The 230,686-nt window shown below is 42.4% G+C and carries 208 protein-coding genes and 2 tRNA genes (1 of these 210 cut by a window edge); 81 read left to right on the forward strand and 129 right to left on the reverse strand.

Annotation, left to right across the window (positions count from 1 at the left end; genetic code table 11):
* Positions 1-90: 90 nt before the first annotated feature.
* The 11 genes from rpsQ to rpsJ are packed head-to-tail and all read right to left on the reverse strand — an operon-like array spanning position 91 to position 5,055.
* Entirely contained in the window at positions 91-348 is a 258-nt protein-coding gene (gene rpsQ, locus ABMY35_RS02095; protein WP_058031279.1) for a 30S ribosomal protein S17, read from the reverse strand.
* Complete coding sequence (gene rpmC / locus ABMY35_RS02100; RefSeq protein WP_058031280.1) at positions 348-539, reverse strand: 50S ribosomal protein L29; 192 nt, start codon at positions 537-539, stop codon at positions 348-350. The genes rpsQ and rpmC overlap by 1 nt, the downstream gene beginning before the upstream one ends.
* A complete protein-coding gene (gene rplP / locus ABMY35_RS02105; RefSeq protein ID WP_058031281.1) occupies positions 539-952 on the reverse strand; it encodes a 50S ribosomal protein L16 in 414 nt (137 codons plus the stop codon). Before rplP ends, rpmC begins: the two co-directional genes overlap by 1 nt.
* A 13-nt stretch (positions 953-965) precedes the next feature.
* Positions 966-1,667, reverse strand: coding sequence for a 30S ribosomal protein S3 (rpsC, locus tag ABMY35_RS02110; protein ID WP_058031282.1), 702 nt, complete (start codon positions 1,665-1,667; stop codon positions 966-968).
* A gap of 12 nt (positions 1,668-1,679) precedes the next feature.
* Positions 1,680-2,012, reverse strand: coding sequence for a 50S ribosomal protein L22 (rplV, locus tag ABMY35_RS02115; protein ID WP_058031283.1), 333 nt, complete (start codon positions 2,010-2,012; stop codon positions 1,680-1,682).
* Positions 2,013-2,024: 12 nt separating this feature from the next.
* Positions 2,025-2,303: a 30S ribosomal protein S19 gene (gene rpsS / locus ABMY35_RS02120; RefSeq protein ID WP_010367084.1), complete on the reverse strand. Its 279-nt coding sequence runs from the start codon at positions 2,301-2,303 to the stop codon at positions 2,025-2,027.
* Positions 2,304-2,319: 16 nt separating this feature from the next.
* Positions 2,320-3,144 (reverse strand): 50S ribosomal protein L2, encoded by an 825-nt coding sequence (gene rplB, locus ABMY35_RS02125; RefSeq protein WP_058031284.1) that lies wholly within the window; start codon positions 3,142-3,144, stop codon positions 2,320-2,322.
* Between the two features lie 17 nt (positions 3,145-3,161).
* On the reverse strand, positions 3,162-3,464 hold the full coding sequence (gene rplW, locus ABMY35_RS02130) for a 50S ribosomal protein L23 (RefSeq protein WP_058031285.1): 303 nt from the start codon (positions 3,462-3,464) through the stop codon (positions 3,162-3,164).
* Positions 3,461-4,063 carry a 50S ribosomal protein L4 gene (gene rplD, locus ABMY35_RS02135; RefSeq protein ID WP_058031286.1) on the reverse strand — a complete coding sequence of 201 codons (603 nt, stop codon included), beginning with the start codon at positions 4,061-4,063 and terminating at the stop codon, positions 3,461-3,463. The genes rplW and rplD overlap by 4 nt, the downstream gene beginning before the upstream one ends.
* A 17-nt stretch (positions 4,064-4,080) precedes the next feature.
* Positions 4,081-4,716 carry a 50S ribosomal protein L3 gene (gene rplC / locus ABMY35_RS02140; protein ID WP_058031287.1) on the reverse strand — a complete coding sequence of 212 codons (636 nt, stop codon included), beginning with the start codon at positions 4,714-4,716 and terminating at the stop codon, positions 4,081-4,083.
* Positions 4,717-4,743: 27 nt separating this feature from the next.
* Entirely contained in the window at positions 4,744-5,055 is a 312-nt protein-coding gene (gene rpsJ, locus ABMY35_RS02145; protein WP_058031288.1) for a 30S ribosomal protein S10, read from the reverse strand.
* A gap of 380 nt (positions 5,056-5,435) precedes the next feature.
* Between rpsJ and plsB the strand changes: the two genes are divergently transcribed.
* Positions 5,436-7,862, forward strand: a complete 2,427-nt coding sequence (plsB, locus tag ABMY35_RS02150) for a glycerol-3-phosphate 1-O-acyltransferase PlsB (protein ID WP_349284825.1) — start codon at positions 5,436-5,438, stop codon at positions 7,860-7,862.
* 408 nt (positions 7,863-8,270) lie between these two features.
* On the opposite strand, the gene rplQ is transcribed toward plsB, so the two are convergent.
* The 18 genes from rplQ to ABMY35_RS02240 form a co-directional block, all read right to left on the reverse strand.
* The gene (rplQ, locus tag ABMY35_RS02155; protein WP_058031289.1) at positions 8,271-8,669 is read right to left on the reverse strand and encodes a 50S ribosomal protein L17; all 399 of its coding nucleotides are present in this window, start codon (positions 8,667-8,669) and stop codon (positions 8,271-8,273) included.
* A 38-nt stretch (positions 8,670-8,707) separates the two neighbouring features.
* On the reverse strand, positions 8,708-9,694 hold the full coding sequence (rpoA, locus tag ABMY35_RS02160; protein WP_058031290.1) for a DNA-directed RNA polymerase subunit alpha: 987 nt from the start codon (positions 9,692-9,694) through the stop codon (positions 8,708-8,710).
* 24 nt (positions 9,695-9,718) lie between these two features.
* Positions 9,719-10,339 carry a 30S ribosomal protein S4 gene (gene rpsD, locus ABMY35_RS02165; RefSeq protein WP_058031291.1) on the reverse strand — a complete coding sequence of 207 codons (621 nt, stop codon included), beginning with the start codon at positions 10,337-10,339 and terminating at the stop codon, positions 9,719-9,721.
* Between the two features lie 21 nt (positions 10,340-10,360).
* Positions 10,361-10,747, reverse strand: coding sequence for a 30S ribosomal protein S11 (gene rpsK, locus ABMY35_RS02170; RefSeq protein WP_010562279.1), 387 nt, complete (start codon positions 10,745-10,747; stop codon positions 10,361-10,363).
* A gap of 13 nt (positions 10,748-10,760) precedes the next feature.
* Complete coding sequence (gene rpsM, locus ABMY35_RS02175) at positions 10,761-11,117, reverse strand: 30S ribosomal protein S13 (RefSeq protein ID WP_058031679.1); 357 nt, start codon at positions 11,115-11,117, stop codon at positions 10,761-10,763.
* A 127-nt stretch (positions 11,118-11,244) separates the two neighbouring features.
* The gene (rpmJ, locus tag ABMY35_RS02180; protein WP_002959476.1) at positions 11,245-11,358 is read right to left on the reverse strand and encodes a 50S ribosomal protein L36; all 114 of its coding nucleotides are present in this window, start codon (positions 11,356-11,358) and stop codon (positions 11,245-11,247) included.
* Positions 11,359-11,380: 22 nt separating this feature from the next.
* Positions 11,381-12,709, reverse strand: a complete 1,329-nt coding sequence (gene secY / locus ABMY35_RS02185) for a preprotein translocase subunit SecY (protein ID WP_058031292.1) — start codon at positions 12,707-12,709, stop codon at positions 11,381-11,383.
* Positions 12,710-12,720: 11 nt separating this feature from the next.
* Positions 12,721-13,155 (reverse strand): 50S ribosomal protein L15, encoded by a 435-nt coding sequence (rplO, locus tag ABMY35_RS02190; protein ID WP_058031293.1) that lies wholly within the window; start codon positions 13,153-13,155, stop codon positions 12,721-12,723.
* Between the two features lie 4 nt (positions 13,156-13,159).
* Positions 13,160-13,339, reverse strand: coding sequence for a 50S ribosomal protein L30 (gene rpmD / locus ABMY35_RS02195; RefSeq protein ID WP_058031294.1), 180 nt, complete (start codon positions 13,337-13,339; stop codon positions 13,160-13,162).
* A 6-nt stretch (positions 13,340-13,345) separates the two neighbouring features.
* Positions 13,346-13,852, reverse strand: coding sequence for a 30S ribosomal protein S5 (rpsE, locus tag ABMY35_RS02200; protein ID WP_058031295.1), 507 nt, complete (start codon positions 13,850-13,852; stop codon positions 13,346-13,348).
* Positions 13,853-13,861: 9 nt separating this feature from the next.
* Positions 13,862-14,212, reverse strand: coding sequence for a 50S ribosomal protein L18 (gene rplR, locus ABMY35_RS02205; RefSeq protein WP_058031296.1), 351 nt, complete (start codon positions 14,210-14,212; stop codon positions 13,862-13,864).
* A gap of 9 nt (positions 14,213-14,221) precedes the next feature.
* On the reverse strand, positions 14,222-14,752 hold the full coding sequence (gene rplF, locus ABMY35_RS02210; RefSeq protein WP_138562773.1) for a 50S ribosomal protein L6: 531 nt from the start codon (positions 14,750-14,752) through the stop codon (positions 14,222-14,224).
* Positions 14,753-14,765: 13 nt separating this feature from the next.
* Positions 14,766-15,158 (reverse strand): 30S ribosomal protein S8, encoded by a 393-nt coding sequence (rpsH, locus tag ABMY35_RS02215; protein WP_058031298.1) that lies wholly within the window; start codon positions 15,156-15,158, stop codon positions 14,766-14,768.
* A 20-nt stretch (positions 15,159-15,178) separates the two neighbouring features.
* On the reverse strand, positions 15,179-15,484 hold the full coding sequence (rpsN, locus tag ABMY35_RS02220) for a 30S ribosomal protein S14 (RefSeq protein WP_058031299.1): 306 nt from the start codon (positions 15,482-15,484) through the stop codon (positions 15,179-15,181).
* 10 nt (positions 15,485-15,494) lie between these two features.
* Positions 15,495-16,034, reverse strand: a complete 540-nt coding sequence (gene rplE / locus ABMY35_RS02225) for a 50S ribosomal protein L5 (RefSeq protein ID WP_058031300.1) — start codon at positions 16,032-16,034, stop codon at positions 15,495-15,497.
* Positions 16,035-16,050: 16 nt separating this feature from the next.
* On the reverse strand, positions 16,051-16,365 hold the full coding sequence (rplX, locus tag ABMY35_RS02230) for a 50S ribosomal protein L24 (protein WP_058031301.1): 315 nt from the start codon (positions 16,363-16,365) through the stop codon (positions 16,051-16,053).
* A 10-nt stretch (positions 16,366-16,375) separates the two neighbouring features.
* A complete protein-coding gene (gene rplN, locus ABMY35_RS02235; protein ID WP_058031680.1) occupies positions 16,376-16,744 on the reverse strand; it encodes a 50S ribosomal protein L14 in 369 nt (122 codons plus the stop codon).
* A 528-nt stretch (positions 16,745-17,272) separates the two neighbouring features.
* Positions 17,273-19,231 carry an AsmA family protein gene (locus tag ABMY35_RS02240; protein WP_349284826.1) on the reverse strand — a complete coding sequence of 653 codons (1,959 nt, stop codon included), beginning with the start codon at positions 19,229-19,231 and terminating at the stop codon, positions 17,273-17,275.
* Between the two features lie 177 nt (positions 19,232-19,408).
* Between ABMY35_RS02240 and ABMY35_RS02245 the strand changes: the two genes are divergently transcribed.
* The 5 genes from ABMY35_RS02245 to ABMY35_RS02265 all read left to right on the forward strand — a co-directional run bounded on the left by ABMY35_RS02245 (position 19,409) and on the right by ABMY35_RS02265 (position 22,468).
* The gene (locus ABMY35_RS02245) at positions 19,409-19,831 is read left to right on the forward strand and encodes a hypothetical protein (protein WP_349284827.1); all 423 of its coding nucleotides are present in this window, start codon (positions 19,409-19,411) and stop codon (positions 19,829-19,831) included.
* 5 nt (positions 19,832-19,836) lie between these two features.
* Positions 19,837-20,037 carry a helix-turn-helix transcriptional regulator gene (locus tag ABMY35_RS02250; protein WP_138477750.1) on the forward strand — a complete coding sequence of 67 codons (201 nt, stop codon included), beginning with the start codon at positions 19,837-19,839 and terminating at the stop codon, positions 20,035-20,037.
* 21 nt (positions 20,038-20,058) lie between these two features.
* On the forward strand, positions 20,059-20,190 hold the full coding sequence (locus tag ABMY35_RS02255) for a hypothetical protein (RefSeq protein ID WP_349284828.1): 132 nt from the start codon (positions 20,059-20,061) through the stop codon (positions 20,188-20,190).
* 203 nt (positions 20,191-20,393) lie between these two features.
* Positions 20,394-21,560 (forward strand): hypothetical protein, encoded by a 1,167-nt coding sequence (locus tag ABMY35_RS02260; RefSeq protein WP_349284829.1) that lies wholly within the window; start codon positions 20,394-20,396, stop codon positions 21,558-21,560.
* Positions 21,561-21,796: 236 nt separating this feature from the next.
* Positions 21,797-22,468 (forward strand): TorF family putative porin, encoded by a 672-nt coding sequence (locus ABMY35_RS02265; RefSeq protein WP_349284830.1) that lies wholly within the window; start codon positions 21,797-21,799, stop codon positions 22,466-22,468.
* A 41-nt stretch (positions 22,469-22,509) separates the two neighbouring features.
* On the opposite strand, the gene ABMY35_RS02270 is transcribed toward ABMY35_RS02265, so the two are convergent.
* The 4 genes from ABMY35_RS02270 to ABMY35_RS02285 form a co-directional block, all read right to left on the reverse strand.
* Positions 22,510-23,637, reverse strand: a complete 1,128-nt coding sequence (locus tag ABMY35_RS02270) for a hypothetical protein (RefSeq protein ID WP_349284831.1) — start codon at positions 23,635-23,637, stop codon at positions 22,510-22,512.
* A 149-nt stretch (positions 23,638-23,786) separates the two neighbouring features.
* Entirely contained in the window at positions 23,787-24,449 is a 663-nt protein-coding gene (locus tag ABMY35_RS02275) for a fumarylacetoacetate hydrolase family protein (RefSeq protein WP_349284832.1), read from the reverse strand.
* Between the two features lie 381 nt (positions 24,450-24,830).
* On the reverse strand, positions 24,831-28,400 hold the full coding sequence (locus ABMY35_RS02280) for a M1 family aminopeptidase (protein WP_349284833.1): 3,570 nt from the start codon (positions 28,398-28,400) through the stop codon (positions 24,831-24,833).
* An 11-nt stretch (positions 28,401-28,411) separates the two neighbouring features.
* Complete coding sequence (locus ABMY35_RS02285) at positions 28,412-29,293, reverse strand: ABC transporter ATP-binding protein (RefSeq protein ID WP_349284834.1); 882 nt, start codon at positions 29,291-29,293, stop codon at positions 28,412-28,414.
* A gap of 142 nt (positions 29,294-29,435) precedes the next feature.
* On the opposite strand from ABMY35_RS02285, the gene ABMY35_RS02290 reads away from it, so the two are divergent.
* The gene (locus ABMY35_RS02290; protein ID WP_058031312.1) at positions 29,436-30,113 is read left to right on the forward strand and encodes a nitroreductase family protein; all 678 of its coding nucleotides are present in this window, start codon (positions 29,436-29,438) and stop codon (positions 30,111-30,113) included.
* A gap of 68 nt (positions 30,114-30,181) precedes the next feature.
* Here ABMY35_RS02290 and ABMY35_RS02295 read toward each other — a convergent pair whose 3' ends face one another.
* The 3 genes from ABMY35_RS02295 to ABMY35_RS02305 are packed head-to-tail and all read right to left on the reverse strand — an operon-like array spanning position 30,182 to position 34,816.
* Positions 30,182-31,240: an efflux RND transporter periplasmic adaptor subunit gene (locus tag ABMY35_RS02295; protein WP_349284835.1), complete on the reverse strand. Its 1,059-nt coding sequence runs from the start codon at positions 31,238-31,240 to the stop codon at positions 30,182-30,184.
* On the reverse strand, positions 31,224-34,514 hold the full coding sequence (locus tag ABMY35_RS02300; RefSeq protein WP_349284836.1) for an efflux RND transporter permease subunit: 3,291 nt from the start codon (positions 34,512-34,514) through the stop codon (positions 31,224-31,226). Before ABMY35_RS02300 ends, ABMY35_RS02295 begins: the two co-directional genes overlap by 17 nt.
* Positions 34,514-34,816, reverse strand: coding sequence for a metalloregulator ArsR/SmtB family transcription factor (locus ABMY35_RS02305; protein WP_058031315.1), 303 nt, complete (start codon positions 34,814-34,816; stop codon positions 34,514-34,516). Before ABMY35_RS02305 ends, ABMY35_RS02300 begins: the two co-directional genes overlap by 1 nt.
* 129 nt (positions 34,817-34,945) lie before the next feature.
* Between ABMY35_RS02305 and ABMY35_RS02310 the strand changes: the two genes are divergently transcribed.
* From ABMY35_RS02310 to ABMY35_RS02330, 5 genes are all read left to right on the forward strand, one after another.
* Positions 34,946-35,134 carry a DUF2892 domain-containing protein gene (locus tag ABMY35_RS02310; protein ID WP_349284837.1) on the forward strand — a complete coding sequence of 63 codons (189 nt, stop codon included), beginning with the start codon at positions 34,946-34,948 and terminating at the stop codon, positions 35,132-35,134.
* 4 nt (positions 35,135-35,138) lie between these two features.
* Positions 35,139-35,483 (forward strand): rhodanese-like domain-containing protein, encoded by a 345-nt coding sequence (locus tag ABMY35_RS02315; protein WP_349284838.1) that lies wholly within the window; start codon positions 35,139-35,141, stop codon positions 35,481-35,483.
* 226 nt (positions 35,484-35,709) lie between these two features.
* On the forward strand, positions 35,710-36,123 hold the full coding sequence (locus ABMY35_RS02320; RefSeq protein ID WP_349284839.1) for a hypothetical protein: 414 nt from the start codon (positions 35,710-35,712) through the stop codon (positions 36,121-36,123).
* 9 nt (positions 36,124-36,132) lie between these two features.
* Positions 36,133-36,450, forward strand: coding sequence for a helix-turn-helix transcriptional regulator (locus ABMY35_RS02325; protein ID WP_349284840.1), 318 nt, complete (start codon positions 36,133-36,135; stop codon positions 36,448-36,450).
* A gap of 222 nt (positions 36,451-36,672) precedes the next feature.
* Positions 36,673-37,038, forward strand: a complete 366-nt coding sequence (locus tag ABMY35_RS02330; protein ID WP_349284841.1) for a nuclear transport factor 2 family protein — start codon at positions 36,673-36,675, stop codon at positions 37,036-37,038.
* A gap of 22 nt (positions 37,039-37,060) precedes the next feature.
* Here ABMY35_RS02330 and ABMY35_RS02335 read toward each other — a convergent pair whose 3' ends face one another.
* From ABMY35_RS02335 to speA, 5 genes are all read right to left on the reverse strand, one after another.
* Complete coding sequence (locus ABMY35_RS02335; RefSeq protein ID WP_349284842.1) at positions 37,061-37,840, reverse strand: transporter substrate-binding domain-containing protein; 780 nt, start codon at positions 37,838-37,840, stop codon at positions 37,061-37,063.
* A gap of 207 nt (positions 37,841-38,047) precedes the next feature.
* Entirely contained in the window at positions 38,048-39,223 is a 1,176-nt protein-coding gene (locus ABMY35_RS02340; RefSeq protein WP_349284843.1) for a mechanosensitive ion channel domain-containing protein, read from the reverse strand.
* Entirely contained in the window at positions 39,220-40,134 is a 915-nt protein-coding gene (locus ABMY35_RS02345; RefSeq protein WP_349284844.1) for an acetyltransferase, read from the reverse strand. Before ABMY35_RS02345 ends, ABMY35_RS02340 begins: the two co-directional genes overlap by 4 nt.
* Positions 40,135-40,149: 15 nt before the next feature.
* Positions 40,150-41,016, reverse strand: coding sequence for an acyltransferase (locus ABMY35_RS02350; protein WP_349284845.1), 867 nt, complete (start codon positions 41,014-41,016; stop codon positions 40,150-40,152).
* 112 nt (positions 41,017-41,128) lie between these two features.
* Positions 41,129-43,009, reverse strand: coding sequence for a biosynthetic arginine decarboxylase (gene speA, locus ABMY35_RS02355; RefSeq protein WP_349284846.1), 1,881 nt, complete (start codon positions 43,007-43,009; stop codon positions 41,129-41,131).
* A 311-nt stretch (positions 43,010-43,320) separates the two neighbouring features.
* Between speA and speE the strand changes: the two genes are divergently transcribed.
* Positions 43,321-44,181 carry a polyamine aminopropyltransferase gene (gene speE / locus ABMY35_RS02360; protein WP_349284847.1) on the forward strand — a complete coding sequence of 287 codons (861 nt, stop codon included), beginning with the start codon at positions 43,321-43,323 and terminating at the stop codon, positions 44,179-44,181.
* Positions 44,182-44,250: 69 nt separating this feature from the next.
* Here the strand turns inward: speE and ABMY35_RS02365 are convergent, their stop codons facing one another.
* Entirely contained in the window at positions 44,251-46,200 is a 1,950-nt protein-coding gene (locus ABMY35_RS02365) for a S9 family peptidase (RefSeq protein ID WP_349284848.1), read from the reverse strand.
* Between the two features lie 326 nt (positions 46,201-46,526).
* Positions 46,527-48,296, reverse strand: coding sequence for a DUF885 domain-containing protein (locus ABMY35_RS02370; RefSeq protein WP_349284849.1), 1,770 nt, complete (start codon positions 48,294-48,296; stop codon positions 46,527-46,529).
* Between the two features lie 318 nt (positions 48,297-48,614).
* On the opposite strand from ABMY35_RS02370, the gene ABMY35_RS02375 reads away from it, so the two are divergent.
* The 12 genes from ABMY35_RS02375 (at position 48,615) to ABMY35_RS02430 (ending at position 61,348) form a co-directional block, all read left to right on the forward strand.
* Complete coding sequence (locus ABMY35_RS02375; protein WP_349285012.1) at positions 48,615-49,598, forward strand: GGDEF domain-containing protein; 984 nt, start codon at positions 48,615-48,617, stop codon at positions 49,596-49,598.
* 120 nt (positions 49,599-49,718) lie between these two features.
* Positions 49,719-50,474: a bifunctional demethylmenaquinone methyltransferase/2-methoxy-6-polyprenyl-1,4-benzoquinol methylase UbiE gene (ubiE, locus tag ABMY35_RS02380; protein ID WP_349284850.1), complete on the forward strand. Its 756-nt coding sequence runs from the start codon at positions 49,719-49,721 to the stop codon at positions 50,472-50,474.
* A gap of 8 nt (positions 50,475-50,482) precedes the next feature.
* Positions 50,483-51,085, forward strand: coding sequence for an SCP2 sterol-binding domain-containing protein (locus ABMY35_RS02385; RefSeq protein ID WP_349284851.1), 603 nt, complete (start codon positions 50,483-50,485; stop codon positions 51,083-51,085).
* A gap of 10 nt (positions 51,086-51,095) precedes the next feature.
* A complete protein-coding gene (ubiB, locus tag ABMY35_RS02390) occupies positions 51,096-52,697 on the forward strand; it encodes a ubiquinone biosynthesis regulatory protein kinase UbiB (protein ID WP_349284852.1) in 1,602 nt (533 codons plus the stop codon).
* A 57-nt stretch (positions 52,698-52,754) separates the two neighbouring features.
* On the forward strand, positions 52,755-52,985 hold the full coding sequence (tatA, locus tag ABMY35_RS02395) for a Sec-independent protein translocase subunit TatA (RefSeq protein WP_138477702.1): 231 nt from the start codon (positions 52,755-52,757) through the stop codon (positions 52,983-52,985).
* 5 nt (positions 52,986-52,990) lie between these two features.
* The gene (gene tatB, locus ABMY35_RS02400) at positions 52,991-53,323 is read left to right on the forward strand and encodes a Sec-independent protein translocase protein TatB (RefSeq protein WP_349284853.1); all 333 of its coding nucleotides are present in this window, start codon (positions 52,991-52,993) and stop codon (positions 53,321-53,323) included.
* A gap of 12 nt (positions 53,324-53,335) precedes the next feature.
* A complete protein-coding gene (gene tatC / locus ABMY35_RS02405; RefSeq protein ID WP_138477699.1) occupies positions 53,336-54,082 on the forward strand; it encodes a twin-arginine translocase subunit TatC in 747 nt (248 codons plus the stop codon).
* Positions 54,079-54,573 (forward strand): hypothetical protein, encoded by a 495-nt coding sequence (locus ABMY35_RS02410; protein ID WP_349284854.1) that lies wholly within the window; start codon positions 54,079-54,081, stop codon positions 54,571-54,573. The genes tatC and ABMY35_RS02410 overlap by 4 nt, the downstream gene beginning before the upstream one ends.
* The gene (locus ABMY35_RS02415; protein ID WP_349284855.1) at positions 54,573-55,361 is read left to right on the forward strand and encodes a TatD family hydrolase; all 789 of its coding nucleotides are present in this window, start codon (positions 54,573-54,575) and stop codon (positions 55,359-55,361) included. Before ABMY35_RS02410 ends, ABMY35_RS02415 begins: the two co-directional genes overlap by 1 nt.
* 1 nt (position 55,362) lies before the next feature.
* The gene (locus ABMY35_RS02420; protein ID WP_349284856.1) at positions 55,363-57,198 is read left to right on the forward strand and encodes a diguanylate cyclase; all 1,836 of its coding nucleotides are present in this window, start codon (positions 55,363-55,365) and stop codon (positions 57,196-57,198) included.
* Between the two features lie 9 nt (positions 57,199-57,207).
* Entirely contained in the window at positions 57,208-58,218 is a 1,011-nt protein-coding gene (hemB, locus tag ABMY35_RS02425) for a porphobilinogen synthase (RefSeq protein WP_349284857.1), read from the forward strand.
* A 145-nt stretch (positions 58,219-58,363) separates the two neighbouring features.
* On the forward strand, positions 58,364-61,348 hold the full coding sequence (locus tag ABMY35_RS02430; protein ID WP_349284858.1) for an ExeM/NucH family extracellular endonuclease: 2,985 nt from the start codon (positions 58,364-58,366) through the stop codon (positions 61,346-61,348).
* A gap of 51 nt (positions 61,349-61,399) precedes the next feature.
* Here the strand turns inward: ABMY35_RS02430 and ABMY35_RS02435 are convergent, their stop codons facing one another.
* The 5 genes from ABMY35_RS02435 to ylqF form a co-directional block, all read right to left on the reverse strand.
* Positions 61,400-61,792 carry a hypothetical protein gene (locus tag ABMY35_RS02435; protein ID WP_349284859.1) on the reverse strand — a complete coding sequence of 131 codons (393 nt, stop codon included), beginning with the start codon at positions 61,790-61,792 and terminating at the stop codon, positions 61,400-61,402.
* A 188-nt stretch (positions 61,793-61,980) separates the two neighbouring features.
* Positions 61,981-64,068: an elongation factor G gene (gene fusA, locus ABMY35_RS02440; RefSeq protein WP_349284860.1), complete on the reverse strand. Its 2,088-nt coding sequence runs from the start codon at positions 64,066-64,068 to the stop codon at positions 61,981-61,983.
* Between the two features lie 193 nt (positions 64,069-64,261).
* A complete protein-coding gene (locus ABMY35_RS02445; protein WP_349284861.1) occupies positions 64,262-65,050 on the reverse strand; it encodes a TIGR00266 family protein in 789 nt (262 codons plus the stop codon).
* A gap of 88 nt (positions 65,051-65,138) precedes the next feature.
* The gene (locus ABMY35_RS02450) at positions 65,139-66,440 is read right to left on the reverse strand and encodes a GntP family permease (RefSeq protein WP_349284862.1); all 1,302 of its coding nucleotides are present in this window, start codon (positions 66,438-66,440) and stop codon (positions 65,139-65,141) included.
* Between the two features lie 1,016 nt (positions 66,441-67,456).
* A complete protein-coding gene (gene ylqF, locus ABMY35_RS02455) occupies positions 67,457-68,401 on the reverse strand; it encodes a ribosome biogenesis GTPase YlqF (protein WP_349284863.1) in 945 nt (314 codons plus the stop codon).
* Between the two features lie 152 nt (positions 68,402-68,553).
* Here ylqF and ABMY35_RS02460 point away from each other — a divergent pair, with 152 nt between their 5' ends.
* On the forward strand, positions 68,554-69,090 hold the full coding sequence (locus tag ABMY35_RS02460) for a YaeQ family protein (RefSeq protein WP_349284864.1): 537 nt from the start codon (positions 68,554-68,556) through the stop codon (positions 69,088-69,090).
* 119 nt (positions 69,091-69,209) lie between these two features.
* The gene (locus tag ABMY35_RS02465; RefSeq protein WP_349284865.1) at positions 69,210-69,815 is read left to right on the forward strand and encodes an alpha/beta hydrolase; all 606 of its coding nucleotides are present in this window, start codon (positions 69,210-69,212) and stop codon (positions 69,813-69,815) included.
* Between the two features lie 13 nt (positions 69,816-69,828).
* On the opposite strand, the gene ABMY35_RS02470 is transcribed toward ABMY35_RS02465, so the two are convergent.
* Positions 69,829-70,038 carry a hypothetical protein gene (locus ABMY35_RS02470; RefSeq protein WP_138477677.1) on the reverse strand — a complete coding sequence of 70 codons (210 nt, stop codon included), beginning with the start codon at positions 70,036-70,038 and terminating at the stop codon, positions 69,829-69,831.
* A gap of 297 nt (positions 70,039-70,335) precedes the next feature.
* Between ABMY35_RS02470 and ABMY35_RS02475 the strand changes: the two genes are divergently transcribed.
* On the forward strand, positions 70,336-70,809 hold the full coding sequence (locus tag ABMY35_RS02475; protein ID WP_349284866.1) for a Dps family protein: 474 nt from the start codon (positions 70,336-70,338) through the stop codon (positions 70,807-70,809).
* Here ABMY35_RS02475 and ABMY35_RS02480 read toward each other — a convergent pair.
* From ABMY35_RS02480 to ABMY35_RS02500, 5 genes are all read right to left on the reverse strand, one after another.
* A complete protein-coding gene (locus ABMY35_RS02480) occupies positions 70,777-71,202 on the reverse strand; it encodes a hypothetical protein (RefSeq protein WP_349284867.1) in 426 nt (141 codons plus the stop codon). The genes ABMY35_RS02475 and ABMY35_RS02480 overlap by 33 nt on opposite strands.
* Before the next feature lie 70 nt (positions 71,203-71,272).
* Complete coding sequence (locus ABMY35_RS02485; RefSeq protein ID WP_349284868.1) at positions 71,273-73,336, reverse strand: S9 family peptidase; 2,064 nt, start codon at positions 73,334-73,336, stop codon at positions 71,273-71,275.
* 75 nt (positions 73,337-73,411) lie between these two features.
* Entirely contained in the window at positions 73,412-73,963 is a 552-nt protein-coding gene (locus tag ABMY35_RS02490; RefSeq protein ID WP_349284869.1) for a hypothetical protein, read from the reverse strand.
* A 164-nt stretch (positions 73,964-74,127) separates the two neighbouring features.
* Positions 74,128-77,277, reverse strand: a complete 3,150-nt coding sequence (locus tag ABMY35_RS02495) for an efflux RND transporter permease subunit (protein WP_349284870.1) — start codon at positions 77,275-77,277, stop codon at positions 74,128-74,130.
* 10 nt (positions 77,278-77,287) lie between these two features.
* Entirely contained in the window at positions 77,288-78,448 is a 1,161-nt protein-coding gene (locus ABMY35_RS02500; protein ID WP_349284871.1) for an efflux RND transporter periplasmic adaptor subunit, read from the reverse strand.
* 281 nt (positions 78,449-78,729) lie between these two features.
* Between ABMY35_RS02500 and ABMY35_RS02505 the strand changes: the two genes are divergently transcribed.
* On the forward strand, positions 78,730-81,246 hold the full coding sequence (locus tag ABMY35_RS02505; RefSeq protein ID WP_349284872.1) for a zinc-dependent metalloprotease: 2,517 nt from the start codon (positions 78,730-78,732) through the stop codon (positions 81,244-81,246).
* A 76-nt stretch (positions 81,247-81,322) separates the two neighbouring features.
* Here the strand turns inward: ABMY35_RS02505 and ABMY35_RS02510 are convergent, their stop codons facing one another.
* Positions 81,323-81,625: a hypothetical protein gene (locus ABMY35_RS02510; RefSeq protein WP_349284873.1), complete on the reverse strand. Its 303-nt coding sequence runs from the start codon at positions 81,623-81,625 to the stop codon at positions 81,323-81,325.
* A gap of 278 nt (positions 81,626-81,903) precedes the next feature.
* Between ABMY35_RS02510 and ABMY35_RS02515 the strand changes: the two genes are divergently transcribed.
* The 5 genes from ABMY35_RS02515 (at position 81,904) to ABMY35_RS02535 (ending at position 88,943) form a co-directional block, all read left to right on the forward strand.
* Positions 81,904-83,160 carry an HlyD family efflux transporter periplasmic adaptor subunit gene (locus tag ABMY35_RS02515; protein WP_349284874.1) on the forward strand — a complete coding sequence of 419 codons (1,257 nt, stop codon included), beginning with the start codon at positions 81,904-81,906 and terminating at the stop codon, positions 83,158-83,160.
* 9 nt (positions 83,161-83,169) lie between these two features.
* Positions 83,170-83,862: an ABC transporter ATP-binding protein gene (locus tag ABMY35_RS02520; protein WP_349284875.1), complete on the forward strand. Its 693-nt coding sequence runs from the start codon at positions 83,170-83,172 to the stop codon at positions 83,860-83,862.
* On the forward strand, positions 83,859-86,321 hold the full coding sequence (locus ABMY35_RS02525) for an ABC transporter permease (protein WP_349284876.1): 2,463 nt from the start codon (positions 83,859-83,861) through the stop codon (positions 86,319-86,321). The genes ABMY35_RS02520 and ABMY35_RS02525 overlap by 4 nt, the downstream gene beginning before the upstream one ends.
* A gap of 66 nt (positions 86,322-86,387) precedes the next feature.
* Positions 86,388-87,716 carry a sigma-54 dependent transcriptional regulator gene (locus ABMY35_RS02530; RefSeq protein ID WP_349284877.1) on the forward strand — a complete coding sequence of 443 codons (1,329 nt, stop codon included), beginning with the start codon at positions 86,388-86,390 and terminating at the stop codon, positions 87,714-87,716.
* Between the two features lie 3 nt (positions 87,717-87,719).
* Positions 87,720-88,943: a HAMP domain-containing sensor histidine kinase gene (locus tag ABMY35_RS02535; RefSeq protein ID WP_349284878.1), complete on the forward strand. Its 1,224-nt coding sequence runs from the start codon at positions 87,720-87,722 to the stop codon at positions 88,941-88,943.
* 18 nt (positions 88,944-88,961) lie between these two features.
* Here the strand turns inward: ABMY35_RS02535 and ABMY35_RS02540 are convergent, their stop codons facing one another.
* Complete coding sequence (locus ABMY35_RS02540) at positions 88,962-89,573, reverse strand: PQ-loop domain-containing transporter (protein ID WP_349284879.1); 612 nt, start codon at positions 89,571-89,573, stop codon at positions 88,962-88,964.
* A gap of 199 nt (positions 89,574-89,772) precedes the next feature.
* Between ABMY35_RS02540 and ABMY35_RS02545 the strand changes: the two genes are divergently transcribed.
* Complete coding sequence (locus ABMY35_RS02545; RefSeq protein ID WP_349284880.1) at positions 89,773-90,936, forward strand: hypothetical protein; 1,164 nt, start codon at positions 89,773-89,775, stop codon at positions 90,934-90,936.
* Positions 90,937-91,196: 260 nt separating this feature from the next.
* Here the strand turns inward: ABMY35_RS02545 and ABMY35_RS02550 are convergent, their stop codons facing one another.
* The 3 genes from ABMY35_RS02550 to ABMY35_RS02560 all read right to left on the reverse strand — a co-directional run bounded on the left by ABMY35_RS02550 (position 91,197) and on the right by ABMY35_RS02560 (position 95,430).
* A complete protein-coding gene (locus ABMY35_RS02550) occupies positions 91,197-94,070 on the reverse strand; it encodes a hypothetical protein (protein ID WP_349284881.1) in 2,874 nt (957 codons plus the stop codon).
* 115 nt (positions 94,071-94,185) lie between these two features.
* Positions 94,186-94,440: a hypothetical protein gene (locus tag ABMY35_RS02555; protein WP_349284882.1), complete on the reverse strand. Its 255-nt coding sequence runs from the start codon at positions 94,438-94,440 to the stop codon at positions 94,186-94,188.
* Between the two features lie 138 nt (positions 94,441-94,578).
* Positions 94,579-95,430: a D-hexose-6-phosphate mutarotase gene (locus ABMY35_RS02560; protein ID WP_349284883.1), complete on the reverse strand. Its 852-nt coding sequence runs from the start codon at positions 95,428-95,430 to the stop codon at positions 94,579-94,581.
* Positions 95,431-95,615: 185 nt separating this feature from the next.
* On the opposite strand from ABMY35_RS02560, the gene ABMY35_RS02565 reads away from it, so the two are divergent.
* Positions 95,616-96,014 carry a YbaN family protein gene (locus ABMY35_RS02565; protein ID WP_349284884.1) on the forward strand — a complete coding sequence of 133 codons (399 nt, stop codon included), beginning with the start codon at positions 95,616-95,618 and terminating at the stop codon, positions 96,012-96,014.
* Here ABMY35_RS02565 and ABMY35_RS02570 read toward each other — a convergent pair.
* The gene (locus tag ABMY35_RS02570) at positions 96,011-96,925 is read right to left on the reverse strand and encodes a diguanylate cyclase (RefSeq protein WP_349284885.1); all 915 of its coding nucleotides are present in this window, start codon (positions 96,923-96,925) and stop codon (positions 96,011-96,013) included. The two genes, ABMY35_RS02565 and ABMY35_RS02570, sit on opposite strands and share 4 nt — an antisense overlap.
* Before the next feature lie 463 nt (positions 96,926-97,388).
* Between ABMY35_RS02570 and ABMY35_RS02575 the strand changes: the two genes are divergently transcribed.
* Together ABMY35_RS02575 and ABMY35_RS02580 are read left to right on the forward strand one after the other, a co-directional pair.
* On the forward strand, positions 97,389-99,095 hold the full coding sequence (locus ABMY35_RS02575; RefSeq protein ID WP_349284886.1) for an alkaline phosphatase D family protein: 1,707 nt from the start codon (positions 97,389-97,391) through the stop codon (positions 99,093-99,095).
* 141 nt (positions 99,096-99,236) lie between these two features.
* The gene (locus tag ABMY35_RS02580; RefSeq protein ID WP_349284887.1) at positions 99,237-101,357 is read left to right on the forward strand and encodes a methyl-accepting chemotaxis protein; all 2,121 of its coding nucleotides are present in this window, start codon (positions 99,237-99,239) and stop codon (positions 101,355-101,357) included.
* Between the two features lie 57 nt (positions 101,358-101,414).
* Here the strand turns inward: ABMY35_RS02580 and ABMY35_RS02585 are convergent, their stop codons facing one another.
* The 8 genes from ABMY35_RS02585 to ABMY35_RS02620 form a co-directional block, all read right to left on the reverse strand.
* The gene (locus ABMY35_RS02585; protein ID WP_349284888.1) at positions 101,415-105,593 is read right to left on the reverse strand and encodes a M4 family metallopeptidase; all 4,179 of its coding nucleotides are present in this window, start codon (positions 105,591-105,593) and stop codon (positions 101,415-101,417) included.
* A 188-nt stretch (positions 105,594-105,781) separates the two neighbouring features.
* On the reverse strand, positions 105,782-107,887 hold the full coding sequence (locus ABMY35_RS02590; RefSeq protein ID WP_349284889.1) for a Hint domain-containing protein: 2,106 nt from the start codon (positions 107,885-107,887) through the stop codon (positions 105,782-105,784).
* Between the two features lie 28 nt (positions 107,888-107,915).
* The gene (locus tag ABMY35_RS02595; protein WP_349284890.1) at positions 107,916-111,029 is read right to left on the reverse strand and encodes a M4 family metallopeptidase; all 3,114 of its coding nucleotides are present in this window, start codon (positions 111,027-111,029) and stop codon (positions 107,916-107,918) included.
* A gap of 50 nt (positions 111,030-111,079) precedes the next feature.
* On the reverse strand, positions 111,080-112,969 hold the full coding sequence (locus tag ABMY35_RS02600; protein WP_349284891.1) for a calcium-binding protein: 1,890 nt from the start codon (positions 112,967-112,969) through the stop codon (positions 111,080-111,082).
* A gap of 3 nt (positions 112,970-112,972) precedes the next feature.
* A complete protein-coding gene (locus ABMY35_RS02605) occupies positions 112,973-113,491 on the reverse strand; it encodes a DUF1566 domain-containing protein (protein WP_349284892.1) in 519 nt (172 codons plus the stop codon).
* 2 nt (positions 113,492-113,493) lie between these two features.
* Positions 113,494-115,545 (reverse strand): hypothetical protein, encoded by a 2,052-nt coding sequence (locus tag ABMY35_RS02610; RefSeq protein ID WP_349284893.1) that lies wholly within the window; start codon positions 115,543-115,545, stop codon positions 113,494-113,496.
* A gap of 51 nt (positions 115,546-115,596) precedes the next feature.
* Positions 115,597-117,315 carry a hypothetical protein gene (locus ABMY35_RS02615; protein WP_349284894.1) on the reverse strand — a complete coding sequence of 573 codons (1,719 nt, stop codon included), beginning with the start codon at positions 117,313-117,315 and terminating at the stop codon, positions 115,597-115,599.
* 22 nt (positions 117,316-117,337) lie between these two features.
* Positions 117,338-117,979: a hypothetical protein gene (locus tag ABMY35_RS02620; protein WP_349284895.1), complete on the reverse strand. Its 642-nt coding sequence runs from the start codon at positions 117,977-117,979 to the stop codon at positions 117,338-117,340.
* Positions 117,980-118,221: 242 nt separating this feature from the next.
* On the opposite strand from ABMY35_RS02620, the gene ABMY35_RS02625 reads away from it, so the two are divergent.
* Positions 118,222-118,836: a PKD domain-containing protein gene (locus ABMY35_RS02625; RefSeq protein WP_349284896.1), complete on the forward strand. Its 615-nt coding sequence runs from the start codon at positions 118,222-118,224 to the stop codon at positions 118,834-118,836.
* A 419-nt stretch (positions 118,837-119,255) separates the two neighbouring features.
* On the opposite strand, the gene ABMY35_RS02630 is transcribed toward ABMY35_RS02625, so the two are convergent.
* Together ABMY35_RS02630 and ABMY35_RS02635 are read right to left on the reverse strand one after the other, a co-directional pair.
* Complete coding sequence (locus tag ABMY35_RS02630) at positions 119,256-119,510, reverse strand: hypothetical protein (protein ID WP_349284897.1); 255 nt, start codon at positions 119,508-119,510, stop codon at positions 119,256-119,258.
* Positions 119,507-119,713: a hypothetical protein gene (locus ABMY35_RS02635; protein WP_349284898.1), complete on the reverse strand. Its 207-nt coding sequence runs from the start codon at positions 119,711-119,713 to the stop codon at positions 119,507-119,509. The genes ABMY35_RS02630 and ABMY35_RS02635 overlap by 4 nt, the downstream gene beginning before the upstream one ends.
* Positions 119,714-120,142: 429 nt before the next feature.
* On the opposite strand from ABMY35_RS02635, the gene ABMY35_RS02640 reads away from it, so the two are divergent.
* The gene (locus ABMY35_RS02640; protein ID WP_349284899.1) at positions 120,143-120,373 is read left to right on the forward strand and encodes a helix-turn-helix domain-containing protein; all 231 of its coding nucleotides are present in this window, start codon (positions 120,143-120,145) and stop codon (positions 120,371-120,373) included.
* A 42-nt stretch (positions 120,374-120,415) separates the two neighbouring features.
* Here the strand turns inward: ABMY35_RS02640 and rtcR are convergent, their stop codons facing one another.
* Complete coding sequence (gene rtcR / locus ABMY35_RS02645) at positions 120,416-122,026, reverse strand: RNA repair transcriptional activator RtcR (RefSeq protein WP_349284900.1); 1,611 nt, start codon at positions 122,024-122,026, stop codon at positions 120,416-120,418.
* A 256-nt stretch (positions 122,027-122,282) separates the two neighbouring features.
* Here rtcR and ABMY35_RS02650 point away from each other — a divergent pair.
* The 8 genes from ABMY35_RS02650 (at position 122,283) to ABMY35_RS02685 (ending at position 129,182) form a co-directional block, all read left to right on the forward strand.
* Positions 122,283-122,356: transfer RNA gene (locus ABMY35_RS02650), tRNA-Ser, on the forward strand.
* Between the two features lie 2 nt (positions 122,357-122,358).
* A tRNA-Lys gene (locus ABMY35_RS02655) sits at positions 122,359-122,427 on the forward strand.
* 174 nt (positions 122,428-122,601) lie between these two features.
* Entirely contained in the window at positions 122,602-123,756 is a 1,155-nt protein-coding gene (locus tag ABMY35_RS02660; protein WP_349284901.1) for a slipin family protein, read from the forward strand.
* 26 nt (positions 123,757-123,782) lie between these two features.
* Complete coding sequence (locus ABMY35_RS02665) at positions 123,783-125,009, forward strand: RtcB family protein (protein ID WP_349284902.1); 1,227 nt, start codon at positions 123,783-123,785, stop codon at positions 125,007-125,009.
* Positions 125,010-125,014: 5 nt separating this feature from the next.
* Complete coding sequence (gene rtcA / locus ABMY35_RS02670) at positions 125,015-126,055, forward strand: RNA 3'-terminal phosphate cyclase (protein ID WP_349284903.1); 1,041 nt, start codon at positions 125,015-125,017, stop codon at positions 126,053-126,055.
* Between the two features lie 39 nt (positions 126,056-126,094).
* Positions 126,095-127,348: a multifunctional CCA addition/repair protein gene (locus tag ABMY35_RS02675; RefSeq protein WP_349284904.1), complete on the forward strand. Its 1,254-nt coding sequence runs from the start codon at positions 126,095-126,097 to the stop codon at positions 127,346-127,348.
* Positions 127,345-128,172, forward strand: a complete 828-nt coding sequence (locus ABMY35_RS02680; RefSeq protein ID WP_349284905.1) for a nucleotidyltransferase domain-containing protein — start codon at positions 127,345-127,347, stop codon at positions 128,170-128,172. The genes ABMY35_RS02675 and ABMY35_RS02680 overlap by 4 nt, the downstream gene beginning before the upstream one ends.
* A complete protein-coding gene (locus ABMY35_RS02685) occupies positions 128,169-129,182 on the forward strand; it encodes a hypothetical protein (protein WP_349284906.1) in 1,014 nt (337 codons plus the stop codon). The genes ABMY35_RS02680 and ABMY35_RS02685 overlap by 4 nt, the downstream gene beginning before the upstream one ends.
* A 99-nt stretch (positions 129,183-129,281) precedes the next feature.
* On the opposite strand, the gene ABMY35_RS02690 is transcribed toward ABMY35_RS02685, so the two are convergent.
* From ABMY35_RS02690 to ABMY35_RS02760, 15 genes are all read right to left on the reverse strand, one after another.
* Positions 129,282-130,487, reverse strand: coding sequence for a VWA domain-containing protein (locus ABMY35_RS02690; protein WP_349284907.1), 1,206 nt, complete (start codon positions 130,485-130,487; stop codon positions 129,282-129,284).
* The gene (locus ABMY35_RS02695; RefSeq protein WP_349284908.1) at positions 130,475-132,772 is read right to left on the reverse strand and encodes a DUF5682 family protein; all 2,298 of its coding nucleotides are present in this window, start codon (positions 132,770-132,772) and stop codon (positions 130,475-130,477) included. Before ABMY35_RS02695 ends, ABMY35_RS02690 begins: the two co-directional genes overlap by 13 nt.
* A gap of 9 nt (positions 132,773-132,781) precedes the next feature.
* A complete protein-coding gene (locus ABMY35_RS02700) occupies positions 132,782-133,861 on the reverse strand; it encodes an AAA family ATPase (RefSeq protein WP_349284909.1) in 1,080 nt (359 codons plus the stop codon).
* A gap of 18 nt (positions 133,862-133,879) precedes the next feature.
* A complete protein-coding gene (locus tag ABMY35_RS02705; RefSeq protein WP_349284910.1) occupies positions 133,880-135,373 on the reverse strand; it encodes a DUF5691 domain-containing protein in 1,494 nt (497 codons plus the stop codon).
* A complete protein-coding gene (locus tag ABMY35_RS02710) occupies positions 135,367-136,758 on the reverse strand; it encodes an SWIM zinc finger family protein (protein WP_349284911.1) in 1,392 nt (463 codons plus the stop codon). Before ABMY35_RS02710 ends, ABMY35_RS02705 begins: the two co-directional genes overlap by 7 nt.
* 172 nt (positions 136,759-136,930) lie before the next feature.
* Positions 136,931-138,157 carry an AAA family ATPase gene (locus ABMY35_RS02715; protein ID WP_349284912.1) on the reverse strand — a complete coding sequence of 409 codons (1,227 nt, stop codon included), beginning with the start codon at positions 138,155-138,157 and terminating at the stop codon, positions 136,931-136,933.
* On the reverse strand, positions 138,150-138,800 hold the full coding sequence (locus tag ABMY35_RS02720) for an RNA ligase family protein (RefSeq protein ID WP_349284913.1): 651 nt from the start codon (positions 138,798-138,800) through the stop codon (positions 138,150-138,152). Before ABMY35_RS02720 ends, ABMY35_RS02715 begins: the two co-directional genes overlap by 8 nt.
* 140 nt (positions 138,801-138,940) lie before the next feature.
* A complete protein-coding gene (locus ABMY35_RS02725) occupies positions 138,941-139,276 on the reverse strand; it encodes a phosphotyrosine protein phosphatase (RefSeq protein ID WP_349284914.1) in 336 nt (111 codons plus the stop codon).
* Positions 139,264-139,485 (reverse strand): hypothetical protein, encoded by a 222-nt coding sequence (locus tag ABMY35_RS02730; RefSeq protein ID WP_349284915.1) that lies wholly within the window; start codon positions 139,483-139,485, stop codon positions 139,264-139,266. Before ABMY35_RS02730 ends, ABMY35_RS02725 begins: the two co-directional genes overlap by 13 nt.
* Before the next feature lie 69 nt (positions 139,486-139,554).
* Positions 139,555-140,175, reverse strand: coding sequence for a peptide chain release factor H (prfH, locus tag ABMY35_RS02735; RefSeq protein WP_349284916.1), 621 nt, complete (start codon positions 140,173-140,175; stop codon positions 139,555-139,557).
* A complete protein-coding gene (locus ABMY35_RS02740; RefSeq protein WP_349284917.1) occupies positions 140,172-141,338 on the reverse strand; it encodes an RNA ligase RtcB family protein in 1,167 nt (388 codons plus the stop codon). The genes prfH and ABMY35_RS02740 overlap by 4 nt, the downstream gene beginning before the upstream one ends.
* A 497-nt stretch (positions 141,339-141,835) precedes the next feature.
* Positions 141,836-142,054 (reverse strand): TIGR02450 family Trp-rich protein, encoded by a 219-nt coding sequence (locus ABMY35_RS02745; protein ID WP_349284918.1) that lies wholly within the window; start codon positions 142,052-142,054, stop codon positions 141,836-141,838.
* 82 nt (positions 142,055-142,136) lie between these two features.
* Entirely contained in the window at positions 142,137-142,904 is a 768-nt protein-coding gene (locus tag ABMY35_RS02750) for a transporter substrate-binding domain-containing protein (protein ID WP_349284919.1), read from the reverse strand.
* A 78-nt stretch (positions 142,905-142,982) separates the two neighbouring features.
* Positions 142,983-144,113, reverse strand: coding sequence for an alpha/beta hydrolase-fold protein (locus ABMY35_RS02755; protein WP_349285013.1), 1,131 nt, complete (start codon positions 144,111-144,113; stop codon positions 142,983-142,985).
* Positions 144,114-144,362: 249 nt separating this feature from the next.
* Positions 144,363-146,024, reverse strand: a complete 1,662-nt coding sequence (locus ABMY35_RS02760; RefSeq protein WP_349284920.1) for an ABC transporter ATP-binding protein — start codon at positions 146,022-146,024, stop codon at positions 144,363-144,365.
* A gap of 123 nt (positions 146,025-146,147) precedes the next feature.
* Here ABMY35_RS02760 and ABMY35_RS02765 point away from each other — a divergent pair, with 123 nt between their 5' ends.
* Positions 146,148-147,023, forward strand: a complete 876-nt coding sequence (locus ABMY35_RS02765; protein WP_349284921.1) for a TetR family transcriptional regulator — start codon at positions 146,148-146,150, stop codon at positions 147,021-147,023.
* 84 nt (positions 147,024-147,107) lie between these two features.
* On the opposite strand, the gene ABMY35_RS02770 is transcribed toward ABMY35_RS02765, so the two are convergent.
* Together ABMY35_RS02770 and ABMY35_RS02775 are read right to left on the reverse strand one after the other, a co-directional pair.
* The gene (locus tag ABMY35_RS02770; protein ID WP_349284922.1) at positions 147,108-147,539 is read right to left on the reverse strand and encodes a TraR/DksA C4-type zinc finger protein; all 432 of its coding nucleotides are present in this window, start codon (positions 147,537-147,539) and stop codon (positions 147,108-147,110) included.
* A gap of 238 nt (positions 147,540-147,777) precedes the next feature.
* Positions 147,778-148,224 carry a hypothetical protein gene (locus ABMY35_RS02775; protein ID WP_349284923.1) on the reverse strand — a complete coding sequence of 149 codons (447 nt, stop codon included), beginning with the start codon at positions 148,222-148,224 and terminating at the stop codon, positions 147,778-147,780.
* A 270-nt stretch (positions 148,225-148,494) separates the two neighbouring features.
* On the opposite strand from ABMY35_RS02775, the gene ABMY35_RS02780 reads away from it, so the two are divergent.
* Positions 148,495-149,493 carry a sphingomyelin phosphodiesterase gene (locus ABMY35_RS02780; RefSeq protein WP_349284924.1) on the forward strand — a complete coding sequence of 333 codons (999 nt, stop codon included), beginning with the start codon at positions 148,495-148,497 and terminating at the stop codon, positions 149,491-149,493.
* A gap of 104 nt (positions 149,494-149,597) precedes the next feature.
* On the opposite strand, the gene ABMY35_RS02785 is transcribed toward ABMY35_RS02780, so the two are convergent.
* Complete coding sequence (locus tag ABMY35_RS02785) at positions 149,598-149,999, reverse strand: helix-turn-helix domain-containing protein (protein WP_349284925.1); 402 nt, start codon at positions 149,997-149,999, stop codon at positions 149,598-149,600.
* A 76-nt stretch (positions 150,000-150,075) separates the two neighbouring features.
* On the opposite strand from ABMY35_RS02785, the gene ABMY35_RS02790 reads away from it, so the two are divergent.
* The 3 genes from ABMY35_RS02790 (at position 150,076) to ABMY35_RS02800 (ending at position 151,738) form a co-directional block, all read left to right on the forward strand.
* Positions 150,076-150,564, forward strand: coding sequence for a DUF2938 domain-containing protein (locus ABMY35_RS02790; RefSeq protein ID WP_349284926.1), 489 nt, complete (start codon positions 150,076-150,078; stop codon positions 150,562-150,564).
* Between the two features lie 198 nt (positions 150,565-150,762).
* A complete protein-coding gene (locus ABMY35_RS02795) occupies positions 150,763-151,326 on the forward strand; it encodes a DJ-1/PfpI family protein (protein WP_349284927.1) in 564 nt (187 codons plus the stop codon).
* 19 nt (positions 151,327-151,345) lie between these two features.
* Positions 151,346-151,738 (forward strand): ribbon-helix-helix domain-containing protein, encoded by a 393-nt coding sequence (locus tag ABMY35_RS02800; RefSeq protein WP_349284928.1) that lies wholly within the window; start codon positions 151,346-151,348, stop codon positions 151,736-151,738.
* Between the two features lie 77 nt (positions 151,739-151,815).
* On the opposite strand, the gene argA is transcribed toward ABMY35_RS02800, so the two are convergent.
* The 10 genes from argA to ABMY35_RS02850 form a co-directional block, all read right to left on the reverse strand.
* On the reverse strand, positions 151,816-153,156 hold the full coding sequence (gene argA / locus ABMY35_RS02805; protein ID WP_349284929.1) for an amino-acid N-acetyltransferase: 1,341 nt from the start codon (positions 153,154-153,156) through the stop codon (positions 151,816-151,818).
* A gap of 150 nt (positions 153,157-153,306) precedes the next feature.
* Positions 153,307-154,194 (reverse strand): hypothetical protein, encoded by an 888-nt coding sequence (locus ABMY35_RS02810; protein ID WP_349284930.1) that lies wholly within the window; start codon positions 154,192-154,194, stop codon positions 153,307-153,309.
* A gap of 349 nt (positions 154,195-154,543) precedes the next feature.
* The gene (gene glmS, locus ABMY35_RS02815; protein WP_130254843.1) at positions 154,544-156,364 is read right to left on the reverse strand and encodes a glutamine--fructose-6-phosphate transaminase (isomerizing); all 1,821 of its coding nucleotides are present in this window, start codon (positions 156,362-156,364) and stop codon (positions 154,544-154,546) included.
* A gap of 185 nt (positions 156,365-156,549) precedes the next feature.
* On the reverse strand, positions 156,550-157,317 hold the full coding sequence (locus tag ABMY35_RS02820; RefSeq protein ID WP_349284931.1) for a DeoR family transcriptional regulator: 768 nt from the start codon (positions 157,315-157,317) through the stop codon (positions 156,550-156,552).
* Positions 157,318-157,568: 251 nt separating this feature from the next.
* Complete coding sequence (locus ABMY35_RS02825) at positions 157,569-157,865, reverse strand: DUF6482 family protein (protein ID WP_349284932.1); 297 nt, start codon at positions 157,863-157,865, stop codon at positions 157,569-157,571.
* A gap of 87 nt (positions 157,866-157,952) precedes the next feature.
* A complete protein-coding gene (locus ABMY35_RS02830; protein WP_349284933.1) occupies positions 157,953-160,355 on the reverse strand; it encodes an FtsX-like permease family protein in 2,403 nt (800 codons plus the stop codon).
* Between the two features lie 36 nt (positions 160,356-160,391).
* Positions 160,392-162,806 carry an FtsX-like permease family protein gene (locus ABMY35_RS02835; RefSeq protein ID WP_349284934.1) on the reverse strand — a complete coding sequence of 805 codons (2,415 nt, stop codon included), beginning with the start codon at positions 162,804-162,806 and terminating at the stop codon, positions 160,392-160,394.
* Positions 162,807-162,895: 89 nt separating this feature from the next.
* Positions 162,896-165,292: an FtsX-like permease family protein gene (locus ABMY35_RS02840; protein ID WP_349284935.1), complete on the reverse strand. Its 2,397-nt coding sequence runs from the start codon at positions 165,290-165,292 to the stop codon at positions 162,896-162,898.
* 2 nt (positions 165,293-165,294) lie between these two features.
* Positions 165,295-166,002, reverse strand: coding sequence for an ABC transporter ATP-binding protein (locus ABMY35_RS02845; protein WP_349284936.1), 708 nt, complete (start codon positions 166,000-166,002; stop codon positions 165,295-165,297).
* 11 nt (positions 166,003-166,013) lie between these two features.
* A complete protein-coding gene (locus tag ABMY35_RS02850; protein WP_349284937.1) occupies positions 166,014-167,264 on the reverse strand; it encodes an efflux RND transporter periplasmic adaptor subunit in 1,251 nt (416 codons plus the stop codon).
* Positions 167,265-167,543: 279 nt separating this feature from the next.
* Here ABMY35_RS02850 and ABMY35_RS02855 point away from each other — a divergent pair, with 279 nt between their 5' ends.
* The 4 genes from ABMY35_RS02855 to ABMY35_RS02870 all read left to right on the forward strand — a co-directional run bounded on the left by ABMY35_RS02855 (position 167,544) and on the right by ABMY35_RS02870 (position 173,508).
* Positions 167,544-168,974 carry a sigma-54 dependent transcriptional regulator gene (locus ABMY35_RS02855; RefSeq protein WP_349284938.1) on the forward strand — a complete coding sequence of 477 codons (1,431 nt, stop codon included), beginning with the start codon at positions 167,544-167,546 and terminating at the stop codon, positions 168,972-168,974.
* 204 nt (positions 168,975-169,178) lie between these two features.
* The gene (locus ABMY35_RS02860; RefSeq protein WP_349284939.1) at positions 169,179-170,306 is read left to right on the forward strand and encodes an ATP-binding protein; all 1,128 of its coding nucleotides are present in this window, start codon (positions 169,179-169,181) and stop codon (positions 170,304-170,306) included.
* A gap of 155 nt (positions 170,307-170,461) precedes the next feature.
* Positions 170,462-171,322 (forward strand): LytTR family DNA-binding domain-containing protein, encoded by an 861-nt coding sequence (locus ABMY35_RS02865; RefSeq protein WP_349284940.1) that lies wholly within the window; start codon positions 170,462-170,464, stop codon positions 171,320-171,322.
* Between the two features lie 164 nt (positions 171,323-171,486).
* Positions 171,487-173,508: a hypothetical protein gene (locus ABMY35_RS02870; protein ID WP_349284941.1), complete on the forward strand. Its 2,022-nt coding sequence runs from the start codon at positions 171,487-171,489 to the stop codon at positions 173,506-173,508.
* A 16-nt stretch (positions 173,509-173,524) separates the two neighbouring features.
* Here ABMY35_RS02870 and ABMY35_RS02875 read toward each other — a convergent pair whose 3' ends face one another.
* Together ABMY35_RS02875 and ABMY35_RS02880 are read right to left on the reverse strand one after the other, a co-directional pair.
* A complete protein-coding gene (locus tag ABMY35_RS02875; protein ID WP_349284942.1) occupies positions 173,525-174,163 on the reverse strand; it encodes a response regulator transcription factor in 639 nt (212 codons plus the stop codon).
* 4 nt (positions 174,164-174,167) lie between these two features.
* Positions 174,168-175,577: a histidine kinase gene (locus ABMY35_RS02880; RefSeq protein WP_349284943.1), complete on the reverse strand. Its 1,410-nt coding sequence runs from the start codon at positions 175,575-175,577 to the stop codon at positions 174,168-174,170.
* A 104-nt stretch (positions 175,578-175,681) separates the two neighbouring features.
* Here ABMY35_RS02880 and ABMY35_RS02885 point away from each other — a divergent pair, with 104 nt between their 5' ends.
* Together ABMY35_RS02885 and ABMY35_RS02890 are read left to right on the forward strand one after the other, a co-directional pair.
* A complete protein-coding gene (locus ABMY35_RS02885) occupies positions 175,682-176,662 on the forward strand; it encodes an ATP-binding cassette domain-containing protein (protein ID WP_349284944.1) in 981 nt (326 codons plus the stop codon).
* The gene (locus ABMY35_RS02890) at positions 176,655-177,407 is read left to right on the forward strand and encodes an ABC transporter permease (RefSeq protein WP_349284945.1); all 753 of its coding nucleotides are present in this window, start codon (positions 176,655-176,657) and stop codon (positions 177,405-177,407) included. The genes ABMY35_RS02885 and ABMY35_RS02890 overlap by 8 nt, the downstream gene beginning before the upstream one ends.
* 370 nt (positions 177,408-177,777) lie before the next feature.
* Here the strand turns inward: ABMY35_RS02890 and ABMY35_RS02895 are convergent, their stop codons facing one another.
* Entirely contained in the window at positions 177,778-178,821 is a 1,044-nt protein-coding gene (locus tag ABMY35_RS02895) for a hypothetical protein (RefSeq protein ID WP_349284946.1), read from the reverse strand.
* 504 nt (positions 178,822-179,325) lie between these two features.
* On the opposite strand from ABMY35_RS02895, the gene ABMY35_RS02900 reads away from it, so the two are divergent.
* The 6 genes from ABMY35_RS02900 (at position 179,326) to ABMY35_RS02925 (ending at position 185,418) form a co-directional block, all read left to right on the forward strand.
* Positions 179,326-180,027, forward strand: coding sequence for a bacteriorhodopsin-like (locus ABMY35_RS02900; protein ID WP_349284947.1), 702 nt, complete (start codon positions 179,326-179,328; stop codon positions 180,025-180,027).
* Positions 180,028-180,075: 48 nt separating this feature from the next.
* Positions 180,076-180,978 carry a polyprenyl synthetase family protein gene (locus tag ABMY35_RS02905; RefSeq protein WP_349284948.1) on the forward strand — a complete coding sequence of 301 codons (903 nt, stop codon included), beginning with the start codon at positions 180,076-180,078 and terminating at the stop codon, positions 180,976-180,978.
* On the forward strand, positions 180,971-182,461 hold the full coding sequence (gene crtI / locus ABMY35_RS02910; protein WP_349284949.1) for a phytoene desaturase family protein: 1,491 nt from the start codon (positions 180,971-180,973) through the stop codon (positions 182,459-182,461). The genes ABMY35_RS02905 and crtI overlap by 8 nt, the downstream gene beginning before the upstream one ends.
* Positions 182,462-182,480: 19 nt before the next feature.
* Complete coding sequence (locus ABMY35_RS02915; protein WP_349284950.1) at positions 182,481-183,386, forward strand: phytoene/squalene synthase family protein; 906 nt, start codon at positions 182,481-182,483, stop codon at positions 183,384-183,386.
* On the forward strand, positions 183,383-184,528 hold the full coding sequence (locus ABMY35_RS02920; protein WP_349284951.1) for a lycopene cyclase family protein: 1,146 nt from the start codon (positions 183,383-183,385) through the stop codon (positions 184,526-184,528). The genes ABMY35_RS02915 and ABMY35_RS02920 overlap by 4 nt, the downstream gene beginning before the upstream one ends.
* 77 nt (positions 184,529-184,605) lie before the next feature.
* Positions 184,606-185,418 (forward strand): Brp/Blh family beta-carotene 15,15'-dioxygenase, encoded by an 813-nt coding sequence (locus tag ABMY35_RS02925; RefSeq protein ID WP_349284952.1) that lies wholly within the window; start codon positions 184,606-184,608, stop codon positions 185,416-185,418.
* Positions 185,419-185,422: 4 nt separating this feature from the next.
* Here the strand turns inward: ABMY35_RS02925 and idi are convergent, their stop codons facing one another.
* Both idi and ABMY35_RS02935 read right to left on the reverse strand, forming a co-directional pair.
* A complete protein-coding gene (gene idi, locus ABMY35_RS02930; protein ID WP_349284953.1) occupies positions 185,423-185,965 on the reverse strand; it encodes an isopentenyl-diphosphate Delta-isomerase in 543 nt (180 codons plus the stop codon).
* A 181-nt stretch (positions 185,966-186,146) separates the two neighbouring features.
* Positions 186,147-187,397, reverse strand: a complete 1,251-nt coding sequence (locus ABMY35_RS02935) for an acyltransferase (protein WP_349284954.1) — start codon at positions 187,395-187,397, stop codon at positions 186,147-186,149.
* 181 nt (positions 187,398-187,578) lie between these two features.
* Between ABMY35_RS02935 and ABMY35_RS02940 the strand changes: the two genes are divergently transcribed.
* The 6 genes from ABMY35_RS02940 (at position 187,579) to ABMY35_RS02965 (ending at position 194,032) form a co-directional block, all read left to right on the forward strand.
* Complete coding sequence (locus ABMY35_RS02940) at positions 187,579-188,430, forward strand: LytTR family DNA-binding domain-containing protein (RefSeq protein ID WP_349284955.1); 852 nt, start codon at positions 187,579-187,581, stop codon at positions 188,428-188,430.
* 93 nt (positions 188,431-188,523) lie between these two features.
* A complete protein-coding gene (locus ABMY35_RS02945; RefSeq protein WP_349284956.1) occupies positions 188,524-189,072 on the forward strand; it encodes a hypothetical protein in 549 nt (182 codons plus the stop codon).
* Between the two features lie 314 nt (positions 189,073-189,386).
* Positions 189,387-191,729: a TonB-dependent receptor gene (locus ABMY35_RS02950; protein WP_349284957.1), complete on the forward strand. Its 2,343-nt coding sequence runs from the start codon at positions 189,387-189,389 to the stop codon at positions 191,727-191,729.
* Between the two features lie 139 nt (positions 191,730-191,868).
* Positions 191,869-192,204, forward strand: coding sequence for a hypothetical protein (locus ABMY35_RS02955; protein ID WP_349284958.1), 336 nt, complete (start codon positions 191,869-191,871; stop codon positions 192,202-192,204).
* A complete protein-coding gene (locus tag ABMY35_RS02960) occupies positions 192,204-192,473 on the forward strand; it encodes a hypothetical protein (protein WP_138567674.1) in 270 nt (89 codons plus the stop codon). The genes ABMY35_RS02955 and ABMY35_RS02960 overlap by 1 nt, the downstream gene beginning before the upstream one ends.
* Complete coding sequence (locus tag ABMY35_RS02965) at positions 192,470-194,032, forward strand: PepSY-associated TM helix domain-containing protein (RefSeq protein ID WP_349284959.1); 1,563 nt, start codon at positions 192,470-192,472, stop codon at positions 194,030-194,032. The genes ABMY35_RS02960 and ABMY35_RS02965 overlap by 4 nt, the downstream gene beginning before the upstream one ends.
* 180 nt (positions 194,033-194,212) lie before the next feature.
* On the opposite strand, the gene ABMY35_RS02970 is transcribed toward ABMY35_RS02965, so the two are convergent.
* From ABMY35_RS02970 to ABMY35_RS02980, 3 genes are all read right to left on the reverse strand, one after another.
* Positions 194,213-194,659, reverse strand: a complete 447-nt coding sequence (locus ABMY35_RS02970) for a transposase (RefSeq protein WP_349284960.1) — start codon at positions 194,657-194,659, stop codon at positions 194,213-194,215.
* A gap of 445 nt (positions 194,660-195,104) precedes the next feature.
* Positions 195,105-196,955 (reverse strand): choice-of-anchor I family protein, encoded by a 1,851-nt coding sequence (locus tag ABMY35_RS02975; RefSeq protein WP_349284961.1) that lies wholly within the window; start codon positions 196,953-196,955, stop codon positions 195,105-195,107.
* Between the two features lie 103 nt (positions 196,956-197,058).
* Complete coding sequence (locus ABMY35_RS02980) at positions 197,059-197,946, reverse strand: LysR substrate-binding domain-containing protein (protein ID WP_349284962.1); 888 nt, start codon at positions 197,944-197,946, stop codon at positions 197,059-197,061.
* Between the two features lie 200 nt (positions 197,947-198,146).
* Between ABMY35_RS02980 and ABMY35_RS02985 the strand changes: the two genes are divergently transcribed.
* The 6 genes from ABMY35_RS02985 (at position 198,147) to ABMY35_RS03010 (ending at position 204,142) form a co-directional block, all read left to right on the forward strand.
* On the forward strand, positions 198,147-199,277 hold the full coding sequence (locus ABMY35_RS02985) for an S-(hydroxymethyl)glutathione dehydrogenase/class III alcohol dehydrogenase (protein WP_130254874.1): 1,131 nt from the start codon (positions 198,147-198,149) through the stop codon (positions 199,275-199,277).
* Between the two features lie 61 nt (positions 199,278-199,338).
* Positions 199,339-200,178: an S-formylglutathione hydrolase gene (gene fghA, locus ABMY35_RS02990; RefSeq protein WP_349284963.1), complete on the forward strand. Its 840-nt coding sequence runs from the start codon at positions 199,339-199,341 to the stop codon at positions 200,176-200,178.
* 150 nt (positions 200,179-200,328) lie between these two features.
* Positions 200,329-201,609 (forward strand): LysM peptidoglycan-binding domain-containing protein, encoded by a 1,281-nt coding sequence (locus ABMY35_RS02995; protein WP_349284964.1) that lies wholly within the window; start codon positions 200,329-200,331, stop codon positions 201,607-201,609.
* A 46-nt stretch (positions 201,610-201,655) separates the two neighbouring features.
* Positions 201,656-202,447, forward strand: coding sequence for a hypothetical protein (locus ABMY35_RS03000; RefSeq protein WP_206076443.1), 792 nt, complete (start codon positions 201,656-201,658; stop codon positions 202,445-202,447).
* A 28-nt stretch (positions 202,448-202,475) separates the two neighbouring features.
* On the forward strand, positions 202,476-203,126 hold the full coding sequence (locus tag ABMY35_RS03005) for a hypothetical protein (RefSeq protein ID WP_349284965.1): 651 nt from the start codon (positions 202,476-202,478) through the stop codon (positions 203,124-203,126).
* Complete coding sequence (locus tag ABMY35_RS03010; RefSeq protein WP_349284966.1) at positions 203,123-204,142, forward strand: AraC family transcriptional regulator; 1,020 nt, start codon at positions 203,123-203,125, stop codon at positions 204,140-204,142. The genes ABMY35_RS03005 and ABMY35_RS03010 overlap by 4 nt, the downstream gene beginning before the upstream one ends.
* On the opposite strand, the gene thpR is transcribed toward ABMY35_RS03010, so the two are convergent.
* A complete protein-coding gene (thpR, locus tag ABMY35_RS03015; protein ID WP_349284967.1) occupies positions 204,134-204,661 on the reverse strand; it encodes an RNA 2',3'-cyclic phosphodiesterase in 528 nt (175 codons plus the stop codon). The two genes, ABMY35_RS03010 and thpR, sit on opposite strands and share 9 nt — an antisense overlap.
* 134 nt (positions 204,662-204,795) lie before the next feature.
* Here thpR and ABMY35_RS03020 point away from each other — a divergent pair, with 134 nt between their 5' ends.
* Positions 204,796-206,034: a serine hydrolase domain-containing protein gene (locus ABMY35_RS03020; protein ID WP_349284968.1), complete on the forward strand. Its 1,239-nt coding sequence runs from the start codon at positions 204,796-204,798 to the stop codon at positions 206,032-206,034.
* A gap of 71 nt (positions 206,035-206,105) precedes the next feature.
* Here the strand turns inward: ABMY35_RS03020 and ABMY35_RS03025 are convergent, their stop codons facing one another.
* The 12 genes from ABMY35_RS03025 to ABMY35_RS03080 all read right to left on the reverse strand — a co-directional run bounded on the left by ABMY35_RS03025 (position 206,106) and on the right by ABMY35_RS03080 (position 218,895).
* Positions 206,106-208,442: an ABC transporter permease gene (locus tag ABMY35_RS03025; protein ID WP_349284969.1), complete on the reverse strand. Its 2,337-nt coding sequence runs from the start codon at positions 208,440-208,442 to the stop codon at positions 206,106-206,108.
* Complete coding sequence (locus ABMY35_RS03030; RefSeq protein WP_349284970.1) at positions 208,429-209,112, reverse strand: ABC transporter ATP-binding protein; 684 nt, start codon at positions 209,110-209,112, stop codon at positions 208,429-208,431. Before ABMY35_RS03030 ends, ABMY35_RS03025 begins: the two co-directional genes overlap by 14 nt.
* A 30-nt stretch (positions 209,113-209,142) precedes the next feature.
* Complete coding sequence (locus ABMY35_RS03035; RefSeq protein WP_349284971.1) at positions 209,143-210,378, reverse strand: HlyD family efflux transporter periplasmic adaptor subunit; 1,236 nt, start codon at positions 210,376-210,378, stop codon at positions 209,143-209,145.
* Positions 210,379-210,462: 84 nt separating this feature from the next.
* Positions 210,463-211,032 carry a hypothetical protein gene (locus tag ABMY35_RS03040; protein ID WP_349284972.1) on the reverse strand — a complete coding sequence of 190 codons (570 nt, stop codon included), beginning with the start codon at positions 211,030-211,032 and terminating at the stop codon, positions 210,463-210,465.
* Between the two features lie 22 nt (positions 211,033-211,054).
* A complete protein-coding gene (locus ABMY35_RS03045; RefSeq protein WP_349284973.1) occupies positions 211,055-211,606 on the reverse strand; it encodes a hypothetical protein in 552 nt (183 codons plus the stop codon).
* Between the two features lie 124 nt (positions 211,607-211,730).
* A complete protein-coding gene (locus tag ABMY35_RS03050; RefSeq protein WP_349284974.1) occupies positions 211,731-212,291 on the reverse strand; it encodes a hypothetical protein in 561 nt (186 codons plus the stop codon).
* 56 nt (positions 212,292-212,347) lie between these two features.
* Positions 212,348-212,533, reverse strand: coding sequence for a hypothetical protein (locus ABMY35_RS03055; RefSeq protein ID WP_349284975.1), 186 nt, complete (start codon positions 212,531-212,533; stop codon positions 212,348-212,350).
* A gap of 151 nt (positions 212,534-212,684) precedes the next feature.
* Positions 212,685-213,242 carry a hypothetical protein gene (locus tag ABMY35_RS03060; protein ID WP_349284976.1) on the reverse strand — a complete coding sequence of 186 codons (558 nt, stop codon included), beginning with the start codon at positions 213,240-213,242 and terminating at the stop codon, positions 212,685-212,687.
* A 52-nt stretch (positions 213,243-213,294) separates the two neighbouring features.
* Entirely contained in the window at positions 213,295-213,483 is a 189-nt protein-coding gene (locus tag ABMY35_RS03065) for a hypothetical protein (protein WP_349284977.1), read from the reverse strand.
* A gap of 262 nt (positions 213,484-213,745) precedes the next feature.
* Positions 213,746-214,261, reverse strand: a complete 516-nt coding sequence (locus ABMY35_RS03070; RefSeq protein WP_349284978.1) for a hypothetical protein — start codon at positions 214,259-214,261, stop codon at positions 213,746-213,748.
* Positions 214,262-214,494: 233 nt separating this feature from the next.
* Entirely contained in the window at positions 214,495-217,674 is a 3,180-nt protein-coding gene (locus ABMY35_RS03075; RefSeq protein WP_349284979.1) for a lantibiotic dehydratase, read from the reverse strand.
* Between the two features lie 9 nt (positions 217,675-217,683).
* Positions 217,684-218,895: a lanthionine synthetase C family protein gene (locus ABMY35_RS03080; RefSeq protein ID WP_349284980.1), complete on the reverse strand. Its 1,212-nt coding sequence runs from the start codon at positions 218,893-218,895 to the stop codon at positions 217,684-217,686.
* A gap of 193 nt (positions 218,896-219,088) precedes the next feature.
* Here ABMY35_RS03080 and ABMY35_RS03085 point away from each other — a divergent pair, with 193 nt between their 5' ends.
* The 3 genes from ABMY35_RS03085 to ABMY35_RS03095 all read left to right on the forward strand — a co-directional run bounded on the left by ABMY35_RS03085 (position 219,089) and on the right by ABMY35_RS03095 (position 220,144).
* Positions 219,089-219,277, forward strand: coding sequence for a hypothetical protein (locus tag ABMY35_RS03085; protein ID WP_349284981.1), 189 nt, complete (start codon positions 219,089-219,091; stop codon positions 219,275-219,277).
* Between the two features lie 379 nt (positions 219,278-219,656).
* A complete protein-coding gene (locus tag ABMY35_RS03090) occupies positions 219,657-219,893 on the forward strand; it encodes a hypothetical protein (protein WP_349284982.1) in 237 nt (78 codons plus the stop codon).
* A 32-nt stretch (positions 219,894-219,925) separates the two neighbouring features.
* Positions 219,926-220,144 (forward strand): hypothetical protein, encoded by a 219-nt coding sequence (locus ABMY35_RS03095; RefSeq protein ID WP_138483131.1) that lies wholly within the window; start codon positions 219,926-219,928, stop codon positions 220,142-220,144.
* Between the two features lie 363 nt (positions 220,145-220,507).
* Here ABMY35_RS03095 and ABMY35_RS03100 read toward each other — a convergent pair whose 3' ends face one another.
* The 9 genes from ABMY35_RS03100 to atpF all read right to left on the reverse strand — a co-directional run.
* Positions 220,508-222,652, reverse strand: a complete 2,145-nt coding sequence (locus ABMY35_RS03100) for a peptidase domain-containing ABC transporter (RefSeq protein WP_349284983.1) — start codon at positions 222,650-222,652, stop codon at positions 220,508-220,510.
* 47 nt (positions 222,653-222,699) lie between these two features.
* Positions 222,700-223,944: an HlyD family efflux transporter periplasmic adaptor subunit gene (locus ABMY35_RS03105; RefSeq protein ID WP_349284984.1), complete on the reverse strand. Its 1,245-nt coding sequence runs from the start codon at positions 223,942-223,944 to the stop codon at positions 222,700-222,702.
* 154 nt (positions 223,945-224,098) lie between these two features.
* Positions 224,099-225,460 (reverse strand): bifunctional UDP-N-acetylglucosamine diphosphorylase/glucosamine-1-phosphate N-acetyltransferase GlmU, encoded by a 1,362-nt coding sequence (gene glmU / locus ABMY35_RS03110; RefSeq protein WP_349284985.1) that lies wholly within the window; start codon positions 225,458-225,460, stop codon positions 224,099-224,101.
* 267 nt (positions 225,461-225,727) lie between these two features.
* Positions 225,728-226,144 carry a F0F1 ATP synthase subunit epsilon gene (locus ABMY35_RS03115; RefSeq protein ID WP_058031477.1) on the reverse strand — a complete coding sequence of 139 codons (417 nt, stop codon included), beginning with the start codon at positions 226,142-226,144 and terminating at the stop codon, positions 225,728-225,730.
* A 14-nt stretch (positions 226,145-226,158) separates the two neighbouring features.
* Positions 226,159-227,544 carry a F0F1 ATP synthase subunit beta gene (atpD, locus tag ABMY35_RS03120; RefSeq protein ID WP_058031478.1) on the reverse strand — a complete coding sequence of 462 codons (1,386 nt, stop codon included), beginning with the start codon at positions 227,542-227,544 and terminating at the stop codon, positions 226,159-226,161.
* A gap of 32 nt (positions 227,545-227,576) precedes the next feature.
* Positions 227,577-228,437 carry a F0F1 ATP synthase subunit gamma gene (atpG, locus tag ABMY35_RS03125; RefSeq protein WP_349284986.1) on the reverse strand — a complete coding sequence of 287 codons (861 nt, stop codon included), beginning with the start codon at positions 228,435-228,437 and terminating at the stop codon, positions 227,577-227,579.
* A 57-nt stretch (positions 228,438-228,494) separates the two neighbouring features.
* Entirely contained in the window at positions 228,495-230,036 is a 1,542-nt protein-coding gene (gene atpA / locus ABMY35_RS03130) for a F0F1 ATP synthase subunit alpha (protein ID WP_058031480.1), read from the reverse strand.
* A gap of 14 nt (positions 230,037-230,050) precedes the next feature.
* Positions 230,051-230,584, reverse strand: coding sequence for a F0F1 ATP synthase subunit delta (gene atpH / locus ABMY35_RS03135; protein ID WP_058031481.1), 534 nt, complete (start codon positions 230,582-230,584; stop codon positions 230,051-230,053).
* Positions 230,585-230,599: 15 nt separating this feature from the next.
* A protein-coding gene (gene atpF, locus ABMY35_RS03140; protein WP_058031482.1) for a F0F1 ATP synthase subunit B crosses the window boundary here: on the reverse strand, positions 230,600-230,686 show its 3' end. It continues 384 nt past the right edge of the window; 87 of the gene's 471 nt are visible here — the last part of the coding sequence; its start codon lies beyond the right edge, outside the window; its stop codon occupies positions 230,600-230,602.

Genomic DNA, 230,686 nt, shown 5'->3' on the forward strand with positions numbered 1-230,686 from the left:
ACAAACTCTAATTTACTTATCCCTAAACGACAAAAGCCCCAGCAAATGCCGGGGCTTTTAAGCAATTATAAAATTAGTCTAAGACTAAAATTAAGCTTGCTTAGGACTAGAAACAACTTCTACTAAAGTCCAAGACTTATTCTTAGAAATTGGCGCGCACTCACGAATAGTAACTACGTCACCTGCTTTAGCAGTGTTGCTCTCATCGTGTACTGACAATTTAGTAGTACGCTTGATGAATTTACCGTAGATCGGGTGCTTAACCTGACGCTCGATAGCAACAACAATTGATTTGTCCATTTTATCGCTTACTACACGACCTTGAAGAGTACGGATCTTATCGCTCATTATGCACCTGCCTTCTGGTTAATAACCGTTTTAACACGCGCAATGTTGCGACGTACTTTTCTCAGTTCGTGAGTTTGAGCTAGCTGACCAGTGCTCGCTTGCATGCGCAGGTTAAACTGCTCACGAAGTAGCTCTAGAAGTTCAGCATTTAGCTCTTCTACGCTTTTGTCTTTTAATTCGCTAGCTTTCATTACATTACCGTCCGAGTTACGAAAGTTGTCTTGAATGGTAGTTTACGAGAAGCAAGGTTGAATGCTTCACGAGCAAGCTCTTCTGAAACACCTTCCATTTCGTAAAGCACTTTACCAGGCTGAATTTCAGCAACCCAGTATTCAACAGAACCTTTACCTTTACCCATACGAACTTCAAGCGGCTTGTTTGTAATTGGCTTGTCTGGGAACACACGGATCCAGATTTTACCTTGACGCTTGATGTGACGAGTCATAGCACGACGAGCTGCTTCGATTTGACGAGCAGTCATACGACCACGACCAGTTGCTTTCAAGCCGAATGAACCGAAGCTAACTTTGTTACCGTTGTTCGCAAGACCACGGTTGCGGCCTTTATGAACCTTACGGAATTTTGTACGTTTTGGCTGTAACATTAATCGCTACCTCTTACTTAGCACTTTTTTTGGCTTTCTTCGGAGCACGTTTAGCTGGCTTCTCTTGCTCTTGTTTCAGTGGAAGACCACCGATAACTTCGCCTTTGAAGATCCAAACTTTAACACCGATGATACCGTAAGTGGTTAAAGCTTCAGAAGTTGCGTAATCGATATCAGCACGAAGTGTATGTAGAGGTACACGACCTTCACGATACCACTCAGAACGTGCGATTTCAGCACCGCCTAGACGACCGCTAACTTCAACTTTGATACCCTTAGCACCTAGACGCATTGCGTTCTGTACTGCGCGCTTCATAGCACGACGGAACATAACACGACGCTCTAGCTGAGAAGAGATACCGTCAGCAACTAACTGTGCATCTAGCTCTGGCTTACGTACTTCTGCAATGTTGATTTGTGCAGGTACACCAGCAAGCTTAGTTACAGCTTGGCGAAGCTTTTCAACGTCTTCACCTTTTTTACCGATAACAACACCAGGTCGAGCTGTGTGAATTGTTACACGGATTGATTTAGCTGGACGCTCGATAACGATTTTAGACACAGAAGCAGACTTCAATTCCTTAGTAAGGTATTGACGTACTTTGTGATCGCCAAAAAGCTGTTCAGAGAAATCTTTAGTATTCGCGTACCAAGTAGATACCCAAGGCTTTGAGATACCTAGGCGAATACCAGTAGGATGAACTTTTTGTCCCATTACTTATATCTCCTAGCTATCCGAAACCACAACAGTGATGTGGCTTGTACGCTTAAGGATGCGGTCTGCGCGTCCTTTAGCACGTGGCATAATACGCTTCATTGTAGGACCATCGTCCACAAAGATCGTAGCTACACGTAGCTCATCAATGTCAGCACCTTCGTTATGCTCCGCGTTCGCGATAGCAGACTCTAGTACTTTTTTAACTAATACAGCCGCTTTCTTAGGGCTGTACGCCAGGATTTCTAGTGCGCGATCAACCGGCAGTCCGCGGATCTGATCAGCAACTAGACGTGCTTTTTGCGCCGAACCAGAGGCGAATTTGTGTTTAGCTAATGCTTCCATCATATCCTCCGATTAACGCTTCTTCGCTTTCTTATCCGCAGCGTGGCCGCGGTAAGTGCGTGTAGGTGCAAACTCACCTAGTTTGTGACCGATCATTTCGTCTGTAACGAATACAGGTACGTGCTGACGACCATTATGGACAGCGATGGTCAATCCGATCATGTTAGGGATGATCATTGAACGACGGCTCCAAGTCTTGATAGGCTTCTTGTCACCGCTTTCCAACGCCTTCTCTACCTTCTTCAGCAAGTGTAGGTCAATGAATGGACCCTTCTTGAGAGAACGTGGCATGGCAATTCCTCAACTATTACTTAGTACGACGACGTACGATTAATTTATCAGTACGCTTGTTTTTACGTGTCTTCTTACCTTTAGTAGGTACGCCCCATGGAGATACAGGATGACGACCACCAGAAGTACGACCTTCACCACCACCGTGTGGGTGGTCTACTGGGTTCATGGCAACACCACGAACTGTAGGACGGATACCACGCCAACGATTTGCACCAGCTTTACCTAGTGAACGTAGCATGTGTTCTGCGTTACCTACTTCACCTAAAGTTGCGCGACAATCCGCTTCAACTTTACGCATCTCGCCTGAACGTAGACGAAGTGTTACGTACTGACCTTCACGAGCAAGGATCTGAACGTATGCACCCGCTGAACGAGCGATTTGAGCACCTTTACCAGGCTTAAGCTCAACGTTGTGAACAGTAGAACCTACAGGCATGTTGCGCATTGGTAATGTGTTACCAGCCTTGATTGGTGCATCAACACCAGACTGAATAGTATCACCAGCTTTTAAGCCTTTAGGTGCGATGATGTAACGACGCTCACCGTCTGCATATAATACAAGAGCGATGTTTGCGCTACGGTTTGGATCATATTCTAAACGCTCAACTTTAGCCGGAATACCGTCTTTAGTACGTTTAAAATCGATTACACGGTAGTGTTGCTTATGACCACCACCGATGTGACGAACCGTGATACGACCGTTGTTGTTACGACCACCTGATTTAGAGTTCTTCTCTAATAGCGGAGCGTATGGCTTACCCTTGTGTAGATCAGGGTTAACCACTTTAACGACGTGACGACGACCCGCAGAAGTTGGTTTACACTTTTGAAGTGCCATAATTCTAACTCCCCTTATTACTCGGCGCCGCCGACAAAGTCTAGCTCGCTACCTTCTTTAAGAGTAACGTAGGCTTTTTTCCAGTCTGAACGACGACCGAAACGCATGCCAGTACGCTTTGTTTTACCCTTAACGTTAAGTGTACGAACACCAGTTACTTCTACTTCAAAAAGCTTCTCAACTGCAGCTTTAACTTCAGCTTTAGTTGCGTCTGTTGCTACTTTGAAAACGATTGTGTTGTTTTCTTCAGCTGCAATAGTGCTCTTTTCAGAGATGTGTGGAGCAAGGATTACTTTTAAAAGACGTTCTTCACGGATCATGCTAGCGCCTCCTCAAGTTGCTTAACAGCACCTGCAGTAATTAATACCTTATCGAAAGCGATTAGGCTTACTGGGTCAATGCCAGCTACATCACGTGTATCAACCTTGTATAGGTTACGTGCAGAAAGGAATAGATTCTCATCTACTTCTTCAGTCACGATTAACACGTCTTTAAGCTCAAGCTCTTTAAGCTTACCAACAAGCTCTTTAGTTTTTGGTGCTTCTAAACCGAAGTTTTCAACAACAACTAAGCGCTCTTGGCGTACAAGCTCAGATAAGATGCTTTTGATCGCACCGCGATACATCTTACGGTTAACTTTTTGGCTGTGATCTTGCGGCTTAGCTGCAAAGCTCACACCACCGCTGCGCCAGATTGGGCTGCGGATTGTACCAGCACGTGCACGGCCAGTACCTTTTTGGCTGAATGGTTTCTTACCACCACCACGAACTTCAGAACGTGTCTTCTGAGCACGAGTACCTTGACGAGCACCTGCTGCGTATGCAACAACTACTTGGTGTACTAATGCTTCGTTAAACTCACGTCCAAAAGTAGCTTCGGAAACTTCAAGCGCACCAGCGCCTTTAATTGCTAATTCCATCACTAAATCTCCAGGACTTATGCTTTAACAGCTGGTTTAACGATAACGTCACCGCCGATAGCGCCAGGTACTGCACCTTTAACTAAAAGCAGGTTACGCTCTGCGTCAACACGAACTAGTTCAAGATTCTGAGTCGTTGAACGCTCAGCACCCATGTGACCGGCCATTTTCTTACCTTTAAACACCTTACCAGGTGATTGGTTTTGACCGATTGAACCAGGAGCACGGTGAGAGATAGAGTTACCGTGAGTAGCGTCTTGCATGCTGAAATTCCAGCGCTTAACACCACCTTGGAAACCTTTACCTTTTGAAGTGCCAGTAACGTCAACTTTGTTTACGTCATTGAAAAGCTCAACTGTTAGTTCAGCACCAACTTCAAATTCACCTTCTCCGCCGTTAAGACGGAATTCCCACAGGCCACGACCCGCTTCAACACCAGCTTTAGCGAAGTGACCCGCTTCTGGTTTGTTTACACGGCTTGCTTTTTTCTCGCCTGCAGTAACTTGAAGCGCGTTATAACCGTCTGTAGCGTCAGATTTGATCTGCGTTACACGGTTAGGCGTCGCTTCGATAACTGTCACAGGGATAGATACACCATCTTCAGTGAAGACACGTGTCATACCCACTTTACGACCGACTAGACCTAATGCCATTTTCCTAAAACCTCTCTAATCTTCCGATTAACCCAGGCTGATTTGAACATCAACACCAGCAGCAAGATCTAGGCGCATTAGAGCGTCTACAGTCTTGTCTGTTGGTTCTACGATGTCGATCAGACGTTTGTGGGTGCGGATTTCATACTGATCACGCGCATCTTTGTTTACGTGCGGTGAAACCAATACAGTGAAGCGCTCAAAACGTGTAGGAAGTGGGATTGGACCACGTACCTGTGCACCTGTGCGTTTCGCAGTTTCCACGATTTCCGCCGTTGATTGGTCAATCAAACGGTGGTCAAAAGCTTTTAGGCGAATACGAATGCGTTGATTTGACATTCTTTAACCTCAATAAAAAGAGCATTTAAAAAGAGCATAAAAAAACCTCCGAAACCACCTAAATAATAGGAAGTCGGGTGTTCTTCTATTTCTACCATTGAACTCCAAATCGGAGTTCCTATTTAATGGCTTGAGATCCAAGCCTTGTTTCTAACTTTCCAGCTAATAATGAGCGGAAAGTTTGCGTATTATATAGAGACTGGTGATAAATGCAACAGTTTATCTTAATAAATATCTTATCTAGCGTTACAGCGAATGAGTCGAGTTCTTTCTGAAAACATCTACACTTAATAGAAGCTTCTGAGATTGATGCTTTTTTGTAAATGGTCAGTCCAGTATTTCCTTGGTATTCTATAGCAAATTTTTTAGCTGGTTATGATATGAACATTTTGTCTCGCAGCGCGAACGTAATTGCAGCTGCCGTAAACCGTATTTTGGTTAGAACAAAACTGCTGCCGGAATCTCCTGTTGCACAATTTGATCTCGACCCATCTGTGCCTACGTTTTACGTAACGCGTCTAAATTCAAAAGCAGATTTAGCTGCATTGGCAGCAGTATGTAAACAGCTGGGCTTGCCAGACCCAAGAGAGCAACAAACACTCTCAGAAAAACAGATCGACCGTTTTATCCCACTTGCTAACCCAACCCCGCTGTTTGGTGACAAAGCAAAACCCAGTGACGCACTGGAAATTGGCAAACAAATCTTCGATGCATTTAGCCTCTCTCCAGAACAGCGCGCACAGGTTGTGCCTGTTACTATTCTTTGGGGCAGAAACCCCGGCAAAGAAAAGCCAGGTATCGGCACACTATTTTCTCATTCAATGACTCCGAGCTGGTTAAGAAAGTTTTTTGTTTTGTTGTTCTCGGGTAGAGATAACCTCGTTCGCTTTAGTCAACCCATTGAACTTAACCAGTTGATGACGGATAAAGCGGATGTTGACGAACTGCCGCACAAACTACTTCGCGTGGCACGCGTGCACTTCAAACGTCAAAAGTTGGCAGCAACAGGCCCCAAGTTACCATCAAGAGAAGCACTCTTCTCAGGCTTGCTTGCATCACCAAGCATTAAGAAGGCGATTGCAGACGAAGCAAAAGCGAAAGGATTAAGCCATCAAGAAGCCAAGTTAAAAGCAAAAGAATTACTTGAGGAAATTGCAGCCAACTACTCTGATGCCATGATCCGAGTCGGTGACCGTATTTTAACTTGGTTGTGGAACAAGCTTTATAATGGCATTGAAGTAAAATACGCAGAGCGTGTTCATGAGCTAACCAATAAAGGCCACGAAATTATATATGTGCCCTGTCACCGCAGCCACATGGACTATCTGTTATTGACTTATGTTATTTATCACCAAGGGCTCGTGCCTCCACATATCGCAGCAGGTGTAAATTTAAACTTCTTCCCTGCAGGGGGGATCTTCCGTCGATCTGGTGCTTTCTTTATTCGCCGCTCATTTGCCGGAAATAAACTTTACTCAGCCATTTTCAAAGAATACTTAAGCCAGCTCTTTATGAAAGGCTACTCGGTTAAGTTTTATACTGAAGGTGGCCGTAGTAGAACAGGCCGCCTATTGCCACCGAAAACAGGTATGTTAGCAATGACCATGCAAGCTATGCTTCGTGGTATTGAACGACCAATCTCTATTGTGCCTGTTTATATCGGCTATGAACACGTAATGGAGATTAATACATATCTGAAAGAGCTCGCGGGTAATGATAAAAAGAACGAATCCATCTTCGCAGTTTTTAAAGCGATAAAAAATCTCAAAAACTATGGTCGCGGTTATCTTAACTTCGGTGAACCAATCGCTCTGCAACAATATCTAAATGAACACCAGCCGGATTGGCGAACGCACATTGGTGATGATAGTACGAAGCCGCAATGGCTTAATACCCAAGTCGCAAATGTAGCGCAAGATATCATGACCAATATAAACAGCGCCGCTGCACTGAATACAGTTAACTTACTCGCCACAATTTTACTGAGTCGCGATCAATTTGCTTTAAGTAAACCAAAGCTACTAAAGCAGCTGGATTTTTATTTAGCACTTCAGCAGCAAGCAAAATATAACGATCAAGTCACGCTTCCTTCAGATGATGCACAATCATTACTAGAGCATGCTTTAAAGTTAAATAAGTTTGATGTGTTAACTGATGAAATGGGCGAAATCATCTCTATTAAGGAGAAAGAGCGCACATTATTTAATTACTATAGAAATAACATCATTCACCTTTTTGCTGTACCAAGCATACTTGCACAGCTAATTTATCAAAAAACAGAAGTTGCTATTGAGTCTGCAAATAAGACCGTGAATGCATTGTATCCACTGTTTGCGAAAGAATGGTTTTTAACAACACTGTCTGAGGACTATATCGCGAATATCTTAAACAGCTTTGAACAACAGAAGCTGATCACCACGGATAATGGCATCATAAAGATCACAGCCGACAAGCAAGCGCAAGCTCAATTAGAAATGCTCGGTAACGTGATGCATCTAACCCTTGAACGTTATGCAATTACAACGACGCAGATTATCAACTCTGATGCGATTAAGCGCCAGCAGCTTGAAGCAGATTGTGAAGTGTTAGCCAAACGCTTAGGTACTTTACATGGCATAAAAAGCCCTGAGTTCTTTGATAAGAAGGTGCTTACCAATCTGATATCTGGGCTAAGGGAGCAAAACTATATCAGTATTTGTGAGCAAAACACCATCCATGCCCAAGAGGCCATAGCTAATTTGCAATCGCAACTGACTGAATTATTGCCAGCGAGTATTTGGCAATCCATACATGAACACAGTAGTTGATATAAAGACTCTAAAAGCCGCTTTTAAATGCGGCTTTTCTTTTACTAATACCACGACGAGTTTAATAGGTCATAGCCTACCAGTGAAACTTCACGCAGCACCAATCTACTTTCAGCACCAATATTCTTTAACCTAGTTAATCAGTTAATCAGTTAATCAGTTAATCAGTTAATCAGTTAATCAGTTAATCAGTTAATCAGTTAATCAGTTAATCAAACTGAGTCTTTAGTAATTGAGCAATTGGTAAACCAAAGGAGTGTTCAATTAATAGATATCGGAAGGGGTTAAAAATGGAAATGTTAGTTTGGGGGTTATTTTATTGCTTCGACTGAAAGGTAAATTAAATAGAACGATTCTGAAAACAAAAAGGCCGAGCTAATGCTCGGCCTTTTCATGTCTTATAAAGACTTACTCTGCAGACTGTGCGTCTTCTTGAGTTTCTTCCGCCACTGGACGGTCTAGAAGCTCAATGTAAGCCATTGGCGCGTTATCACCAGCACGGAAACCACACTTAAGAATACGAGTGTAGCCACCAGGACGCTCTGAAAAACGAGGACCTAGTTCGCTGAATAACTTACCAACAACTTCTTTATCACGCGTGCGAGCAAACGCTAAACGACGGTTTGCTACGCTGTCAGTCTTAGCCAGTGTGATTAAAGGTTCAATTACACGGCGCAACTCTTTCGCTTTAGGCAAAGTTGTTTTGATGATTTCGTGCTTCACCAAAGAACCAGCCATGTTGCTGAACATCGCTTTGCGATGGCTGCTGTTACGGTTTAATTGACGACCACTCTTACGATGGCGCATGACCCTATCCTTCTAACTAAACTAATATAGTAATCTGATTATTCAGCTAGACTTGCAGGTGGCCAGTTTTCTAGGCGCATGCCTAGAGAAAGACCACGTGAAGCTAGCACGTCTTTGATCTCTGTTAGAGACTTCTTACCAAGGTTAGGCGTCTTAAGAAGCTCAACCTCAGTACGCTGTACCAGATCACCGATATATTGAATTTGCTCGGCTTTCAGACAGTTCGCTGAACGTACAGTTAGCTCTAAGTCATCAACAGGACGAAGTAGAATCGGATCAAACTCCGGCTTCTCTTCTTTCGCTTCTGGCTCAGAAACATCACGTAAATCTACGAATGCTTCAAGCTGTTCAGCTAGGATAGTCGACGCACGACGGATCGCTTCTTCAGGATCTAGTGTGCCGTTCGTTTCCATATCGATGATTAGTTTATCTAAGTCTGTACGCTGTTCAACACGTGCTGACTCAACCGAGTACGCAATACGCTCAACCGGGCTGAATGATGCATCAAGCAACAAACGACCGATTGGACGCTCATCGTCATCAGAGGATAAACGACTTGACGCCGGTACATAACCACGACCACGCTCAACACGAATACGCATGCTGATCTCGCTATTGTCAGCCGTTAGGTGACAAATCACGTGCTCAGGATTAGCAATTGTTACATCGCCATCATGTTGAATATCTGCCGCAGTCACAGGGCCTACACCAGATTTAGTCAGGGTAAGGAAAACTTCATCTTTACCTTCTAGAGATACTGCTAAGCCTTTTAGGTTTAACAAAATTTCAATGATGTCTTCTTGAACGCCTTCTTTCGCGCTGTACTCGTGTAATACACCGTCAATTTCAACTTCAGTCACTGCACAACCTGGCATAGATGACAGAAGAATACGACGTAAAGCATTACCCAAAGTGTGACCAAAACCACGCTCAAGTGGTTCTAAAACAACTTTAGAACGTGATGGGTTGATAGCGTCGATATCGACTAACCTTGGCTTTAGGAATTCGGTTACAGAACCCTGCATTTTATCCTCTCTTAACTCTTAACTTTACTTCGAGTAAAGTTCGACGATTAGTTGTTCGTTAATGTCCGCAGACAGATCAGAACGCTCTGGTAGGCGCTTGAAGCTACCTTCCATTTTCTTACCGTCAACTTCAATCCAAGTTGGCTTTTCACGTTGCTCAGCCAACTCTAGAGCAGCGATGATACGCGCTTGCTTTTTAGACTTCTCACGAATTACTACTACATCTTCAGGAGTAACTACGAAAGAAGGGATATTAACAACAGTACCATTAACCATAATCGCTTTGTGGCTAACTAGCTGACGTGCTTCAGCACGTGTGCTTGCAAAACCCATGCGATATACAACATTGTCTAAACGTTGCTCTAGAAGCTGTAATAGGTTTTCACCTGTGTTACCTTTAAGGCGAGCAGCTTCTTTATAGTAGTTACGGAATTGCTTTTCTAGTACACCGTAAATACGACGAACTTTTTGCTTTTCACGTAATTGTAGACCGTAATCAGATAGACGACCTTTACGAGCACCGTGCTGACCAGGTGCTGTTTCAAGCTTACACTTAGAGTCGATTGCTCTAACGCCGCTCTTAAGGAACAGGTCAGTACCTTCACGACGACTTAGCTTGAGCTTAGGGCCCAAATATCTTGCCATGTTCTTTCTCCTAACCTATTGTTATACGCGACGTTTCTTCGGTGGACGACAACCATTATGAGGGATTGGCGTCACGTCAGTGATGTTTGTGATACGGTAACCTAGTGCATTTAATGCACGAACTGAAGATTCACGACCTGGACCTGGGCCCTTGATGAATACTTCTAGGTTCTTAAGACCGTACTCTTGTGCAGCAGTACCTGCGCGCTCAGCAGCAACCTGTGCAGCGAACGGAGTAGACTTACGAGAACCACGGAAACCAGAACCACCTGCAGTCGCCCAAGAAAGAGCATTACCTTGACGGTCAGTGATGGTCACAATAGTGTTGTTGAATGATGCATGAACGTGTGCCATACCATCAGCAACTTGCTTTTTGACCTTTTTACGACGAATTGGTGCTTTAGCCATAACTTACCCCACCTTATTTCTTGATAGGCTTGCGTGGACCCTTACGAGTACGCGCGTTAGTCTTAGTACGCTGACCACGTAGTGGTAGCGAACGACGATGACGTAAGCCACGGAAACAACCAAGGTCCATTAGGCGCTTGATGTTTAGTGTAACTTCACGACGAAGGTCACCTTCAACAGTGTACTTACCTACTTCTTCACGAAGTACGTCAAGTGTTTCGTCAGAAAGATCACCGATTTTAGTAGTTTCGGCGATACCAGTCGCTGCTAAGATCGCCTTAGCGCGAGTTTTACCTACACCATAGATGCTTGTTAAACCGATAACAGCATGCTTATGATCAGGAACGTTAATGCCTGCGATACGGGCCACTAACATATCTCCTATAATTAAACTTGATCATCATCTTGCTGGAAAGCCCGTATAGGATACCCAGCCGATATTCAAGTTTTACCAATGAAACAGGCTAAGTAATATTACTTAGCCTGCATGACTTTTATTAGCCTTGCCTTTGCTTATGCTTTGGCTCACTGCAAATTACACGTACAACGCCTGCACGCTTGATTACTTTACAGTTACGGCAAATTTTCTTAACGGAAGCACGTACTTTCATTGCTCAACTCCGTAAACTAGCCTTAACGACCGTAGCCCTTAAGGTTTGCTTTTTTCAGCACAGAATCATACTGATGAGACATCATATGAGTCTGTACTTGTGCCATAAAGTCCATGATTACTACAACGATAATCAAGATTGATGTACCGCCGAAGTAGAATGGCGTTTGCCACGCCATAGTCATAAACTCGGGCACTAGACAGATAAAGGTTATATACAACGCGCCCGCAAGGGTTAAGCGTGTCATCACTTTATCAATGTATTTTGATGTCTGTTCACCCGGACGAATGCCTGGAATAAAAGCGCCAGACTTTTTAAGGTTATCTGCTGTCTCACGCGGGTTGAATACCAACGCAGTGTAGAAGAAGCAGAAGAAGATAATAGCCGCAGCTAATACCATCGCATACAGAGGCTGACCAGGAGTCAACACTGCAGAGATAGCTTGTAGCACATCAGCGACCGGACCTTCACCTTGGCCGAACCAGCTTGCAATTGTACCAGGGAACAAAATGATACTGCTAGCAAAGATTGGTGGAATAACACCCGCCATATTAACTTTTAATGGTAAGTGCGTGCTTTGAGCAGCAAATACCTGACGACCTTGTTGACGCTTCGCATAGTTAACAACGATACGACGTTGACCACGCTCAAAGAACACAACAAGATAAGTTACAGCGAATACGATTACCGCAATCATTAGCAGTACAAAAACATTCAAATCGCCTTGGCGCGCCATTTCGGCTGTCGAGCCAACAGCAGACGGCAGGTTAGCTACGATACCAACAAATATTAGAACTGAGATACCGTTACCGATACCACGCTCTGTAATTTGTTCACCCAGCCACATAAGGAACATAGTACCTGTTACTAAGCTCACCACAGCGGTGAAATAGAAACCGAAACCTGGGTTAACAACTAACCCGTCCATCATGCTTGGTAAGCCAGTGGCGATACCAATCGACTGGAATGTAGCAAGCACGAGCGTACCGTATCGAGTATACTGGCTGATTTTCTTACGACCTTGCTCACCTTCTTTCTTAAGCTCTATCATCGCAGGATGTATGTGCGTTAATAGCTGCATAATAATCGAAGCTGAGATGTAAGGCATAATACCCAGCGCTAATACCGAAGCACGCTCAAGCGCACCACCACTGAACATGTTGAACATCTCAACAATGGTGCCCTTTTGTTGCTCGAAGAACTCGGCAAGTACAGCGGCGTCAATCCCAGGGATCGGCACGAAAGAACCTAAACGGTAAATAATAATTGCACCTAATACAAATAGTAAACGGCGCTTTAATTCCGCTAAGCCACTTTGTGCACTTTGCATATCTTGACCTGGTTTAGCCATTGTGTACTTCCTTAGTCTTCTACCTTGCCTCCGGCAGCTTCAATAGCTTCGCGTGCACCTTTAGACACTTTCATGCCTTTAACAGTAACAGCGCGTGAAACTTCGCCAGATTTAACTACTTTAACGAACTGGATGTTCTTTTTAACTAGACCAGCTGCTTGTAACGCGTTCAGATCTACCACATCGCCTTCAACTTTAGCGATTTCGTATAGGTTAACTTCAGTAGATACTAGAGATTTACGTGAAGTGAAACCGAACTTCGGTAGACGACGTTGCATAGGCATTTGACCGCCTTCGAAACCAACGCGAACTTTACCGCCAGAACGTGATTTTTGACCTTTGTGACCACGGCCGCCAGTTTTACCTAGACCAGAACCGATACCACGACCAACACGTTTACCAGCAGACTTAGAACCTGCAGCAGGAGAAAGAGTATTCAAACGCATCGAATTAGCCCTCTACCTTAACCATGTAAGAAACTTGGTTGATCATACCACGTACACATGCTGTATCTTCTAATTCAACAGTGTGGTTGATACGACGTAAACCAAGGCCACGTAAAGTTGCTTTATGCTTCGGTAAACGACCGATAGAGCTCTTTACTTGAGTAACTTTTACAGTATTTGCCATGGTTAATTACCCCTGAATTTGGTCAACAGTTAGACCACGCTTAGCAGCGATCTTCTCTGGAGAGTTCATGTTCTCAAGAGCAGCTACTGTAGCGCGAACGATGTTGATTGGGTTAGTTGAACCGTATGCTTTCGAAAGTACGTTCTGTACACCAGTTACTTCTAGTACTGCACGCATCGCACCACCTGCGATGATACCTGTACCTTCAGATGCTGGCTGCATGTATACTTTAGAACCCGCGTGGCGACCCTTGATTGGGTGCTGTAGCGTGTTGCCATTTAGGTCAACAGTGATCATGTTACGACGTGCTTTTTCCATTGCTTTTTGAATCGCAGCTGGAACTTCACGTGCTTTACCGTAACCAAAACCTACTTTACCTGCGCCATCACCAACTACTGTTAGTGCAGTGAAGCTAAAGATACGACCACCTTTAACTACCTTAGACACACGGTTTACCGCGATTAGCTTTTCAGCTAATTCTGGCTGTTGTGCTTTTGCTTCTACGTTAGCCATTGTCTACTCCTAGAATTGCAAGCCAGCTTCACGCGCTGCATCAGCAAGCGCCTTCACACGGCCGTGATATTTAAAGCCACTACGGTCAAAAGCAAGTTTTTCAATGCCTTTGTCTGCAGCGCGCTCAGCAATTGCTTTACCTACAGCTTGTGCTGCAGCGATGTTGCTAGTGCCTGTTAGGGCTTCTGCAATTGCTTTCTCAACAGTAGAAGCAGCAGCCAGCACAGTACCTTCAGCGTTTACTAGCTGAGCGTAAATGTGACGTGGCGTGCGGTGGATAACAAGACGCGTTGTGCCTTGTTCAATAAAATTTCTACGAGTGCGCTTAGCACGACGTAGACGAGCTGTTTTCTTATCCATCGTCTTACCTTACTTCTTCTTAGCTTCTTTACGACGCACGTGCTCATCAGCATAACGTACACCTTTACCTTTATAAGGCTCTGGCTCACGGTATGAACGGATGTTAGCAGCAGTTTGACCAACTAATTGTTTGTCAGCGCCTTTAACTACTAGTTCAGTTTGGCTAGGAGCTTCGATTGTGATGCCCGCAGGGATCTCGAAGTTCACTGGGTGTGAGAAGCCAAGAGTTAAGTCTAATACTTTACCCTTAACTGCAGCACGGTAACCAACACCTACTAATTGAAGCTTTTTCTCGAAACCTTCGTTAACACCTTGGATCATGTTGTTGATCAGTGCACGTGCAGTACCAGCTTGAGCCCAAGCATTTGCTACGTCACGTGGAGCAGTAGTGATAACGTTGTCGTTTAAAGCAACTTCAACAGCATCGTTAACTACACGAGTTAATTCGCCGTTTTTGCCTTTAACTTTGATTTCCTGGCCAGCTAGTGTAACTTCAACACCGGCAGGAACTGCAATAGGAGCCTTCGCTATACGAGACATAGTTCCCCTCCGATTAAGCTACAAAGCCAATGATCTCACCGCCAATACCAGCACTACGTGCAGCACGGTCAGTCATTAAGCCTTTAGAAGTTGATACGATAGCGATACCTAAACCACCCATTACCTTTGGTAAGTCGTCACGTTTCTTATAGATACGTAGACCAGGGCGGCTAACACGCTGGATATTTTCGATTACAGCTTTGCCTTCGAAGTACTTAAGTTCGATAGTCAATTCTGGTTTTGCGTCGCCAGCTACTGCGAAGTCAGTGATATAACCTTCTTCTTTTAGTACTTTAGCAACTGCTACTTTCAGCTTTGAAGTTGGCATTGAAACTGATACCTTCTTCGCAGACTGACCGTTACGGATACGTGTGAATAAATCCGCAATAGGATCTTGCAAGCTCATGTCTTACTCCCGTGATTCTATTACCAAGAAGCCTTTTTAAGGCCAGGAATTTCACCGCGCATAGCAGCTTCGCGAACTTTGATACGGCTCATGCCGAACTTGCGAAGGAAACCATGTGGGCGGCCCGTGATGTTACAACGATTACGTTGACGTGCAGGGCTTGAATCACGCGGTAAAGACTGAAGCTTTAATACCGCGTCCCAACGATCATCTTCAGATGCGTTAACATCGCTGATGATAGCTTTTAGTGCAGCGCGCTTTTCAGCGTACTGTGCAACTAATTTAGTGCGCTTTGCTTCGCGCGCTTTCATTGAATTCTTTGCCATAACCCTACCCTTACTTTTTGAATGGGAAGTTGAACGCTTCTAATAACGCACGGCCTTCATCATCTGTTTTCGCAGAAGTAGTGATCGTGATATCCATACCGCGAACGCGGTCTACTTTATCATAATCAATTTCTGGGAAGATGATTTGCTCACGTACGCCCATAGAGTAGTTACCGCGACCGTCAAAAGACTTTGCGCTAACACCGCGGAAGTCACGAATACGTGGCATCGCGATAGAGACTAAACGCTCTAGGAAATCCCACATACGCTCGCCGCGTAGGGTTACTTTACAGCCGATTGGGTAACCTTCACGGATCTTAAAGCCAGCAACTGATTTACGAGCTTTAGTCACTAGAGGCTTCTGACCAGAGATTGACTCAAGGTCGCGTACAGCGTTCTCAAGGATCTTTTTGTCAGCTAGGGCTTCGCCCACACCCATGTTAAGTGTGATCTTTTCGATCTGAGGGACTTGCATGACAGAGCTGTAACCGAACTTTTCAAAAAGTTCTTTTACTACTTTGTCTTTGTAAACTTCATGCAGTTTCGCCATCGTCTACTCCAACTAATTAAATAGCTTTTCCGTTAGACTTAAAGAAACGAACTTTTTTGCCGTCTTCAAATCTAAAACCTACACGATCAGCCTTGCCAGTTTCGGCATTGAAGATCGCTACGTTAGAAGCGTCGATTGATGCTTCTTTTTCAATGATACCGCCAGCTTGTTGAAGCTGAGGAACTGGTTTTTGGTGCTTCTTGATAAGGTTTACACCTTCAACGAAAACACGACCAGTTTCAGTAACAACTGAAAGCACTTTACCGCGCTTACCTTTGTCTTTACCGGCTAGTACGATTACTTCGTCATCACGACGGATTTTTGCTGCCATGATCGACTCCTTATAGTACTTCTGGTGCTAGTGAAACGATCTTCATGAACTTGTCGTTACGTAGTTCACGAGTCACAGGGCCGAAGATACGAGTACCAATTGGCTGTAGGTTATCATTTAAGATAACAGCCGCATTGCTATCGAAACGGATTAAAGAGCCGTCTGGACGACGAACGCCTTTTTTAGTACGCACAACTACTGCGTTTTTAACATCACCTTTCTTCACTTTACCGCGAGGAATTGCTTCTTTAACAGAAACTTTAATGATGTCACCAACTGCCGCGTAGCGACGGTGCGAACCACCAAGGACTTTAATACACTGCACTTTGCGAGCGCCGCTGTTATCAGCAACGTCCAGCTGAGTTTGCATTTGGATCATTTTTGATGCTCCGGTGTAGTTAAACTTCGCTTCAAATTTGTATAAATATGAAGCAGTTAGATTATTAATCACTCAAAAAACGTGGAGTTCGTCTTTCAAGGGCGGGCAATTGTAGCAATAAACATGAGGGATGGATAGTTCAATTTTTAATTAATTGTGCTATTCCACCAAGTTTTCTAGATTGCATTTCTGATATGGAGACAAGCAGTTAGTTTTTCAAGCGCAAAAACTAAAACAACTTCAACTGATTAAATAACAAACAAGTGAAAATAGCGGTGATAAAATAAAATCGTCGTTTATTTATACTATTTCATTTTTTCCTATTTTAAATAGTTCTAACTCTTGAAGTCGAACCGATACACTAAACCAAGAACTAATAAAATTTATACTAGCTAAAGCTCTAATAGATAAAAGACGCAAATAAAAATCGCTGCTTCCGAAATTAGGGCTATCGCGTAAGTTTATTTACAGCACAAAAAAGCCAGTGCATTGAGGCACTGGCTTTTGCATATCCGAAACACAGAGCTTTTAACCGAAGAAGCCTTTTAACTTGTCTTTCAGCTTATCTTTTACTTTGTCTTTGGCTTCTTCTTTGGCCTTGTCTTTTGCCGCACTGCCAAAGTCGAGTTTGTAATCCACCTTGTGGAATGGGCCTTTGATACGTAGCGGTACTTTAAAGCCTGTGCTGTCATCACTGCTTGCTTGACCTTCAATGGTATCAACTAAGCCTGTGACTAAACGATAATTTACATAGGTCTTAGGTAAATCGACTTCACCGCTGCCCGTAATACGTAACAGTGGGCTGGCAAGGTTTAGGTCGGTATTGGTGCCGACACCATTTTTAAAGGTAAGGGTGCCTGTCAGTGCCGAGAAGTCGGTTTTCTGATTTGGATCGAAGTCGGCGTTTAAGCCTTCTTTTAAAGATGAGAAGTCACCTTTGAGCATTTCGCTGCCTTTACGCATCATCTCTGCAATATTGGCCCCTTTTACGCCACCATCTACAAAGCTAAACGCCAAATTACCTGCTAAAGCCGACACAAACTGCTTCTGACTTTGACCTTGAGTGTTCAGCGCCCAGCTGATGCTGCCTTTACCTAATACCTTGTCAAAGCCGACCGCGTCAGTCAGTAGTGGTTCGGCGTTGATGTCGGTTAAGCTAAAATCGGTATTGATCTGATAAGGGGCACGCTTGGCATTCACCACCACTTTACCCTGCCCTTTACCTTCGTAAGCGTTGAATTTATCTAAGCCTAGGCGCGCTTTGCCGTCTTTTAGATTAACTGAGAATTGGTTTTCACCCAGTTTGATCTCTTTGGCAATGAGGCCCGTTGAGCGCACTTTAATGTCGGCGTCTAAGGCATTAAGACCCGATAAATCAATCGGAGTGTCGTCCCATACAATCGGCTGTGGCTCACCCGGTTCTGCAGGCTGTGCAGGCTCGGCTGGTTTTTCTGGGCTCTCAGGTAGATATGGGTTGAGGTCTAACATACCCAGGTCAATGTCAGCCATGACATTTAAACGCGCGCCTAAATCAATTTGGCTTTGCCCTTTAATGGCCAGCGCATCGAGTTTGGCTTCGAATGCAGTTAGCTTAAAGGTCTCTCCCGCTAGGTGCATATCACCAGCGACACTAAACTGGTTAAAAGCATTGTCTTTGGCTTTTAGGTCAATGCCCTGCCATTGAGTAATGGCTTTTACTGAATCGCCTGCCAGTTTCAAACTACCTTTAATGTCTTTGCCTTGCTGAGCAATGGCACCGTTAAATTCAAGATCTAATAACGCTGAAGCTAAAGTTTGCGTGACATTAAAGGTTTGCCCTTCAATGGCTTTTGCTGGTGTGTCGACTTGGGTATTTAATTCAAAACGCTGTTGTTGGTAGGTTAACCCCCCTTTCACATCTAGCGGCTTGAATAAAGAAGGCAGCGCTACAATTAATTCAAAGTCACTCACCTGCTGTTTTGCGCCAGTCACGCCATCAAGATAAGTCAGTTGACCCCCGTAAATCGCCACTTCACCTAAGCTGACATCAAACCCTTGAGGTAATTTTACTGGGCCAGCGGCTGCCTCATTAGCTTGAGCTGTTGGCGCAGCGGAGGTTGTTGGCATGATCTGCCAGTTCGCTTTGCCTTGTTTGTCTGTTTCTAGCAAGATGTTTGGATTACGGATCACAAAACGCTCTAACTTGGCTTCACCACTTAATAATGACAACCAAGGAATATGTACGGCAAGCTGTTCCATACTTACCATATTTTCAGTACTACCCGAGGCCATATTGGCAAAAGCAACGTCGTTCAGTTCTATACTCAGGCTTGGAAACACCGTTAGCTGGCTTTCGCCGACAATGCTGAGTTTACGACCTGTGGTATTTTCGACTTGTTCTGAAACCTGCTGAATAATGGTGTCGGTTGGGATCAAAAATGGCGCCGCAACCACAGCACCAACGGCCACAACAACCACACCACCAATGACTTTTACAAAGCGATTCATTGCTTTTCCTTACATTTGCAATTGATGTTACTAATCATAACGGCTGAGACGAAAAAAATCTGCACACAAAGCCAATGAAATTAACATGATACCGAGAGGTTACAAAAAACCGTTGACCTTATGATACCTACAGGTTACATTGATACCCGTAGGTTACATTACGAAGGAAACCATGGCATGACAAACCTAGAAGTTAAAAATGAAGAGCTGCACATTACATTAAGTGGTTGGTTTTGGCTGGCACTGGGCACAGTGTTACTGTTCATGGTGCTCACTGACGTATTCAGCGACAGTGAAAATCAACAATTCTTCAATACAGGTTTTGTAGTGCTATTTGTTGGCATAGCTGTTTTTTACAAAATTAAAGCGTTCTTCAATTCAAAAAAATACACTGACGGCTATCAGGACGAGTTTATAAAGCAAATGAACCATAACGCTTGCCGCCATGCTTTTTATTGTACTGTCGGTGTCATTGTTGCGGTTTGGGTAATTGGAGATGCCATTGCCATTCCATTTACTCATGAAACAATGTCACTTGTGTACTTGGCCACTGCCAGCTTAAGTTATGGTGCATCGATAATTTGGCAAAATAGAGACTAACAACTATGCAAGTTAAGGTTGCTGAATTAAGAAAGCTCAACAATTTATCTCAACAAGAGTTAGCCGATTTAATTGGTGTTTCTCGCAAGACCATTAGCACCATAGAAACTGGCCGCTTTACCCCCTCGGTGGTGATTGCATTAAAGATTGCGCGCCACTTTGAGCAACCGGTTGAGTCACTCTTTGAGTTAGAGACAAGTGATTAACGCAAAAAAAGGACACTTACTATGAAAAAACGAATAACCGAGTACTGGGCAACCTTACCCAAACACACACAGTATGAAATAGAAACACACCTTGCCATTGTGTTACCAGCGATAGGGTCAATTCTTGGCGCAGCATTGGTGTTGGCCTTTTAATTCCGCCTCTAGAAACTCAGCTTGTAAGCTCCTGCAGATGCTGAGTTTTCTTACCTCTTGTAATAAATAAGCGTTTCTTCGATTGCATCCACGTCTCACTTAGGTATGATCCACGCCCTCATTTGTGTAGCACAAGTTCTGCTACACTTATTTGGTTAGCTAATTAACCCGTAATAACTTAACCCGTGGAGACACCAACCCCTATGAAAAAGCTGCTCATTTCCCCGTCAAAAATGGCATTGGGTGAACAAGAAAGTCAGATTTACCAAAACATTCTTAAGCAATCTACCGATATAAGTTTGAATCTGATGGCAGTCAAAGTAGAAAACCACCCAGAAGACTTCTTGGGTTGGTGCTATGAGTTATTAGATGTAGCAAAAAACCGCATCAACTTCGACTTACTCGACGACCACCAGCTTCCAACGGTTAAGAAACTACAAGATTTGTTAATTTCTGCTATCAGCTTTTTACAGCTTAAAACGCTACGTATTGCCCCTTGGCCTGTGATCTGTGGCTTTATCGAGCAACATAAAGACGTATTGGCCCTTGAAGAACAGTTAAAGCTAACCAGCTACCTAGCACCGATGCGCAGCACGCCATTAAAAGAGATGATCACCGAAGACCGCCTAGCGTTTACTGGTAAACATGCTGCAAGCTTGGATACCAGCGTGTACAACTTCGATGTTGAATGGTTTGCTTCAACTAAGAGTGCGAAAGGGTTCCACCAGCTATTAGCAGATTTACCCGGTGCGTTTGATGACGCCCTTGCGAACATTCCTGCAGAAGGTGACGTAAGCGAGCAAGACTATCAAGCATTTATGATTGGTTACTTAAGTGCCTTTGCGGGCACAGATGAAAAACCAACCCTTGCGCCTGCTACGCGCCTATTAGCGATGCGTCGTCCAGATGTGTTCACACCTATTAGCAACAATCGATTAGATGCACTTTGCCAAGCATTGGGTATTAGCCGTTTAAATAACCGTGACTTCGAACGCTATTGGTCAGATGTTGTGATGAGCATCCGCACTATGCCTTGGTTTGCAATGACGACTGAAAACGGCGAATTAGAAGAGCAACTCGCTAGCATCAAAGCACTGTTACCTTGCTTCTTCTATTATGCTGACAAAGACACGGCTGATAACTCTAACTATATTAAGTTATTAAATAAGCCTGTACGTAGTAGCCGCAGCGGTGGCACTAAAACCGTTCGTCGCGGTAAAGAGTCTGCTGAAGTATTGGTTGATCGCGCACTTGCTGATGAGAGCATTCCTGATCATATTCGCGATAAGCGTGACTCAATCATCGCAGAGGTTGAAAAAGGCCGCAGCGTAGACGAGACCATTGGCTTAATGCGCGCGATCTTTGGTTAACCTGTAAATATATAAGGTTAAGCACAAAGAAATAAATATTCCCCATTGCACGATATGCGCAAATATCGTGCAAAACATTATTCCTTTCGCACTAAAACTGTGCATAAATTTTCTAACCAAAAACTATCATTCATAAAAAAACATTAATAATCAGAAAGTAAACTATATTAATATAGACACATAAAAAGTGGTGCACGCATTGCTTTTAAGATTAGGAAAATTTAGCGCACATAGGAATGAAGATGAAAAAGACAACCTCTCTCTTACTTGGCTCACTATTACTCGCAACTTCTACTGCAAGTTATGCTGAAGTCACCGCAAACATTGCCGCAAGCTCAAACTACTTCTGGCGTGGTATTACACAATCTGCTGATGGTGCAGCCGTATCGGGTGGCATTGATTACGGCAATGATTCTGGTTTTTACGCTGGTACTTGGGTATCAAATATCGACTTTGGTGGCAAAGAAAGCTATGAGATGGATTTTTATGCGGGCTTCAGTGGCTCTGCAGGCGATATTGGCTACGATGTGGGCTATGTCTATTACGCTTACCCAGATGCCGAAGGCAGTATCGACTTTGGCGAGCTTTATGGCGAAGTCAGCTATGACGTATTAAGTGCGAAGATCAGCTATTTAAGTAATGCGCAAAGCGGCTCAACTGCAGAAGAAGACATGCTGTATCTTGAGCTGAACGCTGCATTTAGTGTATTCAATGACACTGAACTTGGCTTACATTTAGGCCGCTCTAGCGGTGACACAGTGACTGAGTGGTACTCAGAAGATAATTATATGGATTATGGTTTTAGCCTAAGCAAAGATGGCTTTACTTTTGGCGTGATCAAAACTGATTTAGACGCCGATGACGATATGAAAGCATACGTCAGCTATGCGATGGATTTTTCTTTGTAATTTAAAGATTAAGGGAGCTAGTAGCTCCCTTAATTATTTGATTAGCAAGATACAAGAATCGTAAAGGCCAATGTGCCATCTTTCCAGTAGTAATGCTTTTCACATTGTTGGTTATCCCAACCATCACCACCTCCGCCACCTGGCCAAGGATTCCCTCCGCCAGCGCCAGGGCCTCCACCAGGCGCAATACCACCACCTGGTGAAGTGTTATTAGAGTTTGTTACTTCATTTCTTAAGTACTTATCAAACTCTTTTTCTACACATGGATCTAAGTTTTGAATTTTGCCTGCTTTACCGTAATTACTTAATGACACTCCACCAAGAACAGTTAAAATCGGATTAATGTCAACCTCGATTGCCCCCCATTTATCATTCCAAGTTAAGCCATATACCACTTTAAAACCAGGTATGTCTGAGGCAGGAACATCTGAGTTTCTTCGCTCCCAATCAATTTCAGTATTAAAAACACGGACAACATCTTTCCAAGAGCCGGAGTAACTAACCCCAGTTACCTCAACTGAAAAGCCTTCACCATTCATCCTCTTTACCATGAATGCTTTACCTGGATCTTTACTCTCTCGATTGATTTTTTTATTAACCGCTTCAGATAAACGAGTCGCTGTTTTACCATCATAAACAGCATCGAATGCATCAGAAATATATGCAGGGCAGCTACCTGCATTTTGACTATAAGATCTAAAGTATTCAGGCTGAGAAGAGAAAATAACGAAGTCTCTGCCGGTTAAGGGCACTCCTTTTAATTCATTCTCAAGTTCAGACGCCAGCTTTTCTAAATTGTCTGCGGTTATGTTGACTCGACGAATTGCCTCATAATCTGTTGTGTTGAGTCGAGCACTTTCAATGGCTAATTCAAGCCATGCTGTGCCCTGATTATAGTGACGAACTGTAAAGGCATAATGATTATTGCCGTTCGCGTCAGCAATAATCACCTTCCGAGGCGATGAGTAACATGCCTGAGTGTCAGGAGTCATTGGACCATTTGGATTATTGTTATAACACTGAAATGAAGGCGCGTATTTTTTAGCTAATTTCTTAGATTCTGAATATGAACAGTCTTTACACATTATTAATTTTGTATCGTTATCTTGGCCTATCGCCATGAAACTAGAAACTAACAATGACAAACCTGCAAAGATTTGAAGTTTCATATATATTCCTTATATATTTTTAATTCTTAGATTGTTAATGTTTTTATTAAAAAAACATATTAATGTTACTAAACTGAAAACAAAAAAGCTAGTGCGACCTAAACACTTTAAAGATACTCTATGTCTCTGAAATCAGTCTTTGCATATGCTCAAGGTTTAAGAACAACCCTAGCATTTAAAGGCGCCTGCTTCTGATACTGCAATTGCAGCTCATCACCATGATTCAACACCCCGACTCCTTCTGGTGTCCCTGTTATCACAATATCACCGGGGATCAGGGTAAAGCTTTCACTGATTTCTGTGAGTAAGCGCTCGATGTTAAATAGCATGAGTTCAGTTTTACCATGCTGTTTTAATGCCCCATTCTGCCAATACTTATATTCAGCGCTAGCGAGTTCAGTTGGTGATTTTAGTGGGTAAAATGGTGTAACAGGGCAACTGCCATCATAAGCTTTGGCGCGCTCCCAAGGATGACCTTTACTTTTAAGCTCACTCTGCACATCACGTAAGGTTAAGTCGAGAGCAAGCCCAACTCCGGCAATTTTTGTTAGCACATCTTGATCGCCGTATGAAATCGTATCGCCAATTAACAAGGCCAATTCGGCTTCGTAATGGTGCTCACCTAAGCGTTTAGCAAGCGTAATCTCTTTGAAAGGTTGCAAACAGGTGCTGGGTTTAATAAATAGAATAGGTTGACTCGGAATCGGATTATTCAACTCTTGTGCATGTGCCGCATAGTTGCGTCCTATACATACTATCTTGCCCGTCGGTAGGTTAATTGCTTCGCCTGTGTGCCATTGATGTTGATACATACATGCTCCTTATTTGATACCTGTTATTTTCGCGCAAAGATTAACATAACAGAGCTATTTATAAGCTTTATTTATTGAACCTTAAGCATTCACCTAATTTATGTTTTGAAAAACAAAAGGCATCTACGAGAGAGGCCTTTAGTGATTTAATTGAGCTGTAAATAACCTGAGCTCTGGATAATAAATCTATCTCCAGCGGCTACTTTCAACGTTAACAGCGTTGAATTTACTTGCAATAGGCCAGCTATTGACGCGTAAATTCGCCTTGTTATCACTAAAAGTCCCCCGCTGCAGACTTGAAAAATCACTTATTAATTTAATATCAATATGTTAGTAAATCTCTTAACCAAAGCTCAGGTTAAAAAAGTTAGCTCATACAAATTACAGCGACTTAATATTATCGCCGGTCTCTTTATCGATGAGTTTTACAAATGGGTCGATACCAGCAAACTTAGGTAAATCCTTAACTTTAAGTTTGATTACATTATCACCCGTTGTAATGCTGTGCTTTTGAAGATACATCACATTCTCACCTTCATTAATGTCATCAGGATCGGCTTTGAACAGAGCAATATCTATCATTTGCTCTAGCGGTACATCTTCTTCGTTACCTTCTCCATCCGCATGCTTTTTCGCCGCTTTTACGGTAAGCGTAACTGTATGAAGCTCCCCATCTGAAGTGGCTTCTTCAATTTCAACGTCAGCCAGTTTTAACTCATATAAGGTAATTGAGTTAAATTGGTCTTCGATGAAAGCTTGCTCTTGTGATGTTGCATCTGACTTTAGATAAGCAATGAAATCGAGTGTTGTTGGGAAAACATCACTTCTGAAGCGATAGTCATCAATGAAGTTACGCAATGCTTTATTCAGACGCGCTTCGCCCAGTAGATCATGTAAAGCGAGCATCACAACAGATCCTTTATTGTATTCAATATGCTGCTGCCCCACTGTTCTAGAAAGCGTTCGCTCTTCATGGGCTTCTGTTGTACGACCACGCAGATATCTGTCTAACTCGTATTTCAAGAACTTACGCAGGTTATGCTCACCGTACTTTTCTTTCATCACCATAATGGCCGCATACTGAGACAGCATTTCAGACAGAATATTCGAGCCCTCTACGTTTGCACCAATCACCTGATGCGCCCACCATTGGTGTGCAAGTTCATGAGCTGTGACGTAGTAAGGGACATTAATATTCTCAGGGTTACGGGTATCGATTAAGAAGCCAATCTCTTCTGAGTAAGGAACAGTATTGGCGAAGCTCTGAGCAAACGAGCGGTAGCGAGGGAACTCGATAATGCGCATTTGTTTATGCTGATATGGCCCAAACTCTCTTGAGAAGTAGTCGATTGAGTCCTTGGTCGACTCAAGCATAGTATCTACGTTCCAAGCATGATCTTTATGGTAGTAAACCTCAAGTGCTATGCCTTTATACTCTTCACGCTTTACTTCAAGTTCCATCGACAGCATGGTGTAGAAATGCAGCATAGGTGCATCCATCTCATACACATAAGTTGTACGACCATTTTTGGTTTCTTTCGACTGTAAGTAACCCGGTACCATGGCCACTTGCGACTCATCGGTTGTGACTCGAGCCGCAAAGGTGACAAAGTTTTCAGCAAATAGAGGTTGGGTGTGGTACTGCGTTTCTTCGATTTTATTACCTCGTTTTAACGGTTCAAGACCGCGTTTTCGGCGCTCATTTTTATCAAAGATCTGCTTACTTTGAACATAACCAAAGGTTGGGAATAGCTCACCATTGTTAATGAAGGTGCCATTGTGTACCAAAGTGGTATCACTGCCTCTATCAACAAAACCTAGTGTTTGACGCGCCACCGACATAGTTAAAGTACGACGTTCACCCGGCAGCATAGGTTCAGATAAGTTCATCCAAGCATGCGAATAATCTGTGTTTAATTCGCCGAGTTTTGCACCCGACATTTCAACCGACCACTCAAGCGTATGTGCAGGCTTGTTCACCAAGAAGCGCTCTATGACTTCTTTACTCTTGTTTTCAACTTCTAAAACAACCTTTGCTTCAATACGGCGTGTTTTAGGGAAAATCTCTGCATCGAGCTTTACATCAAGTGTCGTTGGTACAGGCGCATCTTTGAATTGCACAAACTCGCGCTCATACTGCTCAGAAAAGTCTTCGCGTGCATCTTGCGTGATAAATGAATTAAGCACTTGCGTGTTGTAGTAAATATAACTACCACTGCCCACAAATACTAAAGCCCCCGCAGCGATTGCCAGCTTGCCAACATTGCCTAACTGATAGTTTAATTGTGCAAAACGCGCCTTTAATGTTTGCCCTGCACCACGCGGCCAAAGCGCAAAACTCAATGCTGCGAAGATCACACTTAAACCTAACCAATATAAATTGTACCAATGGATTGCAGTTAAGAAATGGCCATAGCCATTGATATCTGAATAAGGAGCACTTGGTGTCTCACCAAATCGCCACATATTGTGCTCAAAGCCAAAGTTTGCCATCACAAGTGAGCCTATGTAGTAGAGTAAAAACAATCCCATACCGACATATTTACTCGGGCTGACAACTTGTAATAAGAAAGCCAAAGTGCCTTGCAGAGCAAAGCCTAGTACAAATAAATAACCTAGACGAATAACATATTGCGACAACTCAATGGTGGCCATGCCTGATATCAGTTGGTATAGAATTGTCAGTACAGAGCCAAATACACATAGCAACACTAGCACTGAGACAAGTGCAATATATTTAGAGCCCCAAAACACCCAGTTTGCCACAGGATAAGAGTCAACAATTTCACTCACTTTTGCATCGCGGTCATGCCATACAAGTTCAGCACAGTAGTAAACCAAGACAATGATCATCAATAGGCTAAAGCTGCCTTGGATTTGTTCAACCATTCTGAATGTCACGGGCCAAGTGTCTGTACCATACATACCAAATGAACCAACCAAGCTCGGCACTAACATAGACACGGATAAAATAAGTAAAACGAGGAATGAGTAACTGCGTACTACTTGCTTCACTTCAAAAACGGTACGCATTAAGAAATGAGACCAAGCGCTGCCTGCACCAGATTTATAGTCAATGCGATGACCCAGTGCCTCAACTTGTTGGCCTTCACCTTTGGCTTTGCTTTTCACTTTTTGTTTTTGCAGTAAGAAGTGCGAATTGTTAAGTGCCAGCGTCGCTAAACCTAGTATAGCTACACCTAACCAGATCAAACGGTTGTATAGTAGTTCATCATATAACCCTATGGTCATGGTGTTTCTATCGGCAATGGTCCAATATTCTGCTTGAACTGAAATAGCAGATAAACCAAACATATCTAAATAAGCTGCTATAGCACGGTATTCAATATCAGAGAAAATACTGTTAGCAACAATATAACCAACCACGAGTGCGACAGCGACTAAGTACATAGCCACCATACTTCTGAACTTTTGTGCGACTAATGCAAACAAGCTAGATACAAAGAAAAGAGAAGGCACTGCAATATAAAACAGCGGTGATAAATAGTACTCGAGCTTATTCGGACCCAGCATTTCTGCATCTAACCAGCCCATTAAACTACCTAAGCCTGAGCCAATCCAAATTCCTAATAAGCATGTTGAGAACACCAACATGGTGACAAGATAAGCACCTAGAAAGCGGCCTAGGCGATATTGCAACAAACTAAGCGGCTTGCTCAGTACAAGCTCATTTAGCTTACTTTGGTCATCTCTAATGGCGGCACTGCCGACAAAATTCACTACCAAAAAGATAGAAAAAATAGCCATGTTGGCAACAATTTGCAAAATCGCAAATGGCGAGTTCACGTTGACATTACTACTTCCGCCAATTTGCACTGAATCTGATACCGAGGCAAAAAAGGTCAGCAAAAATATAATCAAAGACGTGACATAAAAAGAGGGCTGGCGCATAAAATAGCGCAGCTCAAATTGCATCATTTTAAATAGCATTTGCCTACTCCTTATGCAGCTTGGCTAGTGCGGTGTTGATGCAATGTCGAGAAATACACATCTTCTAGATCTGCAGGTACTGCATTGAAGCCTTCTGGAGCTTCATCAGCAAATACATTCAGCAAAGTATTGCCCGCAAATAAGCGTTTAGAAATAACCGGTAATACTTCTTCTAACTCTTTTGCTTCAGCTAGGCTCACAGACTTACGCCAGATCTTACCTTGTAGCTGCTCAGTTAAATCAATCGGGTTGCCTTCAAGTAAGATTTGACCACTTGCCAATACCGCCATATTTGGGCACAGCTCAGACACATCTTCTACTATGTGCGTCGATAAGATAATGACCTTACTTTCACCTAAACCCACTAATAGATTGTGGAATCGGTTACGCTCTTCTGGGTCAAGACCCGCTGTTGGTTCGTCGACAATTAGTAAGTCAGGGTCGCCAAGTAGTGCTTGCGCAATACCAAAACGCTGACGCATACCACCAGAGAAGCCACTTACAGCATTTTTACGGTGGTCATATAAATTGGTTTGGGCCAGTAAGCCTTCAACCGCTTCTTTACGTTCTGCTTTATTATTTAAGCCTTTTAGCACTGCCATATGATCAAGTAAATCATAGGCACTGACGCGTGGATAAACACCGAAGTCTTGTGGTAAATAGCCTAAACGCTCACGCAACGCCTTTGGCTGTTCGAGTACGTTAATCCCATCAAACTCAATACTCCCCGAATCAGCGGATTGTAATGTCGCAATTGTACGCATAAGTGAAGATTTACCTGCGCCATTTGGCCCCAGTAATCCATACATACCTTTTGGAATATCTAAATTCACCCCGCGTAACGCGTGAACGCCATTGTCATATGTTTTTGAAAGCCCAGTTATTTTAAGCATTTACATTCCCTTTTATTGAACAAATAAGCAACGCTGTTATAGCAGCTTTACATTACAGGTACAATTAATACCCTGCTAACAATTGCAATAGTTTGTAAACACTGAAACACTAGCGACAATTAAGAATATCAAGGGGATGAACATGCAAGACCATGCAAACCGACCGCTAAGTGACTTTATTGAATACCCACAAGACGAGATGCTGAGCCGCGCTGAAAGCTTTTTAGACAACTGTAAGCGTCGCCACTCAATTCGCAGTTTTAGTGACCGTCCTGTACCAAAAGAAATCATCGAAGCCTGCATTAAAACCGCAGGCACAGCACCAAGTGGTGCCAATCACCAGCCTTGGCATTTTGTTGCGATCCACTCAGCCGATGTCAAAAAGCAAATTCGCCAAGCAGCGGAAGATCTAGAGCGCTCTTTTTATGAAGGTCGTGCAGGTGAAGAATGGCTAGATGCTCTAAAACCATTAGGCACAGATGCACAAAAACCGTATCTTGAGCACGCACCTTGGTTAATTGCCGTGTTCAGTCAGAAGAAAGGCGGTATTCACACTGAAGATAAGAACACCAACTACTACGTGCATGAGTCTGTGGGTTTAGCGACTGGGTTCTTAATTCAAGCATTACATAATGCGGGCTTAGCAACACTGACTCACACGCCAAAACCGATGAGCTTCTTAACCGATATTTGTGGCCGTGACCGCGATAATGAACGCCCTTATATGTTGCTGATTGCAGGTTACCCAAGTGAAGATGCGACTGTGCCAGAGCACGCTTTAGTGAAGAAACCAATCGAAGAGATTGCGACGTTTTTATAAAGAACGCGCTCTAAGAAAAAGGCCACATAAAAATATGTGGCCTTTTTCTTATGTAACCGTTCCGTCAATTATATCGCAGGCTTCAATGCGATTTTCTCGCCTGCTTCTAACCCAGCCAGCACTTGCACGTCACTGTTATTGACGGCTTCACCTAACCGAACATAGCGCTTTTGCAATTGTCCTTGCTCAACCACTTCAACCATAGTCAATTGCCCATAGCGTTTCACCAGTTTACGCGGGATCACAATGGTGACTTGCTCTTCACCCGGCAAAAAGACTTGCGCATACATGCCCGGTTTGACTTCTTTGGCAAAACCGATATCAAGTTTGATGGCAAAACGGCGCGCTTGTTTATCAGCAACCGGTACAATTTCGCTAATTTGCGCATACTCGGTTAAGCCAACGGCAGGCACAAACACTTTTAATTTATCGCCGACTCGTAGAAAAGCAGCTTGTTGTTCACGCACCGGCGCATGAACTTGTAACTTAGTCGGGTTATATAAAGACACAATCGCCATACCAGGGCTCAGCATAGTGCCAGGCTCTTGTAAGCGCTCTACCACTTTGCCATCAATTGGCGCATGAATTTTGGTGTATCCCAAGGCAACTTGTGTGCCTTCAAGTTGCTGAACCAAAGCCGCCGACTGCGCTTCTAGCTCGTTCACTTTGGTTTGCCATTCATCGACCTGATTTTGTGCCACAAGCCCTTGGGCTTTTAGCGCAACCACGCGCTCTAATTGCTTCTTAGCTTGTGCAAGCTGAGCGTCATTGGCGCTTTGCTGAGCTTTAACTTGCTGTACTTGTGCTTTTAAGTCAGCATCTTCAAGGGTTGCGATTAACTGCCCCGCTGATACAGTATCGCCCGCACGTACATGTAAGGTTTTTAACTGCGCCAGCACACGACTAGACACGCGCGTATTAAACTTGGCATCGACACTACCGCTGACAACTTCAGCGCTTTTTACCGCTTGCAAACTCACGGTATGAGTTTGACCATTATATTCTTCAGCAAGGGCTTTTGTGCCCACGGGCATTTTTTCGTTAAACACCCCAGCCATGGCCGCAATGGCAATCGCTAACACGCCCATCGCCGCACTGATCCCTGCAATTTTAGTTACTTGTTGCATCTTGCTGCCCCTGTTGCTCGGTTGATTTGAAAACTAAGAAATACACCACTGGCACCACCAACAACGAGAAGATAGTTGAAGCAATAATGCCAAACATAATGGCCAAAGCCAGCCCGCTAAATACGGGGTCGAGGATGATCACCGCATTCCCCAATAGAGTTGTGCCTGCGGTGAGTAGCACTGGGCGCATACGTGCTTCACCTGCACGTACCAAGGCTGCTTTCAATGCCATGCCTTCTGCTCGAGCCTGATTGATAAACTCAACTAAAATAAGTGAATTACGAATGACGATGCCTGCCAGCGCTATCATGCCGATCATGGCCGTGGCGGTAAATAAAATAGGCTCAGGTGCGCCCGCAATCACGCGTTCGCCAAACTGATTCAATGCCCAAAAGCCCGGCATAATGCCAATCATGGTTAACGGAATGGCCGACATAATTATCAGCGCTAAGCGGTTCGAGCCCGTTTGCATACGCAATATGATAAATATCGCCGTGAGGGCAAAAGCAAAGGCAATACCCATATCTCTAAACACATCAACGGTAATGCGCCACTCACCTTCGCCACCAAAGCTATAGCTGGTGCCTGTAGGCATTTGCCACCCTTGTGTGCCGCCTGAGTTTAAGAAAGTGCGTGTTTGCCAAGGTTGGTAGTTTTCCTCAGTGCGATTTTCATCTGCAACCACATCGGCGATGACTTCTGCAGGGGTTCGACCATTTAACTCCGCCATAACATACACCACGGTTTGCAGGTCTTTGCGCATAATCGGCTGTTCAACATGATGTTGTTGCCACTGACCAAGTTCAGACAGTGCAACCAAAGGTCGTGCAGCACTATCTAGACCATAATCATTGGCGATTTTACTCAATGCCTGTTGACCCGTTAACTGCACGGCCGCCAAAGACTGCCATTGATTGCGCACTTCATACGGTACTTGCAGTTGCACCGGCACTGGCATGGCTTCATGCGGGGTATATAGTACGCCCGCAGGCATACCTTGGCTGGCTATCTGTAGGGTTTGACTAATATCTTGGGTGCTAATGCCTGATAACGCGGCTTTTTCTTTGTTTGTCACAAAACGCGCAAGAGGGGCGAGCTCAGCAATAGAGGTGTCGACTTCAACCACATGGGGCTCTTTTGCTAAACGTTTCGCCAGTTTGTTTGACGCATCATGATGCACTTGCGTATCTACAAATGGGTCGGCAGTGACTTCGGCCACTAAAGTATTTAACACTGGCGGACCCGGTGGCACTTCAACCACTTTGACCTTGATGCCATTTTGATTGAACCCGGCCAGCGCCTGACGTAAACGCAATACCACCCCATGAGATTGGTGGTCGCGCTCGGTTTTATCGTTCAGTAATACGCGCAAGTCAGCAAGATGAGGAGCATGACGGCGGTAATAACCGCGCACCATACCATTAAAGTCCATACTCGAAGGTTGACCGACATAAGCGGCAACCGCAGTGATTTCGTTAAGCTGCCACGCAGCTTGTTGTACTTGTCGTGCCACTGAGCTGGTTTGCTCCAGCGAACTACCCTCTGGTAACTCAACCAAGATTTGCACTTCATTCTTGTTATCAAACGGTAGCAACTTAAGCGGCACGGCTCTAAATACCGGTAAACTGGCGCTCAGCATAAACAACACCAGTACCGACCACAGCAACCACTTTGCTTTCTTGTTCGAGTCTAATAGCGGCATCACTAACTTGCTGTAAAAGCTCTTACCTTCACCGATTTCTGGCTCGTCGATTTCATGGCCTTTCAGCAGCTTTTTGGCAAGCCAAGGCGTGACAAAGAAGGCCACAACTGTCGAAACCACCACACTCACTGGCACATTAAACGCCATCGGTGCCATGTAAGGCCCCATCATGCCAGTGATAAATGCCATCGGCACAAATGCCACCGAAATGGTTAACGTCGACATCAACAACGCCACTTTAATCTCACTCATCGCGCCAAGAATGCGCTTACTTGACGAGTCTGATTTCTTGCCATGCTTTAAGAAACGGCTGATGTTATCGACGCCCGTGATTGGATCATCAACTAATAAACCTAAAGACAAGATAAGCGCGAATAAGGTGACGCGGTTAATGGTATAACCAAAGGCAAAATCTAACGCCAGTGTAATGCCATAACAAATAGGCACAGCGAGGCCAACCACGATGGCTGGGCGCCAGCCTAGAAAGATCCCAACAAAGACCACCACTGTAAAGACCGCGAAGGCCAAGCTCGCAGTGAGGTTATTTACTTTTTCATTGGCCGTTTCGCCGTAATTGCGCAGTACTTTGAAATCCACTTCATCGGGCAGTAACTCAGCTTTAAGTTGCGCCATTTTGGCCAGCGTTTGCTCGGCTACTGCGACAGCATTACTGCCTTTTTGCTTGGCAACGCTGATGGTGACAAGGGGTAAATCTTGCTGAGTTTCATCAATGACCAACCACTGATATTGATTTGGCTCGCTTGGGCCATCGGTGACCGTTGCGACATCTTTTAATAATACTTGCTGACCGTTCACGACATTCACCGGCAGGCTCGCCACTTGTATTACATCGCGAAGCACATCGCCCGCTTGAAGTTGGATCTGTTGCTTGCCCTTCACCAGATGACCGACTTGCTGCAATTGATTCGACACTTTCAGCGCGCGTAATACATCTAAAGGCGTGGTTTGGTGTGCAGATAGCGCACTGATGTCTAAATCGACTTGCACTTGGCGGGTGCGACCTGCGAGCACCTCAATGGCACTGGTATTAGGAATTTTTTGCAGGTGATTTGATAGCTCTTGAGCAAAACGCGTAAGTTCATAGTCGCCATATAAACGGGGGTCTTGTGAGTACAAGCCCAACATTAAAATTGGCACATCATCGACTTCTATGGGTTTGATCTGCCAATTGCTGATCACCGGCGCCATTTGCTCTTGATGCGCATAAAGCTTGCTGTAGGTATTGAGAATGGCGTTTTCTCTGTCTTCACCAACATGAAAGCGCAGCGTCACAACCGCTTGCCCTGTTTGTGTCGTAGAGTAAACGTGCTCAACACCAGGAATTTGTCGCAATAACTTTTCGAGTGGCTCAGTAACCAAACGCACCACTTCAGGCGCCCCTATGTTTGGCGCCTGCACATGAATGTCGAGCATTGGCACGACAATTTGTGGCTCTTCTTCACGCGGCGTAAACTGTAAGGCCATAACCCCCATTACCAGCGATAAGAACAAGATCACAATGGGGATACGACCTTGTAAGCTTACCGAAATGGCTTTGTCTAAACCCATCATTATTCACCCGGTTGGCAAAAGAGTTGATAAAGCTGCTGCAAAATCGCCTCAACCTTAGGATCGGTAAGGCGGTAGTAAATTGTTTGCGCATCTCGACGGGTGGCAACACATTCGGCCTTTCTTAAAGCTGCGAGATGCTGAGAAAGTGCCGATTGTGCTAACGGTATCGACTCATTTAACTGCGTCACACTCATTTCACCTTGCAACAAGCTGCATAAGATCATCAGGCGGTTTTTATTCGCCATCATTTTTAATAACTGCTCTGCTTGTTCTGCGTTATGCGCCATATCTTCAATTTGCATACATATCCCCACGGTCGATTTCAACAAGTATAAATCATACATTAGAAAAGTCTAATATTAGATCTTGCTAATTTAGAACTTACTAATAAACTAGTTATGACTGACGTCTTCTGAATTTTGAGGTGAGCTATGACAATGCATCCAATACTGCGCTTAATTGCCGGCACTATGGTGTTAATTTCTTTACTGTTAACCTATTTCGTACACGAAAACTTTGTGTGGTTTACGGTATTTATTGCTATAAACTTAATTCAATCATCTTTCACGCTTTGGTGTCCGATGATCACTTTTTTAAAACGATTCGGTATTAAGGAATAGTTCAATGTTGACTCCTGTTCAAGATGTATTAAAAACAGTTCGTCCTAATCAGCGCTGCATTAGCGCAGAACAAGCAAAGCAAGAAATTCAAGACAATGAAGGTGTACTTATTGATGTACGCGAACCTCAAGAGCACGCGCAAAAAGCAGCAACCGGTGCAGTCAATGTGCCACGCGGTTTACTAGAATTTAAATTACCTGAAATCGTGAAAGATGCCGCAAAACCCATTTATGTGCATTGCGCTACAGGCGGCCGTGCGGTATTTGCCGCAGAGCAACTGACTCGTATTGGCTATCAAAATGTGACGGTGATCACCTGTAAAGCTGACGATATTTGCAATATTTTCTAACCTTTTGCGCTTTGCCCCTGTGCAAAGCGCTCTTTCACTCTGCCACCATACTGTCATATCACTCTTTAATATTATTTTTATTAGCTTATAAATTAATAAGTTATAACATGTGACACCCACTGTCTTATGACAAAAAAGGCACTGACATATTGCTGTCGGCGCTTTATACTGACGTACCGAATATGCTTATCCCAACTTAATCAAAACAACTAAGGGAATATGCACTATGACGCCTAGCATCAACAACGAAGAAAAAGCACTGCCTAAGAAACTGCCTTTTGAATTGTATTTTCAAGATGGGGATAACCAAATCGCCTGTAAAGCCAATTTTTATAACGGCAAAGAATATGTTTACATCAATGATGAGTTAGTTTCCGAAAAAAGAAATATTGGTTTTAAAACGGTACATGAATTCGAATTTGAAAGTAACCCGTGGCAAGTCACATTCGATGTAGTGAATCTAATAACCTGTAAAACAGAGTGTGTTGTCATTAAAAATAAAAAGATTATTGGTCGAAAAACTCTCGACCCATTTTCTTGGAAAGCACTATTTAAATTCTTTATATACGGAGTTATTTTTGGCGCTACGGTTATGACAGCAGCTTATTATTTAGGCCGCTGGTACGGCAGCACGCTGTAGGAGACTGCCATGCGATTAAACCCAAAAACCATAAAACAGCTAAGAGATGACAAAAATTGGACACAGCAATCATTGGCAGATGCTTGTGGTTTGAGCCTTCGCACCATTCAACGTGTTGAAAAAGAAGGGGTTGCCAGCCGCGAAACCATGATGAGCTTGTGTGCCGTTTTTGAAGTAAAGCAGTCATCCCTAATTAACCTAGATGAAGCTGAGGCTAATAATAGCAGCCAAACGACTACTAACATGAAGCAATATTTAATGATGTTCGGTACTGCACTATTAGGTGGACTTGCAGGTGCAGGCATTATGTATTTGTTAATCGGATAAATAGCTAAAGCTCTATATTTCATGGAAAAGGTAATGAAAGAATCAATGAATAAATATTATAAAAGTAGCTTGTTTCTTGTCGTCATTGGCACAACACTGTCGACACAAACACCGCCTTTTTATGCTGACATCATTATTTTAAGTATCGCGCTAATATACGCGCTCCTTGGCTATAAACAGAGCCGAAAATAATCAATAACTTAAAAAAATACCGAGGAATGTATGACAGAGTTAGAACTGACTACTATTGCCATCGTTGATAAACAACTCGACGCCTATAACAACCGTGATATCGAAGCCTTTGCTGCGACATATCATGATGATGTTGAAATTCATGCTTTCCCTGGTGGCTTACAATATCAAGGCAAGGATAAGCTGATTGAGCGCTATGGTCAGAAGTTCGCCTCTTTAAAATATCTTAATGCCAGTTCATTAAAACGTATGATAGAGGGCAATATTTTAGTCGATCATGAGCTTGCAGAATCAGCCAGTGAGGATGCCAATATTATTGATAATAGCGTGACGATTATCGCCGCTTATGAGGTGATTGATGGCCTTATTAAACGCGTTACTTTTATGGGGCGTTAATAGTTATCCTAACTCTAATGAATTACTCTATGATTAAAGCTGATGGAATAGCCGGTAACTGGTATGGGGCAACCAATTTATTTAGTTCTCCTGATTTTGCCAGCTTTATCATTTTTCTTTGCAAGTTTACCGCTAACTTAGTTTTTGCGAACCGTTGGCTGAATGCCATATGACCGTAAATATTATTGTTATGCCTATAGTTTACTTTCTTTAATTGATCAAATGGCTGGTTTAGCGTTCTCATCGCCACCTCTGCGGTTTCTTCAACCGACAATACCAAATCAACCCGCCCTTTCAGAAGCAAATCAAACGCCACATGCTCAGAATTAACTTGCACTCGATTGAGTGTTTTGTCTTCATCAAACTCTTTGTAATAAGCACCTCCACGCATTACCGCAATACGTTTACCATGTAGCTCATCAAAGTTATTTACCTCTATATTACTGTTTTTATTTGCGTAAAAAACGAAAGAAGAAGATAGAACCATATATGGGGGTTGCACAAATGCCATGGTTTGCGCACGGCGATTAGTCTTAATTAATCCCCCCATTACATCAACTTGTCCTTGGGCAAGCATACGTACACAACGAGAAAAGGGGCAAGGTATGGGTTTTATTTTGTAGTTTTGATGAGATTCTTTCAGTAACTCTGAGACGATATCGATGATCAAGCCTTGGCTTTCACCTTGTTGGTCGATATAGCTATAGGGGGGAGCATGATCTACGGCAATATGAATAGTGTGGTCGGCCCAAGAAAATCGAGCAAACAATAAAAGAAAAAATGTGATAGCAGTATATTTCATCAAATTACCTCTATTCACTTCCTTATTGCTTTGCGTGATTTCTAGCTCCGTATCAAGTGCCACAAAAACGAACTGATGTTATCGTCAGAACAACATTATATTATCATAGCAAGTTGCCAATTATTGAGTAAATTATGACAATTTTTTTACTAGATATAACACAAAAGAATTACAGTGATTCACCTAAAGTATTAGTGACCTTTAAAACTAGTCAAGTTTTAACTGCCCGGTTACAGCTTGGTAAGGCTTGAGCTCAAATTTTTCTAATGCAGCAATCAGATACTCTATTATTTCAGCCTGCAACTGCTCATAGGGGACCCATTGGGTATTACGACTAAAGCAATAAACCTCTAACCCTAACCCTTTTTCACTGGGTGCCAGTGATCGTACCATCAACACACATTCTTGATTAATTTTAGGGTGATTTTTTAAATAATGCTCAGCAAACAAGCGATAAACTGAAACATTACTCAGAGGTTGTTCTGTTGCGAGCTCAAACCCTATGTTCTCGGCTATCTGTTCCGCCTTCTCTACAGACCAATTCTGTAGGCTATGCATATCCACGAAAATAGGTCGCTTAATACGTCTTCCCGCCGACTGCTGCATTGCCCGCCAATTTTTAAATGAATCAGTAATAAGTAAATAAGTTGGAATGGTCGTAATGGTGTTATCCCAATTACGTACCCGCACGGTGTTCAAGCCCAAATCAAGCACTTCACCATCAGCACCAAAGGCATCAACTTGGATCCAATCACCTATACTAACTAAACGATTAGCCGCTATCTGAATACTCGCTACTAACCCCAAAATGGTGTCTTTGAATACTAATAAGGTGACAGCTGCAATGGCGCCAAAGCCGGAAAGAATATAAGTCGGAGACTTATTGATCAGAATACTGATAACTAAAATAGCGCAAACGATAAATGTGATCAGTTTTGCGACCTGAACTAGGCCTTGAATAGGTACATCTTTAGCAAATTTTAGCTGTAAATAAATACCATGACCTAAATTTGCAAAAGCACTCAGCATCAAACCTGAGAATATCACTAACAAGATTTGCCCTGCTACTTTAGCAACAGAGAATAGCCATTCAGGTGCAACAAATACCCTTTGATAAAAACCCAAAAATAACACACAGCAAAGCAAGGCTGACAAACGGCCTGATAACTTGCTTAGCTGTGAACTCAGCGGAGTTATTCGACTCGGTGAAAAGCGTGTTATGGCATTTTGCAAGCTAGGCAACACTAAACGGCGGATCACCAAATATAACAAGCAAATACCTGTTATACCAATTACGTTGGCAACTGAGCTTGTCAGCCAAGTAGCCGTTATTGATTGCTGTAACCAAGGTTCGATCAATTGGGTTAAGTGTATTTCTGTCATAGTTGCGACACTTCCTTTGCTATCGCGTTACTACTGCTTTGTAAAGTTGAAAGTGAATCAATTAAATTATCTTTACTGTGCCATTGAGCATTTAGATATTGTTGAAATGTCACTCTATAGGCTTTATCTAATTGATAATCACCTTGAGGTACTTTTGCTAAAGGCACATACTCTAATTTAACATCAATGACTGCTAATCTGCCAAGCATAAAGCTTTGGAAAATATTTTTATTGCTACCATGATAAATGAGTGTGGCATTTATTAAACCATCGAGTTGTTCAATAAGTACTTGAAGCGCAAAAGCCGTACCTCCTGCTTTAGGTTTAAGCAGATGTTTAAATGGAGAGTTTTGCCTTTGTTGTTTATGTTCAGTAAAGCGAGTGCCTTCAGCAAAGTTAATCACTGTCGTTGGATGATGTTTAAAGCTTTTACAGCTTTTTTGTGTGCGTGCCACGTCCATACCCTTTAACTTAGGATTTTTAGCTATTTGTGCTTTGCTTGCTCGCTTCATAAAGGGCATGCCTAAAGCCCAAGCACCTGAGCCTATAAGCGGCACGTATTTTAATTCATCCTTTAAGAAAAATTTAGGTGCCGGCAAGGCTTCAATAGCAGTCAACACAATAATGTCTAACCAACTAATGTGGTTTGCTACCAGCAAGTACCAGCCCTGCGCATTGATCTGTGGCGCAATTTCTGTCGAGAACTGCACGCCGCTAAGTTTGAGCGCAAAGTAATTGCCACGACACCAGCATTTATAAAAACCATGAAGAGCATGAGATACCAGCGCTAAGGGCAGTAATAATTTCACCAACCCCATTAAAAAGATCAGCGTTCCCCACAATGCGGTATTGAGCACTAAAACAGCCGTCGCGACTGCCCCTCTAATTAATTGCATGATATTTACTAGCACACGCATCTCCAAAGCCTATTTCAGCTTTTCTAATTGAGCGTCTTTTTGCTCCCAAAGCGTATTAAGCTTTGCTTGAAACTGCACTCTAAACTGATTATCACCACCGTAGTCACCGATCAGTTTGTCGTCTACGCTTTGCGTTTCAACATGAACTTGCACACGCTTCATTTTGCCCGAGGCGAAATCCATAAAAGTTGGAATGCCATCAGGATAATGAATGGTGACATTCACGATTTGATTGATTTGCTCACCCATAGCTTGCATTACAAACGCGATACCGCCAGCTTTAGGCTTAAGTAAGTGCTTAAACGGACTTTTCTGAAGAGTATGTTTGTCTGGTGTAAAACGCGTGCCTTCAACGAAGTTCACTATGCTCACTGGCATAGTTTTAAATTTTTCACAGGCTTTGCGCGTAGTCTCTATGTCTTTGCCTTTAAGCTTGGGATTCTTCTTTAGCTGACTTTTACTGCTGCGCTTCATAAACGGAAAATCCAGCGCCCACCAAGCTAAACCTAAGAAAGGCACATAGAGGAGTTCTTTTTTTAAAAAGAAGTTTAAAAAAGGAATTCGGTTATGCAGCACACGTTGCAATACTAAAATATCTACCCAACTTTGGTGATTCGCAATAACTAAGTACCAATCTTTGCGCTGTAAGGCATCTAGCCCGGTTAATTCAATCTTGTATGGTGAAAAAATATTTTGAATTAAGCTGTTGGTCGCCACCCAATTACTGGCACAGCTTTTAGCTAATACACCAAATAAAGTTTGTAGTGGCTTGAAAGGAACGAGTTTTATCAACCCGAAGATGAAGATAGGAACAAACCAAAATAATGTGTTTAAACAATAAAAAATAAGACTAAAGATACTGCGAAAAAACGACATGAATGACTTCCTTTACCACAACATAAGTACGGCGATACACCTTATATCGCCATATAGCGTATGAATAATACCGTTTTTTACGCAAACACAAAAGTGGAGGCTAAAACTCGCACTAGTCTTCGAAGTAGGTATAACCTTCTAGACCCGCTTGTAGCTCAGCTAAATATTGCTGTTTTTGCGACTCAGGAATGGTTAATGCAGACACTAATTGCTGGAAGTTATCTGCAAGCGAACTCGGCTCATAATGCACAAACTTCAATACATCAGTGACGCTATCACCCTTAATGGCATTGGTTAACTGATAACCGCTTTCAGTCATTTCAACATGTACTGAGTCGGTATCACCAAATAAATTATGTAAGTCACCTAAGATCTCTTGATATGCGCCGACCATAAACATCGCAATATGATATTGGTCGCCGGTATTGTATTGCGGAATTGGCAAACTCGCCTCGATGCCGGTCCCTTCAACATATTCTCTGATCTGACCGTCAGAATCACAGGTAATATCTTGAATGATCGCACGTTGAGTCAATGGTGTATGTAAGTTCTCAATTGGCATCACAGGGAATAACTGCTGAATACCCCACACATCCGGCAGTGATTGAAATAAAGAGAAGTTAACAAATAACTTATCGGCCAGCTTTTCATTTAAGTCATCTAGCACTTCTCGGTGTGCACGCGATTTGCTGTCTAGCGCACTTCGCACTTTATGCAGAATCGTAAAGTAGAGCTGCTCAATTTGTGCCCACTGCAGCATGCTTACTAAGCCATGCACATACTGACCATGCGCTTCGCTGAATAAATGCATCGCATCGTGGTAGCTTTCAAGTGCCATGCGCGGCGACACTTGCTGATATACGCCATATAGCTCTTGTAAAATAGTGTGTGCGTCGGTATCAGGTTGACTTACTTCGACCTGATTAGGGGCTGTTTCAACATCAATCACATCAGTGATCAACACCGCGTGATGCGCAGTGAGTGCGCGGCCCGACTCTGTGATAATTGCAGGTTGAGTTAAACTATGCTGCTCACATACATCCGCAAACGCAGACACCACGTTTTTCGCATACTCTTCAACCGTGTAGTTCATCGAGCAAGCACTACGTGAGCCAGAGCCCTCATAATCAACACCTAAACCACCGCCTACATCAACAGTGCAAAGTGGCACGCCTATTTTAGAGAGCTCTGCAAAGTGACGGGCACATTCAATCAGCGCACGTTGAATATCACGGATATTGGCGATTTGCGAGCCGATGTGAAAGTGCACCAACTGCATTAAATGCAGCTTGCCCGCAGCTTTTAGCATCTCAACCGCTTCAAGCACTTGACCTGCAGTAAGACCGAATTTGCCTTTCTCACCACCGGTATTTTGCCACTTACCTTTACCCACCGAGTTGAGGCGAATGCGAATACCAATCGCAGGCTCAATGCCTAAGTCTTCGATTTCTTTCAATAGAGTGGTTAGTTCAGAAAGCTTTTCGACTACGATATTTACGTGATGGCCCAGCGCTTGACCAATACATGCCAAACGCAAGAACTCACTGTCTTTATAGCCGTTACACACGATTTTAATCGGTTGCTTTGCCAAGCCTAAAATAGCCATCAGCTCTGGCTTAGAACCAGCCTCCAAGCCCACTTTACCACTTGGATGAGCAAGCAGCTTACTTACGACTGAGCACTGCTGATTTACTTTTATTGGATAAACGCACGTGTAGTCGCCCTGATACCCTTTATGCTCGCACGCTTTTGCAAACGCATTGGTCATAGTATCGACTCTGTCTTGCAGAATATCGGTGAAACGAACCAGCACAGGTAAAGTTAAACCTTGTGCTTTAAATTCTTCAGTTAACTTTGTGAAAGAGATCGGTGCCTTACTTTGGCATTTATCAGGAAACGCAACCAGCTCACCTTGCTTGTTGATATCAAAGTAACCATCGCTCCAATGGGCTACGTTATATGTTGCTCGCGCGGTATCTAAACCCCAAGTCATCTCGACCTCTTAAACAAACTAGCAAAACATGCATTTTAATATGCAGTTTAAGCATTTGCGACTGTATTTTTACTCATTTTGCTCAGTTACAGCTAAGCTATAAATTAACAATCTATTTTTTACGCTACCACGTATTACAATTAAATGATTTTAATTGTAGCTCTGTGTAAAACAGCACAGGTTTAAGTGGAAAGCACCGGGGAATATTGAAGTATAAAAAACTGCCCCAACATCCATTAAATAATGATTGAGCATAAACTCAGGCGCTGGCAAAATGCGCCGTTAACAATTTACAGTGTGATTTAATTCTTATGTCGAATTTAGAAGCAAACCGTTGGTTTACCGAGATCAGTGATCGCGATGGCAGTGCGTTCTCTTTACGCATCAATAAAAAGCTTGATGAAATTCAGTCTCCTTTCCAAAAAGTTGAGATGTTTGAAACAACTGACTTTGGCAACCTGATGATTATCGATGGTTGTACTATGGTAAGTACTCGTGAAAACTTCTTTTATCACGAGATGATGAGCCACCCTGCTCTATTCTCACACCCTGCACCTAAAAATGTCGTGATCATTGGTGGTGGTGACTGCGGTACATTACGTGAAGTACTAAAACACCCTAGTGTTGAAACAGTAAAGCAAATCGACATAGACGAAGTAGTGACACAAATGTCATTAAAATACTTCCCTGAATTATGTGAGTCAAACAACGACCCGCGTGCAACTGTGATGTTTGATGATGGCATCAAGTACATGCGCGAAGCAACGCCAGAATCAATTGATGTGATCATTGTTGATGGCACAGATCCAGTAGGTCCAGGTGAAGGTTTATTTAACCACGCTTTCTATACAAGCTGTCTAAATGCACTACGCCCAGGCGGTATCATGATCCAACAAAGTGAATCTCCACTGATGCATATGCCACTGCTTTTAGAAATGCGCGATGCAATGAAAGATGTGGGTTTTGCAGACTTACAAACCCTGCCTTTCCCACAGCCAATCTATCCAAGCGGTTTATGGTCGGCAACTATGGCTCGTAAAGTTGAACAGTTCGCTGGTTTCCGTGAGCAAGATGTAGAAACTGCAACTTTCGATACTGAATATTACAATGTCGGTATTCACAAAGGCGCATTAGCAACGCCTAACTTTATGAAGCGTGCGTTCGAAAAGTAATAGCCAGCATTGCAGCAATAAAAAAGCCCGATTAACTCGGGCCTTTTTATGTGTTTTACTAATTCGAAATTAAAGCACTAAGTGCTCATCAAGAAACGCTAATACACGCTTGTAGTAATCGGCTCTATGCTCCGGCTTATAAAAACCATGTCCTTCATTTTCTAATAACATGTATTCATAAGGATGCTTCGCTTTCTTTAAAGCATCAACCAAAGATTCAGCTTGTTCAATCGGTGCTCGCTCGTCATCACCACCATGTACAATAAGCACTGGCGCTTTTAATTTGTCGATATTATAAGAAGGCGAATAAGCTTTAAGCTTTGCTTCATCTGTACCCAATACTTGTGTTAAGTACCTTTGACCGGAGTTGCGCTCTGCTACATCACCTTCTTCAAACATCAATGGCAGATCATAAACACCTACGACACCAATCGCGCACTTAAACATATCTGGCTCAATAATCGAACTTTGTAGTGCTGAGTAGCCACCAAAACTGGCGCCCATGATGCACATATTTTTAGGATCTGCGTAGCCTTGTTCAATCACATACTTAGTCGCATCTATGATGTCATGCTGAATTGCTGACCCCCACTTTTGGTGACCTGCATGTTCAAATGCACGACCATACCCACCTGAGCCCCTAAAGTTCACTTTTAAGACTGCAATACCGCGATTAGCAAGCAATTGTGCATCTGGGTCAAACCCCCACCAATCTCTAGGACCATGTGGACCACCGTGAGGCATGACGACTAATGGCAAGTTTTTAGCTTCTTTATTGAAAGGCAAAGTAAGATAACCATGAATTTCAAGGCCGTCTCTCGCTTTAAATGAAACAGGCTTAGTTTCTGCCATCAAGCTGTAGTCGATACCTTCCATTGTATTAAACAAGAATTGTAATTGGCCTTTATCTGCATGATAAAGGTAGTAAGAACCAGGGTTAATATCACTATGCGCAAAAACAACAGATATCTTCTCATCAACAGTTGTGCTAACCAATTGAATCTGATTACCCGGTAAAGACTTTATTAAACTTTTTAAACGCTTGCTCATTTTTGCTGTATTATCAACAAAGGCGTAAGTTGGATAGCCTGGCTCAAGCTCAACGGCAAATAGCTCATGGTTGATATTATCAACCCACAACTGCTTTGGTGAAACTACTTTATCTTGTAAGATTTTCTTCACTTTTCCAGATTCAAAATCTAACTCAAAGATACCCTCTGCTTCACCAGACTCTGATGCCGTGATATAGACTTTCTTACCTGTGCCATCAAATGCATGAAGATTAATATCCGTTAGGTTTGCATTAAGCTCAAACTCTCTCCATTCTTCATTGTTTTTATTTCTGATATGAATGGTTTGATGAATATAGTTATCTGTCGATAATGAAACCCGAACTTGGCCTTGATTATCAGTTAAGAAAGCAGCCATTCTTGAAGGTGAGCGCGTAATCCTCTTACGAACGCCAGTTTCAACATTAACTTTATAAACGATAGTTGTAGGTTCTTTGCTTGCACTCCATGGAATAGTATAAACCAACATATGTTTATCATCATCGATAAGTGGATCTAGTACATATGAGGTGCCATAGACTGGAGTTGCTTTTCTCAAACGTGAACCTGTTTGCATCTCACCTTGGTAACCAATTAAATACCTTCCTCCTGAGCCATCGGCATCTATTCCAAATAGCTCACCCATATACACTGGGTGATCTGTCCACCCCTTTACATATAGCTTTCGCATCACTAAACGTTCTGCATTAACCCAATGATAGGAACCGACTTCAGAATTGCCCGAGAACCTTACAATATTTTCAATTTTATTTTCTTTAAGGTTTAAAACAATTAAGTTGTTGCGACCCTCTACCTCAGAGGTGAAACTAAGATATTTTCCTGTTGGGGAGATTTGCACTCGCGAATATTGTTCACCAGCGCTAAATGCTTCTATTGGTATCTGCTTTGCTGCTATTGCCTGTCCAAATGACATCAATAATATCAATGTCCCATACATTATTATTTTCATTTGATATTTGTTCCTTTTTAAAAATATCATTCTAACACTAAAGCTTTTGTCTTTAAATTGTAAACAAACATGTCATTATTAATTTCATTTTTTTCGCAGTGAACTATTCCACTTATTCTTAACCATCAGCAAACTTCATACAGGCTGAATGTGAAAGTGAGTGATTAAGCTCAAATTTAGTGGTGTTAGAAAAGATTAAATAGCTGTGTATTGCTAGATTTTGGACTAACTAGCTCCTAAGGCAAGTACTCTATGCTGAGCGACAACAAAGTCATCATTTAAAAGGCCCTAGTAGAAATATAGGGCCTTCATTTTCAGGTGGATAATTAAGATTGCGCCAATATATCGTTTATATATTGATTTACTTGCTCTTCTAACACAAACAGAGGTACTGAACCGTGGCGTAAAATCTGGTGGTGGAACTCACGAATATCAAACTTATCACCTAAACGTGTTTCAGCTTCTTTGCGCAGACGCTTAATCGTCAACTCACCAATTTTGTACGACAATGCCTGTCCTGGCCATGAAATATAGCGATCAGTCTCGGTTTTTACGTTATGTAACGATAAAGCCGTATTATCTTGCATAAACTTCATTGCTCTATCTCGGCTCCAACCAAACATGTGCATACCGGTATCAACCACTAAGCGCGCTGCACGCCACATTTCGTAAGTTAAACGACCAAAGTTGCTGTATGGGTCTTGGTAAAAGCCCGCTTCTAGACCTAAATATTCAGAATATAAGCCCCAACCCTCACCAAATGCTGAAATATAGGCATTACGGCGGTAACTTGGTAAGTAGTCTAGCTCTGCGTTTAAAGCGATTTGTAAGTGATGGCCTGGTACTGCTTCATGCAGTGTTAACGCTTCTAAAACATATAGTGGGCGCTTATCAAGTGCATAAGTATTTACCCAATAAAAGCCTGCTTCATCGTCTTTACGTGCACCTGAATAACGGCCCGTTGTGTATTTAGGCGCAATGCTCGCTGGTACTGGGGCAACACCGTATGGACGACGTGGCAATGTGTGGAACAACTTAGGCAGTTGTGCATCCATTTTTTTAGCAATGAAAGAGGCTTCTTTTAACAGCTGCTCTGGCGTTGTGGCGTAAAATTGCGGATCGGTACGTAAGAAGTGCACAAACTCAGCGAAGCTACCTTCAAAGCCTACTTGCTTGATAATTTGCTCCATTTCCGCACGGATTCTGGCGACCTCTTGCAAACCTAGCTCATGGATTGCCTCTGGGGTCATATCCGTAGTGGTGTAATGCTTAGCGCGATTAGCATAGAAGGCTTTGCCATTCGGTGTACTGCTAATACCAATCTCTTCACGCGCTGCTAAACGATACTCCGCTGTGAAGAATGTGAAGTAGTTCTGGTACGCAGGAATAACCGACTCTGACAAGACTTGTTTCGCCTGTGCCTGCAAAGCCTGCCATTCAGCATTATTTAATTTCGCAGTATTTGCTTTAAATGGTGCAAAAAACTCAGATTCTTCGATATTTTCTGGAATATAAGCAGAAATCGACTCTTCATAGCCAACAAGCACGGCCTGTGGCTGAGTTAAGCCCACTTTTATCCCTTCTTTCATCCAAGCAATATTTTGCTGAAAAAATCGAGGGACTTGTGAAAGACGTTTTAGATATAAATCAAAGCCAGCCTTCTTACTGAAGTCATGCCCTCGAACCATAAATGAGAGACTTGAATGAAAGCCATACTCAGAAGTCAACGGTATGTAATGTGCGTTAAATTGGTATTCGTCGACCTTATTCTGCACCTGTGCACGAATAATGGTGTGGTTAATTTGGTTTTCACTACTTAATCGCGACACATCAATGCGGTCTAACTGCGCTAAAAAGTTGACTCGTTGTTTATTTTGCTCTGCCAACGCGGTCGCTGATAAGTTTGGCAATAAATACTCCGCATTTAAATCTTGGCGAGAATAAGGGCTAATTTCGCCGCGATAAGTTTCTATTTGCTGAGTTAGTCGCGTGAACTGAGTGTCTAAAGACTGACTAGTAAGTTGGCAGCCCGATAGTGCTAAAGTGACCGAAAGGACACAGGCACTTAACAAGCGAGTTGGTCGAACATTTTTCACTTTTTTATCCTGTAACTGATTTATCACTACCTTATAGGCTCTAAAAGCACTGATGCAATAAATTGCGACCAGCTTAAACAAACAGCAAGCTCGGTCCTCTCTTTGCTCCCAAGTTGGAAACTCATACTTTTTGCTCGCATTTCAATCAAAAAATCCCTCTTATCTTTATATTTGCTGCTTTGACGCATTTTTTCCTTTGCAAAAAACCAGAAAAAAAGTAGTCTGGGACAGTTGTGATGGATCACAGTGTTTCATAGGGAGGTTGCTAATATTTTGTTTGATTTAGTATGCGGTAGTAACATCATGTTTCATGATCCAATGGTAGTAGCTCAAGAGAAAATGACTAAGGTCTGCGTGTTCTTAGAGCAGCATCATTTACCTCCAACTCCGCTCAATTACCAAGTCGCTTACACTTACATTAGCAAGTCTCATAACGAACTCAATCAAACCTTAGACTATGCCATCAGGCAGGGTCACAACATTGATAGCATCTTTATCGAACAGCTATACTTTGAACATCTGAACCGCAACCATGACATTGAAGCAAACATGCTGAAAAACGTCGATAGTGTGGTAACAAACCTTGCTAATTCAGCACAACAATCTCAGCGTAGTATTACCAATTTTGCAGAGCAAGTAAGCGTTTGCGTCAACAGTTTAGATGAACATAATATCGCAAAGACCAAACATGCATTGAGTCAGTTGGCCAAGCATACTGATGTTATTCTTCAGCAGCATAAAAAGTTCAAAGAAATACTTCAGAAAACCCGCTTAATGCATCGTGAAGCTAGACAGCAACTCACTAAGCTTCGAAAAGAACAACTGATTGATGTGCAAACGGGTTTGTATAAACGTCATTACTTAAATCAACAAGCGCAACTGTGGATCACACAAGATAAACCTCTGTGTGCTATCTCCATTCAGATCAATAACCTGCATGAGTTTTCTGAAGACTTTGGTGACCTAGTTAGTGAAGTCGTGTTAAACCGTGTGGCGAAAAAGATCCAAAAGTATGTGTTTGAAAGTGGTTTACCAGGTCGCACTGCAAAAGATGAGTTCGTAGTGTTGATGTCGGACATTGAACCGGAAACCGCGAATATCATCGCTGAAAAGATCCGCGTCGGTGTAGAAAAGCTTAAGTTTGTCAGCTCAAAAAGTGACAAAAACCTACCAAAAGTAGACTTATCTTTCGGCATTGCCAAACGCAACGACGAAGAGAACTTCAATGCCCTAGCGCGTAAGGCAACACATGCAGCACATAAGGCACATTCTCTTCAACAATCCGCCTTTATTGCCCTGTAACAAACAAAGCCTAAATTTACAGAAACAAGCGCAAATTCATCTGTTATAAATTGCACCTCTTAGCCGCAATCAAGTACACTATGGCTTGAAATTCAATGCCAAACAATTAGAGAAGCAAAGATGAAAGAGTCGCAACACAATACCACTGATTTTGGTTATAAAACCGTTGACCGCGAAGCAAAAGCCTCTATGGTTGCCGATGTATTCCATTCCGTTGCGGCCAAATATGACATCATGAACGATCTTATGTCGTTTGGTATTCACCGCCTTTGGAAACGCCAAGCCATTGCCAGTGCAGGTGTTCGTAAAGGCCATCGTGTTTTAGACCTAGCAGGCGGTACCGGTGACTTAACGGCAAAATTCAGCCAGTTGGTTGGTGACACAGGTCAAGTTATCTTAGGTGACATTAACGACTCTATGCTTAAAGTGGGCCGTGACAAACTGCGCGATTTAGGCTTAGTGAGCAACATTGAATATGTGCAAATGAATGCCGAGGCGCTGCCATTCCCTGATAACAGTGTTGATGTGATCACCATTGCATTTGGTTTACGTAACGTTACAGATAAAGACGCCGCGCTTCGCTCTATGTACCGCATTCTTAAGCCGGGTGGTCGTTTACTGGTATTAGAATTTTCTAAAACAGATAACGAAGCACTTTCAAAGCTATATGATTTCTATTCTTTCAATATTTTGCCAAACATGGGCAAATTGGTTGCCAATGACAGCGAATCTTACCGCTACCTTGCGGAATCTATTCGTATGCACCCAGATCAAGAAACACTTAAAGGCATGATGGAAAACGCGGGCTTCGAACAAGCAACGTATCAAAATATGACAGGTGGCATCGTCGCATTGCACCGAGGCTTTAAGTACTAGGATCGACTATGCTGACGACGCTTGCCTGCGCAGCCATTGAAAATGCGCTTAATCTGCTTTTAGACAAAGAGCCCAGCTTAAAACTAGCGCTTGATCAGGTTAAGCATCAAACCTTGGCCGTCGAGATTAGGGACTGGCATACGACCTATGCGCTCACTTTCACTGGTAGACAGTTTATGCTGTTCAACAACTACCAAGAGCAAGCTGAGTGTAAGATCAGTGCACACTTAGAGACCTTACCTGAGCTCAAAGATCCCAGTGTCATGACACAACTTATTCGTCAGGACAAACTGGATTTAGAAGGTGACTTGCATTTAGCACAGGCATATAGCGGCGCTTTTGCCAAGTTAGACATTGATTGGGCTGAACATCTGTCCGCTTACATCGGAGATGCCCCAGCACAACTCATCGTCGAAAAAGGCCAACAAACCAAAGCGTGTTTAAGTCACAGTGCCACAACCTTTGCCGGCACTTTCACGCAACTTATGCAAGATGAGCTGAAAGTTGCGATTCACCCATTAGAATTGCAACAGTTTAAACAACATACACGCGCTATTAAACAACATGCTGCGCAACTCGAACAACGTATTGAACAACTTTTAAATCGCTAAGGGAGCTATTTTGTCTGCATCGCGTTTGTATCATATTACAAAAACCCTTCTGCAATACGGCCTTGACGATCTCATACCGAAAGACAAATTCCCTTGGTTTGCAAAAGCCGCCAGAAATAGCTTATTTTGGCTGCAAAATCAGCATAAAGATAAACCTCTGGGGTATCGCCTTCGCCTAGCCCTACAGTCTCTTGGCCCAGTTTGGATCAAGTTTGGGCAAATGCTGTCTACACGTCGTGACTTGCTGCCTGATGATATCGCTCGCGAACTAGCCCTACTGCAAGACAAAGTAGAGCCGTTTGAAGGTCACAAGGCACAAGAACTCATTGAACAAGCGTTAGAGATTAATAGCATCGATGAACTTTTTGCTAATTTTGAGCAAACCCCGTTGGCGTCTGCGTCAATTGCCCAAGTACACACTGCAACCCTAGAACTTGAGTCAGGTACTCAGGATGTCGTCATAAAAGTCATTCGCCCTGATATCGAAAAACAAATTCATGCCGACTTATCTTTAATGGGGCAAGTTGCCAAAGTCATCGTCAAGTTTATTGGTGAATCACGCCGTCTTCGTCCCGTTGAAGTAGTGAAAGAGTATCGTAAAACTTTATTAGATGAACTCGACCTGCAACGTGAAGGGGCAAATGCCCTGCAACTAAGACGCAACTTCTTAGACTCTGACGCACTATATATTCCTGAGGTATTCAGCGATTACTCACGCAAAAATGTACTGGTAATGGAACGCATATACGGCATTCCTGTATCAGATATTGACGCCCTTGAAGCTCAAAATACCAATTTAAAGTTACTCGCTGAACGTGGCGTTGAAGTCTTTTTCACCCAAGTATTCAGAGACAGTTTTTTCCATGCCGATATGCACCCTGGTAATATCTTTGTCTCTCGTGAATATCCTGAAAACCCAAAATATATTGGCATCGACTGCGGCATCGTCGGCACCCTAAATAAAGAAGATAAGCGCTATTTAGCAGAAAACTTTATTGCCTTCTTTAACCGCGACTATCGCCAAGTTGCGCAGTTACATGTTGATTCGGGCTGGGTGCCCGCCGATACTTGCGTTGAGGAGTTTGAGTTTGCCATTCGTACGGTGTGCGAGCCCATTTTCAATAAACCGCTTGCTGAGATTTCATTTGGCCATGTGTTGGTTAATCTGTTTAACACGGCACGCCGTTTTAACATGGAAGTACAGCCCCAATTGGTATTGTTACAAAAAACCTTATTGTATGTTGAAGGGTTAGGTCGACAACTCTATCCACAGCTCGATCTTTGGCAAACGGCGAAACCTTTCTTAGAAAATTGGGTCAAAGAACAAGTGGGCCCTGTCTCAGTATTGAAACAAATGTATGCTAACTTGCCATTTTGGGCAGAAAAGATGCCTGAACTACCAGATTTAATCTATCAAAATCTGAAACAAAAGAAGCAGCATACCGTGCAGCCTGTAGTAAACTCTCAAAAGCCTATTTTATTGGGAATGCTGGCTTCTAGCTTGTTAATTGTGTCTGGTCTCAGCTTTTTAGCAACACAGACAACCTTGAGCACCATTACCTTAATTGCATCAATCGGCGCGTTTCTGGCGGCGTGGCGTAAAACAGGGTGATATTTTGCTCACTGAGCGTATAATCAACTTTTATTTAATCTTTCATACGGAGTCATTATGGGTGTAGGTGGAATTAGTATTTGGCAACTTCTGATTGTTTTAGCGATCATTGTGCTTTTGTTTGGTACTAAAAAACTACGCGGCATTGGTGGCGATTTAGGTAATGCAGTAAAAGGCTTTAAAAAAGCCGTTTCTGATGAAGACCAAAACAGCAAACCTGAGCAACTTAAAGACAACAGCCAACAGCAAACCCAAGCAGCTGAAGAAAAGCAAAAAGATAAGGTTTAACCCTTATGGGTATGTGGGAATTAGTGGTCGTCTTAATCGTCGGCCTCGTTGTGTTGGGCCCTGAACGCCTGCCCGTCGCAATTAGAACTGTCAGCCGCTGGATTAAAACCATTAAATCAGTGGCTAACTCTGTTAAAGCTGAAGTCAATGAAGAGCTGCGAATTCATGAGTTGCACAATAACCTTAAAAAGGCTGAGCAACAAAATATGGAAGATTTAGCACCAGCACTAAAAGAGTCAGTTGAAGAGCTTAAAAAGGCCGCAGAGTCAGTGCAACACAGCTATAAACAACCCGTTCAACACACCCCCGTTGAACAGAAAAACGATAATCAGAAATAACGAGCACCCACTATGTCCGAATCGCTTCAAAGCGGGTTTATTGGCCATTTAATTGAGTTGCGTAATCGCTTAATGAAAGCGTTACTCAGTATTTTATTGATATTTATTGCCTTAGTTTACTTTGCTAACGACATATATGCTTTTGTCGCTGATCCGCTTGTACAGAGCCTGCCTGAAAACAGCACCATGATTGCAACTGATGTGACAGCCCCTTTCTTCGCGCCGTTTAAGTTAACCTTGTTTATATCCTTGTTTGCTGCCATCCCTTTCATTTTGCATCAGGTGTGGAGTTTTATCGCCCCCGGTCTTTACCAACATGAAAAGCGCATGCTGATCCCCATTTTGGTGTCGAGTATTGTGCTGTTTTACTCAGGTATTGCTTTTTGTTATTTCGTTGTCATGCCAATCATCCTGGGGTTCTTTACAAGTGTCGGCCCTGAGATGATGACGCTTTCTCCTGATATCAGTAGCTACTTAAGCTTTATCTTAAAGTTATTTTTTGCCTTTGGTGTCGCATTTGAGATCCCTGTAGCTATCATGTTGTTATGCTGGAGTGGTGCAACAACAACACAAAGCTTGCGAGAAAAGCGTCCTTATATTGCTGTCGGTGCTTTTGTTGTTGCGATGTTTTTAACACCGCCAGATGTTCTATCGCAAACTTTACTCGCATTACCTATGCTATTGTTATTTGAGTTAGGTCTTATATTAGCGGCTTTTTATACAAAAAAAACAACTGAACAACAGGAAGAAGAGCTATGAAAAAAATACTAATGACAACGATTTTGTTACTCTCTGCGTCTGGTTATGCCTCTCAGATTAATGTGCAAGCCCTAGAGGCGTGCAGCCTAGTAGAAAACGATTTAAAGCGCTTAATGTGTTATGACAAAGTCATCGCCGGCAAGAAAATTTCTCAGCCAGTAACGAAAGCCAAAGAGAATACTCCAGCCAAAGCACCAAAAGTGGTTGAAAAACCGCAGGACAAAGCCAATGAATTTGGGCTAGAGAAAAGCAAACAAGCCGCGGCTAAAAAGCTAGATGAGATCCGCTCTACGGTTGTAAAAATAACAAAGAACCCGAGAGGACAACGTACTTTCACTTTGAGCAATGACCAAATATGGAAGCAAAAGGGTTCAGACCGATTTACGGCTAAAGAGGGCGATGAAGTCATTATCATCCGCGGTGTTTTTGATTCTTTCAGAATGAAAAAAGCAAATACCAACCGCCTCATACAAGTTAAACGTATTCAGTAATGCATAATCGTTTCATCGATGCAGGTATCAATTTAACCAGCAGTCAGTTCGATAAAGACAGAGCCCAGATGCTTGTACGTGCTGGTGAGGCCGGCATAGACAATATGTTGTTAATTGGTTGCTGTCTTCAATCTAGTCATGAAAGCTTGTCGCTTGCCAAACAGCATGGTTTTGTGAGTACGGCGGGGATCCACCCTCATGATGCGAAAGATGCACCCGCAGATTTTGTGGCGAAGATCCGCGCCTTGGCCGAACATCATGAAGTGGTTGCAATTGGAGAGTGCGGTCTTGATTTTAATCGTGACTTTTCTCCTCGCGATAGCCAAAATGCAGTTTTAGAGCAACATCTACTGCTCGCTCAGCACCTTGATATGCCTGTATATCTTCATGAAAGAGATGCCTTTGATAGTATGCGTGCGCAGTTAGAGCGCACTTCCGTCAAGGGCGTGCTACATTGCTTTACCGGAGAACAAAACGCGCTAGAGTACTATTTAGACTACGGTTTAATGATTGGTATTACTGGTTGGTTATGTGATGAGCGCCGTGGCGAACAATTGCAAAAACTATTGCCTTTAATCCCAGATGACAGACTTTTACTCGAGACCGATGCGCCTTACCTGCTACCTCGTAGCTTAAAGCCTAAGCCAAAATCCCGCCGTAACGAACCTGCTTTTTTGCAAGAAATAGCGAAGGTGGCAGCTGAACTTAGAGGGCAATCAATCGAGCATATTTCAGAGGTCACACGCAATAACTTTCAACGTTTATTTTTGTCTGATAGGGACAAGTAATATGCGTATCTTGCTATCATTTTTATTATTCTTCAGCTCATTTTTTAGCACGGCATTAGAAGTTGGCAACGACTTCCGTTATCAAAAGCAACTGCCATACGCTTATACATTAGATGACAGTAATAACCTCAAACAACTTATTGAGAAAAACGTTAACTGGACAGATGAAGCAACAGAGGCTCTTAACTTAGGCAAAGTCACAAAACCGCTATGGCTTAAAGTCTCTCTCAAGAATATCTCTGATAATGATATCGACTTGTTATTAAGTGTCGATAATATCTTGCTCGATAAAGTCACCGCCTATATTGCCACACAAGACAACTCGATTATCACTCTCGCCTTAGGCGATGCACAACCGCTTGTAAAAAGGCCAATAAAACACGAGGCGCAGCTAGTACCAGTCAAACTAATCGCACAACAGCATGTTATTTTGTACCTAAACATAGAACACTCAGGTGCTATCAATGTACCTTTAAGCCTGTGGCACCCCATTGAATATATAAAGTACAAAAGCAAATTCAATCTAATTTACGGTATTTTTGCCGGCTTTATTATCGCCCTAGCACTAATGCATTTGGCGCTGTTCTCATTTACCAAAAAAGCTTACTTTTTTTACGCAACTGCATTTGTGAGTTTACTTTGGCTACTCAATATTCACCTCTACGGCTTTAGCTATCGCTATCTGTATGGCAACTGGCTGTGGCTGCAACAATACGCACAACCCTTACTGATCCTGCTGTCGAGTAGCGCATTAATTCCTTTATTAAAACCCTACATCAAGGTGCCAAACTTTGAAGCATTGCTTTCGTCACCTAAGCGATATGCGTATATTGTGATTGCAATACTCACACTTGCTCTGGGTCTATTGCCAATTGATGTTGCTTTGGCATCAAGTTATATCCTTAGCTTTGTTGTGATTACAGCGCTTATGCTGGTATTTATCAGTCAATGGGTGGTTTACAAACAGCATACACCTTGTTTTATTAGCATGTTTGCTTTCATGCTATTTGCACTAGCGCATCAAGTCAGTTTTGAATTAGGCTTTCTTTCAGGGCCCCAATTGAGTACCCCTGTCAGCTATTTTTGCTACTTCATTGTGAGCTTAATTCTTAGTTTTGCCCTGGTAAGACAGTTTATTTCTGAACGAGACCTTGAGGTCGAAGCCCAACAAGCTAAATTGGCCCATAGCCAAGCCCAAGATGTTCTGCTTAATGAGAAACTTAAACTACAAGAACAAACACAAGCTGACTTAGAAGCACTCGTTGATGAACGCACGTTCGAATTACAGGTCACTTTGCGAGAGCTTGAAGATAAGAACCGTGAGCTTGAACAGATCAACATCGAAGACCCTCTCACTAAAATTAAAAATCGTCGTTATTTCGATAAACGCCTACAAATGGAAGTAAGGCGCTCAAGGCGCGAACAAAGTACATTAAGCGTAGTGATGTTAGACATAGATCACTTCAAGAATATTAACGATACCTATGGCCACTTAAGTGGCGATAAAGCCATTTGCGCCGTTGCAGATATCATCAAATCACGCTTACAACGCCCTTCAGATGGAGTCTTTCGTTATGGTGGTGAAGAATTTGTCATGTTACTACCGAACACTGAGCTTGTAGGTGCACAACAAATTGCCGAGCAGATCCGCAGTACCGTTGACGAATTCCAATTAAAACTCGATAAAGCAATCGTCAATCTGACGCTCAGCGCTGGCGTTTATAGTGCCGTTGCTATCGACCCTAAATCACCACATCTTTATACCGACTTTGCTGACAAAGCCCTCTATGAAGCTAAAAAGCAAGGCCGTAACCAAGTTAGAATCTATCAGCCTTAGGAGAATAAAATGGCTCAATCAGGATTAGATTTATTTCCTTATACTCGTATGCGCCGCATGCGTCGTGATGACTTCTCTCGTCGCCTGATGAGTGAAAATCAGTTAACCGTGAATGACCTGATTTATCCAGTTTTTGTACTTGAAGGGAAAAACCGCCGTGAGGCCATTGAATCTATGCCTGGCATTGAAAGGTTATCTATCGACTTGCTCGTAGAAGAAGCAAAAGAGTTGGTAGAGCTAGGTGTGCCTGCAATTGCTATCTTCCCAGTAACACCTGCTGATAAGAAATCACTTCATGCGGAAGAAGCCTATAACCCTGAAGGATTAGCACAGCGAACAGTACGCGCCTTAAAAGCGGAGTGCCCAAGCCTTGGCGTGATCACCGATGTGGCACTTGACCCATTCACGACACATGGTCAAGACGGTATCATTGATGAAACGGGCTATGTGATGAACGACATCACCACAGAGATTTTAGTAAAACAAGCACTGTCACATGCTGAAGCGGGTGCCGATGTGGTTGCACCTTCAGATATGATGGATGGCCGCATCGGTGCCATTCGTGAAGCGCTTGAAGCTGAAGGTCACATCCATACACGCATCATGGCGTATTCAGCAAAGTACGCGTCAAGCTACTATGGTCCGTTCCGTGATGCAGTCGGCTCTGCAGGTAACTTAAAAGGCGCTGATAAAAAGAACTACCAAATGGATCCAGCTAATTCAGACGAAGCCATTCGTGAAGTTGCACTAGACCTGCAAGAAGGTGCCGACATGGTGATGGTTAAACCAGGCATGCCTTACTTAGATGTGGTACGTCGCGTAAAAGACGAGTTTGGTGTACCAACTTTCGCTTATCAGGTAAGTGGTGAATACGCCATGCATAAAGCTGCGATTGATAACGGCTGGCTTGCTGAAAAGCCATGCATTATGGAATCGTTGCTGGCCTTTAAGCGTGCCGGTGCTGATGGCATTCTGACTTACTTCGCTAAGCAAGCAGCCATCTGGCTAAAAGAGCAATAAAAACCACAATTAATAAAGAGTGAAAGCATAGAGTTTTCGCTCTTTATTTACCTCAAAGATTAACATTCTGTCATTTTTATGTAACATACCCCGCGTAGGCTAATGTCCCCATTTAGCTAATAATCAAAATATACACGGGAACAAAATGATTAAAACAAGCTTAAAACCCCTTGCTCTATTAGTGGCTGCCGCAACAGCTCCTGCGCAAGCAAATCTTATTATCTCTGAATATGTAGAAGGCAGTTCAAGCAATAAAGCTGTAGAGTTATACAACACTTCTGGTGCTGAACTCTCACTAGATGGCTACAGCATCTCTCTTTATTCAAATGGTAACGGTGATCTAGCTTCACCTAATAACACCTTAGCTTTAACCGGCACACTCGCGGCAAACGCAACCTACGTTATTGTAAATAGCAGAGCAGTTGATGAATTAAAAGCAAAAGCCAATACAGAATCAACCATCACTTTTTTCAACGGTGATGATGCATTAGTACTTACTAAAGACGGTACAATTGTTGATAGCTTTGGTCAGTTGGGTGTTGATCCTGGTTCAGCATGGGATGAGGGCGGTGTAACAACAGCCAACAAAACCCTGCGCCGTAAAGCAAGCATCACTTCAGGCCGCACTGATGCAACATCTGCTTTCAACCCAAGTGAACAGTGGGAGCAATTCGACCAAAATGATTTCTCTGGTATAGGTGCCCATGGTGCTACAGATGGTGGTGACGGTGGTGATACGCCAGAGCCAATTAAGCCGCTAGTATGTAACGACGCATACACTACGATTAATGCGATCCAAGGCAATGCTGACGAAAGCCCACTTAAAGACCAGGTGGTTATTATTGAAGCGGTCGTAACAGCTGACCTACAAACTGACGACCAACTAAAAGGCTTCTTTGTTCAGTCATTAGCAAAAGATGTTGATACAGACGTAAAGACCTCTGAAGGTATTTTTGTTTACTACTCAGAGTTAGATGTAAAAGTTGGTGACATTGTGCGCTTAGAAGGTACTGTGCAAGAGTATTACAGTGCGACACAGATTGGCAATGTCACTCGTGCAGAAAACTGTGGTACAGCTGATATCTCAGCAGCAGCACTTACTCTGCCTGTAGCCGCTTTAGATGATTTAGAAGCCTTTGAAGGCATGCTAGTTAGCATTGACCAACAGCTGTACGTAAATAACACATACGGTTTAGGCCGCTATGGTGAAGTTGCGCTTGGTACAGAGCGTCTTTATCAAGGTACGCAAGTTGCTCTTCCTGGTGATGCAGCTAATGCAGTAGAAGCACAAAATAAGTTAAAAGAAATTCTTCTAGATGATGGCTCTACAAAGCAAAACCTTGATCCTAAATACCCTCAAAATGGTTTAAGTGCTTACAACAGCTTACGTTTAGGCGACACTGTAAATAGCGTAACCGGTGTTGTTGGCTACAGCTTCAATAAGTATCGTATTCATCCAACCGTTGCTCTTGAGTTTGTAAACAGTAATGAGCGTACTGAAGCTCCTGAGTTAAAAGGTGAGGGTGATTTACGTATCGCCAGCTTTAACGTATTAAACTACTTCAATGGTGATGGTGAAGGCGCTGGCTTCCCTACCCCTCGTGGTGCAGATAACGAAGAAGAATTACAGCGCCAACAAGCTAAACTTGTTTCTGCTATCACAGCATTAAACGCTGATGTTATCGGTTTAATGGAAGTCGAGAACGATGGTTTTGGTGAGCTGAGTGCAATTGATGATCTGGTTGCAGCAATTAATGCAGAATCAGACAGCGACTATGCGTTCGTTAACTTCAATGCAGAAAAGATTGGTACTGACGACATCACAACAGCGATCATTTATCGTAAAGATGTTGTTGAAGAGGCTGGCACGGCAAGCTTTACCACAGAAGCACCATTTGATTATAGCAACCGTCCACCAATTGCACAGAGCTTCAGAAAACTGGATACGAATGAAGAGTTCACAGTTGCAGTCGCTCACTTGAAATCTAAAGGTAGCTGCCGTAGCGCTGAAGGCGATAATGCTGACTTAGGCGATGGTCAAGGCTGTTGGAACGCAATCCGTACTGAAGGCGCGAATAAGTTCGCTGACTGGCTAATGACTTACCCAACAGGCAACGAAGATGCAGATATCATTCTTGTTGGTGACATGAATGCGTATGCGATGGAAGATCCTATTAAAGCATTTGCAGACAAAGGCCTAGTAAATGTAATGAACCACGTTGACGGCGATAACTTCGGATACTCTTATACTTTCTCTGGCCGCCTAGGTAGCCTAGACCATGCTGTAGCATCTGCTAGCCTTCTGAAGAAAGTAACAGACGCAACTGATTGGCACATTAATGCGGATGAGCCTGCGGTATTTGACTATAACACTGAGTATAAGTCTGACACTCAGCTAGCAAGTTACTATGCTGATCATGCATACCGCTCGTCAGATCATGACCCGGTTGTTATCGAAATCAAGACTGTTGATGCTCGCCCTGTCATTACTACAGGTCAAACCTTCCAAATCGAAGAAAATGCTGAAATGGATAAGGAAATTGGCACATTAGTATTTACTGATGCCGATGCTGACCTATCACCAGTTACTAAGTTTATGATTGAAGGTACTGAGCTTGTAAAGATCAACGAGCAAGGTAAGTTAATGGTTGCAGGTGAACTAGATTACGAAGCGAATAGCGTAATCACATTCACAGTACAAGCAGAAGACTCAGCGGGTAATGTATCTGACAAGGTTGAGGTGACGCTGAACATCCTTGATATTGATGATACCAGCCCAGTCATTGCAGCTAATCAAACTTTCCAAATCGAAGAAAACGCCGAGATGGACTCAGAGATTGGTATGTTAGAGTTCAGTGATAACACTGCGGTAACTAAGCTGATGATTGAAGGCACTGAGCTTGTGAAGATCGACGAACAAGGTAAATTAATGGTCGCGGGTGAGCTTGATTTTGAAACGAATAGTTCAATCACATTCACAGTACAAGCTGAAGATGCTGCTGGTAACCAATCAGAAGCCGTTGAAGTGACGGTTAATGTCCTTGATATTGATGAAGACGACAGCGGTAGCTTAGCATGGTTAAGCTTACTTGCGACACCGTTCGCTTTCTTACGTCGCCGACGTAAATAGTCTGTATTAACAACATAAAAAATGCGCCTTAGGGCGCATTTTTTATAAAAACTATAAGGCCAGTAAACGCTCTGCTTTTGACAAATCAGCCTCACTGACCTGCCAAGCGTAAAAACGGACCACACTATTGTCTCGAGTTCTTACCGTCAGCACATCTCCAAATAAGCTTGTGTGAGATGAAATTGATTCAATAGACTCTTGGTGAATATATCTCACTGTAAAGCCAATACCATAACTGATACCCGCTTTATCAATGTGCACAAACAGCTTATTTTTTTGCTGAAGCGTTGCCACAATAACACTACATGACACCAAAACTAAACCCAACCACTTAAGTAGTTGAAATGTCACGAGCTCAAAATTGACGAGCACTAGACAGAACAGACCTAATGAGAAGCTAATTAGAAGCAATATTTTATTCGAATTTAAATCCACAGTGTGCACAACACGACTCCATTATACGTATCACAAAGCTGGTACTAAAATAGTTACACTATTTGAAGAATCGGCATAATACTTAGCCAATGTCCCTTTTTCAACTATATTTTATACGAAAATAGCATGAGATATTGCGGGCATAAAAAAACCGCTTGTAAAACAAGCGGTTTTTAAAATCAGATAAAAAGGGCTAATTACTTAGCTGCTTTTTTCTCTTTCTCAGCTGCGATTACAGTGTCAGCAACGTTTTGCGGACATGGTGCGTAGTGAGCGAATTCCATTGAGAACTGACCACGACCAGACGTAATAGTACGTAGGTGACCAATGTATCCGAACATTTCAGATAGAGGTACTTCACCCTTGATACGAACGCCCATTGCGCCAGCTTCTTGGTCTTTGATCATACCACGACGACGGTTAAGGTCACCGATTACGTCACCTACGTTGTCTTCTGGCGTGAATACGTCAACTTTCATGATTGGCTCAAGAAGTTGTGCACCCGCTTTAGGGATAGACTGACGGAAAGCGCCTTTAGCTGCGATTTCGAACGCGATTGCTGATGAGTCAACTGCGTGGAAAGCACCGTCGAATAGCTCAACTTCAACGTCTAGTACAGGGAAGCCCGCTAGAACACCTTCTTGCATCATTGATGCAAAGCCTTTCTCAACTGCAGGCCAGAATTCTTTTGGAACATTACCACCAACAACTGATGAAGAGAATTGGAAGCCTGAGTTAGGCTCACCTGGCTTGATGCGGTAATCGATCTTACCGAATTGACCAGAACCACCAGACTGCTTCTTGTGCGTGTAGCTGTCTTCGATTTCTTGCGTGATAGTTTCACGGTAAGCAACCTGAGGCTGACCAACAACTAGCTCAACGCCGTAAGTACGCTTAAGGATGTCTACCTTGATGTCTAGGTGTAATTCACCCATACCTTTAAGGATAGTTTCACCTGAATCTTCGTCAGTCTCAACCTGGAATGACGGATCTTCTGCAACCATCTTACCGATCGCGATACCCATCTTCTCGTTACCACCTTTATCTTTAGGTGCAACAGCGATAGAGATTACTGGATCAGGGAAGATCATCGCTTCTAGTGTACATTCGTGCTTAGGATCACAAAGCGTGTGACCTGTTTGAACGTTCTTCATACCAACAACCGCGATGATGTCACCCGCTTGTGCTTCAGTCAGTTCGTTACGCTCGTCTGCTTGCATCTCAACCATACGGCCGATACGCTCTGTTTTACCAGTTGCAGAGTTAAGTACTGTGTCACCTTTCTTCATGCGACCAGAGTAGATACGGATGAACGTAAGTGCACCGAAACGGTCGTCCATGATTTTGAACGCAAGCGCTTTAAGTGGCTCTTCTGCAGAAACAGTTGCTACTTCACCAGTAGGCTCACCTGTGTCTTTGTCAGTTAGAGGCTGTGGATCAACTTCAGTTGGAGACGGTAAGTAGTCAACAACTGCGTCTAGAACTAGCTGCATACCTTTGTTTTTGAATGCAGAACCACAGAAAGTTGGGAAGAAAGCAAGGTCACGTGTACCTTTACGGATACAAGCTTTGATTTGCTCTAGTGAAGGCTCTTCACCTTCCATGTATGCTTCCATTAGGTCGTCGTCTTGCTCAACCGCAGACTCAACTAGCATCTCATGGTATTCTTCAACTTTGTCTACCATATCAGCTGGAACGTCAGTGATTTCGTAGTTTTCAGGAAGGCCTGTCTCGTCCCAGATGTATGCTTTTTTCTCTAGTACGTCTACAACACCAGTGAACTGGTCTTCGATACCGATTGGAAGAGTCATAACTAGTGGGTTAGCACCAAGTACTTTCTCAACCTGACCAACTACGCGGTAGAAGTCAGCACCCATACGGTCTAGTTTGTTTACGAAGATACAACGTGCAACTTCTGATTCGTTCGCATAACGCCAGTTAGTTTCTGACTGTGGCTCAACACCACCAGAACCACAGAATACACCGATACCGCCATCAAGTACTTTAAGTGAACGGTATACTTCAACTGTGAAGTCAACGTGTCCAGGAGTATCGATAACGTTTAAACGGTGGCCTTTCCACTCACAAGTTACAGCTGCTGATTGGATTGTAATACCACGCTCAGCTTCCTGTTCCATGAAGTCAGTAGTTGACTCACCGTCGTGAACCTCACCAGTTTTGTGAATTTTACCAGTAAGCTTTAGGATACGCTCAGTGGTGGTAGTTTTACCCGCATCAACGTGCGCGAAAATACCAATGTTTCTGTATTTCGATAAATCTGCCATTGTTTTACTCTATTTAAAGTAGAAAATTATTCGGCGGGAGTATATCACCTCTTTCGGTGAACATCATCCTAGATATCGTCTAAAATGCAGACAATTTGCTAAAAAGTGATTTTTCTTGAAAAGAAATACGCCTCACTCGATACATTTAAATCGAATGAGGTCGAAAAGCGCTTAATTAAAAGGGTTTCTAAGGTTAATTGCCATCTATTATGTCGCCAATTGAACCAAGTACTGAGCCCTCGCCTTGACGACTACCTCCTTGACTTGGTGCATGTTGGATCACTCTGTCGGCCAGCCTTGAGAAAGGTAAACTTTGGATCCACACAGTGCCAGTACCCGACAAAGTCGCTAGGAATAGTCCTTCACCGCCAAAGAACATACTTTTTAGACCACTGACACGCTCAATATCAAACTCAATGCCTTCACTGAATCCGACCACACAGCCTGTATCTAATTTCAATGTGTCATTATTAAGTTGCTTTTTGATGACCGTACCGCCTGCATGGGCAAAGGCCATACCATCGCCTTGCAAGTGCTCAAGAATGAAGCCTTCACCGCCAAAAAAGCCCGCGCCAAGTTTGCGCTGAAATGCGATGTCGACTTTGGTGCCTAAAGCCGCACACAGAAAAGAGTCTTTTTGCAAATAAACAGAACCGCCAAGCTCAGCCATATCCAAAGGTATGATGGAACCAGGGAAAGGCGCAGCAAATGCGACACGCTTTTTGCCATGCCCACTATTTGTAAAGTGCGTCATAAATAGCGACTCACCACTGATCATCCGCTTACCCGCACTGAATAGCTTACTCATAAAACCTTGTTCAGGCTCTGAACCATCACCCATTTTGGCTTCAAACTCAATGCCGCTTTCCATATAGTTCATTGCACCAGCTTCCGCGATAACGGTTTCTCGCGGGTCTAGTTCAATTTCAACCATCTGCATCGATTCGCCGATTATTTCATAATCAATTTCATGACATCGCATTGTGTAATCCTTCTAGATTGAACATGATAGTGGCTGTTATCTTGCGCCCAAAAACGCCACTTTTAACAGCATTAAATTGTAAGCAAAGTTAAAAAACAATAAATAATCCTAAGATCAACGCCAAGCCAATTAACGGCACGACCACAGTGAGCATGGCTAGAGGCCAGTAGGCGTCTTGATGCTTCTCACCACAAATCGCACGTACGGTTGTCACTACATAGCCATTGTGTGGCAAGGTGTCTATGGCGCCTGAGCTTATTGCTACTACACGGTGCAATTCATCAGCCTCAACACCCAAGTCCATATAATGTGGCGCCACTAAGGGTAAGGCGATGGCCTGTCCACCAGATGCAGAGCCTGTTAAACCTGCAATCACACTCACTGCAATCGCAGCACCTATCAGTTCATGCCCAGGGATCTGCGTCATCATAACCACGGCATCTTGAAATGCTGGAGTCAGCTTAGCCACTGCGCCAAAGCCAACAACAGCTGCCGTATTACCTATTGCAACTAAAGCGCCTGTTGTTGCTTGATTCACCACAACTTCAATATTAATAAAGTATTTAAAGTTGATAATAAATAGACTGATCACCCCACCGAGTAAAGCCACAATTAAGGCATTTTGCTGCAGTGTTTCATGTAAGGTAAAAGACAGTGCCAGCACGACCAACAAAGGGATCACACCAGTGATTGGGCTTGGCAACTTACACCGTGTTGCTTCAGGGTCATTATCTCGCGCCTCAAATTTCTCGCCATTTGCTATGGCACGTTTAATCATAAATTGCAGTAATACATACCCGAGCCCCGCCATAAATATGGCAATAACCAAACTCTCTTGCCATGCAGCATAAGGTGACGTACCTAGGTATTTAATTGGGATCCAGTTTTGAATTTCAGGGGAGCCTGCCGATGTCATGGTGAAGGTGACAGAGCCAAACGCCAATGCCGCAGGAATAAAACGACGAGGCAAGTTCGCATCTTTAAATAGACTGAGTGCCATGGGATAAACCGAAAATGCCACAATGAAAACACTCACGCCACCATAAGTGAGCAAAGCACAAGCAAGTACAACGGCCAACACCGCATACTTCATACCTAGCTTGTTAACTATATAACGAGCAACTGCATCTGCCGCGCCACTGTCTTCCATCAACTTACCAAACAAAGAGCCCAGTAAGAACATCAAAAACCAAGCTTGTACAAAGCCTGCAAAACCACTCATGTAACCCGATACAAAGCTTGCTTGATCACTGATCTGGAATAAAGGTAGGCCACTCGATAACGCCACAACCACAGCACACAAAGGAGCAGAAATAAATAAATTCACCCCCCTAAGCGTCAATACAATTAAAGCAATAAGGGCAAGTGCTAGACCCATTGAACTCAACATAGTGTCACCTGTTCATTTTTATTTTTATTTAACAGTTAACCACACGTTAGGAGATTCAGTCTGAAAAGTACACAGCTCAGTATATAAAATGTACTTACAACTTCGCCCAAAACTAAATGAGAATTATTTTCAAATAAATGTTGACACCTTTACAATTCTAACTAATAATCAATCTCAACAAGATGACAGCACGATACACAATCTTGTTTCTCAACCCAGAATACGTGATGCATACACGCTAACATTGTAGGCCAAGAACTCAAATTAACACGCCCCTGTTTTTTGCTGAGTTGGCGGCCGAACTTATTTTACTTGCTACATTGCTCATATCGGTGACGGTAGATATGAAAAGTCAAAAAGCCCTTAATTGGGCTTTTTTTATGTCTAAGTTTCATGTTTTTATCAGAAAAGATCTAAATGAGAATTATTTTCAAATAATTGTTGACACACATATAAATCTAACTGATAATCAATCTCAACAAGACAAGGCACGCTACTGAATCTTGTTTCTCGACCCAGAATTCGTGATGCACACACGTTAACAGCATTGGCCAATAACACTTTTTAACGCGCCCCTTGTTATCCAGTGTTGGCGGCCAAACCCATTTTACTTGCTACATTGCTCATATCGGTGACGGTAGATATGAAAAGTCAAAAAGCCCATAATTGGGCTTTTTTTATGCCTGTAATTCCCGAGTTCAGCAACCCAAAAATAAATGAGAATTATTTTCAAAAAGACTGTTGACACATCCAATAATCTAACTGATAATCAATCTCAACAAAGCGAGGTTGACGGCTTACTTTGTTACTTTACTCTAATTTGTTTCTCGACCCGAAACACGTGTTGCCACGTTAAAGCCATGGTAGGGAGTGAGATATCGCAACGCCCCTCGCGATATCTTCACTTTTCTCCAAACACATTTTACTTGCTACATTGCTCATATCGGTGACGGTAGATATGAAACACAAAAAGCCCTGAACGGGCTTTTTTTATGTCTGCAATATACGTGAGTGTTTTAGCGGCGGTTCTTACGCGCTCTTGCTCTACGTAGCTTTTTCTCTTCCTCTTTTGCTGCTTTTTTCGCTTCAGCCGCAGCGCGCAGCTCACCAACCATAATTTCTTCTTCATCACGCATGATAGGTGTTTCCATGGTGATACGACCAATAATGGCATCTCGTAATTCATTGATTAAGATTTCAGATATCTTATGCGTATCAACTTGGTTGCCACCGCGAATACAACCACGTTTACGCCCCGCCATTTCGACGAACTCCCAATCTTGCTCCGGTAATTCATCAATTTTATAACGTGACTTTAATAATTCAGGGTAAGCAGTTAGCAAGTATTCAGCGGTAAAGCTGGCGACTTCTTCGTAATTCATCGCCGTGTCTTTTACTGCACCAGTCGCCGCTAGACGATAACCCGAATTTTCATTTTCAACTTTCGGCCATAGCATGCCTGGTGTGTCATAGAGCATGATGCCATCTTCTAGACGAATACGCTGCTGTGACTTAGTAACCGCAGGTTCATTACCGGTTTTCGCCACGATACGACCAGCAAGGTGGTTAATTAAAGTCGACTTCCCTACATTCGGGATACCCATGATCATGGCTTTTAGCTGCTTATCTGCACCCACTTTATGTGGAGCGAGCTTTTTACAAAGTTCGTTTACCCTAGCAACTTCGGCACCTTTATCATGGCCAAACGCAATGGCTTTTACACCACTTTCTTGTTCAAAATAGTCCATCCATTGCTTAGTCAGCTCAGGATCAGCCAAGTCGGCTTTATTCATAATTTTGATGACCGGCTTATCACCTCGAAGCGCAGACACCATTGGGTTTTCACTGCTATACGGGATCCTCGCATCTAAAACTTCGATAATCACATCCATTTGCGGCATGATCTCTTTAATCTCATTGCGAGCCTTGTTCATATGCCCAGGAAACCACTGAATGGCCATACTTGCGCTCCTAAATTCTGTTCGACAAAAATTGATTGCGTTATTTTACGCAAAAATCAGCAAAAACACTAAACAACCTCGTTGATAAAATCGTATTTAAACGCTTTTGCTCATGTATACTGCTGTCATTCTTATTAGTATGAACAAAGACAATGGCTTTAAAATCAACCATCATCAAAGCGCAACTCGCTTTGAGCGATATGGATAAACACGTATACGAAACACTCTCTCTAACGGTAGCGCAACACCCTTCTGAAAATGAACAGCGCTTAATGATCCGCATTTTAGCATTTGCGCTTCACTACCAAGAACGCTTGGAATTCACCAAAGGTCTTTGTGCTGATGATGAGCCTGAAGTTTGGTTAAAAAACTATAATGAAGAGATTGATCTTTGGATAGAGCTAGGTCTGCCAGATGAAAAGCGCGTTAAGAAAGCCTGTAATCGTGCTAAAGACGTTGTGCTTTATTGTTATGGCGAAAACAACCAAGAGATTTGGTGGCAAAAGAATCAGCCTAAGCTTTATAGCCACGATAATCTATCGGTTATCAGTTTACCGTATGAAGCAACATCACAACTTGCGACGATGGCAAAACGTGGAATGAATTTAACCGTGACAGTGCAAGATGGTGAAATTTGGGTAAGCGATGAAGAACAAAGTGTGCACATTATCCCTACCATCTGGAAATAGTGGTTATCATTGGTAAAACTTAAACTGTAATTGCTTTTCAACGATTAATTAAGCGCTGGCTCAGTTTCACTTGTTAGAGTAATCTCAACTTAACAGGGAAGCCTTAAATTGGAGGCACAATGGCAATACATAAAATCATCGTTTTGCATGGACTTTATATGTCTGGCTTCGTGATGCAGCCATTGTGCAACAAACTTAAAAAACATCAGTTTGAGATTTTAAATCTTACTTACAATACCCTTAGCCCTGATAAGTCAGAGATTTTCTCTCAAATCGATGACTTTATTGGCAATGATAGCGCTGCGCTTGTTTGCCACTCAATGGGCGGATTAATTGCGCGTGCATACTTAGATAACCACTCAGGAACCAGTGAGCAGGTTGAGAAGGTCATCACTTTGGGTACGCCCCATAAAGGCAGCATATTTGCTAAACAGATGCATAAAAAAGGGCTCGATGTTTTTTTAAAAAACAGTGTGGAGTTCTTGGTCTCAGACAACCAAGATTGGCCCTACAAGGCAAGGCTTTACAGCATTGCTGGTGATTTACCTTTGGGGCTGATGCCTATTTTACAAAAAGGCAGTAGCTCTGATGGCACAGTATTATTAGAAGAAACAAAACTACAGGGTATGGCAGAACACAAAGTATTTCATGTTAGCCATACCAGTATGATTTATTCACGCAAAGTCACCGACTATGTACTATCACTTCTAACTGATTCTGAATGACTTTAGTACTTGCTTAGTGATCGCCTTTTTCTGCAATTTTATAAGCCACAAATGCGATAATACCTGTGATCAGTGGGATTGGTGCTGCAATATAACCAAATGCATCTGAGTTTGCGAAGCTCGCACCTGCTAAATGACCAACAAGACCGACGACAAATGCCAGTAGCGCGATAACGACAACGGTGATTTCTGCTTTATGTTGTGATTGTGTTTTTAGTTCCATGATGACACCCATTGATTTTTGTCTGTTTACAGAGTCATTATGCGCGTCATGCCTGTATGATTATTGACCTAAATCAAGTTCTATTTCTGGTATTTATACCTCCTATCACTAACTTGTGATAGATCAATTTTCAGGTCAAAAAGCAAACAAACCAGCTAATGTTGGCAAGCTTTATTCCATAGATTAATAACACCTAATCAATCGCTTTTTTGAATTGCAGTTATTGTTTTATCCCGTTAGACCAATCAAAGCACATACCCCATACTTACTCCCATGCAAACAACAGGAGTAAATAACATGACACAGTTCAGCGATATCGGTTTATCAACACAAGCAAGTGAAGACCTAGCAGTAAAACTAAATGGCTTATTAAGTAATTATCAAATTCAATACATGAATGCGCGTGGTTTTCATTGGAATATCAAAGGCAAAAACTTTTTTGAACTGCACCTAAAGTTTGAAGAGATTTATGACCAATTATTGTTAAAAGTAGATGAGCTAGCGGAACGTATCCTAACCATAGGTGGCCAGCCACTGCATGCATTTAGCGATTACTTAGAGCATGCTGAAATTCAAGAAGCGAAAAACATCACAGATGGTAATGAAGCGGTGACAACACTACTGAATGGTTTCACGCTATTACTAAAACAGCAACGCGAGATTTTAGGTGTGGCAAGTGATGCAGAAGATGAAGGTACAGCCGCTCTAATGAGCGACTATATTAAAGAGCAAGAAAAACTAGTGTGGATGCTCAAAGCTTATTTGGGATAGTTCAGTTAAAGGCTTAATATGCTCAGGCTTAGCACTAATATAAGTCTTCTCATCGGGGTAAAAACAGATCTCTGTTTTTGCTCCTTGCCACAACTGCTTTAGATTATATTCCGCAATTGGGTTAACACCTATATAGTCGACCCATTTATAACCTCGTTGCTTTACCCCTTCGAAATATTCTTTAGTTGCCTCCAAACTATCTGAGGTACTCATTTCAAATTCAGATAAATTCAGTACAGCACTGTCACAAGGTGTTGGCTCTGACATAACACGCTTAATAATATCATTTTGAAAATCAATCACCCCTTCGCGATTGAAACCACCTTTCAAAGCAATATAAATCGTCGCATTTTCAATATGAACACGCCATAAACCGTGTGCTTTAAACTTCATCTTTACCCCTATTAAAACAGGGCTGTTAAGGTCACAGCCCGTCTTAGACATTTAAAAGTATAGCGTCTTATCATGACGCCTGTTCAAGCAGGCTAATAAAAAATGCCTGTTCTAGGGCAATTTCCTCAAGGCGTTTAAAGCGACCGCTTGCGCCGCCATGACCAGACCCCATATCCGTTCTGAATAACAATAAAGAGCCTGTTGTTTTAGTTTCACGTAATTTCGCGACCCACTTCATCGGCTCCCAATACTGCACTTGCGAATCGTGTAGACCCGTTGTGACTAATATATTTGGATAGGCTTGTTGCTTCAGATTATCGTACGGTGAATATGCTTTTATGGTTTGATAATCAGCTTCGTTATTTGGATTACCCCACTCGTCATACTCATTCGTCGTAAGCGGGATTGACTCATCAAGCATAGTCGTGAGCACATCTAAAAATGGCACGTGACATCCTACCCCTAAATACAATTGTGGCGCTTGGTTTACCACTGCCCCCATTAACAAACCGCCCGCGCTGCCACCAGAAGCAAAGACTTTATGCGCATCAGCATAACCTTGTTCAACAAGGCTACGGGTCACATCTTCAAAGTCATTAAATGAGTTCTGCTTATGGGCTTTTTTGCCTTGCTCGTACCATTCTCGACCTAACATTTCAGAGCCGCGAATATGCGCTATGGCATAAACAAACCCTCTGTCTAATAAACTCAGAGTATTACTCGAGAAGTTTGGATCTATGGTGATGCCATAAGCGCCATAGCCATACTGCAGCATAGGATTAGAGCCATCTTTTTTGAATAATGACTTTTTATATACCAAAGAAACAGGCACTTTTACGCCATCTCGCGCCGTAATGTGTAGGCGCTCAGAGGCATAGTCATCCGCAGAAAAACCTCCGAGTACTTGCTGCTGCTTTAAGCACTGCTTTTCACCTGTGGCTAGGTCGCATTCATACACGCTACTCGGCGTAGTCAGACTTGAATAATGAATGCGCACGGCAGTTGATTCTGGCTCAGGATTATTGCCCATATGCGCGCTATAACACACATCATTAAATGCCAATGTATGGCTACCACCCTGATAGTCATGTACGACAAAACGTGTTTGCCCTAAATAACGTTCAGTCACAATATAGTGGCTATTGAAAAGCTCTAACCCTTCAATCAATACATCGCCTCTGTGTGCAATCTGTGTCTGCCATTTTGTAATATCAGCGATATCCTCTAGCTTTGCTGTACAGAGCTTAAAGTTTTTTGCTTGGTGGTTCGAGACAATGAAGTACTGCTCTGCAAACTTATCAATACCAAACTCATGGCCTTCTAAACGCGGGCACAATAACTCAAATGCCTGTTCCGGATTATTAGCATCGAGCGCCCACTGTTCTGATGTTTCGGTTGCTGCTAGATAAATATAGATTTGGCTATCGTCACGACTTTTTCCTAAGCCCATATAAAACTGACGATCTTGCTCTTCATAAACGAGCACGTCATCTGATTGAGGCGTACCCAGAACATGTCTGAACACTTGAAAGCCTAGTAGAGTTTGTAGGTCTTTTTTTACATAAAAAACCGTACGATTGTCATTAGCCCACACCACTTGGCCTTCGGTATTTTCTAACTCATCAGACAGATATTCGCCGCTTTCTAAGTTGATAAACTTAACTTTATAAATACGTCGGCCATCAGTATCTTCGCTATAGGCCATCAGTTCATCGTTTTGGCTCACCGCCATATCGCCAATATCATAATACTCGTATGGCGCAGCAAGTTCATTGACATCCAGCAGCAACTGCTTGTTTTGCATCTCGGCATTGTCTGCTCGATAGTGAAACGCATATTCGTTGTCACCTGCAACTTCACTCATATACCAATATTTACCATCTTTTACTGGTACTGAGCTGTCGTCTTTTACAATACGCCCTTTCATTTCTTCAAACAGTTGATCTTTTAAAGTATCGTGGGGTGCCATGACCGCTTTTAGATAGTCGTTTTCAGCCTCTAAGTGCGCCAGTATTTCTGGGTCTTGGCGATTATCGTCGCGCATCCAATAATAATTATCGACGCGTTGCTCTGCATGCGTCTCTAAAACATGGGGGATTTTTTTTGCGATTGGGGCTGAAATAGACTGACTCACTTGCCTTTCCTTAAATAAGTTAATTAGCAGCAGTGTACCATAGTCAAACTACCTGAAAAGGGGATGCGATATACCTCAGCACACTTCCCAAGCCATTTCCCACAAAGCGCCAACCCCAGGTTCGAAGTCACCGCTGATATCACGGCAATATTCACTAAATGGCCAGGCTTTACACTTGTAATAACGCCCTGTTGCTGGATGCCATACTTTGGTACCTGGTTGATAGTTTTGCGGCTGCTGAGGATAGATGTTTTGCGTGTGCGCTTCACTATTTCGCGCTTTCGGCTTGGCCGTACATTGGTAGCTGAGTTCGAACTCGGTAATACCACTACTTGGGTGGCTAAAGACAGGTAACTCTCCGTAGCCCACTTCCCAGCCCAATAAAGCTTTTTTTCCCACCTTCACGAGAGGCAAATGAAAGTTAATGAGATTTGCAAGTTCACGCGTCCAATATTGTGATGTTTGCATTGCGTTATAGGCAATGTTTAAAGTGAGCTGTAACGCTTCTACTTCACCTTCTGGCGTGAAAAAATGCGCAGTGACAGCATCGCCCACATACAGTTGACGATTCTGTTTTAATACTGATATCTGTTGCCATTCATCAAGTATCAATTGGCGCCTTAGCATAGTTATCTCAAAATAAAGAACGAAGTTAAATTATAACGAGAGACACCTCAATCTCAACCTTTTTACTGCAAAACAAATATTAACTACTACTTTTGTATATAAACTCATGTTCTACATAAAAAAGGCCAGCATATGCTGGCCTAGATATTCTCTAAACTAAGGTATCAGATATTTTGTACTTTACCTTTAGGCTTAATCGTATTACCAGCACGCTTAATCAAGCTTCCACCCTTACCGAATATATTACCAATATCAGTCAGTATGATATACAAACACGGTACCAGTAATAATGTGATTAAGGTCGCAAACACAACGGCAAAGCCCAGAGACACAGCCATTGGAATTACAAACATTGCCTGTAAGCTGGTTTCAAACATGATCGGCAATACGCCCACAAAAGTTGTGATTGATGTAAGCGTGATCGCACGGAATCTTGCACAACCGGCTTCAATCACCGCCTCTTTTATTGAGTGACCCGCTTTACGAGATTGGTTTACAAAATCAGTCATTACTAGCGAGTCATTGATAACAACCCCCGCTGCGGCAATGATCCCGTAAAGTGACATCAAGCTCAAATCTAAGCCAAATGCAAGGTGGCCCCACAACGCTCCGACCAAGCTAAACGGAATAACAGACATAACAATCAGTGGCTGAGAGTAACTTTTAAGCGGAATTGCCAGTAATATATAAACCAGTAGCATACCAATTATGAAAAATACGATTTGCTCATTGGTTTGGGCTTGCTGCTCTTCAATCGCACCACCCAGCTTAGTTTTAACAGACGGGAACATCTTAATAAGCTCAGGTAATATTTCATCATCAATGCGCTTGGTAACAGCATTAGGTTCTACGACCTCTTCATCGATATTACCGTACACATACACAGTACGGTAACCGTCTTCACGACGAATATAACTGATACCCGGTTTTTCAGAGATCTCAGCCACATCACCTAGCATCACTTCACGCCCTTGGGGCGTTTTTATCACAGTATGCTTCAATGAAGAGTATGCCTCACGAGTCAGTTTAGGGTAGCGCACCATAACGCGCACTTCTTCGCCATTACGGATCACGCGCTGCGCTTCACCACCGTAAAAACTTGCACCCACTTGAGAACCTATATCACGTAGAGTTAAACCCAACTCATAAGCAACCGGTTTGAGAGCTAACTGGATCTCTTTACTGGCAGGATCAATGGTTGAACTCACATCAAAGACGCCTTTTTCAGCTTGCAGCATGCTGATCAATCGACGACCAGCCGAATTCAACGTATCTATGTCAGAACCAAATAATAGGTAACCGAAGTCACCATTTTGGCCCATATTGATTACTTCATCTTCAATTTGGATAGACTTCATACCTGCAATTTCAGGGAGTTGCTCACGCCAACGACGCGTTAGTTCGAAAGTGTTAAACGGGCGTTCTTCTTCATCTACCAGCGGGGCGAGTAACTTACCCTCAGTACGACCTTCATTAAACACCATGACATCACGCAACATTGAGACACCATACTCTTGCTGAACTTGCTTATCGACATTCAGCACCACAGTCTCAAGCTTTTTCAATGCCTCAATGGTTTGCTCATCCGACACGTTGTCATTCATCGTGATATTGATGCTAGGGAAATCATGCGGGATCTTTGGTAAAAACAGAGTGCGCAACATACCGCTGCTACTCAACGCGATACTGGCGATAAACATACCAATAAAGGCACATAAAACAGTCCAACGCCACTCTACACAAAGTGTGACGAAACGACGGTAAGGCCCATTCACAAACCCAAAGAACTTAGTATTGAACTTATGACGCCAGCTATCTTCTTTAAGCGGCTTGAACTTAATCGCAGCGATATGCGCAGGCAGTATTAATTTAGATTCAATCAAGCTGAAGAATAGACACAGCAATGCTACGCCGGCAATATTAATAAAGTTGGCACTTTCTGGACCCGTAGAAAACATAAGTGGTGCAAATACAGCCATGGTCGTTAGAACACCAAATGTTGCAGGCGTCGCAACGCGTTTTGCACCCACAATAACGTTGTGGACACCTGAGCCTTTTTTTTCTACTTCTGTGTAAGCACTCTCACCGATTACGATTGCATCATCAACGACGATACCCAGTACCATGATGAAGGCAAATAATGAAGTCACATTAATGGTAATACCCAGCACTGGCATCAACATAACTGCCCCCAGAAAACATACTGGAATACCAATGGTTACCCACATTGCCAACTTAAATCTTAAAAATAAGAACAGCATTAGGGTCACTAAGAACATGCCTTGTAGTAGATTAGTCTTCATCATGTTTAGACGACCATTTAAGTAATAGGTCATATCCACAATGGATTCCAATTCAACACCAACTGGTAGCTCTTGATTCTTAAGTTCAATAAACTTTTTAACTGATTCAGCAACCGGCACCATGTTTTGTTCTTTGGTTGCCTTAACAGAAATAAATACCGCATTTTTTCCGTTTAATTTGAAGTAACGCTCGCCTTCAGTAAATTCGTCTTTGATGACTGCAATATCACGTAAAAGCACTTTACCACCATGTGTACCCACTTTTACCGGTAGTTGACGAAACTCGTCACCGTTATAAGATTGGTTTTCAATACGTACTGAAATAATACCTGAGTCAGTTCGTAGCTGACCTGCCGAAAAGTTAGCAGAGTAGTTGCGAATAGTGCTTGCCACTTCATTAATGGTTAAACCATATTGACGCAGCATGTCTGGTTTTATCTCAATGGCGATTTCGTCTAAAGGGACACTCACGTCCACCAATGACACATTATTGAGTTGCAATAACTCATCCTCAATGCGCTTTGCCATCGGCTTTAATTCGGTCAACGGTAAATCAGCCGATAAAGTCATTTCTATGACTTGCTGCTGGAATTCAATCTGATTAATGGTGACCGGTTCCATAGCTGCAGGGAAAGTCGCAATGCCATCGACACGCAATTTTACCTTATCTAGCACGTCAGTTAGTTCAACGTCTGGATCAATTTCTAACGTCGCGCTACCGCCATTTCGGTTTGCGCGGTACACCCCTTCTTTGATTTCAGTGACATCTTTCAAGGCCTCTTCAATCTTCATCAGAATACTTTCTTCGATTTCTTGCGGTGAAGCACCTGGGTAGTTTGCCGCAATCGTAATGTAGTTAATCTCTACATTCGGAAACATCTGTCTTTGAATGGTGTTATAGGTGTACAAACCAATAATGATGATGAAAACCATCAATAAGTTGGCCGCCACCGAGTTTTTCGCAAACCAAGCAATTAAACCGGTTTGCTTTTCAAGTTCAGCTTGACTCATCTGCTACTCCTTAAAGCTTGTCTGTGGTTTCAGCTTTAGATGAATCTGAACCAGCAACTTTTACTGACATACCTGTTTGCGGGTATTCAGGCAAAGTAGTTACCAGTTTTTCGTTGTCTTTCAGGCCTGTGCTCACGTAGAAATATTCACCTTCTTCACGGATCACCTGCACCTTGCGAGATTCAAGTTGGCCTTCGCTATTTAACAACCATACGGTGTTGTTATTGACCAGATCTTGCGGCAAGCGATAGATGCTATTTAACGTTTTACCAGAGAAGTTTACTTGTACGTATGAGCCAAACTTCACTTGTGGCTGTTGCGTCTGTAACCCATATGGATCTGCAATTCTAACAACCAGATTTACCATACGCGTTGCTTTATCAACCACACCTAAATCACGGTGAATTTTTGCAGAGCGGGTAAAACCGTTTAAGCCCGATTGAGTGATCGTCGCGTCTAAGCCCTCAATACGCTCTGGTAAAAAGGCGCTATCAAACCCTGCAACCGGAATGATCACTTCTGCATGCTCAATATTATTTAGCTGTGCGATACTACTACCCATGCTGACAAACTGACCTAAACCCACATCACGAGAAACAATCAACGCATCGTACGGCGCAACTACATCACAGTTGTCTAAATCTCGTTGTGCACGCTTAAGTGCTGCTTTAGCTGACTTTAAAGCGGCTTGAGCACTTAGAAGCTGCGGTTTACGAAGGAATAAGTCGGTGTGTTTTTTACTTGGGAAACGTTTTGCTTCATCGGCTGCAACATCTGCAAGTGCTTGTTCTTCAATCAGTTTAGCTTCCGCACGTGTTACTTCCGCTTCTGCTTGTAAGACAGCCGCTTCATAGTTATCTTTTTCGATACTCAGTAACACTTCGCCTTTGGCGACAATGCCACCGATTACGAAGTTGTCGTGCCAAGCGACTACTTCGCCTGAAACCTGAGCTGAAAGTCTAGTACTTTCAAAAGGTTGAACTTCACCATAGCTGTTAATGACAACTTGATGGTCAAGTGCTGAAACCGCTTCTACAGCAACAACAGGTCTAGTATCTACCTGCTCCTTTGCATCCGGCTCATTTGCCAAAGCATTGATGCCCTGTGCGCCCATCATCCCAACAACAATAGCTGCGACAGGGAATATCCATTTTAGTACCTTCGTTTGCATAACGATTTCACCTATTAAAAAATTTTCTAGCCTTCTCTACTTTCTATACTAACAAGATTAATACCAAGAAAAATGTGACATTTGTAAGAATCTGTTACAGCTAATACGATGAATAGCAGGCGTTTGGTTTTACATACAATGTTACAAAATCAAAAGCTATAAAAATCATAGCTTTAATAGCATTCAAACTGACCCAACTATGTCATCAATCGCATCAATATGGCTTTATATGTCATATTCGGTACACTAAAAAATCCAAAGAAAAATTAACAAGCGTACTTATGAAAAAAACTGCCCTTTCAATTGCGCTAGCACTGACTTTTGCTAGCCAAGCAGCCATTGCTGCCGATAAGAAAAAAGAAGATAAAAAAGAAAAGACCATTGCCAGTCTGATTGAAAACAAAACCGCATTCAAAGGCGTATTTGAGCTTTACCAAGATAAGAAAACAGGTGAGCACTTATTGGTTTTAGAAGAAAGCCAATTAAACACCCCTTTTGTGTATTTTGCACATACCGTTGACGGTGTAACGGATGCTGGTCATGTTCGTGGTAGCTACCGCGAAACTAAACTGATTGAATTTAGACAGCATTTCAACCGCATCGATATCATCAGCAAAACACCACGCTACCAGTTTGAAGAAAACACTGCACTAGCACGTGCAAGCGAAGCAAACATCAGTGAAGCGGTACTGGCGAGTGTAAAAATTGAAAAGCAAGAAGATGGTAAGATCGCATTTAAAGCCGACAAAATCTTCTTAAGTGAATCACTGCATAAAGTATCGCCTTGGAAGCGCGCTGGTGATAAAAATGCTAGCAAACGCTTTAACGTGGGCAAGCTTGATAGCAAAAAATCTCGCATCATCAAACAGCGTCCATATTCAAACAACTTAGACATTGTTGTTGATTATGTGTTTAGTAATCCAAATCCAAGTGTACGTGGTTCTGCTGCAGTAACAGATCCACGTTCTGTGTCTGTCAAAGTTCAACACAGCTTTGTTGCGTTACCTAAAAACGATTATCAGCCACGTAAAGACGACGCGCGTATTGGTTACTTCACAAATCAATTCGACGTGATGACATCTCCTGATTGGACACCTTACAATGACGTGATCAAGCGTTGGGACTTAGTGAAAAAAGATCCAAGTGCTGAATTATCTGAGCCTGTAGAGCCAATTGTGTGGTGGATTGAAAACACCACGCCAGTTGAATGGCGTGACACAGTCCGTGACGGCGTATTGGCTTGGAACAGTGCATTCGAGAAAATCGGTTTCAAAAACGCATTAGTTGTAAAAGTGCAACCTGATGATGCAGATTGGGATGCCGGGGACATTAACTACAATGTGCTACGTTGGACATCATCACCTCGCCCTCCTTTCGGCGGTTATGGCCCTGCACTTGCGCACCCATTAACGGGTGAGATTTTAGGTTCAGACATCATGCTTGAGTATGTGTTTATGAAGAACCGTTGGATCTACGACACACTTTACAGCCAAGGTGCAATGAGCCACAGCAATGCCGATTTAGGCGAACATGATGCGATGAACTGTTCATTAGGTCATGAGCTACAAGGCGAAATGATGACAGCCAGCCTATCAACGGGCAGCGATATCGAGCGTAAAGAAATGCTTCGCCAAGCCCTTGTGCAACTTATATTACACGAAGTGGGCCACACACTAGGTCTTAACCACAACATGAAGTCGTCTATTATCTGGGATGAAAACGAAGTACATGATAAGAACCTAACACAAGGTATCGTGACTGGTTCAGTGATGGATTATGCACCAGCGAACATTGCACCGCTTGGTAAAAAACAAGGTGATATCTTCCAAACTCGTCCGGGTCCTTACGATGATTGGGCAATTGAATACGGCTACAGCGTTGCAGCAAGCACGGCTGATGCAGAAGAAAAACGCCTTGAAGCAATTCTATCTCGCTCAAACGATCCAAAACTAACATTCGGTAATGACGCAGACGATATGCGTGCACCAGGTCGCCATATTGACCCACGCGTGATGATCGGCGATTTATCGTCGAACCCAGTGGCCTACGGTGTTGACCGCATGGAGCTTATCGACAGCCTACTAGGCAAGCTAACTGACACTGCACGTGTACAAGGCGAATCACACCAGCAGCTGTTAACCTCAGCAAATGTACTATTCGGCCAATATAAGCGCCAAGCTGACGTGATCTCTCGTCAAATTGGTGGCGTATATGTAGAACGTAACGTTGTAGGCACGGCTGATGATGTAAAACCATTCACACCTGTACCTCTAGCGCGCCAAAAAGAAGCGATGCAAGCACTTGCTGACAAAGTATTTGCACCAAACGTATTGGCAAACATGCAGCCTCTGTATAACTACATGCAGCAACAACGTCGTGGCTTCAACCACTATGGTAGGAACGAAGATCCGAAAGCGCACAAAATGGTCTTAGGCATGCAGAAATCAGTGCTAAACCAACTGTTACACCCAAATGTGTTACAGCGTTTATCTGACACGGCGCTGTACGGTAATGAGTACGCGTTAAACGACTTTATGACTGATTTAACCGCTGGCATTTTTGTGAAGAGCAAAGCATTAAGCACATTCAGCCAAAACCTACAGGTTGAATATGTAAACCGCTTAATCAAAGCTGCAGGCCTTGGTAAACCAAGCCGATATGACAACCTTGCTAAAGCAGCAGCGTTATATCAGTTACAACAAATTAATGACATGAGTGCACCTTGGGGCGCTGACACAGCCACTAAAGCACATCATGCTTACATTAAGCGCTTAATCGAGAAGGCATTAGACGCTTAATCACTCAGTTTGCATTGTGATGTTAAAAGGCCAGCGAAGTTTATGCTGGCCTTTTTATTTATTTGTTCTAAGTAATCTATGTCTTGAACAACTGCATTTTACTGGCTTCGATCGGCTGAATAGCCACAATACCTTGATTTCGTATGGTCACATTAAAGCGCTTTTGCCCACACTCAAGTGGATAAACGCCGTCTTCTAGCCCTTTGTTGGCCAAGCTGTTTAACGCCGCAGCAAACAACATGGTGTCATCTTCAGTCTGCTCGCCGCGTTTCGCCATATATGCCATACCTTGTTGCATCGCTTTTTCAACTACAATGCCCGCCACTTTTTTGCTGGCCTGCTGTTTAAACAATTTAAAAAGTAAGGTCTTAATCAACACAAACATTCCACCCCAACCTTGGTAATAATTTAACTCATCCTAATATAGCGGTTAGTCCCAATATTCGAAAATCATAATCAATTTAAAATGCAACAAGGTGTAAATATCTACCGATTGAGTCAGAGTTGCCCGAAATCGAACACTCCTTGTTCGTTACCGCACACACGTCATCTAGAAACCACTCACAAAAGACCACAAGCAATTGATAATTAATGACTTTAAATTTTGGCACAAGACTTCCTTAATCCTTAGCATCGTTACTTATATGCAGGTTTTACATGGATATTTCGACCACCACTCAGCACAAACCTAAACAACATAAATATATTTGGCTAACCGCGGGGTTAATGACTTTTGCATTACTCGTTTTCTGGCTAAATAGCCCGTCAATACCGACTTTAAGGACCGCTGAACTCGAAACAGCCACAGTTCAACAAGGCCCGCTTGATATTAAAATTCCTGTACTCGGAGAATATGCTTCACGGTACGAGCGCTTGATCAGTGCGCCCGAAACCGCACAGGTTACAGAAATCTTTATACGCGCAGGTGCAGAAGTAACGCCAACCAGCATCATCGCAAAGTTAAGTAATCCAGATCTTGACCAGCAACTCTTTGAAAGCCAATCACAGCTAGAGCGTATGCACTCAGAATTCGCGGCATTTAAGTTACAAAAGCAAAACGAACAACTGAACTTTCAAGCCGATCTGGCCGATATGCAAAGCCAAATTCAGGCTGCACAACTCGATGTAGATGTAAACCAGCGACTCGCGCAACAAGGGATCGCCGCCAAAATAGAGTTAGAACGTGCTGAGCTACGTTTATCGCAACTGCAAAAACGATTGCAGTTCGCGCAATATCGTTTCGAAAAGCAGCAAGAAATGCACAAACTTGAACTTGAGCAACAACAAATACAGCTTAATCAACAGCAAAAACAAGTGACACTCATTGCCGATAAAGTGGCAAACCTCACCGTCACAGCAGGCATCGAAGGCACTTTACAGCAGCTCGATATTGAACTTGGGCAGCGCGTATCTCAAGGTCAGGCCATGGCACGTGTTGGCTCTAAGTCTCAGTTAATGGCGCGCATTAATATTCCCCAACGTCTTGCTGAACGCGTACAACTGGGCGCGCAAGTTAACTTAAAACATCCACAAGGGGCATTTTCGGGCACTGTGCAACAACTCGGTTCAGTAGTTGAAAACGGGTTTATCATTGCCGAAGTTCACTTTGCTGAAGGCGCGCCGGCTAACTTACGCCCTGCACAGCCAGTTAATGCCTTAGTGTTTTTAGAACACCTTGAAAATGCGCTCTATATCGCACAACGTCCGGGCCTCTCGCCTTTAGGCACACAACCGCTTTACAAAAAAACAGCTCAGCAAGCGCAGCTTACACAAACACAAGTTCGCTTTGGTGAGCTGAGCGAACAATACCTTCTCATTCACTCAGGCCTAAAAGTCGGTGACATAGTTATCACATCTGATCTCAGTCAGTGGCATAATTTCAGTCAGCTTGCGCTTGATAACGACAAACTATAAGGAACGCACATGAAAACTTTAGTGACCATTAACAACATCAACAAAATCTATCAGCAAGGACAAGTAAACACGCATGCGTTGCAAGATGTGTCGTTACAAATTCAAGAAGGCGAATTCATTGCTATTTCTGGTCCTTCAGGCTGTGGTAAATCGACATTACTCAGTATTTTAGGGTTACTTGATACCGCATCTGACGGTCAGTATGTGTTGGCAGACATAGACACAAAAAACCTCAACGTCGATCAGCGTTCGCAAGTCAGAAATAAGCATATTGGCTATGTATTCCAGTCATTTAATTTGATCGATAGCTTAACTGTATTCGAAAACGTGGCATTGCCACTTGAACATCGTGGCGCGAGCAAAAAAGACATTAAATCCGCCGTAGAAAAACAACTTGCCGCCGTTAATATGACAGGTCGCTTAGATCACACGCCAAGCCAGCTTTCTGGCGGACAACAACAGCGTGTTGCGATTGCACGCGCTTTAGTAGGTGAACCCGATTTGCTACTCGTGGATGAGCCAACAGGTAACCTAGACAGTCAAAATGGTGATGCCGTGATGCAGCTGTTATTAGAGCTTAACCGCCAAGGTACAACCATTATCATGGTGACACACGACGAACGATATAGTCGTATGGCGAAACGCCAAATTCGTTTATTTGATGGCAAAGTCTTAGTCGAACAGCAGGAGGCAGTAGCATGAGTATATATCAACGCGCGCTGACACATGGGGTGCAAAGGCTGATCACAAAACCAAGGTTAGCCCTGCCGGTATTGATCACATTAAGTTTGACTTTAGCTGCCGTGCTGACAGTCGTTGCCATGAGCAGCAATCTAATTTTTAAGCCTTTGCCTGACATTAAAGACGAGCAAAATATTTATCACGTTGATAGGCAGGTACAGGTCTCTGAAGACTTTAAAATCTCGATTATTAACCGCCATGGTGCCGCCGAATTTGCCGATTATTATAAGCAAATTGGTGAGGTTGCAACCTTGCACGCCCGCGCCAATTTTGTACAGGTCAACGAGCAAAATCTCGCTATTACTAAGCTCACAGCTTCAAATAACTTTCAAACGGTTATTGCCAATACACCACTATTGATTGGTGAGATGCCAAACTTGAGTAATCAAGAGGGTGCAGTGTGGATATCTGAGAGTCTATGGCGTAACGCTTTTGCCAGCAGCTCAAATGTGATCGGTCGACAATTAGAATTAGAAGGAAACCAGTTGCTTATTCGAGGGGTATTCGCTGATTTTCGCTCGTTTTATAGTATGGATGATATCGTTTCGCAGCAAACGTGGCAGTTCTTTGATTTAGCGAGTCACTTAGCTGATGCCCCCTCAAATCGCTTTGGCGGTTCAAATAAACTGTTTATTAAAACGCAAAATCAAGTATTTACCGAAGAAATGCTCACCCAATTTTGGCAGCACTTATTCACAAAGTATGAGGCTGAGTTAACAACTTATGTAGATATGCTTGAGCAAATGGGCACATCTAGCAAAGTTGAGCTTTATCGCGCACATTTAATGAAAGATCAAAACACACTGATTGTTTTTCTATTTATCTCAGTGTCTGCATTGCTGTTCATGGCGACCTTAAACTTATTCAACTTATTCTTGTCTCACTATCAACAGCGCGAGCAAGAATTTGCCACCCACTTATGCCTCGGCTCTCCGAGAAAGCGCTTATTTATCATCGCCTTTTTAGAAAATCTACCGCTGTTCTTACTCTCTGCACTCGTTGGCCTGTTTGCCTGTGCTTGGCTTATTCGTGCTCTGCCTATTATCAGCGGTGGCAATATTGAAATGCTTTCACTGGTAAATTTAGATCTCGTGACTGTGAGTATGGCCATCTTCATTGTCTTGATCATCAATGCTGTTTTCTCTCTGTCTGCCATATTTCAGTGCGACTCGAGGGCGCTGAATCAACATATCAATACCTCTAACAAAGGGGTGAATGCTGGCAAAATGAGCCCGCTGACAAAAGCATTATTTATCGCTCAATTAAGCTCAGCCGCATTGATCATGACAGGTACTGCTCTCTTAGCCGAAGCCACTTACAACAAGGTGAACGTCGATTTAGGCTTCACGCCAGGTAATACCATGATGGTGCAAGTTGACCTTGAAGGGTTAGATACCCCGCTACCGACAGAAGAACAACAAAGAACAGAGGAACAACAGCGCCGCAACTTAGAAATCCTTGATATCAAAGCACAGTTATCATCTGCTGCATTAAGCATTCAGCCGCAGCTGAATATACTCGATTCTCAAGGTGAACCATTTGGTTCAAACATGATGATTTCTATGAACTTCGATGCCGATACGAATGAACAAATTACTTATATGTATAAGAACGTAGGCGCAGATTATTTAAACGCGTTTGGCTTAAAGCTTCTGGCAGGTCGTAACATCACAGCGGAGGAGCAAACTTCTTTAGCACAGGTCGCGATTATTAATGAACCTTTGGCATTGCAATTATCTCAGGATGGTACGATTGAATCAGCCATTGGCAAGCAATTAGGAACTTTACAAATTATCGGTGTTGTAGCTGACCATTATAGTATTGTTAATAAAGGCCGTGGCTATCCAACCTTAATGGCTCCCATTATTAATACAGCAGAAGCTGGTCTTTACGTCATAATGCAATTGCCTGAGGGACAGACGTTCAAGCAGTCAGAGCTTGAAACCGCCATGCTAAGTGCACATCCAAAGGTAAAACAATTACAGTTTGACTCACTGGCATCAATTTGGGACAACCATATCGAACAAGATCGCATTCGCTTTTACTTTATTTCAGGTTTATGCGTATTAACCTTGTTACTGGCCTTTGTTGGCTCAAATGCCATGGCGGTTGGTTTTAGTGAATTAAAACGTTTTGAACTGGCCATCAGAATGGCAACAGGGGCAACTCGTGTATCATTACTGAAGCGCACTTTGCAAAGCATCACGCCTTTATTACTGATCGCTGCTGGTATAGCCATTGCGTTATCAAGTATTGGCTATGGCGTGCTGCAGCAAAACCACAGTAGTCTGCCAGCACTTTCTTGGACGGCACTGGGCTTGTTTGGTTTTGCCTTGCTTGCTATCGTACTCTCAGCCATTACTTGGGTTGTTTGGGGTATTATCAATGCCGACCCGATGCGTGCTCTAAGAGAGTTATAATACCTATTCTCTGAATCATGGACCGGGCGGCTATGGTGGCCGCCCTAGAAAGAAGTACATATATTCATGCCCATATCAAAGCCCTGCATTTTAATTGTCGACGATCATGACGACATACGTTTCGCGCTCAGTTTATTACTCGAGCAAGCCGGTTTCCGTGTTGTTGAAGCCGAAAACCCATTTGCCTGCCAACAAGTATTAACGCGTTTGACCCCCGACTTAATTTTGCTTGATATGAACTTCTCTCGCGACACCACTTCAGGTCAAGAGGGCCTCGCCTTACTGCCTGAGCTTACAGCATTGAATATTCCGGTCATCTTAATGACCGCGTGGGCAAACATTGAACTTGCGGTAAAAGGTATGCAACTCGGCGCAAAAGACTTTGTTGAAAAGCCATGGCGCAAGGACGCCTTATTAGCACAGATCGCCCGGCATATTGAACCTACCAAAGTACAAAGTGATAGCACTTCAGCTTGGGTGGCACATTCTGAGAAAATGCAACAAATTGAGCAATTGGTTCAACAACTGGCACAAACAGACGCGAACTTACTGATCCTGGGTGAAAACGGCACAGGCAAATCACAACTTGCACAACGTATTCACCAACTCAGCCACCGTCGCCAAGCTCCCCTGATCAACTTAAATATGGCGGCCATCACAGATAACTTGTTCGAAAGCGAGCTATTCGGTCATCAAAAAGGTGCTTTTACCGATGCCAAGGCTGACCGTTTAGGGGCATTTAGCCAAGCCCAGTCGGGTAGCTTATTTATGGATGAAATAGGAGCGCTGCCCATTCATTTACAGCCTAAATTATTGCAAGTATTAGAAACTGGACAATTTACGCCACTGGGCGCGAGTGCGCCAAGCAAAGTTGATGTGCGCTTAATTGCAGCAACCAATCAGGATATTCCGCAAGCCATTGCTAATCAGCAATTTCGTCAAGACTTATATTATCGACTGAATACCTTTGTTATCATCTTACCACCGCTGCGAGGCAGACAGGCGGATATTTTGCCTCTTGCCGAGTACTTTATTGATAAATACAGCCAAAAATATAACAAAGCTCGACCAACTCTCGACCAAACAGCTAGCCAGCGACTACTTTCACATGACTGGCCGGGCAACGTCAGAGAATTAAGCCACACCCTTGAGCGCGCTGTGCTCATCTGTCAAAACGAGTCCATTGATGAAACACACTTGTTGATTGAAACGATGCATTCAGAGCAAACCTCTGAAGTGCCAGCAATGACCTTAGAAGCACTCGAAAAGCAGCGCATTCTGGATGTGCTAGCAGCGAATGAGTCGCAGATCAGTGCCTCTGCCAAGGTACTAGGTATTTCTCGTAATGCGCTTTATCGTCGCTTAGAAAAATATCAAATCGATTTGCCAGAGTAAGCCATGAGACATACTCAAACTTTCAAAGTAAAAACGCTCTTAACTGCTTCTGTACTGTTATTGCTCACTTTGAGCAGCGCTTTACTTTATACATGGAGCAGCGATGTGTTACTCACTGCCAGTGTATTTTCAGTCTTAGCTTATTTGTTCAGCTACATAGCGTACCGCATATATTTGGCTTGGTTTGAACCCATAAAACAACTACAAGCCTTTGTGAATGCTAAACAACAAGGGCAAACCAATCTCAGTTTAAACTTTACCGATCACAGCGCCCCCATTGCGCAACTTGGTATGCAACTGAGCAATCTATTTCATCAAGATGAAGCACAGCAACAGCCACTGTTTTTTTCACTGTTGCAGAGCTGGCCTACACCGATTGCAGTATTCGATGAACAACAAAAGCTGTGCTTTTTTAACCACAGCATGCATCAGGCGGTAAATCTACCATTACTCACCGGCATGCCACAGGTACAAACAGGCTTTAAAATCTCGCAGAATAATGTCTGTCATGATGATTTTAATCAACAATGGCAGTTACAATTATTTAAGCTTAAAGAGCAAGGTTACACGCTGGTAAGCGCCTTGTTTATTGGTGAGCAATTACAAAAAGCCAAGCGCCAGAGCCAAGCTGATTTGATTCGTATTTTATCACACGAACTCACTAATTCTCTGGCTCCTATGAGCTCGATGGCAGAGACCTTATTAGAATATGAGCCACTGCCCGAATCACAAACTCGCCAGGCTCTAACTCGTGTCAAAAGCCGCAGCGAGGCACTACTGAGCTTCATAAAAAGTTACGCTACTTTGAGTCGGTTACCTGAGCCACATGCTCAGCATTTTAATTTACAAGGGATCGTTCAAGCGTGCGCAGATGAGCAGAAAGTTGAGCTTTACTATTCTGGCGCCACTAATCTAATTGCTGATGCAATACAAATCGAACAAGTGCTGATCAACTTATTTAAGAATGCCAAAGAAGCAGCCGAGTCAGATGCAAAAGTCACAATACAAAATCAAGTCATAGGTAGTTGGCAACAGATCACAGTCTGCGATAACGGCCCAGGTTTTGCCAATTTAAGCAATGCACTCACACCGCTTTACACAACTAAACCATCGGGACATGGACTTGGCCTTGCTATCTGCCAAGACATTATAGAGAGACATGGTGGTGAGCTCTCTTTGAGTAACCACCAAGGCGGTGCAAAAGTGACAATACGCTTGCCACTTTGATCTTTATTATGCGCAAGTTTAGGCCAGCGCAGGGCGGCGATAGTAATGAATACACGCCATCTGCGCAGCATTGGTCAGTAAGATCATCACAAACGTGAGTACGTGTGCCACACTTACCTGCGTCATATGTAACTCTGCACTCAATCCGGTTAAACCTGCAATAAACTGCAGCGAAAAGTAGCGGGCACTCAAGTTCGACACATCCCCACTTTTAATCGTTTTATAAGTTTGTGGCATAACCCTAACTGAGCTCATCACTAAACCCACATAGGTTAGGCCATTTAACAAACTTGCCGCATCGGTATTGGGTAATAATAACAGCCCAAAAGGCAGTACCGAGCACAACAGCATTATCGCCAACTGCCTACGTTGCTTTTCATCTGAGTTATAACGCACAAAGTAATATAAGATCAGCGCACTCAAGGCGCCGGTCACCACAAATGGCAACACCATAAACAAGCGGTCAAAAAACAAATTGTAAGCAATAAAGTAACTACTCTGTGCCACACCAAAACTCATCATCATCAGTGACAGCCCTGACACACTGCGGTTACGGCGCACTTTATTAATTAAAGGCCAAAAGCTAAAAACTAAAATAAGGGATGAAACGATCGGCAAGTAGTCGAACAACGCTGGCTCCTGTAACGATATTGTGAACAAGTAAAAAAGGCGTAACCATCAATAAAACAAGATGTAAAACACTGATTTTTATTGATAATTTAAAGTGGGCGCGCATTTTAGTTGATAACTTTACAAATACAAGCATACAAGGTAAGAATAGAAATCGAGCAGTGCAAAGCTAGATTGACAGATAACAAGGAGCTGTATTTTGCGTTATTTAATTGTGTGTTTTTTCATCATCCCTTTGTTGCTGGGTTGTAATTCAACACAACCAAAGCCAGAACAAAAAATCGTCATTCCCTCTCCAATCTCATTGGCAAATCATACCTTATTTAAATCTCAACCCGTTCCCAGTGAACAGGAGATCTTCTCGCTACCAGAAACTGAGCAAACAAAGTTTTTAGAAAAATATAATCAACTAATACTCAAAGGGGTCAGAGCAGATACTGCCATTTCAAAGTATTTAGAAAGCTCGATTGATGGGTTCACTTACGACGGTGAAACGCTTACCGCGACCGTTGCTTTTAGCAAGCAAGCTGGCAATTGTGTCAGTCTAGCTGTGTTAACTCAAGCCTACGCAAATATAGCCGGTATAGAGACAAGTTTTCGTGAGGTTTCTACTTACCCTATCTTTAAGAAAGAAAAAGACTTAATGCTGGTATCATCACACTTCAACACCAAATTGTTCGCGCCCAAAGAAGAACCAGAAGATGAGAATTGGATTGAAATTATAAGAGCAGGCACTGTTGTTGACTACTTCCCACAGCAAAACACTTTTTATGTCGGGAATGCAAAGTACTCGAGCCTAGTTGCAAAATTTTACGCGAATTTAGCAACCGAAGCGCTCATCAAAGAAGATTTTGATTTAAGCTACTCTTTTACAAGCGAGGCCTTTAAATTCACCCCTCACAATCCAGAGCTTATAAACCTGTTAGCCATTTTGCATCGCCGTGCTGGAGATACAGATACAGCAAAGAAGCTATTTGAATTTGCACTCGAACATGAACTTTTAAGTAGCAACCTTATCGCTTCATATCGTTATTTAGCCACCCAACTTGGCGATGCTGAATTAGAAGAAAGGCTTGAAACTGAACTCGAGAGAGTAGCAAAAACTCCATTTGATTATTTACAAGTAGCGATTAAAGCAACAAATAAAAAGCAATTTAGCAAAGCAAAACGAATACTCAATTCAATCATTGAACACTACCCTTACCTACCAGAACCACATTTTGAATTGGCCAAAGTTCACTACTTACAAGGTCATCATGATTTAGCTAAAGTCGCTTTAGAAGAAGCTATCAAAATGTCTGATTCCCAAGAAAAAACGGGGATGTACGAAGCTAAGCTGAAGTCTCTCGAGCTCACACTTTAGTATTCTATAGTTAAAAAAGCCCAGCAATTTCTGGGCTTTGGCTAATTTCAAATAATATTGTTTCGAGTGACTTATCCATACCGTTATTGCTAGATTAGTTCCTTTATCGCAATAGTATAATTCAAACAGCCCCTTTTTTGGAAACAACTTTGGGATGTTAATTATGACTCAAAACTAAAAGCTGACTATTTATAAAACAGAGCCTTATAAGATGGGTTACCAAAGAAGCCTGCTTTAATAACCCAACAAGTCATTAACGCCTACAAATCAAACCAAAGCCCAAGCCATGCGCGGTTTTCATTTTCAAAACGTTCGCTTTCAACGCGGCTTAAGCCTATATCAATACGTAGATCACTGATCCCCGCAGGAGCGAATATCGCACTCCAATCGCGACCATTAAACCAGGTGGTCCATTTAACTCCATAGCTTTGCCCAAACACTTGGTTATCTAATTGGTGCTGTTGGTAGTAAAGCCAAGGCGCACCTTCTGACATTGCCACGCCTCCGCCATAACCTTGATAACGCTCAGCAACACCGGCAAAGAAAGGTAAGTCAGGCTTATAGATAGTATTTGCCATGACGTTTTGGTCAATCAGACTCGATCTAAAGCCCCCTAGATTCAACAATGTATCTTCTCGCTTCGCTTGCTCAGCTTGTATATACAAAGGCATATGGAACGCTTTACCGAATATTGTCGCTGCTAGGTTATAGCCCTGCCAGTCTACATCGCCTGATTTACCATCTAGCCACTGGGCATTGAGTTGCTGGCCAATCGCAAATGCCTGCTTGTCATATTGCCAGCTTTGCTCCAGTCCAAGGCGCAACCAGCGTTCGTCTTGGTTTCCTAAGCCTGTGTCTAGTTCACTCGCATGTACGGAAGCATGGCCGGTCAATGACAGCATATTTTGGCGATAGCTATGACTAACCTGTGCGCTAAGCCCTGTTTGTTGCAGTGTATGCGGTGCCATTGAAGCAACTTCTGCCCCACGACTTTGCGCTGCGGTATCTAGTTCAAATGAAAACGCCTTTGCCTGCCACTCGGTGTTGCCTTGTTGCATTTTTACATCGGCAAAACCACCAACTAGGGTGCTGTCGCCCAAGCTTTTACTTAGCCCAACATGCCAGCTTACTTCTTCCAAGAAATCAGACCCTTTTACTCCCAGATGCAACACTTCCGTACTGGCACTGTAATACTGCGAGCCCAAGGTCATGGATGCACTGTGCTCCCATTTATCATAGGGTTTACTTTGCAATGGCTGCTGATAAATTTGGGCATCATCAAGTTGCACAGCTGCATTTGAAAGTTTAGGGGCTTGCTTAGTGTCACTCAACTCAGTGACCAAGCGGGCAGTATTATTAATCTCCAGCGTGTAAGCATCTGGACCTTCTGATGAAACACTTAAATACAGCATTTCACTGTCGTTTAACTGCTGTGGAAAGCTCACCACATGCTGACCTTGGCTTAACTGCAACAACTGCTGCTTGCTAAAGTCATAAGCATATAGGTTAATCGCACCCTCTACGCCCGCTACGTAGAACAAGGTTTTATCGTCTTTGGACCAACAGGGCTGAGTTAAGAATTGGTAATCTTTAGGCGTTGGTACTTGAAAGCTGTTTTGTGTTTGTATATCTCGCACATACAACTGCCAATTTTGATTCAGCTCTGATTTTAAATAGGCCAGTTTATTGCCATTTTCAGAGAGCTCAGGATAATCGTATGTGTCGCCCAGTTGATTGCTTGAGAGTATGGTTTCAGACCCATTGCCAAGCTCTAAATTCACTAAGTGTGAATAACCAAAGCGTACTTTTTCAGCCACAATAGCGTTGTTATTTTTATCTATCGCAAAGCGACGAATACCGGCATCAGTCGTTAATTGTGTGACTTGGTTGTCATCGAGCGTCCACTGAAATAATTCACCTTGCACTGTATGCTGATCATTTGGTTTTTGCACCGATGCCACGAAATACAGAGTATTTTCGTCTTTCCAACGCGCATAGCGAATGCCTGAAAAATTACTTGGCGTCAGGGTGTGCTTTTTTATTCTGCCAAAGGTCTCTGGCACATTATCTGCCACATCTTTAGGATCTGCCGCAAGTAAGGCCTTTTGCTTTTCATTGAAGTCTTTTTCAGCTTTTTCATTGTCTTTTGTCGCATAGATATTAAGCTCAGTGCGACCCTTACTATCGCGTTCAGTGACGGCAATGAGTTCCCCACTCGGCGATAAGCGCAAGTTTTTAGCGTCAAACTTAAAATCATGCCATAACTTAGCGTCCAGCTCAGGTAAGTCTTGCGCAGAAGCCATACTCAGGTAAGTGTATTCGGCGACAAAGCGCTTATATAGTTTTGCTGGATGGTCGCCAAATACGCCCTTAAACGCCTCGTCAAAATCACGAGACTCCACCGCCTGCATACGAGTCCAAACAGCGTCTAGGGTCTGCTCACCATAGCTCTTTTCAAGCCATGCCAAGTATCGCACACCGATTAAATATGCCATTGAGCCACTCAAATAACTGTCGTCACCATTATTGAGCGCTGAATAAGGCAATAATGCGCCTTGGCGAGCGAATTCTGTGAGGAGGGCTTCAGTGTAGTTATCAAATAAACGACCTCGCCCTGTCATTTTCGACTCCATCAAGGTGGCATACCCTTCTGCCACCCAGCGCGGCATGATCGCAAGCGCGATATCGTATGGGTCCCATACATCACGAAGTGTTTGTCGCCATGTACTGCGGTTAGGTTGAGATAAATGCACCAAATGAATGTACTCATGCAAAATCAATAGCTGTTGCCAACCACTGCTGTTAGAGATCACGGTGTCTGATTGCGGTGGCGTGGTAAATAACGCCATTAGAGGTTGATCGGTACTTGGAATAGCAAAGCCGTTTGCACCATGGTTAGGGTCAAAGACCACCACATCGGCTTTGGCGTCTAGACTACGATTTTGCTGCTCAAGTACTTTATTGCGAACTAACTCAAGCTCGTGTGCGGCAGACTCTGCCCAGCGCTTATGTCCTTGCGTGTAATGCACATTGAAATGTTCGGTTTCTATGGTTTGCCACATCGGCGCGGCATAACTCATACTCGACAAAGACATGAGTGAGCCAAGGGCGACTTTTTTCATAACTGAATGCATGTTCCGTGATCCTTTCTCAAATATGCGTATAAGCATAAGGGAATCACATTGTTAAGAATGTAGGCAAGCCGTATGAAATTGTAACATGGTGTTATGTAGCCAAAACCAAGGGAGCTCAGAAAAAGCTATTCTCGCCCTGCTCTGGCTTTGCCAAAGTGATAAATAACGCCAAAATACCACCAGCCACCACAAACATAGTGACCGCCAACAGCATACTTAGTCCCATATAAAACATAGCGCTGGCTATGATTGCCGCCGCTAACCAAGTCGCAATATGATGCAAATATTTAAATAGCGGTGTGTACGCTCTGATATTGACTAAAGCCATTATCATTAATACAACGACAGCTAAACTTAAAACAAAGATCATCACCCTCTCCTTTAATTTGTTCTATACCAGGCACCATCCTTACAATTGATTATATGCAAATAAGAATCATTATCAAGTGATGTTTAATAAAAAAGCCACATCATTCAATGCAGCTTTTTTCAAATTAATTAAAAGTGTTTATACCCAGCGCAATGTAGTTATCAGAGTATGACTTTGCCCTGGTTCTACTGTGGCTGCGTCATCCATCACATTTGCAGCTTCCAAACACAGCATGGTTTTATATTCATCGTCTCTGAAATTACTTAAACGCTTAGACTTTTCAATCCACGGATTCCAGAGCACGCAAGATGTGGAGCTTTCACGACCCACTGCGATGTTACCGTCTGGTGTTCTAATAATTTGAACCGGTGCAGCTTGGGTATACACCATGTCTGTTTCACGGGCGAAACCGACAACTTCACTTTGATCAAATGGCCCTTCACCAAACTCAATAAACTTGGCGCCCTGTAAGCCATCCACAGTCGTCGCCTCAATGTTTGGCGTAGGGAAGTAGGTATGCAACGCTTGAGTTAAAGTAAATGAAGCATCTCCCAGATTCGTATTTGTAAGGCTAACTTTTAGCTGTTCAGTTAAATGAAATTCAACTTCAAGCTTGGATTTATGCGGCCAGTAAGTCTCATCAACCAAGGTCATAGGTAAAGAAAGCTTAATCACAATAACCTCATCGCTTTCATTTACTTCTTCTGCACGCCACATTAATTTACGTGCCACCCCATGAATTGGCCAATCAGGGGCGCTGTGTACACCAAACCATGGCCAGCAAATAGGAATACCACCACGAACGGCTTTGCCCTCTAAATAATCTTCATCTTCTGACACCCAGATCAAATTACCTTTGCCAACAGGCGTGAACTCTGTCAGTTGTGCACCTTGTAAAAAGATTTTGGCACTACAACGCGGACCATCGACATTTAAATACTCAAGCCCAGACTCCGTGCGCTGGATAGAAACTGATGCTGAAAGTTCCATAATTCACCTAATTTCAAAATTTTGATATCTCAACTACATTACCGAATAACTCCACTCAGAGTAAACACATAAACGTCTAAATGAAGCATCTTCACGCAAACGTCATACATCAATGCTATTGAAAAACTCGCAAACCAATAAGTCTGTGATAAGCTTAATATATTACATGTTAGCGAGACTAATTAATGAGCAAAAGTAGTTCTAAACTCTTTAATAAATGCTTTTGGCTGCATGCTGCAGGGATAATTTTTGTAGGTCTTGGTTTTCTGGGGATGGCCTTACCTGTGATGCCAACAACAATCTTTTTTATTCTCGCACTTGCCTGTTTTACTCGCTCGTCTCCTAAATTCGCCAACTGGCTACTCACACATCCTAAGTTTGGTGAGACTCTGAGACTTTGGCATGAGCATCAAGTGATCCCTACAAAAGGAAAATGGGGAGCAGGCTGTGGTATGTCACTTGGATACATTATCTTACTTTATAGCCAACCAGCACTATGGGTTTTAATTCTTGTTGCAAGTATCGAAGTGGCGGTGATGATTTATATTTTATCTAAACCTTCTGCACCGCCTGTCAGTATTTAATCTGTACACTTATAGGTATTGCGCCCAGCGCCTTTTGCGTAATAAAGCATATCGTCTGAACTTTTAATCAATGATTCAACCGAAGCACATGTCTTGGTGGCTGACGCAACGCCTGCGCTAATAGTCACAACGCTATGCTCAGATTGACTATGTTCTAGCGCCATACCCGCGATTGCTCGTACTAATGTTTTGGCAATAATCTTCGCACCTTGCAAAGGGGTATCAGGCAACAGCACTACAAACTCCTCACCACCATAACGACATACAGTATCAAGCGGTCGTCTAACGATTTCTTTTAGCTTGCTTGCTACTTGTTTGAGCACATCATCCCCCGCCAAATGCCCATAATAGTCGTTGTACTTCTTGAAGAAATCAATGTCGATCATGATCATTGAAAGTGCATGATCTGCACGATGATGCTGTTTTAACAATCTTTCAACTTCTGCATCAAAAAAGCGACGGTTATAAATACCGGTTAAACCATCGATGAAAGAGTAGTTCCGTAAAACATCGGCTTGAAGTTTGTATTTAAGATGAGTTTTTACTCTGTTTTGCAGCGTTTTCGGCACAATCGGTTTAGGCACAAAGTCCACAGCACCCGCTTCCCAGCACTGAAGCTGGCTCTCTTCGTTAGCATTAGAGGTCACAAATACTATCGGGATTTCAGATAACTTAGGCGTTACTTGCATCTTTTTACAGGCCTCAAGCCCTGACATACCTTCTAGTACCCAATCCATCAAAACTAAGTCTGGCTGCTCTTCTTGGCAATAGATGATTGCTTGCTCAGCTGACTCGACAGTTTTAACATTACATATTTCTTGCAGACACCCAACTAGCAGCCTACGCATCAGCTCCGAGTCATCAACGATTAACACTTCACAACTGGCAAGGTCACTGACATCTTTAAACATAACTTAACTTTTCCATTTAATAATACTAGGAGTACACCTTGCAGCTTTTAACTTAATCGTTCTAAACAAGTGCTGATATAAACAGCAATACTAAAGTAATCACTTAATTAACAGTGATAGATATAACAACTAAATGTGCAACCAATGAATACTTTTATCGACGAAGATTACAACAACTTAAATATCAAAAAGCAGACTCATAACCTAACCACACAAGTTCAGTAAACTATTATTACTCAGTTAGGATTATTTATACAGGCTCTTGTTGCAAGTTCCTCCTCAATCGAACACTCAAAAATGCTGATTTAAACTTATATAAATCAACATATTAATAATGATAGGCTGATACAATATGACACTTGCATGAATAACTTATGACAAGGTAAGACCAGTCGTAAAAATGTCATAACTGTTACCTATCATCGCCTCTTTTCCAAAATATAACAATAAAGAGGTACAGCTCATGAAAGGGCTTTCACGTCGCAATTTTATCAAAAGTGCATTAGCTGGTGTCGGCGCTGCCACGGTGTCTTTATCTTTAACTGGATGTGGTCACAATGACTCTAGTCCATCATATAACGACTTTGCCGTTGCGTTTAATCATGGTGTAGCAAGTGGCGACCCTTTAACTGATAGAGTCATTTTATGGACCCGAGTTACTCCTGAAGGTACGCCTAATAATGTCAATGTCAGCTTAGAAGTCTCTCTAGACAAGACATTTGAAAACATAGAATTTAAAGAGTCAATTTCTGCATTAGCGAAAAACGATTACACAGTAAAAGTCGACCTGACAGGGCTGAAAGCCAATACCCGCTACTATTACCGTTTCAAAGCCAACGAAAGCCCATCACCTATGGGCGAAACTAAAACCTTACCTGAAACAGATGTCTCACAAGTGAAGTTAGCGGTTATGTCATGCGCAAATTACCCAGCGGGTTATTTTCACGCTTATGCTGAAGCTGCAAAAATGCAAGACCTAGATGCAGTGCTACATTTAGGCGACTATATTTATGAATATGGCATGGGTGGATACGCCACTGATAAAGCGGCTGAGCTAGGCCGAATGCTACCAGAAGATAACCAAGGCGAGCTCATCTCTCTAACAGATTACCGCAAACGTTATGCGCTTTACAGAACAGATACAGGTCTGCAATCATTGCATGCAAAAGCGCCTTTCATCGCAGTATGGGACGACCACGAAGTTTGCAACGACGCCTATCTAGATGGGGCTGAGAACCATAATGACGATGAGGGCATGTTTGCCGACCGAAAAATGGCTGCCCTCAAAGCCTACTACGAATGGATGCCTATTCGCCCATACGTTACGGGTCAAACCGAAAGTCTATATCGCAAATTTGACTTCGGCTCTTTAGTGTCGCTTTATATGCTCGATACACGTCATGAGGCTCGAGTGAAGCCACTTGATTATCAAAATTATTTTGACCCAACATCAGGCCAATTAGATACAACGAATTTCCAAGCAGATTTGGCTTCTCCCAATCAACAATTGATTGGTACTCAACAGTTAACTTGGCTGACTGACAATATCAAAACCTCAGACGCTAAATGGCAAGTGCTTGGCCAGCAAGTGCTAATGACAAAAATGATGCTACCAGCAGAGTTACTGGTTGCCATGGCTAACCCAAACCCAGCTATCGCTTCACAAATGACAGAGCTGGCGCAATTAAAAGCGCGCACTCAAGCAGCAGACCCAACGCTAACTGAGCAAGATAAAATGCGTATCGGCTTTACTGCTCCCTATAACTTAGATGCTTGGGACGGGTATCCAGTAGAGCGTGAAGTCTTGTTACAAACAGCTAAAGCAGTAGACAAAAACATCGTCACCATTGCAGGTGATACCCATAACGCCTGGTCAGGTAAGTTATGCACTGCACAAGGCGATGTATGCGGTTATGAATTTGCGACACCATCAGTGAGCTCTCCTGGTCTAGAGTATTATCTTCAGTTGCCTGAATCACAGGCCAGCGAATTTGCTAAAGTACTTGAGCTATTGGTTGACGACCTAGAGTTTGCCAACGTCCATCAGCGCGGCTTTATGACTCTTACATTTACACCTGATATTGTTGATAGCCAATGGCACTTTATTAGCGACGTACATAGCAAAGTATTTGGGGTTGAAAATAAAAACCTAATCCAAAAAATGCTATAAGTCTCAACAAGGAAGATTAGGAAATGAGCTAATCTTCCTCCTTCAGTTGGCTTGACCCCTGCCAGCAAAAAGTCATAATTTGTCTATATTTAGTAATACTTAATAATCACAAAGAATATCTCATAATTAAACGGTAGGAATATGAATCAGCGCTCTATTAAGATTAAGCTAATCGCTTTTATTTCCATCACACTCATGTTGCTTGTTGCCTCATTAGTCACCATTAGTTGGGTACAGCTCAATGATAATAACCAAGTTCAAAGTGATCGTGTACAACGTGTTGTGTTAGACGAAATTAATGCTCGATTAACTGCGAAAGCGAGGTTGTACGCCGAGAAAGTCAGTGCTTATATCAACAAGGAGTATCAAATTCCTTACAGCCTATCTGGCGGCATAGCCAAAACAGCAGAGCAAGAACCTATTTCAAGACGAAGCCTGTATTTGATGATGTTGGGAGCGCTCGAGAAAAACCAAGGTATCTCGTCAATCTATGCGCAATTTGAAGCCAATGGCTACGATGGTAAAGACAGTCAGTTTGGTAGATCTGGTCAGACTCATTCGGTTCCTGGTGCAGGCTCTTTAGAAGTTTATATAACCCGTGATGCGCCGGGTAAATTCACGCAACACCAAATTGAAGATCCGGGCGAAAAATACCTTAATGCCCGCAATGAGTTTGGCTTTAGAGAAAGTGAATGGTATTTGTGCGCCAAAGATAATCTTAAGCCCTGTATTATGGAGCCGTACTTGTATGAAATCACACCCGGTAATTCTGAGTTAATGACTTCTCTCACCGTACCAGTGATTGCCAATAGTCGCTTTATTGGTTTAGTCGGGGTTGATATAAACCTGCCACGTTTTCAGACTCTCACCGAAGAAGTGTCGAAGTCGCTTTATAATGGTCAAGCCAAAGTCAGTATTCTCAGCGATATAGGGTTAGTCGTTGGCGCAAGCCACTACGACAAGCTGGCACGCCCCTTAACAGAGTCTCTGCCGGGTAACGCGGGCAAAACTATTATGGACAACCGTAAACAACAAACTCAACTCGAAATTGGCAGTAACCTCGTTTTCACTATGCCCATTGAAATTAAGGTCGCCAATACAACTTGGAGCTTGGTCATTGAATTACCGAAAGATCTGGCGCTTGCGCGCGCACAAGAGTTAGCGGAACAACAGGCTGAAGACAATGCCTCTGTTGGCTCCAGCATGATCTTTATTGGGGTGATCACATCGGTTATCGCATTGGCCCTTTCTGTGGCTATTTTAAAGACCATTATCGACCCACTAACAGACATCAAAGATAGAGTCGAGAATCTTGCAAGTAATGATGGCGATTTGACCGTACAACTCGACGTCACGCAGCATGAAGAACTCATTGCCATAGCAACAGGTTTTAACCTATTCACACAGAAACTGCGAAATATGGTGAATGACTTAAAAGGGCTCGCCAACAACTCTTATCAGCAATCAACCAAAACCTCGAAGGCAGCAGAAGACATTAAAGCCAAAGTAAACATGCAACATATGGAAATCGACAGTGTGGTAACCGCCATCAATGAGCTCAGTGCCACCGCTAGCGAAGTCGCCCGTTCATCAGAAAATGCAGCGGCTTCAACCAATGCGACCAACGAAAAGGTAAAACAAAGCGAGCGCGGTATCTCTGCCGCATCCGACTCTGTACAGGTGATGTCTGATCAAATTGCCAGTGCCAAAGAGTCTATCAATGCGGTTGCCATTCGTAGTAGCGACATTACACAAATTCTTGATGTAATTCGCTCAATCGCAGAGCAAACCAACCTACTGGCTTTGAATGCTGCCATTGAAGCGGCTCGCGCAGGTGAGCAAGGTCGCGGCTTTGCCGTTGTTGCCGATGAAGTCAGGTCTTTGGCTTCCAAAACACAAGACTCAACCAATGAAATCAGCCAGCTCATTGATAATTTACAAAATGAAGTAAAAACGTCTGAAGACATCATTGAACGCTCTGTTGTACAAGCCAGTGATGCCATGACCCATTGTGGCAGTGCCGCGGCACAAATGAGTGAAATGGTACAAGCACTTGATGATATCTCAAATGAAGTTACCCAAATAGCGACCGCTGCCGAGCAGCAAAGCGCGGTAACCGAAGACTTAAGTGCAAACATGACAGGGATTTCAGATGCGGCAGCAGAACTCGCGCAATTGGCTGACACCATTGAAGATGCCGCACAAGATTTGATGAAACTGGTCGAGCACAAGAACAGTCAATTAGGGCTACTTAGAACTTAAATATTCTCAACATTCGCTTATTAAAAAAGGGCCACTCAATTGTGACCCTTTTATTTTTTAAAGACTTGAGAAAGAGAACTTTAGCGGCTTCTCTGTGTTATTTTGCCAAGTAAAATCAAGACCTATATCAGCATAAACATATATAGATCGCGAGATCTCTTTTACAAGCTTTCCTGCCATAAATACCTGTAACTTGACCATGTAATCAGTCGCAAGAGTTGTTAACTCTTTTTCAAGTTGCTTTGAAGTAACTTGCTCTCCATTTAACAACCAAACAAGTTGATACTGATCACCCAAGTTATCTTCATTGCTCACTGCTAGCTTTAATGTCGCATTATGCTGAGCAAACAAAATAGCGATTTTTTCATGAGGTAACTCTTCAACCGTGACAGCACGCTGATGTGTAAACTGTGCACCAGTTACAGTTACCAAAGTTAACATTACATCGTATGTTCCAGCCTTCGTAAATTGCATTTCATAATAAGGCTCAGAAGTGTTGATTGACTCTTTCTGCGCAACTAAAGACCACACATATGCTTTGACTGATATGTTGGTATTGTGTGTCGCTGTTAGTTGACAAGTTAGACCTTCAGCAGCACATACAAAGTCCAAATTAGGGTTTGCTTCTCTTATAAAGCTCACTGTTTGCTGATCAATAATTTGCCTATGTTTCCTAAGGATAAAAGTATAGCTAGATATCTCATTCGGTAACTCGAGGTCTAATTTGCCCTCGTTTAATACATACTCCTGCCCTGCAATCACAAGTGTCACTTCATATAAAGTAGGCAATGGCGAATTCAACGAGAAGAAAAAAGTGTCATTAATTTGAGAGACATTAAAACGCACTTCAGGAATTGGCTCTGGTTCATGAATGTGAACGACCTCACTTGAGGTAAACTCCGCATTCGAGTCGGGCACCTGAAGTGTAAGAGAAACAGCAAACTCACCATAGCCGGCAAAGTCATATTGAAATGCGTCCTTAGACGTTTTGGTAATCGTTTCATTCTTTAATTGCCACTGATAAGTAAGGTTATTATCTGGCAAATCATGAGATGCTGACAATTCACATTGGGTGCCTGTTAGCACACACTGGATCGTTAAGTTCGGCAATGTCATTGGCGTAACTAACTTAGATACCTCTTTCACAACTTCACCTGATTTTAGTAGCTGCAAGGTAACTGTTTGTGCCGTTGTAAAGTCATGAGCTATTTCTTTTTCATGACTAGATTGCAACTGACCATCTATTAGCCAATTTAAAGTAAAGCCTTCTCCTAATTCACTGTCTGCTAGCAGAGTAATAGTGCTATTAATTTGTTTCCCTACAACTAAACCTAGCTCAGGCGAAATTTTAATGACCTCACTTGAGGTAAACTCCGCATTCGAGTCGGGCACCTGAAGTGTAAGAGAAACTGTAAACTCACCATAGCCGGCAAAGTCATATTGAAATGCGTCCTTAGACGTTTTGGTAATCGTTTCATTCTTTAATTGCCACTGATAAGTAAGGTTATTATCTGGCAAATCATGAGATGCTGACAATTCACATTGGGTGCCTGTTAGCGCACACTGGATCGTTAAGTTCGGCAATGTCATTGGCGTAACTAACTTAGATACCTCTTTCACAACTTCACCTGATTTTAGTAGCTGCAAGGTAACTGTTTGTGCCGTTGTAAAGTCATGAGCTATTTCTTTTTCATGACTAGATTGCAACTGACCATCTATTAGCCAATTTAAAGTAAAGCCTTCTCCTAATTCACTGTCTGCTAGCAAAGAAATCGTATTATTTACTTGCTTTCCAACAATGAAAGTTAATTCTGGCAATACCTCTTCTAAGGTTATTTGCGATTCGATTGAAAACTCTGCCCTGCCATCTATCGTCATCATAGAGAGCGCCACATTAAACACGCCATATGCTTCAAAGTCATAAGTGAATGGTTGAGCATCTTGCCTAGTAACTTGTTCTCCTGCCAATGTCCATTGATACTCAACAGCCTCAGACAATGAATTATGACTCACGGTAAACTCACATTGTGTACCTTGCGCTTCGCAAGTTATAGCCAAATCAGGATCGGCAATCAGTTCAATCTGCTTTTCAACTCTACTAAGCACGCGGTCATTCTCAACATGCTCAAGCGATATAGCATATGCACCTTTTGCATTCACTTCTCGCTCTAACTTAATGTCAGTTTGCTCAATAACTTGCTCAGGTAAAATCCAACGAAACATAGCTTGCTCACCATAAGCCGGCAAAACAGTAAGATGTAATGTTTGTTCAACTTGCTTGTAACTAAAATCTATCGGCGTACTGGGTGCACCCGCCTCAATGTGTACTTTCAAGTCCACAGACTGACTTAGCTCATTCGCTGTACATGCGCTTACTGCGGAATCATCAATACGTAACCTCACCAACATATCGCCGGGCACAGCATCAACATTGGGTAGCTTAATGGCAGTATTGTACTCCGTCGTGCTTAGTACCTTTTCGTCATCTGAAAACTGACGATCTCGGTTTAAATCATAAAATACCGACAATACTTTATCGGCGGGTATATTATGCAGTTCAAACTCGCCTAATGACTGCTGATACCATGCATTCTGCGGCACCAAGAACGTATAGCCTTGCTCCAAAACAAAGTCTTCACCATTTATGCTTAACTGATTTGATAGCACATTCTCGGTGTCTGGCTGACACCAAGGGTCTGCAAAAATACTCAAAAGCCTATGGCCTGTTTTGGTCTCACCTTGCGTGTTTGTCGTTTCAATAGAAAGTATGTGTTCGCCTGATTCTAAATTAAGTTGCGCTTGTTTAATGGCATCAAATTGAGATTGCGTATTGTAATTTGACTTCCACTGATACAAAGGTTGTTCATTAAGACGAATATTCAAGGCACTTAACTCGGCTTGCTCAGGCTCTGCTAAGGCATAATTGATCGAGGTATATAAACGCTCAATAGAAAAATCGAGGTTATTCACTAAGCTATTTGTTGGGATTAAGCCAACCTCTTGCAACTTAGCCGATACTCTCGCTTTGTCTTGCTCTTCAGCCGCATCTATCAAACAAAATGCCGCATGCTCAAACGTAGTGTTTTCTACAAAGCATGACTGCGCTGCTTTCATGGTTAAACGGAAGGTTTTTGCAATATCCCACCCTTCAGAAATTGACAGGCGATAAAAGAAGCGATTAAAAATCCCTGCTTGATAATGTGGACCAGGCGTTTTCGTTTCGATATCACGCCAATCATCAATACTCTTACCATCTGTTCTAGGTGAGTATAAATAACGCAGTGCTCTATTATGAACAAATTTGTCCCAGGCCACGGCATAATAAAAATTACCATCAGAGGATAACTGTTGATGCGCATCAGACTCTATAAAGTTTTGTTCGCCACCTGCCTGTAATTTTTTATAAAACTCATTTCGCACTAGTACAGCAGTTAGATCAGCAAACGCCTCTTGAATCGCAGCCGTATCATTAATTCCATAACCAATTGTTGAGTTCCAGGTTAATAGAGCGTGACCAGTTTCATGAGCGATCATATCTAGCGAAGTGGCATGTGCAAACCTACCATCGGCAGCCGAATCTGAACCTAGTAAGACCCGTCCATCCGTCCAAGAGCTAGTGTATTTCGCAGCGTTGCCATGCACTACAACATTAAGTTGCTGCAAACAATATTCAGCCCCCAACTCACATGGAACGGCCGTATTTGGATACATAGCAGAAAATACTTTATGCAAGATATCCATAGTAATACCCGCATAAAAGTGCGCATCATTTTCAGCTTGAAAAGCACCATATCCTAAATAATTAGGAAAAACCCTTGAAAGGTTTGCACTCTCTAGTGCTTCACCATTACAGGCGTAACTGTAAACCGGATAATCAACTGTATTCCGGCGGGTAGCCACAGCGGCGTTTTCTAAAGAGCAAACACCATTTTCATGATTTACAACAAACGGATAACCTTTGTATTTAGAAAACAACTGGCTATTTTCATCTCGATACACCAAGTTGTATTGCTCTGGAACATAGGGAAACTGCGCTCTAGCTCGAGGATGATCGGGTATCACAGCAGTTTGACAGTCTTGACTTGGAAGGTCTGGCGCCTGAGCACATAGCAAGCCCATTTTTGCATTACCCATCATGGCGGGTACGGCGAAGTGCGTATTTTCTGCTGCAAAAGAAAAGGTTGAAGCAGTTAAAATCAACGGCATAAGCAATGCCATTAAAGCATGACGTTTCACTAATTAATCTCCTTATAAGTGATAACACCCAGTTTACATACTGCGTACCTTAATGACTAACACATTTTGATTAAAATGGGAGATTTAATGTGAAAAATCATAATAATGCATGTAATTTTCAGAGAACTTGGGCAGTTGCGCAGTATGAAAAAAGCCGACGTAAGTCGGCTTTGCTCTTCTGGGCTTATTTACTTATCTGTATTCAAACTATTTAAGTAGTCTGTATGCCACTCTACAGGCAAACGCTTCAAGACATCTTCTACAGACTCTTTGTGCGTATCAAACTCATTTTCAGACTGCATTGCTAAGTCGCCTACTGAAATGCCGTTCGCAAACATCACAAAACTTTCGTCTTGCTCAGTGTCACCATTGACTCGTTCTAACTTTAAGTTATAAACATTGTCTTTATAATCAACTTGTTCATAACCCGTAACTGTCGCTAAACCACCATTGACTTGAATTTTATCGCCTTCTTTTACATTGAGTGCCCAAACAGGCTGACCACCTTCACGTAAAACTGGATGCGACTCTGTTAAAGTTAAAACTTGTCCTTCGTCAGTCGTAAGCTGGATCATAGGTAAGTGCTCAACGCCCACAGAAATATCCGCAATACGTAAAGTTTCTTGCGTCTTAGGTGAGAACTCACTTGCACCTGTGACTAAATCACCAATATTTAAAGTTTCTATCGCAACAGAAGAGCCATCTGCCATTAAAATGAGTGAACCTTCAGCTAAGCAGCTATAAGAAAATTGAAGGGGTGCTTGTTCATATACAGCACCACTTTGTGGTAATGCTGGTGCTTCGGTAGAGGCGATAATATAAGAGCTATAGCCTGTTTCAGCGTGGTAATCATCACCAGAAATACCAAAGTATAATTCAGCATCACTTGGGCTACCCATCCAGTTTTCTTCTATCGCGATATTTAAGATCCAATAAGCATCTTGACGACGTTCGAAGATGCCAGGTTTCGCAAATACACCTTTATCTCTTGGGATATTCCATGACAACACTGACATTGGCATCCAAGTATCGGCATCGAAGGTATAGTTAATGTTAAAGTACTGACTAAAACTATTTCTAACATGGTTAGTATGGTTAGACAGCTTATCAACAAAGCTATCTTTGCCTTGGATCATGACATCTGTTGGCTGAACATTGTTATTTTCTAAAACACCGTCTTCTTTAAATAGCACTTTAGAAATATAAGTTGGTAACGTGATCTGACCTTGGAATGGAATTGTGACATGTGGAATATTGTTATAGTCACCGCCAGCTTGGATCATAGGGTAATCACAATCACCATAATCACGGTTCAAACATACCATGATTTTTCCATCTTGCCCTGACACATTCTTATTGTTTCCGTCTGCCTTCTTCCAATCTTTTGGATGATTTACAACATGGTCAAAAAAGTTATTTGCCGCAAAACTTGCGACCTGAAGTGACTCCTTTTCTGCATATTTAAACTCATGGGCTTGCTCTGCACCAAAGAGAACTGGATCTGGCTCAACTGGACCAATAATGATTGGCTTAATCGGAGGTAAAGGCTTAACGCTGACCAGCGTATTCTTATTAGTCATCGGGCGGCCTAGCTCTTTGCTCAACATGCCTAAAATAGCATTTCTATCGTACTTCACTTTGCCCTTTTTCAGGACCTTAGTACCATCATTGAACAACACATAAGCAGTGCCTTCACCATAAATAGCTTTCGCTTTCTTGACATAATCATATGCACTTTCCAATGTTGCTTCACCACCAATCAGCTTTCTAGATGCCGAAGCCGACGCATCGCCGAAGAAGCGAGAAGTTTGCTTAGTCGTGATCTGCTCGCCTTTCTCATTCACAAGACGGATTGTCATGACAGTCATTTTTGTCGACTTAGGCTCTGAGTTAAGTAAACGCACCTTAAAAAGTTTTGTGCTCCCTTCTTGCACGATATTAAAACCTAAATGGCTAAATAGTGACTCTAGCTCCTTATCACTCTGAGTAGAGAATGCTGTATTCATGGTTCTTGCTGTTGCGAACAAGTCATTGCTCACTAATTTTTGAGGGGTGTGCAACTCTTTATATAATTGAGGGCTGTTTTGTGGCGTCCAACCTGCATCAGCAAACATGTCTGCGAGCTCAGCGCGCGCCTCTGCACTATCTGGGTCAAGATACTGAACGCCATCTTGTTGCATATTTGAAGCAAGTGATACCTTTACTGCATCTTGAGCGATTGGTTGTGCATGTGCAGTGATACTACCCAACGCCAATGTCGAGCTAACGGCCAAAGCCAGTAGATTGAATTTCATCTTTTTTCCTTAAAATTTAAAAGTTATCTTATTTATTTATATAAAAGTTAAATGTTGCACCCCCTTCAGGGGCAATACAGGCTGAAGAAGATCCAGCTTGTTCGAGGGTGTATGCAGTTACGCATACAGGAACACGACTGCCATCAAACTTAAAAGAAAGATTCGTGTTCTTTTCATCTTGACTAAAGATTCCATCTTTATTTCGGTCAACCCAATAATCTGATCGCAGTAACGATGTGTCTTCAAGGTTGGTATTGACGAGCACAGAGTTAATTTGTGCATTATTACAAGCCGACTTAATTTCTGAATCAGGCAAAACGTCTCGCGCATACTTCGTTTCACAACTCCAAAAGGCCCATGAGCTCATCACATCTGTATGTATCGATAGAATTTGTAAATTAGGCTGAGTAACAGGCGCTGCTGGCTCAACTATGATTTCTTTGCGAATCGTTTTTGGAGTGTCGTCAGGATATATAACCGTTAGTAGCACAGGGTAAGTGCCTGCTTCATTAAAGATATATTCCCAGTCTCTCGTTAGGTCACTCTGCTCGTACCGCTTTTGTTCAACAGACCAGAATACCTTTTTATAAAGGTCGATATTTTCCACACTAAACAGAATTCGCATCGGATCTAGAGGGTCTGCAGTGGTGTTGAACACAATCTCTGGCTTTGCATTCTCAATGTTCACGACTGTGCTAGTCGTAAACTGTGCATTCAGGCTATCTAGATATACCGTCAGATTTGCGTTGTATTGACCACTGGATTGATAATCAAAGATGAAATTACTTGTATCCGCTCTTGTATCTTTTGTATCGACCTGATCGCCAAATTGCCAAAAATACCTTGCTGAGACTGAGTTTGGCAATGGTAAGTGTTGCGTTGAAAACAGACATTGCGTCCCTTCAACAGCACACTGAATTTTTAAGTCCAGAGACGCAACTGGCTGTACTTTTTTCTGTTGCGTTGCAACTACCTTTCCATCACGAAGAGAGTCTATCTGTACTAGCGTTTCAGCTGTAAAAGCGCGGATCAACGTATCTGTATTCTCGGCTTCTAGGTTACCGTTAAAGTACCAATTAAATGTATGGCTGCCTTGTCCTGTTGCTTGTGCAGTTAAAGTTATTTGGTCGTTCACTTGCTGCGAAGAAAAATCAACGCTTTGAAGATTGCTACCTGATTTAAGGTTAATTTTTAAATCAATAACTTGAGAGCCATTCGCAACTTCGCATGCACCTTTTTGTGTATCATCTATGCGCACCCTGAGCAGCATAGGTCCTTCATTAACTTGCTCTGCACCTAAAAGCTTAAATGAAGCCCCTTCTGAACTATCAGTTTGGGTAAAAATCAGCTCATTACTATTGTTGTCATCTTCAAATACACGATCTCTGTCTAAATCAGCAAAAACAGAGACCACTTTATTGTTTAAGTGCGTATTAAAATCAAGTGTCAGTAAATCTTGGCTATATAACGCTGTATTTAGTGCTAACTGCTCGAACACTTTTGTTACATTCAACTGCTCTTCGTTCACTCGTAAAGTTGTCATTGCATCACCAATCATCATTGGCTGGCAACGGGCTTGATCAGCGCTGTAAACATGACGAGCTGCAGATAAGGTTTGACCATTAGATAATTGTATTTCTAACTCAACGAGCGCAGCTCCTAACGGCATAGATAATCGACCAGTTTTTACTTTGTTAAAGCTACCCTGACCACTATTTTTTTGCCAAGCGAGATAAGGCACGCCATCAATTGACACATTGAAGCGCTTAACTTGGTTATTGCTGAATCGGTTATCTGTTACAGAAAAGCGAAGCTCATCAAGTTGGCGCTCAATATCAAATGCAAGATGTTCGCTTTGAGACTGCCAAGATACAATACCTACTTGTCTTAACAGTTCACCAATGAGTGCTTTATCTTCATAGTCAGCTTGAGATTGAAAACACAGACCGGCCTCGTTAATGCCACTGTCTCTTCTGAAGCAGTTATTTGCAGCTTTTAGTGCCAATTTATAAGCCCGCTCAACACTCCATTGTTCTGAAGTTGCGAGTAAATAAAAGAACTTATTTAAAGCCCCTGCTTTTTGATGCGGGCCATTCGCCTCGGCTAAGTCACGAGTGTCATCAATACTGATTAAATCGAATCTAGGCTGAGCAATATATCTGAGTGGATTACCACTAAAATTAAAGCCTGTGCCCATCCACCACATTTTCTCCGCACTATTTTGCCAAGCAAGCACCATAGGGCTTTGCAAGAATGAGTTTGCAGCTCCCCCATCAATATGGCGAATATAGTAATCTCTCGCAGCAAGTGCCGTCATATCCGAAAACGCTTCTTGAACAGCTGATGGCTCTTCACCTTGGTAAAGCAATTCACTATTCCAAGAAAGTAGTGCATGTCCTATCTCATGAGCCACAATATCGAGGGAGCTGGCATGAGAAAATTGCCCTACAACACTGCCGCCCTCCGCAAGGTTTACAAACTCGCCATCCCAATCGCTGGAGTATTTTTGCCCTTCAACACTATAGCCGACACGTTGTTGGAGTTGCTTTAAGCAGTATTGGCCACCCCACTCAGGGCATAGCTCAGCTTGCTGAGGATATAGCTCAGCAAAATAATGAGCTGCCATTTGCATCGTCACTGAAGCAAATAAATGCGCGTCATTTTGCGGCTGAAATGCACCACTTACCGTATACTGATATAGTAAACGACTGGTATCAAAGCTTTCTTCAGGTCCTGTCGGACAATCATATTCAAAGCTTGTGAATTCACTTGGTAATACGTTACGCTTTGGCTCAACCGTATTAACCAACTGATTTCGCAAGAAGCACTTTCCTGAGCTGTGCTCAATGATCATTGGATAACCATTGAACTCGCTAAATACAGGCGAATCAGGGTTATTAAATTCAACCGTGTAATGTTTTGGCGGCACCGGAAATTGTGCTGCGATACGAGGGTTATTAGGTACGGTCAACTGCTTACACTTTGTTGCAACGCCTGAACTGTCTATCGTTTGCGGTGCATGAATACAATTAACACCCATGTTGGCATTGCCGGTCAAAGCCGGTACAGCATAATATTGTGTCGCGAAACTGGGGGCATTAACCCCCAGTATGCCTAGCACGACTGTCGTTAAGTACTTCACAAAAATATCCTTTTAGTTAGTTTTGACTAAGTTTTTAGAAATGATGCGGGTTAAATTGGTTGCTCCGAGATAACGGCCATTTTTTTAGTTTTCAAATTCAATAAGAATTTGGCGATGTACCCCTGTTTGATTTGCTCAAACAAAATGAACTCAACATCACTGTCTAGTCGATAGGTAACTTGCCCTGTGTAGAGTATGGTTTTGTCAGTTTGATAACTTAGAGTGTAAGTAAGATCTTGCCTATCATCGGCAATCACCCCAGGTAAAAACCTATCGATTCCTGCACCTAATGAAATAACAATTTCAGTGTCATTCGATAACTTTTCAGTAGCAGATAAACCATGTTTTAGGGTATTTGGTAATGCATTACCAACGATAGACTGTATATTGACGCTCGCTTTAAGATCAGCATATGCGACATTCTGTAATTCGATGCGGTTCTGTCCTGTCCCGCCATCAATTACATTGACCGAAGATGAAAGATAAAAAATATCATTGCCTTCACCACCATATGCACTCGTCAAACTAGAAGAAATAAAAAAGGTGTCATTCCCTTGTTCACCAAATAAATCATCACTCCCTGCTGTGCTATGCAACACATCATTGCCTAAACCACCGTAAAGGGCTTCATTACCAGCGCTGTCACTTAACGTGTCATTACCGGCTAAACCTTCAACTTTCTCAATACCCTGCGCAGGGATCAGTTGGTTATCTAACGCATTGCCTTGTAATATTTCGACACTTTGAATATTGGTATGTAATTGGGTGAAATGCTGCTCACCATCAGCGAGTCGAATGGTATCTTGGCCCGAACCACCAATAATGGCATGGCGACCATAACCTAAATTAGTAATGAGAAATAAATCGTCACCTTCTGCCCCCTCGAGCTGATCTACGCCTAAAGAGCCGTAAAAGGTGTCGTTCCCCCAACCCCCATCAATGATGTCATCACCTTCTTCACCGTATAAATGATCATCACCATCGTAGCCAAAAAGCATATCATTGCCTTTGCCACCATATAGTCTGTCATGGCCTGTTTGTCCAAACAGCCAGTCATCTTGATCGCCTGCTTGCAACAAGTCGTTTCCATCGCCGCCGTCTAGTGTATCGGCACCATCTCCGCCAAAGATTTGGTCATCGCCATCTTCACCGTAGAGCTCATCATCGCCTAACTCGCCGTACAGCAAATCTGTGCCACGGCCGCCATTTAGCGCATCATTGTCATCTCCACCTTTTAAGGTGTCGTTACCTTCATCACCAAATAAGGTGTCATTGCCTGATTGACCAAATAGCTCGTCATTCCCAGCCCCACCGCTGAGCGTATCATTGCCGACACCACCATCTAAGTAATCATGCCCGAGATGACTACTGCCATCACCAATTAAAGTATCATTGCCGCTTTCACCAAATAGTCGATCATTGGCATCTCCACCATTTAATGTGTCATCTTCAGAACCACCTCGTAATTCGTCTTCGCCTTCATCACCAAAGAGTTGATCTCGTCCTTGGCCACCAGATAGGGTATCGTTTCCACTTTGCCCATAAAGTTCATCATCACCTTCTTCACCTAGCATATTATCAGCACCTTGTCCGCCTCGAAGGTTGTCATTGTCTTGTCCGCCTTGCAGTAAATCATCTCCACTTCCTCCAAGTAAGTAGTCTTCACCACTACCACCATAAAGAGAATCATTACCTTCATCACCAAACAAAGAGTCGAACCCTTGCCCACCAAATAATTTGTCGTCACCTGCTAACCCAGATATGTCGTCATCACCATTGGTGCCACGTAAAATGTCATCACCTTCTGTCCCTGTGACCGCATTTAGAGTCGCCTTATATGCCAAATAAGCAGGTAAACTTGTTGGCATAATAAAGGTCCGAGTGTTGAGCTGTGCAGGAGCAGCCGAGAGCCCCAGACTCAATAAGGTTGTAATAAACATAAACTACTGAACTCCTTGGCTGATATCTCGAACTAAAAAAACCGATGCGGCACTACTTGAAATTCGCCATGGAACAATTTGCGCATTCGTCATCGCGATGGTTTTTAAAGCCGGAGAGGATTGACCAAGGTCAGTCGTTGCAGTCCAAATACGGCGCTGATATTTACCCATTTGTAATGGTGCTACATAAGAAAAACCCTGGCACCCACCAAAAAGAGTCATCGCTTCTTTTAAGTTCGGCAGGCGCCAATCTGTATGACCGCCAATCACAGCTTCACTAGCAAACTGAACCGCTTTAAGTCCTGTCATTCTCGAGCGCACTTCACTGTCAGACATACATTCTCCTGTCGTCGGACTAATTGCGCATGCACTCCACATCAAACCAAATTTATAATCAGTAATGGTTTGTTCTAAAACAGGACTATATCGGGCCACTTCTGGAGCATCATTACACTGTGCTATAGAGTTGGGTAAGTAGCTCATAGTACCCAGCAGGGTCGCCATAATAATTGCTTTATTCATGTTCACTCTCCTGCTATAAGTAAGAAATGGTAAGCATTTGAACTGCTTGACCATGAGGAAGTAAGCGTGCTCGGGTACCAGTTAACGATATAGTTTTGTCCCGCGTCTTCAGTTGAACTTAAAAGCTGCAGACGAGAAAACACGCGTCCAAGTGCTGGCTCAGACCCTGTTAGCCAATAAAAAGTATGTTCACTTTGGTTTGTACTCAGCACAGAGAGTAACTGTGGTGCACTGGGTAACAGCCAAGTCTGCTTACCACAACGCTGCTTTTGGTTTAACGCAGTAATATCAGCGGCTATTTCAACTAAGGTTTTCTTCGTTTGCAGGTCACCGTTTTGCTGATTTTTTAATAACCAAACTGACCCTGTGTGATTATCTCGAAGACAAGCTGCTTGGCTTGAAAAGGCCGGTAAAACCGCGCCACTATCGGAGAGAAAATCAAAGTCAAAGCCTTGTGGTCCAGCCCCTTGCTTAAGTAAAACTTCTGAAGCATCCCTTCCGCTTAACGCATCAAGTCCTGCCAAACTTTGCAGGCTATCTTGTGCCCAACGTGCGTTTTTATCTATATAAGACACATCCCCTGTGTCATTTAATCGCTGGGAGTTTAAAACGTTAATATTGGTTTTTACTGATAACACCACATCTGGTGAAAGGGTTAAATTAAGCGAGAAGCTCAAGTCTGTTCCCCCCTCATGGGCAACATAATCAGCTTCAAACTCAGTGGCTTTGTTTAATTGAACAGGTTCACCCGACACTTGTTGCCACTCAACGGCCTGTACTTGGTTTACAGGAATATCTATCTCTGCCTTTAAAAAACCTGGACTGTTGGCATATAAACGACGCATATGTGTAAAGCTAATTGTAGGTAAGCGACGCACTTTCACTTCTAGTATTTCTGAACTGCTATTACCCCATAGGTCTTCAACCGTAAGTTTAATTTTACCCATTGCATCAGCAGTAACAGCGTTTGCTTTAACTAAATAGTTTGTTTTTTCATTGCTAACAGAGATGAAATCCGGCGTTAGATTCTCGACTGTCACAATGGTTGTATCTTGCTCAGGATCGGTCGCTTCAACCACCACTTGCATTGCTTCACCAGCCCATAGCTGCTGCTTTGAAGTCGTAAAGTTCAGACTCGGTGCTTTATTTGCTTTCACCGTAATATCAAACTCTTTGGTTAAAGATGCCGTTTTGTCGAGCGAGTTAATTTCAGCTGTCACAGCAAGCGTGACTTTGCTTATCTTTTCTATGCCTTCAACTAACACGTCTGTTTGCGCTTTATTAGCTGAGCTCAACGTTACCGCTTCGGCAAGCCCTTTATTAATCACTCGCCATTGGTAGGTCACTTCATCATCTGGCGAGGTATGCTCAACCAGCGCTGATAACTGACCACTTTTATGTTCTTGGTAAGTATTTTGTGTATTAATTACTAAATTTGGCTGTGTGATCTGCCCATCTAAATTGAATGACTTAGTCACCTGGTATTGCCACCCAGATATATTCACGGTTGCTAGCACATTGATATTTTCACTTTGAAATACCGCTGAATCTAAACTCAATTCAACCTGATTATCTGCGATATTTTGAAGCGCTATACCTTGATTGCTGCCATTGTCATCGACGGCTTGCCAACTAATGCTGGTATTTGGCTCAACACCTTGCAAAGAAAGCACATTGGGTTGGTCTAACAACAAGGTATTTGGGCCTGAAATGGCGATTGAACTAGGGAGCTTTGGCTTGTTTGCTCGCACTTCTATCAAGTTCTGCTTTGTTTCGTAACTCCACCCTTGTAGGGCGTAGGTATAAATATCAATTTGGGTATCGCTGGCATATTTCGGCAGTTTTAACACAGCAAACTGTTGTTTTTCGCCATAACTTTGCAATTGCGCATAGAAACTAGAAGACTGCCATGCAAACTCGTCATATTGGGCAATTGGGCTTGCACTCAACACCACTTGCTCACCCGGAGAAATGTATTGAGGCAACTGAACTTCAAATGCCTGCACTGAAATTGAGGCCGCACAAATCAGTGCTGCCGAAATAGAACGCAACATATATTCAATCCTTATTGGAAAGACCAACCTAAGTTGGCCTTGCGATGGTGCTTATTGAGCTGAGAAAGTAAGGTACTTCTCTTTAGGAAGATAAGTAACTTTGGTTGACTCTTCTGTATAGTAGCGACTCTTATCACTATAAAAACGTGAGTAGTTCTTACGGTTATCTAAAGAACCCACAACCCAGCCAATTGCACAGCCGTAAGGGCCGAAGCTACAACCGATTTGTTGCGCGCCTTTAGACCAAGCTTGGTGCTCTGCATCATTAAGTGGTGCAGCTGAAATACGTGGATAAACGCTGTCTAGAACACCAAATGCGATACGACGCATGATTGACTCTCGTACCGTTTCTTCCATTTCTTCAGTCCAGTAACGTGATAGAGGTGGATCGATGAACTCAATCTTCAGATCTTGCGTGTTTTTAGCCCACTCGTAGAAGCTAGACTTACGTTTTTTCCAGAATAGGAAACCGCTCGACTTGTTCGACGAGAATTGACTTAAGATGTTGTGTGCTTTGTATTGTGCTTTATAGCCGAATGGTACTTCGATTAACCACTGTAAACGCAAACCAGTTTGTACGTATGAATCAAATGAAGCCGCTAGCTGAGTACCTGTTACACCTTCTTTTTTAAGTGGACATGCACCAAACAGGTTCATTGCAAGGTTTGAACTAGCTGAACCAAAGCTACCGTAAACCAATGCATCAACATCGTTAGGGTCGATGTTATTCATGTATGCACCTGGCTCTGTTGACTTATCTTCACCGTCCATTGATTCATATAAGTTAGAGAAGCCTTTTGGACGGAAGCTGATCAGCTTCTGCGCTGTATTCATAGTATGAATAGGCGTTAAATCTTTAAGTGAACCCATATTTGGATCTGCAGCATTGATGAAGTCTGGGTTCATATTTGTAAAGAACTCAGCTCCTACTAAAGGCATTTGCTTCCAAGATGTGATCTGTGGAATATGCGCATTTTGAGCTCGAATACCATCAACATAGCTATCGTAATCTAGGGTATAAAGCATCTTAGCGTTTGCACCATAGATGCTTGCTAGATCAATGTAGTTGTAGGTTGCACGACTTTCAATTCTCATCGCATAGTCGTCATACTTAATAACGCGCTCTTCAAGTGCAACGATCTGCTCGTCTAAACGAACAATATCTGCTTTCAGCCCATCGATTTTTGCTAATGCAACACGGTTATCGCTGCGGTAGCGATTATACTCAGTTCTTGCATCAGAGTAGGCTTGTACTGTATCGCGTAGGTTTTGTTGACACTCTTCTCGTGTTAACAAACCATCTTGTAAACAGAACTTATAGTCGTCATAACGGCCGTTGTAGGCAAGCAGCGCCATTTCATAGCTGTTTTTAAGTTCTTCAAACACCCAATAATCGATGTTGCCTTTCAGTTCTAACAAATCCGCGTTTGCTTGAATTTTTTCATCGATAAGAGGATCAACCTGAAGCAACAATGTTTCTGACTTATCACGCCACGTTTTTGAACGCGTTTGTGACTGATCGTAAGTTGCTTTGGCATTATCTAAATTGCCACAAAACTCAGTACCTTGAGTTTCATGATAACCAGATAAGGTTACTTTGCCTGTATTTGGCGGCGCAACATAAGCTGTTTTACAGTTTTGGCTGAATAAAATATCAGCACCACCTGATTGAATTGGGCTACTAAACTGACAATCATCACGTAGACTAGGCATAGCCATAGCGGTGACAGGCACAGAAAGTACCGCCAAAGTTAAAAGCGTCTTTTTCACTGTTTTCATCCTTAGATAAGTTTTATTTTTGAGTGTTTTCCACTCGGTTTATGACGTGTAGAACATCTTGTTCTACGTTTACTGCTTCAACCATTGGTTCAGCCAGTTCTAGCTCTCTGGCTGTACGATTTTTCCGCTCTGCAATTGCTTGCTTTACGGTCTCTTTTACAAAAGCCATATCATCTGCAAATGCATCAGGTCCGTAACGTTGCTCGAACTCTTGTTGAGCCTCTTGGGACTCAATTTCGATCAAACGCTCAGTAATCAGATTTAAGTGTGAAAAGGTGTTTCGAAGTGCTTCGACATCTTCATTTGTTAATTTATTGTTATTAACCAACTCGACCGCTTCAGCACTTTCCAAGCGTTCTTTTAAAAACGCATACTCGGCTTCCAATTCACGTTTGTCATGGAGCTGTTCGAGTGGTCTGATTGGCCAAGCGAAAATACTTTCAGGCTCTGAAGATTGTAATTTCACAGTCACTTCACTGGCCGTAGAGTCAGGTTTCATCAACAATGAAGAATCATCAAGAATGTCAGACATAGCTGTATCTTGAATAACTTCAGTGGACTTTTTATTGAATTGAGGCTGTGCTTTTTCAGGCAAAAGCATAGCTAGCGCAACGGCTCCAATAAGCGCCGCTGACGTTCCTAAAATAACTTTCATAATCACCATTCCTTGAATCAAAAGTGAGCCTCTGACAGGTAACTGAGTAGACGCTCTATAAATATTATTATCCGTTTTGAGATCCATTCGCAACACTCAAAAAACAAAAAAATTAACATTTAATTAAACTTTAATATTTGTATATACAGGCTCGAACTTGGTGTTTTATTGAAAACTTTGATATAAGATCTAATCGGTATTTCAGTAACGAAAAATTCATCTCTAAGGAAAAAGGAGAAATTATGCGCGCGCTTTCAAGCACAGCTTTAGGGCTCATATTATCACTCAGTACAACCCCAGTTTTGAGTAATGAGATTACAGCTTACCAATGGGATTTCGGGGATGGTAACACCAGCTCAGAAGCCAATCCCAACCATGAATATCAACAACCTGGCTTTTACCAAGTCACACTGAAAGCTTTTGTTAATGACAAGCTGAGTTATAGCAAACAACACCTCGTTGATGCCGTATCACCCACTATTAAAAAATTCATAATTTTAGGCGAAAATACAGTCAAAGTAGGTGAAAATCTGTCATTTACAACAGAGCTTGAAACAACGCAGCCATTACAGCTTAGCTACATATGGCGCACTCAAGAAGGTGTTGAGCACAGTGGTAATCAATACGCATTTACTGCAGAAAAGACTGGTACATTTGAATTAACTGTAAGTGGCTTTTTTGAAGATAAATTGGTCACAACTGACACGTTTTCTTATACCGTAACTACAGCTGATTCAAACCCAACACCAACCACTCCCACAGACAAAACTCAGCAGTCGGATGATGGAGGCGGTTCGTTTTTCTGGATTCTCCCGGCTCTATTTATTGCTACGTTTAGGCGTAAACAACAACGCTAAAAATTCTAAATATTAAAACAATAAAAAGGGCTAAAAAGCCCTTTTTAGTGCAAAAATCCTACATGAAAAAAATTCAAAATTACCGAATATGACAAGCTCATTACTTGAAATGTTTGTTTTTTGTACTAGCAAATTACTCTAAATTTACTTTTTCAGGTAAGTCTAGTTGACTTTTGGCTGTATTAATTCTTTATTTGAGCGTATGGCTTGATCAATTTTATGAAGCTGCTCAGGTTTAATATAAGCCTTACTAAACATGAACTTTAAGCCCTCAGAGTGAACCGGTTGAGGCAAAAGTTTTATACCCTCGAGCCCGAGGGTTTTTATGTAATTCATACCCGTTATTCTTTCTTCAATAATATAATCTATTCGCTTCGATCTGAGCATACCAAAACGCTCTGACACATTATTAGTATTCACTACGCAGTCAGGACATGACGCTCTAAACGCTTCAAATTCTCGGCCATATACGCTACTCCGAATAGATGTTTAATCGAAAAATAGTCAACGTTTTTAGCTCTTAGTAAAGAAAACACCATCATTTTTTCTTCTCTATAAGAAACAGAAAAATGCGCATTTTTAGAGCGTTCGTCCGTTTTTGTTGCTGCAAATAGCATATCCACGTTGCCAACTTCTAACTCTTTTAAAGCTCGCTTTGAAGAAGGGTAACTCACATATTGCCAACAATAACCCGCTGTAAAAAGACAGCTTCGACGATCTCAATATCTATACCTTGATAATCATTACCCTTCTTAAAAGAGAAAGGAGGCCAAGCATCGGCAACACTCACGCGAAATGTTTGCTCGCATGCAAAAGAAGTGGACGACAACATAACAATAAGTACTAAAAACACATTAACTATTTTTGAAATCAACATTAAGGCTCTACATAACAAGCCAACAATATAAAGAGCATAGTCAGCTTCATTTATAATCTCTATCTTAAAGACAATACGTCCAAGATAAGCGTAATCTGAGCACTTTATCCGCTAATTTGCATGCATTACAAGAACCTGCATCGAACTGAATAGATCGTTCAAAATAGTGCAAACTCACCTTGCCCCTCACAAAAATAGTGCATCAGCTCTAAACAAAAAAACAACAAACCAAATAAAATCAAAAACTTAAAACCTTGGCATAACTTTTTCTTAATGGAAGAAGCAAAGCAGTTATTACAGGGGTTTTCGTATGCACAACTTTATTCAAACCATGCAGCTAATTTGGCACTTAGATTGGTACTCAAAAGTGAGTATATGGCCAATTCACGAAGAAAAACAGGTTTCACAACACGCTAAGGAGCAACTTTAATGAGTATGCAACCGGGGTTAAACGAAGCCATGTTAAGCGTCATGATCGGCGAGTCGAGCCTCTCCCAAGCCGCATCAAGATATCAAGTTTCAAAACGCAGCCTTTACAGCGCATTACGTTTTGCCAAGCAAGCTCCTGAGCAGCGACAACAACACCTGCAGCGAGTGAAAGAGCAACTCATGGCAAATATCGCCAGCATTGACTCTCGGCTCGCCCAGCAAACCGCCTAACCCTAACTCCTCCAAACGTTAGGTAAAATAGCGAGTCGACGATTACTCGCTATTTTTTTGCTCGCTCAAATCTGACCATTTCAAACCAAACTTAGCGAGGTACTTCTGCAACCTTGTAGAGTCGTTTACTTGCACCTTTAATGTTCGACTAACGTTGAATAACTCTCTTCCAGCAGCTGCCATACTCGTATGTTTTTCGCATATCACAAGTACATTATTAAGTTGAATAGCGTCGAATTTATCGAGTTTAGATATTGCTTCGCTGGTTAAATACCTTTCGATCGCTTTACGTTGCGGTTCTGAGTCAGGTAAATGCCATGACTCTTTTAGTCTAGCTATTTCTTCTGTCACATCAGCTATAGCAATGCGCGATGAATCTGCAAGAGTGCCTAATCGTGTAATTGCCGAACTTAAATCTCTGAAGTTACCAGACCAAGGTGCTTGGTTTGACATTGCAAACTCTTCAAATAATCGCTTAGCTTCTTTGTTAAACCTGACTCTTTCCCCTGTTTTCTGTGCAAATAAGTCCATTTCATAGTCAATATTGCCGGGGATGTCCTCACGTCGATCTTTTAATGCTGGTAGTTTGTAAGACCACAAATTAATGCGCGCAAGTAAGTCTTCTCTAAACATTCCTTTCGCAACTTGCTGTTTCAAATCACGGTTCGTTCCGGCAATAAGTTGAAAGTTACTTTTTAACGTTCTATCACTACCAACGGGATGAAACTCTTTATTTTCTATGGCATGAAGAAGCATCGCCTGCTCTTCTAAGCCAAGCTCACCGATCTCATCCAAAAACAATACGCCCTTATCTGCCGTGAGCAAATAGCCATCTCGAGACTTTAATGCTCCTGTAAATGCACCTTTTGTATGGCCAAATAAAGCTGCCATGGCATTTTCGCCTTTCAGTGTCGCGCAATTTACTGAAACAAGTTCACCCTCTAACATGGCTCGTTTCTTTTTGAGTTGAAAGATACGAGTAGCAAGTTGGCTTTTTCCTGCACCTGTTGGACCCGTCAGTAACATCGGATCTTGTGAACGGATAGCGACTTTTTCGACTTGCGTTATAAGTTGGTTGAAGGCCTTGTTTTTAGTATGAATACCGCCTTTTAAAAATGCTTTACCCTCGAGATGTTCACGGTCAAAACGCGTTGCTATTTGATCATATTTAGACAAGTCGAGATCGATTATTTGTGCTTTACCGACCGATTTATTTTTATTGTATTTGTCTGGAGAGGTTTGAATGAGTCGACCGGGAAAATGCCGACTTTCAGTAAGCAGGTAACTACAAATCTGAACAACATGCGTCCCTGTAGTAATATGAAACAGGTAATCATTTTTCTCAGTATCAAATTCTTGTTGGGCACACCAATCATAAAGCTTGGCATATACCTCTTCAAAGTCCCAAGGGTTAGAGAAGTTTATATTATGTAATTGCACCTGTGTTTCAGGTGACACACTTTCAATATCCACAGCAACATTATTCGCGAGTTTCCAACTGTGGTTATCATGGAGCATATGCAGTTTATCGACGATTAAATCTTCTTGACTACACAAGCTAATATTCGGTCGCCACCGTGACCATCGATCAATACGCTTGCCAACAAAATCTAACTGTGTCCCGATCAATGTTACCGCAATTGTCTTCTTCACTAACCTATCCCTTAAGATACATGCATATCCAAAATATTATATTTGTGCTTTTTCGATTGTCTATATCGCTTGCAAAAAAATGAGCAAAAATAAAAAATTAACCGTTTAAAATCAACAAATTAAGACTTTTATTTTTTGTTTGATTATCGTTTGGCACATCACTTGATATGTATTATTCGTCTGGTTAAGTGGTTGTGATTCAAAAAGTCACTCCGGTGCGCTGAACAATGTGAATGCGTATTCCTAATCAAACACAATTTAAGTAGCTCAGTCAGGTAGAGCAGCGAAATAGAGTTTCGTGCGTCGAAGGTTCAAATCCTTCCTTAAATTCAGGTAGCTCAATTGGTAGAGCCTCGAACTTTTACTTCGATTGTTGTGGGTTCAAGTCCCACCCTAAACCATTTAGAAAACGAATAAGTTGATAAGTCGTGGTTACCCATGTTTAGAAAACGCATTGTATTAAAACCTGTTAGCAAGCGGGAAGCTCCCTAACATGTAAAGCTGCAAATGCCTTTTTAATCAAGTAATTCACCCTTATCAACACGCTTAGAAAGCGACATTAAAAGGTATTAAACATGTTAAGAAAAACACAAACTGTAAATGAAAATCAAAGACTTCTAGTCTTTAAAAACCAAGAGTTAATCAAAATACTAAACGCGGGTAAACACACCCTTTGGGATATTAAAAATGAACTTGATTTTACCTCTTTCGATATCAATGAATTGTTCGTTTCACTGCCAAATGTAGAACGACTTTACCGTAATAGTGAAGTGTTAAAAACACAAATTGAGCACTGGAAATTAGATAATGACCAAGTTGGTATTTTATATGTGAATGATCAACTCAAAGGCATAGTGGCCCCAAGTGAGCATCTGTATCTATGGAAAGACACAGGTGAAATTCGCCTTGATAAAGTTTCTATAAAAAACCAAATAGCTATAGAAAACAGAGTGTTTAACCTAATTATGCGAGCTGGAGCCAATAGCGCCTCACGTTTAATAAGAAGTGAAAACACTGTTGCAACCAAACCAATCGCTGACCTGTCGGTACCCAAAGATCATGTTGGCCTTTTGTATATAGATGGCAAATTGGCAGAACAGCTTCCACCTGGTAACTATGGCTTTTGGCAGTTGAGTAACAAAGTTGAACTAAAAAATTTCGATTGTCGCACTCAGATACTCGAAGTATCTGGGCAAGAGATTTTAAGTAAAGACAGGGTGAGTTTGCGTATCAACTTGAGCGCCAGTATTCAAATTAAAGATGCTCAGATCGCAGCAAGCAGTGTAGATAAGCTAGATGAATATATATACAAGACGCTGCAATTAGCGCTTCGAGAAGCCGTCGGTACTAAATCACTCGACGACATTCTAATAGACAAGCTTTATATCAATGAAACTGTAAAAGAACTTGTGACGACGCAACTATCAAATATCGGCATTGAACTCAAAAGCGTAGGGGTAAAAGACATCATTTTACCGGGCGAAATGAAGGCCATTTTAAATCAGGTCGTGGAAGCGCAAAAAGCAGCGGAGGCTAATGTCATTAAACGCCGAGAAGAAACATCCGCTACCCGAAGTTTACATAACACGGCAAAAGTAATGGAAAACAACCCAACACTAATGCGACTTAAAGAACTAGAAGCATTAGAGAAGGTAGCAGATCGCATTGATAGCTTAACCGTTTATGGTGGGCTAGATGGACTAATGAATGGTGTCGTTAAACTCACTTAATGCATAAAGACAATAACGAGAAAAATATGTGTAAAAATTTTAATATTATAGAAACCACGGACCATGCTCCGATTAAAGCTTGGACGAAAGGTGTCCCTTTTGAAGAACAAGCGCAAACTCAATTAAAAAACATAGCTGCAATGCCAATTGTGCATTCGCATATCGCAGTGATGCCTGATGTGCATATGGGTAAAGGTGCCACCATAGGCAGTGTTATTCCATCTGTTGATGCTGTGATCCCTGCTGCGGTAGGTGTTGATATTGGCTGTGGAATGGTGGCAACAAAAACCACGCTTACAGCGAGCCAACTGCCCGATAATTTAGCAGGGATCCGCCATGCCTTTGAGGCTGCAGTACCCCATGGGAGAACAGGGGGTAGAAAAGGCAAGCGTGATCGCGGTGCCTGGCATAACATCCCAGAGCTAGTCGCTGATGAATGGAAAAAACTTGAGGTACGCTTTGAGCGGATCTGCCAAAAGCACCCGGCAATAAAGAAAAGTAATCATGTAAATCACTTAGGTACCATGGGGACAGGTAATCACTTCTTAGAATTATGCTTAGATGAGCATGACGCAGTTTGGATAATGCTTCACTCTGGCAGCCGTGGCGTGGGCAATAGGATAGGTAATTACTTTATTGAACTCGCTAAGAAAGAAATGCAACGCCACCAAATGCATTTACCCGATATGGACCTCGCTTATCTGTCAGAAGGGAGCGAGTACTTTAATGATTATGTCGAAGCAGTAGAGTGGGCACAAGATTTCGCAGCCAAAAATAGAGAAATTATGATGTTCAATGCAATTAACGCACTCAGAAAGGTGTTACCTGTTTCATTTGAGACAGCGGACCTTGCGGTGAATTGCCACCACAACTATATCTCTCGCGAGCACCACTTTGGTAAAGATTGTTTTGTAACACGTAAAGGCGCGGTGCGTGCACAAAAAGGCGAGATGGGGATCATTCCAGGTAGCATGGGTGCTCGATCATTCATTGTCAGAGGATTAGGGAACCCAGACAGTTTCAATAGTTGCAGTCATGGTGCTGGCCGTGTGATGTCCCGAACAAAAGCCAAGAAGGTCTTCAACATACAAGATCAAATTGACGCGACACAAGGGGTTGAATGCCGCAAAGATGAAGCCGTGATCGATGAGATACCTCATGCATATAAAGACATAGAAAAAGTCATGGCAGCACAAAAAGACCTCGTAGAAGTGGTATACACGCTAAAGCAAATTGTATGTGTAAAAGGATAAGAATTATGAAATATATAACCATAGATGGCGCACAGGGTGAAGGTGGAGGGCAGGTATTAAGAACCGCATTGACATTATCGATGCTCACTCAACAACCAATTGAGTTAATCAACATCAGAGCTAATCGACAAAAGCCGGGGCTCATGCGCCAACATTTAACTTCAGTATTGGCGGCACAGACCATTTGTGATGCCGCTGTAGAAGGCGCTGAGTTGGGGTCATCTCATATTCGCTTTCAACCTAAACAGGTTAAAGCGGGTCAATATCAGTTTGCAATTGGTACAGCTGGCAGTACTGTTTTAGTGTGTCAAACTATTATGCCTGTACTTGCACTTGCCAACGGGATATCGACAGTGACATTCGAGGGAGGTACACACAATGGCATGTCACCTTCGTTATGTTTTTTTAAAGAAAGCTATTTACCCATCTTGAATGCAATGGGCGTTCAAAGTGACATTGAAGTATCACAATTAGGGTTTTACCCTGCCGGTGGTGGGAAGTGGCAGATCAAGATCAACCCAACAAAACAATTAAAGCCCTTTAAAATAGGCAAAGCGCCGGACGTTGGTCAATTAAACACAAACAATACTGAGCTCGCAGGATTTGTGAGTCAGTTACCTGATAGCATCGCAATGCGTGAAATGAATGCAGCGAAGAAAGCGCTTAATTGGCCTAATGCTGATTGCCAAATCAATCATGTGCAGTCTCCAGGGCCAGGTAACAGCTTACAAATTAAAATACAGAGTCAAAGCCATACGCACTTATTTGAAGTCGTTGGAGAACTCGGTACTTCTGCAGAAAATATAGCGAAACGCTGCGCTGGGCGAGTAAAGGCCTTTTTAAAGTCAAACTCACAGGTAGAACACTATTTAGCAGACCAATTATTAGTGCTCATGGCGCTGGCTGGCAGTGGGAGTTTCACAACCTCTAAACCCAGTTTACATACTCTAACGAACGCTCAAGTAATACAGCAAATAACCAAGAAAGAGATAAACATACAACAAGAGAGTCAGCATGTTTGGCGCATTTCTTTAACCTCAACTTAGAGCAACTGAACTTGTTACAGGTCAAGCCCAGAGGGGATCATGAAAATATTAGACCATACCTACTTAGTCGGCGGCGCGGTACGAGATACATTACTTGGTAAAACACCTAATGACCGAGACTATGTGGTTGTAGGCACCACAACTAGTGACATGTTGTCGCTTGGCTTTATACAAGTTGGTAAAGATTTCCCTGTTTTCATTCATCCAAAAACTAAAGAAGAATATGCATTAGCGCGTACCGAAAGAAAAAAGGGTTATGGCTATAAAGGTTTCTCAATCGATGCCTGCAGCAAGGTGACATTAGAAGAGGATTTGGCTCGTCGAGATTTAACAATTAATGCTATGGCACTTGGCAAGGATAATAGCTTGGTAGACCCTTTTAATGGCTTTTCTGATTTACAAAACAAGGTTCTGCGACACACAACTGACGCCTTCGTAGAAGACCCAGTTAGAGTTCTGCGTGTAGCACGTTTTATGGCCCGTTTTGGCGAGCAATGGTCAATTGCGCCGGAAACACAAAACTTAATGCAGACTTTGAAAAATCATGGCGAATTAAAGTATCTGGTACCAGAGCGTATATGGGCAGAAACTGCAAAAGCACTTTCTGAGCCGCACCCTCACCTGTACTTTCAAACATTAAATGGTCTGGGCATTTTTCCTGAGATAGAGGCAATGGTTGGGTTAGCACAACCTGCCAAGTATCACCCTGAAGGTGATGTTTTTACTCACACCATGCTGGCACTAAAACGCGCTGCAAATTTAAGTTTTGATCTGCCAACGCGCTTTGCAGCATTAACCCATGACTTTGGCAAGCCTGTGAGCTTTCAGAAGCAGGGCAATTTTTTTGGCCATGAACAAGCTGGTATAGAAGTAATAAACAAGTTTTGTCAGCGTCTTAACGTACCAGGGCGCTTCAGAACATTAGCAATACTCACTAGCGACAATCATACCCGTTGTCACAAGCTGTTTGAGATGAAAGCGAACAAAGTACATAAATTAATTGTTGAAACTATGGATGCAGTTAAGAAACCTGAACGGTTCCAGCAATTCTTGCAAGCCTGTTTGTGTGATGCGCAAGGTCGAGGTCAAACATTCGAGCAAAAAGACTACCCACAATATCGCTTAGCATTATTGTTGCTTAAAAACCTCTCTGAGCTCGATACAAAAGCGATCGTGCAGCATGCTTTATCTTTGCAGAAACAAGGGTCAGAGATCGGACAGTTTATTCGACAAGCTGAATTGGCATGCGTTAAACAAACCTTATTAGAAAAAGAAGAAGTAAAACTACCATGAAAGTTGAAACAATAAATAGCACCTGTCACCAACAGATCGAAGAGTCTGTTCATACAGAAATATTACGTCGTATTGCTGCTGCCGAACAAGAACACAATGTAAAAGTGTTGTTTGCCGTGGAGTCTGGTAGTCGTGCGTGGGGCTTTGCTAGTCCCAATAGCGATTATGACGTACGCTTTATTTATATGCATAAAGAGCAGTGGTATTTGTCGGTCGATTTAGAGCAGAAAAGAGATGTGATCGAATACCCGATTGTCGATGAAATTGATATCAATGGCTGGGATATTCGTAAAGCGCTGCAGTTGTATTGGAAATCAAATCCTGCGTTTATAGAGTGGCTACAATCACCTATTGTCTATGTTGACAATGGCTTCTTTGCCAAGCAAGCCCGTGCGCTTATGCCTGAAATTGCTTCAACCATAAAAAGTAAATATCACTATTTGCATATGGCACAGGGTAACTTTCGTGAATACTTAAAAAAGGACTTGGTACCACTTAAGAAGTACTTTTACGTATTACGACCATTGTTGGCTATTAAATGGTTAGAAACCTATCAGCAGCCCGCACCGATTGAGTTTGAAACTCTACGTCAATTAGTGACAGATAATACAGCATTAGACAACGCAATCTCTGAGCTACTCGCGCGTAAAAAAGTCAGTAAAGAGAAAGAGTATGCACCTGCAGTACCAGAAATAAATGCATTTATCGAATCTGAGTTAGCCAGACACGCAGAATTTTCTGGTCAGTATGAACAGCGAGACATCAAGTATGATGCTTTGAATACTTTGTTTCGAGCATGTTTAATCAATGAGTCAACGCAATGAAACACAAAGATAGGAATGAATTAGAAAGTAGGTTGCAAAAAGCATTTGAGGGGCAACCCCAAAGCTTTGCTAATAAGGTACCATTCAAGCTCTCAGCTGTAATAAATATAACAGTACTTATTCCCTTAAAGAATATAGATTTCTGGGAGCGGCACATACGTTTTCTACATGACAAAGTCAGTGAACCAAGGGGGGGGCGCTTTTGGGGGGCTATACGATGGAAACAGCCATCCATCTCAGTATTAGACCTGTGTAGTTGGGATGGCCACCGACGAGAGTACGCTTTAAAAGCGGCTAATACTGGGTTGCCCAATAGCTTTTTTGTCATTTTGTTTCTAAGGCGCCTTAATGACTGGGTACCACAGGTTCGTGATGCCGCAAGAGGTACTTTAGAGACAGCCATAAATAATACCGACCCCAATGAGGTAGCCAAGGCATTGATTTATGTTTTTCAACATTGGACTTCTTGGCAGAGGATTAATGAACAAAGCAAAGAGTTATTGTTATGCGTTTTATACAACGACGAAGTGTTTAACAAAGTTAAAGAGTTGCTTATTAAAGAAAACGCAGGGCCTCTTTCGCGAATCTTAACTCAAATCGGCCGTATAGATATTCTTGACTCTCATCTAGCAGAAATAGCGAAATGTTCTGTTCAGCCAGCGCTTCGAGCTAAGGCATTTCGTTTTTTACTTGAAAAGAAAGTAAGTTGGTATCACGGTCGAGAATGGGTATGGACAGATAAGCGCTATGGAGAAGGTAAATTAAAACCAGTAATAAAAACTCGGTCTTTAACCGTAGAGCCACTACTTTCTCAGCTCATTGAGGAAGCCGCGCATGACCCCTCTTCTATTGTTCGTAGAGTATCAGCTGAAATGTTAATTGGTAACTTGGATAGCTTAGATGGAAGAGCTTACCACTTGGCTAAATACTTCTCGCGAGATACTTCGAAAGCAGTATCTGAACGGGGAAAGTTTGCTTTGAAGAAATTAGCTGGTGAGTCGATTTTTTGAATAGGTTAAATCAAAAACTGAAAGCGATAAACCTAGCAGTGACCAGTAAAGCATAGAGTTACTGCTAGGCAATATGTGAATAAATATAAGTATTAGGTGTTACTCTGAGGCCCGTATAGTTTTGATATCTTGATCAGCTGCCCAACTAAGTACGTCCTCCCTCTTCAACGCAGTTGCCATGAGATCTGGGAATTGATCCGGTGTACAAGCAAAAACCGGAGAACCAATCGCAGCAAAGTCTGAAGCTAACTCTCTATCATAAGAAGGTTTTCCATCATCACTTAGGGCTAGCAATGTGATTACGTTAACATCTTGTCGCACTAAATTGGCCACTCGGGCTTTGAGCGCCTGCTCATCACCACCTTCGTATAAGTCTGTAATTAAAATAAGATGAGTCTTTGAGGGTCTTTCTATTTTTTCTTCGCAATATGCCACAGCTTGATTAATGTCGGTGCCCCCCCCTAACTGTACACCAAATAATACGTTTACAGGGTCTTCAAGGTCGTCAGTCATATCAATAACCGCTGTATCAAAACAGACAAGTTTTGTTTTGATGGCGGGAATAGATGCCATGACTGCAGCAAAAATAGAACTATAAACTACAGACGTTGCCATAGAGCCTGATTGATCGACACATAGTATGACTTCATCTAGGTCAACTATTCTCCGTTGTTGGCGCATAAAACCTATCAACTTTTCTGGCACAATAGTTTGCTGCTCTACCTGATAATGGCGTAGGTTAGATTGGATCGTCCTATGCCAATCAATATCATTGAACCTAGGTCTAAAGGTTCTTTTAGATTTATTGATGGCTCCCCTAATTGACTCCGCTGTTTTTTGTTCTAGCCGCGCCATGAGTTCAGCCACTACTTTATTTATTACTTGTCGAGCAGTCTCTATAGTCTTATCGGGCATAACAGATCGCAAACTGACAAGATCTGCAACTAAATGTACATCTGCCTCTATTGCTGAAAGAAATTCAGGTTCCATTAGCATTTCTTTCAGGCCTAAGCGCTCAAATGCGTCGCGTTGTACTACTTGAACAACACTTGAAGGGAAAAACTCCCTTATATCTCCGAGCCACTTAGAAACCTTTGGAGCCGAGCGTGACAGGCTGCCACGACCTTTTCTTAGTTCTTCGCCGCCATATAGAGCCGTTAATGCATAGGAAAGACGACGATCGGCATCGGATAAATTATTTGATTCTTCTGAGTCTGCTCCTAAAACTAAACGCCAGCGACGGTCTTTATGACCTGTTAGATCTTGGTCTTTCACCAACTTTGTATCCTGCTCTATTGTGGCCACAGTCTTTCCCTTTTTATTAGTGAAGCGAGTCTTTTTTGTTGTTTAGGCCAACTTGCTAGGGCATTTTCATTGATTGTTACGCTCAGTTGCCCGTTATCACGCCCTTGCAAAACACGATCAATTAGGCGTTTTCTTTCCATAGCATCAAGTGCGGAAAATATACGTCGGAATAGAGGTAAAAACTCAACGAATACCTCTTCATCTAGTTCTACGAGCCAGTTTTCGATAGCATCTAGTAGCATGTCATCGTAAAGCAGTCGATCAATAGCATCGCTAAAGAATCCCTCAAAATACTTAGCTGCTTGCGCTGGAGCAACGGCTCGAGACAACATTTTACCCATTAAGAGAGAGAGTTCATCATTTGATAAACGCTCAGCTTGATACAATAACCGAGCCGCTAGACCGGTTAGTAGCACAGAGCTTTGAGCACTATCTACAATTGCCGCCAAGGCTTGCCACCATTGACTAGAGACAGGTTCACTCCAATCGGTGATTAACAATGCATTATGTGCATCACTTATCGCCCGGCGGTAATGCCAAGCCTCATCATCGTTTAAATTCCGGCAAGCATAAGGCATTGCGAGTGCCCCTTGAATCGTTAGCCGTTCAATCAACAATTCAACGTGTCCGAGTGAGACGTTTCTGGCAGTGCCATAACGGCTTATATCAATGAGAGGCGCTATACTAGTAAGAATTTCAACACAATCACTGGTGTGTGCTGCGCGTTTTTCCAATAATATGAGCCCTTTACTTGCTGAATTGTGCAATTGTGCTTCAAGGCAATGACTGATATTTGCAGCAAGCTTACCTAGATTGCTCTCACTGAGCATTTGTTCAATTATTTTACTTGATGCGGCTTGCTCGATCGTATTACCGTACACTAGGCTTTCAACTAACTTAACCGAAAACTCTGGCTGCCACGCGAGTTCCCATTTTTCTCTAAATGTGCCTCTACTAGTACCTGTACCTTTAAGAGATCCCCAAGGAATATCTAAGATGTTCAAGCGGTGAAGTAGCGTCGACCTCCCAAGCCCTGCGTGACTGCGTAAATCTATCGATAGTTCTTTGGGTAAGGCTAAAGGTTTTAATTTGTGCTTTTTCTGTTGTAGTTGTAAGTCTTCTATTAGCGGAATTAAAGGTGCATTAGCTGGAATTTTTCCAACTTGATTACCAAGTAGGATCTGCGATTCAATTTGTTGCCATAACGAGGCTTCACCAAAGCATAAACAGGCGATCACGGCTTCACGAATTTCTTCAAATCCCGTATTTGGTCTTCCTCGTACAGTGGCCAAACTACGACATAAGCGCATGGTTTCGATAACGCTAGCTGTTGAGACAATGTGACCTATCTCACGTAATTCATTGGCGATTTTAGCCAGCCATAACTCTAAACTGTCTACATTGTCTTGTTGTTGCCAAAGATGCTGGTACCACATAGGAGCGGCTACACCTGCACCGTAACCTGATTGACTTGATAACCTCGCAGAAGTCCAAGGTATCCAAGTGGCTTTGACTTTTTTGGCTGTCAGCTTTGCAGGTAAACTCTTAACACGTTCTTTGTCACTTTTTGCTGTATGTTTCTCTTTTAATGCTGGCACATGCCAAGCACCACATACTACTGCAATAGGTCCACTTGTCTTTTTCTTGGCTTTTGCAATTTCAAGCCGCATATATGCTTCTCGGACTAAGTCAGACTGTAGATTAGGATGATCCTCGCTAATGCTATTACGAAGTGACCGCATTGCACTTTCAATTGTCGCGAAAATGGCTTCGTCGTTTGAGGTATTTTGCTCTATCAAATCATTCCACCAAGCTTCGCCATCTTGGTATCCTGCAAGCTTTGCCAAGCACCCAATGGGATCCGCGACAAATTCTTTCGACTTAGCTTGTCCAGCCACTCGCTCTATTTCTGTATTAGTGTCATCATTTGGCTCAAGCTGTTCGTATTCAAGGTACTGCAGCTGTTTGGCTAACTGGATATTGGCTGGGACATCAATAAAAGCTAATTCTAGCTGGTTTTCTATAGCAAATAAGGTGGCTTGGTATTCTGGAGAATACTCCGCAAATGGATAGTAAATACTACAATTAGTATTGTCTGTCGCATAGCTTAGTAAGGCTACCGGTAATTGCATTTCTTTTGATGCAAGTAGCGGTAATAACTCTGAGCAATCAGTAGGGCCTTCAATTAAGATGCATTCTGGTTGTAATGCCTCCAATGCTGCCAGTAAGCGTTTGCAGGAGCCCGGGCCATGATGGCGAATACCAAAATAATGGATGTTCGACATAATGTTGCCCTAGAGTACTTCGTTTATGTTCTTATAGTAACCTGCATATCCCGCGCGCTTTTTAAGTACAGTTTCTAGGTACTCTTCCAGCACTGCTTTGTCTTGTACTGGATCTTTGACAATGGCACCAACCAAATTGCTGCTGATCCCTTCAGCATCAAGTTTACCATTACCAAACCAATTAGCTTGGCTCAGGCCGCCAACCATTACAGCAATAGCTTCTGCAGTAGATAAATTACCGGTCGGTGTTTTAAGTGTTATTTTACCATCTAGTGTTTCACCCCCTCGTAGCTCCCTAAAAATCGTCACTACTTTTTCGATTTCCTGTTGTGCATCTTTTGGAACGGGTAAATCAAGGCTTGCACTCATTTCAGAAACTCGCTTCGAGATGATCGAAATCTCTTGCTCCATATCGTCTGGTAGCGGTAAAACCACCACATTGAAGCGACGCTTTAATGCTGAAGATAAATCGTTAACACCTTTATCGCGATTGTTTGCAGTAGCAATAATGTTAAATCCCTTTTTTGCATACACTGCTTCATTAAGTTCAGGAATAGGTAACATTTTTTCTGATAAAACGGTAATGAGCGTATCTTGTACATCTGAGCCCATACGAGTCAGTTCTTCTAGTCGACATAAAGTCCCTGATTCCATGGCTCGGTAAAGGGGGGTAGGAACTAAAGCCTCTGTACTTGGTCCGTTTGCTAAAAGTTGTGCGTAATTCCAACCGTAGCGAATTTGGTTTTCATCAGTACCTGCGGTGCATTGAATAACTTGCGTACTGTTACCGCAAATAGCAGCGGCTAAATGCTCAGACACCCATGACTTAGCTGTACCTGGGACACCAAGTAATAATAATGCTCTGTCTGTCGCTAAAGTCGCTACTGCTGTTTCAATTAAACGCCTATTACCTATGTACTTAGGCGTGATTTCTTGACCAGCTTTAGTTGTACCGCCCAACAGGTAAGTAACGACAGACTGCGGAGTTAACGCCCAATTATCAGGTTTATTCCCAATGTCTTCAGCTTTAAGTGCATTTAATTCAGCTTGATAAATTGTTTCAGCTGGCTGGCGAAGGATACCACTCATATTAATTTCCTTATTAGGTTAAATCTGATCAGTTGTTGTTTGTGATAGTTGAATATTTAGTTTGAGCACATCTAGTAAAGGATCTGTGGTCATGACACCGAGTTCTAAAAGCGAATTGAGTATTTGCTGGGCGCAGTGTTCATCAACCATTAGCCCCAATGCTGATATTTCTCGGATACTGTGCTGACTTTCTAGGTAGCTATTGTCTTTTAATTGCTCTCTAATATCAGCGAGTAAAACTAACCATGCCTGCGTATTTTTTAACTGCTGCCATTCTATATGAGTGCAGGGGCGCTCAATAAAATTTAAACAATTATAGAAATGAAACTCTGACTTTTTGTGGCTTAACAAAGTCATCATCACCTTGATACGCAGCTCTTTGCTTAGGCGGGGAAGAATGTAAAAAATTAACTCAAAACATTCAGGTAAGCACTCAAGTAATGAGTTTAGTAGACCGTAGATCATTTCGTTTGGTAGGCTTTGTGCCGCGTTGGATATAAACGCTTGATTATCGAATTGTCTATTTTTATTAAACTGCCAGCCTGTAATGAGAGTTTGAAGATCAATATCCAAGGCTTGAGCAAGCGCAGTAAGAGAAATATGCTCCAACCACTCGGAACGTAAACTCTGCTGCTTTTTACTTTTTAGTGACTTAGGTTGGATTACCTTTGATTTTCGCAGTAGACCAACTGTTTTTACCTCATACCAATCGGCTAATTCTGCAGCCTGCTGTATTTGCTCCTTACTGTCCTTGAGCGCATGGTTAGGGCCAATTCTAGAAAGTAGATGTTTGGCTAACAGTGCGACTTTTTGAGATCGCTCGTTAAGCAAACTCTCTAAATAACTTTTGTCATTTTCGCTGAGGTTAATCGCTAATATGTTGATGATTTTAAGACGCTGTTGCGCCGTTTCATTACTAATACACTGTTGGATCAACGCTAGTGCTTGTGCAGGGTCTTCTGAACGCATTTTACGCAATATAACGAGTCTATGCGTTGGCAAAAATTCAGTCCAATTAGTAGAGGTTAAACCAGTAAGACGGGTGCTGCCTTGGTCTTGTGTGTAATTAGCTGACCAGAAGAGCCAAGGAAAATATTCTGATGGTAACTCTTCAGCCTTGTTAGGTAACCAATCAGCTGGGTGAACGCTCACACCCCGCTCTGTTAACAAGTTCAAAAGAAATGAAATACTGACGCCTTGTTTTTCCAATAGGTTGAGGCAGCTAACAAACCGTGTACGATGAGGTTGAGCTATAACAGGAAGTGTCAAACGAGGTAAGGCTGACTTCTCAACTAGTTGCTGTGGAGCACTATGAGATAACATCCAGCTGCGCTGTTGAGAAGCCCAAATTAGCGCATGGCGACGTAACTCTGCTTGGCTCAATTCTTTACAATTTAATTGCCAGCTTTGTGGTACGCAATGAGTAGTAATACTGACTGTGTTCCCACCGACAAGCCAGCGTTTATATAGGGACTCAATTTGAGCTATTTCTTGTTTTATTTGTGCTAGCATGCAATCACTCCCCAGTCTTTTGTTGTTACGCTGAGTAGATCAGCTTCTGTGCCATCTGAAATGATAAATGCTTGCTCGAGTTCACTGCCGAGTATGACAGGGTTTATATCTTTGTTCTTTAATGCAATGATCAACTCTTGTTGTAATGATGACCACCAATAGCGGTGCTGATTATCTTGTAGTACTTTACCTTTGCCTAAGTTGACAGGAAACTGCGCAATCCAAGGGGAGATATTGAGATGTGCTTGATACGTTTCAATATAACTCTGTGAATTACTCTGCGTCGCTACTCGCTGGTTTTTTACTGTTTGAAACTGACCTAATAAAGCTCGCATAGGTATTTTCGCAGGGTAAAAGATAACTTCACCCTCAAGTTGGCAGCCAACACTATGTACTGGACGATTATAACCTGAAGCAGCAGGGTAAAAGTCTAGCAAAAGTGCAGGAGGTGTCTGTGGATCATCTAGATTCACAAGCCATTTTTCATGTGCAATTAAGCCACTTTTCCTTGATTGAATTCGTTCACCTACTGTTTGCCAAATACCGGTGATCTTTAATGATGCGGGATCTGCAAGTACTTGTTCTCGCGTTTCACTGGTTGCAATAATACGGCGTATATCTTTATCGTCACAATCGGTAAACCATGCTTCACTTAATAGTGCCAGTTTTCCTAGCTCTTGGAATACCTTATCTGGTTGAGAAGCTGCAGGTAAAGGCAAGATCTTTGCAGGTAATTCATCGACCTGCGCTGCAAAATTAGTGGCTTTTGCATCAACTAAACGTGCTGCTATACGTCGGCATCGCTCATTAATTTCTTTAATGAAAGTACTGATCCCATTTAGTAATTGATCGTCTAACCATTGCTGAAATTCAAGTAGTCCATCACTAATGCTAGCATCGGTCTTGGCCTTATTGGATGCGGCTCTCTTGGCCTGTGCAGCTTCCTTTTTGGCAACCTCTTCAGAAGAAAGAGTCTTGGCTTGTGGTTCGACAGCATAAACGTCTTTTTGAGGCAAGATCGTGTTGTCAGATGACTTTGGTGAGGCTGGTGTCCTTTTAGTTCGGCCTAGCCATTCAATAACCCATTGAGGCAGTTCAGTTTCGCTAAATAAATCACTTGAATCTGAAAACTGCCAAAATAGCGCAAGAACATGTTTACAAGGGAACTTTCTTGAAGGGCAGGTACATTTGTAGCCATGCTCAACGACATCAGCCACAGTGTAGTATGGCTTAGATCCAGACCCCTGACACTCTCCCCAAATAGTGTTGTTCTCATTAGACTGGCCGAGAACAGGCCACTTTGCTGGCTTTAACAGCTTTTTTGCAGCTGTAATTGATGCTTGATCTGGTGCTAACTGCTGAATAGTTTCGAGAGAAATTTCCATGTTCCAAGGAACTCTTACTTTTATTATTTTTGCAGATTATAGAACGAGTTTAATTTCAAATGTACCTATATTATTTATCACTTGTTGTTTAGTGGTGAACCCTGATATGCGTTGGGTTATTTCTTAGTGTAAAAATCAAGCCCACTAAAGAGCCTGATTTTGTACTTTAATATTAATTAACCACATACATTACTCGATGGGCCTCTGTAGCTGAAGGCCATTCGAATCGACTAATTTGTTTAGAAATTATCTCTTCATCAACGATGTACTCCCGGTTACGGTTGCCTACACGGATCTGCTGTTCACTCTTATGAAAAATAACCAGTGTTGTTAACGCGCCATAATTTACACCGAAATCACAAACAAGTTTACGGAAGTCTTTCCGAATATTGGTGGCATCCCATACGACGTTACGTTTATTTGCCAACGCAGATTTCAGTCGGCTTTTGGCTAATTGTAATACTTGTCCTCTATTTTTCTGACATGCTCTCTTGCCGTTGAGCTCTTTACGAATTTCATCAAGTGAAACAAGTTCAAAATCTGTTAAATGTTGAGATATCCAAGTCGACTTACCACTGCCACTGACCCCACACATAATGTATAAATGAGCATAGTTCTGAGCAGCTTGAAAGTTTTTAGCAATTGCTTCTTCAATGACTGAGATCTCACCATGTGCCAATTGAGAAACAGCGATGGCATTGAGATAATCCTGCTCTCGCGGGTTTTGCTTCACTTGAATTCGCTTTAACTGCTCTGAGCGAGGATCGTCAATCGACCATAACGCATACTCTTCAGCAAACATTTTAAACTGTTCCAGAATATCTAACTGCTCGTTTTGATCCTGACAAACCCTGCCCTGCATATCCGCCATCTCCAACCAGTAGAGCATAGACAATTCGATTTCTAAAGATAACTTAAAGTAAGCATCAAAGCCTGCGTTTCGGATCACAAGCAATTTAGGAATATTATGATAGGCCACCAGAGATAACACGTCTTTAACCACTGTATGCGCTAAGGGCAATGCCATTAGCCTTACAGCCAAATAGTCGGCACCTAATTTTTCATGCTTAGGCGCCACAACTCGCGCCTTATTGCTAATGTGTTTACGCTTAGTGACCATTGGTTTTGCAATATCATGCAGTAAAGCCGCTAAAATTAGCGTTTGCCGCTGGCGTCCCACTATTGTTGGTTCCATTGAGCCTAGTAATGTATAAAGGCTTTGTAGCACCATTTCAGTATGTATCGCCACATTTCCTTCAGCGTGCCAAATTGCATCTTGCTCTGTGCGAGCAAGGTCATGCAATAGAGGAAACTTTGCCCCTAATATTTGTACACACTCTGCGAAACTGGGTGTATGAGCACTTGCCAAGCTATTTAACCAAGCTGTTAATTTATCCATTAGGCTCTTCCTTCTTTCCGCTTTGAGAGGCTAATTGATTTGGCACAACCTCACTGTGCATCCAATGCTGATTTGTCATCACATGATTGGTACGTACCCACTTAGCAACACGAATTGAGAAGTCATCGAAATGAAACCTATCAGCAATTCGAACGACATAACCCTCTTGCTGTTGTGTGTTTATAACAAGTGTTCGAATGCTCTTCTCACACCAAATGCCTTGATATAGTACAGCTGGGGTTGATAAACCGAGTTGGTTGCATATCTCAATCGTTTCATCCCAAGCTAAACATATGTTCTGCGCATTCCATATTGAAAACGCTAGAAAGTAACTTTCTAATGCTTGATACGCAATTGAGTGTTGAGCAAACAAATTCTCACCGCAAATACGCCAATTTTCAGGAATTTGATAACCAATACGCCCTTGCAGTGCTTTTACCCAAGCTCTCGAAGAGTGATAACGGCTATCTAACGAGCGGGCGTGAATTGCATTGCGATATAGCGTTGTATTTTCACCATCCATCTTTTCTGTGATGATGACCTGTTTACCAACAAAATGGTCACTGTGTTTGTGATGAATGTCATCACTAGACGCACCCGGGGACCAAGGTAAGTGAGGGGTACGAGGGTATTTAAATTTCATGTTTTAAATCCATCAATTTCTAAATTTATATGTGTGATTACAATAAAATTGAGGCACAGCAAGACTGTTCATTTGCAGAACTAAAAAACAATATGACTGTGCTTAGATGGCATTACATGACAGTACCCTCTTTATTCTCTTTAAGCGGTTTTTAAATACGCGCTCACACTGTGCGTTAAGATGTCGACAAGCTCGCTGTCCATATATTGATATTCATCTGGAATATCGAGAATATGAACGGTTTTATGCGCTAATAGCTGAGTAAACTCGGCCATTAAGCGTTGTTTATGTTTATTTTCCATCACAAAAATGATGTCGGCCCACTGAATATCTTTCATGTTGACCGTGCGTTTTGCTTTAGGGCTAGTGCCTGCTGAGCGTGCATTCACGCCCGCCTGTCGTCTCCAAATTTGCTCACCGGTTGGGCTGCGCCATTGATTACGACTACAAATAAATAAAATATTTATGTTTTCCATTGATGTTTTCTATGTCGCTTCCAGCTTCTTTGATAATTTTTTTGATGACAGTTAATCGTTTCATAGCCATGAGGAAAACAATGCGCACAACCTGACGCATCCCCGTTAAATAGTCTCGAAATAAACACTCCCGACTTTTTTTGAGGCACCTCAGCAAAACCTTGATCATTTTGATTAAATGCCCCAATTAATTTTTGCTCTCTATTCATATCGTGCTCCTTTAGCAATTAGCTAAAAGAGCGCGCCTAATTTTGTTTTTATTAGCATCGATTTCCTAATTAATCTTGAGGAGTAAACCGCTCACCTTTAAACGTTCTACTCGGGTTGCCACGCTGTACTTCCCAGTGCTGCAGCCACCGAGACTTATCTTGCTCAGAGATCTCAGTTTGCTTCAGCATTTCTAGTTTTTGTAACAGTAACGCTGTTGCTAGACGCTTGTTCGCATGCTGACTGCGCTCACTCTCAACCCTAACCATTAAGCCTGTTTCTCTGTGCGTGGCTTGCACTGCAGAGTCAGTTTTATTGACATGCTGACCGCCTGCCCCTGACGCTCGGCAAGTTTGATAATCAATCGCCTTATCAAACTGCTGCGTATTTACTTCATAAAGATTGCCACTGAAAAACCAATTTTTACGTTTATGCTTAGTACGAAATGGGCTTTGGCAAACCCATAACAGTGCACCTTGCCAATGATGCGCAAACTGTTTGGCCTTTTGTGTAGCCTCAAGCTCAATCAATATAGATTTAAAGCAGCCTTTTTGCTGAGCACCCACGGCCTCTACAATCGAGTAATCAATGTTTTGAGCTTGGCACTCGCGTTCAATGGTTCTCAGTGCCAGTCCTACGGCCTTACAGCATTCAATTGGCCCTTGTCCTGAAGTTAATTGCAATAACATCATGCGCTACACCCTCCATTGGTTTTAAAGGTCAATATCGGGCGAAGCCTTGCAATAACATCGATTAACCCCGCTTCTTCTAAGTCGGCAATAATGGTTTGTGCCTTTTTATACGCTTGAGGTGCTTCGTCATATAACAGCTCTTTGTTTGCACAAATCACCCGACTGCCAAGCTCAGTTTTATATAAGTCATCGCGTTTATATTTATGACTTAAGCGACCTTGGCACTCACCACGCTTCCACTTTCTACCAGCGCCATGTGCTAACGAATACAAACTCATGTGCATTGCTTCGTCAGCATCTTCTCTGGGCTTAACCAAATAGCTATAATCACCACGAGAACCCGGAATAACAACCGCGCCACAGTCACTCGGTGTTGCACCTTTTCGGTGTAAAAAGCCTTTCATGCCTCCAATTTCTTTTGCAGTCACTAAGTTGTGATTTACATCTAAAATGACATTACCATCTGCGCGAATGGCGTCTAAAAAGCGCTTTGCTATCATCTCTCGATTAAGCTCAGCCCAGCGCACCGCTTCATCATGCTGTTCAAAATAATGCGTAAAGCTTTGCTCTGAGCTTTGTAAGCCATCATGGTTGTGTTCAGTGATATGTTTGACCAGAATTGACTGGCCTAACCCACGAGAACCAGAGTGCACGAGCAATTGCAATTGCTGCTTAGACAAACCTAAAGCTGAAAAGGCTCGCTCGTTATACACTTCATCGACCGCTTGAAATTCAGCAAAGTGATTGCCTCCACCTATGGTGCCAAGCGCATGATCAAAACCTTGTACACGTATGTTTTTCTCATTTCTTCGCATTTGGATGATGTCGCTCCAGCTGTCATCCAACGGCAACTCAATGTCTTTGAGCTTTTTAACGATTTTATCTAGGTTTACCTTTGACACCTTCAACGACGATTGCCACAAAGCCATACCACAACCTATGTCGTTGCCCACTAACGCAGGATAGATTTTATTTTTTGTAAAAAATGCCGCACCAATTGGATAGCCTCGGCCTGGATGTAAATCTGGCATACCTGCAACTCGATGCATACCTGCCAGCTCTGATGTTTTAATGAGTTGTTGTGTAGCCAACCCTTCAATCCAAGTATCTTTGGATGCAATTAGGTTGACCGAATCTGTTAATTTTTGGACTGATTTGCCCATAGTACCAATACCTTTCTTACTAAGAAAAAGATGGTGGATCCCAAAGGTTAATCAGACTGACTGCTTTATTAGCTACAAGATAGTAAGCGAAAACAATTATTTTAGGCGTAATTTGAAAATTAAAGCCGTGCCAAAGCGATCAGAATAATACCGATTATTAAACCTTATTGGGTCGTATTGGCAGGTCTATTTATACTTGGAAGTGACCGATGAGAAAGCATGGCAGAAACTAATAAGTTAGTTTCTAATTAATCGCTTTTTAGCGGACAAGACCTGCAAAGGATAAATTTTTATGTGACATGTTTTTCTCCTTTACAGTTAGTTGATGAAATAATAAACGCTCAATGAGTGAACGGGCGCAGTCTAAATTTGACTGGTCCTTTTTGCAAGACAATTTGCAAAAAATTTTCACTATAGTTATTTATTTGATGTAAATAATCAGAGAAGATAAAAATAAGAATTTTGACTTTTTAAGAGGTTTTCAAAGATTTTAACTGCTATTTCCAGCCCATCTTCCACACTTTTGGGTTTTTGAGATCGCGCCAGTTAATTTCTATTTCGCGCTTGGTCATTACCGCTTCGATGATGCATTCAATCACGCGACCTTCTTCATCAAACTCAACACTGGTAACCATAAAATGCTTTTCTTTTGATTGCGGGTAAACAGCCGTCCATTTGCTGTTTAATAGTTTGCGCGGGGTTAGCATGTGTTGCATAAGTTTCAGGTGTGCTTTTCTAAAATATGAGTGTATATACGCTTTAACTTACCAAACTGATCAGCCTGCGGCGATAAGGCCTTTAATATCCCGTCATAAGCTGGCGCTCAGAGGCTTCAAACTGCTTTTGCAATTTGGCTCTTGCTTGCTCAACTCTAGGATCGTTCATTGCTTTGCGTAGTGCATCTTCTATGAATTCATCTGAGTCAAGCGTGAGTGCAAACGCCAAACCTTGGCTTGCAAATCCGGTGTCATCAAATTTATTCAAACGCTGTAGTTCATTCATATCATGACCAAGTGACTTCAACTTACCTGATACAGCAAATACAGTACCAACAAAGCGATCGACACGTCCTTTCAATAATGCATGCAATGCTTGAGCAGAGTTGAGAAATTTGTATACATTATCTTCACCGAAGTGATGTTTAATACTCATCATCTTATGTGCATTACGCTCAACGGCAACCTGTAATTGCCTACCTTCTGGATCAGGTCGTCCTTTCACTTTCCAGATATACTGTTGACCGGTATAAACCTGCGTTAACCAGATAAAGTTAGGTGCTCGCTGTGGGGTTTTAGACATTGAGAGAATAAGAATGTTTGGGTGGTAAGCATCCCTCTCCATAATACGAGCCCAAGGCTTACCATTAAATTCATCTTTGAAGTCTGCATTTTCTTTCGCGACAGCAATTAATAACTCAGCAAAATCAATAATAGGGCCATGGCCCTTATTATTTGCATCAATGGTTTGAAACGGTGGGTTATGTTCAAATACCACCGATAAACGAGGACTCTCAGCCAATGCTGAGCAAGCAATTAAACAGCAATAAAAGAACAGACACAATTTCATTATTTGCTTGCTCAAACTTCTCATCCTATGAGTATAACCAGCAATCGTAACTTTGCTTTGTTACGACCGCCTTGAAAGCTACAGGTTAGCCGCTGCTTTTAACCTAGTTTGCGCATCCATTAGCATGTCGTAATAAGGGTATGACTTATCAGCGAGCTTTACGGCCTTCTCTAAAAACTCGAACGCTTTTTTGTTATCTTCTTTTTGTTCATAACCATAAGACAACCCCCACCAAGCATCGACAGAGTTGGGATGTAGCTTGGTATTATGGGCGAATACCTGAATAGCTTTATCGTAATTTCGCATGCCGATGAGCTGATAGCCTAACTGCCTAACTGCATTATCTGGTGGAGCGACTTTTTCACCCCATTGCTCAGAGAGCTTCTTGTAATACGCATCAATTGAAGTCATGTCGTACGTTAGCTTCTTCAACGGCATTTGTTTGGCCATAAATAGATTATGGTAGGCATTAAACGCCCCTGCCGCAGACGTTAGGTTATGAGATACGCCATCAAGCGCATCACTCACGTATGATAATTTGAACGGTTTATTGTTTTGAATAAACTGCTGCAAATCGTCATAACGCTCACGCATGACACCCGCTTCTTCACCAATGTTCATATAAAGATAAGTATCGAGGGTTTTGTTTTTCTTTAAAAACTCTTTTGTGCGCGTCACTGCTGCCCCATAGTTCCACCAAACCGCCGGACTATAAGCTAAATGTGCTTGAAACAGGGTTGGTTTTTCGGTCATCGCATAAAGTGCAAATACCCCCGCAGCCGATGCGCCACCAATAATTTTATAATCATGAGTACGATATTTTTCATCGATAAGTGGGATCAGCTCCTTTTCAAAAAAGTCTAAAAACTTTTTACCTCCGCCCCCTAATCCAACAGGACCTTGCGGCTCTTCATTTGCGGTCGGATATAAATCCCTCAATCGCTCGGTATTTTCAATTGCCACTATGATGGCTTCTGGTGCAGCATTGTCGTTTTGTAAGCGCTCAAGCACTGAGGTGATCAATGGCAAATTACCCGCGCCATCTAAACGGTAAATGACCGGATAGGCTTTATCAGGCTCAGCTTTATAACTCTTTGGTAGTTGAACAACGACTGTGCGTTCTTCGTTTAAAATGTTCGATTTAAATACATGAGTAAACTGAGTGTAATCAGCTCGTTCTTCGGTTGCTGAAGTTTGAGAAAGCGCCAGCGGAGAAACGACAATTGAAGACAAAGCTAAACTAAGAGAAAGCGCCAAAGGTTTAAGTAAATTCACGAATCATCCTTTAAAAATAAAGTGGTTACTCGTTCAACATATCAACACATCAGGTACAAAAGAAAGTAAAAGTAAACATTTCATAAAAATAACCAAATAATTTTTGGTAAAACCCAAACAAAAAGCGGCCTGAATAACACTATCCACACCGCTTTTCACATCTAAATTAGCTGGTATATGAACTTAAGCTGCCGATTTAACAATCGCGCCCTCTGCAATATGTACATGATCGTCGTCTTGCTGTAAAAAAGCACTGTTATGACTGATCATAATGACACGTCTCTCCTTTGCGATAGCTCTGATCAAGGTCATCATTTCTGTACTATTGTGTTTGTCTAAGGCCGATGTTGGCTCATCCATCAATAACACTTTGGCATTGCGCAATAGCGCACGGGCGATAGCAAATCGCTGCTTTTCACCTCCAGAGAAAATCTGCGCACGCTCACTCACGGCCTGTTCAAGATCTTTACCAACCTTTTCATACCATTGCGACAACCCAACTTGCTCAAGCACTTGTTCAATTGCATCATCACTCGGTTGCTCAGACAAACCTAATAGCAAGTTTTCTTTAATGCTAGTATTTAATAATTTCGGCTCTTGATCGACCCACGCAATTGCTTGTCTCAAAGAATATAAATCAATGTCATCTAAACGTTTGCCATCAATGAATATCGCTGACTTTGTATCATCATAAAAACCAAGCAATTGCGACATCAGGGTGCTTTTTCCTGAGCCACTTTCACCGGTTACAATTGATAAACCCGGCCCATCAAATTGATAGCTAACATTATTTAGAATCACTTTCTCATCGCGCTCAAAATTCAGTGCTTGTATTTGAATTTCACTCGCATTGTCGACGCTTTCACCTTGCTGAAGCTGCTCCTGCGCTAACTGTTCGATGTCTTGCAATCGAGTTGCCGTACCCGCAGCTTTGAATAAATTACTGAAGAATGCACCCAGTGCCACAAGCGGAAAAGTTAAACCAAATAAGTACATTAAAAATGCGGTAACTGTGCCTAAAGTCATGCTACCTTGCTGCATCCAATAGCTCGAAAAGCCTAAAATCGCGACCATGCTCATCATCAGCACCAAGTTAATGGTCGGGCTGATCATCGCCATGATTTTAGCCCCTCGAACTTCGTGCTCCATGCAGGTTTCTAGTAATGCTTTTGATTCTTGATGCAAAGGGCTTTGCGCATTATGAGATTTGATCAGAGTGTGATGGCGCATCCACTCAGTTAACGTACTCAGGAGCTTTGCTTGAGCTGCTTGAATGGCTTTACCAATACCACTCATCATCAGAGATAAAGGCAAAATAATTAAAAAGCCGACTAACACACACGCCAATAAAACCAGAGTTAAACGCCAGTCGAGATAGAACATCATAGCGACAACCGCCACAAGTGATACAGCACCCGCAAATAAACTAATAAAATCAGTCGCCAGCACCGTTTTAACTTCTAAGGTATCGTTAACAACGCGTGTTGCGTATTCAGCACTGTGTTTATCTGATGAAGCTTCAACTTTACTAAACAATAACTTACCAATAAGGCTATAGCGTAAGCTGGTGCATATACGTTCACCAGTTTTGGCACCATACCATGTCAAAATCCCTTCAAACACGGCACTTATCAGCACAATACCCAGAAGTGTCATTAATACCGACATCGCAACGCCATCGACTGAGATAGAATCGACTAAGTTTTTCGAAAACCATGGGATCAATAACTCAAGCACCGTTGTAACGACAACCAACAATGACAACACTGCAAATTGCATCTTACTTGGCTTATGCGGTTTTAAAATCTGCCATAAGTTTTTTAACTCACCACCACTTTGACTCATTACTTCTCTCCTGAAATAAAATCACGGTCAAAATATAAATGACCAACAGGTCATTTTCAAGTGACTAATTGTTATGTTTTTAATCATGTGTGAGAATACGGTGACTTCTTTGAGGAAATTACAGTGTCAAAACGCGATTTAATTTTATCGACAGCTAAAACCTTATTTATTGAAAATGGTTTTAGAGCAACCACCATTGCCAAGATTGCAGAACATGCAAATATTGCGAAAGGTTCTATTTATTCTTACTTTTCAAGCAAAAACGATATTGTTAAAGCATTATTGCTGCAAACAGACGAAACGCGTCAAAACATCATAGATGCGTTGCTCAACTCGACACATAAAGATAATGACAACCTGATCAAACGCTATATTGAACTAGAGCTAGGTGAAGTCGTAAAAGAACGCGATTTTTTAAAAGCGATTTTAAACAGCGATGAAATGACACTAAATGAAGAGCTCATTGAAATGTTGCAGCAATTACGTGTGAACTATCACATGACGCAGCAAAAAATTATTTTGCAAAGCTTTGGCCAACCCATTGAGCCGCATTTGCTTGATGTAACAACCATGTTGAATGCGTTATTACAAGAATACACCATCTTTTTAGCACTCGACGAAGCCAAGTTTTCACTAGACCGTTGTGCAAAATACATTCAACTGAATGTCAAAAGTATCGCCAACAACCTAATTGACCAATCGGTCACTCCATTTTTGACTAAAGATAATTTTCCGATGCCATTGCCATCGCATAGTAAATTTATGCAGCAGCAAGCAATTAAAGATTTGCTCGAAGAGATCAAACAGTTTGCACAAAGCCAAGACAATGCAATTGAGGAAGAAATTTACAACACGCTCGGTTTATTAGAGCAAGAACTAGATCAAAGCTCAGCAAACAAAACACTACAACGCGCACTCCTTGCGAACCTGCGCCAGTTTAATGCACTCAATAAACAACTTGATGCACTCGCACCATTACTTGACCTACAACTTGGTTAAGCAAGCAAAACTAATAAAAAGTACCTGAGTTAGCTGCTTACTTGCAGCTAACTTCACACTTTTACTAACGAATACTTCGGTAATTTAATCTTTCTGTAAGTGCTCTTTCATTTCCATCACTGATTTAACATCAATGCTGTACTCAGCAGTCGGTCTCGCCAACAAACGGGGAATGCCAATTGGCTCACCAGACTCAAGGCAAAAGCCATAAGTTTCATGACGAATACGCTCAAGCGACTGTTGGATCTTAGGTAACAAGCGCTGCTCACGCTCGACAATACGAATTAATAAACTAGATTGCTCTTCCCAAGCCGCTTTATCTAACGGATCTGTGGTATCAGGTTTATTCAGCATTTGCTCTTTCGCTTCTCGAATACGCTCACGCGTCGTATCGTGAAGCTCTACTAACTTCAGCCTAAAAAACGCCAGTTGCTCGTCATTCATATACTCCTCTTCTGGCGCATTAATGATTTTTTCTTCCATCTCAGCAAGAGACTCTGCACTCATTGTTTCCATAAACTTCACCACGACTGTTAAATCAACACAACAATTTAAAATTGTTATAACATAACAAATGTAGCAGATTTTAGTTTTTGAGATATTAATTAAACGCTAATTCTCAAAATAGAGAGAAGATAGTATTTAGATGGCAATTTCCGATTTGAACCCAATGGCAGTTTTGAATGTCCACCAAAAACCGGAGACACTCAAAAATAACACGACATTTTAGTTATCCTGTGTAGGTTCTGACCCTTTAACGCATTAACTCAGCAATAATGCCCGGTTCAGAAACTCCGGCCTCTTTCATCGCTTCTTGTAGCCCTTTAATGGCATCGTGACGAGCAAACTCGAGGCTATTAACCTGGTTCTGATGCATATCTAGCACATCTCGTTTTGTGTCATCATCTGGGTAGCTGGCTTCTTTTGCCTCAGCAAGCGCCTCTTCAGCAGCTTCGATCATTTCTATGAGCCGCTCAATGGCCTTTATCATCTCTTTAATATGTGGCGGGAGCTTATCTTTAGGGTCTTCAGATTCTTCTTGCAGTTTTTTTCGACCTTCCATTGAAATATGGATCGACTCATCTTGGCTATCTGCTGCTTCTTCCGCTTTTCCAGCTTGTTCAGTTTGAACGCCCTCGTCCTTTGCACTGGTTGGCGCATTTAGATAAATTGGCATTGCGTTGCCATTGCCGATACGCATGGGTTTTCCTTAATTTGATTGAGTTGTTTCTATTTATCGGCCGCGCAGACGATTTCATAAATCAAAATGTGCTTTCATGTAAGTATTTTTAAACCAGCAACATAACCACAAGAAAAGCTTAATAAAAAAGGTACTTTCACGCAATTAAATCGACATTCTTTAGCACTACTTTAGCGCTGAAGTTTTTGCTCTATTTGAGTATTCACTTTAGCAATTGGACTGTGCTGACGTCAGGGAGGGCTTAAACAACCGAAATTGTCGGAGAACAAAATGAAATTACTGCGTGTCTTTGTGTGTGTTGTAGCTTTACTCAGCGCACACAGCAAAGCCGATACACTTAAAGTGATGGCTTATAATATTATGCAATTAAACGTGCAAGATTGGGATCAAGCAAATCGTGCACAGCGCTTACCAAACGTCATATCTCAATTAAGTGACAGTCCTGATGTTATTCTTATCAGTGAAGCCTTTAGCAGCCAATCAGAAGCTGCATTAGCAGAACTCGCTCAACTTTATCCTTATCAAACTCCCAATGTTGGCGAAGACTGTAGTGGCGCAGGTTGGCAAAGCTTAACGGGTAACTGCTCGAATAGCCCCTTTGTGATCCGCGGTGGGGTGGTGATTTTATCTAAGTACCCCATCATTACGCAAAAGGCCCATGTGTTTAATAACAGCCTGACTGATAGTTGGGATTATTTAGCAAACAAGGGTTTCGCTTATGTTGAAATAGAAAAACATGGCAAACGTTACCACCTTATTGGTACACATTTACAAGCAACGCATGATGGCGACACAGAAGCTGAACATATTGTGAGAATGGGTCAATTACAAGAGATACAAGACTTCATTCAGAGCGAGCAAATTCCCACTTCTGAGCCGGTCATTATCGGCGGTGATATGAACGTAGAGTGGAGTAAGCAATCTGAAATTACAGATATGCTCGAAGTGGTTCGCAGCCGTCTTATTTTCAACACACCTGAAGTTGGCTCTTTCTCTGCAAAACACAACTGGTTTACCAAAGCTAACGCTTACTATTTCGACTACAGCTTAGAATATAACGACACGCTCGACTATGTACTTTGGCATACAGATCATAAGCAACCGACCAATACCCCAGAAATGTTAGTGCGTTACCCAAAAGCAGATCGTGACTTTTACTGGCGTTACCTGCGCGGAAATTGGAACTTACCCTCTGGCCGTTATTATCATGATGGTTACTATAATGAGCTGTCTGATCACTACCCAGTGCAAGTTAACTTTGAATTTTAATAATAAAAGGAAGCCCTAAATGGCTTCCTTTTTTGTTCGCTTTTAATGCTGTTGACATCTTGGGAAGTAATAAGGCATGTCATTCTTGAGTTTATTACTCTCTTTTATTTAAGTTTATTCGCAACACGCATTAACTTTTGAAATTTAGGGCATTGTAAATGATGCTCTGCAGGGCATTCTGCAACATGTAGCAAACTATCTCGTGTGGCTTTTAAACGTGTAATTTGCTCATCTACCTCTTGTGCTTTGAGTCGCAGTTTTGCTCTATTTATTTCTAGCTGTGATTTCTCACCAAACATATCTGCTATTTCATCTAATGATAAATTAGCCAAGCGACCCAGTGAGATCAAAGTTAACTTTTCTACAACTGCACCATCAAACTGACGACGTAAACCTTTGCGAGCAACGGCTTTAATCAGCCCCCTTTGCTCATAATACCTAAGCGTTGCAGCACTGAACCCTGACAATTTTGCAACCTCACCAATATCCAATGTTTTTTCTTTCATTATGGCCTTGACTTAAAGTTAACTTTAAGTGGCATGCTATGAAAGTAAGGTTAACTTTTCAACAGAGACAAACTATATGACCCAAGAAACTTTCTTTTATATATCACTTATAGGTATCGGTGCCACGGTCGCCATGGACTTATACGCAATACTGATCAAAAAGCTATTTGCGATCCCCTCTCTTAATTACGCACTGCTCGGTCGATGGCTTTTACTCATGCCTCGCGGACAGCTCGTCCATCAAAATATTGCTTCAACACATTACGTAAGAGGTGAAGTATTCATAGGGTGGTCAGCGCATTATGCAATCGGTGTTATCTTTGCTTTTATATTTATTAGTATCACTGGGCTAAATTGGTTAAGCGCGCCTGAGTTGCTACCGATTTTGCTGTTTTCATGTTTGAGCGTTTCACTTCCCTTTTTTATCATGCAACCTTGCTTTGGTATGGGCTTTGCGGCATCAAGACTCCCCTCAGCAAATCAAGCAAGGCTAAAAAGTATTTGCACCCATTTGGTATTCGGGTTGGGGGTCTATGTGAGTGCTCTGCTAGTTAATTTATTTTAAACTCACTTAACCAACATCTTTTAGGGCTATAAATGCCCTTTAAATTAATCTCTTGCTGCAACTCAATAAGAGGTAATAAGCGAGGGGGCGGGTGTAGTAATTGGCTGTTACCCGCCACTTTTCATTCTTTGCTTAAATAAACTGAGCTTTTGAAAAATAAGTATCCAATACTCAACAACAGGCAGGAGGCGAAGAACAATGAAAATCTTAATGATCACAGGTGATTTTGTAGAAGACTATGAGAACATGGTGCCGTTTCAAGCACTGCAAGCTATGGGCTATCTAGTTGATGCCGTTTGCCCGAATAAGAAAGCAGGCGATGTGATTGCCACGGCTATTCATGATTTTGAAGGACATCAAACTTATACTGAGAAGCCAGGTCATGATTTTACGTTAAACGCTGATTTTGCAGCAGTGCGTGCCGACGATTACGATGGGCTTTACTTACCCGGAGGTCGCGCGCCTGAGTATTTGCGTTTGGATGAAAATGTGATCGGTCTTATCAAAGCATTCGCTGACAATAACAAACCAATTGCTTCTATCTGCCATGGCCCGCAATTGTTGTCGGCTGCTAATATCATTACTGGTAAGCGTATTTCTGCTTACCCGGCTTGCAAGCCAGAGATTATACTTGCAGGCGCTGAATATGTGTCAGTAGAAATGGATCAAGCAATCACCGACGGTAACTTAGTCACAGCACCAGCGTGGCCTGCACACCCTGAATTTTTAAAACAGTTTATCGCTCTATTAAACAAAGCATAACTAACGAGGAGCCATCACTATGTGCCAACTTTTTATCGGTGCCAACCAAGATTGTTGGAAGAACATCACACGTTCACTGCGTATTGATGGCGTCACCACTTCAATTCGTCTTGAGCATTTTTTCTGGCGTGTGTTAGAAGAAATCGCTTTTAGAGATGACTTAAGTGTTGGGCAACTTATTACTCGCTTGTATCACGAATCACTCGATGCCGATCATGATATAGGTAACTTCACGTCGTTTTTGAGGGTCTGTTGTGGCCGTTATTTATCACTGGCAGCAGATGGTGAAATAACCCGCGATGCGCTCAACCCACTGGCCGAGGTAAACGCAGAAAAGTTACTTGAACGCGAAAAAGCAACGACAGATAAACGCAAAGCTCTCTTTACCAAAAGTGAGAGTAGCCCGCATTAAAAACACGGTTTGCGTGCAACTACAAGACATGCGCGACATAAAGCCGCGCCTTCAAATACTTCAAGGACCTAAGCTGATTACCTATTCTTCGGCAGTCTTGTTAGATCCAGTTTTAGCACCCTAGAACGTCTTTGGTAGTTATAAAGCGAACGCTTTTTATCTGGTAAGTCTTCAACCCCCACACAATCAAAGCCTTGCTCTAAAAACCAATGAATACTGCGTGTTGTCAGTGCAAACAAACTCTTATAGCCGACGCGCTTGGCTTTATTGATGACCGATCGAAGTAGAATGCTGCCACGATCTGCATCGCGATATTGCGGATGAACGGCAAGACTGGCAAATTCGCCCATATTCTCTTCGTCAAATGGATAAAGTGCGGCACAAGCGATGATAACGCCATCGCGGTCTATCACGGTAAACTGCTCAATTTCTATTTCTAACTGTTCACGAGAGCGGCGAACCAAGTAACCTTGTTCTTCGAGCGGACGAATTAGATTTATAATGCCATTGATGTCACCAATCGTTGCGCTACGTAATTGCTCGGAGCTCTGCGGCGCGATTTGTGTACCAATACCATCGAGGGAAAATAGCTCTTGAAGCAAGGCCCCATCTTCTTCATAACTCATAAGGTGACAACGGTGCACGCCGCCACGACATGCATCAATAGCCGCTTGCAAAAATACTGAGGCACTCATACAAGTAGAGCCTTGATCACGATGACGTGCTAATACCTGCTCCGCCTCATTTGGCATCAACTCAGCTAAAGCTTCGCCATTTTCGTCTAAGATCCCCGCCTCTTTACAGAAGCCCAGCATCTTATCTGCATTGAGTTTAAGCGCGACTTGGGTGGCAATTTCTTCTGCTGTTAGATTAAAGCTCTCACCAGTAACTGATGCGGTGATCGGCCCAAGCAATACAATGCTATTGTTGTTCAATTGATGGCAAATTCCGTCTACGTCGATACGACGCACTTTGCCTGAGTGATGATAGTCGACACCATTATCAATACCCAAGGGCTGAGAGATCACAAAATTACCACTGACAACGTTAAGATTAGAGCCAGACATAGGGGTACTGCTTAACGATTTAGACAAACGCGCGGTGATGTCGAGTTGCATGGCACCTGCAACTTGCTTGATGACTTTAAGCGACTCATTGTCGGTCACCCGTACATCATTATGAAACTGGGTAATTATGCCAGCATCACAAAGTGCATCATTAATCTGAGGTCGTGCACCAAATACCAATACAATCTTGATACCGAGACTCGTCAGTAACGCAATATCATTAATTATACTGCGACAACCAGGCTGATCAATCGCCTCACCACCTAGCATAATTACGAATGTTTTCCCCCTATGTGCATTTACATAAGGCGTTGATTGACGAAAACCGTCTACGAGTTCAGTTGTACGCACCTGCCGCTTACCTTTGTTCAACCATCAATGGATCTTGGTTATAACTTTAAAGAATTATTATGCACAAATAAAGAATTAATATTCTTTATTTGTGCAATTTATAATTTTCTAGCGTATGTTGTTTAGTTGAAGGAAATATTAAAATGGAAACTAGCTTTTTCGTTTTAAGTTGTTGATCAGTTGAATATCAACCCAATGCTGCTTTCCTTCATAGACCCGTTTGCCGCTTTTATTGATATGCCAATCGCCTCGAATAAAAAAGAAGTATTTTCCATCAGGTGATAATTGAGGGGAGCTTTCCTGTTTTTCAGTATTAATTGTTGCTCCCATGTTTATCACCTTCGACCAAGTGCCATCTGGCTCTTTAAAACTAATATAAAGGTCTGATTGCCCAAAACCCTCGGCTCGTTGCACACTCCAAATCAAGTAAGATTCGTCAGGCGCTATCATGGAACCCGCTATGTACTCTCCTTGATTCATATCGTCTCTTAGCTTTATAGGCTCTTCATACTGCCCGTTGATAAGTCGAGAGTAATACAAAGCGCCAACAACACCCCGCTCTTTATATCCGGTAAAGTAATAAGTGCCATTCGCAGAAACCGATCTGCCATGCGCCATGTATTTTATGAATGTGCCAGGGCTTTTAGGCTCTGACCAACCATCACCTTGGCGCTCTCGATACATTTTACCGATGAACATTTTGCTGCCATCATAAGAAAACTGCGGCCACCGTAGATCGGTTTCTGAAGCCTTTCCCCACTGATTATTTTCTTTATGAATAACAAAGAAGCCTCGCTTTTTGTCTTCGCCTATCGCTTTGGTGAAGTAAAAAGACCGCATATTTGGCGTGAATGTACCGCTTTCAAACTCCCCGTTTGGTGAAACTATTTCAGGTTCAAAGACCTTAGGTACTAAACCCGGAGGCTGCTCTCCAAAATACGTACTTTCTTTTACATTAGGTTTGTCTTCAGCATGATTCATAAAGCAACCGCTGAGACTTAAAAATAAAAGGGTGAGTAAAGTTAAATTTGACTTCATGGTTTGTCCTTAATGGTGATTTAAGAACCACTGACATTAGCAGTTCAAATACAAAAAACCTGATGTCTTGATGAATTGTGCCTGATTGTCGCTAATGAAGCCTTTGTAAGTGCACTGCAGCATAAGTTTACAACTCAAGAAAATAGAAAAATAGCTGTTAAGAATCTGTATTTTATAAATAAGTTTTTATTTTAGTTTTTATGAATGCAAACTTCAGAAGCCTATGAGGGGAAGTAGATTATAAGCTATTTTAAAGAGAAATTATTTTGGCATAGTCATAAAAAAGGCGCTGAATGCGCCTTTAGTGTCTTGATTTTCAGGGGACACATGCCCCCCTAAAACTCGTTAATTACTCAACCGTTACAGACTTAGCAAGGTTACGAGGTTGGTCAACGTCAGTACCCTTGATAACCGCTACGTAGTAAGAAAGTAATTGTAGTGGAATTGTATATACCACTGGTGCAATCACGTCTTCTACGTGGTTTACGTTCATTACACGCATTGTGTCGTCAGACTCAAACGCGGTGTCTTTATCTGCGAATACGTAGATGATACCGCCACGTGCGCGTACTTCTTCAACGTTCGACTTAAGCTTTTCAAGTAATTCGTTGTTTGGTGCAACAACAATGATTGGCATGTCTGCATCAATAAGCGCCAGAGGGCCGTGCTTAAGTTCACCTGCAGCGTAAGCTTCAGCGTGAATGTATGAAATTTCTTTCAGCTTTAACGCACCTTCCATCGCGATCGGGTATTGTGAACCACGACCTAAGAACAGTGAGTGGTGCTTGTCTGCAAACTCTTCCGCTAAGCCTTCGATACCTTCAGCCATGCTTAACGCTTCTTCAAGCTTGCTCGGTAGCGTCTTAATTGCGTTCACAATCACGCTTTGATCACGGCCTTTCTCTTGCGCGATAGACGCAGTAAGCATTAACAAACCAACTAGCTGAGTGGTGAAAGCTTTGGTTGAAGCAACGCCAATTTCAGCGCCCGCTTTAGTCATGAATGCTAAGTCTGATTCACGCACTAGCGAAGAACCCGGCACGTTACAAATAGTCATTGAAGCCATATAGCCTTGCTCTTTCGCAAGACGAAGTGCTGCTAATGTATCAGCCGTTTCACCTGATTGTGAAATCGTCACAAGTAGGCTGTTTTCGTGAACGAAAGACTCGCGGTAACGGAACTCAGAGGCAATCTCAACGTTACAGCTAACACCAGCAAACTGTTCTAGCCAGTAGCGGGCAACCATACCTGAATGGTAAGACGTACCACATGCGATGATCTGAACATGTTTAACATCTTTGAAGATTTGCTGTGCGCTGTCGCCGAATGCATCGATGGCAACTCGGTCATTTTCTAAACGGCCTTCAAGCGTATTACGAACTGCCATTGGCTGCTCGTAAATTTCTTTTAGCATGTAGTGGCGGTATTCACCTTTACCTGATGCGTCTTGCGTGATGTTTGATTCAACCACTTCACGCTCAACTGGGTTGCCATCTTTATCAAAGATCTCAACCGTTTCACGAGTGATACGCGCTACGTCGCCTTCTTCTAAGAAGATAAAGCTACGTGTTACAGGAAGAAGCGCTAGTTGGTCAGAAGCAATGAAGTTTTCGCCAAGACCTAAACCAATTACCAGTGGGCTACCAGAACGCGCAACAATGATTTCATTGTCGTTTGCTTTGTCGAATACAACTGTACCGTAAGCACCTTCAAGCTGTTTTACTGCTGCTTTTACCGCTTCTAATAGCGTTGAATGCTGCTGACGAAGTTGATGAATTAGGTGCACCATAACTTCTGTGTCGGTTTCAGATAAGAACTCGTAACCGTCACCTTTAAGTGCGTCACGAAGCTGTGAATGGTTTTCGATAATACCATTGTGTACTAGCGCAATTTCATCATTTGAAATGTGTGGGTGCGCGTTTGCTTCAGTTACGCCACCGTGTGTTGCCCAGCGCGTGTGTGCAATACCCGTCGTGCCTTTTACACCTGCATCAGTCAATGCAGAGTCTAGGTTGGCAACTTTACCAACAGCTTTAACTGTATTTAATTCGCCATTTAGGCTCAGTGCTACACCTGCTGAGTCATAGCCACGATACTCAAGGCGCTTTAAGCCTTCGATTAGGATTTTATTTACTGGACGCTCTGCTACCGCCCCAACAATGCCACACATAGATGCTCCATTTTTGCATGTTGTTTGCCTATTTACCCTACCTGCAATTTCAAGTAGCTTAGGTAAAATTTAGTTGATGAACATAATTCGGCCACTGTTAAGTAGTTGAATTATTTGCACGTCATCAAACTAATTAGGCTGTTGTCATAATGATTTATAAATTCAGGTGTTGTCGTCTGAATTTATTAAGCCTCTGCACAGATCAGCTGTATGCCTTTTGCCTCGATCGCCTTGCGTGTGTCATCTGCAAGGAGGTTGTCGGTGATCAAGGTGGTCACTTGCTGCCATGGCAGTTCTAAATTTGGGATCTTGCGGCCAATTTTTTCTGACTCCACCAGCACGATCACTTCTCGTGCTGACTCAGCCATCACTTGGCTCAAGCCCACTAATTCGTTAAAAGTGGTTGTACCTCTTTCAACATCGATGCCATCGGCACCGATAAATAACTGGTCAAAATCGTACGAACGTAAAACTTGTTCTGCTACCTGCCCTTGAAATGACTCCGAATGAGGATCCCAGGTTCCTCCGGTCATCAAAAGTGTTGGCTCATTTTCTAAAGATAACAAAAGATTAGCGATATTCATCGCATTAGTCATCACGACCAAACCGCGTTTTTTAGACAGCTCAGGGATCATCGCTGCAGTTGTACGACCACTATCAATAATGATGCGGTTATGATCCTTTATCAAAGCTGAAGCAGCTTTTGCGATTGCCATTTTGCGAAGCGTATCGCGTTTTTCATCGCCTTTTGCCACGATTTCTTTTGGCAATGCAATCGCACCACCGTAACGACGCAACAATAAACCGCTCTTTTCGAGAGCCGTTAAATCCTTTCGGATCGTAACTTCTGAAGTTTCAAATTCTAAAGCAAGTGCTTCGACACTGACTTCACCGTGCTGATTCACACGAGCAAGAATGGTATGGCGACGTTGTTGCGTGTTGCGTTTGGTCATAATCCGTTATCTTTACTGGCTAATAAGTTTCGTTTCGTAACTTTCTCGAAAGTTTAAACGAAACCTTTGCTATTGGGCAAGTTTTAATTGATCGATTTTTATTCTAGTAATAAAAAATTCAATATAAAGTAAAAAGTGACGTGTTTAAGAAATAAAAATGGCTTGCTTGGGCATAAAAATCAGCAAGCCATCGAGTAGAAGAAGGGTACAAAGAAAAATGTGTACTATTAAATTCAGTTAATGGATCCCAATTAATGGGTTAAATGCACCATCATTTTGCAACGCTCATTTTTAGAACTGCCAATCATTTCGTCATAGGCCGTTTCCATTTCAAAAATCGCATTTTCAGCACCTAGTTCAGCTAAAGTTACTTCGGCTTCGCGCATTGAGTTAAAAGTTTCAGTGCTACCTTTTCTATTCTCTAATAAGTAATAATTACCTTGCGTATCAACACCACCCGCAAGGTAATGGTTAGAGTCGGCATAACTTAAAATAACGGCGACTAGGTTTTGCTCTTCAAACTGCATTTTCAATTCGGTTGCTTGCATAACTCACCTCTGATCAACAAGTATTATTTGAGTTTAGTTATTAAACGAAGCAAACGCAGCTTTTGTTCACTTTTTATTCAGCCCTTGTTATTCATACCTTAAGACCTGAGCAGGTCGAATACTAGCAGCTTTATATGTAAGGCCCGCCACGGTTAACCAAGTGATTAAACTGATAAGCAAAGAAGCAACCATATAAACCCAAATACTTTGCGTAACACTTTGCTCAAAACTCGCTAGCCAATCACTCAATATCAAGAAGCAAATAGGCCAAGCAATCGCACATCCAAATAATACCAACATCATAAACTCTTTAGCGAGTCCATTAATGATCACCAAACGACTTGCCCCTAGTACCTTACGAACAGCCACCTCTTTTTGACGCTGCTTAACAATAAACCCTGTTAAACCAAACACGCCCATCAAAATTAGGATCAATGAAATAACACCACCGATAGCCACCACCTCAGATAATTTTTGTTGCTCACGATAAAGCGCTTGATAGTCATCTTCAAGTAAGGTGATGTCGACAGGTGCAATGTTCAAGCGCGCTTTAACGAAGTTTTGTAAATCGAGTTTTAGTTGGGCATCGTTCGGGTTTTCAACTTTAACCAGCAGCGAATATGTGCCGCCTACACCCAAACCATTCACAAACACCACTGGGGCGCCTTGATGATTGACTGGCCCAACTTTTATGTCTGTAACCACACCCACTATGGTGCCTGTTGCATTCGAAAATGGTCCGGCAAAAAATGAGATTGGTTTACCAATCGCATCTTCTGGGCTGTTGAACCCCAACGTATTGAGTACAGATTCAGGCACGATAATACTGCCTTGCTCGGTGTCTCGATTGAATCTATCTGATGCAAACTCGTCAGAAAAATCGCGACCAGCTAATAAGGTTAACCCCAAAGTTTCAACCACTTTACCATGTACCCCAGCAAGCGAAAGCGACAACGGTGTATCTGGTGTTTGAGGGAGCTTAACGAAGAGACCAGCGTTGGTAGACTGTGTGATTGAGAAGTCCATGGCCACACTGGCTGTCACACCTGGAATAGACTCAATGCTTGCCAAGAGTGATGCGCTTTGCTCTCCATATAATGCTTTTTGCGGCATATTATTGATCACTAGTTGCTGCGACTTTTGATAATTCACAGGTAGAGAGTGTAAAAAATGCAGTTGCTTACTCAACATCATAGCGCTTATTAGTAAACCCACCGACAAGCCCATTTGCAGCAATAATAAAGCCTTTCTGATCCACACACCTTGTCGACCTTGTTTTAGCTCACCATTCAGAATGGCTTTGGTGTTAAATCCTGCCATGTACATACTCGGGTATAAGCCCGATAACACACCAATCCCTGTTGCCAGCGCAAATACCTGTCCCAACCAAATCGGCCATTCTAGTGCTGGCAATGGACGGCCAATCAGTTGCATAAAACTAGGTAAAAATAACTCAACCAACACACAGGCCACTAACATAGCGAACCATGCCAACAAGATAGACTCACTCATAAACTGGGTGATCAGTTGAGCGCGCGTCGCGCCCATGGCTTTGCGTACACCAATCTCTTTGGCACGATTAGAGGACTGCGCGACACTGAAGTTGACATAATTCACACATGAGATGATTAATAAAACCAACGCCATAACTGCACAGATCGTCACAGATGTGGCGTCTCCGCCTATTTTCATATCTTGGGCAAAATTAGGTCCTAAATGAATGTCTTTGATAGGTTGCAACCAATAATGAATGTTTTGCCATTGCCAAATTTGCGCATAGATTTCTGTTGCCGACTGCGCAACCAATTCCATATTTGTATTAGGTAATAGCGCAACATAGGTGTGCATTACATTACCGCGAATGCCCATAAAGGGTTCGATGCTGGTTAATGAGTGAAAATAAAAATGGCTATTCACAGGGAGGTCAGAAAACACCGCACTAACCGAAAGCAGTCGATTGTTCCTTTGTAGCTTTAAGGTACGGCCTATTACCTTATCTGGCGTAGCAAAAGCCCCAAACAAGCGCGTAGCTTCAGACCTTGATAACGCTATTTTTTCGGGTGTATTCAGGGTTGTTGTAAGATCGCCTGCCAGCACATCAATATTGACTAACTTGGCTAGGTTTGGGGTGGCAGCGTAGTTTGCAGCGAGCTGAAATGCATTATTGCCAATCGCTACTTTATCATCACTGACCATTTGCGTTCTCAATAAATAAAAAACCGACTCTACGCCTGGAATATCGAGCAACTGCTGATGTGCCCTTGGGGTGGTAAGAATATATTCGTTGCCATTCTCTTGAGCATGCATCACCAGTCGATAATGATTTTGCTGATCCGGCTGTCCTTGTTCAAAAGACAGCTCATGCTGAATAAAAAGCCCAATCAACATCAGCATAGCCATGCCTAAACTTAACCCTGACAGACTCAACAAGGCATGTTGTTTATGCTGTGCAAAGCTTCTTAAAGCGGTCGTAACATATGACGCTAACATACTGTGTTCCTTTTTGACTGCTGTATATCTGTGTTGTTATTCATAACGTAAAATTTCTGATGGACGCGCACTGGCCGCTTTAAATGCCAACGCTGCAACGGTGAGCCAAGTGAACCCAGCCACTACTAGGCCAGCTAAGCCATACGCCCAAATGGTTTGTTCAATACGGTCGTTAAAGTCTTGCAGCCAGTTATCCATGAGCCAATAAGCAAATGGTAAGGCGATTACTGCTGCTGCAAGCACTATGATTAGAAACTCGCGGGCGAGTAGATTCACTAAACTGAAGCGTGTTGCCCCGAGCACTTTTCTTATTGCTAATTGCTTTTGCTGACGTTTTGCTGCAAATGCTGCGAGTCCAAATAAACCTAAACAACTTAAAAGCATGGCCAGCACAGAGAAGTTTCGAATAAGCACAAACAAGTCTTGCTCGATGCGATAAACCTTAGCCAAGTCTTGCTGCATCAAGCTAAATTGCGGATCGGCGCTTAAATTAAACTGCCTTAGAAGCTGGCGTAACTGATTAAGTAACTGCGGAAAGTTTGCTTGCTCGGTGCGCACAACTAATCTAACCGTTGATTGTGAGCTGTATCCTGCTGAAAATGACACAGGCAGCCAATCATCTTTCGCCGACCCCACTTTGATGTCTTTTACTACACCGACAATGGTTGCATTGATGTTGCGGTAAAGCCCCTGAACTTGCAGTCCCACCACTTCACTCACATTGTCATAGCCTGCGCGTTTGGCCATTTGTTCGGTCACCAAAATAGCCATTGCCTGAGGTGCTTCTTCATCTGGCTGATCACCTGACGCTTTATTTACATAGTGCAGCCAATCGCTCTGAAACTCTGGTAAAAAGTCTCGGCCAGCGAGTAGTATTAGACCTAAGGTTTCAACCGCATGAAAACCAGTGCCGATAGTCGGTGGCAATTCGCTTTCTTCATAGCCGTTTGGCCAGCGGAAATAAAAGCTTTCTAAAATGCTGTCGGTTAAGTCAGTATCGGTTGTTGTCACTTGAGTAACGCCTGGCAGCGCACGGATCTCATTGAGTATTGCATGTTCTTTTTCCATGAGTTGCTTGCTGCTTAAATCGTGTATCACGATGCGATCAGTCGCGTCATAACCTACCGGCAAGCTTTGTAAGAACGACAACTGCTGCAAACTCACTAGCGTACAAACAATCAAGGCCATAGCCATCGCAGACTGAAATACCAATAGTCCTTTTCGAACCAGCTGGCCTGCTTTTAATTGCCCGGCAAGTAATGAGCTTAACGGTGCACGTGCGACACAATATGCAGGATAAGCACCTGAAATAAATGATAATAAAACGGTTATAGCTATGATCACCACAAACTCTGAAGCTCCCCACACTAAGTCGAGTGGTCGATTTGCAAAGTCACTAAAACTTGGCAAAAGCAGCTCAACCCAACACACCGCAAGTAATGTGGCACACATCACCATCAATAAGGCTTCTAACAAGAATTGGGCTATGAGCTGACGCTTGCTCGCCCCCAAAGTCTTACGCATGGCGATCTCTTTACTGCGATACAACAATTGCGACACTGCTATATTGATGTAATTGGCTGCGGCAATGGCGAGTAATAAAACACTCAGTACCACACTCAAAGTGACTAAAAAAGCAGAACCACCCGTTTTTAACTCAAATGGCGAATGGGCTTTAAAGTAAACCTCTCGCATAGGCACTAAACGGTATTCAAGCTGACTATTTTTAAGTTGGTATTTTTCAATGAGTCGGTCAGCTAACTGCTTTTCTATCGCTTTTAAATCATCATTGTGTAGAGTTTTGAGGTAAATGTAGCTAGATATGTCGCTATATTCTGTGAAATCAATTGGCACTAAAGCGTGAAACAAAAAGTGACTATTATCAGGTAAGTCTTCAAAAATGGCTTTAACGGTAAAACGTTTTGCCTCGATCAGTATAGTTTGCCCGAGTGCACCTTCTGCACTGCCAAATAGTCGTTCTGCTTCACTGTGACTCAAAGCAATCTGCTGAGGTGCTGAAAGAGCCGCTTCAAGGTCGCCTAACATCACAGAGATATTTACAAAATCACGAATATTCTTCGCTGTACCGTACAGACTGTTTAGCTTAAATGCCTGATCAGCAATTTTTATATGCTCAGATAACACACCACTATCGACTACATCAGCAAGAATAAAAAGATCGGCGACATCACTTCGTGTTGTTAAAGTTTGCGCTATGTTCACCATAGTCAGTGGAATTTCTTCTAACCCTGGTACATTCACATCAACATGCAAACGATATACTTGCTGATGATCGGGCTGCATTTCATCAAACGACAATTCATACTCAGCAAATAATGCCACCAGAAGTGCAGCTGCCAAGCCAATGCTTAACCCAAAGACATTCAATAGCGAGTACAACTTATGTTGTTTAAATACTCGAAATGCTGTTGTTACATGTGATATCAACATATCTCACCCATTAGACCTTGCTCTCACCTAAAAATGGCCTATCAGTTACACCGATAGACCATGGTTGTGGCTAGACAACACTTTTGAAATTATTCATAACGTAGAATTAACGAAGGACGGGTGCTGGCGGCTTTGAAAGCAAGGCTTGCCACAGTAACCCAAGTGATACCTGCAACAATTATTGCTGCGATGCCATATACCCAAATAGCTTGATCTATGCGGTCATTAAAGTTGGCTAACCAGTCACCGACCAGTAAGTAAGTTACTGGGTAGGCAATGGCGATACTCACTCCGACTAACACTAAGAACTCTTTCGCTAAAATGTTTACAATGCTGATACGTGATGCACCCAGTACCTTACGAACCGCGACTTCTTTTTGACGACGGGCGGCTGAGAATGACGCTAATCCAAACGTACCTAAACAAGTTAAGAACACCGCAAGGCCTGTAAAGATAAGTACTACTTGAGAGATACGCTGATCGCCTTTTAATACTTCTCTATAGCTGTCTGACAGCAATTCGATTTTAGGTTCGAACACATTGGCATGTTGAGCTAAAATTTCTGCAGCTTGCTGTCTAATACTCAATGCATTTTGTGGATTTACCGTTAACACCACTTCTGAGGTAGGATTTAAGTAATTGAAGCCAAGCAGGAACATAATGTCTGTATTGGCATTTTGTGCATTACCAATCTTTACATCAGCAACCACACCAACCACGCGCATATCAACATTACGACCAATATCTTTGATTGATTTACCTATAATATCGGCGACATTGGTAAAGCCTGCTTGCTTTGCCACCGTTTCAGTTACAATCGTGCCAACATGTGTGATGCCATCAACTCTGTTCGCCCAATCACCAGCAAACTCACGGCTAAAGTCACGCCCAGCCAGTAATTCTAAACCTAGGCTTTTAACAACTTCAAAGTTAGTACCAACCACAGGAGTAATACCACCCGATGCTTCGCCATTTGGCCATGTTGGTCTCAGCGTGTTATTGATAGAACGAGTTAGTTGTGTGTCGATAATGCCTACATGTTGCACTCCTTCAATCGCAAGTAATTTATTAACGACTGTACTTGGCTGCTGAGTGAATACTTGACCAACTGGCACTTCAGAAATAACTAAACGCTGCGCTGTTTGATAGCCTAGTGGCAAGTTTTGTAGATGCGATAATTGCTGTAGTAATGTAGCAGAACCAATGATCAACCCTATTGCTAAAGAAGCTTGAAAGGTAAGTAAGCTTTTACGAACCCAGATTGCAGTACTGCCACGCTGTAAATCACCACTTAATACACGCTTGGCACTGAATGATGAAATAAAGAACGCAGGATACAGGCCAGCCAGCACACCCACGACAATAGCAACAACCACAATACCCGCGCCAAAGCTTGACGCATAGTTAAGTACCAATTCGCGATCAACAAGGTTATTAAAGCTTGGCATAACCAATTCAACTAACACACAAGCAAGCACCATAGACAGTACTGCAACTAACACAGATTCAGACAAGAACTGGCTTACTAACTGGGTTTTACTTGCACCCAATGCTTTTCGAACTCCCACCTCTTTTGCGCGCTTCGTCGATTGTGCTACTGTCATATTGATGAAGTTAAAACTAGCGATTAAGACAAGCAAAATACTTAAACCAATACAAATAGTAACAACTTGCTTAGTACCACCTGTTTTCATTTCAAATGGTGAGTTGGCTGTTAAATGCAAGTCGAGTATTGAGTGAAGCTCTATAAATATCTTACCTTTGAAATCACCAGTAAATGCCTGTTCGGCTAATTGCTGTTCTAGCGCTGGAATATCAGTACCGGCTGTCAATTTTAAATATACGTAATGTATTGTATTGCCTAAGTCTTCAGAGATATGCTCTGCATACACTAAAGCTTGAAAACCAAAATGAGTATTATCTGGCAAGTCCGCAAAAACCGCTCTGACTGTATAACTGCCGTTTGCATGATTTAAAGTCTCACCAACGACATTCACAGTGCCGAAAATGCGAAGCGCTTCAGATTCGCTCAACGCTAAGCTGTTAGGGGTGCTCATAGCTTCTTTAATGTTTCCTGCAAGCACATCCATGGCAATAAAGTCTTCAATATTCGCGGTGGCAGCATAGAGATTATTAAGCTTAAATCCCTCATTATTGTGCTTCACATCTACTTCAGCTTCACGAGTAAACTCAACCATTTTTAACGCAAATACATCTTCTACTTGGCTAAAATCTAATGCCTGTGTACCCCGTGTGTAACTATAAATAGGGATAGTACCCAAACCCAGTTTTGAATAATCTTGAGCCACACGATAAACACGATCTGCATCAGGTTGCTGTTTATCAAAGGACAATTCGTTTTTTGCAAACAATGCCACTAAAATTGCCGCTGCCAGGCCCACACTTAAACCAATTACATTTAATAAAAAGTGTTGTTTTTGTTGCTTAAAGGCACGAAGTGCCGTGATTAGGTAATTAAATATCATAACTATGCAACCTCGCTTTCTAGTCCATGAGGAACACTATTGGCTTTATCTAACATGATTTGGCCATCCAATAGGCGCACTAAACGGTCAGCATACGCGCCTTCTTTTTCTGAGTGAGTCACCATGATCACCGTAGTGCCTTCGCGGTTTAATTCACGCAGCATGGTCATCACTTCTTCACCGTTTTTAGAATCGAGGTTACCGGTTGGTTCGTCGGCTAAAACCAGTTTAGGGTTGATCACTAGCGCACGGGCAACAGCCACACGTTGCTGCTGACCGCCTGATAGTTGCTGTGGTAGATGATCGGCACGGTGGTCGATAGCAACACGTTTTAAGATAGCTTCAACACGCTGTTTTCGCTCACTTTTAGAGATATTTTGGTATTGCAGTGGCAGCTCGACGTTTTCGAATACTGTAAGTTCGTCAATCAGGTTAAAGCTTTGGAATACAAAGCCAATTGAAGCTTTGCGTAATTGTGATAACTGCTTTTCGCTATAGCCCGCGATGTCGGTACCATCAAAATCAAAGCTACCTGAACTCGGTGAATCCAGCATGCCTAAAATAGACAGCAGCGTTGACTTACCACAGCCAGAAGGGCCCATGATGGCAACGAACTCGCCTTGTTCTACAGTTAAATTAATGTCGTTTAAAGCAGTTGTTTCAACGTCTTGAGTACGGAATACGCGATTTAAATTAGTTAATTTGATCATGGGTCTGGTCCTTAAAATTTTAATGTCTGTGCTTTGTCGAAGTTGCTGTAGCCTGAGGTGATCACTTGCTCACCCACATTTAAGCCATCGAGCACTTCGTAGTAATTTTGGTTTTTCTTGCCTAAGCGAATGGTTCGACGCTCTGCTGTTGTACCATCGCTTGATAGTACGTACACCCAGTTACCGCCTGAGCTGGTAAAGAATGCGCCGCGTTTGAGTAATAATGCGTTGTCTTTGTTGCCACCTAGCATCAACTCAACGTCGATACTTTGGCCACGTTTAATATCTTGTTGGCCACTTGGTAGTGCTACTTCAACCTGAAACTGCGACTGGGTTACGCGGCTGTCTATTTTGCTCACTGTCGCCATCACGCTGCCACCATCTAAGTGCACGTTGACGTCCATGCCCTTTTGAACTTGGTTTAAGTAGAATTCATCTAAGCGCACAACTAATTTGTATTCATTTGGAATATCGATTTGACCAAGGCGCGCGCCACGACTTTTTGATTCACCCATTTCTACATCAAGCTCACTCAAATAACCCGACACAGGCGCTTTTATTAATAAGTTATCTAGGTTTGCACGGGCAAACTGTAAGTTTTTCTGGAGCATTTCAGCGCTGTCTTCTAGCTGCTCTACTTGCACCTTACGAATTGAGTTTTCTTGTTTTTGACGCTCTAAGGTCAGCTCTTTTCTCGCTTTGTAGTAAGCTAAATCTTCTGAAATCTCAGAAAGTCTATCTTGGGCTAATACACCGCGCTCAACCAGTGGTTTAGATTGCTTGTAACGACGCTCTAAATGGGTAATTTGTAAGTCGATTTCTAATAAGTCACGACGCAGGTTTAAACGACTGGTTTCCATGTTCATTTGTGTGTTGCGTAAGAAGTTAAGCTGCTCAGTCACCTGCGCTTCGCGGCTCATCACGTCTAGTTGTAAGCTGGTGTTACTCAAACGCACCAAAGGCTGGCCTTTAGTTACATAAGTACCCTGCTCAACTAAACGCTCTTCAACCTGTCCACCCGCAATGGTGTCTAGGTAAATAGTGGTTTTTGGTACAACCTGACCACGAAGACTTAACGCATCTACAAACGCGCCTTGTTCAACAGCATTAATGGTGACACTGCTTAGTGATAAGTTTTGGCTGCGACCCGATGATGAGTCTGTAAATGCAAATGTCGCAGCTGCAATACTCAGCAGCACACCTGCAGCCACTGCTTTTTTAAGATGTTTTTGTAATCCTGAGCGTTCAATTTTCTTATCCATAGCACACCTCTAAATCGTTGAGAGTTTGGTCGATGTTCGTTTCGACAATTAAGTCCGAATATGGCAGAGATAAATCAAACACTATGCCAACTTTTAAACCCATAAAAATCAGCACCTTATAAATGTTTGTGTTTTTAATAATTATTATAGTGTCCGGAAACAGAACACATCGAAAACCACAATGTGTCCATTTATGAACACATTAATAGACGCACTGTCACTAAATGAGGTAGGCTAAAAAGAATAAAAAGAAGCCAAAAATAGGCAAAGGCAAGGACCATGACGCAAACAGCCAAACAAGCTGGACACATTTTAATTGTCGACGACAATACTGATATTTTAATCGCAGCTAAACTGCTACTAAAAAAGCACTATCAAAAAGTACACACCACAGATAACCCCTTCGATATTGAAGAGATCGTAAAAACGCAGCCTATTGATGTGATCTTACTCGATATGAACTTCAGTCAAGACGCCATAAGCGGTAAAGAAGGGTTTTATTGGTTAAAGAAAATCGTTGAACAAGACCCCAGCATTGCAGTGCTTCTAATGACTGCATATGGCGATATTCAATTAGCCGTTGATGCCATTAAAGCTGGCGCTGCTGATTTTGTTGCCAAACCTTGGCAAAACGACCAACTCTTAGGCGCGGTCGCCGCTGCCTATGCACACGCGCAGGACAAGCAGAAAGTTGGGCAACTGACTCGCCAAACACAAGGGTTAAACCAAGCGCTCAACCAAGGGGCGAGCGGAAAAAACTTCGACTTTTTAGGCAAAAGTGCGGCCATGCAGCAAGTGTTTAGCACCATAGAAAAAGCCGCGTTAACCGATGCCAATATTTTAATCACCGGCGAAAGTGGTACGGGTAAAGAGCTCGCTGCACATGCCATTCATCAAGCCAGCTTACGTCGCGAAAATGCACTAATTAGCTTAGATATGGGTGCAATTGCTGACAACTTATTTGAAAGTGAGCTATTCGGTCATAAGAAAGGCGCATTCACAGATGCCAAAGCAGACAAAGTAGGTCGCTTCGAACTTGCTAACGATGGCAGCCTATTTTTAGACGAGCTAGGTAACTTGCCACTGAGCCAGCAAACCACCTTATTAGCCGCGCTACAAAACCGTCAAGTCACCCCTGTTGGCGGCAATAAAGCCATAGATGTGAACATTCGCCTCATTTGTGCCACTAACGACAATTTACAACAAGCCGTTGATGAAGGGCGCTTTAGACAAGATTTACTTTATCGTATCAACACCATTGAGATCCGTTTACCACCGCTGCGCGAGCGCAGCGAAGACATTCCGCTATTGGTGAATTATTACATCGAGTACTTCTGCCACAAATACAAACGTACCTTAAGTGTCAGTGACACCGACATGCAAACTTTGAGCGCCTACACTTGGCCGGGTAACGTGCGAGAGCTGGCCCATGCCATTGAACGTGCCGTGATCTTAAGTGAGGGTGAGCTTCTCGATATCAGCACTGTGGTTGGCCAAGTAACTACCACCGCGCCAAACAGTCAAGCTGAAATAGCACTAAGCGAGAGCGATCAATTGATTAATGCAGACACCTTCAACCTAGAAGAACTCGAACATCGCACCGTTCGCGCTGCATTAAAGCACTATCAGGGTAATGTATCGCAGGCGGCCAAAGCGCTGGGCTTAACTCGTGGTGCCATGTATCGCCGCCTCGAAAAATACGACTTATAACCGGAGCTAAGTATTTTGAGTTATTTCACGAAGCACCCTACAACGGTATTTTTTGCCACCATCTTGTTACTTTGCGTGCTGATCACCACCAGCACAAACTTGTATATACAAGATGGTTTTTCTGCGACTTTACTACTTTTAAGCTTATTTTCATGCGCAACTTTTTTCTCGTTAATTTCGCAATTTAATAAACAAAACAGACACATGAGTTTTGTTTTAAAGTCTCTGGCGAATGGCGATAGCTCTCTAGGTTTAAGTAAATATCACCCTATGCATAGTCACCTTGAGGAGATTAAAGAAAACATTCAGAGCGCGCGCTTTAATGCCGAGCAACAGGCGCACTTTTTACAGGCTTTATTAGTGCATATTGATTTAGCCGTCGTGGTGTGTGACGACACGGGCGACGTGATCGAATCAAACCCTGCCGTCGCCAAATTGCTCGGTAAAGCAGTTCGCCACTGTGACGATTTGGCCCATATCACGCCTTTAGTCGAAAACTGTGAACGCGGCCTCAAAACCATTGCCAATTGGCAACATGGTGAACAGCAAGACACCTTGTCTATACAAGTTAGTATTGCCCATATTCAAGGCAAAATCCGCAAAATTATTACTTTGCACTCGATTCGTGATGCCCTGCAAAACAAAGAACAACAAGCCTATAAGCGGCTTACCAAAGTACTCACTCACGAAGTTGCCAACTCCATCACGCCGCTCGCTTCCATTGCGCAAAGTTGTGAAGGTCTTTTACCTGAATCGCTCACCTTTGATGATGAAGAAGACAAAGACGATTTAGCCATGGCGCTAAAAACGCTGGCAAAACGCACCGAATATTTAGGTGACTTTATCGGTCGCTTTAGAGAAGTCAGTAATTTACCTGCACCCAAGCTGAACCCTGAGCAACTTGCTCCATTGGTTGAAGGCGTATTTCAGCTCCATCAACAAACTTGTAGTACTGCCAATATTGACTTTCAACTCGACGTGTCACACTCACAACTTACTATGTTAGATAGCGCACAGATAGAGCAAGTACTTATTAACTTAACCAAAAACGCCATTGAAGCTGTGCAGCAAAACAACAGTGACACTTCAGCAAGCGTGCAATTAAAAACTGGCTGTAATAAAGCTGGTCAACACTATGTTGAAGTCAGTGATAACGGCCCGGGCGTAGCAGAGCATGTGGTCGACATGATGTTTGTACCGTTTTTTACTACCAAGCAAAAGGGCTCGGGCATCGGTTTGAGTCTTTCAAGGCAGATTATGCTGAACCATGGTGGCGACCTCATTTACATCCAACGCGAACAAGGCGCCTGTTTTAGATGCGTGTTTGGATGATGTTCGTGTCTATGCTCGAGGCTTTACTACCAAGCAAAAGGGGTCAGGAATAGGGTTAAGCCTTTCAAGGCAGATTATGTGCTTACACCTTAAAGAATATGGTGGAGATTTAATTTACATCCAACGTGAGCAAGGCGCTTGTTTTAGGTGCGTATTTGGATGATCGAGCTAAAAATTTATCGCAAGAAATTGCCAATCTTTGCTCAGTAAGTAAACTAAGCATGGTTTCTGGTTTGAGGGCAGCAATGGACAAGCAAATACATAAAGAATGGCAAATATCCAGTATTGGCTGGAGCGTTGTCATACTCTTTCTTACCACAATAGATGCATTTTATGATTTATCAGTCGCACCAGAAGATCAGCTCAATAATGCTTGGTATTGGGCAATTCAAGAATGGGGCTTATGGTTTATTATTACACCTTTGCTGTTTAGAGCTCTCAGTCTTATTGAACAGCAGAAAAGACATATCACAACCTTCTCTCTAATTGCTTGTATAGGTACGTTTATTATTGCCATGGGCGCACAAGCCATTTTTGACCTTTATGCCCTTAACGACCCAATTCCTTATACTTTTTTATATTTTGCCCCCTTGCACCCTTTGGTGATTTTCGTAAACATTTATCTTTGGCAGCGCCTGATAAAACCAAAGCCTTCACAACTTGATGTATTTCAAGCCGAACAACAAGCCTGTATTACTGTTGAACATAACGGTCAATGTATTGATATTCCTTATGCAGAGATCATTCAGTTTAACTCTGCTAGTAACTATGTAGAGATCTGCACGGTACAAAAAACTTGGTTAAAACGTGCCACATTGAAAGAAGTTGAAGCCAACTTGCCTGATAACACCTTTATCAGAACCCACCGCTCACATTTAGTAAATATTAAATTGATCAAAAAGGTGACGATTAAGCCCTCAGGGAGTGGCTATGTGGTAATGTCGAACGACAATGCCGTTGCCTTGAGTAAAGCCCATAAAAAAGCGGTTAAGACCTTCCTACAACAAGCCGCTTGATCTGTATTTTAACTAGTAAGTCCAGTTATCCCAACTCAATGGGATAACTGGAAAGAAACCCGTCCACTCGTCCCTAGCCCTTACCAAATAACACTTTATAATTGAGAACTCAGCCTAAATAAATTTTAATAGCAGCGATTTATATCACCAACCAAGGACGCACTATGCATAGCAAAAATTGGCTTAATTCTGTTGTTTTAATCAGTGTATTAGGCTTTAACTCTACAGTGTTCGCTCAAGACGATACGCGGATTGTCATTGAAGATAATGTCGCGCTATATACCAGTGACGACCTTCTTGCCATGCAGGGGCAATCCGCATTCGATATTATTGAGCAAATTGCAGGCTTTCAGTTTATTGACTCGAATAATCAACGAGGCCTAAGTAGCGCCAGCGGTAATGTATTGATTAACGGCTTGCCCGTTCTCAATAAATCGCAAAGTCTAGAAGCGATATTGTCAGATTTACCTATAAGTCAGATTGCTGAAATGGAAGTCTATTTAGCCGGCCACCCATTTTCTTCTGCCAGCCAATATACGCAAGTGATTAATATTATTAGAGATAACTCTCAAAACAGGGCAAATTGGCAGGTAGGTGCTAAATCACATAAAGACTTTAATCAAGTAAATGCCGCCTCATTGCAAGTCAGTACACAATGGCTGGATTGGGATCATCAATTACAGCTTTCTACAGACAAAAACCTTGCTTACTCAACAACCGATTACACTGAGTTTAATCATCAAAATATCAGCTATTTAAGTGGTCAAGAGCAGTATCAAGAAAGCATTGAAAATATCAACACAGGTATTACATCAAGCAAAGTGATGACTGACAGCGTATTGCAAATAAATGCGCTGTTTCTAAAAGAACATTATCAAGAAGATTATGCGCGTGACTGGCAAGGCAATAACGATGCGCCGGGTAATGAAATCATAAAAGATAAATCGCAACTCGATGAGTATGAACTCGGCTTTGATTGGCAGCAGCAAGCAAATGAGAGCGAATCTTCATGGCTCTGGCAAGTGACAGGGTTACTTCGCCTACGTGATAGTGACCAAGTTGCCCTCACCACAGAGCAAAACGACAGTGAACTCACACTTACTCAATTTCAGCAAACCCAATCAAATACTGAGCAAGTATTAAAGCTTTCAACTCAGCAGCCTACTTTGTGGTGGCAACCCGAACTAGGTATAGAGGTAAGTCACAACCGTTTAGAGGCAGATACTTTAGAAGCGCATAGCTCTGAGAGTAAAACCACAGTGACCAGCGTCACTGAAACCCGTGCAGAACCTTTTATTGCCAGCAAAATAGAGCTTACCCCGCAATGGCAGCTATATAGCAAATTAACGGGTGAATACGCCAAGCTTAGCAGCCAATCAAATACCCAATATGAAACACAAAGTCGCTACCTTAAACCTCTAATTAAGCTAAGCCACCAAGCGCAAAACGGCCTGCAATCAACATTCACTTTGCAGCGCAGAGTCGACCAGCTTGATTTTACTGACTTTCTAGATAGCCAAGATAATGATTTTGGCCGTGAGCAATCGGGCAACACTGAGTTAAAGCCTCAACAAAGTATCGAGTTTAGTTACGAGTTAAATTATGAAGCAGACGATCACTGGACGCTAAATACGCGCGCTTTTTGGCAAAAACAGCGTGATATTCATGAGTTCATTCGCTTTGATAATGGTGACTGGGGGGTCGGTAATGCAGGACACGCCTATTATTATGGCTTAGATCTCGATATCAGTATACAAACCAACTGGTTAATGACAGATAGCCTCATCAATGTATTTTATGAATATCGCGATGCCAACTATGATGACCCGTTAACTGGTGATCGCGCCATATCTTGGCTAGAGCCGCACAGCGCCGAGATAGAATTTAGAAAAGACGGAGAGTGGTATGCGTGGGGTGTGCTGGCATCTTTACCCGATACTGAAACTGGTTTCTACCCAGAAGAGGATTACCGACAAAAAGATCGCGCTACTTACGGTTTTTACGCCGAGTTTGACCTAGACAATGACATGCAGCTCAACATAGAGCTTGAAGATGCTTTTGGTGGAGAATACCTGTATGACCGCCACATTTATCACCCTGATAGAACTGGCAAATTAGATTATCGCTACTATGCGTTAGAACACAGTGAAGCGAGCCTAACAATTTCTCTCAGTGGCGAGTTTTAATGCGCCGCTGAGCATATTATAAGATAAGTCCATTTTGCCAAGCATGTACCGCAGCCTGAGTTCGGTCTCTGACGTTTAGCTTTGACAAGATATTACTGACATGTGTGCGCACTGTTTTGACTGAGATAAACAATTGTTCAGATATTTCGGCATTAGACAGACCTTGCGCAATAGCGCGTAATACCTCTGACTCGCGGTCGCTCAATTGCATTTCTTTATTTCGTTCAGCATAAAGAATTCTTGTAGCAACCATAGGAGATAAAGTGCTAACGCCCTGTGAAGCTTTGCGTATCGCATCGACTAACGCATCTGGTTGTATGTCTTTAAGTAGATAAGCGATAACCCCAGCATCTAATGCAGGAAATATTAATGTATCTTGGTGAAATGAGGTTAGGATCACCACCTGAATATGTGGATATTGTTGTTTAATTTGCTTCGCAGCTTGTACACCCTCAACTTCTCCATCCAAAATTAGATCGAGTAATACAACATCGGGTTCACTGTTAGCAATCACTGTCATACCATCAGGTATAGTGCCAGCTTCTGCCACAACCGACATATCAGGCTGCATTTGTAAAAACTGGACGATACCGCTACGTACTATTGCATGGTCGTCTATGGTAACGATTTTGATTTTCTTTTCTTTATCTTTCATATAATTACTCCTTGCTTGCTGAAGGTAGATATCCAGTAAGGCAGGTTACCTTATGTTTGCTATCATCTTCACGCTGCTCTAAAGATAAACGTCCACCCAGAGAATGTAGCTTTTGTTTTATGATCTCTAAGCCTTGACCAAAGCTGGGGTTAAACTGCGCAGTGCCATTATCGAATAAACTAAAGCGGCTTTCACCCTCATTGAGCTCAAGACATAAGCGAATAGTGTCTGCGTCACTATGCTTAGAGATATTTTGTAGCCCCTCTTTAATACTCGCAAACAAGTAACTTGATATTTGTCCGCTTTGAGGTTTTTTTACCTCCAAGTCACGGCCAGTTTGTTGCTTCCAACACGCCAAATAAGTAGTTAACTCTGACATCTCAACGTATGCTTGCGCCGATGATTCGTGCTCAGTTTGTACCTGTAAAATCCGATTAACTTGTTCAAATGCTTGCTGATTATTACTCTGGGCTTGTTTTAAAAGTAGACTCAATTGTGTTTCTGAGTGTGCCAATGTTTGGCAACTAGATAGGTTTAAGTTGTTTGCAAACAACAGTTGCTTAACGGTATCGTGCAGCTCTCCGGCAAATTCTATACGCTGCTTTTGTAATCTTGTTTCTTGCTCTTGCTTAATATGTTCATCAAGCTGTTCAACAAGTCGGTTTAACTTATCAAAACTCTGCTCTAGCTCGTCAGCCCCATCTATTGTTAGACGCTCAGTCAATCGCCCTTGCCCCCATAGTAATGTCACATGATTAAAGTGCTTTAGGCGCTTTTGAATACGGCTGCCTACGAGCCACATAACAATAGCGCCACAGCATAAAATAAATCCTGCAACTATAAGTGCGAAAGGTAAAAAGCTAACCCATTGTGACAACAACGAAGAAGGGGGAGAGCCGACTGCAGACCAGTTGTCGATCCACATTACTACAGCACCTAGCTGCTTACCTTGATGGTCGGTTAAGGCACGGGTGAAAATGGCAACATCATCAGCCATCATCTCAACGCCACTGTTGTAATGTGCTAACAGGGCATCCGTAAGGTCGTCTCTCACTTGCAGGGGCAGTTGCGCGCCAATATCACCAACAAAAAGTGGGGCATGCTCAGTTTGCGCAATGACTTTAGCCTCTAAATCTACCACCAAAACTTTACGAATATTAAGGGCACTTAAATAAGCTGAGTCGTCAAAATGTAGCTCACTCAACCCACCTGTTTGTTTCATTTCTAGAATAATTTTCGGGGCAATCTCTTGCTCATACAAAGCATAGATTTCAGATATTTTAGGTACATTAAAAATCAGTAACTGCACGGTCACTAAACTAAAACAAGCAAAAAAGCTGACCAACAATAGGCCTATTATTACTTTTGCTCTGATTGAGTAAGCCGTAAGGCACTGTTTTAAGTAATCAATCACTCGATACTATCCTTGTGAATAGATAAATTCGCCCAGCAAGTGTACAGATTTATTTATTAAAAGGGATCGGTCTAGAGACCGATTTAATTTCAGGCGCACCGCTGATGTATATGCCTGATGATATTGCTCTAATAAAGCCAAAGATGATGTTGGAGCAAACGATGGAACAGGCCGCAGTAAAAATAGTGAATGCACACAAAGCATTTTCTAACACACAAGTATTAAAAGCGCTCAATATGACCGTCCCAACAGGGAGTATATATGCCTTGTTAGGAAACAATGGTGCCGGAAAATCCACCTTACTCAGTATGCTATTAGGCGCGCTTAAACCTGAACAAGGTGATATTCGCATATTAGGAGAGCCTGTAAGCATGCGCTTAAAGTCGCGCTTAGGTTGCCTCATTGATGCGCCTGCTTTTTATCAAAACCTAACGATTAAAGAGTTCTTGAGTTATTGCGCAAAGATGAAAGGCTTACCAAAACAGTGCATTGATGAAGCACTGACTATTGTAAATTTACAAGCCAAACAACATACGCGCTTAAAACGCTGCTCTTTAGGTATGAAACAAAGAGTAGCACTTGCCAATGCCATTTTAGGTCAACCCGAACTGCTGATATTAGATGAACCAACCAATGGCCTCGACCCAAGCGGTATTGAAGAAATTAGAACCTTGATCCGCACACTACCTGAGCGCTTTAATACAACCGTATTGTTCTCTAGCCATGTGCTTGAAGAAGTTGAAAAAGTGGCAACACATGTTGGCATTCTCGCACAAGGTAACCTAGTGATCGAAGGAAGCTTACCGGACTTATTAGACGACCCTCTGGGCACATTAGAAGTGTCGATATCAGCTGAGCATACCGATAAAGCTCAAACACTTTTAAGTAGAGTCTTTAAAGTATCAACACCAGAAGCCGGCAAGATCACCATTCATCAAATAGACAAGTCGCTTTGTCCACAGGTGTATAAATCTCTACTGGCACAAAATATCGACTTTTACCAATTCCATTACCACACGCAAAGCTTGTCAAAGCTATTTAATAACATACATCTATCAATCAATAAGGAGGCTGAATATGCTTAAACAAACGCTGACTGTTTTGTTGTGTGAGTGCACTAAACTAAAAAGACAATGGCTGATACCTTTACTTTTTGCCTGCCCTTTGGCCGTGATAAGTTTGCAATTTTTAGTGACTTTTGAGCGTGGACTCGATGTTTTTGCTGAGCATGGGTGGTTTGGATATATATCAGCTAATTCGACATTGTGGCTTGGATTGATGCTGCCTATGTTAATTGCTTTAGTCACCACTATTATTCATCAAATAGAACACAAAGATAATGGCTGGTTATTGATGAGTAGCTTTGCTATCTCACCTATTAAGCTATTCATTGCTAAATTTACCATTACCTCTTTGCTGATCGTATTGGCTAACCTGCTGATGGTGTGCTTTATTTTTATCAGTGCGTGGTTGCTTATGCAGCTCGGTTTTCCGAAGTTTGAAAGCGCCAATATAAGCTTTTTACAGTTTTTCATTAACGCGTCAATTACTAGCCTACCTATTATTTTGATTGGTTTGATTATTTCAAAATTAATCAATAACTTTGCAGCTCCGATTTGCGCAGCTTTTATTATGGTTGTTTTTGCTATGAACCTTTCAAGATCTGAAAGTCATTGGTTTTACAGCCCTTGGACCTACCCTATGATCAGCATTCAAGTGGCGGATCAAACGGCTACAAATCTTGCGATAGCCTTAAGTCTTGGATTGAGTGCTTTGCTTCTTGTTACCGTCTGCACCTTGTTCTGGTGGCGGCATAAACAGGTTGCCTAGTTATCCTTAAACCTTCACTCATATGAATCATTTTAGTATTGAATTATGAGGTAATGTACACCTCCATACTCTGCAAATTTTTAACTTAGCCAAATCTTATGGCACTGTACGGCAAAAAAATAAGGTGCCTTTTCAAACTAGCATTGTAATGACAGATAAAAAGGATACGCATATAAGTACAAAACGTGAAAACGCGTTCGCGGTTAGTAGATGGTCACCATATTTACCAGAAAGAATAGAGAATGGATGCGACAAGCTTGCTAGAGCAAAAGTTAATAAGCGCAATCCACAGAAACATTTGAAAAAACTTTAGCGCTATAAGTCTTTATAATATTGTTACAACTTCACACATTATGACTGACACGAACGATTAGTCGACAGACTTATTTGGTAAAAAGTTTTTTGGCAATATACCTTGAAGTGAGCCAAAACTTTTTAATCGATTTCGCAAAGCGCAGCCTAATACACTATCGTGAATTGAAGGTACTCTGGTTATGTCAGTCTCGTAATTACTGTTTTTAAAAATGGTTTTGAAAGATTCGGACGCTTCTTTGGCCACATTTGAACGTGTCAAAATAGATGTATTTGCAATAGCATCAATACTCACACTTCTGCTAAATCTTGCAAATTGTTTGAACTTAAAATTTTCTTCGACATATCGGTTACTTAGCTGCACCAATTGAGTCATCAGCTCATGTAAAACTGCATTGGCGGTCAATTCATGTACGAGTAGTGTGAGAGTTTTATTTATTAATTCGGGGAGTCTACCCTGAAAAAAAGGTAAGATTTGAATGTCTATTAAGTATGTACCATTGTGTCTCTGCTCGATATCAATGAGTGTAAATTTTGCTTTGTCATAGGTAATTGAAGCCAATAAATCAGTGATCGAAAAGTCGCTCTGAAGCTTGTTGTTAGCATGGCTCTGACATAAAAATTGATCAGTATTATTAGCCATCATTGGTAGATCATGATGATTATTAAAGGGGGTAGCCACACCACCTAAAATCGAAAGTTTGAACAATTCTCGTATCTCATGCTCTCTGGCAGACTTAATGGCCAAAAAAACTGTTTGAATAATTTCTGATGTTGGCAAGGTTGCCTCGACGCGCCACCTTCGTCCATAGACGATCTTTTTATCATTATCTTGTCGGTAATTGTCTTTCCCCACAATACCTAGTTGAATAAACACACCCGCTTTGTCTTCATCAACAAACACAAGATAATCTTCATCAAAATTAATATTAGACACCACCTCTTCAACGCTTTGTCTGTCATGCTGAAAAGTCATAAAATGCTGAGGAATGCATGCTTTTGAGTCACTAATAAGCACGGATGGTGCACCTGGCATTGGCGCTTCTCCTTCTAACAGTGCTGACTCTTCAATCATGTTTTTGTCTAAAGATGTTTGATTCATACACGTTTGCTCTAAATGGCTTTTAACGGTAAACGTTGAAACAAAAATAAAGATCACCCAAGTACACTTTTAATCTTAATTTTTAAGCGTTATTTAAATCCTATTTTTAAGTTATTACGAAATTTTGACTGATTACTTTTTATTTTGAGAAGAGAAAAACCAAAGTCTAATAGACTGTGCATGATTAAGATAATTGTATATAAAAGCCTGGGAAGATAAATATTATTAGCAGTTACATAATTGAAAATAACACAATAATAAATCTTTATTGAATTTTCGATTACACCTTTTGCGAGTTTGCGTCTACACGAATTATTTACCATATTGAGAACATAGTTAATCTGAGTGGAATATTTTGATGCTATTAACTACCTTTCTTATAAGGTGAACCAGTTAAATATTAATCTCGTATGCTTACAAAAATGCAGTATTTCTAAACCGGCCTAGACGACATGTTGTAAGTGGTCTGGTCATAATTTATTACTCAATATGGTGTGAAAAGTTATGAAAGAAGTGATGCTCGACCCAGCCGATTTTGTCGGCATGTCCTTTTGGATAATCTCTGCAGCAATGACTGCTGCAACCTTTTTCTTTTTCATGGAAAGAGACCGCGCAGTCGGAAAATGGAAAACATCCCTTTCTGTTGCGGCTTTGGTAACAGGTATAGCTGCGATTCACTATTTCTATATGCGTGAAGTTTGGATAGTTTCTGGTACCAGTCCAACCACATTCAGATATGTAGATTGGTTACTGACCGTGCCCCTTCAAATTATAGAGTTCTACTTGATATTAACTGCTATTGCCGTAGTACGCTCAGCACTGTTTTGGAAACTCATGGCTGCATCTGTGGTAATGCTCGTATTTGGTTATTTTGGCGAAATCAGAAGCATCAATGTTTGGGGTGCTTTTATAATTAGCATGCTTGCATGGCTGTTCATTATTTATGAAGTATTCTTAGGGGAAGCCAGTAAAATAAGTGCCAAAAACGGGACAGAAGCCAGTAAGAAGGCATTTAACGCATTACGTATTATAGTTACTGTCGGTTGGGCAATATACCCACTTGGGTATGTACTCGGTTATACTGGTGGTGGCAGTGAAAATACGCTGAATATTGTCTACAACCTTGCAGATTTTGTTAATAAGATAGCATTTGGGGTTGTTATTTGGGCTGCAGCGACATCCAGCTCTGATGAGCAAACATCTTAACCGTTGATAATGCGCCCTCGTGGCGCATTTTAAATTTTGAGGGTTATTATGTCTTATACAAGTCACTCAAACTCGCTTACCTCAAATTTACTCAATTTGGTTGACTCTTATCTTGTTGAAAGTTTATCTAACGTCGATTGCGATGATAACGTAGATACAGCTGTAAATTATCACCTTTCAAGTGGCGGGAATAAAGTCAGAGCTAAGTTGACGTTGGAGGCTTGCCATCGTTTGGGCATTCAAGAGAATGACGCTGTTATTATGGCAGCTGCTATTGAATGTCTTCACAACGCGTCATTGTTGCATGATGACTTAATGGATGGCGATGAATATAGACGTAAAAAAGAAGCTGTTTGGCACAAATACAATTCTCAGATAGCCATATGCGCTGGTGATATGTTGATAGCGCGTTCATTCGGCATATTATCTCACCTAAACTGTAAGCTTAAGATTGGTGAATGCTTACATTTATTGAGAATGGTCACCGAAACAACCATTACGGGTCAGTCCGCCGATATAAATTCGCAAACATGGCAAAACCTGACGACAGCTCAGTATTGCAATACTGTGGCGCTTAAATCGGTGCCTTTATTGCAAGTTTGTGTAGCCATGCCGCTATGTTTTGCGGATGTTGAAATGGACATCAAAGTGCTCAACAACATCTTTAACCCGTTTGCTTCGGCGTACCAAATTATTGATGACATTGAAGATTGGCAACAGGATGATGCTTATGGTAGGTGTAACTACTTGTCACTTTTAGCCAAAGAATGTACTTGTTATCTACCATCTGATTTGTATTGTGTTGCTTTTCAAGATGCCGAAAAACTTATAGAAGTTAGCGAAAAAAATGAATCTCAACTTCCACCTGAGCTAACAGGGTTAATATCTCCTTACATACAAAAACTAAAACTAAAAATACAATTATTAAAAGACGAACATGCCTATGACTAAAGCCATTGTAATCGGTGCGGGCTTTGGTGGTATTGCCGCTGCACTTCGACTCAAAGCAAAGGGTTACGACGTAACCTTAATTGATCGCGCTAAACAGCTCGGCGGCAGAGCGCAAACATTCGAAAAGCAAGGCTTTCTTTTTGATGCTGGTCCAACAGTTATTACTGCACCTCATCTATTCTCAGAGCTTTTTGACCTTTTTGACAAAGACATATCCAATTATGTCGATATTGTGCCAGTAGACCCTTGGTACCGCTTTTACTACCCTGATGGTGATACGTTTGACTATGGGGACTCACTTGAAAAAACACTTTTAGAAATTGAAAGAATAGCTCCACAAGACAAAGCTGGTTACTTAAAACTAATTAAGTCATCTGAAGCCATCTTTGATGTCGGATTCTCTCAGTTATCAGACAAACCCTTTCATTCAATAACGACCATGTTCAAGCAAGTACCCAGTTTGATGAAACTAAAAAGTTATTTGAGTGTTTGGCAATTTGTCTGTAATCACCTTGAACATGATAAGCTCAGGCAAGCCTTTTCAATACAGCCTTTGCTCGTAGGCGGCAACCCCTTTGATACAACATGTATTTATAACTTAATACACTTCCTAGAATTAAAATGGGGTATCCATTTTGCTAAAGGTGGAATGGGTGCTGTTGTGCGTGCTCTAGAAAGGTTAATGCGTGAGCAAGGCATCCACATACAACTTGACACCACCATAGAAAAAATTAATACCTCTAATCGTCTAGCGCATTCAGTTGTTACGACAGATAACCAAACATATGACTGTGATTTAGTGGTATCTAACACAGATCCAAAATATCTGTATCAAAATATGGTTGCCAAGGATGAAATCAGCTTTTCAGCTAAGATTAAAACCAAATTCGCAAAGCCTTCTATGGGCCTATATGTACTTTACTTTGGCACGAATAGAACCTATGACGATATCGCTCACCATACAATCTGGTTAGGAAAACGCTACCAAGGCTTGTTATCTGACATTTTTGACAAGCAAATCTTGGCTGATGATTTTTCGCTTTACTTACATAGGCCAACAGCAACGGATCCCTCTATGGCACCTGACGGATGCGATAGTTTTTATGTGCTTTCTCCGGTGCCAAATTTACAAGGGGGTCAAAATTGGGATGAGTTGCGAGATACCTATGCCACAAAAATATTAAACGCACTTGAACAAACTATTTTACCTAATCTTAAAAGTCACCTTGTTGTGCAATTTGATATGACACCTGAAGAATTTGCTTCTGATTATTTAAGTGTTGACGGCTCTGGTTTTTCAATTGCACCAAGCTTGTCTCAATCAGCTTGGTTTAGATTCCACAATCGTGCAGAGGGGTTAGATAACTTGTATTTAACGGGTGCAGGAACGCACCCTGGCGCGGGTGTGCCTGGCGTATTATCCTCTGCAAAAGTGTTGGAGCATTTAATACCCAGTTTAATCACCCGCTCGACTAGCTCTTAACATTAATAGGCTTGCTTGTATGACAGAACCTGCACTGAGTACACTTAGTCGATATGGTAAATCTTTCAGATTTGCAGGTCGGCTATTAGAGCATGGACAATTGCAAGAAGCTGCAAAGCTGTATCAGTTTTGTAGATGGGTCGATGACATTGCCGATGAAAGTGAGCATGCTGAATTAGCAGCGAAGCAACTCAACCACATTAATGATAGCCTTTCAGGAAAAATTAACTCTTACGGTCAAACACTCGATGAATTCATCCGTTTTTTTAAACGACATGAAATTTCAACAGCTCTACCAATGACTCTGGTAAATGGTGTACAAAGTGATTTGTCTCCCGCACGAATTCATGACCAAGACGAGTTAATTCAATATGCTTATCAGGTCGCTGGCGTTGTTGGGCTAATGATGTGTCCTATTCTCGGTGCCGATAAACGAGGTTACGATTTTGCCATTGATTTGGGTGTGGCCATGCAACTGACAAACATTGCCAGAGATGTCAAAGAAGACGCTGAAATGGGCAGACGATACTTACCTTTTTCATGGTGCCCTCACTCGCCTGAAGAAATCTTATCTGAGGATGAACAGATAAGGCAAACCACGGCAAACAGCATAAAAAGACTGTTACAACTTGCAGAGCAATATTATTCCAGTGCCCGAATAGGGCTACAATTTCTGCCACCTAAGAGTAGAAGGGCGATTGCTGTCGCGCTGTCAGTGTATAGACATATCGGTGTGTTAATCGAACAACAGCACTATCAGTATTGGTTGCCTCGATGTGTAGTGCCTACTTACAAAAAAATATTGGTTGCAGCAAAGGCATTATGGCAACTACCCTCAGTAGCACCAATAAATACACTCAAACATCACAAAGAATTACATCAGTCGCTGTCTCAACTCAAACCAACAAACAGTGACGCTTTATGAAAGCCGCTTATGATTTAAGTTGCATCGGTATTGGTATGGCAAACGCGTCTCTTGTGCTGGCTCTTAATGATATAAAAAGCCAGCGTAAAATTGGAATGTTCGAAGCTGAAGATTCATTTGATATAGCACGAACATGGTGTTTTTGGGGCAAAGAACACTTGCCCAATTACCTTAAACCGTTAATTTCTAAATCTTGGTCTAAATGGCAGGTCAGTGACGAAATAGACACCTTTCAACACAACTCTAAGAACCCAAAGCAACACTATCACTGTATAAAAGGGGCTGATTTCTACCAGTTTTTTATGGAGCAATGTCATAAAAGCAAGCACATTGAGTTACATTTTTCGAAACCTGTCACCGATGTTCAAAAACGTGATAAAAGTTTGATACTTAATACAGAACACATGGCAACTTCAATCACTTCAAACTATATTGTAGACAGCCGATTAGACAAACATGTAAATGCTAAAGGTAATTTATTTCAATGCTTTGTAGGTGTTTGGCTTGAAAGCTCAACGGCGTTGTTTGATTCGAGCTGTGTTGGATTAATGGAGCAAATGACAGTTACAAACGACGGCGCTTTGCGCTTTGTCTATATTCTACCTATCGACGACCATCGTGCTCTTTATGAAGTGACTTACTTTAGCCAATCTGTACTGCCATTTAATATTATTAAGCAAGAGGTTAATGCCAAAATTGCAGAGCGCTTTGATTTGAAAAAACTACGCGCGCTCACTTGGGAGCGAGGCGTAATACCAATGCACACAATGAAACCTCAAAACCACCTTAAATTCGGGCAATTTTATACTCGCAACGGTATTGCTGGAGGTCATGTCAGAACCAGCTCGGGTTACACGTTTTTACCCACTCAACGCTGGGCGAAAGAAGCCGCATATCAGATAAACACAGGGCAACCTTTTGCACAAAAAATGCCTATATCAATCAGATACAGGTTAATGGATAGACTGTTTCTTCGTGCTTTAAAAAATAACATGCTTATTGCCCCCAATCTTTTTAAATTATTGATACAGAGAACGAGTCCAGACTGCTTCACGCAATTTATGACGGAATCTGCTTCATTCAAAGATTTAACCAATATCATTCTTGCGATGCCGAAAAGGGCTTTTTTACGCGCATTATGAATAGGATCACGCCTAAAATGTACCAATCACCCGACCAGATATTTCCATTTTTTGCGGTTGCTGTTGGTTTAGTGTGTATGCTTGCCATCGCTGATCTCTCTCAGCTTTTTTTGTTCACACTCGTTGCCGTCGCCATTTTCTTTGTTGGGATACCTCATGGTGCACTTGATGTGATTGTTATTGAAAAATACTGTTTAAAACAGCTGCCTTTCCAAAGTAGCCTCCTCAAAAGAGTCATTTTGTATGGTGTCTATCTACTCATTGTCTTGGTTTGTTTATTTTTTTGGCAATCCTCTCCTTTTATTGGCCTCTTAACTTTCTATGTCTTGGCGATTGGCCATTTTCAAGAAGACTGGTTTGAACTAAATCACTTTTTAGCCAGAATATGCCTTGCCTCAATTTTACTTAGTGCAAGCGTATGGCTTTACTCTGACAATCTAACGTCTCTGTTTATGCTACTTGGAAACGACCAAATTTCGGCTGAAAGATTTATTTTACTGTTGAAAGCTTTGAACAGCATAAGCTTAATTGGCTTAGTTTTTATCCGTGCATTTCATCCTTATTTTAAAACACATATTAAAACGACATTGGGTATCGCACTGGCTGCCTTTTTGTTACCGCCTCTGGCATTTTTTCTAGCTTACTTTTGTGCATTTCATTCAATATTACATACAAAGAAGATTATGACCGACTATCAATTAAGTAGATTCTCATTTATCTGTTGGGTGAGCATACCTATGGTTGGCACCGCACTGTTGGCATTCGCTTTTTTTATTATGTTTAACAATATTCGAGCGATCGACGAAAATCTTTTTAGCACCACATTTATTTTGTTATTCGCGCTGACGGTGCCCCATATGCTGTTAACCATTTGGTCGGAAAAAAAGTAGCTGTTTATGATTTAAAACCCAATAAAAAAGCACGTACATGCTTAAAAACATCAGCAAACCATGCCGTAAATCGTTTCGGTTCTGTGTCTAAGAGTTGCAAAATTTGCTGCTCTTTCATCCACTCAAATGACATGACTTCATTTGGCTCAGGGCAGATAGGATCAGGTGAACACTCTGATATAAAAATATGGTCATATTCATGTTCAATGAGATCATTATTTAAATAAGCTTTATAGGTAAATGGCGATAGTGCATGGAGCGGTGACAATGTCATGATACCTAGCTCTTCATTGACACGTCGACGAACAGCATCTTGAATGGGCTCGCCCCGCCTAGGATGAGAACAACATGTATTACTCCAAAGACCACCACTATGATATTTACCAAGCGCACGACGTTGAAGTAGAAATTCATAGCCTGATTTGGTATTCCTGACAATCATGAGTGAAAACGCACTGTGCAAAAGCCCCAACCTATGTGCTTTGAGCTTTTCTTCGTAGCCAATTACATTACCCAGCTCATCAACTAATTGAACTTCTTCTTTCATACATTATTTCACCTATGTGATGCTACTTATACTATGAGTAATACGTGTGAAGTCACCCTTTAAGTTTAGGTAAAATATACAATTTGCTATATTTTAAAACACTTTTAATGTACACAATCATCAAGCTTTTCTGAATAAGCATGAGTCAACCCGATATATAACTAAGGGTTACGGAATATGTTCAAAATAGAATGTTTAGGGCCATGGGCACCAAAAGGATGAACATCAAAGTATTCCCTGCTATTTTAAGGTGTCTGGAATATTCTTTATTTACCCTGATACCAAATAATGGCTGCATAAATGGCAAGTAATTTAAGACAACACACAACAGAGCACAGAGTGTAAAAGTACCTAATACAATTAAGCAAGCCTCCGCTACTGCCCCCAAATTCATATCATGGAACCAGAATGCCAAAGCAATAATGATACTCTGATGAAAAATATAAAAAGGAAACACTAACCGATTAACTCTTGGCAATAAGCGATGGGGACGCTTTAAGAATCGCGCTGCCAATGCCAACATCGTCATCACGCCAAGCAATCTCTGAGCAGTGTAAAGCATGTCCATTGCGGTAATCTGCCATTGTAAACTTTGATCGTTAAGCCAAATCATTTGGTAGCCCCAAACCACCAGCAGATATCCCACAATAAAGCTACCTAATAGCCTATGCCAGTTCTGACTGAGCTTTTCAAAGAACGCTCGATGATGTGTCAGTAAAAAGCCATAAATTAAAAAAACAAGCCCCATTGGATAACGAAATGTCTCACTAGGCCAAGACAGTTTTAATACACAAAGAGGCACTAATAGCCCTAAGAAAACCCAAATAAAATCGCGCTTTATGAGTGATTCAAGCGCAACTTGCAACCAATTACTCCACAATATAGGTAGCAACAAAACCAACAGTAAAGTGAACTCCCAAAGAGAGCGTAAATACCAAAGATGATTAACATCAACATGTGGCCAAATCCCCGATTGATACTGAGAAAATAATGGGTTAGATAAGTCAGTAAAGGCCAGATAAAACTGAAAATAATTAAGATCTAACCCGACTTCTTGGTGCATTTGTGCGTACAGTTGAATAGGCACAATCAGCCAGACGCCAATAAATAAAGGGAGTAAGATTTTTATGGTTCGACTGAACAAAAATGAGGGTATTACGCTCTTTTGTATTAAACAACTTAAAGCGGCACCCGAGATAAACCAAATTAAACCCATTCTCCATGGCGAGAGTAAGAGCATGGCATTTTCAATCCCTGAGCTTAGGTACGTGCTTTTGAAATGAAATCCCCAGTTTTGCGTATACAACATGCCTGTGTGATAAAACACCAACAAGCCAAACGCCAAGACTCTAAGCCAATCCAGTTCAACTAAACGTGACGATGAATGCGTTAAGGGGGGTTGCCATAATGTAGAGATATTTTTGAGCATCATATTTCCTATCTTGTACTCTATCCAAGTAATCTCACTGTTGCTGAATACTGTCTGAAATAAAATAAATATGTGCTTAAAAAACAGTAACTAGGGATAAGCGGTGGCAATGTGGGATAAACAGCTTGGGACTGCTTAAGTTACTTGATAAGCTGGTTTTATGTTCACTTAAAGAGAACCAAAGATGGCGCGTTCTACACATTTTTTAAGATACTCAGGTCAGTATGGCGCGATATTATTAATGGTTTATATCCTTATCAACAATACCATTAATGCCACTTCTGACATTATGGAAGCGCAACGTGATGGCGTATTGCCTTTTCAGTTATGGGAACCATTTGTCTGGGAATATAGCAGCGCCTTAAGTACGCTAATACTCGTACCCGGTGTAATTTACCTTCTTAAATACCAACCTTTTAATTTTCAAGCCATAACACGCTCACTCTGCTTGTACATTTTCGCGTCAATCGTGTTTAGTGTGTTACATGTTGCCATTATGGTGGCACTTCGCAAACTCGTTTATTGGAGCCAAGCAAGCAGCTACGATTTTGGTTTGCTCTGGTATGAATTTTTGTATGAATACCGAAAAGATGTATGGGGGTTTTTGTTTTTAATTATGGCGATTAAAGGCTATCAATATCTTATCGGCCAATTAAAGGGCGAGGCCCATGTTCTGCAACAAACTGAAGAGTCTGTAAAACCGCAGTTTGAACGCCTGCTGGTAAGAAAGCTTGGTAAAGAATTTATTATCAAGGTCAATGATATTGAGTGGTTAGAATCTGCAGGTAATTATGTCAACTTACACATTGGTGGGCGTATTTATCCACTTCGCGCCACCTTAACTAAGCTCAGTGAACAACTCGAGCCTCAGGGGTTTTGTCGCATTCACCGCAGTCACGCGGTACGACTTGATGCCATTAGTTCCATCACCCCCATTCAAAGTGGCGACAGCGAAGTGACCCTCATTAGTGGTAAGAAGCTTAATCTTTCGAGACGCTATAAGGAACAGTTTAAAGGTCAATTAAGGCCTAATTAGCCGAAGATACTTACAAAGTATGAACACTTTCTTACAGTTAGCGCCCTTTACTCACCTTACAATTTCATCAGTTTTACTTGCAAGGACCCCCGCATGACGCGCTACATTGCTTCTCTTTTCTTACTCGGTTTAACCTCTTTACCTTGTGCCGCTAATGATGATTTCGATTTTTCTTTATTTGCCAAATCAGAATTTAATGCGCTTGATGACCATATCATTTCAACTGGATTTGAAGTGCTTGGCTATTTTAATCACACCCCTTTTGGTATTGGTTTTATTAGTGCTTTAGGAAATGCCAGTGTGACAACAGAGCAAGGTTATCGCGAAGACTTTCTCACTTTAGATACCGGGCTTAAATTTGGTTATTTCTCTACTATTTACGCATATGGTGAGTTGGGCTTTGATGCATTTGAGCTTATGTTTCACGACCAGCGTAACAATGACCGCTATAGTAACCACTCAAGTATCACCGTTTATAATGCGCCAAACAACGAGATTGATGCATACTTAGGTGCAGGCATCGGTGTGCAAATAGAACACCTTAAACTCGAAGCCTACACCCGCTACCGACAAATTGATGGTAATGGCTGGGAGGCTAAAGATAACCATTTCACTGGCTTGCAGCTCTCCTTTAGCTTTTAAATACCTGTTTTAAGTCATTTCATTAATGCATATATTAGTATATTCATGAATATATGCATTCTTTTTAGCAAACCCTATGTGTACATTTAATCTAAGATAGCTCTCATACAAAGCAGCTAGAATATTTTTTTATCCAAACAAATCAGCACTTTAAAAAAGTATCAACATAACTTTATTACCCCACCTTTCTCAGCCCAGCATAAAAAACAGGTTAAAAGACCCACAACAAGCACAGTAATGATAATGATTTGCAATTTTGATCATGTTAGTATTTGCAACCTGTTTTTTGAGCAAATACTTTATACGGACAAATAATGAAACTCTCTGCGCTCTCATTTGCACTACGTGCGTCTCTTGCAATTCCGATGGCACTGTCTAGCCAACTTGTTTTTGCCGATGATCAAGGTGATGAAAAAGAAATCGAAACCATCATGGTCACAGGTCAGAAAATTGCACGTAGCCTGCAAGAAACCACCACAAGTGTTGCTGTATTAACTCCTGATATGATCGAACAACAGCAGATCAACACTTTCACCGATGTGATGATGAACACAGCCAATACCCATGGCGATAGCTATGGTTTCAGCATTCGCGGAATCGACGGCTTTAATGTATCTGGCGGTGGTAATAGCTACTTAGCAAGTGTGTATATTGATGGCGCACCGCTACCACAGGGCTTAGTTCGTAATGGTGGCTTCTCAACATGGGATGCGCAGCAAGTTGAAATCTTGCGTGGGCCACAATCTACATTGCAAGGGCGCAACGCACTTGCTGGTGCAGTTATTTTAAATACTCAAATGCCAAGCCATGAAAACGAAGGTAAATACAAATTTCTGATTGGTCAGAATGGTCAGCAAGAAGCCGGTATTGCCATTGGTGGTGGCCTGGTTGAAGATGAGTTGTCATTTAGATTCAGCGGTGAAGAAAAGCGCTACGATGGTAACGTCACGAACTTACATGACAACTCTGACTCAGATTTTAATGAAGAACATACCTATCGATTAAAACTTTTATACGAGCCGGCAGGGTTAGAAGACTTTTCGGCAATGCTTAGCTACATGAACGCAGAGCGCGCATATGGTGATGCAAACTTAACTACCAATGCTGGTGAAGTTGATTTTGACAACCGTAGTACTTCATATAACGATACTCGTGAGCGTAAAGCCGAAACTGAACTTGTTTCTTTAACTTTGAACTATGACATTAATAGCGAACTATCGTTTTCTTCTTATACAACTTACTCTGACGTACTTGAGGCATTTGACTGGGATTCTGACTATCCACAAGGTCTAGGTAACACACCTGTCGTCGACACGGGTAGCAGCACATTCTATGACAATACTGAAAAAACGCTGACTCAAGAGTTCAGGCTTACTTTTGACTATGAGAGCTTTAGCGGTGTAGCGGGTGCTTACTACTTTAATGGCGACCGCAAAGAGTTAAGTACGGGCTTAAACAACTACAATCTATCTCGTCTTGGCCTATCAAGTAACGCATTGCAAGCGCAATACAAACTTAGTCCACAAATCGCTGATTTAGTCATTGCTCAGTATGCAGAGATTGATCCTGCAAGAACTAAGGTCTATTCACTGACAGAAAGTAAAGTAACTAGTTATGCACTCTTCGCTGATGGCGTTTGGCACATAAATAAAAAGTGGGATATTTTAGCGGGGGTGCGCTTTGATCGCGAAGCGCAAGAAAATGGTAATGATGCTGAATATACTATTCTTAACCAAGATAAAATGCCAAACCCAGCAAATTATGTAGGTACACCTTTCGAGGGCATTGTACCACTGATAACAGGGATTAACGGCAGATTACTCGGCATTGCAGCTGACGCTTCAAAACCTGCGGCCTTAGCAGATACTAGCTTCAATACTTTCTTACCGAAAATTGGTGTGAGCTATCATCTGAATGATGACATCATTTCAACCTTTACTTTTCAGAAGGGTTATCGTTCAGGCGGTGTCGGTGTAAACCAAGCGAAATCAGTGACATTTGAGTATGAGCCTGAATATACAGATAATTATGAGTTAGCGATCCGTTCAACTTGGCTAGATGGCGCATTAACTGCGAATGCCAACTTCTTCTATACAGATTGGACCGATCAACAAGTTTCAGTACAACTCTCTTCAAACAACTTTGACATTCAAACAGTGAATGCGGGTAGCTCAGAAGTGAAAGGCTTCGAATTTGAAGTCAATTATAACGTAACAGATTACCTCAAAGCCTATACGGCAATTGGTTATGCGGGTACTGAATTTACAGACTTTAAAATCACAACTCCAGACACTGAATACGACTTAACAGGTCGCCAATTCGCTGCACCTGAACGTACGCAAAGCGCGGGTCTAACCTACCAAGGGCCAGATGGCCTATTCGCGAACATCAATATTAACTATGCAAGCGATGCACCGAATAGACCGAACCCATATCGTGATGGTTTGGAGCCTGGCGACGCGTTCTTTGACTTACATAACGATGCGCGCACTCTGGTTAACTTACAGCTTGGTTACGAATGGGATAACTATGGTATCTACTTCATTGGTAAAAACATCACTGATGAAGAATATTACGTCGCACACCGTGCCCGTAATGCACGTTTAGGTGCCCCAGCAGAATATGCAATTTCGTTCCGTGGTGTATTCGACTGGTAACACAGTCAACACTTAGCCCCTATAAAAAGATGTCGTAGCAATGCGACATCTTTTCGCGGTTTTAGGAAATATAACTAATACCACCCTCTTAATTAAGTGATTTATTTTGAGGATTGGTACAAGTAGCAAGGATTTAACAATGAGTTTTTTTTACCTCCTTCCTGCCTATTGGTTAACTGGCATGCTGCTTTATGCCTCAAGCCCTCGGCAACAGTTTTTAAAGACACAACAATTTAAACCCCCTCGCTGGTTGGCATTAGTCACCATTGCAGTACTCAGTGCGATTACTCTGTCATTGCTGATTGGAGCGAATTTCAGCCCAGTAGTCGCCGGTATTTTTGCGCTACTTAGTTTAATGCTATTTATTCCCGCGCCTATATTCTTACTTAACCATAAACCTCAGTGGGCCATCGCTAGCGTTATTGCTACCAGTGTACTTAGTGCCGGTTTGCAGCTAATTGCAGGAGGCCAATAATGTGGCATAAAACATTTGCCGGGTTCTTGTCTGGCACCATCGTAATGATCTTAGTGCCGAGCATTTTAAGTCTTTGGTTAGTCACACATATCAATATGATATTAGCCATATCCCTGGTACTGGCATTATCTGCTTGGGCTGGCGTAATGACTTGGTGTTATGGCGCGGACAGTGCCAAGCAGGCCTGGAAAAGAGCTGGCTTACTGGCCATTCCCACCATCATTATTTTTGTGATCACCTTCTTTACTGCAGCAGGACCAACAGGATGAAACAGTCTACGTTAAAGAATTTCACCCATGCACATGCATGGCTTGGTTTGATCATCTCAGGCGTTTTGATGATCGTCTTTGTCTGTGGCTCAATGTCGTTTTTCAGAGAAAACATCGTATTGTGGGATATGCAATATGATGCACCGAAAACAGACTTAGCCAGTCAAAAACAACACGTACCTGTGTCAATGATTGCCCAACAGATCAGCGACCAAGGGCATACCATGCCGGCAGATCATGGTGTGTTTATCGAACTTCCTACCCAAGCTCAACCTTTTTATGTCAGTTATTTTGAAATCGAGACACCTGAAGGCGAACATGTTGATGTCAATCAGAGTTTTGATCCAGAAACAGGCCAACGTTACGAGTTAGATCAAGAAGACTTTTATCTTGGTAACATGCTGTATCGTATGCACATTAGTTTGATGCTACCTGGTGGCACCGAGTTGGTCGGTATTGTGTCGTTGATCTTCTTTGTCATGGTGTTTACCGGCACGCTGATCCTGCTGAAGAAAATCATCAGTCATTACTACCAATACCGAGTCGACCGCCGCAAAGACACCTACCTTGATGGCCATAGCATTATTGGTATTAGTACCTTACCTTACACGTTTTTATTTGCCCTTACAGGTGTGATGTTCAACTTGAGTATTTTACTGCAAGCTGGGTTTGGTTTTGCGGTATTTAAGGGTAATATCCCCTCTCTAATGGCAACCGCAGACTTTTACGCGCCACCAAGAATTACAGAGCTCTCGGGTCAGCCTGCAGACTTAACTTTGCTAGATGATATGGTGGAAGATGCACAGCTTCGCTACCCTGAGCAAAGCGTGTACTTTTTGAATATATTTGCGCCCAACGATCAAGCAGGCCAAGTTGAAGTTGCAATGACAGCGCCCCATACTCTCGACCAACTGACTCGCCTGACATACTCGTTAGCAGATGGCCGTTTAATCAAAGAATATAAGCCAAGCCAATCAGCCACCGCAGGCACATATAGTGTACTCAGTTCTCTGCATTTCGGTGAATATGGCGGCAATACGCTGAAGTTTATCTATTTCTTACTCGGTTTAGCATGCTGTTATATGATTTTAACAGGTAATCTAATCTGGCTAGAAAAGCGTGAAAATAACCGTAAACAAAGTAAACGCGGCCTGCAATTCGTGAAAGCCATGACCTTAGCGCTATCGAGTGGTACTTTGATCGCCGTTGCCAGCACCTTCATTGCGGCACGCTTTGCACCAGAGTCATGGTCACAAGTCAGTCTACTCCCGCCTTTGTTTGGCGTGATGATCTTAGTTTGTTTAGTACACGGCTGGTTTAGTAAAAACGTCAGAGGCGGCATGATCCAACAGCTTTACATTGCAGCGGTGTTAGCGTTAATTTGCCCACTGTACGACTTGATCCAGATGCTGCTTGGCCACACACCACCGAGTTATCTCATTGTGGATGTTTGGCTGGTGACCATAGCTCAAATGTTAGTCGCTGGATTTTGTTTATTATTGGTGAGACATCACAGACCAAGAGCAAAAGCGTTTAATCTAACGCCTGCGGTCAGTTAATAAGCGAAAATACTGTCGCGCTAAAGCACGACCTACCAGACTCAAACCTTTGCCTGTAGGTCGACATTTACGGCGACAAATATCTTTAGTTACTTTTTGTCACGCTGAAGCACGACCTACAGGAGTAAAACCTTAGCTTGTAGGTCGTCGTTTACGGCGACAAGATCAACAGAAGTCGATTTAAAGATAAACACTATTCCAATATGGATAACTGCCAATATTCGTCACTAACCCTGCTCGCAAAGGGTTAGCAACGACATATCTAGCAATCGCTATGCGCTGTTCTTCGGCTCTCAGGGCACGAGCATAACAGGCACCCTGCCAAACTTTGCTATTGCCTTGGACACACTGGTTTATCATGTGGGATGAGTAACCTTTTAAATGCCCTACTACTTTACCTAATTCGGTATTTCCTAACCTTACTAGACCATGAAAATGATCTGGCATAAGTACCCAAGCCAACCAACTGCAATCGTGTTGCTGCTCGTTATATGAAATAGACTGACAAAAACGCTTGGCTAAATGATGTTCGATGAAAGTGGCATGGCGGTTGTGGCATGTGAAAGTAATAAAGTACTCGCCGAATGGTTTTGAATAACGTCCTTTTTTCAACTTCTGCCAGCTCATTTATTGCGCCTCTTCATTCACCTAGTACTAAGCTTAGCTCTTTGTCGCGCTAAAGCACGACCTACAGAAGTAAAACCTTCACTTGTGAGGCGTCGTTTACGACCATAAATATCTTTAATTACTCTATACCGTGCTGAAGCACGCCCTACAAAAGTTAAACTTTTACATGTAGGTCGTCGTTTACGGCGACAAAATCTGCTACGAAGGTGTATTTTGCACTAAATAAAAAAGCGCACTTCTCACAAATGCGCTTTTTGGTATGGGTAAGTTGTGCAACTTTTCTAAATTGTCGCGCTGAAGCACGACCTACAGGAGCCAAACCTAGCCTGTAGGTCGTCGTTTACGGCGACAAATTTGGTTTCGTAAATACCTCAGTTTAAGCTCGTCTAAACTTGCTCATTTCACATTGCGCAAAAGTAATCTGCTTCGCAGATCTATTTTGCACTTAGTCTTTTAATGCAACCTGCCAAACTGCCACTGAGCCTGAGATTTCATTACCAATAATAAGCAAAGGCTTGCCTGTGGCGCTTTGTTCAGCAGGTACAAATGACATGCCTTCTGGCGCTAAGTCACCTGTAATATCTGCGCCTTCAACCACGCCGCGGTTAAAGAAGTAATCAGCAAACTTAACGTCATAAGGGTTAGTGATGTCGTACACCATGATGCCGCCCATGCGCTCTAGACCAATAAACGCAAACATACGCTCACCAATTTGGCCCAGAGCCAACGCTTCAGGTTCAGCGCCTTTTGCATCAGAACGCGTGTCGCCTTCATTTTCATCTTCATCGTTGTTAAATGCAGCGCCATGAACAGATGCTGTAATACGGGCAATTTCATCGCCAGAATCAAAGACGATTAAACCATTGCTGTCCCAAATCGTGAAAGAACGCGCACCATAAGTGTAAAGTGCTTCGTATTGACCATCGTTATCAGTGTCACCTTTCACTGTTGTCACTTTTAGTCGACCAATATCGTCGTCATCGTTGTTTAAATAAGAAAAGTTACCGGCCAGCGTTAAGTCTTCAACACGAGACTCATCGATATACGACAAACAACCGTCGTCTTCATCAAAGTCTAGACCGCCTTTTGCAGTACAGTCCGCTGCATCTGAAGTATCAAAGAAGTATTCACGACCGTCACCTTCATTGGCAGAAACGACAAAGTTTGCACCTTTCCAGCTAAAGCTTGCAATGGTATCTGGCTGGTACATACCGTACAGACCCGGGTACTTCTTAAAGTTGATCTTGCCATCTTTATCAGACGCATCCATGACTAAGTTAGACCAATCTTTAAAGCCTAACCCCATCAACTTGACGCTATTGTCGCTTAAATCAACCACAGCTAAGCCATTGTTTTCTTGAATAGATACATAAGCATAACGGTTGTCTTTTGAAATACTGACATACTCAGGTTCAAGGTCCATCGCCACCGTGGTATTAATTAACTTGCCGTTGATTGTGCGACCCGTTGGGTTTGCGAACACCATACCCATGGCTTCTAATTCGCCCTGCTTGCCATTGTAATCTGTGAAGGTGATCTGAGTTGCGGTATCTGCCACTACACCATTAGTTACCGCAATCACACTGATGCTACCCTCAGGATCAACACTGTAATCACCCTCTGGCTCACCTTCGTTAGCCACAACGACTTTGCTGCCATCAGGGCTGAATGTCACCATGTCTGGTAATGCACCCGCTGTGACATTTTTGAGAAATACCGGCGCATCACCTGAAATATCATAAAACGCGATTTGACCATTTTCGCCAGTGGTTTTTGCTGCCATCGCAACCGCTAACAATTGATTGTTTTCATCGATTGCTATGCTATTCGCATCGCCTGGGGTGTTGTCGTTTAACGTTAACGTGATCGCACTGCTTAAGTTAGTCGTCGTGATCACACCTTCGTTATTTTTCACTAAACCAGCGCCATCAAAGCTGTCTGCTGCAATGATGTTTACCACAGCGCTATCACCTGAGCTGTTAATTGCGTAAATCCATTTTTTAGATGCTTGGTAAGCCACAATTTCAGCCGCACCCTCTGGACTTTGTGCGTTTAACACTGCACGACCAACCATTTGAATATCTAAAAGACGGTTGGCATCTTTACCATCAACCCCATTGGTGCCGTCTGTGCCATTTGAACCATCACTACCATTTGTGCCGTTTGAACCATTCGTACCAGCAACACCAGCTGGGCCCTGTTCACCTTGAAGACCTTGTTGACCATCGTCGCCATCAAGGGCACAACCTGTAAGAGCCGTTAATAAAGAGAGCGCGATCAGAGAGCGTTTAAGCATGACTAAACCTATTGTTGTTTATTGTGTAATATTTAATAGCGAACAATTAAACAGCAGGTTTATGACGTTTAAGTTTCTGCGATCTTAAGGATTGATTGCAGTTTTATTGCGTATTATTGTCGGAATCTAAATGCGTATTCAGATAATCCACCAGCAATCTGACTTTAGGTGATAAATGACGATTATGCGGATACAGCGCCCAAATTCCCTCTTCAGCTTCTAAGTACTGCGGTAACACCTCAACCAAGTTGCCTTGCTTTAAGTCATCTGCAATGTAGTAGTCGGGTAACTTGATTATCCCCAAACCTTTAAGTGCTGCATCTCTAAGTACAAAGCCACTATTACAGTTGAGGCGACTTTTCATTTTTAATGTGCGCTCTTTACCCTCAACGAGAAAACGCCAGTACTCGCTGTTCCCTGTTAAACACTGATGTTGTTTCAGCTCGTCTAATGTATGAGGTGCGCCATATTGACGTAAATAATCGGGAGAGGCGCAAACATATTGAATTCGGCTGGTTAAACGCTTTGCCATCATGCTTGAGTCATTCAACTTGCCAAGACGGATAGCTAGATCAAATCCTTCTGCCACCAAGTCAAAGGTTTGGTTGCTTAAAAACATTTGCACTTCGACTTCCGGATATTGGCGCATAAAATCATGTACCAGCGGCATGATAAACTGCTCACCATAAGCAACTGGGGCAGTCATTTTAATTAAACCCTGCGGCGTGTCTCGCAAATTACTGATTGCGCGCTCTGCCTCTTCAAGCCCCGTTAGCGCATGCTGGCAATGGTGAAAAAACACTTGGCCTTCTTCGGTCAGAGCAACCTTGCGCGTTGAACGATAAAATAGCTTAGTACTGTGCTTTTCTTCTAACGCGGTAACTTGGCGGCTGATATGCGCAGTCGATACACCTAATCGCTTCGCTGCTTGAGTAAAGCTACCCGATTGCGCCACCGCAACAAACTCATTAATGCCCTGCCAACTATTCATACTGCCCCATTATTACCACTGAGTAAAAGTAATTTACAAAAATAAGGGATTATCGAACAGGAGTAAACAAACTACACTTTCTCTCGTCAAAAATAATATGGCAAATACGCGTAAAGTACGTCGCTAAAATAGTTTTGAGTGCCTACGCTCTTATTTGCACATAACACTTAAAACAATTCACTTAAAAAACTGAGGACAACATGGCAGATCAATTTATTAAATCTAAGGCGGCCGTCGCATGGGGCCCAAATGAGCCACTTAAAATCGAAGAAGTCGATGTAATGCTGCCGCGTAAAGGCGAAGTATTAGTGCGCATCGTTGCAACGGGTGTATGTCATACCGACGCATTTACGTTATCAGGTGATGATCCTGAAGGTATTTTCCCTTCAATTTTAGGCCACGAAGGCGGTGGTATCGTTGAGCAAGTAGGTGAAGGTGTAACGGGTTTAGAAGTAGGCGACCATGTGATCCCACTTTACACCGCAGAATGTGGCGAGTGTAAGTTCTGTACATCTGGTAAAACCAACCTGTGCCAAGCGGTGCGTGAAACGCAAGGCAAAGGCTTAATGCCAGATGGCACAACGCGCTTCTACAAAGACGGCCAACCTATCTATCACTACATGGGTTGCTCAACGTTCTCTGAGTACACAGTATTGCCAGAAATTTCTTTAGCAAAAGTAAATAAAGAAGCACCACTTGAAGAAGTATGTTTATTAGGCTGTGGCGTCACAACCGGTATGGGTGCGGTACTGAACACAGCAAAAGTACAAAAAGGCGACACGGTAGCGATTTTTGGTCTAGGTGGTATTGGCCTTTCAGCGATCATTGGTGCAACCATGGCGGGTGCAAGTCGCATCATTGGTGTAGATATCAACGAAAGCAAATATGACTTAGCTAAAAAATTAGGTGCTACTGACTGTATCAACCCAAAAGACTTCGATAAACCAATTCAAGAAGTGATTGTTGATATGACTGACGGTGGCGTCGACTTTTCATTTGAGTGTATTGGTAATGTCGACGTAATGCGTTCTGCCCTAGAGTGTTGTCACAAAGGCTGGGGTGAATCAGTGATCATCGGTGTAGCAGGCGCAGGCCAAGAGATCTCAACGCGTCCATTCCAACTGGTTACTGGCCGTGTATGGCGTGGTAGCGCATTTGGTGGCGTAAAAGGCCGTTCAGAGTTACCTGAAATCGTTGAGCGTTACATGGCAGGTGAGTTTGGCTTACAAGACTTTATTACTCACACCATGGGCCTTGAAGACATCAATGAAGCCTTTGATTTGATGCATGAAGGTAAGAGCATTCGCTCAGTGATCCATTACAACAAGTAAACTGTTCAATACCCCAAAAGAGCTTGTATAAACAAGCTCTTTGTTCTTTATGGATACTAAAATGAACTTAGAGAATATCAGTAATAACAAAAGCTTTGGTGGTTGGCATAAGCAATATACTCATCAGTCTGAGGTGCTTAACTGCGCCATGCGCTTTGCTATTTTTCTACCGCCGCAGGTGAACGAAGGCCATAAAGTGCCTGTGCTGTATTGGCTTTCAGGCCTAACCTGCACAGACGAAAACTTTATGCAAAAAGCCGGAGTTCAACGTATTGCAGCAGAATTAGGCATGGCCATAGTAGCGCCTGATACTAGCCCACGTGGCGAGGGAGTGGCAAACGATGAGGGGTATGATTTAGGCCAAGGCGCAGGATTTTACGTTAATGCAACGCAAGCCCCTTGGGCGACACATTTTAAAATGTACGATTATATCCTTGATGAATTGCCATACTTAATTGAAGCGAACTTTCCGGTTACTTCACAGAGAGCTCTCAGTGGTCACTCAATGGGTGGACACGGTGCATTGATGATCGGCCTCAAAAACCAATCTCGTTTTAGTTCAATTTCAGCATTTAGCCCTATCACTAACCCAACGCAGTGCCCGTGGGGTGAAAAAGCCTTCAGTGCGTACTTAGGTGACAACAAGCAAGCTTGGACTGAATACGACAGTGTTGAGCTTTTAAAAGCAGGTAAACCGAGTTTACCAATCTTAGTTGACCAAGGCAGCGAAGATGGTTTTTTAACTGAGCAATTAAAACCTGAAAACTTAATTGCCGCAGCTAAGTCAGTCGATGCAGAGTGTGAGCTGAGAATGCAAGCAGGCTACGACCACAGCTATTACTTTATTGCTAGCTTCATAGAAGATCACCTACGCTTTCACCACCAGCATTTTAACGCCTAGTAACTAAACTGCCTTCACAGAGTGCGCGACGTAAAGTCGCGCCTACCATGCCACACCCTTCCCCGTAAAAATTTTCACTTAACCCTTGTAACTAACTTCTATACAATTGTTGCGATATTCAAAAAATAACTCTAACTAAAAAGAATCTTCATGCGCATTGTATTTATCTCACTTTTTCTACTGTTATCTGGCTGTGCCAGCCTAACCAACTCACCCACTGAAGTTGAAGAAACCATTGTTCATACACCTCCGGTAGAAGACAACGCACTCACAGAACCAAGTGAGCCAGTGGCACCGGTATTCATTGAAAATATCTTACCGAGTGAAGCTGAAGATGTTTGGCATCGTATTAGAATTCAATTGCAATTTGCGCCATCTAGTCACGAACGTGTACAAAACCGTGTTGATTGGTATTTAAAACATCCGAACTACATGGAAACTATTACAAAGCGCGCCGAGCCATTTTTATACTACATCGTCAATGAGGTTGAGCGCAGAGGTCTACCAATTGAGTTGGCTTTGATGCCATTAATCGAAAGCGATTTTGATACCAGCGCTTATTCTCACAAACATGCTTCTGGCCTTTGGCAACTGACGCCGCTTATCGCCAAGCATTATGGTGTAAAAATTGGCCCTTGGTATGACGGTCGTCAAGACGTGATTGATGCCACTAATGCCGCACTCGACTTTTTAACCTATTTGCACAAACGCTTTGATGGCAACTGGTACCATGCTATTGCCGCTTACAACACAGGTGAAGGGCGTGTTGCACGTGCCATTCGCAATAATAAGAAGCAGGGCAAATCAACCGACTTCTTCCATTTAAAATTACCTAGGCAAACGCGTCACTATGTACCTAAGCTTTTAGCTGCCGCGCAACTGCTTCGTGAAGAGCAAATGGCCTTTCCAAAAATCGCCAACCAGCCAACCATAGATGTGATTGATATGCGTCATGGGGTAATTTTAGATGACAAAAAGAAGTGGGCGCAGCTTGAAGTATTAAACCCGGGTTATACCCGTTTCCCAGCGTTATTAGACGGCCCTAAACACTTAGTTTTAAGAAAAGGCGAAAGTCAGAACTGGCAAGATTATGTCGCGAACTTACCCGAAATGCCAAGTGAACAATGGCAAAAGTACACCATTCGCCGCGGTGACAGTTTGAGTGTTATCGCCCAGCGTCACTCGATTACGGTTTCGCAATTAAAAAGCTTTAATCAATTAAAATCGAGCCGTATTCGCGCAGGCGACACCTTAATGCTGCCAATTTTGGCAGATAAGCAAATAGAGTATAAAGTTAAGTCAGGTGACAGCCTATGGCGCATCGCCAGACACTTTGATGTTACGGTCAGTAAAATTAAGCAGTGGAACAGCTTATCGAAAGACGTTTTACAGATTGGCGATAAGTTAACGATTTTCTTAGCCGCACCTTAAATACAATTTAAATAAAACAATAAAAATAACACGTTAAGGCAAGGACATGAGCGAACAACCAAAACAAGAACAAACGCAACAGGCCTCAGACTCAAACCAAGAGACACTCCATGCGCTCTCTGAGCAAGCCGTGCTAGATCATCACGATGATAAAAAGCATAAGCTCAGAGCAAAGCGCCCACCGAGAAAAGGCCTTACCCGCTCAAAGATAAACTCTATGCTCGCAGTGTGTGCCATTGTCATTTCTGCAGCCTCGTTTTATGCTACGTATCTACAAGCAAAAGCCTCGCAAGAGCAAGTTGCCGCCGCTAAACGTCAGCTTAAAGCCGAAACCCTACCTTGGCTCAAAATGGGCTATTCTAATTTCGATATTAACCAAGAAAAACAATATATTAATATCAATATTTCTAACTCTGGCACCGGCCCAGCCATGGTCCATTACATTGAGTACATTTATAACGATGAGAACCATTTTCACATTGAAGAGTTACTCGACACTTGCTGCTCGTTAAACGCATATAAAGAAGCCCTTGCTGAGATAGAGCAAGACCAAAGAGACATTAATTACCGCAACGCCTTCGGCTGGTTTGCGTCAAGCGATACCACCAACTTTTTACTTGCCGACGGTGAAGAATTTAATGTTTTTATGATGCAAAAGACCAATTTTAACTCGGGTCTTTGGCAACAAATCGACCAAAGCATATTCGATGTAAAAGTGAACGCTTGCTACTGCTCTATCTTAAAGCATTGCTATATTGTTGATGAAAAGTCCAATATTGAAGAGGTGCAAAGTTGTGACCTTCCTAAGCAGGAAGAAACACAAGCATTGACCGAGTAGTCCGTATTTTTCGACAGTATGAGTAGTTATGCCGAGTAACGACACCCAGTTTATACAGCAACTAAAACGCTTTGAGGGCGAAATCGCCCATCTCTATTTAGATAGCCGAGGCAATCCCACCATAGGGGTTGGATTCTTAATGGCCAACGCAAACCAGTTTTGTGCGCTCAATCTAGTCCATAAACAATCAGGAAAGCCCGCCAGTGAGCGCGAAAAACAAGCCGAATATAAAAAAATAAGCAAACAAAAGTCAGGTTATAAGGCCAATTGGTATGCGCAGTTTTGTGAACTGACACTACCCAGCCATGAAACCGATAAGCTCCTTCACAAACACCTCGCCCAGTTTAAACAAGAATTGAACAAGGTCTTTAGCAAACAAAGCGGTTTTAACTGCCAATTTGAACAGATGCCACTGAGTGCCCAATATGCTTTGCTCGATATGGCTTTTAATTTAGGCACTCCGCATTTAACGAAAAACTGGCCGAAACTACACCAAGCCATCAAGCAACAAGACTGGCAGTGTGCCGCCCAAGAATGCAGCCGCAGACATATTCAAAGTGAACGTAATGCAGCAACAGAACAGCTTTTTAAACAGGCCTCGAAGACTTCATCTCCTACTACCAAGCCTTCAGTATTGAGTTGGATAACGAGCCGTATCAAAAGTAAACTACTGCCATGACAAGCCTAACACTCGTCGACCTATTACTGCGTTTTTCGAGTGTTGGCATCATGCTGACATTGAGCACCTTACTTTGGCACAAGCTTGGTCGGGGCGAGCGGCTTTTAGCGTTGACACTTTCACTGTCTTTAACGGGCTTTCTATTGCTGACTCAGCCCATTCATGAGTTAAGGTTTAATCCAGCCAGAGGCGTGTTTCTCTTTTTAACTGAGCTGTTTCCTTTTGTACTCGCATTGACCTTTTGGCGCACCTTCCATGCTCGCTTCCCGCACTGGCTTTCACACAAAGCCAGTCAAGCCGGTATCTTCATACTTGTGCTGATTTTGTTTTGGCAATTTGTCCTCACCGATATATCGGCACCATTTCACCAAGTGATGCACTTATTAGAGGCCATCGCTTTACTTACCGCAATAGGCTTAAGCATGTGGGGCTTTCAGGATGATTTAGTCGATGCCAGAAGACGGTTGCGTATTGTATTAGCAACGTTATCAGTCGCTTATTGTTTATTGTTGTTGCTATTTGAGTTCACTGACTCACCATGGCGTCGTCAATCTTGGTTTATGTTGAGCAATGCTTTTGTTGTGTTTATAGCCTTATTTGCTAGTCTGCTGGCGATTAAAGACTGGTTGTTCACTTCAGTAACTCAGCTTGGACAACCTAAAATTAGCCCCTCGAGTGCTTTAACCGATAAACTCAATGCGCAGTTGGCAGCTCAAATCTATCTTCAACCAACACTCACCATTGCGCAACTTGCTGAAGCCATGACTGTGCCACCTCATCAGTTAAGAAAATATATAAATGAGCAACTTGGCTTTAATCATTTTAGTCAGTTTTTAAACCACCATCGATTAGATCATGTGGTTATGCAATTTAAGCAAGCAGATCAGGTAAATACACCAATATTAACGCTCGCGCTTAATGCCGGGTTTAACTCTATCGGGCCATTCAATCGCGCGTTCAAGGCGAGATTCAACACCACACCTAGCCAATATCGAAAGCAGTTATTTTTAGATTAAATCAAAGGTCTCTATCGGCTCGTAAATAAGTCCCTCGGCTCCTGTTCGATGCGAGTGATAAAGGTGAAACTGGTTGACCTGAAGTGAACATGGCGCGATAGCCTGATTTGTTTCAGGACATGGCTTATGACTTCGGTATAAGGTGATGTGAGGCGAAAACCCATAAGGGTTATCATAAATACCCAGTTCAGTGCCTATGCTTCTTAATGGCTCAGCTAAAGCTTTAAGTTGTGGCGCGATGAAGTCGGGTTTCAAATAAAAAATACCATTGTGCGCCCAATAGCCAGTTTCGCTAAACGTTAAAGAAAAGCGAGCCACTTGAAGTGCGCGAGCAAACTCAATTAATTGCGCTTGCTGCTCAGCAGACACATTCGGTAAAAAAGCCAAAGTAAGATGCCAATTACTGGGCTTGGTATGTGGTTTTTTTGTGGTGACAGAGTTTGTAAGCCAAGCCTCAAGGTGCTCAGTCACCCCCTGATCTAATCCTATTCCAAAGAACAAACGTTTGGCTTCACTCATAGCTTCCTCTTTATTATCATTTTTAACAAATAAACTTACTCTTTTAACTATCGGCCAGCATTTTTATTTATCGGTAAGATTTAATAGCAACACTTTCAATATATTAGCTCTATCACATTCAATGAGAGCTTGTTATGAAAAACAAAATTATTACCCTTATATGCCTGATTATTGCCTTACTGATCTGGTTATTCAAACCCGTTTACGATTGGGCAGCCTATCGCGGTAAAGCCCCAATTTTATTTGCAAGCCATTATGCGCTGCCAAACTCCCCTCATCCAGAAACAAGTCATGCGCATAGCCAGACTAAACTCGATGAAGCAAAGCTCATTAATATTCTTAAGAAGTACAGAGCGCAAAGCCATGCGCCAGGGTTGTCTGCAGCCATTGCCTACCAAGGTAAACCGCTTTGGTCGGGTACAGTTGGCTATGCGTCTTTAGAGAACAACATACCACTAACAACTACTCATCAATTTCGAATTGGCAGCACATCAAAGGCTATGACAGCAACACTGTTGGCACAATTGATTGATAAGCATAACTTCAATTTAGATACCCCGATCCAAGACTATTTAGGATTCAACCCAAATCCACTATGGCCGGCAATGACACCTAGGCAGCTTGCCTCACACAGTTCTGGGTTACCGCATTACAAACGCAATACTGACTTGATGGGACTGTATTATGCGATGGCCCTAACTAGCCATTTTGAAACACCGCTTGAGGCGCTAAAAGGCTTTGACGGCAGTGAGGTACTCTACTCTCCCGGTGAACAGTTTTATTACTCAAGTTACGGCACTGTGTTGCTGAGCGCCGTGCTTGCTGCCGCATCAGGACAAGACTTTATCGATGCTATGCGCGAGCGCATCTGGCAACCACTTGATATGCCTCAGACTGGACTAGAAGAAGATGCTAAACACCTTGTTGATTTTTATTTTAATAACAAAGGGCAGCAAACAAGCTATATACCATGGCGCAAAGTCGACTTGAGTCATCGTTTAGCGGGCGGAGGATTTATCAGTACGCCTAGCGATCTGGCCAAACTCGGCAGTGGCTACCTAGATAGGCATTTTTTAAGTCAAACGACTGTCGATACCATGTGGACACCGCAACAACTCAACAATGGTGAAATAAACCCACAAAACTATGCGCTGGGCTGGCGAGAGGCGAAAAACTTACTACTTGATAAATATACGGTTTATCACCATGGCGGGGTATCAAGAGGGTCGCAGTCAATCTTGGTGGTTATTCCAGAGTTGTCTTTGAGTATTGCAGCAAACATCAACGTGAATACAGAGAAATTTTGGGACTTTGGTCATGTTGTGACGGCACTCGCCAGTGAAGTACATCAACAAATAGGTATAACAAACTGAATAATGTGTGGCTTTTAATCACAATCGTTCAAAGCCACACGCCTAATTAACTAGAGCTTAGGGTAACTACTTTATAACTCCCGTAAAGATTGCTGGATTGGTTGGTTCAACAACTTTCTCAGCGGTAATACCACTGCTACTGCAGATAATACAAACGTCACTAACACCGCGCTTAAAGCAGCAAGTATGTCTAGTTGCAGGGTATTGAACGAGGATGAATTGAATAGTACAAACACAGTTAAGCTCGTGAATATGGCTACAGCTAATGCCAATAGACTGTACTTCAATCGCGTCAGCAGCACAAATTGCTCAGAGGCGCCGATTGCAAGCAATACACTAATAGCTTGCTTTTCAACGCGTAATTGCGCCTGTATTTGATACCACAAACCACTGAATACACCTCCCACAATCACAGCAGCAACCAATAACGCAAACCACAGTACATCTTGCGATTGCTGATCGAACACTTGGATCACCAGTTCAAGCGTCTGGGCGTCAGATACTTTCGCACTTGGCACTTGTGACTTCACCCACGCCGCTAACTGCGCATGCTGTTTTGACTGCGGCGACTGTAACACAGTAAATACTGCCATCGTGTCTGAGTTAAGCTGCTCTAAAGGTAAATACAAAGTCGGTTGCACACTCTGAGATCGCCCCCAATGCGGTATGTCTTCAACAATGCCTGTAATGGTATAGGTTTGCTCTTGCAGACCATATTGAATCTGAGTTCCGAGTAAAGACATCAGATCATCATGTTGGTTCAAGCGCTCAGCAAATGTGTGATTGATCACAACACCACTGTGCCACTGCTTAGACTCTAGCCCAGTTACTTTAGCATCGAGTACATTAAAAAATTCAGAACTGGCATGCATAGTCGCAATATTAATCTCTTGCCCGGTTTGTGGTGCTTTAAACTCATAACGATTAAGTTGAGCAAAAGAAGAGCTCAAAATCGCCTTTGCTTCAGCGCCCTTGTCTTGTGCCAATAATTGTCGCCAAGATATAGGGAAATTACCCGTATCAACTTGAGTTTGGGTTGCTGACAAAGCAATACTGGTTTGCTGATACTGTTGCCACTGCTCTTTCACCACAAAAGTCAGTGTATAAATGGCCACCAAGGCTGCGCTTAGTTGCAACACTAAAATGCCCTGACTCAATAACTTCTGCCATAAAGAAGCGCTGTGGTTGGTTTGTCGCGTAAACAAATCTTTCTTCAATAGATTCAGCAATGGAATACCGGCACAGGCCAATAAGCTCAGTATCATCATCAAAATTGCACTCAGTAACACAGCGCCGTTTAGCACCATGTCTTGCTGACTAAAATACTGTTGATAACCGGCGGTGCTTTGCACCATGGCTTTTAAGAAAGCTAAACAAGGATAAATTAAAATACAGACCACACAGGCCATGACGAACGCAAAGCGCATAGCAGAGCGAAAAAAGTCTCGGTTTTGAGCGCCTAACAACCTCAATGTTCGCAATTCATCTGCTATTAAGATCGCCCGACTGCTTGAAAGCGAGAATAGTGTAAAAATTAAAATGAGCCACAACGACACCACTAAACCAAGCAATAGCTGCCAAGTAAACACTAGGCGCTGGTAACCTTTAGGATCAAACTGAACACCAGATAAAATGGCCAGAGGCAAAGTTGATTTACCGAATGACATACCTTTCACAGACAAGTCTAGCTCAGCCAATTGAGCAGTCGCTTGGTGTGGTTCAAACTCACCCGATGCCGATACCAAACCATAATACATTGGCGCCGCGAGTAAAAAGCGATCGAGCATCATGCCACCTGTGAATGGAGTTGAATACTGCAACATGTCTTCTGGCAACCAAGCATCGAGTAATTCAGCGCCAACTTGGTCGTATTTTTGGTCAAGTACCCCCAACACTGGCAGCCCTTGTGGTAAGCGCTTAAAGCTAAACACCTTACCAACCACTTCAGGGTTACTATTTAGGTTTTCTTGCCAAAATCGGTGTGTTAGCCAAATACCCAAGACACTACTTTGCGCCATATCTAGCCCTATACTCTCTGCTGAATTTGCAGAGAACACCGCACTATTGACCGCATTAAAGGTTTGGTTATTAAGTGAAAAGCTATATTTTTTTATCACCAGCCAAGAGACATCCTCAACCACAGGAAACGTTTTTAGTTTCTCTAGGGCCTGCCGACTCACCGGGCTTAAACTGTTATTCTCATGTAACCTTCCAACCGTATAAAGGGGTTTGTCGGTGTTTGTCCACTGTGGATTTTCGTAAAACAGCATGCCACCTAAGCGCAGCGCAATGGCCAGCAAAGCTGCAGAGAAAGCAAAGCCAAATAAAATGAGTGCAAGCTTAAAATACTGACCGCGCCAACGTCGCCACTCACATAGCAACTCAAAGAGTGTATTATTCGCCGTCATAAGTCACTTGCCCATCTAGAATTCGGATCTTGCGCTGACAACGCGCGGCAACATTTTCATCATGGGTAACGATAACCAAGGTTGTCCCTTGTGCCGACAGCGACAATAATAAGTTCATGACTTCTTCACCGGTTTTTTGATCTAGGTTACCCGTAGGTTCATCGGCAAGAATTAAAGCCGGCTCATTAATGAGTGCTCGCGCAATAGCCACACGCTGCTGCTGACCTCCAGAGAGTTTGTCAGGCGTGCTATTGCTTTTATCAGCTAATCCTACCTGCGCTAATACACTTTGTGCTCTAGCGATATATTCAGCAGGTTTAATACTCTTGTTAAAACGCATCGGTTGTATGACATTCTCGAGCACTGTCATGCTGGCGATCAGGTTAAAGTTTTGAAAGATCCAACCAATATGACGATTTCGCAGCTGGCTTTTTTGTTTTTTGGTTAATGATGTGACGTTCTCTGTACGCAGTAAATATTCACCTTTGCATGGCTCATCCAGTAACCCGATGATTGAAAGTAAGGTGGATTTACCACTGCCTGACGGGCCCAAAATCGCAATCGATTCACCATCGTCAATGGTCAAGTCGATGTCTTTTAAAACCGCGTCATTATTTGCTGCTTGAGCAAACGATTTGTTAACCCTGTTTAGAGCAATAAGAGTATTCACGCTTTAATCCTTAGCTTTATTTTCTGATTATTATAATTTTATTGCTGAGCGAGACTGAGGTAGTGCCTTTAACACCTGCTCGCCTATTTCAACGCCCGCCAGCACTTCTATAAATTCACTGCCTTGCATGCCAATTTTGACCTGCTTTTTATGCACTTCGTCACCATCAAAGACATATAAGACTTGGCGCTCTTCGCCCGCCTTTAAATACAGAGGCTTAGCAACGCGAAGCGTATTGTCTTTACTGGCTAACATGACCTCGGCTGAGACCGACAAGTTATTTACCGCAGAAGAGGGAATGTGTTCTGTAAAGGTGGCTTCAAACTTAATTTGATTGGCTTCAACATTAGGGTGCACACGCACCACTTGTGCGGCATACGTTTTACCCTTGATGCCAATATTCACTGCCATCCCCGCCGATAAGATATCAATGGCACTTGCTGGTGCTAATAACTGAGCGAACAAGCTATTTTGACTCGATAATTTAGCCAATACTGTGCCCTTAGAGACCGCCTGACCTATTTCTATGTCTGCTAATAGCTCAGTTAAAATGCCCGACTGCGTTGTTGTTACTTGCAAATTGTTAACGTCATCTTGGGTCATCGCCAGTTGCTGCTTTTCGCTTTCAAGCTCAAGCGCCAAGGCTTGCTTTTCGTACTCTAAGGTGTTTTGAAAAGCCGCTTCACTGCGCTTGGTTAAATCGAGCTGCAATCGCAATTGCTCTAACCGCGTTTTTGCACGTAAGAAGTCCAACTCACTCAATAGTTTGGTTTCATGCAGCTTACTTAAGGTCTCTATCTCTTGTTCTGCAAACTTTAATTCGCTGGCAGCCATCGCGACGTCGTTTTGCAATTGTGTGGCTTCTCGCTGCAATTTTGCCAGCGCTGAGACATGCTTTGCTTGCGCCTTTTGCCAATTAAGCTTCGCGATTTGTAGCTGTCGTAATAATTGTGGGTTTGAGAGAGTAATAATAGCCGTATTGGCATCAACCTCTGCGCCTGGTAACACATTCAGTTCGCTGACATGCCCGTCGACCTGAGCCACCAAACTATTTGATGCTCTTGGCGTAAGACGGCCAAATACCGCTAAGGTCTGTGTTACTGAGCCGCGTTCAACAGCAGCGAGCTGCAGCTCACTGGGTTGCTCTGCAAATAATTGTCGAGCAATAAACCACACAACCAAGGCAGTCAGAGCAACACCACTCATACCAAATATAAGCCGCTGTAAATGTCGACTGTTTGAGTCTTTTTCAGGGATTGTCAGCATCTAATATCCTTATGCTAGTTATTACCACAACCTATTAAACACTATATCATTATGATGAATATAATTTTTTAGCAGCATACCTTATTAAAATTGCTGGTTTTTAAAGCCGATTAAAGGAATTTCTATACGATACCAAGGTACCGTCTTGAGCCCTTTTAATATTGTTGCAGCCTTTTGCCTGTGCGCCTGTGCTTTTTCTAAATACTTTCTAGAGTTAGGGTTATCAGAGAATTCATAATTTCCATTCTTTTTAACAGGAAGATCAAAGTAGATAAAAACATATTTATGCTTCTTCTTATCGGGGAGCGCGATATTAAAAGTACCTTCAATCTCCGAATGACTGGCAGGGAATTGACTATTTTTATCTATTAAAACTGGCTCAATCTCTTCGTAAATTGAAATCGCATTATCATGACTTAAAACTTCTTCAGACTCTAGATCGTACAAATATCCGCATCTGTAAAATGCTTTCTGACCTTTTTTTAAAAAATACTGCTCGAATGTGTCCCACCGTTTAGTCGTGCCCAATCGCCATTGCTCAATTTTATTTTGTTCATCTGTTAACCGGATAAGATCTTGAGGGTGAACATTGTTTGCGAATGCAGAAAATGCCGATGCTAGGAGCAATAGGCTGCTCCATAGAAGAATTTTCATTGTGACGCCCTTTGCTTATCACCTAGAATGTTTGAGGCTTGTAGCCAATGAGCGGTATTTGAATTAAGTAACCCGTCACATCATGCTGTTGCTTTACAAGCTTTGCGGCGAGCTTACGCATATCAATACTTTTCTTTAATTGCTTTGCAAACACATCGTTACCAGCAAAAAGGTACTCGTTGTTATTATCTGTATCTATGGGCGTATCAAAGAAAAATAAGGCATATCGCTTAGCATCTCTAATATCAATATTGGTAAAACTAACAACCTCAGCCAAAGTCAATGTAACTTCCATATGCTGTACGTTCAGAATGGGTTGCAAAGCAGGCTTGAGTGATTTCGCTTCTTCATAAGACAGCCATTGCTGCTTTTTAAGATCGTATAAATACGCGGTTCGGAAATAAGCATTTGAGCCATACTTTAGAAAGAAACTTTGAAATGTATCAAATCGTTTTGTGGTACCGAGTTGCCACTGTTCAGTTTTATTATCTTCGTCGGTGAAAGTGCTGGCATGTGAATAGAAATTGCCAAGCATCAAAAAAACAATCAATAGCAACGCTTTAACTTTTAACATACTTTTAAATACTCCTTTAAAATAGCCAGCATTCGCTGGCTAGGTAATCCTATGACATACTATTCACAAGATATAGTGCAGCGATTGTCCTCATCGCAGATTTGGATGCCTGATGGTGTTTCAACTATTGAGGGACAAACCCAACAGAAGGAATTCGAATAAGGTACCAGGGAATATGCCTGTGCTCTTTAAAAACATGCGCTGCAAACTTCCTCCTGTTGTAACCTTTTTCTAAGTGTTTACGCATATTAGCTGAATTAAAAAATTCGTATTTACCATTATTAGCTTTAGATAAAGGCGTATCGAAATAGAAGAAAGCATAACGATGAGATGTAGGTAATTTAATATTTAAAAAGCTTTCTAACTCTTCTTGTTTTATCTTTATTTTTGAGGATTTTGACAACACAGCTTTTGCGGCTGGTACTAATGATTTTGCTTGTTCAAATTCGAGAATAACTTGAGACTCTTTGTCATAGATATAACCCACTTGATAAGCAGGAGTTAGCCCTTTTGAGATAAAAAATATTTCAAAAATATCAAAACGCTTTGTAGTACCAAATTGCTGCCACAATTCTTCTTTTTTATCACTCTCAGTCAACATTATTAAATGATCGGGGTGGGGGCTCGAGAATGCATGACAACTCGCCGCACATAAAACAATTAGCAAATAATAAAGTCTTATCATTAATAATCTTTCCTTAGAAATAGCCAGCAAATTTACTGGCTAGAGCACATATAAAGTTAGCATTGAATTACACAAGGGGCAGACTCAGAACACCTTTTAGAGCCCCCGCCATTTAACTCTACAGTGCAAGCAAACTCATCACCATCCCACCCGCACTCACTATCACCACAAGCTGCATATACACCGTAGCTTGCACCACTTAAGACTAATGCCACTAACGTGGCCTTAACTGCTTTTGTCATTTTTAAATCTCCGTATAAATTAACAATTTTCCCTATATAGGGAAAGGTCAAAATAACAGCAACGCAAAAAAAAAGAGCAACTAAAAAGAAACATTAAATTTACAAAGAATCATTCAAACCTTGTCTGTAAGTTTCGATGAGTAAGAGGTGATTAAAGCGGTGGTTTATAACCAATAAATGGAATATGAATTAAATACCAAGGCATGGTTTTGTGAGCCTGCATAATACGCGCTGCTTTTTGGCGCATCTTCATACCACGGATTAAGAAGTCACGCTTTCTGGGTGTATCCGCTTCACGATATCGACCACTGCCGTTTTTTTCAGTTAACGTATCAAAGTAAAAATAAAAATATTGGCTGTTTGTAGGGAGAGTAGTATTTAAAAAAGCGGCAAGCTCTTGCTGAGAAATATCCACCCCTTTCATATCTTGTTGAACAATTTCATAAAATGAAGGATTTAACACCAAAGATTCTTGATAGCTTAAGATTCTTTCAGCTTGTAAGTCATAAATATAACCCGTTCTATAATATGCGCGATGACCTCGGGTTAAAAAGAACTGCTCAAACGTATCGAATCGTTTGGTATTGCCCCGCTGCCATTGCTCAGTTTTATTGGCCTCATCGGTAAACACTTGCAAGTGCTCTGGATGCACATTCGAAGCGAAAGCTGGCAAAGACAGTGTTAACACCACCCATAGTATTAGTTTCATATAAACTCCTTTTAAAAAAGCCCAATAAAAAATCAGGCTTTAGTTTTTAACTTTAGTTACAGTCAATATTACAAGGGTCAGACTCTGTACACTCAACAAGATTTCCCATCTTTGTTTCTGCTTCACACACAAAGTCTCCACCAACCCAACCGCAAGTGCTATCTCCACACGCTGCATATACACCGTAACTTGCACTACTTAATACCAATGCCACTAACGTGGCCTTAATTGCTTTTGTCATTTTTAAATCTCCGTATAAATTAACAATTTTCCCTATATAGGGAAAGGTCAAAATAACAGCACCGCAAAAAAAATAGCAACCAAAAGCAAACATTAAATTTACAAAATAACATTCAAACTTTGTCTGTAAGTTTCGATGCGAAAGGGATGAAAATGTATGAGGTAGCAGCGTATTAAGTTACTCTTAATCAGGTATTACTTAGGAGGTTAATGTGGCTAACATTGAAGTGAACCACATAGAAAGAAAGGTATTCTAGAGTGTGCTATTTGAACTTTACTTGTTTATTACTGCGCTGATAGCTACGTGACTCTGGCGCAGTCCATTCACCATTTTTTAAATATTGGGTCGAGACTTTAAACTCACCATCAACGAACTGGCTGGTGGACTTCACTTTGGTAATGCCGTCCTTGCTACCTGTCACATCTTCATAGGCCACAAACGCACCATTGGGTAATACCTCCATGGTGCCTTGTGTGTAAAACCCTGCGGTTGTGAAATAGTAAAATACGAGGCTTTGTTTTGTTTTATCCCAGAATATCAATGACTCACCACCATACATACCCTCATTAATTGAATGCAGGGTGCGAATAGCCGTGCCATTCAATGCGCGCTCCCACTTACTGACATCTTGCATGGCAGGTTGACCTTTAGGCACAACAAAGTCTGCCTGCCAAGTACCAAAGTAAGGTTCAAATACCTGTAACTCTTTTACCAGTGAGCCTGCAAACGTGGGTATGCTGAGTAACAGAGAAATGATTAATATAAATGCTTTTTTCATGTTTTTATGTCTTTTTTAAGCGGTTTGGAATAGTAATGTTAGTCAGCATTTGATGAGTAGACAATAAGCAAGAAATGGAAGCTGTTCGTTTAAGGTGGAGATAAAGACAGACCCGACATAAAGTCGGTGCTATCGAGGCTTGGACTGAGTTCAAACAGTTTAAAACATAGCTATTGAGCACAAAAAAGCACTGTAGGAACAGTGCTTTTTTAACGTTGAATTGCGATAGCCTGTTAGTGGTTTTGGCCTTTGTCTGCCGAGAAATATTTACGGCGCATCAAGTCATGGATCACCAACTCTTGCTCACGACCATAAGCTTTAAACATACGGTTGTTATGCATGTGTAGCAAAGAGCTCAGCAGTGAGTCTCGACTACAGTTGAGCTTGTCTTCTTCTAGCATCTCATTGAGCTGCGCGACCACAGGTTGTGCTTGCTGTTGCCATAAGTTAAGCAATTGGGCAATCGCGTTTTGGGCCTCATCGTCAGGTAACTGAGTCAAGTCAGCGAGTTTCACAAAGTCATCTTCTAGCTGAGTTTGGTAGTCACGATAACGATTGCCTAGTTGCTTGCGCAGATGACTGGTTTCGTTAAATTCATTACCAAAACCGGCTCTTAACCCACTGATTAAATTAAACTTGCCTTCATCATTGTAATTGAACAAGTTAAGCAGTTTATCGGTGCACTGCAGCGCCACACGCCAGCGAATGTCTTCACCAAACTCGTCAATTAAGCCACAAGTACGGGCAATTAATTCACTGTCTAGCATAAATAATGACTCAATCAGTGCCATAGACTCTGGACCACCGTAGCGCTCTACTTCACGCTCATAAGTCATTAGCTCGACCTTATGTAACTCGCCCGACTCAACCATAGGATCGAGCAACTGATTCAACTTAGGTAACAACTGACCACATAACTTGCTTGGCTCGCCATAGAAACGCAAACGTAAATGCCAATCGGGATCGCCATAGCGAATGAAGAACCATTTTTCAAAATCGCCTTGCTGCTCGGCAATAAATGGCAATAACTTTTCAGTTAATAGCTGCTCGACGATTGAATTACCTGAGTAAATTTTCAAGCTTAACCACTCTGAGCCAGCACTAAAGCGACGTTTAATCGATTTAGCTGTGATATTTGCAAGTGGATCGTCAGAGAAATGATGGTGTATTGGCGCATTGCCATTGAATAATGGGATCACCATTTCGTTGTTGTAGTGCTGACCTTGGTTGTCGACAACACGCGAAGCATACTGCGTCGTTAGCACTTCTTTTAATTCAACGCGAGGTTGCCCCTTGGTTTCTGAAAGTAATACCGCCAGCATGTCTGGATGACGCAGGTCTAGCTGAAGTACATTATCGGCCATGGCATAACATACTTGTGGATCAAGCTGGTACTTGGCCAATAATGTCGCTAGTTTTTCAGATGAGAATTTGCCGTTTTTACTGATGGCTTCGAGCTCTTTACGGTCAATACGCCACGTTTTTTCATTTAAGATCAGATTATCAAGCATCACTCTAGGCACAAAAGCGTCATTGGCGGTGCTACTTGGCATGCCGAAATTCGGTGCTCGGCCTTCTTGGTGTTGCAGCATGCATAAGAACTTATAAGCACTAAGACTACGCGCTGAGTAGTTATGTGCACATGATAAACGCGGGATGATCTGCTTATTTAAACGCTTGCTCCACAGTTTAACTTTTTGCCCTTCAACCCAGACAAATAAATCACTGAGTGGAATTTGATATTGACTGTCTAAGCTACTGTCGGCCATAAAGACGATTTCGTACTCGCGTAGGTGTGGCCGTGCAATCACATTGCCTGGACGACCTTCTGGCATATGCGCAATTTCGGCAAAAATCACATTGTCTGAGTGCGCTTGCTCTTTTTGCAACTCATCAATCACAGACTGCTTGAGACCATCGTTTAGGTGACAAAAGCGGCCCAATAAATTGGCTGATGATGGGCCAGCACAACCGCCCAGCTTGAACACAGGATTTGCTCTGTCGTCTTGATACGCATTGAGCATCACAGAAAAAGAGGCTGGGAAATTTTTGCTAATGGGTTCTTTGCTGTTTACTTTGCTTCTTAGCTCTTTGCTCTTTAGAACTATGGTGTCTTTGCTGCGATTCGCCGGTAAGCTCAGGGCTTCTTCAATGATCTGATTCAGCAAAGTCGGTCTTGGCGCTTCACCCGCGCCTTGATTACCCTTAACTAGGTTTAAACCTGCCACCAGCGGGGCTTCGTATCCAGTTTCATTTGAAACGCCAATACCTGACTCGTCATCTAAGATCACATCAAGAGGTACAAACTGCCCTTCAAAACGAGCATTAAACTTAGTGATAAAGTTACTCAATGGGTTAGATTTATCGGTATCACCTAATTCAGCCAATAACTCGAGTTGCTTTTGCACCCGTTGCACTTCTTGAGCGCTTAATTGACACTGTTCAAAGGCGCGATAAACGTCTGTTTGAAAAAGCTTATTTTCTTGCGCTTTAACTGGCATGTTCTGAAAGTGTTCAAGCAATTGCTTATAAGGTTTAATTTCACCACTTTTCTCGTTATCGAGCTTTTCAATCATGGCCAGAGCTGTTGCAAGTTGATCTGCGGTTGCCAGCTCTTCCATATTTTGTAATGACTTTAAAAGAGCATAATCAGGTGAATCGCCCGTCAGCGGCAGCGGGATATCGGCCTGTAGTATTTTTTCATCAATCAGATCTTGAATGTATGCTTCAACGTCTTCTTTTTCGGCTTCGGCATACTGTGCGCAAAAAGCATCGACCAGACCATTAAAGCTTAAACCGCCTTTGGCTAGTTTAAGTACACACTGAAAATATTCATCACTGTCTACCGCGCTTAAACGATATTGCATGCTGTCTTCAGAGAGATAATTCTCAATATAACGACATTGATCAGCAACAAAGTAATGAGAAGGGTTCGGACGATACATCAAGTTGTCGGCACGTTGTGCTTCTTTCACGAAATGCTCTTTTAATGCCGACAGATAAAACATATCAAGGCGTGTTTTACGACTATCTTGAGTATGTGACGCACTTACAAACTCAGTGGTATCACCCACTTCACCTTTGTGGATCCCTGAGAATAAACCAAAAGGCGTCGGCCTTGCGCACATACGCAACATGTATTTAAGTAGCGCTTGCGCAACCTTTTTACCTTGTTTTGATTCTGGTTTTGTACGCCATTGCTCAATACGCTCTAATAGAGAAGGGCTAGCAAGATAAATGGCTTCTTCAACCCCCTCAATTGCTAACCACTTTTCCAAAATAGCATTGGTATCGGCTGACTCTGAGCTAAATTCTGCTAAGTGCTCTAGTGATAAACGCGGCGTACGCATAACAAAAAACGGCGCATGCTGAATCGGTTTGTTTTCTTGTTTTTGATTATTGTTGTTCGACATCATCACTCCTTATGCCATCAATAAGCATTCAGCCCAATCTAGGTCATCGTTTAAAACTGAGATGAAGCCAACGCCAACCCCTGCATAACCCATTAAGAAACCAAAATTCTCATTGTGTTCCATGGTTTCACCATTGTATGAATAAAATGCTTCAAGGCCTTTTTCTTGATATTGCTCAAGGCTGTAGTTAAGCCAATATTTTGCAGCTTGCTCAAGCTCAGGGTGGGGTATAAGTTGATTTAAAAGTTGATAAATACTAACGAGACCAACGAAACCGTGACACAAACCAGCATCATTGATAAAGCCACTTTCGGCATCACGTTTTGCCGCTTTTAACGCCATTCTGCGTGCTTCATCAACATAACTCGGCCTATCTAGAGCATGACCTGCACGAGCAAGGGTTAATGCGATTGTCAGATCGCCATAACACCAACCGAGTCTCGATTTGTGCTCGCCGCCAGAGCATGAACCATAGCAATGTTCTTCTTCATGGTTTGGGTTTTTTTGGGTAAGTAACCAGTCACAAGACTGCGTGACTAACTGGGAGGTTTTATCTCTAATGGCATCTATGTTTAGCGCAGGAATTAGCGCTGCGATGATCCCCGGCACACCATGTGCTAACCCTAAATTGAATTCTGGCTTCTTACGGTCTTCTTTTTCGAAGCGATAAACCGAATACTCAGGCTGAGACCAGCTTATTAATTTTTCATCTACTTGCTGTGCCACACTAGCAAAGTTATCGACTATTACACCGTATAACGCGGTTTGATCTGATTGCTTGCTACGCCTTGCGGTATAAGGGGCGTAACCCGCAAGACCAAGTACCGATTCTATTTCACCCGGCCAAGGTTGAAAATTAAGTGCATCATAAAAGATTTGATCCATATCGCTAAGCAACTCAGGATCGTAATCTTCCATGTCTGCTTGGTTTAAATACTCTAATACCCAAGCTTGCCCAGCAAGACCATTGCTGAGCTCAAACCCCTGTTGATCTAGCTCTTCTTGGAGCTTTTCTAGTTTTTCTGAGAATAGCGTTTCATCAACAAAACTTGGGTCGATGCGGTAGGCATTATATAAAAATAATAAATGGCCAGCTAAACCACTTAACAAACCATTAGTTTCAACATTATGAAGATCTTGGCTCACTTTTTCGGCCAAGCTTTGAATTATTTCGCGCACCTGAGCTGCTTGCTCTACAGACGCAATCGCTTTTGTTGGCATATCTATCCTTAGGTGAAGACACCGTTTTAATTATTATTCCTGCAACAACTGACCGATACCTTACTGAAGCGTCACCAAAACCTCAACAACTTTAGAATTGTTAATAAAAGTTAAACAGCTTGATCATTTAATTTATATGAACTATTTTAATTTTGCACTTACCGAAAGTGCTAATTTTTATAAGGAAAATAAGATGAAACTTAAATTAAACAAGAAGAAAATTAAATCACTATCTTCAGATAAGAAAAGCATTCCGGCAGCAATGACGCCAGAGATCGCTGGTGGCTTTGATTATCAATTTTCTGATATTGATTGTGGCCGCCTTACACTAATCCCACGCTATACATGTGGTATTGGTTACACGTGTCCACACGTATTCTAATAAATCGCTTTATAATTTATAAACATTTTCAATTGGTTATATAAATAAAAGGCGAACAAGGGCCATGTTTTTCTTTAAAATATCGCCCTTCATTTACCTCTAAAGTTTTAATAATGAATTTTTAAATCTATAAAAGAAACGTACTCCTCTACCATATGCTTATTCATATACTTGTAACTTTCTTCATAATAAGCATTTATTCAAACATTCTATTAATTACACTTTCTGCAATAAGGCAAATAACGAAAAGAATACCAAAATCAAACCAGCTTCCATGTGATTTTGTTAAATTAAATTTAATAGCTTGAAAACTTCTTTAAGATGAATTAATTTAAATTTGCACCTTTTCTAGGTGCTAATTTTAAACAAGGATTTGATTATGAAATTAAAGTTAAACAAAAAGAAAATGAAAACGTTGTCTGCTGATAACAGCAACATTCCTGCAGACATGACACCTCAGGTTGCGGGCGGTACGCAAATTAACAGCAGTTACAATACTTATCGCTGCCACACAAATTATCCTGCTTGCCCAGGTCCAAATATCTCTGACGATAGAATGACTATGTGTCAAGCATATACATGTGGCATGGGTAATACTTGCCAAGACGTTTACTAATCAAACACAACTCATCTAGAAGGAAACTAACAATGAAACTTAAGCTAAACAAAAAGAAAATGAAGACTTTATCTGCAGATAGCAGCAATATTCCTGCAGAAATGACTCCACAGGTTGCTGGTGGTACGCAAATTAACAGTAGTTATGTTACTTACCGCTGCCCACCAATTGATGGCCCAAGTGCTGATGGCATGACACATTGTGTGGCTAACACATGCGGTCGTGGCCACACGTGTGGTGAGATTTATTAATCTAAACCTAGATTAATACGCATAAACGCCTCTTTTGAGGCGTTTTTTGGTTTTAGAGCTAGCATTTGTTGTTATCGTTCTCATCACTATCGGCTAATACTAATCCGCAATAACATTTAATCATTTTGAAGGATTAAACCTGATAATAGCTGTGTTAAAGATTTCTCACTCAAAACAACTAAATAACGAAACATCTGCCTTGCCAACATAGATGTAGGCACCTCAACGATAGCAGGACGCGTGAACGGAACTACCTAAAAGGTTTTCTTGCCTCAAAATAGACCACTTAATTAAGCGGCTTGATATAAAAACAAAAACGCCAAACAAAACGAGTTACTTGGCGCTATATGAAGTTACCTAAAGTTATTCAGATCCAGAAGTCGATGTCGAATGCATATCTTCAAGCTGACGTGGTTTTTGCAGCTTAATTTCTCTATCAGCAGACGCAATGGTTTCTTTACGATGGGCGATGATCACTCGAGTGATATCTAAACGGGAAACCGCCTCATTAATATCGGCTTCTAAATTGGTATCTAAGTGGCTGGTGGCTTCATCCATAAACAAGATCTTAGGTTGTTTATATAAAGCCCGAGCCAAAATAATACGCTGCTTTTGACCCCCAGATAAGCTTGAGCCCATATCGCCAATTAAACTGTCATAACCCATTGGCATTTGCGCAATATCATCGTGAATGGCAGCCAGTTGAGCACAATAAACTACGCGCTCCATATCAACAGGAGAATCAAAGAAAGCGATATTATCTGAGACTGAACCCGATAAAAGCTCGTCGTCTTGCATAACCGCCGCGATTTGCTGTCGGTATTGTCGCGCACCTATTTGCTCAAGCGGTACGCCATCAATTAGCACTTCACCAGATTTGGCTTTATTGAGCCCCAGTAAGAGCTTTAGTAGTGTCGATTTACCACAGCCCGAAGGCCCTGTGATTGCCACCGACTCGCCTGCTTTTATCTTCAAGCTCAAGTTATCGAGTACATTCGGTGTTGCATCTGAATAAGCAAAGCTCACGCCTTTGATTTCAATATCACCCTCAATGCTATGACGTTTGATATTCGCTGGCTGTAAATCTTCTTTTTCAGTCAATGCAATATCCGCTATACGCTCAAAGTGTAAACCTAACATCTTGAATTCGATAAACTTCTCAATGAGGTTGGCGGTTTTTTCCATAAACTGACGCTTATAAGACATAAACGCAAATAGCATACCGGTACTGAATCCACCTTGGATCACTAAGTGCGCCGCCAAATAGACCACCACAATGTTTTCGATACCAAATAAAGCGCGGTTAATGGCTTCGTAACCAATATTAAAGTTACCAATTCGGATGTTCTGATTAATGGCATTCGCATAACGATTTTGCCATTGCCCTTCACGTTTTACTTCAGAACCAAATAACTTGATGGTTTGAATGCCTCGCACTGTTTCCATGAAGTTAGAGTTTTCTTCAGCTCTTGCCATGATCTCTTGCTCACTGATCGCTCTGTAAGGCTTATACATAGCAATTCGCACACCGGCATAGGCAAATACTGCCACCAGCACCACCGCAGAAAGGGTTGGACTATAGAAGAAGATCATCGCCAAGGTGATTATCGCCATTAGGCCATCAATGATGGCCTCAATAACCCCTGTGGTGAGTAATTGTTTAACTTGCTGTAGTGAGCCAAAACGCGATACCACATCACCCATGTGGCGTTTTTCAAAGTAAGATATTGGTAAACGTACTAGGTGGTGGAATAAATTGGCACCGAGCTGAATATTCATTTGATTACCAAAATGCAGCAAGGTAAAGCCCCGTAGCGCATTTGTGGCTATCTCAAACACTAATACCAAGAAGAAACCGACTGCAAGTACGGTCAATAAAGAGGTATCGCCTGTAAGTACAACATCATCAATGACTAATTGTATGTAATAAGGCGCGGCCAACGTAAATACTTGTAACAGCAAAGACAGTAAGAAGATCAGCAATAAAGAACGTTTAAGACCCGAAATTCGGCTCCAAAAGTCGGAGAATCTGAGCGTGGGTTTACTTTCTTGTTTTTCAAAGTCTTTGGTCGGTGTGAGCTCCAGGGCAACACCGGTGAAATGTTTTGACGCTTCTTCAAGGGTCAGCGTTTTTTCGCCTTTAGCAGGGTCATGAATGACAATGCGCTTTTCATTGGCTTTCTTTAACACCACAAAATGATTGAGATCCCAGTGTAAAATACAGGGCGTTTGCAATGCGTCGAGATCTTCAAGCTCAATACGCAGTGGTCTTGTGCTTAACTTAAGTTGCTCAGCAAATCCCATAATATCGAGCAGCGTAGCGCCCTCAAGAGAAATGCTAAATTTTTGTCGAATAGATACCAAGTCGGTTTGATAGCCATGGTAACACGCCACCATCGCTAAACTAGCTAAGCCACACTCCGCGGCCTCCGACTGTAAAATAATGGGCAATGAGTTCCTTGACCAAAACTGTAGTTTGTTGACTACACTTTCATCTTCTTCATGCATCTTTTACTGCCTTATTATTGTTATACAAATAGTCTTGAGCTGAAAATTTACAGCTGACCTTTAATACTAAATACCGGATCAAATAACCAACGTAGAAGTGAACGTTCTTCGATCACGATATCTGCGTCGAGTCTCATACCCGCTCTAAGTGGTGTTGCTTTTCCATAAGCTTGAATATCTTGTTCAGAGAGTTCCACAACCACACGATAAGCAGGCTCTGTCAGTACGCCTGGCGTTGAAGCCTCTTCAGGTAATATCACTGAATTACTGATTTCTTTGATGGTGCCATCGTACACCCCAAATTTTTCATACGGGAAGGCGTGGTAGCGCAAACGCGCATTTTGGCCAACATCAACAAAACCAAAAGCCGAAGTAGGCACATAGACGATTGCTTGCATTTCACTGTTTTCAGGAAGCACTGAGAGTAAGCTTTGCCCTGTTGCCACCGTTTTACCTACTTTTGCAGTGAGACCACTGACAATGCCTGATTTTGGTGCTCTTAACTCACCTAGGCGCTGCTGCTCAATCGACGACAACTGCATTTTCAGATCGGCGCGCTGTGACTCCAATTGTGCAATACGTGTTTGCTGTTGCAAAGGTCGCTGCTCAATTTGTTTTTCGAGTTGCTGTAATTGACTAACCAGCGACACCCGCTCTGATTTGATACTCGATGCCTGCTGTTGCAGCGACAACAAGGTATCTTTTTGTCTTTGTAGCTCTAACTCTGAAATATAGCCTGTGCCCTTTAAGCTACCGACTTGCTCAACCATCTTCTGATTTAACATCAGTCGCTGTTTAAAGGTAGCGGCTTGGCTATCTAATTCAGATAGACGCTGCTCGAGAGAGATTTTCTGCAAATTTAACTGCTCAAGATCTAAGTTATCCTGCGCGATTTGCTGGGTGATCTGTCGCTCGAGTGAATTAAGTTGAAACTGGTATTGGTTAAGTAAAGCCTGATTGAGTTCTAACTCTTGGCTACTGTGCTTCGCAGAGGCTATTCTCAACAGCGGCTCACCGGCTTCAACAAACTGCCCTTCAGAAACGAGCACTTCTGAAATTAAGCCTGCTTGAGAGGCCTCGACACGTAAAAGACCGGCATCGGGTTCTATCACCCCACTCACACGTTCTTTTCGGGTGTATTGTCCAAGACTCAAAAATACCAGACTGACAACGACGACCGTTAAGATCAACACTGTGAGTCTTCTAAAAATGGGTGGCTGAATAAGCGACACAGCTCCTTCTAGTCGATGTCGTTTATGCTCCAGCACTTCTTTGCGGAATAGACTGTCCATAGATTACTTCTTATAGGTTAACGTTAAATTAACTTCAAAAAACAATGTACCACTTTGCCAACCATAAAGAAATAATAAGCAAAGTCACTAAAAGTAAAAGAGCAGCGAATGCTGCTCTTTTATACTAATTAAGTCTTTGCTTATAGTTAAGTAGCTAGACTTTTTTTATTGGACGTTGCCAACCATCAAGGTTGCGCTGTTTGCCTCGCGCAACTGCTAACTGCTCATCTGCAATGTTTGAGGTGATCACAGAACCCGCTCCAACAGTCGCAGTCGCACCAATTTGCACTGGCGCTACTAAAGAAGAGTTAGAGCCAATAAACGCGTTGTCACCGATAATGGTTTTTGATTTATTCACGCCATCATAGTTACATGTAATGGTACCTGCACCAATATTTACTTTTTCACCGACTTCAGCGTCGCCTAAATAAGTCAGATGGTTTGCTTTTGAGCCTTTGCCTAAACGAGACTTTTTCATCTCTACAAAGTTACCAATGTGAGAGTCTTCTTCCATCACCGCACCTGGGCGTAAACGCGCAAATGGGCCAAGGGTGCACTTAGCAGCGACTTGTGCATCTTCAATCATGCTATTTGCTTTTACAACAACACCATCACCGATGGTGCAGTTTTTAAGTACGCAATTTGGACCAATAACCACGTCGTCGCCGATCACAACATCACCTTCAAAGATAACGTTCACATCGATTTGTACGTCTTGACCTGTTTTTACCGTGCCACGCACGTCGACGCGAGTAGGATCTGCAAGGCTTGCACCGTTGATCATTAATTCTTCTGCTTGCCATGACTGGTAAGCTCGCTCAAGGGCTGCAAGTTGCACACGGTTATTCGCGCCTTCAACTTCCATTGGATGGTCTGGCTGAGATGAAGTAATTTCAACGCCTTCACTGTGCGCCATGGCTACGATGTCTGTCAGGTAGTATTCGCCTTGTGCATTGTTATTCGAAAGGTTACTTAACCAACGCTTTAACAACTCACCATTTGCCGCCATGATACCCGTGTTGATCTCCTGAATAGCTAACTGAGCAGGTGTTGCATCTTTTTGCTCTACAATACCCACAAGTTTGCCATTTTCACGCAGCATGCGACCATAACCTGTTGGGTCGTCAAGGTTCACCGTTAATACTGCTAGACCTTTTTCAGGCGTCGCAGCGAGTAGCTTTTCTAATGTCGACTTTTTAGTTAGTGGCACATCACCGTATAAGATTAAAACAGTGTCATCATCTGCAATATGTTCTTTCGCAACTGCAACTGCATGACCTGTACCTAGCTGCTCTTCTTGTAAAACCCAATTTACTTCATTATGCGAAAGCGCCGCTTGTAGCTGTTCACGACCATGGCCGTATACTAAGTTTGTTTCACGCGCACCGAGTGATACCGCATTGTCGATAACGTGCTGCACCATAGGTTTACCCGCAACCGGGTGAAGAACTTTTGGAAGTTTAGAGCGCATACGGGTGCCTTTACCCGCAGCTAGGATGATAGATGTAAGTGCCATTAACACAGAGTCCTTATTCTTTGCTTGTGTTTAAGTGTCACGCCAATTTGAGATACTCATCTTTAAACAAATCACTTCATGTGCAGATGTAAACCAAAGCTGGTGGTAGTGAATAAATCAACATTAACGTAAATTGCGCAATATTGTAGCGGCTTACAGCGCAGATGATAAGTATAAAAATGTTAAGTTATTTCAAACCAACAATTGATTAGGCAATAAAAAAGCCCGCACTTTGCAGTGCGGGCTTTTTAAACCAGATAGGATGTATTATTTGCGTAGCTGGCGAATAACACGTAGCTGAGCGATTGCTTCTGCTAACTGTACAGCTGCAGCATGCGTATCAAGCTCAGACGTCGTGCCTGAAGCCATTTGTGCTTGCGCTTCACGCTTAGCTTCTTCAGCAGCCTGCTCGTCAAGCTCTTCACCACGGATAGCAACGTCCGCAAGAACGGTTACTGTCTTAGGTTGAACTTCAAGCGTACCGCCAGCAACATAGATGATGTCTTCTGAACCATCTTGTTTAACTAAACGTACCATACCAGGTTTTAGGCCAGTCAATAGTGGCGCGTGACCAGGATGAATACCTAGCTCACCTTCACTACCTGTCACTTGAATAGTGGTTACATCACCAGAGAATACACTCTGCTCTGCACTTACTACGTCAAGATGTACTGTCATTGCCATAACACCCTCCTAAATTACATGTTTTTGGCTTTTTCGATCGCTTCGTCGATTGAGCCAACCATGTAGAAAGCTTGCTCTGGCATGTCATCGTATTCACCGTTTAAGATGCCTTTGAAGCCAGAGATAGTGTCTTTCAGTGAAACGTATTTACCAGGTGCACCTGTGAATACCTCAGCAACGAAGAACGGCTGAGATAGGAAACGCTGGATTTTACGTGCGCGAGATACAACTTGCTTATCTTCGTCAGATAGCTCGTCCATACCTAGGATCGCGATGATGTCTTTCAGTTCTTTATAACGCTGAAGTACAGTCTGAACGCCACGTGCTGTGTCGTAGTGCTCGTTACCGATTACTTGAGGGTCAAGCTGACGTGAAGTTGAATCAAGTGGGTCTACCGCTGGGTAGATACCAAGTGATGCGATATCACGAGAAAGTACAACTGTTGCATCTAAGTGCGCGAACGTAGTAGCTGGTGATGGGTCAGTTAAGTCATCCGCAGGTACGTATACCGCTTGGATAGACGTGATTGAACCAGTCTTAGTAGACGCGATACGCTCCTGAAGTACACCCATTTCTTCAGCTAGTGTAGGCTGGTAACCTACCGCTGAAGGCATACGGCCTAGAAGTGCTGATACCTCAGTACCCGCTAGTGTGTAACGGTAGATGTTATCTACGAAGAAAAGTACGTCACGACCTTCGTCACGGAACTTCTCAGCCATAGTTAGACCCGTTAGTGCAACACGTAGACGGTTACCCGGTGGCTCGTTCATCTGACCGTATACTAGAGATACTTTGTCTAGTACGTTTGAATCGTTCATCTCATGGTAGAAATCGTTACCCTCACGAGTACGCTCACCAACACCTGCGAATACTGAGTAACCGCTGTGCTCGATTGCGATGTTACGGATAAGTTCCATCATGTTTACGGTTTTACCTACACCGGCACCACCGAATAGACCAACTTTACCACCTTTAGCGAATGGACATACAAGGTCGATTACCTTGATACCAGTCTCTAAAAGTTCTACTGAACTTGATTGATCTTCGTATGAAGGCGCAGCACGGTGAATTGACATACGCTCGTCTTCACCAATTGGACCTGCTTCATCGATTGGCTGACCAAGTACGTCCATGATACGACCTAGGGTCTTAGTACCAACTGGAACCTTGATTGGCTCGCCTGTGCCTTCTACTGAAGTACCACGACGTAAACCGTCAGTAGTACCAAGTGCGATACCACGTACCACACCGCCACCTAGCTGCTGTTGAACTTCTAAAGTCAAACCAGCTAAGTCGCCATCTGTAACTTTTAGTGCGTCATATACGGCTGGCACGTTGTCTTGTGGAAACTCGATGTCCACAACGGCGCCGATAATTTGGACGACCTTACCTAAACTCATGTCTATTCCTCTCGTTAAACTTTGCCGAAGCGTTATACAGCTGCCGAACCGCCTACAATCTCACTGATTTCTTGTGTGATTGCAGCCTGACGGGCTTTGTTATAAACAAGTTGCAGCTCATCCATTAGGTCGCCTGCGTTATCAGTTGCGGCTTTCATCGCAACCATACGGGCAGCCTGTTCAGAGGCAGCATTCTCAACTACACCTTGGTAAACCTGTGATTCAATGAAACGAACCAATAGCGTCTCTAGGATCGCTTCTGGGCTCGGCTCATATAGGTAATCCCAAGCGTGCGCTGATACTTCTTCTTCAGCTTTTGGCAAAGGTAATAACTGTTCGATCGTTGGCTCTTGCTTCATGGTATTTACGAATTTGTTGTATACCACGAACAAACGGTCAATTTTACCTTCAGCGAATGCGTCTAGCATTACTTTTACAGGACCAATTACATCCTGAATTGAAGGTGCATCTCCAAGACCCGCTTTCTTAGCGAGTAAATCACCGCCGAAACGTTGGAAAAAACCAGCAGCTTTGCTACCTAAAGTAGCGAATTCAGCTTCAACGCCTTTTTCTTTCCACGCCTGTACGTCTTGTGTGATTTTCTTAAACTCGTTTGAGTTTAAACCACCACATAGACCACGGTCTGTAGAGATAACAATATAACCAACTCGCTTCACATCGCGCTCTTCTAAGAACGGGTGCTGGAAGTCAAGATTTGCTTGAGCAACACGACCGATCACTTTGCGTAAGTTCTCAGCGTATGGACGGCTTGAAGCCACACGGTCTTGTGCTTTCTTCATTTTAGAAGCAGCAACCATTTCCATTGCGCTGGTGATCTTCTGAGTATTCTTGATACTCCCGATCTTGCTTTTAATCTCTTTTCCGCTGGCCATGACTCTCTCTCCGAATCAAGGTGAGTATTCTAAGAACACTCACCATCCATAACTAAATTACCAAGTTTGCGTTGCTTTGAACTTCTCTAGAAGTTCTTTAAGCTGCGCTTCGATCTCAGCGTTGTAGTTACCTGTTTCATTGATTTGAGCCATTAGCTCTGCGTAAGTGCTGTTTGCGAAACCGATTAGGCCTTCTTCGAAATCACCAATCTTGTTGATTTCGATGTCTTGTAGGAAACCTTTCTCAGCAGCAAATAGAGACAGAGACATTTCAGCAACAGACATTGGTGCGTATTGTTTCTGCTTCATTAGCTCTGTTACACGCTCACCGTGCTCAAGCTGTGCACGCGTTGCATCGTCAAGGTCAGAAGCGAACTGAGAGAACGCCGCTAGTTCACGGTACTGAGCTAGCGCTAGACGGATACCACCACCTAGTTTCTTAACGATTTTAGTTTGCGCTGCACCACCTACACGAGATACCGAGATACCAGCGTTAACAGCTGGACGGATACCTGCGTTGAATAAGTCAGTTTCTAGGAAGATCTGACCATCGGTGATTGAGATAACGTTGGTAGGTACGAATGCAGAAACGTCACCACCTTGAGTTTCAATGATTGGCAATGCCGTCAATGAACCTGTTTTACCTTTCACTTCACCGTTAGTGAACTTCTCAACGTAATCAGCGTTTACACGTGATGCACGCTCTAGAAGACGTGAGTGAAGGTAGAATACGTCACCTGGGTATGCTTCACGGCCTGGTGGACGCTTAAGTAGTAGTGAGATCTGACGGTAAGCAACAGCTTGCTTAGAAAGATCATCATATACGATTAGCGCGTCTTCACCGCGGTCACGGAAGTATTCACCCATAGTACAACCAGCAAATGGCGCTAGGAATTGTAGCGCTGCTGATTCAGAAGCAGATGCAACAACAACGATAGTGTTTTCAAGTGCACCGTGCTCTTCTAATTTACGTACTACGTTAGCAATAGTAGACGCTTTCTGACCAACCGCTACGTACACACACTTAACGCCTGTGTCTTTTTGGTTGATGATAGCATCGATTGCTAGAGCAGTTTTACCAGTCTGACGGTCACCGATTACTAGCTCACGCTGACCACGACCAACTGGGATCATCGCATCGATAGACTTATAACCAGTTTGTACTGGCTCGTCTACTGATTGACGCTCGATTACGCCTGGTGCGATTTTTTCAACTGGCTCGAAACCGTCGTTGTCTAGTGCACCTTTACCATCGATAGGCTGACCTAGTGTGTTAACAACACGACCAAGTAGACCACGACCAACTGGTACTTCTAAGATACGACCTGTAGATTGTACTTTTACGCCTTCTTTAAGGTCAGCGTAAGGACCCATTACTACTGCACCTACTGAGTCACGCTCAAGGTTTAGTGCGATAGCATAACGGTTGCCAGGAAGCTCGATCATCTCACCTTGCATACAGTCAGCTAGACCGTGGATGCGGATGATACCGTCAGTAACAGATACGATAGTACCTTCGTTACGTGCTTCACTAACAACTTCAAACTGTTCAATACGTTGTTTGATCAGTGCAGAAATTTCAGTGGAATTAAGTTGCATGCTCTTTTTCCCAATTACGATTGTAGCGATACCGCTAGGCGGTCCAACTTGCCTCGGACAGACCCGTCAATAACGGTGTCACCAGCTTTGATAACTAAACCGCCAACAACGGTTTCGTCGATGCTACAATTCAGCTTAACTTTGCGTGCGAAACGTTTTTCAAGTGCCGCGACCAGTTTGTCTTGCTGCTCAGCAGCAAGTTCAGTTGCAGAAACCACGTCTACGTCGATTTCTTTATCAAACTCTGCTTTAAATTCAGCAAAGATTTCAGCAACTGCTGGGATGGCGGCTAAACGTTCATTTTCGGCCATCAGCTTGATAAGATTTTGACCTTGTTCGTTGAGCTGTTCAGCACAAACTTTGATGAAAACATCAGCTTGTTCTGCAGCTGTTGGAATGCTAGCTAGTAATGAACTTGCTTGCTCATCGCTGGCCACTTGACCAGCGAAGAACAGCATTTCATTCCATGCTTCAACATTGCCTTTTTCAACGGCAAGTTCAAAAGCTGCTTTAGCGTATGGGCGAGCGATAGTAGTCAATTCAGACATGCTCAGACCCCCTACTTAAAGCTCAGCGACAAGTTTTTCAACGATGTCACTGTGTGCAGCTTGGTTAATCTCACGCTCTAAAATGCGCTCAGCACCAACTAC

This window comes from Pseudoalteromonas sp. BZB3 (genome assembly GCF_040104455.1).
Classification (GTDB): Bacteria; Pseudomonadota; Gammaproteobacteria; order Enterobacterales; family Alteromonadaceae; genus Pseudoalteromonas.

What these genes read in the sequence shown, in the direction of transcription:
- rpsQ (WP_058031279.1), bottom strand. Translation starts at nt 348, where the DNA reads ATGAGCGATAAGATCCGTACTCTTCAAGGTCGTGTAGTAAGCGATAAA.
- rpmC (WP_058031280.1), bottom strand. Translation starts at nt 539, where the DNA reads ATGAAAGCTAGCGAATTAAAAGACAAAAGCGTAGAAGAGCTAAATGCT.
- rplP (WP_058031281.1), bottom strand. Translation starts at nt 952, where the DNA reads ATGTTACAGCCAAAACGTACAAAATTCCGTAAGGTTCATAAAGGCCGC.
- rpsC (WP_058031282.1), bottom strand. Translation starts at nt 1,667, where the DNA reads ATGGGACAAAAAGTTCATCCTACTGGTATTCGCCTAGGTATCTCAAAG.
- rplV (WP_058031283.1), bottom strand. Translation starts at nt 2,012, where the DNA reads ATGGAAGCATTAGCTAAACACAAATTCGCCTCTGGTTCGGCGCAAAAA.
- rpsS (WP_010367084.1), bottom strand. Translation starts at nt 2,303, where the DNA reads ATGCCACGTTCTCTCAAGAAGGGTCCATTCATTGACCTACACTTGCTG.
- rplB (WP_058031284.1), bottom strand. Translation starts at nt 3,144, where the DNA reads ATGGCACTTCAAAAGTGTAAACCAACTTCTGCGGGTCGTCGTCACGTC.
- rplW (WP_058031285.1), bottom strand. Translation starts at nt 3,464, where the DNA reads ATGATCCGTGAAGAACGTCTTTTAAAAGTAATCCTTGCTCCACACATC.
- rplD (WP_058031286.1), bottom strand. Translation starts at nt 4,063, where the DNA reads ATGGAATTAGCAATTAAAGGCGCTGGTGCGCTTGAAGTTTCCGAAGCT.
- rplC (WP_058031287.1), bottom strand. Translation starts at nt 4,716, where the DNA reads ATGGCATTAGGTCTAGTCGGTCGTAAAGTGGGTATGACACGTGTCTTC.
- rpsJ (WP_058031288.1), bottom strand. Translation starts at nt 5,055, where the DNA reads ATGTCAAATCAACGCATTCGTATTCGCCTAAAAGCTTTTGACCACCGT.
- plsB (WP_349284825.1), top strand. Translation starts at nt 5,436, where the DNA reads ATGAACATTTTGTCTCGCAGCGCGAACGTAATTGCAGCTGCCGTAAAC.
- rplQ (WP_058031289.1), bottom strand. Translation starts at nt 8,669, where the DNA reads ATGCGCCATCGTAAGAGTGGTCGTCAATTAAACCGTAACAGCAGCCAT.
- rpoA (WP_058031290.1), bottom strand. Translation starts at nt 9,694, where the DNA reads ATGCAGGGTTCTGTAACCGAATTCCTAAAGCCAAGGTTAGTCGATATC.
- rpsD (WP_058031291.1), bottom strand. Translation starts at nt 10,339, where the DNA reads ATGGCAAGATATTTGGGCCCTAAGCTCAAGCTAAGTCGTCGTGAAGGT.
- rpsK (WP_010562279.1), bottom strand. Translation starts at nt 10,747, where the DNA reads ATGGCTAAAGCACCAATTCGTCGTAAAAAGGTCAAAAAGCAAGTTGCT.
- rpmJ (WP_002959476.1), bottom strand. Translation starts at nt 11,358, where the DNA reads ATGAAAGTACGTGCTTCCGTTAAGAAAATTTGCCGTAACTGTAAAGTA.
- secY (WP_058031292.1), bottom strand. Translation starts at nt 12,709, where the DNA reads ATGGCTAAACCAGGTCAAGATATGCAAAGTGCACAAAGTGGCTTAGCG.
- rplO (WP_058031293.1), bottom strand. Translation starts at nt 13,155, where the DNA reads ATGCGTTTGAATACTCTTTCTCCTGCTGCAGGTTCTAAGTCTGCTGGT.
- rpmD (WP_058031294.1), bottom strand. Translation starts at nt 13,339, where the DNA reads ATGGCAAATACTGTAAAAGTTACTCAAGTAAAGAGCTCTATCGGTCGT.
- rpsE (WP_058031295.1), bottom strand. Translation starts at nt 13,852, where the DNA reads ATGGCTAACGTAGAAGCAAAAGCACAACAGCCAGAATTAGCTGAAAAG.
- rplR (WP_058031296.1), bottom strand. Translation starts at nt 14,212, where the DNA reads ATGGATAAGAAAACAGCTCGTCTACGTCGTGCTAAGCGCACTCGTAGA.
- rplF (WP_138562773.1), bottom strand. Translation starts at nt 14,752, where the DNA reads ATGTCTCGTATAGCGAAGGCTCCTATTGCAGTTCCTGCCGGTGTTGAA.
- rpsH (WP_058031298.1), bottom strand. Translation starts at nt 15,158, where the DNA reads ATGAGCTTGCAAGATCCTATTGCGGATTTATTCACACGTATCCGTAAC.
- rpsN (WP_058031299.1), bottom strand. Translation starts at nt 15,484, where the DNA reads ATGGCAAAGAATTCAATGAAAGCGCGCGAAGCAAAGCGCACTAAATTA.
- rplE (WP_058031300.1), bottom strand. Translation starts at nt 16,034, where the DNA reads ATGGCGAAACTGCATGAAGTTTACAAAGACAAAGTAGTAAAAGAACTT.
- rplX (WP_058031301.1), bottom strand. Translation starts at nt 16,365, where the DNA reads ATGGCAGCAAAAATCCGTCGTGATGACGAAGTAATCGTACTAGCCGGT.
- rplN (WP_058031680.1), bottom strand. Translation starts at nt 16,744, where the DNA reads ATGATCCAAATGCAAACTCAGCTGGACGTTGCTGATAACAGCGGCGCT.
- ABMY35_RS02240 (WP_349284826.1), bottom strand. Translation starts at nt 19,231, where the DNA reads ATGAATCGCTTTGTAAAAGTCATTGGTGGTGTGGTTGTTGTGGCCGTT.
- ABMY35_RS02245 (WP_349284827.1), top strand. Translation starts at nt 19,409, where the DNA reads ATGACAAACCTAGAAGTTAAAAATGAAGAGCTGCACATTACATTAAGT.
- ABMY35_RS02250 (WP_138477750.1), top strand. Translation starts at nt 19,837, where the DNA reads ATGCAAGTTAAGGTTGCTGAATTAAGAAAGCTCAACAATTTATCTCAA.
- ABMY35_RS02255 (WP_349284828.1), top strand. Translation starts at nt 20,059, where the DNA reads ATGAAAAAACGAATAACCGAGTACTGGGCAACCTTACCCAAACACACA.
- ABMY35_RS02260 (WP_349284829.1), top strand. Translation starts at nt 20,394, where the DNA reads ATGAAAAAGCTGCTCATTTCCCCGTCAAAAATGGCATTGGGTGAACAA.
- ABMY35_RS02265 (WP_349284830.1), top strand. Translation starts at nt 21,797, where the DNA reads ATGAAGATGAAAAAGACAACCTCTCTCTTACTTGGCTCACTATTACTC.
- ABMY35_RS02270 (WP_349284831.1), bottom strand. Translation starts at nt 23,637, where the DNA reads ATGAAACTTCAAATCTTTGCAGGTTTGTCATTGTTAGTTTCTAGTTTC.
- ABMY35_RS02275 (WP_349284832.1), bottom strand. Translation starts at nt 24,449, where the DNA reads ATGTATCAACATCAATGGCACACAGGCGAAGCAATTAACCTACCGACG.
- ABMY35_RS02280 (WP_349284833.1), bottom strand. Translation starts at nt 28,400, where the DNA reads ATGCTATTTAAAATGATGCAATTTGAGCTGCGCTATTTTATGCGCCAG.
- ABMY35_RS02285 (WP_349284834.1), bottom strand. Translation starts at nt 29,293, where the DNA reads ATGCTTAAAATAACTGGGCTTTCAAAAACATATGACAATGGCGTTCAC.
- ABMY35_RS02290 (WP_058031312.1), top strand. Translation starts at nt 29,436, where the DNA reads ATGCAAGACCATGCAAACCGACCGCTAAGTGACTTTATTGAATACCCA.
- ABMY35_RS02295 (WP_349284835.1), bottom strand. Translation starts at nt 31,240, where the DNA reads ATGCAACAAGTAACTAAAATTGCAGGGATCAGTGCGGCGATGGGCGTG.
- ABMY35_RS02300 (WP_349284836.1), bottom strand. Translation starts at nt 34,514, where the DNA reads ATGATGGGTTTAGACAAAGCCATTTCGGTAAGCTTACAAGGTCGTATC.
- ABMY35_RS02305 (WP_058031315.1), bottom strand. Translation starts at nt 34,816, where the DNA reads ATGCAAATTGAAGATATGGCGCATAACGCAGAACAAGCAGAGCAGTTA.
- ABMY35_RS02310 (WP_349284837.1), top strand. Translation starts at nt 34,946, where the DNA reads ATGACAATGCATCCAATACTGCGCTTAATTGCCGGCACTATGGTGTTA.
- ABMY35_RS02315 (WP_349284838.1), top strand. Translation starts at nt 35,139, where the DNA reads ATGTTGACTCCTGTTCAAGATGTATTAAAAACAGTTCGTCCTAATCAG.
- ABMY35_RS02320 (WP_349284839.1), top strand. Translation starts at nt 35,710, where the DNA reads ATGACGCCTAGCATCAACAACGAAGAAAAAGCACTGCCTAAGAAACTG.
- ABMY35_RS02325 (WP_349284840.1), top strand. Translation starts at nt 36,133, where the DNA reads ATGCGATTAAACCCAAAAACCATAAAACAGCTAAGAGATGACAAAAAT.
- ABMY35_RS02330 (WP_349284841.1), top strand. Translation starts at nt 36,673, where the DNA reads ATGACAGAGTTAGAACTGACTACTATTGCCATCGTTGATAAACAACTC.
- ABMY35_RS02335 (WP_349284842.1), bottom strand. Translation starts at nt 37,840, where the DNA reads ATGAAATATACTGCTATCACATTTTTTCTTTTATTGTTTGCTCGATTT.
- ABMY35_RS02340 (WP_349284843.1), bottom strand. Translation starts at nt 39,223, where the DNA reads ATGACAGAAATACACTTAACCCAATTGATCGAACCTTGGTTACAGCAA.
- ABMY35_RS02350 (WP_349284845.1), bottom strand. Translation starts at nt 41,016, where the DNA reads ATGTCGTTTTTTCGCAGTATCTTTAGTCTTATTTTTTATTGTTTAAAC.
- speA (WP_349284846.1), bottom strand. Translation starts at nt 43,009, where the DNA reads ATGACTTGGGGTTTAGATACCGCGCGAGCAACATATAACGTAGCCCAT.
- speE (WP_349284847.1), top strand. Translation starts at nt 43,321, where the DNA reads ATGTCGAATTTAGAAGCAAACCGTTGGTTTACCGAGATCAGTGATCGC.
- ABMY35_RS02365 (WP_349284848.1), bottom strand. Translation starts at nt 46,200, where the DNA reads ATGAAAATAATAATGTATGGGACATTGATATTATTGATGTCATTTGGA.
- ABMY35_RS02375 (WP_349285012.1), top strand. Translation starts at nt 48,615, where the DNA reads ATGGTAGTAGCTCAAGAGAAAATGACTAAGGTCTGCGTGTTCTTAGAG.
- ubiE (WP_349284850.1), top strand. Translation starts at nt 49,719, where the DNA reads ATGAAAGAGTCGCAACACAATACCACTGATTTTGGTTATAAAACCGTT.
- ABMY35_RS02385 (WP_349284851.1), top strand. Translation starts at nt 50,483, where the DNA reads ATGCTGACGACGCTTGCCTGCGCAGCCATTGAAAATGCGCTTAATCTG.
- tatA (WP_138477702.1), top strand. Translation starts at nt 52,755, where the DNA reads ATGGGTGTAGGTGGAATTAGTATTTGGCAACTTCTGATTGTTTTAGCG.
- tatB (WP_349284853.1), top strand. Translation starts at nt 52,991, where the DNA reads ATGGGTATGTGGGAATTAGTGGTCGTCTTAATCGTCGGCCTCGTTGTG.
- tatC (WP_138477699.1), top strand. Translation starts at nt 53,336, where the DNA reads ATGTCCGAATCGCTTCAAAGCGGGTTTATTGGCCATTTAATTGAGTTG.
- ABMY35_RS02410 (WP_349284854.1), top strand. Translation starts at nt 54,079, where the DNA reads ATGAAAAAAATACTAATGACAACGATTTTGTTACTCTCTGCGTCTGGT.
- ABMY35_RS02415 (WP_349284855.1), top strand. Translation starts at nt 54,573, where the DNA reads ATGCATAATCGTTTCATCGATGCAGGTATCAATTTAACCAGCAGTCAG.
- ABMY35_RS02420 (WP_349284856.1), top strand. Translation starts at nt 55,363, where the DNA reads ATGCGTATCTTGCTATCATTTTTATTATTCTTCAGCTCATTTTTTAGC.
- hemB (WP_349284857.1), top strand. Translation starts at nt 57,208, where the DNA reads ATGGCTCAATCAGGATTAGATTTATTTCCTTATACTCGTATGCGCCGC.
- ABMY35_RS02430 (WP_349284858.1), top strand. Translation starts at nt 58,364, where the DNA reads ATGATTAAAACAAGCTTAAAACCCCTTGCTCTATTAGTGGCTGCCGCA.
- fusA (WP_349284860.1), bottom strand. Translation starts at nt 64,068, where the DNA reads ATGGCAGATTTATCGAAATACAGAAACATTGGTATTTTCGCGCACGTT.
- ABMY35_RS02445 (WP_349284861.1), bottom strand. Translation starts at nt 65,050, where the DNA reads ATGCGATGTCATGAAATTGATTATGAAATAATCGGCGAATCGATGCAG.
- ABMY35_RS02450 (WP_349284862.1), bottom strand. Translation starts at nt 66,440, where the DNA reads ATGTTGAGTTCAATGGGTCTAGCACTTGCCCTTATTGCTTTAATTGTA.
- ylqF (WP_349284863.1), bottom strand. Translation starts at nt 68,401, where the DNA reads ATGGCCATTCAGTGGTTTCCTGGGCATATGAACAAGGCTCGCAATGAG.
- ABMY35_RS02460 (WP_349284864.1), top strand. Translation starts at nt 68,554, where the DNA reads ATGGCTTTAAAATCAACCATCATCAAAGCGCAACTCGCTTTGAGCGAT.
- ABMY35_RS02465 (WP_349284865.1), top strand. Translation starts at nt 69,210, where the DNA reads ATGGCAATACATAAAATCATCGTTTTGCATGGACTTTATATGTCTGGC.
- ABMY35_RS02470 (WP_138477677.1), bottom strand. Translation starts at nt 70,038, where the DNA reads ATGGAACTAAAAACACAATCACAACATAAAGCAGAAATCACCGTTGTC.
- ABMY35_RS02475 (WP_349284866.1), top strand. Translation starts at nt 70,336, where the DNA reads ATGACACAGTTCAGCGATATCGGTTTATCAACACAAGCAAGTGAAGAC.
- ABMY35_RS02480 (WP_349284867.1), bottom strand. Translation starts at nt 71,202, where the DNA reads ATGAAGTTTAAAGCACACGGTTTATGGCGTGTTCATATTGAAAATGCG.
- ABMY35_RS02490 (WP_349284869.1), bottom strand. Translation starts at nt 73,963, where the DNA reads ATGCTAAGGCGCCAATTGATACTTGATGAATGGCAACAGATATCAGTA.
- ABMY35_RS02495 (WP_349284870.1), bottom strand. Translation starts at nt 77,277, where the DNA reads ATGAGTCAAGCTGAACTTGAAAAGCAAACCGGTTTAATTGCTTGGTTT.
- ABMY35_RS02500 (WP_349284871.1), bottom strand. Translation starts at nt 78,448, where the DNA reads ATGCAAACGAAGGTACTAAAATGGATATTCCCTGTCGCAGCTATTGTT.
- ABMY35_RS02505 (WP_349284872.1), top strand. Translation starts at nt 78,730, where the DNA reads ATGAAAAAAACTGCCCTTTCAATTGCGCTAGCACTGACTTTTGCTAGC.
- ABMY35_RS02515 (WP_349284874.1), top strand. Translation starts at nt 81,904, where the DNA reads ATGGATATTTCGACCACCACTCAGCACAAACCTAAACAACATAAATAT.
- ABMY35_RS02520 (WP_349284875.1), top strand. Translation starts at nt 83,170, where the DNA reads ATGAAAACTTTAGTGACCATTAACAACATCAACAAAATCTATCAGCAA.
- ABMY35_RS02525 (WP_349284876.1), top strand. Translation starts at nt 83,859, where the DNA reads ATGAGTATATATCAACGCGCGCTGACACATGGGGTGCAAAGGCTGATC.
- ABMY35_RS02530 (WP_349284877.1), top strand. Translation starts at nt 86,388, where the DNA reads ATGCCCATATCAAAGCCCTGCATTTTAATTGTCGACGATCATGACGAC.
- ABMY35_RS02535 (WP_349284878.1), top strand. Translation starts at nt 87,720, where the DNA reads ATGAGACATACTCAAACTTTCAAAGTAAAAACGCTCTTAACTGCTTCT.
- ABMY35_RS02550 (WP_349284881.1), bottom strand. Translation starts at nt 94,070, where the DNA reads ATGCATTCAGTTATGAAAAAAGTCGCCCTTGGCTCACTCATGTCTTTG.
- ABMY35_RS02555 (WP_349284882.1), bottom strand. Translation starts at nt 94,440, where the DNA reads ATGATCTTTGTTTTAAGTTTAGCTGTCGTTGTATTAATGATAATGGCT.
- ABMY35_RS02560 (WP_349284883.1), bottom strand. Translation starts at nt 95,430, where the DNA reads ATGGAACTTTCAGCATCAGTTTCTATCCAGCGCACGGAGTCTGGGCTT.
- ABMY35_RS02565 (WP_349284884.1), top strand. Translation starts at nt 95,616, where the DNA reads ATGAGCAAAAGTAGTTCTAAACTCTTTAATAAATGCTTTTGGCTGCAT.
- ABMY35_RS02570 (WP_349284885.1), bottom strand. Translation starts at nt 96,925, where the DNA reads ATGTTTAAAGATGTCAGTGACCTTGCCAGTTGTGAAGTGTTAATCGTT.
- ABMY35_RS02575 (WP_349284886.1), top strand. Translation starts at nt 97,389, where the DNA reads ATGAAAGGGCTTTCACGTCGCAATTTTATCAAAAGTGCATTAGCTGGT.
- ABMY35_RS02580 (WP_349284887.1), top strand. Translation starts at nt 99,237, where the DNA reads ATGAATCAGCGCTCTATTAAGATTAAGCTAATCGCTTTTATTTCCATC.
- ABMY35_RS02590 (WP_349284889.1), bottom strand. Translation starts at nt 107,887, where the DNA reads ATGAAATTCAATCTACTGGCTTTGGCCGTTAGCTCGACATTGGCGTTG.
- ABMY35_RS02600 (WP_349284891.1), bottom strand. Translation starts at nt 112,969, where the DNA reads ATGTTTATTACAACCTTATTGAGTCTGGGGCTCTCGGCTGCTCCTGCA.
- ABMY35_RS02605 (WP_349284892.1), bottom strand. Translation starts at nt 113,491, where the DNA reads ATGAATAAAGCAATTATTATGGCGACCCTGCTGGGTACTATGAGCTAC.
- ABMY35_RS02610 (WP_349284893.1), bottom strand. Translation starts at nt 115,545, where the DNA reads ATGTTGCGTTCTATTTCGGCAGCACTGATTTGTGCGGCCTCAATTTCA.
- ABMY35_RS02620 (WP_349284895.1), bottom strand. Translation starts at nt 117,979, where the DNA reads ATGAAAGTTATTTTAGGAACGTCAGCGGCGCTTATTGGAGCCGTTGCG.
- ABMY35_RS02625 (WP_349284896.1), top strand. Translation starts at nt 118,222, where the DNA reads ATGCGCGCGCTTTCAAGCACAGCTTTAGGGCTCATATTATCACTCAGT.
- ABMY35_RS02635 (WP_349284898.1), bottom strand. Translation starts at nt 119,713, where the DNA reads ATGTTGATTTCAAAAATAGTTAATGTGTTTTTAGTACTTATTGTTATG.
- ABMY35_RS02640 (WP_349284899.1), top strand. Translation starts at nt 120,143, where the DNA reads ATGAGTATGCAACCGGGGTTAAACGAAGCCATGTTAAGCGTCATGATC.
- ABMY35_RS02660 (WP_349284901.1), top strand. Translation starts at nt 122,602, where the DNA reads ATGTTAAGAAAAACACAAACTGTAAATGAAAATCAAAGACTTCTAGTC.
- ABMY35_RS02665 (WP_349284902.1), top strand. Translation starts at nt 123,783, where the DNA reads ATGTGTAAAAATTTTAATATTATAGAAACCACGGACCATGCTCCGATT.
- rtcA (WP_349284903.1), top strand. Translation starts at nt 125,015, where the DNA reads ATGAAATATATAACCATAGATGGCGCACAGGGTGAAGGTGGAGGGCAG.
- ABMY35_RS02675 (WP_349284904.1), top strand. Translation starts at nt 126,095, where the DNA reads ATGAAAATATTAGACCATACCTACTTAGTCGGCGGCGCGGTACGAGAT.
- ABMY35_RS02680 (WP_349284905.1), top strand. Translation starts at nt 127,345, where the DNA reads ATGAAAGTTGAAACAATAAATAGCACCTGTCACCAACAGATCGAAGAG.
- ABMY35_RS02685 (WP_349284906.1), top strand. Translation starts at nt 128,169, where the DNA reads ATGAAACACAAAGATAGGAATGAATTAGAAAGTAGGTTGCAAAAAGCA.
- ABMY35_RS02695 (WP_349284908.1), bottom strand. Translation starts at nt 132,772, where the DNA reads ATGTCGAACATCCATTATTTTGGTATTCGCCATCATGGCCCGGGCTCC.
- ABMY35_RS02700 (WP_349284909.1), bottom strand. Translation starts at nt 133,861, where the DNA reads ATGAGTGGTATCCTTCGCCAGCCAGCTGAAACAATTTATCAAGCTGAA.
- ABMY35_RS02705 (WP_349284910.1), bottom strand. Translation starts at nt 135,373, where the DNA reads ATGCTAGCACAAATAAAACAAGAAATAGCTCAAATTGAGTCCCTATAT.
- ABMY35_RS02710 (WP_349284911.1), bottom strand. Translation starts at nt 136,758, where the DNA reads ATGGAAATTTCTCTCGAAACTATTCAGCAGTTAGCACCAGATCAAGCA.
- ABMY35_RS02715 (WP_349284912.1), bottom strand. Translation starts at nt 138,157, where the DNA reads ATGGATAAATTAACAGCTTGGTTAAATAGCTTGGCAAGTGCTCATACA.
- ABMY35_RS02720 (WP_349284913.1), bottom strand. Translation starts at nt 138,800, where the DNA reads ATGAAATTTAAATACCCTCGTACCCCTCACTTACCTTGGTCCCCGGGT.
- ABMY35_RS02725 (WP_349284914.1), bottom strand. Translation starts at nt 139,276, where the DNA reads ATGGAAAACATAAATATTTTATTTATTTGTAGTCGTAATCAATGGCGC.
- ABMY35_RS02730 (WP_349284915.1), bottom strand. Translation starts at nt 139,485, where the DNA reads ATGAATAGAGAGCAAAAATTAATTGGGGCATTTAATCAAAATGATCAA.
- prfH (WP_349284916.1), bottom strand. Translation starts at nt 140,175, where the DNA reads ATGATGTTATTGCAATTAACTTCAGGACAAGGGCCAATTGAATGCTGT.
- ABMY35_RS02740 (WP_349284917.1), bottom strand. Translation starts at nt 141,338, where the DNA reads ATGGGCAAATCAGTCCAAAAATTAACAGATTCGGTCAACCTAATTGCA.
- ABMY35_RS02745 (WP_349284918.1), bottom strand. Translation starts at nt 142,054, where the DNA reads ATGCAACACATGCTAACCCCGCGCAAACTATTAAACAGCAAATGGACG.
- ABMY35_RS02750 (WP_349284919.1), bottom strand. Translation starts at nt 142,904, where the DNA reads ATGAAATTGTGTCTGTTCTTTTATTGCTGTTTAATTGCTTGCTCAGCA.
- ABMY35_RS02760 (WP_349284920.1), bottom strand. Translation starts at nt 146,024, where the DNA reads ATGAGTCAAAGTGGTGGTGAGTTAAAAAACTTATGGCAGATTTTAAAA.
- ABMY35_RS02770 (WP_349284922.1), bottom strand. Translation starts at nt 147,539, where the DNA reads ATGGAAACAATGAGTGCAGAGTCTCTTGCTGAGATGGAAGAAAAAATC.
- ABMY35_RS02775 (WP_349284923.1), bottom strand. Translation starts at nt 148,224, where the DNA reads ATGCGTATCGGCAATGGCAACGCAATGCCAATTTATCTAAATGCGCCA.
- ABMY35_RS02780 (WP_349284924.1), top strand. Translation starts at nt 148,495, where the DNA reads ATGAAATTACTGCGTGTCTTTGTGTGTGTTGTAGCTTTACTCAGCGCA.
- ABMY35_RS02785 (WP_349284925.1), bottom strand. Translation starts at nt 149,999, where the DNA reads ATGAAAGAAAAAACATTGGATATTGGTGAGGTTGCAAAATTGTCAGGG.
- ABMY35_RS02790 (WP_349284926.1), top strand. Translation starts at nt 150,076, where the DNA reads ATGACCCAAGAAACTTTCTTTTATATATCACTTATAGGTATCGGTGCC.
- ABMY35_RS02795 (WP_349284927.1), top strand. Translation starts at nt 150,763, where the DNA reads ATGAAAATCTTAATGATCACAGGTGATTTTGTAGAAGACTATGAGAAC.
- ABMY35_RS02800 (WP_349284928.1), top strand. Translation starts at nt 151,346, where the DNA reads ATGTGCCAACTTTTTATCGGTGCCAACCAAGATTGTTGGAAGAACATC.
- ABMY35_RS02810 (WP_349284930.1), bottom strand. Translation starts at nt 154,194, where the DNA reads ATGAAGTCAAATTTAACTTTACTCACCCTTTTATTTTTAAGTCTCAGC.
- glmS (WP_130254843.1), bottom strand. Translation starts at nt 156,364, where the DNA reads ATGTGTGGCATTGTTGGGGCGGTAGCAGAGCGTCCAGTAAATAAAATC.
- ABMY35_RS02820 (WP_349284931.1), bottom strand. Translation starts at nt 157,317, where the DNA reads ATGACCAAACGCAACACGCAACAACGTCGCCATACCATTCTTGCTCGT.
- ABMY35_RS02825 (WP_349284932.1), bottom strand. Translation starts at nt 157,865, where the DNA reads ATGCAAGCAACCGAATTGAAAATGCAGTTTGAAGAGCAAAACCTAGTC.
- ABMY35_RS02830 (WP_349284933.1), bottom strand. Translation starts at nt 160,355, where the DNA reads ATGTTAGCGTCATATGTTACGACCGCTTTAAGAAGCTTTGCACAGCAT.
- ABMY35_RS02835 (WP_349284934.1), bottom strand. Translation starts at nt 162,806, where the DNA reads ATGTTGATATCACATGTAACAACAGCATTTCGAGTATTTAAACAACAT.
- ABMY35_RS02840 (WP_349284935.1), bottom strand. Translation starts at nt 165,292, where the DNA reads ATGATATTTAATTACCTAATCACGGCACTTCGTGCCTTTAAGCAACAA.
- ABMY35_RS02845 (WP_349284936.1), bottom strand. Translation starts at nt 166,002, where the DNA reads ATGATCAAATTAACTAATTTAAATCGCGTATTCCGTACTCAAGACGTT.
- ABMY35_RS02850 (WP_349284937.1), bottom strand. Translation starts at nt 167,264, where the DNA reads ATGGATAAGAAAATTGAACGCTCAGGATTACAAAAACATCTTAAAAAA.
- ABMY35_RS02855 (WP_349284938.1), top strand. Translation starts at nt 167,544, where the DNA reads ATGACGCAAACAGCCAAACAAGCTGGACACATTTTAATTGTCGACGAC.
- ABMY35_RS02860 (WP_349284939.1), top strand. Translation starts at nt 169,179, where the DNA reads ATGAGTTTTGTTTTAAAGTCTCTGGCGAATGGCGATAGCTCTCTAGGT.
- ABMY35_RS02870 (WP_349284941.1), top strand. Translation starts at nt 171,487, where the DNA reads ATGCATAGCAAAAATTGGCTTAATTCTGTTGTTTTAATCAGTGTATTA.
- ABMY35_RS02875 (WP_349284942.1), bottom strand. Translation starts at nt 174,163, where the DNA reads ATGAAAGATAAAGAAAAGAAAATCAAAATCGTTACCATAGACGACCAT.
- ABMY35_RS02885 (WP_349284944.1), top strand. Translation starts at nt 175,682, where the DNA reads ATGTATATGCCTGATGATATTGCTCTAATAAAGCCAAAGATGATGTTG.
- ABMY35_RS02890 (WP_349284945.1), top strand. Translation starts at nt 176,655, where the DNA reads ATGCTTAAACAAACGCTGACTGTTTTGTTGTGTGAGTGCACTAAACTA.
- ABMY35_RS02895 (WP_349284946.1), bottom strand. Translation starts at nt 178,821, where the DNA reads ATGAATCAAACATCTTTAGACAAAAACATGATTGAAGAGTCAGCACTG.
- ABMY35_RS02900 (WP_349284947.1), top strand. Translation starts at nt 179,326, where the DNA reads ATGAAAGAAGTGATGCTCGACCCAGCCGATTTTGTCGGCATGTCCTTT.
- ABMY35_RS02905 (WP_349284948.1), top strand. Translation starts at nt 180,076, where the DNA reads ATGTCTTATACAAGTCACTCAAACTCGCTTACCTCAAATTTACTCAAT.
- crtI (WP_349284949.1), top strand. Translation starts at nt 180,971, where the DNA reads ATGACTAAAGCCATTGTAATCGGTGCGGGCTTTGGTGGTATTGCCGCT.
- ABMY35_RS02915 (WP_349284950.1), top strand. Translation starts at nt 182,481, where the DNA reads ATGACAGAACCTGCACTGAGTACACTTAGTCGATATGGTAAATCTTTC.
- ABMY35_RS02920 (WP_349284951.1), top strand. Translation starts at nt 183,383, where the DNA reads ATGAAAGCCGCTTATGATTTAAGTTGCATCGGTATTGGTATGGCAAAC.
- ABMY35_RS02925 (WP_349284952.1), top strand. Translation starts at nt 184,606, where the DNA reads ATGCTTGCCATCGCTGATCTCTCTCAGCTTTTTTTGTTCACACTCGTT.
- idi (WP_349284953.1), bottom strand. Translation starts at nt 185,965, where the DNA reads ATGAAAGAAGAAGTTCAATTAGTTGATGAGCTGGGTAATGTAATTGGC.
- ABMY35_RS02935 (WP_349284954.1), bottom strand. Translation starts at nt 187,397, where the DNA reads ATGATGCTCAAAAATATCTCTACATTATGGCAACCCCCCTTAACGCAT.
- ABMY35_RS02940 (WP_349284955.1), top strand. Translation starts at nt 187,579, where the DNA reads ATGGCGCGTTCTACACATTTTTTAAGATACTCAGGTCAGTATGGCGCG.
- ABMY35_RS02945 (WP_349284956.1), top strand. Translation starts at nt 188,524, where the DNA reads ATGACGCGCTACATTGCTTCTCTTTTCTTACTCGGTTTAACCTCTTTA.
- ABMY35_RS02950 (WP_349284957.1), top strand. Translation starts at nt 189,387, where the DNA reads ATGAAACTCTCTGCGCTCTCATTTGCACTACGTGCGTCTCTTGCAATT.
- ABMY35_RS02955 (WP_349284958.1), top strand. Translation starts at nt 191,869, where the DNA reads ATGAGTTTTTTTTACCTCCTTCCTGCCTATTGGTTAACTGGCATGCTG.
- ABMY35_RS02960 (WP_138567674.1), top strand. Translation starts at nt 192,204, where the DNA reads ATGTGGCATAAAACATTTGCCGGGTTCTTGTCTGGCACCATCGTAATG.
- ABMY35_RS02965 (WP_349284959.1), top strand. Translation starts at nt 192,470, where the DNA reads ATGAAACAGTCTACGTTAAAGAATTTCACCCATGCACATGCATGGCTT.
- ABMY35_RS02970 (WP_349284960.1), bottom strand. Translation starts at nt 194,659, where the DNA reads ATGAGCTGGCAGAAGTTGAAAAAAGGACGTTATTCAAAACCATTCGGC.
- ABMY35_RS02975 (WP_349284961.1), bottom strand. Translation starts at nt 196,955, where the DNA reads ATGCTTAAACGCTCTCTGATCGCGCTCTCTTTATTAACGGCTCTTACA.
- ABMY35_RS02980 (WP_349284962.1), bottom strand. Translation starts at nt 197,946, where the DNA reads ATGAATAGTTGGCAGGGCATTAATGAGTTTGTTGCGGTGGCGCAATCG.
- ABMY35_RS02985 (WP_130254874.1), top strand. Translation starts at nt 198,147, where the DNA reads ATGGCAGATCAATTTATTAAATCTAAGGCGGCCGTCGCATGGGGCCCA.
- fghA (WP_349284963.1), top strand. Translation starts at nt 199,339, where the DNA reads ATGAACTTAGAGAATATCAGTAATAACAAAAGCTTTGGTGGTTGGCAT.
- ABMY35_RS02995 (WP_349284964.1), top strand. Translation starts at nt 200,329, where the DNA reads ATGCGCATTGTATTTATCTCACTTTTTCTACTGTTATCTGGCTGTGCC.
- ABMY35_RS03000 (WP_206076443.1), top strand. Translation starts at nt 201,656, where the DNA reads ATGAGCGAACAACCAAAACAAGAACAAACGCAACAGGCCTCAGACTCA.
- ABMY35_RS03005 (WP_349284965.1), top strand. Translation starts at nt 202,476, where the DNA reads ATGCCGAGTAACGACACCCAGTTTATACAGCAACTAAAACGCTTTGAG.
- ABMY35_RS03010 (WP_349284966.1), top strand. Translation starts at nt 203,123, where the DNA reads ATGACAAGCCTAACACTCGTCGACCTATTACTGCGTTTTTCGAGTGTT.
- thpR (WP_349284967.1), bottom strand. Translation starts at nt 204,661, where the DNA reads ATGAGTGAAGCCAAACGTTTGTTCTTTGGAATAGGATTAGATCAGGGG.
- ABMY35_RS03020 (WP_349284968.1), top strand. Translation starts at nt 204,796, where the DNA reads ATGAAAAACAAAATTATTACCCTTATATGCCTGATTATTGCCTTACTG.
- ABMY35_RS03025 (WP_349284969.1), bottom strand. Translation starts at nt 208,442, where the DNA reads ATGACGGCGAATAATACACTCTTTGAGTTGCTATGTGAGTGGCGACGT.
- ABMY35_RS03035 (WP_349284971.1), bottom strand. Translation starts at nt 210,378, where the DNA reads ATGCTGACAATCCCTGAAAAAGACTCAAACAGTCGACATTTACAGCGG.
- ABMY35_RS03040 (WP_349284972.1), bottom strand. Translation starts at nt 211,032, where the DNA reads ATGAAAATTCTTCTATGGAGCAGCCTATTGCTCCTAGCATCGGCATTT.
- ABMY35_RS03045 (WP_349284973.1), bottom strand. Translation starts at nt 211,606, where the DNA reads ATGTTAAAAGTTAAAGCGTTGCTATTGATTGTTTTTTTGATGCTTGGC.
- ABMY35_RS03050 (WP_349284974.1), bottom strand. Translation starts at nt 212,291, where the DNA reads ATGATAAGACTTTATTATTTGCTAATTGTTTTATGTGCGGCGAGTTGT.
- ABMY35_RS03055 (WP_349284975.1), bottom strand. Translation starts at nt 212,533, where the DNA reads ATGACAAAAGCAGTTAAGGCCACGTTAGTGGCATTAGTCTTAAGTGGT.
- ABMY35_RS03060 (WP_349284976.1), bottom strand. Translation starts at nt 213,242, where the DNA reads ATGAAACTAATACTATGGGTGGTGTTAACACTGTCTTTGCCAGCTTTC.
- ABMY35_RS03065 (WP_349284977.1), bottom strand. Translation starts at nt 213,483, where the DNA reads ATGACAAAAGCAATTAAGGCCACGTTAGTGGCATTGGTATTAAGTAGT.
- ABMY35_RS03070 (WP_349284978.1), bottom strand. Translation starts at nt 214,261, where the DNA reads ATGAAAAAAGCATTTATATTAATCATTTCTCTGTTACTCAGCATACCC.
- ABMY35_RS03075 (WP_349284979.1), bottom strand. Translation starts at nt 217,674, where the DNA reads ATGTCGAACAACAATAATCAAAAACAAGAAAACAAACCGATTCAGCAT.
- ABMY35_RS03080 (WP_349284980.1), bottom strand. Translation starts at nt 218,895, where the DNA reads ATGCCAACAAAAGCGATTGCGTCTGTAGAGCAAGCAGCTCAGGTGCGC.
- ABMY35_RS03085 (WP_349284981.1), top strand. Translation starts at nt 219,089, where the DNA reads ATGAAACTTAAATTAAACAAGAAGAAAATTAAATCACTATCTTCAGAT.
- ABMY35_RS03090 (WP_349284982.1), top strand. Translation starts at nt 219,657, where the DNA reads ATGAAATTAAAGTTAAACAAAAAGAAAATGAAAACGTTGTCTGCTGAT.
- ABMY35_RS03095 (WP_138483131.1), top strand. Translation starts at nt 219,926, where the DNA reads ATGAAACTTAAGCTAAACAAAAAGAAAATGAAGACTTTATCTGCAGAT.
- ABMY35_RS03100 (WP_349284983.1), bottom strand. Translation starts at nt 222,652, where the DNA reads ATGCATGAAGAAGATGAAAGTGTAGTCAACAAACTACAGTTTTGGTCA.
- ABMY35_RS03105 (WP_349284984.1), bottom strand. Translation starts at nt 223,944, where the DNA reads ATGGACAGTCTATTCCGCAAAGAAGTGCTGGAGCATAAACGACATCGA.
- glmU (WP_349284985.1), bottom strand. Translation starts at nt 225,460, where the DNA reads ATGGCACTTACATCTATCATCCTAGCTGCGGGTAAAGGCACCCGTATG.
- ABMY35_RS03115 (WP_058031477.1), bottom strand. Translation starts at nt 226,144, where the DNA reads ATGGCAATGACAGTACATCTTGACGTAGTAAGTGCAGAGCAGAGTGTA.
- atpD (WP_058031478.1), bottom strand. Translation starts at nt 227,544, where the DNA reads ATGAGTTTAGGTAAGGTCGTCCAAATTATCGGCGCCGTTGTGGACATC.
- atpG (WP_349284986.1), bottom strand. Translation starts at nt 228,437, where the DNA reads ATGGCCAGCGGAAAAGAGATTAAAAGCAAGATCGGGAGTATCAAGAAT.
- atpA (WP_058031480.1), bottom strand. Translation starts at nt 230,036, where the DNA reads ATGCAACTTAATTCCACTGAAATTTCTGCACTGATCAAACAACGTATT.
- atpH (WP_058031481.1), bottom strand. Translation starts at nt 230,584, where the DNA reads ATGTCTGAATTGACTACTATCGCTCGCCCATACGCTAAAGCAGCTTTT.